Raw genomic sequence first — 224,289 nt, 5'->3', positions numbered from 1 at the left:
GCCTCGCGGAATCGTTCGAGACGGCGCTGCGCCTCGCCGACGGCCGCGCGATCGCGCTCGAGATGGACACCGACCACGAGCACCTGTTCAGCTCGAAGTTCGCGTGCCCGATCTGCTCGTACTCGCTGCAGGAACTCGAGCCGCGCCTGTTCTCGTTCAACAACCCGATGGGCGCGTGCCCGGAATGCGACGGCCTCGGCCAGATCACGTTCTTCGACCCGAAGCGGGTCGTCGCGCACCCGTCGCTGTCGCTCGCGGCAGGCGCCGTGAAGGGCTGGGACCGCCGCAACCAGTTCTACTTCCAGATGCTGCAGAGCCTCGCGGCGTTCTACGATTTCGACATCGACACCGCGTTCGAGGATCTGCCCGAGAAGATCCGCAAGGTGCTGCTGTTCGGCTCCGGCAAGCAGACCATCCCGTTCTCGTACATCAACGAGCGCGGCCGCACGACGATCCGCGAGCACGTGTTCGAAGGGATCATCCCGAACCTCGAGCGCCGCTACCGCGAGACCGATTCGGTCGCGGTGCGCGAAGAGCTGTCGAAGTACCAGAACAACCAGCCGTGCCCGTCGTGCGACGGCACGCGCCTGCGCCGCGAGGCGCGCCACGTGCGGGTCGGCGCCGGCGACTACGCGCGCGGCATCTATGAGATCAGCGGCTGGCCGCTGCGCGACGCGCTCGGCTATTTCGACGGCCTGACGCTCGACGGCGCGAAGCGCGAGATCGCCGACAAGGTGATCAAGGAAATCGTCGCGCGCCTGACGTTCCTGAACAACGTCGGCCTCGACTACCTGTCGCTCGAGCGCAGCGCCGAAACGCTGTCCGGCGGCGAGGCGCAGCGCATCCGGCTCGCGTCGCAGATCGGCTCGGGGCTGACCGGCGTGATGTACGTGCTCGACGAGCCGTCGATCGGCCTGCACCAGCGCGACAACGACCGCCTGATCGGGACGCTCAAGCACCTTCGCGACCTCGGCAACTCGGTGATCGTCGTCGAGCACGACGAGGACATGATCCGCACGGCCGACTACGTCGTCGACATGGGCCCCGGCGCGGGCGAGCACGGCGGCGTGGTGGTCGCCGAAGGTACGCCGAAGCAGGTCCAGTCGAACCCGCAGTCGCTGACGGGCCAGTATCTGGTCGGCAAGCGCACGATCGAGTATCCGGACGAGCGGATCTCGCCCGATCCCGAGCGGATGATGCGCATCGTCGACGCGCACGGCAACAACCTGAAGCACGTCGACCTCGAGCTGCCGGTCGGCCTGCTGACCTGCATCACCGGCGTGTCGGGTTCCGGCAAGTCGACGCTGATCAACGACACGCTGTATCACGCGGTCGCGCGCCACCTGTACGGCTCGTCGGCCGAGCCGGCGCCGCACGAGGCCATCGAGGGTCTCGAGCACTTCGACAAGGTGATCAACGTCGACCAGTCGCCGATCGGCCGCACGCCGCGCTCGAACCCGGCCACCTACACGGGCCTGTTCACGCCGATCCGCGAGCTGTTCTCGGGCGTGCCGACCGCGAAGGAGCGCGGCTACGATCCGGGCCGCTTCTCGTTCAACGTGAAGGGCGGCCGCTGCGAGTCGTGCCAGGGCGACGGCGTGCTGAAGGTCGAGATGCACTTCCTGCCGGACGTCTACGTGCCGTGCGACGTGTGCCACGGCAAGCGCTACAACCGCGAAACGCTCGAAGTGCAGTACAAGGGCAAGAACATCAGCGAAGTGCTCGACATGACGGTCGAGCACGCGTACGAATTCTTCAGCGCGGTGCCGGTGATCGCGCGCAAGCTGAAGACGCTGCTCGACGTCGGCCTCGGCTACATCCGCCTCGGCCAGTCGGCCACGACGCTGTCGGGCGGCGAGGCGCAGCGCGTGAAGCTGTCGCTGGAGCTGTCGAAGCGCGACACGGGCCGCACGCTGTACATCCTCGACGAGCCGACCACCGGCCTGCACTTCCACGACATCGCGCTGCTGCTCGAGGTGATCCACCGGCTGCGCGACCAGGGCAACACGGTCGTGATCATCGAACACAACCTCGACGTGATCAAGACGGCCGACTGGGTGATCGACCTCGGCCCCGAAGGCGGCGCCGGCGGCGGCCAGATCATCGCGCAGGGCACGCCCGAACAGGTCGCGAAGACCAAGGCGAGCTTCACCGGCAAATACCTCGCGCCGCTGCTCAAGCGTCCGACCCGCAAGGCGGCGGCCGGCTGACACGTTCCGTTCCCGCGCCGGCCGCCCGGCCGCGGGCGCCCGGCGCCCGCGGCGGCGCCGGCCTCCTCGTTTTCCCTTCTGCGTTTACACCACGAGCCAAACAGCGCCGTGGCGGACCATAATGGCAGCTATACTTTACGGTCGTAAGGTTCGCCATCCGCACCAATCCGGTGCGACGCCGGGCGACCGCCGTCGTGCCGCCCACCGCGCGGCACGACACACGAACGACAGGAATCCACGATGGAGAAGCAACAAGAGTCGCGCGACGCGCAGAACCGCGAGCCCCACCTGCGTAGCGTGCGGCTGACGAGCGACTTCAGCCTGCCGAAGCTGTCGGCGATCGAGACCGGCAGCTATCTGTTCGCCCTCGTCGCGATGGTGCTCGTCATCGAACTCAAGCTGCTGGGCGGGCTGCTGGCCGGCATGCTGGTCTATCAGCTGATCCACACGATCGCCCCGGTGATCGAACGCCACACGACGAGCATGCGGGCGCGCTGGGTCGCCGTCGTGCTGCTGTCGATCGCGATCGTCGGCGGGCTCACGGGCCTGACGATCGGCATCATCGATCACTTCGAGCACACGGTGCCGAACCTGCAGAGCCTGCTCGGCCAGCTGATGCAGATCGTCGAGCAGACGCGCGCACGCACGCCGGCCTGGATCGCGAACCTGCTGCCGGTCGACGTCGAACAGATGAAGGCCAAGGCGGCGCTGCTGATGCACTCGCACATGGATCAGCTCCAGCAAGGCGGCAAGAGCGTCGCGCGCGGCTTCGGCCATGTGCTGTTCGGGATGATCATCGGCGCGATGATCGCGATCGGCGTCGAGCACGGCAAGGTGCGCCGTCCGCTGTCGACCGCGCTCGTCACCCGCGTGTCGCGCTTCGCCGAGTCGTTCCGCCGGATCGTGTTCGCGCAGATCAAGATCTCGGCGATCAACGCGGCCTTCACCGGCATCTACCTGCTCGTCGCGCTGCCGCTCTTCCACCAGCGGCTGCCGCTGTCGAAAACACTGGTGCTCGTCACGTTCATCGTCGGGCTGCTGCCGGTGATCGGCAACCTGATCTCGAACACGCTGATCGTCGCGGTGTCGCTGTCGGTCAGCATGGGCACCGCGATCGCATCGCTCGCGTTCCTCGTCGTGATCCACAAGCTCGAGTACTTCCTGAACGCGAAGATCATCGGCGGCCAGATCGAGTCGCGCGCGTGGGAGTTGCTGCTCGCGATGCTGATCATGGAGGCCGCGTTCGGGCTGCCGGGCGTGATCGCCGCGCCAATCTTCTATGCATACCTGAAGCGCGAGCTGTACATGCTGCGGCTGATCTGACGGCCGCGCCCGCCGCCCCGCGCATCACACGCATCACGCGATAAAAAAACGCCGCGCCCCCGTGAAAGGGCGCGGCGTTCCTGTTTGCGGCAACCGACGGCCGGCGCAGGCCGGCCGACGCGAACCGCCGATCAGCGGAACACGACGGTCTTCGTCCCGTTCAGCACGATCCGGTGCTCGACGTGCCACTTCACGGCACGCGCGAGCGTCACGCACTCGACGTCGCGGCCGATCGCGGTGAGCTGGTCGGGCGTCATGCTGTGGTCGACGCGCTCGACTTCCTGCTCGATGATCGGGCCTTCATCGAGGTCGGTCGTCACGTAGTGCGCGGTCGCGCCGATCAGCTTCACGCCGCGATCGAACGCCTGGTAGTACGGTTTCGCGCCCTTGAAGCTCGGCAGGAACGAATGGTGGATGTTGATCGCGCGACCGGCGAGCTGCTGGCACATGTTCGGCGACAGGATCTGCATGTAGCGCGCGAGCACGACCAGATCGGCCTGGTGTTCGTCGATCACGTCCAGCACGCGCGCTTCCTGCGCGGCCTTCGCCGCATCGGACGACCCGCCGACGAGCGGGAAGTGATGGAACGGGATGTTGTAGCTCGCGGCGAGCTGGTAGAACTCCTTGTGGTTCGACACGATCGCCGGGATCTCGATCGGCAGCTGGCCGGTGCGATAGCGGAACAGCAGGTCGTTCAGGCAATGGCCGATCTTCGACACCATGATCACGACGCGCGGCTTCACGGCCGCATCGTGCATTTCCCAGCGCATCGCGAACTGCTCGGCGAGCGGCGCGAATTCCTTGCGAAGCGTGTCAAGCGCCGACGCGGCGTCCGCGCCGTCGGCATCCTGCTCGAAGTGCACGCGCATGAAGAACTCGCCGGTGCGGCTGTCGCCGAACTGCGCCGAGTCGAGGATGTTGTTGCTGCGCTCGAACAGGAAGCCCGAGACCGCGTGAACGATGCCGTGCCGGTCGGGGCACGACAGTTTCAAGATAAAGCTGTGATCGGTCGACATGACCGCTACTCCCTTCGTTTCGGTATTCGTCAAATAGGCCGTTCGGCGCGTTACGCGGCCGGCGCGAACAGCGCGTCGATGCCCGCGGCTTCCGCCGCCGCGAGCCAGCGGTGGCGCAGCAGCGTGTCGAGCATCGCGAGGCTCGCATCCGTCGTCGCGCGGCCTTCGCGCAGCCAGCCGATCACCTCGGGCACGCCGGCCAGCAGGTGCTCGGCCACTTCGCCGTCCTGGTTGTGCGGCGCGAAGTCGCGCGGCAGCGGCAGGTCGTACACGAAGATCAGTTCGGACTGCGTGCCTTCCGGCAGCGAGCACAGCACCTGCACCGCGCGGCCCGCGATCGCGCGCGCCGCCAGTTCGGCCGGCATGCCGGCCTCTTCCCAGCATTCCTTCGTGAGCGTCTCGTGAACGCTCAAGCCCCAGCCGATGCCGCCCGCGACGACGTTGTCGAGCATGCCGGGGTCGGTGGCCTTGGTCGCGCTGCGGCGGCCGAGCCACATCTGCGGCGCGGCGGGCGAGCCCGGCGCAGCCGCATATTCTACGATGCCGTTCAGGTGCACCGCATAAGTCTGCGTGCCGAAAAAGCGCGATGCGGCGCGCTCGATATACGCGAGCGGCGGATCGTCGAAGCGGTTGCGGATCGCATAGATCTCGTCGCGCCAGCCGGGAATCGCGCCTTCGGCGGCCAGCGCGCCGATCGCGCTCGCGAGCGCCATGCTGCGCGCGTCGACCGTGTCGTAGCGCGCCGCCAGCACGACACGCTCGTCCGTCAGCTCGAATACGTCGGGCCAGCGGGCGAGCTTCGCGACGTCCTGGCGACGCACCCAGCCCACGGCCACGCCGGCGATCTCGAAACGCAGGTGCGCGGCCGGATCGAAGCGGCGCGCGGCCGCAATGCACGGAAACGTCATCGGGCTCAGTCCTTCAGCGCGACGCGGATGCCGATCGCGATGAAGGTCGCGCCGGCAATCCGGTCGAGCCACATGCCGGCCTTCGGACGGCGCTTCAGCCAGGCGCCGATCGCGCCCGCGCCGACGCCGAACAGCGAGAAGATCGCGGCCGTCTGCAGCATGAACAGCGCGCCGAGCTCGAACATCTGCAGCGTCACGCCCTGCACGCCGTGCGGATCGACGAACTGCGGCAGGAACACGACGAAGAACAGCGTGACCTTCGGATTCATCAGGTTGCCGATCACGCTCTGCCGGAAGATCGCGCCAAGCGGCTGCGGCGGGCGCGCATGCGCATTCGCGAGGCCCTGGCTGCGCAGCGCCCTGATGCCGATCCACACGAGGTACGCGGCGCCCGCGAGCTTCAGCGTCTGGAACGCGACCGGCGACGAGCGCAGCACGGCCGCGACGCCGAGCGCCGCGAGCGTCGTATGGAACAGGATCCCGGCGGTGAAGCCGAGCGCCGCGACGAAGCCGGCCGCGCGGCCCTGCGAGATGCCACGCGCGAGCACCTGCAGGTTGTCGGGACCCGGCGCGAACGTGATCGCGATCGACGTGGCGAGAAACAGCATGAAGTTGGGCATCGTGACCTCGCGGCGTGGGCCGGCGTTCAATGGTTCAGTGGCCGGCGAATTCGGTGACGGTATAGACGGGCAGCCCCGCATTGCGCAGCAGCGTCGAGCCGCCGAGATCGGGCAGGTCGATGATCGCCGCGCCCTCGACGACGACCGCGCCGAGCCGCTGCAGCAGGTTGCGCCCCGCCATCATCGTGCCGCCGGTCGCGATCAGGTCGTCCATGATGATCACGCGGTCGCCGGCGCGGCACGCGTCTTCGTGGATCTCGACCGTCGCGCTGCCGTACTCGAGGTCGTACGATTCCGAGCACGTCTTGTACGGCAGCTTGCCGACCTTGCGAATCGGCACGAAGCCGACGCTCAGCTCGTACGCGACGATCGGCGCGATGATGAAGCCGCGCGCGTCGAGCCCCGCGACGTAGTCGAGCTTCGCATCGACATAGCGTTCGACGAACAGGTCGACGAGGATGCGCAGCGCCTTCGGGCTCTGCAGCAGCGTCGTGATGTCGCGGAACATCACGCCCGGCTGCGGCCAGTCGGGCACCGTGCGGATCTGGCTGTGGATGAAGGCGACCGGATCGAGCGGTGCGCCCGACGACGAATGCGGCATGAAACTCTCCGAAAAAAACGGTGCGCGAAGATCGGGCACCGTTTCGAATAAATACGGGTCAGGTTATCGAATCGCGGCTCAGGCCACCGCGGCCGGCGGCTCGCGCCGATGGCGCGACAGCCGCTCCTCCGCGAGCGCGAGCGCCTCGGGCAGCCCGCGCAGCACGACGATGTCGCTCGCGCGCAGCTTGGTCTGCGGGTCGGGTTCGACGCCGCGGATCCCGTGCCGGCGGATCGCCGTGACTTCCAGCCCGAGCGCATACAGCCCGAGCTCCTCCAGCGAACGCCCGACCGCGTCCGCGCGCGCGTCGACCGGCACCGATTGTAGCCGCACCTGCTCGTGATCGTCGTCGTCCGCGTCGTCCGCGCCGCGGAAATAGCCGCGCAGCAGGCTGTAGCGCTCGTCGCGCATCTCCTCGACGCGCCGCACGACCTTGCGCATCGGCACGCCGACCAGCACCAGCGTGTGCGATGCGAGCATCAGGCTGCCCTCGACGATCTCCGGAATCACCTCGGTCGCGCCGGCCGCGAGCAGTTTCTCGAGATCGGCGTCGTCGACCGTGCGCACGATCGCCGGCAGCGTCGGCTCCAGCTCGTGCACGTGGTGCAGCACGCGCAGCGCCGACGGCGTGTTCGCATAGGTGATCGCGACGGCCGCCGCGCGATGGATACCGGCCGCGAGCAGCGACTCGCGACGCGCCGCGTCGCCGAACACGACCGATTCGCCGGCCGTCGCCGCCGCGCTCACGCGATCGGGGTCGAGGTCCAGCGCGACGTACGAAATGCCTTCCTGTTCGAGCATGCGCGCCAGGTTCTGCCCCGCGCGGCCGTAGCCGCAGATGATCACGTGGCTGCGCTGCTTGAGGCTTTGGGTCGCGATCCGCGTCATCTGCAGCGACTGCTGCATCCATTCCGTCGACGACAGCCGCATCACGATCCGGTCGGCGTTCTGGATCAGGAACGGCGCGGCGAGCATCGACAGCAGCATCGACGCGAGGATCGCCTGCAGCAGCGTCGAGTCGACGAGGTGCCGGTCGAGGATCAGGTTCAGCAGCACGAAGCCGAATTCGCCGGCCTGCGCGAGCCCGATGCCGGTGCGCATCGCGACGCCCGGCGTCGCGCCGAACAGGCGCGCGAGCCCCGCGATCATCGTCCCCTTGAACAGGATCTGCCCGACGAGGAAGCCGAGCACGAGCAACGGGTGCTCCCAGATCACGCGCGGATCGAGCAGCATCCCGGTCGTCACGAAGAACAGGCCGAGCAGCACGTCGCGAAACGGCTTGATGTCCTCTTCCACCTGGTGGCGGAACGGTGTCTCGGAGATCAGCATCCCCGCGATGAATGCGCCGAGCGCGAGCGACAGGCCGAAGCGGTCGGTGATGAACGCGGCGCCGAGCGTGACGAGCAGCAGGTTCAGCACGAACAGCTCCTGCGAGCGGCGCCGCGCGACGACGTTGAGCCAGCGTGTCATGAAGCGCTGGCCGACGATCAGCAGCAGCGCCAGCGCGATCACGATCTTGACCGCCGCGAAACCGAGCGTGAGCGCGAGATCCCTCGACGACTCGGCACCGAATGCAGCGATCACGATCAGGAGCGGCACCACCGCGAGATCCTGGAACAGCAGCACGCCGAAGATGTTGCGGCCGTGCGCGGTCTCGATCTCGAGCCGCTCGGCGAGCATCTTCGACACGATCGCCGTCGACGACATCGCAAGCGCGCCGCCGAGCGCGACGCTGCCCTGCCACGTGATGTGCACCCAGCGCTCGAACAGCGCGCCGAGCACGACCGCGAGCACGAGGGTCGCGACCACCTGCAGCAGCCCGAGCCCGAACACGAGCCGCTGCATCGCCCTCAGCTTCGCGAGCGAGAACTCGAGGCCGATCGAGAACATCAGGAACACCACGCCGAATTCCGCGAGGTGCTCGGCCCGTTCGAGGTCCGCGGCGACGCCGAACGCGTGCGGGCCGACCAGGATGCCGACGGTCAGGTAGCCGAGCATTGGCGGCAGGTTCAGCGAGCGAAAGACGACGACGCCCACCACCGAGGCCAGCAGCAGCAGCAGGGTCATTTCGAGCGGGGAAATCACGGGCAAAGCGTCCTCGTTCGTCGGTGCCACGGCAATGCGGGCGCGGGTGGTGGCGGTGGGCAAGCGACGTCGGACGAGTCCGAAGGCGCGGCGCGGCGAACAAACGCCTTTGCTATACTCCGCGCATGATAGCGAAAATCAATGATGATCGGGCGCTCGCGCTCGCCCGCGACGTGCTCGACATCGAGGCGGACGCCGTGCGCGCGCTGCGCGACCAGCTCGACGGCGACTTCGTCCAGGCCGTCGCGCTGCTGCTCGGCTGCCGCGGCCGCGTCGTGGTATCCGGCATCGGCAAATCGGGGCATATCGCCCGCAAGATCGCGGCCACGCTGGCGAGCACCGGCACGCCGGCCTTCTTCGTCCACCCGGCCGAGGCCAGCCACGGCGACCTCGGCATGGTCACGTCGGACGACGTGTTCATCGGCATCTCCTATTCCGGCGAATCGGAAGAGCTCGTCGCGATCCTGCCGCTCGTCAAGCGGATCGGCGCGAAGCTGATCGCGATCACGGGCCGTGCGGAATCGAGCCTCGGCACGCTCGCCGACGTGAACCTGAACGCCGCGGTGGCGAAGGAAGCGTGCCCGCTGAACCTCGCCCCCACCGCGAGCACGACCGCCGCGCTCGCGCTCGGCGACGCGCTCGCCGTCGCGGTGCTCGATGCACGCGGCTTCGGCTCCGAGGATTTCGCGCGCTCGCATCCGGGCGGCGCGCTCGGCCGGCGCCTGCTCACCCATGTGCGCGACGTGATGCGCTCGGGCGACGATGTGCCGAGCGTCGGGCTCGACGCGACGCTGTCGGACGCGCTGTTCCAGATCACCGCGAAGCGCCTGGGCATGACGGCCGTGGTCGACGCCGCCGGCAAGGTCGCGGGCATCTTCACTGACGGCGACCTGCGCCGCGTGCTCGCGCGCGACGGCGATTTCCGCACGCTGCCGATCGTCGACGTGATGACGCGCGAACCGCGCACGATCGGCCCCGATCAACTCGCGGTCGAGGCCGTGGAACTGATGGAGCGCCACCGGATCAACCAGATGCTGGTGGTCGATGCCGACGGCGCGCTGATCGGCGCGCTGAACATGCACGACCTGTTTTCGAAGAAGGTGATCTGATGAGCGCAGCGCTGACTGCGGCCGAACGCGCGAGCCGCGTGAAGCTGATGATTTTCGACGTCGACGGCGTGTTGACCGACGGCGGCCTGCTGTTTACCGCGGCCGGCGACGCGATGAAGTCGTTCAATTCGCTCGACGGCCACGGCGTGAAGCTGCTCGGCGAGGCCGGCATCGCGACCGCGATCATCACCGGCCGCCGCTCGGAGATCGTCGCGGCGCGTGCGAAGGAAATGAAGATCGCGCACCTGTTCCAGGGCGTCGAGAACAAGCTTGCCGTGTTCGCCGACCTGATCGCGTCGCTCGGCATCGGCGCCGACGCCTGCGGCTACATGGGCGACGACTGGCCCGACCTGCCGGTGATGCTGCGCTGCGGCTTCGCGACCGCGCCGGCCAACGCACACCCCGAGGTGATCGCCCGCGCGCACTGGGTGGCCGAGGCCCGCGGCGGCGAGGGCGCGGTGCGCGAAGTCTGCGATGCGATCCTGCGCGCGCAGCGCCGCTACGACGCGCTGCTCGCGTCCGCCTGCGGAGCCTGACGGATGAATACGCATTTCCGCTGGACCCAGCTGCTGCCGCTCGTCGCGGTCGCCGCGCTCGCGGGCATCACTTGGTGGCTGCTGCAGGCAACGCTGCCGCTGCCCGGCGAGGGCGCCGTGCAGCCGAAGCGCCATACGCCCGACTATTTCGCGGACAACTTCTCGGTCACCGAGCTCGACCAGTCGGGCACGACCCAGTACCGGCTGACGGCCGCGAAGCTGATCCACTACGAAGACACCGAAAACAGCGACCTGACCGATCCGGCCATGCGCGCATTCCAGCCCGGCAAGCCGGTCGTGACGACCACCGCGAAGCGCGGCACCGTCAACGGCGACGTGTCGATCGTCGATTTGTACGACGACGCGCGCATCCTGCGCGTGGCCGGCGGCGGCGACCCGCAGATGCAGGCCGATTCCCAGCATTTCCGGATCTTCGTCAATGACGATGTGATCCAGACCGAAAAGCCGGTTAAACTTCAGCGCGGCCTGTCGCTCGTCAACGCGACCGACGGCATGAAGTACAACAACGTCACCCGGGTCATCGAGCTTTACGGCAACGTGCGCGGCACGATTGCCGCGGCGGACACGTCCGGCGGCTCGAAAGGTCAATCCAGGTGACGCATCCCTCACGTGACTGCATGAACGAACCGTTCCCTCGACAGAATTCCGGCGGCGCTGCGCGCGCCGTCCGCGCCGCGCTCGCCGCGACGCTCGTGGCGCTCCCGCTCGTCGGGCTGGCGCCGCTCGCCCATGCCGAGAAGGCCGACCAGAACAAGCCGATCAACGTCGAGGCCGACAACCTGACCTATGACGACCTGAAGCAGGTGACGGTCGCGACCGGCAACGTCGTGATCACGAAGGGCACGATCATCATCAAGGGCGATCGCGTCGAAGTGCGCCAGGATCCGGAAGGCTATCAGTACGCGACGTCGTTCGGCAGCGGCAAGAAGCACGCGACGTTCCGCCAGAAGCGCGAAGGTCTCGACGAATACATCGACGGCGACGCCGAGCGCATCGACTACGACGGCAAGCAGGACCTGACGACGCTGACGACCGCCGCCACCGTGCGCCGCCTGCAGGGCACGTCGACGATCGCCGACACCGTGCACGGCAGCGTGATCACGTACGACGGCCAGCGCGACTTCTACACCGCGAAGGGCGGCAAGGACGTCGCGACGCCGGGCAACCCGAACGGCCGCGTGCGCGCGATGCTGTCGCCGAAGAACGGCGGCCCCGGGCAGCTGAACGGCGCGCCGGCGAAGCTGTCGCCGTCGACCACGATCCAGGGAGCGCCGGGCCAATGAACGCGCTACCGAACCGCCAGCCGGCCGGCACGACCAGCTCGCTCGTCGTCCGCAACCTGAAGAAACGCTATGGCTCGCGCACGGTCGTCAAGGACGTGTCGCTCGACGTGAAGAGCGGCGAGGTCGTCGGCCTGCTCGGCCCGAACGGTGCCGGCAAGACGACGTCGTTCTACATGATCGTCGGCCTCGTGCCGACGGATGCGGGCGAAATCTCGCTGAACGGCAGCTCGATCAGCCTGCTGCCGATCCACAAGCGCGCATCGCTCGGCCTGTCGTACCTGCCGCAGGAAGCGTCGGTATTCCGCAAGCTGACCGTCGAGGAAAACATCCGCGCGGTGCTCGAACTGCAGTACGGCGAAGACGGCAAGCGGCTGTCGAAGGACGCGATCGCATCGCGCACCGAGGCGCTGCTCGACGAGTTGCAGATCGGCCACCTGCGCGAAAACCCGGCGCTGTCGCTGTCGGGCGGCGAACGCCGTCGCGTCGAGATCGCGCGTGCGCTTGCGACCAACCCGAACTTCATCCTGCTCGACGAACCGTTCGCCGGCGTCGACCCGATCGCGGTGCTCGAGATCCAGAAGATCGTCAAGTTCCTGAAGCAGCGCAACATCGGCGTGTTGATTACCGATCACAACGTCCGCGAAACGCTCGGCATCTGCGACCACGCGTACATCATCAGCGACGGTTCGGTGCTCGCCGCCGGCGCGCCGAGCGAAATCATCGAGAACGAAAGCGTGCGCCGCGTGTACCTCGGCGAACACTTCCGCATGTAACTTTCCCCCTGTGGCTGGCTGCACCCCGCCCGGCATCGCCGCGCGGGGCCGCGCCCGCGTGCCCCGCACGGCGGCCCTGCCCGCGGCCGGGCGCCGCGCCGCGCGTAATCGCGGATGGCTCAATGCGCCTGGGTCGTGGCAAACTGCCGGTATGACTCCCTCCTTGCCATGAAAGCCAGCCTTCAACTCCGCCTGTCGCAACACCTGGCGCTGACACCGCAACTGCAGCAGTCGATCCGGCTCCTGCAGCTGTCGACGCTCGAACTGCAGCAGGAAGTCGCGATGGCCGTCGCGCAGAACCCGCTGCTCGAGAACGATGACGAATGGATCGCGAGTCCGCTGCGTGTCGCGGCGGACGGATCGCTGATCGCGCAGACGCCCCCCGGACAAAACATGGACCCGGGCACCGCGAACGGCAGCAGCCAGTCGAGCGATCGCGCCGAGCGCGACGAGCCGGCCGGCGCCGACGAATACGACAGCTACGCGTCGGGTGACGCCGGCGACGGCCCGCAGTGGAATCTCGACGAGTACGGCCGCTCGAGCGGCGCCTCGGACGACGACGACCTCCCGCCGCTGCAGGTGCAGGAAGCCGCGACGTCGCTGCGCGACCACCTGTCCGCGCAATTGCGCGTCACGCAGGCCGGCCCGCGCGATCGCGCGCTGGTGATGTTCCTGATCGAATCGCTCGACGATGACGGCTACCTGACCGCCTCGCTCGACGAAGTGCTCGCCGACCTGCCGCCGGAACTGGAAATCGACTGTGACGAACTGAACGCGGCGCTCGCGCTGCTGCACAGTTTCGACCCGGCCGGGGTCGGGGCCCGCTCGGCCTCCGAATGCTTGAAGCTGCAGCTGCTGCGCCTCGATCCGTCCCCCACCCGCACGCTCGCGCTGGAAATCGTGTCGCAGCATCTCGAATTGCTCGCCGCGCGCGACTTCACGCGGCTGCGCAAGCAGCTGAAGGCGAGCGACGACGCGCTGCGCGACGCGCACGCGCTGATCCGCTCGCTGGAGCCGTTCCCCGGCGCCGCCTACGGCAAGGCCGAGGCCGACTACGTCGTACCCGACATCATCGTGAAGAAGGCAGGCCAGGGCTGGCTCGCGGAACTCAACCCGGAAGTGATGCCGCGCCTGCGGATCAACAACCTGTACGCGAACATCCTGCGCAACAGCCGCGGCGATCCGTCGGCCGGATCGTTGAAACAACAGTTGCAGGAAGCACGCTGGCTGATCAAGAACATCCAGCAGCGATTCGACACGATCCTGCGTGTCGCGCAGGCTATTGTCGAACGTCAGAAGAATTTCTTTGCGCACGGTGAAATTGCCATGCGCCCCTTGGTTTTGCGGGAAATTGCTGATACGCTGGGCCTACACGAGTCGACTGTCAGCCGTGTGACAACCGGGAAGTACATGCTGACCCCGTTCGGGACGCTTGAATTTAAGTACTTCTTCGGATCACACGTTTCGACCGACACCGGAGGCGCCGCATCGTCGACCGCCATCCGAGCCCTGATCAAGCAACTGATAGGAGCTGAAGACCCAAAATCGCCACTTTCGGACAGCCGCATTGCCGAGCTGCTGGCAGAACAGGGATTCGTGGTTGCGCGCCGCACGGTTGCCAAGTATCGCGAAGCCCTCAAAATCCCGGCAGTGAATCTGCGCAAGTCTCTTTAAGCCTGCTGCCTGCCCGGCGGCAGGCGTGTTCCGGCCACCGCGCACACGGGGAACAGGCCGGGCGACCTGTCCGCGAATCTGCCGCCACATGCGGCAGGGGCAAGTCGACCGGAGCGCCGCCTCGATGCGGCCGGGTGGTCACTCGCTTGGAGAAGCACTATGAACCTGAAGATCAGTGGACATCATCTCGAAGTCACGCCTGCAATTCGCGAATACGTGATCACCAAGCTGGACCGGGTGCTACGCCATAGCGATCAGGTAATCGATGGCACTGTGATCCTCTCGGTCGACAACCACAAGGAAAAGGACAAGCAGCAGCGCGCGGAAATCAACCTGCACCTGAAGGGCAAGGACATCTTCGTCGAAAGCGCAAACGGCAACCTGTACGCTGCGATCGATCTGCTGATCGACAAGCTGGATCGCCAGGTCGTCAAGCACATGGAGCGTCTGCAGACCCATGCGCACGACCCGATCAAGCTGCAGCCGTCGATCGACCAGATCGAACTGCCGCCGCAATAACGCTCACCGCAACACACAGCCGCCCGGTTCGCCGGGCGTTTTTTTTGTGCCCGGGCGGCAGTGGTGCGACCGGTCCGTCCATGCTGCGCCACGCACGCGGCTGTGCTCTATAATGTTCCGGTTATCGCCGGGGGGGCGTTGGGTGCGGTAGCTGCCTTGCAGGTTCCGATGCCGAACGCCTTGATATCGCCGAACATGGAAAATCAGTCTGCCGCCGCAAGGAGACCCCAGGCCGCCCAATCGCCTGCCAACATGAATCGCCTAGCCAAAATCCTGCCCATCGAGAACGTCGTCATCGACCTCTCCGTCACCAGCAAGAAACGCGTCTTCGAACAAGCCGGGCTGATCTTCGAAAATCAGAACGGTATCGCCCGCAGCACCGTCACGGACAACCTGTTCGCGCGCGAGCGCCTCGGCTCGACCGGGCTCGGCGAAGGCGTCGCGATTCCGCACGGGCGCATCAAGGGGCTCAAGCACCCGCTCGCCGCGTTCGTGCGGCTCGCCGACGCGATTCCGTTCGAAGCGCCCGACGGCCAGCCGGTCGGTCTCCTGATTTTCCTGCTCGTCCCCGAGCAAGCCACCCAGCAGCACCTCGAGATCCTGTCGGAAATCGCGCAACTGCTGTCCGATCGCGATGCACGCGAGCGTCTGCACAACGAAACAGATCTCACCGAGTTGCATCACCTGCTCACTCAGTGGCAACCTTGAGTTGATCCGGGCGGAATATTTTCCCGAACGAGGCGGCACGCGCCGCCGTCCAGGGCCGCCCGGCGCCGGTCCGGCATGGCGACGCCCGTCGCCGCGCGCATGCACCGGCTCATTGGAGTGACGAGAGTCATGGATACGTCCAGCATCAACGCCCAGAGCATCTTCGACGACAACGCGGCCACGCTGAAGCTGAGCTGGCTGACGGGGCATGAAGGCTGGGAGCGCGGTTTTTCGGCCGACACCGTCGGCAACGCGACGTCGAGCGCCGACCTCGTCGGCCACCTGAACCTGATCCACCCGAACCGGATCCAGGTGCTCGGCGAAGCCGAGATCGACTACTACCAGCGGCAGACCGACGAAGACCGTTCGCGCCACATGGCCGAACTGATCGCGCTCGAACCGCCGTTCCTCGTCGTCGCCGGCGGCGCCGCCGCGCCGCCCGAACTCGTGCTGCGCTGCACGCGCTCGTCCACGCCGCTGTTCACGACGCCGATGTCGGCCGCCGCGGTGATCGACAGCCTGCGGCTCTACATGTCGCGCATCCTCGCGCCGCGCGCGACGCTGCACGGCGTGTTCCTCGACATCCTCGGAATGGGCGTGCTGCTCACCGGCGACTCCGGGCTCGGCAAGAGCGAACTCGGCCTCGAACTCATCAGCCGCGGCCACGGCCTCGTCGCCGACGACGCAGTCGACTTCGTCCGACTTGGCCCCGATTTCGTCGAAGGCCGCTGCCCGCCGCTGCTGCAGAATCTGCTCGAAGTGCGCGGCCTCGGCCTGCTCGACATCAAGACGATCTTCGGTGAAACCGCCGTGCGCCGGAAAATGAAGCTGAAGCTGATCGTCCAGCTCGTGCGCCGCCCGGACGGCGAATTCCAGCGGCTGCCGCTGGAAAGCCAGACGGTCGACGTGCTCGGTCTGCCGATCAGCAAGGTCACGATCCAGGTGGCGGCTGGCCGCAACCTCGCGGTGCTGGTCGAGGCGGCCGTGCGGAACACGATCCTGCAGTTGCGCGGAATCGACACGTTGCGCGATTTCATGGATCGGCAACGACTCGCGATGCAAGATCCCGACAGCCAGTTCCCCGGCAAGCTCGTGTAACTTCCCCGCGCCGGCCTCGCAGCGCCGACGCGTCGAGCCGGTGCTATGATGAAACGTCAGGATTCTCTGCTTCCCATGCGCATCGTCCTCATCACCGGCATCTCCGGCTCAGGCAAGTCCGTCGCGCTGAACGCGCTTGAGGACGCAGGCTATTACTGCGTCGACAACCTGCCGCCGCACGTGCTCCCCGAACTCGCCCGCTACCTTGCCGAGGGCGGCCAGCACCGGCTCGCGGTCGCGATCGATGCGCGTTCGAGCGCCTCGCTCGACGAAATGCCCGGCCTGATCCGCTCGCTGTCGCTCGAGCACGATGTCCGTGTGCTGTTTCTCAACGCGAGCACGCAGGCGCTGATCCAGCGCTTCTCCGAAACGCGCCGGCGCCACCCGCTGTCCGGCTCGCCGTCGCACGACGCGAACGTCGGGCTGCTGTCGTCGCTCGAGGAAGCGATCGAGCGCGAGCGCGACCTGGTCGCGCCGCTCGCCGAATTCGGTCACCAGATCGATACGAGCACGCTGCGCGCGAACGTGCTGCGCACGTGGGTCAAGCGCTTCATCGAGCAGAAGAACAACGACCTGATGGTGATGTTCGAGTCGTTCGGCTTCAAGCGCGGCGTGCCGCTCGATGCCGACCTGATGTTCGACGTGCGCGCGCTGCCGAATCCGTACTACGACCATGAGCTGCGCCCGCTCACCGGGCTGGACCAGCCGGTCATCGCCTTTCTCGACGCATTGCCGATCGTCCACCAGATGATCGACGACATCCATGCGTTCCTGATGAAATGGCTGCCGCACTTTCGCGAAGACAACCGCAGCTACCTGACCGTCGCCATCGGCTGCACGGGCGGTCAGCATCGCTCGGTGTTCATTGCGGAAACGCTCGCCGCGCGCCTCGCGCACGATGCGAACGTGATCGTGCGGCATCGTGACGCGCCCGTGGATGTCGACGCGTCGTCGCGGCTCGTCGCCGAGGTCGCCCGACCTTAGCGACACCCTCTCTCACCGGCGCGCCATGTCCACCCTATCGACCACCCTGATCGACCTGCCGCTGTTTCCGCTGCACACAGTGCTGTTCCCCGGTGGCTGGCTGCCGCTCAAGGTGTTCGAGGCACGCTATCTCGACATGTGCCGCGCCTGCCTGCGCGACGACGCGCCGTTCGGCGTGTGCCTGCTGAAGAGCGGCCCCGAGGTCGCGCAGGACGGCGCCGTGTCGGTGCCCGAGACCATCGGCTGCATGGCGCGCATCACCGAGTGCGACACCGGCGAATTCGGGATGCTGTACCTGCAGGCGATCGGCACGCAGCGTTTCGAGCTGCTGTCGCATCGCGTCGAAGGCAACGGACTGCTGGTCGGGATCGCGGAGCCGCTGCCCGACGACATCCCGCTCGAAGGCGAGCAGGCGCTCGCGCAATTCGGCTCGTGCGCCGAGGTGCTCGAGCGCATCATCGAGGCGCTGAAGAAATCCGAACCGGACAAGATGCCGTTCGGCGAACCGTTCCGTCTCGACGACCCGAGCTGGGTGTCGAACCGCCTCGCGGAACTGCTGCCGCTCGACCTGCGCGCGCGGCAGAAGCTGATGGAGTTTCCGGATGTCGGGGCACGGATCGATGCCGTGCACCACGTGCTCGACCGCCACGGATGGCTGTAGGCGCCGGCCGGCCTGCCGCGTCGCACCGGCATCGGCGCGCGAACCACCCTGACGGGCGCAACACCCGCGGCGGTCCGGCGCTTCCGTAAGCGCTGCTCGCGCCGCGCCCTTCCCCTTTCGTTACAGCAGCGGCCCGCTCAGCGCATCGAGCAGCTTGCGCACGGGCGCCGGCACGCCGTACGCGTCGAGCCCGGCGAGCGGCACCCACGCCGTCTCGGCGTCCTGCGCGTACGCGTCCGGCAACCCGCCGTTCGTCATGTCGCTCAGCCGCGGCTCGATCTCGAGCCGGAAATGCGTGAACGTGTGCGTAAACGGCGCGAGCGGCATCGGGCCGCCGCCGCCGAAGCCGCGGGCGAGTTCCGCGAGGGCAGCATCGCCGTCGGCCTGCGGCAGGCACCACAGGCCGCCCCAGATCCCGGCGGGCGGACGCCGCTCGAGCAGCACGGCATCGCCGTCGCGCAGCACGAGCATCCAGGTCTTGCGCGTCGGCACGGCCTTCTTCGGCCGCGCGGCCGGCAGTTCGCGCTGCCGGCCCGTCGATTGCGCGACGCAGTCGCCCGCGAACGGACAGCGCGCGCAATCCGGCTTGCCGCGCACGCACAGCGTCGCGCCGAGATCCATCAGCCCCTGTGTATAGGCGCTCACGTCGGCCGCGTTCGCGGCATCCGGCAGCAGCGATTCGGCCAGCGCCCACATGTCGTTCTCGACACGCTTCTCGCCCGGAAAGCCCTCGACCCCGAACACCCGCGCCAGCACGCGCTTCACGTTGCCGTCGAGGATCGTCGCGCGCGCACCGTACGCGAACGACGCGATCGCCGCGGCCGTCGAGCGGCCGATGCCCGGCAGTTCGGCGAGCGCTTCCGGCGTCGACGGGAATACACCGCCATGCTCGGCGACGACGACCTGCGCGCAGCGGTGCAGGTTGCGTGCGCGCGAGTAGTAGCCGAGCCCGGCCCACAGCGCCATCACGTCGTCGGACGGCGCGGCCGCGAGCGCGGCGACGTCGGGAAAGCGCTCGAGAAAGCGCGCGTAATACGGGACGACGGTCGAGACCTGCGTCTGCTGCAGCATGATTTCCGACAGCCAGATCCAGTAGGGATCGCGGGTGTTCTGCCACGGCAGGTCGTGGCGACCGTGCACGCGCTGCCAGGCGATCAGGCGCGTGGCGAACGTGCGGTGCAGCGGCGTGACGGGGAACGGAGCGGGAGCGATGCGGGGCGGCTTCAAGTGTTCGAATCTTTGGAAAGAGGTTTCAACGCGGGGCTCAACGCTGGCAGGTCGGGCAGTAATAGGTCGAGCGCTGACCCTGCACGATCTGGCGGATCGGGGTGCCGCATACGCGGCAAGGCAACCCGGCACGGTCGTAGACGAAGCAGTCGAGCTGGAAATAGCCGCTTTCGCCGTTGCTGCCGACGAAATCGCGCAACGTGCTGCCGCCGCGCTCGATCGCGTCGGCGAGCGTCGCGCGCACCGCGTCGGCCAGTCGTTCGTAGCGCGGCAGCGATACCTTGCCGGCGGCGGTCGTCGGCCGAATGCCGGCGCGAAACAGGCTCTCCGACGCATAGATGTTGCCGACGCCGACGACCATGTCGCCCGCGAGCAGCGCCTGCTTGACCGATACCGTGCGGCCGCGTGTGCGCGCGTGCAGCAGCGCGCCGGTGAACGCCGGCGAGAACGGCTCGACGCCGAGGCTCGCGAGCAGCGGATGCGCATGCACGTCGCCCGCTTCGCGCGGGTGCCACAGCACGGCGCCGAAGCGGCGCGGATCGCGGAACCGTAGCACGAATTCGTCGAAGATCCAGTCGATGTGGTCGTGTTTCGCGGCGACCGGCACGCCGGCCGCGGGCAGCACGCGCAGCGTGCCCGTCATCCCGAGATGAACGATGAACCAGCCCGCGTCGACCTCGAACAACAGGTACTTGCCGCGACGCTCGACGGCGAGCACCTCGCGCGCGCGCAATTGCTCCGCGAGCCCCGCCGGCACGGGCCAGCGCAGCATCGCGGTACGGACGTCGACACGCTCGACGCGGCGGCCCGCGACAAAGGGCTCGATGCCCCGGCGCGTGACTTCGACTTCTGGCAACTCTGGCATGTTTTGCGGGTCTGAGACGGGATTCACGATCGTGCGTGTATTGTAGCGAGCGCGTTACAATCGGTTGAAACATCGAACGGATTTCCATGACCTTGCCCTCGAAGCTGCTTCTGAAGCGCCCCGCCGCCGAGCGCGGCGCGCGCGCCTTCCCGGTCCGCCGTGCGCTCGGCGCCGCGCTGTTCGCCGCGTGGACCCTCACCGCCTTCCCGGCTCACGCGCAGGCTCCGGCATCGGACGACGCGGAGCCGCAGGGTGCGTTCGAGCACGTGATGCCGGACGAGAAAAAGGATCTCCCGGGCGTCCCGCTGACGAGTCAGATCGTCTATCAGGTGCTGGCCGCCGAAGTGGCACTCCAGCGCAACCAGCCGGCGCCGGCCTACCAGACCTACCTCGCCCTCGCCCGCGACACGCGCGATCCGCGCATGGCGCAGCGGGCGACCGAGATCGCACTCGGCGCGCAAAGCCCGGCCGACGCCTTGTCCGCGGCCAATCTGTGGCGCCAGTACGCGCCCGATTCGAACCGCGCGTCGCAAGTCGACGCCGCGCTGCTCGTGCTCGCCGGCAAGCCGGCCGACGCGCAGCCGATGCTCGCGCGCGAGCTCGCCCGCGCGACCGGCGAAACGCGCGGCCCCGCGATCCTCGCGCTGCAGGCGCTGCTGGTGCGCGGCTCCGACCGCGTCGCCGGCCTCGCGGTGCTGAAGGACATGCTGAAGAACGACCTGAACCGCCCCGAGGCGCAGCTCGCGATCGCGCGGCAGCAACTGGCGGTCGACGACAAGGAAGGCGCCGCGCAATCGCTGAAGCAGGCGCTGCAGATCCGTCCCGACTATCTGCCGGCGGCGCTGATGCTGTCGCAGATGGGGCCCGCGGAGCGCGCGGCCGGCATCGCGTCGTTCGAGAAGTATGTTCAGCAGAATCCGAAGTCGCGCGATGCGCGGCTCGCGCTGTCGCAGCTCTATCTCGCCGACGACCGCCTCGACGACGCGCGCAAGCAGTTCGAGACGATGCGCAAGCTCGACTCGAAGGATCCGACGCCGCTGATGGCGCTCGCGCTGATCAAGATCCAGCAGAAGAAGCTCGACGACGCGAGCGCGTACCTGAAGCAGTACGTGCAGCTCGGCGACAAGCAGCCGAATCTCGACGTCGGCCAGGGCTACATCTATCTCGCGCAGATCTCGATCGAGCAGGGCAACGACGCGCAGGCGTCGCAATGGCTCGACAAGGTCGACCAGACGAGCCAGCACTACCTGCCCGCCCAGATCACGCGCGCACAGCTGCTGCAGAAACAGGGCAAGACCGACGAGGCGCGCAAGGTGCTCGACGACCTGCCGATCAGCGACCCGCGCGATGCGGCCGTGGTCGCGCGCACCGACGCGTCGATCCTGTTCACCGCGAAGCGCTATCCGGAAGCCGAGGCGCGGCTCGCGCAGGCGGTCCAGGACTTCCCGGACGATCCCGACCTGCGCTACGACTATGCGATGGCTGCCGAGAAGACCGGCCACTACGCGGCGATGGAAAAGCAGCTGCGCGAGCTGATCCGCACACAGCCCGACAACCCGCAGGCGTACAACGCGCTCGGCTATTCGCTGGCCGATCGCAACCAGCGCCTGCCCGAAGCCAGCAAGCTGATCGACAAGGCTGCGTCGCTCGCGCCGAACGATGCATACATCATGGACAGCCTCGGCTGGGTGAAGTACCGGATGGGCGATGCCGCCGGCGCGGCGAAGGTGCTGCGGCGCGCGTACGAGCTGCAGCCGAACGCGGAGATCGGCGCGCACCTCGGCGAGGTGCTGTGGAAGAGCGGCGCGCAGGACGACGCGCGCACCGCGTGGCGTGCCGCGCAAAAGCTCGAGCCCGACAACGACACGCTCGTGCAGACGCTGAAGCGCCTCCAGATCAACGGCCTCTGATGCGGATGTTCCCGATGCTTTCCCTGTCTTCCCGCGCGCTGCGCACGCTGGCCGCGGCCGGCGCGGTGCTCGCGCTCGCCGGCTGCGCGAGCACGCCGCCGTCGGCGAATGCGCCGGCCGGCGCCGTGTTGCAGACGGCCGCGACGCATGCGTACCACGGCCGCTTCGCGGTGCAGTACAACGACCGCCTCGGCCGACAGCAGAACGTGTACGGCAACTTCGACTGGCAGGAGCATGGCGACGACGTGTCGCTGGAGCTGCGCAGCCCGCTCGGCCAGACGCTCGCGGTCGTGAAATCGACGCCGCAGGCCGCGTCGCTCGAACTGCCGAACCGCCAGCCGCAGTACGCGACCGATGTCGGCGAGCTGATGCAGAACACGCTCGGCTTCTCGCTGCCGCTGGCCGGCCTGCGCTACTGGCTGCTGCCGACGCCCGCGCCCGCGACGCCCGCGCAGACGGTGCGCGACCCGGTCGACGCGACGCACGTCAAGCAGATCCGCCAGGACGGCTGGACGATCGACTATCTCGCCTACGCGGACGCACCGGCCACCGGCGTCAAACGCGTCAACCTCGTGCGCGCGGCGCCGCCGCTCGACATCAAGCTCGTGCTCGACCAGTAAGCACGTGAACCTAGCCCCGACATACGCATGACCGATTCGACCCGCTCGCTGCGCAACTGCCTTGCGCCCGCGAAACTCAACCTGTTCCTGCACATCACCGGCCGTCGCCCGAACGGCTATCACGATCTGCAGAGCGTGTTCCAGCTGCTGAACTGGGGCGACACGCTGCACTTCACGCTGCGCGACGACGGTCGCGTCACACGCGTCACCGACGTGCCGGGCGTGCCCGAGGAAAGCGATCTCGTCGTGCGCGCGGCCAACCTGCTGAAGACGCACACGGGCACCGCCGCCGGGGTCGACATCGAGATCGACAAGTGCCTGCCGATGGGCGCGGGCCTCGGCGGCGGCAGCTCCGACGCGGCGACGACGCTGCTCGCGCTGAACCGCCTGTGGCAGCTCGACCTGCCGCGCGCGGAACTGCAGTCGCTCGCGGTAAAACTCGGCGCCGACGTCCCGTTTTTTGTTTTTGGAAAAAATGCGTTCGCAGAGGGTATCGGAGAAGAATTAGCTGAGGTAGAATTGCCGACTCGCTGGTTCCTGGTTGTGACGCCGCGAGTTCATGTCCCCACCGCTGAAATTTTTTCAGACGAGTTGTTGACAAGAGATACGAAGCCAGTCACAATTACGGACTTTCTTGCACAGCAAAGCAGCGATGCGGGATGGCCAGACAGCTTCGGCCGGAACGACATGCAGCAAGTTGTAACAAGTAAGTACGCGGAAGTTGCGCAGGTGGTCAAATGGTTGTATAATGTGACCCCCGCGAGGATGACCGGCTCCGGAGCAAGCGTGTTTGCAGCGTTTCAAAGCAAGCACGAGGCAGAAGCGGCGAAAGCCAGGCTGCCCACCGGTTGGAACGGTGCAGTTGCCGAGAGCCTGAACGAGCATCCGCTCTTCGCTTTCGCGTCATGAAGTTTTGCTTTGCCGGATGGCCTACAAGTCCGGTGAAGTTGTCAGTTAAGTGTAGGGGAGTCGCCAAGTTGGTCAAGGCACCGGATTTTGATTCCGGCATGCGAGGGTTCGAGTCCTTCCTCCCCTGCCAAAAATTTTCCCGCATTTCCCGCCTAAGCCTGAAGCAGGTGCACGATGAGCAGCCACAGCCATGATGGCTTGATGGTCTTTACTGGCAACGCGAATCCCGCGCTTGCCCAGGAAGTCGTCAATATCCTTGGAATCCCCCTCGGCAAAGCAATGGTCAGCCGTTTCTCCGACGGCGAGATCCAGGTCGAGATCCAGGAAAACGTGCGCGGCAAGGACGTCTTCGTCCTGCAATCCACGTGCGCGCCGACCAACGACAACCTGATGGAACTGATGATCATGGTCGACGCGCTCAAGCGCGCGTCCGCCGGCCGGATCACTGCTGCCATCCCCTACTTCGGCTATGCCCGCCAGGACCGTCGCCCGCGCTCGGCGCGCGTCGCGATCTCGGCGAAGGTCATCGCGAACATGCTGGAAATCGCCGGCGTCGAGCGGATCATCACGATGGATCTGCACGCCGACCAGATTCAAGGCTTCTTCGACATCCCGGTCGACAACATCTACGCAACGCCGATCCTGCTGGGTGACCTGCGCAAGCAGAACTACTCGGACCTGCTCGTCGTGTCGCCGGACGTCGGCGGCGTGGTCCGCGCCCGGGCACTCGCGAAGCAGCTCAACTGCGATCTCGCGATCATCGACAAGCGTCGTCCGAAGGCGAACATCGCCGAAGTGATGAACATCATCGGTGAAGTCGAAGGTCGTACCTGCGTGATCATGGACGACATGGTCGATACGGCCGGCACGCTCTGCAAGGCCGCGCAAGTGCTGAAGGATCGCGGTGCGAAGCAGGTGTTCGCGTACGCGACGCACCCGGTTCTGTCGGGTGGCGCCGCCGAGCGTATCGCCGCATCGGCACTCGACGAGCTGGTCGTCACCGATACGATCCCGCTGTCGGCCGAATCGCTGGGCTGCTCGAAGATCCGCTCGCTGACGAGCGCGAGCCTGCTGGCCGAAACGTTCTCGCGGATCCGCCGCGGCGACTCGGTGATGTCGCTGTTCGCGGAATCCTGATCGCGTAACGACACGACAAAGCATGCGCAGAAAGCGAAGCGGCAACGCTTCGCTTTTTGCACAATCGGACGGGATAGACGAAACCCCGGCCGTTTCATCAGGGGCCGCTGTTTGACGGCCCCGTTTTACTGCCTGGTCGCGGGCAGCCATTGGAGAATCATATGAAAGTCGTCGCTTTCGAGCGCCAAGAGCAAGGTACGGGTGCGAGCCGCCGCCTGCGCAACGCTGGTAAGACCACGGGTATCGTTTACGGTGGCGAAGCAGCCCCGCAAAAGATCGAACTCGATCACAACGCCCTGTGGCACGCCCTGAAGAAGGAAGCTTTCCACTCGTCGATCCTCGACCTCGAAGTGGCTGGCCAGTCGCAACAGGTCCTGCTGCGCGACGTGCAATACCACCCGTTCAAGCAACTGGTGCTGCACGTGGACTTCCAGCGCGTTGACGCGAAGAAGAAGCTGCACACGAAGGCACCGCTGCACTTCCTGAACGCTGAAATCAGCCCGGCCGTGAAGCTGTCGAGCGCGATCGTTTCGCACGTCGCAACGGAAATCGAAATCGAGTGCCTGCCGGCTGACCTGCCGGAGTTCCTCGAAGTCGACCTGTCGAAGATCGAAGCGGGTCAGTCGCTGCACGCGAAGGACATCGCGCTGCCGAAGGGCGTCGCGCTGGTCGCGCACGTCGACGCGGAAAACCCGGTTGTCGCATCGGCGACGGTCCCGGCTGGTGCCGTGTCGGACGCAGCAGGCGAAGGCGAAACGCCGGCTGCCTAAGGGCTGCCCACGCGCCCGTTCGATCCGTTTCACGAAACGGTCGACGCAACCCGCCGCGGCTTGCCCGGCGGGTTTTTCTTTTTCTGCGCCCAGGCGGCCGCTGCCGCCCATGAAACGTCATGATCAAACTGATCGTCGGCCTCGGCAATCCCGGGGCGGAATACACTGCGACGCGCCACAACGCCGGTTTCTGGCTGATCGACCAGCTCGCCCGCGAAGCCGGCACGACGCTGCGCGACGAGCGCCGCTTCCACGGCTTCTATGCGAAAGCGCGCCTGCACGGCGAGGAAGTCCACCTGCTCGAGCCGCAAACCTACATGAACCGCTCCGGCCAGTCGGTCGTCGCGCTCGCGAGTTTCTTCAAGATCCTGCCCGACCAGATCCTCGTCGCACACGACGAACTCGATCTGCCGCCCGGCACCGTGAAGCTGAAGCTCGGCGGCGGCAGCGGCGGCCACAACGGCCTGAAGGACATCTCCGCGCACCTGTCGTCGCAGCAGTACTGGCGCCTGCGCATCGGCATCGGCCATCCGCGCGACCTGATCCCGGACGGCGCGCGCGCCGGCGCGAAGCCCGACGTCGCGAACTTCGTGCTGAAGCCGCCGCGCCGCGAGGAGCAGGACGTGATCGATGCATCGATCGAGCGTGCGCTCGCGGTGATGCCGATGGTCGTCAAGGGCGAACTCAACCGCGCGACGATGCAGCTGCATCGCAACTGAACCCGCACCGCACCGGCATGGTGCAACGTGCCTTCCGGCAGCGCCGGGCGGCCTCTCCGTCCCGCGCAATTGCGCACCGCGGCGCCCACATGCGGTAGTCTGGTCGTTTTTGCCCGTCAGGAGCCAAGCGGTGAGCCGTTACTGGAGCGACGTCGTTCAGCAACTCGTGCCTTACGTGCCGGGCGAACAGCCCGCGCTCGCACACCCCGTCAAGCTGAACACCAACGAGAATCCCTATCCGCCTTCGCCGCGCGTCGTCGCGGCGATCGCCCGCGAACTCGGCGACACCGGCGACACGCTGCGCCGCTATCCCGACCCGCTCGCGCGCACACTGCGCGAGACGGTCGCGGCCCATCACCGCATCAAGCCCGAGCAGGTCTTCGTCGGCAACGGCTCCGACGAGGTCCTCGCGCACGCATTCCAGGCGCTGCTCAAGCATGACCGGCCGCTGCGCTTTCCGGACATCTCGTACAGCTTCTACCCGACCTATGCGCGCCTGTACGGCGTCGAGACCACGATCGTGCCGCTCGCGGACGACTTCTCGATCCGCGTCGAGGACTATCTCGACGACGCGGGCGGCGTGCTGTTCCCGAACCCGAATGCGCCGACCGGGCGCGCGTTGCCGCTCGCGGACATCGAGCGGATCGCGGCCGCGAACCCGTCGTCGGTCGTGCTGATCGACGAGGCGTACGTCGATTTCGGCGCGCAATCCGCGATCACGCTGATCGACCGCCATCCGAACCTGCTCGTCGTGCACACGACGTCCAAGGCTCGCTCGCTCGCGGGCATGCGCGTCGGCTTCGCGTTCGGCGACGCGACGCTGATCGACGCACTGAATCGCGTGAAGGACAGCTTCAACTCCTATCCGCTCGACCGGCTCGCGCAGGTTGCCGCGCAGGCGGCATACGAAGACACCGACTATTTCAGCGCGACCTGCCGGCGCGTGATCGACAGCCGCGCACGGCTCACGCACGCGCTCGAGGCGCTCGGCTTCGACGTCGTGCCGTCGGCCGCGAATTTCGTGTTCGCGCGCCATCCCGCGCACGATGCGGGCGCGATCGCGGCGAAGCTGAAGGATCGGGAGATTTTCGTGCGGCACTTCCGCGCGCCGCGCATCGACCAGCACTTGCGCATCACCGTCGGCACCGATGCCGAATGCGACGCGCTCGTCACGGCATTGCGCGACCTGATCGGCTGAAACACAAGCGGAAGCGGAACCGGCGCCGAACGGCGGTGCCGGCCGAGGAAATCGCAGCGTCGTGACGCGTGCGCGTCACCGCCGGGTCACTGCGCGTCGTCGCCCTTCGCGGCGGTCAACGCGTGATACTTCTCCATCAACTGCGCGTGCGATTCGTCATGCTGCGGATCGCGCGGAATGCATTCGACCGGACACACCTGCTGGCACTGCGGTTCGTCGAAATGGCCGACGCACTCGGTACACTTGTTCGGGTCGATCACGTAGATATCCGGGCCCATCGAAATCGCGCCGTTCGGGCACTCGGGCTCGCATACGTCGCAATTGATGCACTCGTCGGTAATCATCAAAGACATACTGATCTCACTTCTTCAGGCCGCCGGGCGGCTTCGCGACGAAACCGCCCGGCGCCGCGTCACGCGGCCGGGCCTCCCATCGCAGCGACTTTCTCGGTCAGCCACTTCTCGACGGACGGGAACACGAACTTGCTGACATCGCCGCCCAACTGCGCGATTTCGCGCACGATCGTCCCCGAGATGAACTGGTACTGATCGGACGGCGTCATGAACATCGTCTCGACGTCGGGCAGCAGATAGCGGTTCATCCCCGCCATCTGGAACTCATACTCGAAATCGGACACGGCACGCAGGCCGCGCACGATCACGCGCGCGTTGTTGGTGCGGACAAAGTCCTTCAACAGGCCCTTGAACCCCATCACCTTCACGTTCGGATAATGGCCGAGCACCTCGTTCGCAATCTTCAGACGTTCTTCCAGCGAGAAGAACGGCTTCTTCGCGCGGCTGTCGGCCACACCGACCACCAGCGTATCAAAAATGCTCGACGCACGCCGCACGAGGTCTTCGTGCCCGCGCGTCAGCGGATCGAACGTACCGGGATACACGGCGACTACCATGTCGCTCCTCCTGTCATCACGCAAACGGGGGGGCAGCCGTGCGACGCGCACGCCACTGCCGGGATGGGCAGGCGTCGCCTTTGCGGCGCGCCGCCTCGTATGGAACGCGCATTATTCATCATTTTCGCGCCGCAGCAAATGATAGTGAACCGCACCGGCCTTGCCGTGCTTCACCACCTGCCAGCCGGCGAGCGCTTCGTGCGCGGCGGGGTCGAGCTCGGCCCCCGTCTCGACGTACAGCGCGCCATCCGGCGCGACGAGCGGCGCCGCCAGCGCGATCGCGCGATCGAGCACGGCCGGCTCGCCGAACGGCGGGTCGAGGAACACGACGTCGAACGCGCCCGGGGTCAGCCCGGCCGCGAGCCGCAGCGCGTCGGCTTCCGCGACCTCGACCGAGCGCGCGCCGAGCTTGTCCTTGATCGCGCGCAGCTGCTGCGCCGCGCGCGGGTGGCGCTCGACCATCACGACGCTCGATGCGCCGCGCGACGCGGCCTCGAACCCGAGCGCGCCGGTGCCGGCGAACAGGTCGAGGCAGCGCCGGCGTTCGAGATCCTGGCCGAGCCAGTTGAACAGCGTCTCGCGCACGCGATCGGGCGTCGGCCGCAGGCCGTCGAGATCGAGCACGGCGAGCGGCGTGCGTTTCCAGTCACCGCCGATGATGCGGATCGTGTGCGGCTTGCCACGGCCGGAGGGGGCCGCCGGGCGGCCGGAAGAGGAACGGGACATACGGAATATCGACGACGGAGGGACCGGGTGCGCATGAGGGCGCACCGCCAAACAGGCGCACGTTACCACAGCGACGGCACCGGCTGACGCGAGTGCCCCGCCGCGCTGATAAAATGCACCGTTTCGGCCGCCGTGCGCACGCGCGACGGCCCCTCCGGCGCTCCGCCCTGGCGGCGCCCGCCCTCTTCCCGACGTCAGACCATGTTCAGCTTCTTCAAACGATTCAAGAAAACGCAGGAGCCCGACTCCGCGGAATCGCAATCGATCGACGCGCCGCAACCGGACGCGCCGTCCGACGCGCCCGCCCCCGATGCCCGCCAGGCGGTCGAAGCGCCGCGAGCGCCTGCCCAACCCGCCGCGCCCGCCGTCGTGATGACGGTCACGCCGACCAACGACGGCAGCGAAGAAGTCGTCGAAGCGGTCGAGATCGTGCCGCCGCCGACGCAGGACGCCTCCGCGAAGAAATCGTGGCTCGCGCGCCTGAAGTCGGGGCTCGCGAAGACGGGCTCGAGCATCACCGGCGTGTTCGTCAACACGAAGATCGACGAGGATCTGTACGAAGAGCTCGAAACCGCTCTGCTGATGTCCGACGCCGGCGTCGACGCGACCGAATACCTGCTCGGCGCGCTGCGCGAGAAGGTGCGCGTGGGCCGGCTGACCGATTCGCAGCAGGTGAAGGACGCGCTGCACGATCTGCTCGTCGAGCTGCTGAAGCCGCTCGAGAAATCGCTGATGCTCGGCCGCGCGCAGCCGCTCGTGATGATGATCACGGGCGTCAACGGCGCGGGCAAGACCACCAGCATCGGCAAGCTCGCGAAGCACCTGCAGAGTTTCGACCAGTCGGTGCTGCTGGCCGCGGGCGACACGTTCCGCGCGGCCGCGCGCGAACAGCTGGCGGTCTGGGGCGAGCGCAACAACGTGACGGTCGTCCAGCAGGAGAGCGGCGACCCGGCCGCGGTGATCTTCGACGCGGTCAGCGCCGCGCGCGCGCGCAAGATCGACGTGATGATGGCCGACACGGCCGGCCGTCTGCCGACGCAGCTGCACCTGATGGAAGAGCTGAAGAAGGTGAAGCGCGTGATCTCGAAGGCGCATGACGGCGCGCCGCACGAGGTGCTGCTCGTGATCGACGCGAACACGGGCCAGAACGCGCTCACGCAGGTGAAAGCCTTCGACGATGCGCTCGGCCTCACGGGCGTGATCGTCACGAAGCTTGACGGCACCGCCAAGGGCGGGATCCTCGCCGCGATCGCGCGGCAGCGTCCGGTGCCCGTCTACTTCATCGGCGTCGGCGAGAAGGTCGAGGACCTGCAGCCGTTCAGCGCCGTGGAATTCGCGGACGCGCTGCTCGGCTGAACGCCGCCGGCCAGCATCGCACGGGGCGCCTTCGGGCGCCCTTTTTCATGCGCGGCCGCGGCATCACTCGGCGTCGGGCTGCACGCCGGGCTCGGCGGCCTTGAACGCGTCGAGCGTCGACGCATGATCGGCGATCCGCTGGATCGTCGGAAAGCGCGTCGTGTCGATCGAGAAACGGTTCGCGTTGAATACCTGCGGCACGATGCAGATATCGGCGAGCGTCGGCGTGTCGCCGAAGCACAGCTTGCCGGTGCGCGGATCGTTCGCGAGGCGCGTCTCGAGCGACGCGAAACCCGCCTCGATCCAGTGCCGGTACCATGCGTTCTTCGCTTCCTCGGGCACCTTCAGCGTGTGCTTCAGGTACTTCAGCACGCGCAGGTTGTTCAGCGGATGGATCTCGCACGCGACCTGCAGCGCGATCGCCCGCACATACGCGCGGTCGACCGGCGCCTTCGGCAGCAGCGCCGGTTCGGGATGCGTTTCCTCCAGATATTCGATGATCGCGAGCGATTGCTGCAGCGTGGCGTCGCCGTCGACCAGCGTCGGCACGACCGCATCCGGATTCACCGCGCGGTACGCGTCCTTCAGTTGTTCACCGCCGTCGCGCAGCATGTGCACGGGGACCGTGTCGTACGGCAGCTGCTTCAGGTTCAGGGCGATCCGCACGCGGTACGACGCGGAACTGCGGAAATAGCTGTAGAGCTTCATGGGATGTCTCTCGTAGTCGTATTCGGCCGGCAACGGGGTACCCAGGGCACCGCCGGGAACCCGAGTTTAGCGCGCCGCGCGGTGCCGACGCGCGCCGCCGCGCACTTGAGCGAACCGCGCCCGTGCGATACTCGGGGCATTCCTTACCGCTCACCGCGCGGCCCGATGCCGGCCGCCCGCCCCACGCCCCGATGACCGCTCCCCACGACTCTGCCGCCTCGCCGTTCCCTTGCGCCCGCTTCATCAAGGAAATCGGCCGGGGCCCGCACGGCGCGCGCGCGCTGTCCGCCGAAGACACGTTCGAGCTCTATCGCGCGATGCTCGACGCGCGCGTGTCGGACGTCGAACTCGGCGCGATCCTGATCGCCTATCGCCTGAAGGGCGAAAGCGCCGACGAACTGGCCGCAATGCTCGCCGCCGCGCAGGCGTCGTTCGAACCCGTGCACGTGCAGGACGCCGCGTTCCGCCCGGTGTCGATCCCGAGCTACAACGGCGCGCGCAAGCAGCCGAACCTGGTACCGCTGCTCGCGCTGCTGCTCGCGCGCGAAGGCGTGCCGGTGCTCGTGCACGGCGTCGAGCGCGATGCGGGCCGCGTGACGAGCGCGGAGATTTTCTCGGCGCTGTCGATCGCACCGTCGACGTCGCACGACGCGATCGAGGACACGCTCGCCGAGCGCCGCGTCGCGTTCGCGCCGATCGACGCGCTGGCGCCGCGCATCGCGCGCCTGCTGTCGCTGCGCGGCGTGCTCGGCGTGCGCAACTCCACGCACACGCTCGTGAAGATCCTGCAGCCGTTCGCGCCGGCCGGCCTGCGGCTCGTCAACTACACGCATCCGCCGTACCGCGACAGCCTCGCGCAACTGTTCCGCGATCATCCGGCCGCCGCGCTCGGCGGCGCGCTGCTCGCGCGCGGCACCGAAGGCGAAGCGGTGGCCGACACGCGGCGCCAGGTGCAGGTCGACTGGCTGCACGACGGCGTCTGCGACACGCTGATCGAGCCCGAGCGCTCGTCGAGCGACGCGCCGGCCGTCGCGCTGCCCGAATCGCGCGACGCGGCGACGACGGCCGCGTGGACGGACGCCGTGCTGCGCGGCGAAATGCCGGTGCCTGACACGCTTGCGCGGCAGGTCGCGACGATCGTGCGGATCGTCCGGATCACGCCGTGACCGGTATCCCGGGTCGGCCCGTTTTCGCGCCGACCTTTCAACCGACCATTTGACAGGCGCACGCATCCTGGCATAGAGTTGTCGCCATGCGTTCCTTTCCGAACCCCCTCCGAATTACCTCCGGCCGCCTAGCGCGGTCGCTATCGCTACGACTAGCCTAAGGCTGTCGTAGCGCCGTGTGCTGTCCGCACGGTCCCTCCCTGCAGTTCCTCGCAGCACCCTTCTCGCAGTTTTTACAACCCGAAGTCGTCAGCATTCGTCCGTCTATCCGTCGGTCGATTCGCGAAGATCAGCCGCATCCGTAGCGCATTTCAGGCGCCACGGTGCGAGGCAGCGCCAACCGTCGCCCATGCCGCCCGTCTTCGCTCGCGACTTGAGACCCGAGGTCCCGAAGATGAAGCGCAACCCGCAAGACAAGTACCGTCCGTTCGAACCCGTCCGCATCAACGGCCGCCGCTGGCCGACCCGCACCATCGAGCGTGCGCCGGTCTGGATGAGCACCGACCTGCGCGATGGCAACCAGTCGCTGATCGAGCCGATGAGCATCGAGCAGAAGCTGGAATTCTTCGACATGCTGGTCGCGATCGGTTTCAAGGAGATCGAAGTCGGTTTTCCGTCGGCGTCGCAAACCGACTTCGATTTCGTCCGCAAGCTGATCGACGACAAGCGCATTCCCGACGACGTGACGATCGAAGTGCTCGTGCAGTCGCGCGAAGACCTGATCGCGCGCACCTTCGACGCGCTCGAAGGCGTGCCGCGCGCGATCGTGCACCTGTACAACGCGATCTGCCCGTCGTTCCGGCGCATCGTGTTCGGGATGTCGAAGGACGACGTGAAGGCGCTCGCGGTCGAGGGCACGCGACTCATCAAGGAACACGCGGCGGCCCGCCCGGACACGCGCTGGACCTTCCAGTACTCGCCCGAAACCTTCAGCATGACCGAGCTGACGTTCGCGCGCGAAGTGTGCGACGCGGTCGCGCAGGCCTGGCGGCCGACCCGCGATCACAAGATGATCGTCAACCTGCCGGCGACCGTCGAAGCCGCGAGCCCGAACGTGTTCGCCGACCAGATCGAGTGGATGGACCGCAACCTCGCGTATCGCGACAGCATCGTGCTGTCCGTGCATCCGCACAACGATCGCGGCACCGCGGTCGCGGCCGCCGAACTCGCGCTGCTCGCGGGCGCCGACCGCATCGAGGGCTGCCTGTTCGGCAACGGCGAGCGCACCGGCAACGTCGATCTCGTCACGCTCGCGCTGAACCTCTACACGCAGGGCATCGACCCGGGCCTCGACTTCTCCGACATCGACGCGGTGCGCCGCGTGGTCGAGCGCTGCAACCAGATTCCGGTGCATCCGCGCCATCCGTACGCAGGCGACCTCGTGTTCACCGCGTTCTCCGGCTCGCACCAGGATGCGATCCGCAAGGGCTTCGCGCAGCAGCGCCCCGACGCGGTGTGGGAAGTGCCATACCTGCCGATCGACCCGGCCGACCTCGGCCGCAGCTATGACGCGGTGATCCGCGTGAACAGCCAGTCCGGCAAGGGCGGCGCGACGTTCCTGCTCGAACGCGGGATGGGCTTCACGCCGACGCGCCGCGTGCAGATCGAATTCAGCCACGCGGTGCAGACGCTCGCCGACGCGTCCGGCGAGGAAGTGACCGGCGACGCGATCTGCGCGCTGTTCGCCCGCGAATTCTTCGAGACCGGTGGCCCGGCCGCGCGCCACGGCGACGGCGCGCGCTGGCAGAACCGCGACGTCGCGGGCGCGCCGCTGGCCGGCGCGACGCCCGAAGACGCCGTGCAACGCGTGGCCGCGGCGTTCGCGACGGCGGCCGGCGCGACGATCGACGTCGCGTCGTGCGAACACGCGCGCACGGCGGACGGCAGGATCGCGGTATCGGTCGGCTGCCGGGTCGGCGATGCGCCGCTGCGGCATGGCGTCGGGGTGCACGCTGATGCGGCGAGCGCCGCGCTCGATGCGGTGGTCAGTGCGATCAACCGCTCGGCCTGGCATTGCGCCGACCGCCGTGCGGCGGCCTGACCGCGCGGTTTCGCTTCAGGGTTTGAACGTCAGCGAGCGGTGCGTGACCGCCCGTGCGCCGCGCGATCCGCGCCGCACGGGCCAACAAAGAGCGGCCCAGAAGGCCGCTTCGGTCGGGACTTGAAAAAGAGCGCCACGCGCGCTCAGGTCTCGGTCGCGCACCGCGTCGCCTGCCACGCCAGCAGGCGCCATTGGCCCTGCTCATGTGTATGGACGGCGGTATAGGCGATCGGAAACACCAGCCCGCCGTTGTTCGTTTCCATCTCGATCAGCGCGCGCCCGGTGACGACGCAGGTTGCGTCGCCGACCGGCAGCAGGTCCTGCGACTGGATTTCGATCTGGCGATAGCGGCGGCGGCCGGCGACGATCGCGTCGATGAACTGCTGCTTGGTTTCGCGCTTGCCGTTGGTGTGCACGAAGAACACCTTGTCCGACAACTGCGCCTCCAGCGCCTCGCCGTCCCCGTCGACCATCGCCCGGAACCGATCGCGCTCGAGTGCGCGAATCGCATCGACCACCTTCGCCATCGCCTGACTCCTCGGCAACGCGCCCGCCGTGCGCGGGCGTGCGGATCAGAAGTTGTACTGCACGTAGAACTGGTGGAAATTTATACCAGGATTCGGCTCTTTGATACCCGCGTTAGACACATGTTGAAAACGGTAACCGACCTGATACTGTTGGCGTTCTCCGAACTGTGCGCCGACGCCGACGATGTCCGCGAACTGAAAGGACGTCGACAGCGACAGATTGTTCGAGATCGTCGGGTGAGTCAGGAACCGGATGCCGGCGCCGGCCTCGACGAACGGGCGAACCTGGCCCGCGCTCTTGATGAAACGGAACATCGGCGTCGCGCCGATCTCGCCGAGGTTGGGGTGGATGTTGCCGCCCGTGTGCCAGTAGCCGACGTGGCCTTCCATCACGAACGCGAAGTGCCAGCCGCCGATTTCCCACCAGTTCCAGCCCGGATCCCACACCACGCCGAGATCGCCCTTGTCGATCCCGTGGCGGTCGGAAAACCCGCCGCCCGCCTGGATCCCCCACCGGTCCGCGAATGCGGCCCCCGATCCGCCCAGCAGCGACGCCGCCAGCAGCGCATGCAGCGCAAGCCGGCTACGGGGCCGGCGATTCTTCTTATTGTTCATCTGACACTCCAACTTTGCGGGTTGAATGGAGCCTTGCCGCAGCGGCCGGCCCGAGCGAACTGAATGGTATGGTAAAGGACTTTTCGGATCGGCATCACGAAGCGAAATGGTTTGCTTCCAAAAGTACAAAAATCGAAATCGTCTACTGATTACTATCAGAAACAAGGACTTATGGAACTTCCGCCAGCCGGTCCGGTCGCAAATTAGACTATCGACTCGACCAGTTCGATAGAAAACCGGGAACTCGGAAGCCCACGCACCCTCTAAGGAATTAGCACTCGGATTACGGGAGTGCTAAGATGGGCCCCGGAATCTCATCCGAGACCAGGGGTTTGTCCCTGATTCCAAAGGAGTTTTTAGTGAGCCACGCCCTGACCCTTCCGAACACCCTGAGCCCGACGCCGGCCAAGGCCGAATCGGCAGGCTCGCTGGCGCTCGCAACTCAATCGATGTTGCCGGGCCAGCTTGGCAACATCGACGCGTACATCCAGGCCGTCAACCGGATCCCGCTGCTGAGTGCCGAAGAGGAACGCCAGTACGCGACCGAATTCCGCGAAGACAACAACCTCGACTCGGCACGCCGCCTCGTGCTGTCGCACCTGCGGCTCGTCGTGTCGATCGCGCGCAACTATCTCGGCTACGGCCTGCCGCACGGCGACCTGATCCAGGAAGGCAACATCGGCCTGATGAAGGCGGTGAAGCGTTTCGACCCGGCGCAAAACGTGCGCCTCGTGTCTTACGCGATCCACTGGATCAAGGCGGAGATCCACGAGTACATCCTGCGCAACTGGCGGATGGTGAAGGTCGCGACGACGAAGGCGCAGCGCAAGCTGTTCTTCAACCTGCGCAGCCACAAGAAGAGCATGCAGGCGATGACGCCCGAGGAGATCGACGGCCTTGCGCAGGAGCTCAACGTCAAGCGCGAAGACGTGGCCGAGATGGAAACGCGCCTGTCCGGCGGCGACATCGCGCTCGAAGGGCAGGTGGACGACGGCGAGGAGTCGTACGCGCCGATCGCGTACCTGGCCGACTCGCACCACGAGCCGACCGCCGTGCTCGCCGCGCGTCAGCGCGACATGCTGCAGACGGACGGCATCGCGCAGGCGCTCGATGCGCTCGACGCACGCAGCCGCCGGATCATCGAGGCGCGCTGGCTGAACGTCGACGACGACGGCTCGGGCGGCTCGACGCTGCACGATCTCGCTGCCGAATTCGGCGTGTCGGCGGAACGCATTCGCCAGATCGAAGCGAGCGCCATGAAGAAGATGCGCACTGCCCTCGCCGAATACGCATAAATCCCGGCGATTCAGAGCGCTTCACCCAAAACCGCTGCCCACTGGGCGGCGGTTTTTTTTCGCCCGTCCTTTCTCTCCGTTTCTTTCGTATTAATCGACCTTATTGATCGGGTATCGGGCGGTTTCGGGCCCCTTCCGCATAACCTTGATCTACCTCAAGTTTCAGGTCGCGGTTCGCGACGGTCTGCCGCAGCGCAGCACTCGGCATCGGAATGCCGGCATTTTAAAATTGGCACGTCGGCATAAAAGGATTAAAACAGCTTCACGGCCGTCATAAATCCGACGTAGAGTCGCCCCAAAACCCTGTAAATCGATTCAGGATAATCACCTTGATCTCGATCAATAAAGAGCCCGGTCCGCCGCCGCCCGCGCGGCCGGCGGGCACGCCCGGCTGGCGCGCGCGCATCGGCGCGTGGGCACGCGGGCCGACCCTCGCCCGCGACATCACGCTGGTGCTGATCGTCAAGCTGATCCTCTTGATGTCGCTCAAATACGCATTCTTCAATCATCCGCAGGCTGAGCACATGTCGCTGCCGCCTGCCGCCGTCGCCGAGAAACTGCTCTCGGTGCCGGCGCCTGCATCCACCGAGGGAGACCACCATGATAAGTAGCGAAGTCGTCGATCTGTCACGTCTGCAGTTCGGCATCACGGCGCTCTACCACTTCCTGTTCGTGCCGCTGACGCTCGGCCTGTCCTGGCTGCTCGTCATCATGGAAGCCGTCTACGTGATGACCGGCAAACAGGTCTACAAGGACATGACCCAGTTCTGGGGCAAGCTGTTCGGGATCAACTTCGCGATGGGCGTGACGACCGGCATCACGCTCGAATTCCAGTTCGGCACGAACTGGTCGTACTACTCGCACTACGTCGGCGACATCTTCGGCGTGCCGCTCGCGGTCGAAGGCCTGATGGCGTTCTTCCTCGAATCGACGTTCGTCGGCCTGTTCTTCTTCGGCTGGAACCGACTGTCGAAGGTCAAGCACCTGATGGTCACCTTCCTCGTCGCGCTCGGCTCGAACCTGTCCGCGCTGTGGATCCTGGTCGCGAACGGCTGGATGAACAATCCGGTCGGCGCGGAGTTCAACTACCAGACGATGCGCATGGAGATGACGAGCCTGTTCGACGTGCTGTTCAACCCGGTCGCGCAGGTGAAATTCGTGCACACCGTGTCGGCCGGCTACGTGTCGGCGGCAATGTTCGTGCTCGGCGTGTCGTCGTGGTACCTGCTGAAGAAGCGCGACGTCGACTTCGCGCTGCGCTCGTTCGCGGTCGCGGCCGGCTTCGGCCTCGCGGCGACGCTCTGCGTGATCGTGCTCGGCGACGAATCGGGCTATACGACCGGCGAAGTGCAGAAGATGAAGCTCGCCGCGATCGAGTCCGAATGGGAAACGCAGCCGGCGCCCGCGTCGTTCACGCTGATCGGCATCCCGAACCAGGAAGAACAGCGCACCGACTACGCGATCAAGATCCCGTACGCGCTCGGCCTGATCGCGACGCGCTCGATCGACGAACCGGTGATCGGCCTGCGCGAGCTCGCGAAGCACAGCGAGGAGCACATCCAGAGCGGGATGGTTGCGTACGGCGCGCTGCAGAAGATCAAGCAGGGCGACACGAGCGAGGCGACCCGCGCATTGTTCGACCAGCACAAGCAGTATCTCGGCTACGGGCTGATGCTCAAGCAGTTCACGCCGAACGTGACGGACGCGACGCCCGAGCAGATCAAGGCCGCCGCGAAGAAGACGATCCCGCCGGTCGCGCCCGTGTTCTTCTCGTTCCGGATCATGGTGGCGCTCGGCTTCCTGTTCGTCGCGACGTTCGTTGCCGCGTTCTGGTTCTGCGCGCGCCGTGAACTGCTGCAGGACAACCGCCGCTGGTTCCTCCGCTACGCGGTGTGGGCGATCCCGCTGCCGTGGATCGCGATCGAATTCGGCTGGATCGTCGCCGAGCTCGGCCGCCAGCCGTGGACGATCGCGGGCGTGCTGCCGACGCACCTGTCCGCGTCGAGCCTGCAGCCGAGCGACCTGTACCTGAGTCTCGCCGGCTTCATCCTGTTCTACACCGCGCTGTTCGTCATCGAGATCAAGCTGATGTTCAAGTACGCGCGCCTCGGCCCGTCGTCGCTGCAAACCGGCCGCTATCACCACGAACTCGCCGCAACCGGCGAGCGTGCCGCGGTTTGAGCACGCCCCCGCAACGGAACAAGGAATCGCTATGGACTATGCAACTCTCAAGCTGATCTGGTGGCTGCTGGTCGGCGTGCTGCTGATCGGCTTCGCCGTCACCGACGGCTTCGACATGGGCGCGACCGCGCTGCTGCCGTTCCTCGGCAAGACCGACGAGGAGCGCCGCATCATCGTCAACACGGTCGGCGCGACGTGGGAAGGCAACCAGGTGTGGCTGATCACGGCCGGCGGCGCGATGTTCGCCGCGTGGCCGCTCGTCTACGCCGCGTCGTTCTCCGGCTTCTACTTCGCGATGCTGCTCGTGCTGTTCGCGCTGTTCTTCCGGCCGGTGGGCTTCGACTACCGCAGCAAGCGGCCCGACCCGCGCTGGCGCGCGGGCTGGGACTGGGGCCTGTTCGTCGGCGGCTTCGTGCCGGCGCTGGTGTTCGGCGTCGCGTTCGGCAACCTGCTGCAAGGCGTGCCGTTCAAGTTCGACAGCGACCTGCGCGTGACCTACTACGGCGGCTTCTGGGCGCTGCTGAACCCGTTCGCCCTGCTCTGCGGGCTCGTCAGCCTTACGATGCTCGTCGCGCACGGCGCCGCGTTCATCAAGATGAAGACCGACGGCGTGATCGCGCGCCGCGCGTCGATCGCACTGCGCGTGTCGGCGCTTCTCGCGGTCGTGCTGTTCGTGCTGGCCGGCGTGCTGGTCGCGTCGACGATCGGCGGCTTCCACGTGACGCACGCCGCACCGAACGACACGGTCGCGAACCCGCTGCTGAAGGACGTCGCCGCCGGCTCGGGCCTGTGGCTCGCGAACTACGGCGAGTATCCGTGGATGATCGCGGCGCCGGTGGTCGGGATTGCGGGCGGGCTGCTCGCGCTGCTGCTCGCAGGCTCGAGGCAGGAAAAGACGGCGTTCTTCTGCACCGGCCTGATGATCGCCGGCGTGATCCTGACCGCGGGCTTCTCGATGTTCCCGTTCATCATGCCGTCGTCGCTCGACCCGCGCAGCAGCCTGACCGTGTGGGATTCGACGTCGAGCCACATGACGCTGCAGGTGATGCTGTTCGCGGTGATCGTGTTCCTGCCGATCGTCCTGCTCTATACGGGCTGGGTGTACCGCGTGATGCGCGGCAAGGTCACGCATCAGTCGCTCGAAGAGAACAAGCACTCGATGTATTGAACCCGGCCGGGGCGCGCACGCGCCCTCGCCCACCGTTTCGCAAGGAGTCGGACCATGTGGTATTTCAGCTGGATTCTCGGTATCGGCGTCGCGCTGTCGTTCGGCATCGTCAACGCGATGTGGCTCGAAGCGCGGCAGAAGCCGCAGGAAACGCCGGTGCGCGCACGCCGCGACTGACGCCGCGCGGGCGGCGGATCGCGCCGCCCCTGCCGTCCGGAACGAACCTCGCGTCGCGCGAGGTTTTTTTTCGTCCCGGCGATTCGGCAACCCGTTGCCGTCCGCCCCGCCAAAGAAAAACGGCTTGCGACGCATCGCGAGCCGTTTTCGTTTTACCGACTGGTGGCCCGAACCCGCTACGCGGACCGGGCCTGCCTCATCGCCTCATGCCGGATCAGGCCGGTTGCGGGGCCGCACCGCCGCCCGTCGACGTCAGGCGCGCGCCGAGCTGTTCCGCATAGCGTGCCGCCGCATTGCCGCAGACGATGTGGAACGTGTCCGGCGACACCCATGCGACGTCGAGCGCACCGAGTCGATCGCGATCGACCGCCGATGCGTCGCGCACGACGACACGCAGGCGCGTGGTCGCGATCGCATCGAGCGACGCGACGTTGGTCGCCCCGCCGAACACCGCGAGCCAGCGCAGCGGATCGGGGTCGAGCGGGCCGGCCGCCACGCTCGCGCCCGTGACCGGCTGCGCAGCCGCGGCCGTCGCCGTGGCCGTGGCACCGGTCGCGCCGCTGCCGATCGCCGAACGCATCTCGTCGGCAATGATGTCGGCCTCGGGCCCGATGATCACCTGCACGCTGTTGCCGCCGCGCTTGAGCACGCCGCGCGCGCCGATCGACTTCAGTTCCGGCTCCGACACCTTCTCCGGATCGACGACGGTCAGGCGCAGGCGTGTCGTGCATGCGTCGACGACCGTCAGGTTGCCCGCCCCGCCGAGCGCGGCGATATAGCGCTGCGCACGCGGCGCAGCGGCCGGTGCGACGAAGCCGCCCGATGCGTACGACTCGGTCGCCGCATCGGCCGAGGCCGGCTCGCGGCCCGGCGTCGCCATGTTGAACTTGCGGATGAAGAAGCGGAACAGCCCGTAGTACGCGACACCGTACGCGATGCCGAGCGGCACCGCGATCCAGCCCTTCGTCGACAGCCCGTAGTTCAGCACGTAGTCGATCGCGCCGGCCGAGAACGTGAAGCCGAGCTTCACGCCGAGGATCTGGCAGATCGCGAGCGACAACCCGGTCAGCACCGCATGGATCACGTACAGCACCGGCGCGAGGAACATGAAGCTGAACTCGATCGGCTCGGTCACGCCGGTCAGGAACGACGTGAGCGCCATCGAGAACAGCAGGCCGCCGACCATCGCGCGGCGCTCCTTCGGCGCTTCGTGCAGCATCGCGAGACATGCGGCCGGCAGGCCGAACATCATGATCGGGAAGAAGCCGGCCATGAAGGTGCCCGCGGTCGCATCGCCCGCGAAGAAGCGGTGCAGGTCGCCGTGCACGAGCTCGCCGCCGGCCGGCGGCGTGAAGTTGCCGAACACGAACCACGCGAGCGAGTTGATGATGTGGTGCAGGCCCGTGACGAGCAGCAGGCGGTTCAGGAAGCCGAACACGAACGCACCGATCGCGCCCGCCGTCGTCAGCCACTGGCCGGCCGCGTCGATCGCATGCTGGACCGGCTGCCACACGTATCCGAAGACGATGCCGAGTATCACGCATGCCAGCCCGGTGATGATCGGCACGAACCGCTTGCCGCCGAAGAACGCGAGGTAGTCGGGCAGCTTGATGTCCTTGTAGCGGTTGTACAGCAGGCCCGCGACCACGCCCGCGATGATCCCGGACAGCACGCCCATGTTCAGCTTGGGATCGATGTCCTTCATGATCGCGGTTTCGATCAGGTAGCCGATCGCGCCCGCGAGCGCCGCCACGCCGTTGTTGTCCTTCGCGAACCCGACCGCCACGCCGATCGCGAACAGGAGCGGCAGGTTGTCGAAGATCGCGCCGCCGGCGTCGGCGATCATCTTGATGTTGAACACATCCGGCTGTCCGAGCCGCAGCAGGATGCCGGCGACCGGCAATACCGCGATCGGCAGCATCAGTGCCCGGCCCAGGCCCTGTATCTTCAGAAACGGATTCCCGTCCATTCAGTCCTCCAATCCATGTCTCGTCATTAAGCGTCGTTGACCTAATTGCTTTCGTAGTGAAACGGGCCGCGCGCCCGCCGCCGACGTTCAGTCGAGCGGCCAGACCTCGCGGCTTGCTGCCCTTACCGCCTGTGCCGAGTCGAGTGCGAGCAGATCCTGCGCACGCTGGCGACACAGCTGGTAATCGAGACGGCGCACGCGCGCCTTGATGCCCGGCACCGACATCGGGTCGACCGACAGTTCGGTCACGCCCAGGCCGACGAGGATCGGCACCGCGAGCGGATCGCCGCCCAGCGCGCCGCACACGCCGACCCACTTGCCGTGCTTCGCCGCGCCGCGCACCGCGATGTCGATCAGGCGCAGCACGGCCGGATGCAGTCCGTCGGACTGCGCGGCCAGGTCGGCCTGGCAGCGGTCCATCGCGAGCGTGTACTGCGTCAGGTCGTTGGTGCCGATCGACAGGAAATCCGCGTGCTGCGCAAGCTGGTCGGCGAGCAGCGCCGCCGACGGCACCTCGATCATCACGCCGACCTCGATCGGCTCGGTACGGCCCTGCGCACGCGCGAATTCGTCGATGCGCTTGCGCAGCCTCACGAGCTCGCCTGCATCCGTCACCATCGGCAGCAGGATGCGCACCGCGCCGAACGGTTTCACGGCGAGCAGGCCCTGCAGCTGATCGTCGAGCAGGTCGGGGCGCACCTGTGCGAGGCGGATGCCGCGCAGGCCGAGCGCCGGGTTCGGTTCGGGCGGCAGCGTCAGGTAGTCGACTTCCTTGTCGGCGCCGACGTCGAGCGTGCGGATGATCGCGGTGCGGCCCTGCAGCGCGTCGACGATCGACTGGTAGCTCTGCTGGTGCTCGACGACGCTCGGCGCGGCCTGGCGATGGATGAACATCAGCTCGGTGCGCAACAGGCCGACCGCGTCCGCGCCGTTGTCGACCGCGGTGTTCGCGTCGTCGAGTGTCGCGATGTTCGCGGCGACCTCGATCGCCCGGCCGTCGGTGGTCGCGGCGGCGGCGCCGGCCAGCTGCCGGTTCGCCTCGCGCACGCCGTCCAGACGCTGGCGCTCGTGGCGCGCGCGCTCGACGTCGAGCGCGGTCGGCGCGTGTTCGAGACGGCCCGCGCTCGCATCGACGACGACCTGCGTGCCGTCCGGAATCGCGTACAGCGCGTCGCCGACGGCGACGAGCGCCGGAATGCCGAGCTGGCGCGCGATGATCGCCGCATGCGACGTCGCGCCGCCGCGCGCCATCACGAGCGCGGTCACGCGCTGGCGATCGAGCGACGACAGGTCCGACGGCGTGAATTCCTCGGCGGCGAGCACGGCCTCGCCGGGCAGCGCGCGCGTCGCGCCGCTCGTGTGGCCGAGCGCGCGCAGCACGCGCTTCTCGATGTCGCGCAGGTCGGCCGCGCGCTCGGCGAGCAGCGCGTCGTCGAGCTTCGACAGCGTGTCGATCTGCGCGCGGATCGTCGCGCGCCACGCGAAGCCCGCGCTCTTGCCGAGGCTGATCTGGTCGCGCGCCGCGTCGACCAGCGTCGGGTCCTCGAGCAGCACGCGATGCACCGCGAAGATCCCCGCCTCGCCGACCGCGCCGCGCGCCGATGCGTTGCGCACCGTTTCGTCGAGTTCGGCGTCGACCGCCTTCAGCGCCTGGTCGAGCCGGCGGCTTTCCGACGCGGGCGTGCCGGTCGCCTGTTCGGGCGGCACGATGTCCGCATCGTCGAGACGCACGAGCGTGCCGACGGCGATGCCGGGCGCCGCGCACACGCCCGCGAGCGTGTTCGGGTCGAGGGTTGCGCCGGTGTTGTGCACGACCGCCCGCGGTGCGGGCGACTTGAGCCGTGCCGGCGTTTCCTCGACCTCGCCGTGCGCTTCGCGCAGCAGTTCGTGCGCGACCGCGTCGACGGCTTGCTGCGCGTGCGCGCCGCGGCCGACCAGTTCAATCGTCGCACCCTCGCCGGCGCCGAGGCCGAGCAGGCCGACCACGCTTGCGATCGGCGCCTTGCGGCCGTCGAAATGCACGTCGACATGTGCATCGAGCCCGCGCGCGGCTTCGCGCGCCCGCGCAGCCGGCCGCGCGTGCAGGCCGCCCGGTTGCGTCAGCACGACCTCGCGGCGCACTTCGTTCATCGCCGCGGCGCCGGCCTGCGCCGCCTGCGCGGCGGCTTCGCCCTTGCCGCGCAGCGTCAAGAGCGGCGTCTCGCCGGCCGTCGCGAAACCGCTCGCGCGCTCGACGACGTCGAACGCGTCGGAGTTCGCGATCGCGATCACCGAGACCAGCGAATGCGCGCTGCGCGCGACCGCGTCCTGGTCGAACTCGATCAGCAGGTCGCCCGCCGCGACTCGCGCGCCGGCCTCGACGTGCGCGGCGAAGCCCTGCCCGTTCAACTCGACGGTGTCGATGCCGATGTGCAGCAGCACTTCCGCGCCTTGCGGTGTCGTGATCGTCACCGCATGACCGGTACGTGCCAGATGCGACACGACGCCGGCGCACGGCGCGACGAGCCGGCCCGCGAGCGGGTCGATGCCGATGCCGTCGCCGAACATCCCGCCGGAGAACACCGGATCGGGCACATCGGCCAGCGCGACGATCGGCCCGGTCAAGGGGCTAAGCAGGACGATCTGATCATGGGTGGAACTCTTCAACTGGGACTCCTCGGCGCGTCTCATCGGCTGTCTCGGCTATCAGTGCGTTTCGGTGACTTTGTTCAGGTGGCGCGGCGTGTCGGGATTGCGGCCGCGCGCGACGGCGAGATCCGCCGCCATCACGTAGAACGAAAGAATGGCGGCGATCGGGTCGAGCGCCGAATGGGCGGATGGCGCGAGCGGCAAGGTCGCGCCGGGCGTGCCGGCGGGCGCCGCGAGCAGCACGGCCGCGCCGCGTGCGCGCATGTCCTGCGCGAGCTGCAGCAGCCCGGCCTGCTCGGGCCCCGGTGGTGCGAACACGAGCAGCGGATAGTCGCGGTCGATCAGCTCCATCGGGCCGTGACGGACTTCGGCGCTCGAGAACGCCTCGGCCTGGATGCCGGAGGTTTCCTTCAGTTTCAGCGCGGCTTCCTGCGCGATCGCGAGACCCAGGCCGCGGCCGATCACGATCATCCGTTCGATGCCCGCGAGCGCGGCGACGGCCGGCGACCAGTCCAGCCGGCCGGCCTGCGCGAGCACGTCGGGCAGGCCGCGCAATGCCGTCATCAGCGCGGCGTCGCGCTGCCAGTACGCGACGATCTGCGCGGACAGCGACAGCATCGCGATATAGCTCTTGGTCGCGGCGACCGACAGTTCGGGGCCGGCCAGCAGCGGCAGCTGGTGCTCGCACGCGTCGGCGAGGGGCGACGGCAGCACGTTGACGGCGGCGACGGTGCGCGCGCCGGCTTCGCGCAGCGCGGCCATCGTGTTGACGAGATCGGGGCTCTTGCCCGACTGGGAGAACGCGAGCGCGAGCTGGTCCTGCACCTTCAGCGGCGCCTGCTGCAGCGTCGCGACCGACATCGGCAGCGACGCGACGGGCACGCCGAGGCGGCTCATCGTCAGGCTCGCGAAATAGCTGGCGGCGTGATCCGAGCTGCCGCGCGCGACCGTCAGCGCGACGGCCGGCGGGTGGTCGAGCAGTTGGCCGGCGAGCGCCTCGACGCGCGTGGTGTCGGCGAGTTGCGCGGCGACGACCCGGGCGGACTCGCGCGCTTCCTTAAGCATATTCGACAATCGATTCTCCTTCGACGTAGGTCGCGGTGAGGTTCAGGTCGCGATCGAACACGGCGAGGTCGGCCCATGCGCCGCGCTCGAGGCGGCCGCGATCGGCGACGCCGAGGTAGTCGGCCGCATAGCGCGACATCCGGTTCGACACGTCGGCGATCGGCAGGCCGAGCGACACGAGGTTGCGCAGCGCCTGGTCCATCGTCAGCGTGCTGCCGGCGAGCGTGCCGTCGGCGAGCCGCACGCCGCCGAGGCACTTCGTCACGCGCTGGCTGCCGAGCCGGTATTCACCGTCGGGCATGCCGGTGGCGGACGTGCTGTCGGTCACGACGTACAGGCGCGGGATCGCGCGCAGCGCCGCACGAATCGCGCCCGGATGCACGTGCAGCAGGTCGGGGATGATTTCCGCGTACTCGGCATGCGCGAGCGCGGCGCCGACGAGGCCCGGGTTGCGGTGATGCAGCGGCGACATCGCGTTGAACAGGTGCGTGAAGCCGCACGCGCCGTGCTTGAGCGCGGCGACGGCGTCGTCGTAGGTCGCGAGCGAGTGGCCGAGCTGCACGCGCACCCCGCGCGCGGCCATCTCGCCGATGATCTCGATGTGGCCGGCGATTTCCGGCGCGAGCGTGACGACGCGGATCGGCGCGATCGACAGGTACTTCAGCACTTCGTCGAGCACCGCCGACACGGCCGCGTCCGGCTGCGCGCCGAGCTTGCCGGGGTTGATGTACGGCCCTTCGAGATGCACGCCGAGCACGCGCGCGCCGCCCGGCGTGCGGGTGCGGGCGACGGTGCCGAGGTTCGCGACGACCTCCATCAGTTCGTCGCGCGGCGCGGTCATCGTCGTCGCGAGCAGGCTCGTCGTGCCGAACTGCGCGTGCGTGCGCGCGATCGTCTCGATCGCGTCGCCGCCTTCCATCACGTCGGCGCCGCCGCCGCCGTGCACGTGCAGGTCGATGAAGCCGGGCAGGATGTAAGGCGCGTCGTTCTTCGCGGGATCGGCGGGCGTGCCGTCGAGCGTGGTGATGCGGCCGTTCTCGCTGTCGAGCGAGCCGTGAATCCAGCCGTCGGGGGTGAGGATGTTTCCAGTCAGCATGACGTTTCTCTTGATGATCTGGTGACGCGGACATCCGCGTCGCGATTTGCAAATTCGTTGCGTTGCGTTTCGTTGCGCGTGGCGCGCGAGCAGTCTCGCGCGTCAGCGTTTCAGTTCGGCGACGAAGTCGTAATAGTCGTCGCGGCAATACGTTTCGGTCACTTCGATCGCGCGCTGGTCGGCGCCGTAGCCGATGCGCGTGATCACGAGCAGCGCCGAGCCCGGCTTCACCGCCATCCACTTCGCGATCTCGTGCGTCGCGTTCGCCGCGCGAAAGTGCTGCAGCGCGCGCACGACGGTCATCCCGCGCGCCTCCAGGTATTCGTACAGCGACGCGCCCAGCGCCTGCGGATCCGGCACCACCGCGGCCGGCAGCGTCGAATGCTCGACGGCCATCACGATGCCGTCCGCGCGGCGCAGCCGTTCGAGCCGCGCGACCGTCGCGCCCGGCGCGAGACCGAGCCGCGTGATCTCGTCGCGGCTCGCGGCGCGCAGCGTGCGCGACAGCCACACCGAATCGGGCGTGAAGCCGCGCTGCTGCATCTTCGCGGTGAAGCCGACGAGACGCGACAGCGGATCGGCCACGCGCGGCGTGATGAAGCTGCCCGCGCCGCGCGCCCGCTTGATCAGCCCCTGCTCGACCAGCAGCGCGAGCGCACGGCGGGCCGTGATCCGCGACACGCCGACCGCCCCCGACAGCAGCCGCTCCGACGGCAGCGCCTCGCCGGCCCGCCACGCGCCGGCGTGAATCGCGCTCGTCAGGTTGCGGGCGAGCTGCAGATACAGCGGCGTGTCGTCGAGGGAATCGGGCGCCAGTTCGGACCAGCCGGTTTCCATGGGCCTCCGGGTGTCGGACGACGATCTCGGACCGTCGAAAGTGAACGCATTATATAACCACCATAATACCAGTCAACGAACTGGTATTAGCGATGCGGAAATCGCCGGAAGCCTTGCCCGGCAAGCGTTTTAGTAGCGGGAAAGCCTTTGTTTACAATGCGATGCGGGATAGGGATTTACCCGAAGTGGTATGCAAGGGGACAATTCAGGCACCGGATCCGCAGGGTTTTGGGGGCTGAAAATGAGACCGGAATAGAACCAATTCGGTCGACTGGTATGCATCCGGCCGCAACACGCGAGCGGCGTACCGGCGCGCCGCGTCAGTGGAACTCGCGGCTCGACGTGCGCAGGCCGCCGAGCAGCGGCGTCAGATCCTCGAAATGCTGCGCGACGAGGTGCCGCACGTCGCTCACGACCTGCCACACGCCGGACGCCGCGAGCAGCCGCGAATCGAGCGTTTCGCGGCGCTGCCGCGCGAGCAGCTCGGGCCGCACGATCACGTTCACGCAACCCGTTTCGTCCTCGAGCGTCATGAACATCACGCCTTTCGCGGTGCCCGGCATCTGCCGAGCGGTCACGAGCCCGCACGCACGGGCGAGCCGGCCGTCGGGGCGGTCGCGCAGTTCGGCCGCGGACGACAGCCGCCGCGCGCGTAGCTCGGGCCGCAGCAGCGCGACGGGGTGGCGGTTCAGCGTGAGGCCGGTGGTGTGATAGTCGGCGAGGATGTCGTCGGCTTCCGACGGCGCGCCGAGTGCAGGCTGCTCCGCTTCGTCGATCGGCGCGGCGGCCAGCAGGTCGCGCTCCGGCGCCGCGGCGACGGCCTGCCACAGCGCATCGCGGCGATGGCCGGCGAGCGTCGCGAGCGCGTTCGCGGCGGCGAGCGCTTCGAGATCGCGGCGTTCGAGCTGCGCGCGGCGCGCGAGTGCATCGACGTTGTCGAACGGGCCGGCCGTGCGCGCGATTTCGATGCGTCGCGCGGCGGCTTCGCCGAGACCGCGCACGAGCGACAGGCCGAGCCGCACCGCGGGCTGGCCGTGTGGCGGCGGCTGGTCAGGCAGCGCTTCGAGCGATGCTTCCCAGTTGCTCAGCGTCGCGTCGATCGGCAACACCTGCACGCCGTGGCGCTTCGCGTCCTGCACGAGTTGTGACGGCGGGTAGAAGCCCATCGGCTGGCTGTTCAGCAGCGCGGCGAGAAAGATCGCCGGTTCGTGGCATTTGAGCCAGCTGCTGGCGTAGGCGAGTTTCGCGAAGCTCGCTGCGTGGCTTTCGGGGAAACCGTAATCGCCGAAGCCTTTGATCTGCTCGAAGATCTGTTCGGCGAAGTCGGGCGGATAGTCGCGCTCGCGCATCCCGTCGACGATCTTGCGGTGATATTTCTCGAGGTTGCCCTTGCGCTTCCACGCGGCCATCGCGCGGCGCAGTTCATCTGCCTCGCCGGGCGTGAAGCCTGCCGCGATCATCGCGATCTGCATCACCTGTTCCTGGAAGATCGGCACGCCGTACGTACGTTCGAGCGCAGGCTTCAAGTCCTCCTTTGGATAACTGACCTTTTCGATTCCCTGGCGTCGTTTCAGATAGGGGTGCACTGCCCCGCCCTGGATCGGCCCCGGCCGCACGATCGCAACCTCGATCACCAGATCGTAGTAAGTACGCGGGCGCAGGCGCGGCAACATCGACATCTGCGCGCGCGATTCGATCTGGAACACGCCGACCGTATCGGCCCGGCAAATCATGTCGTAGGTCGCTTCGTCATCCTGTGGAATGTGCTTCAGCGTGAACGCCTCACCACCCGGCTCCGGCGGCCCGCGCCACGCGGTACGCATGTCGAAGGCGCGATGCAGCGCCGACAGCATGCCGAGCGCGAGCACATCGACCTTCATCAGCCCGAGCGCTTCGAGATCGTCCTTGTCCCACTGGATCACGCGCCGCCCGTCCATCGCCGCGTTCTCGACCGGCACGAGCCGCGTGAGCTTGCCGCGGCTGATCACGAAACCGCCCGAGTGCTGCGACAGATGGCGCGGAAAGTTCAGCAGCCGCGCGGCGAGCCGGGCCCACGCCTGGATGAGCGGCGTCCCGGGATCGAGCCCGATCGTCGAGAATTGCTGCAGCAGGTCGCGGCTACCGTCGAACCAGCGGTGCGCTTTCGCGACGCGATCGACCAGCATCGGATCGACACCGAGCGCCTTGCCGGTTTCGCGCAGCACGCCGCGCGGGCGATAGGTCGAGACGGCGGCCGCGAGTGCGGCGCGATCGTGCCCGTACTTCTCGTAGATATGCTGGATCACTTCTTCCCGGCGCTGATGCTCGAAGTCGACGTCGATATCGGGCGGCTCGCCGCGCTCCGCGCTGATGAAGCGCTCGAACAGCATCGTGCTCTGCTCGGGATTCACTTCGGTGATGCCGAGGCAGAAGCAGACGACCGAGTTTGCCGCCGAGCCACGCCCCTGGCACAGGATGTTCTGGCTGCGCGCGTATTTGACGATGTCGTAGACGGTCAGGAAGAACGGTTCGTAGCTCAGCCTCGCGATCAGGTCGAGTTCATGCCGGATCTGCTTGTCCACTTTCTCCGGAATGCCGTGCGGATAGCGCTCGGCCGCCCCTGCCCGGGTTTCCTGTTCCAGATAGCTCGTCGGCGTGAGCCCCTTCGGCACGATCTCGTCGGGATACTCGTAGCGCAGCGAGTCCAGTTCGAAATGACACGCATCGAGAATCGCGCACGTCTCCGCGATCTCGCCCTCCGAGTACAACTGCCCGATCCGCTGTCGCAAACGCAGATGCTGCTCCGCATTCGGCGCAAGCACATAGCCGCACTCCGAGACCGGCATCCCGACGCGAATCGCCGTCATCACGTCCTGCAGCGGCTTGCACGAGCGCCGGTGCATCGTCACGTCGCCAAGCGCGACGATGCGCACGTCGCGCCGCTCGCCGGCCGCACGAATCTCGTCACGTTGCGCACCGTCCAGCGCACGCTGCAACTGCACGAGCCCGAGCCGCGCACGTTCGCCGAACGTCGTGCGCAACCACGCGACCTGTGCATCGAGCACGTCCGCACGCACCGGATACGCAGGCACGAGAATCGCGAAGCAGTCGGGCATGCCGCGCAAGTGCGCAAACGCCTCGGGCGGCATCGACAGCATCCGCGACGTCAGCTTGTAAGTGCCCTTCGGCGCTGCCATCCGCCGCCACGAAATCAGCTCGGACAGATTGCCGTAGCCCTCGCGGTTCTGCGCAAGCAGCACGAGCCCGAACGCCCCGGGGCCCGGATCGTGGCCGGGCGCGACTTCATCCGGCGTGACTTCGAAGTACGAACCGATGACGAGCGGCAGCCCTTTCGCCTTCGCCGCGACATGCATGCGCGGCGCGCCTGCGAGCGAGCATTCGTCGGTGATCGCGATCCCGCGATAGCCGAGCTCGAACGCGCGCTCGACCAGTTCTTCCGCATGCGACGCGCCATGCAGGAACGAAAAGTTCGAACGGCAGAACAACTCCACGTAATCGGGCAGCCAACTGAATTCCGCAACCATGACCGTTCACCCGAACAGGCCGTGCAGGAACCAGTGCGGCTCGGCCTCGCTCCCCGCCCGCGCCCTGAACACCCAGTAGCACGCACCGGCCTCGTCCTGCGCGACGCAGTAATCGCGTGCAGCGAGCTGGCCATCGAACCACCCGGCCTCGATCCGTTCCACTGACGACATCATCCTGAGCGGCGTATGAAATACCGGCCGCTCCCCGCGCATCAACAACGGCAGCGGCTCCGCCAGCAACCACGCAGGCCTCGGCGGCGCGGCCGGCAACCCGCCGGCCGGCTTGCCCGCCTGCGCATCGAGCGGCAGCCAGCGGTTCGCGGCTTCGGGCCGGTGATCGGCGACGGGCGCCGCGCGCAGCACGTTCTCCGCGCCGAGCCGCGCGACCAGCAGCTCGAACAGCCGCTCGCGCGTCTCTTTCGTGCCGCCCGGCTCGGGGAAAAGATCGTCGGCCGGCGGCGCGACCGATTCGACGCGCGTGGCCTTCAGCCGCACGGCAATCACCGCGGCCGGCAACTCGACGCGCGCGAGCCGCTCGCCGAGCAGCCGCATGAAATGCGCCTCGTCACGCACGGGTGCCGCAAACGCGAGCTCAAGCGGCGTCGGCGGCACGGCCTGGCGGCCGCGCTCGTGCTCGAGATCGAACGTCATCGCGGCCAGCGACAGCTGCCGCGCGGCCAGCCAGCCGCAGAGCTGCACGACGAGCCGCCGCGCGGCGAACAGCACGGCTTCCGCGTATTCGACGCGCTCCGGCAATTCGAGCCGCACGTCGAACACGGGCGGCACCGCCATCCACGCAAGCGGCTCGACCGCATCGCCATACGCCCGATCGAGCGAAGCCAGCAGCGCGGGGCCGCAACGACGCTGCAACCCGGCACGCGGCAAGCCGCGCAGATCGGCGAGCGTGCGGCAACCGAGCCCGTCGAACCAGCCCGCATACGGACGCGCATCGGGCAGCAGCACGCACGGCAGCCTGTCGAGCGCACGAACGAGCGACGCCTGCCCGGCGATGCGGCGCCGGATGCGCGCACGGGCCGACACGCGCGCGAGCAGCCACGCGCCGCGCCCGGTCGGCGCGGCGGACAGGCGCGCCGCATAGCCGAGCGCCGCGAGCGTCGCGCGCACTTGGCGGCACAGCGACGGCAGGCCGCCGAACAGGCGCAGGCTCGGGCCGACGTCGACGATCAGCGTCGCTTCGTCGTCGAGCGCGACGCACGGCGAGAAGCGCAGCAACGCGAGCGCGACCGCGCGCAACGCATCGGCCTCGCGGGCGGGATCGCGTTCGACGAGCCGCGTGCCGGGTGCGAGCGTGAGCACGCCGCCGCGCTTCATGCCCGCGCGCACGCCCTGCCGGCGCGCGGCCGCGTCGGCGATCAGCACGACACCCTGCTCGAGCACCGCGTAGCCGGTCGCACCGGCCTGCGCATCAGACGGCGGCGGGGCGCACACGTCGAGCGGCAGGCGCGGCAGATGGATGCCGAGCAAGACGCGCATAGCGGCTCTCCACGATGGGCGACGGCAAATCGAGCGCGAGCGGCTCGCTGCGCGCGGGCCCGCGACGCTTGACGATGTCGAGCGACACGCCGCCCGGCACCGGATGCAGCGCGACGCGCAGCACGGCCGGCGACGGCTGCCGCACGGCCGACAGCGGGCGCAGCATCACGAACAGCGTGTCGCCGGTGCGCGCGGCCGCGAGATGCAGGCGCCGCAGCGCATCGGGCCGCGCGTCCTGCCAGAGCAGCAGCGCGCCGCAGCAGCCGGTCTTGAGCGCCTGCTCGGCGGCCCACAGCGCATCCGTGCGGCTGCCGGCGCGCAGCCACAGCAGCGCGTCGGCCGGCACGCCGAGACTGGCGAGCGCGGTCGCATGCGGCGCTTGCGGCGGCGCGACGAGCGCGAGCGGGCGCCGGGCGCTGACGGTGCGCGCGAGCGCGGGCGCGAGCAGCCGCATCTCGCCGCAGCCCGGCTGCGCGGCCAGCAGTTCGACGAGCCCGCCGACCGGCCAGCCGCCACCCGGCAACTCGGCGGACAGCGATGCGAAGCCGGTATCGATCGTGCGCGGACCGCCGCGCGCGAGCTGCGAGCCGCGCCACAGCGACGGATGAAGGGATTCGGGAGAAATGGAGGATGCGAGCATGACGCCACCCACAACTGTATGGATATACAGTATATGGCAATGCGCTCGCGTCGCACAGCACCGGTGCGAAACCGGTTTTCGTCAGAGGAAAACCGACGGGAAAGCCGGCGCGGCCGTCATGTTACGCCGCACCGGTTCAAGCGTGGCCGGATTGTGTCGTCCGAACGCGCTCTGCAACCATCCGGCCCGGATCGTCCGGCTCACCCGGCCGGAGCCGCACGCAAACCCGCATGCGAACCGGCGGGATGCGGCACCCCGCCCCGCGCCGTCGCGAAACGCGCGCGAAGCCCGGCCGGCGGCGGTCCGCGCCGTCATCGGCACAACGCGTCAGCCGCACTTGCCGCTTTACGTTATGCTGTCCGCCGACCCAATCCACGCCATCGGAGGGCACATGAAACGGGGGATCCGTGCGATCGCGTGCGCCGCCGTCGCGCTGGCGCTGCCGGGCGCGGCATTCGCGCTGACCGACGACTACGCGCAGTACGACGAGTGCATGCTGGGCGCGCTGCGCGAGAGCCGCAACGGCGCGGCGGCCCAGCTGATCCAGCGCTCCTGCGATGCGCTGTACCGCAACAACGCGATGCTACTGCCGCGCGAGCGGCGCTTCCACGAGTGCGTGGTGCAGTCGTTGCCGGGCGTGCGCGACAACTATGCGATCCAGCAGATCATGTCGATCTGCTCGCGGCGCGGCGAGATGTGAGGCGGCGCTGAACGCCGGGCAGTCGCCTGCCCGCGCACCAATGAAAAAAGGCCTGCGATGTGCAGGCCTTTCGTTTCAGCGGTCCGACCGGTGTGCGGCGTTCAGAACGACGCGACCATCGAGCCCTTGAACTGCTTCTTGATGAATTCCCGCACTTCCGGCGACTGGTACGCCTTGACCAGCTTCTTCACCCACGGCTGGTCCTTGTCCTTCGCGCGCACGGCGATCAGGTTCGCATAAGGGCTCGTCAGCGACTCGAGCGCGATCGCGTCCTTGGTCGGCTGCAGGTTCGCCGCGAGCGCATAGTTCGTGTTGATCACCGCGGCGTCGACGTCCGACAGCACGCGCGGCAGCTGCGCGGCGTCGAGCTCGGAGATCTTCAGCTTCTTCGGGTTCTCGGCGATGTCGAGCACCGTCGCGTTGTTGCCGCCCGTGCCGGCGCCGGCCTTCAGCTTGATCACGCCTTGCGTCTGCAGCAGCAGCAGCGCGCGGTTCTCGTTCGACGGATCGTTCGGCACCGCGAGCTTCGCGCCTTGCGGCAGGTCCTTCAGCGACTTGAACTTCTTCGAGTACACGCCGATCGGCGAGATGTAGGTCAGGCCCGCGCTGACGATCTTGTAGCCGCGCTGCTTCACCTGGCTGTCGAGGTAGGGCTGGTGCTGGAAGCTGTTCGCGTCGAGGTCGCCCGAATCGAGCGCCGCGTTCGGCTGCACGTAGTCGTTGAACTCGATGACCTTCACGTTCAGGCCTTCCTTCTCCTTCGCGACCTTCTGCACGACCTGCCACACTTCCGAATCCGGGCCGGCCACCGTGCCGACCTTGATGACCTTGTCCTCGGCGTGCGCGCCGGCCGACAGCGTCAGCGCGGCACCGGTGGCCAGCACGGAAAATACCTTCAGGAGACTGCGACGCTTCATCTGTTTCTCGCTTTCTTGCTAACTGAAAATGGGGCGCGATACGGGTATGCCCGGACTCGCAGGAAGGGGCAAATGGTGTCACAGGATCGGCCGGAAGTGAAATACATCCCGCTCATATGGGTATGCACCGCAGCGGTGCCCGGCGGACGATGCGCGGTCTGGCCGTTAGTTGCGTTCAACGCGCACGCCCGCCGGCATCGCCGACCCGGAACGCGCCGACCGCGTCACGCAGCCGCCCGGACTGCTCCTGGAGCGACGCCGCGGCCGCAGCCGCCTCCTCGACGAGCGCCGCGTTCTGCTGCGTGACCTGGTCCATCTGCGTGACCGCGCGACCGACCTGCGTGATGCCGCTCGCCTGCTCCTCGGACGCGGCCGCGATCTCGCCCATGATGTCGGTCACGCGCGCGACCGCCTGCAGGATCTCGCCCATCGTCGTGCCGGCCTGGCCGACCAGCGTCGAGCCGTTGCGCACGCGCTCGACCGAATCGACGATCAGCTCGCGGATCTCCTTCGCGGCCGTCGCGCTGCGCTGCGCGAGCGAACGCACCTCGCCCGCGACCACCGCGAAGCCGCGCCCCTGCTCGCCGGCGCGCGCGGCCTCGACCGCCGCGTTCAGCGCGAGGATGTTGGTCTGGAACGCGATGCCCTCGATCACGCCGATGATGTCGGCGATCCTGCGCGAGCTGTCGTCGATCTCGCCCATCGTGCCGATCACACGGCTCACGACGTCGTTGCCCGCGCGCGCGATCTCCGATGCGTTGTTCGCGAGCCCGCTCGCCTGCCGCGCGTTGTCGGCGTTCTGCTTCACCGTCGCGGTCAGTTGCTCCATGCTCGCGGCCGTCTCCTCGAGCGACGCGGCCTGCTCCTCGGTGCGCTGCGACAGGTCGTCGTTGCCGGACGCGATCTCGCGGCTCGCCGACGCGATCGACTCGGCCGACTGGCGGATCCCGCCAATCGTCGCCTGCAGGCGCGCCTGCATGTCGCGCATCGCCGCCATCATGCTCGTGCTGTCGCCCGCGCGCACCGGCACCGGCCGCGACAGGTCGCCCTGCGCGATGCGGGTCGCCAGCGCGGCCGCTTCGTCCGGCTCGCCGCCGAGGCTGCCGCGCACGTTGCGGATGATCACGAGCATCGCCGCGCTGATCACGAAGCCGATCACGAACACGACCGCGAGGTGGCCGAACAGCGTCCGGTAGTAAACGGTATCGATGTCCTTCAGGAACACGCCGCTCGAGATGTTCCAGTCCCACGGCGCGAAGCGCGTGACGTAGCTGATCTTCGGCACCGCGGTCTCGCTGTGCGGCAGCCGCCCGCGATACTCGGCGAAACCGCTGCCGGTCGCCTTCGCGGCGTTCAGGATCGTGACGAACAGCGGCTTGCCGTCCGGATCGAGATAATCGCCGACCTGCGTGCCGACGAGCTTCGGCAGCGTCGGGTGCATCAGCACGACGGGTTTCGAATCCATCACGAACACGTAGCCCGACTCGCCGTAGCGCATCGCGGCCAGGCTCGCGAGCGCATCGCGCTTCGCGTCGGCCTCGGGCAGCGCACCGCTCTGCGCGAGCGCGTGATAGGCCTTGACGATGCCGGCCGCCGAGTCGACCAGGTTGGCGATGCCTTCCTTGCGTTCGGCGAGCATCGTCGTGCGCGTCTCGTACGCGCTCCACGCGCCGACGCCGAGCAGACCGATCCATACCAGCGCAAGCGCGAGCCACAGCTTGCGGTTCAAACTCATTCTGCTCATCTGCGTGCCTCGTTGTCGAAGTCGATGCCCGCGATGCGCGCGAACGGCCGGTCGCGCGCAAACGGTTGCCTCCGTATTTACGGCAGCGAGACTTACAACTTGAATACACGCGTGCGCCGCACGACGGCCGGCACGACACGCAGCGGCGGCTGTGCTACAAAGTCCGGCTGGCCGGCGCACGACGCGCCGGCGACATTCCGGGGCCATCCATGTACGTCATCGACATCCACTACAACGCGTCGCTCGAGCGCATCGACGATGCGCTCGAACGCCACCGTGCGTTTCTGCAGCCGCTGTTCGAGCGCGGCATCTTCATCGCGGCGGGGCCGAAGGTGCCGCGCGAAGGCGGCGTGATCCTCGCGGCCCGCATCGACCGCGGCGAACTGGACGCGATCCTCGAGACCGATCCGTTCGTCACCGAAGGGCTCGCGACGTATCGGGTGACCGAATTCAAGATCACGCGTGCCGCGCAGGGCTTCAACGTGCCGGCGCTGCCGTAACGCGCTCGGGCGCGAATGCACGCGCGCAAGCACGCCGCCCCGCGAGGCGGCGAATGCAAATCGAGGGAAAGAAGGAAGCATGCGTGACGGCGCGTCGCGGCCGTCACGCGTTTCGCCGGGCGAGCGCCCGTGCGATCATGCGGCGCGCGCCGCTCAGTCGACCAGCAGCTTCAGGTCGTGCACCCACGGGCCGAGGCCCTGGCCGTCGCGCACGAACAGGCGCAGCTTGCCGTCGCGATCGAACACGTAGCTCGCGGCCGTGTGATCCATCGTGTAGCTGCCGGGTGTCTTGCCGGGCACCTTCGCGTAGTACACGCGGAAATCCTTCGTGACCTTCTTGAGCTGCGCTTCGTCGGCCGGCCGCAGGCCGATGAACGACGGATCGAACGCGGGCACGTACTGGCCGAGCAGCGCGGGCGTGTCGCGCTCCGGATCGATGGTGACGAACAGCACCTGCACGCGCTTCGCGGCATCGGGGCCGAGCTGCTTCAGCGCCTCGGACAATTCGGCCATCGTCGTCGGACAGACGTCCGGACAGTGCGTATAGCCGAAGAACATCACGACAGCCTTGCCCTTGAAGCCGGCGAGGGTGCGCACCTTGCCGGTCGTGTCGGGCAGCGAGAATTCGCTGCCGAACTGCGTGTTGCCGGTGATGTCGAGATTCTGGAATTTCGGCGCGTTGTCGCAGCCGGCGAGCAGCGCGGCTGCCGCGAATGCGCACGCGAGCATCCAGCCTTGGCGCGCGCGGCGCCCGAACCATGAATGGAGCATTGCGTTCAAACCGTGCGGTTACACGCCGAGCAGCGGGCGTGCATAGTGATCGACGAGCAGCGCGGCGAACAGCAGCGACAGGTAGACGATCGAGTAACGGAAAGCCTTGCGGGCGAGGTCGTCGGAATAGTCGCGGTGGATCTTCCACGCATACGCGAGGAACACCGCGCCGAGCAGCACCGCGCTCGTCAGGTAGACGGCGCCGCTCATCCCGGAGATGAACGGCATCAACGTGACCGCGAACAGGATCACCGTGTACAGCAGGATGTGCAGCCGCGTGAACTTCTCGCCGTGCGTGACGGGCAGCATCGGCAGGCCCGCGTTTTCGTAGTCCTTGCGGCGATAGAGCGCGAGCACCCAGAAATGCGGCGGCGTCCACACGAAGATGATCAGCACGAGGATCCACGCGTCGCCGGGCACCGCGCCGGTGACCGCGGCCCAGCCGAGCGCCGGCGGCATCGCGCCCGACGCGCCGCCGATCACGATGTTCTGCGGCGTCATCGGCTTGAGCAGCAGCGTGTAGATCACCGCGTAGCCGACGAACGTCGCGATCGTCAGCCACATCGTCAGCGGGTTCGTGAACGTATAGAGCGTCCACGCGCCAACGCTGCCGAGCACGGCCGAGAACACCAGGATCTGCGGGGTCGTGATCTCGCCGCGCGCGGACGGACGCCACGCGGTACGGCGCATCATCGCGTCGACCTTCTGCTCGACGAGGCAGTTGATCGCGAACGCGGCGCCGGCCAGCAGCCAGATGCCGACCGTGCCGCCGATCAGCACATGCCACGGCACCATGCCCGGCGTCGCGAGAAACATGCCGATCACCGCGCAGAACACCGCGAGCTGCGTGACACGCGGCTTCGTCAGCGCCATGTACTGCGAGAACCGGCTACCGGGCGATTGGGAAAGGGTGCTTTGCATGGGGGCGGTCACGCCGGGGCGGCGTCGCGCGCGGGCTGCACGACACGGCCAGGGCGGCTTGAAAGGATGCGAAAGTTTAACATGACGACGAGCAGCAGCAGGATCGCGGCGCCGCCGTTGTGCGCGACGGCGACCGGCAGCGGCCACTGCAGCACGATGTTGGTCAGGCCCGTCAGGAACTGCAGCAGGACCACCACCAGCACGCCGTTCGCGGGCCGCCGCAGCGACTCGAAGCGGCGCATCTTCAGCGCGAACGCCGCCAGGTACGCGACGACGACGAACGCGAACGTGCGGTGGGTCCAGTGGATCGCGACCAGCGCGTCCTGCGTGATCGCGTCGCCGTCCTTCGTCATCCCGAGCGCGCGCCACAGATGGAAGCCCTGGCCGAAGTTCATCGGCGGGATCCACTGGCCGTTGCAGGTCGGGAAATCGGTACACGCGAGCACCGCGTAGTTGGTGCTCACCCAGCCGCCGAGCGCGATCTGCACGACCAGCAGCACCAGCGCCGCGAGCGCGGCCGCGCGGTAGCGGCCGGCCTCCGGGTCATGCGACGGCAGCGGCGTCTGCCGCGCCGCGAGCCAGCCGAGCGTGCCGAGCAGCGCGAGGCCGAGCAGCAGGTGGGTCGTGACGATCACCGGCTGCAGCTTCATCGTGACCGTCCACGCGCCGAACACGCCCTGCACGACGATCAGCAGCAAGAGGCTGGTGGGCCACCACGGCGACACGTGCAGCGGGCGGCGGCGCAGCCGCGCGGACCATGCGATCACGACCTGCGCGATGATCAGCACGCCGATCGCCATCGCGAAATAGCGGTGGATCATCTCGATCCAGGCCTTCGTCATGCTGACGGGGCCGGTCGGCATCGCCTGGTGCGCGGCCTTGATCGCGGCGTGCGCGATGAATGGCGACGACGTGCCGTAGCAGCCGGGCCAGTCCGGGCAGCCGAGGCCCGAATCGGTCAGCCGCGTGAAGCCGCCGAACATCACCAGGTCGAGGGTCAGGAACGTGGTGATCCACACGAGCTTGCGGAACTTGTTGTCGTCGGCCCTCACCCACACGTAAGACAGCGGCAGCAGCGCGATGCAGAAGCCGATCAGGCCGAGTTGCAGTAGATACGACATCGAATGTGTGCCTCGTTGTCTCGCCTTAGCCGATGCTCGACCACTTCAGCAGCTTCGTCACGTCCGACTTGATCTTGCTGGGGTTCGGGTTCTTCGGAAAACGCATCATCAGGTTGCCGTTCGGGTCGACCATGTAGAGGTGGTCGCTGTCCTTCGTGCCGGCGTCGGCCGGCAGCCACGCGGCCACCGCGGCCGGATCGGCGACGAGCCGGCGCGTGTCCGGGTAGGCGTCCAGCACCTTCTGCGGAATCGCGCCCGCATCGCCGCGCAGCCACACCATCGTGAGCCGGTGCCGCTCGCCCGCCTGCGTGACGCGGATCTGGCGCATGAAATAGAGCTTTTGCGCGCATGCGTCGTCGCACGCGCTGCGGTCGGTCATCACGAACAGCCACACGCCGCGCAGCGACGACAGCGGCACCGTCCTGCCGGTTTCGTCGGTGACCTGCAGGTCGGCCGGGATCGGCCGCTGCGGCTCGATCAGCGTGCCGTAGTTGGTCGAGCCGCCCTTCGGCTTGATCACGTAATAGGTGAAGTACGACGCGATGATGGGCGCCGCGCACACGAGCCCGAGCAGCACGAGCATCCAGCGGCCGCGCTTGCGGGCTGCCGGCGAAACCGGCGCCGCGGCCGGACCCTGACGGGGAGATTGCATGGACAAATCAGACCTCTCGAAACGAACCCGCGGCGCTTGCGCCGCGTCCTGGCATGGCGCTCACGCGCCGGCCGGCTTCTTCGCCGCACGCCGCGCGGCGTACAGGCCGAAGCCGAGCGCGGCGGCCGCCATGGCCCACCACTGAAACATGTAACCGTAATTGCGCTCGACACCGGTCGTCGCCGCCGGCCAGTCGCGCACGAGCTTGTCGCCGTCGTCGCTCGTCTGCTGGATCACGAACGGCTGCAGCGGCAGCCCCGTTTCCTTCGCATACGCGGCGACGTCCAGGTTCTGCCGGATCTTCTGGTGCGCGGCCGAGCCGCCTTCGCCGAGTTCGAACGCGCGCGACGCGTCGGCGCGCGCGATGCCTTCGATCTCGATGTCGCCGTCGGGCGTCGGGAACGGCTCGATCGCCGTGCGATCGGCGATGTTGCGCGGCAGCCAGCCGCGGTTCACCAGCACGACGCCGCCGCCCGAGAGTTTAAACGGCATCACGACGTAAAAACCCGGCTGGTCGTTATACGGCCGATTGTCGAGAAACACCGCCTGCTCCGGCAGGAAGCGGCCCCTGGCCCGCACGCGGTGGAATTCGATCGAGGCGAGCGGAATCGGCTGCGCCCCGACGTCGACGGGCACCGCGTGCTCGTAGCGCGCGATGCTCGCCTGCAGCGCTTCCTTCTGGTGCGCGCGGTCGCGTTGCCAGAACCCGAGGCGAATCGTGACCGCGACGACGATGAGAATCAGCAGCGCGGGCAGCCAGCGGATCCTCATCGGCCCCCCCCGCCAGGCGCATTCGCAAAAACGAAGTGCGATAATCATCCTCTTCCTTTCGAATTGCCGTCGTCCGGTTCGTGTCATGCACATCCTCGTTCCCATCGCCTTCGTCCTCATCGTCGCCAGCATGGGCTCGGCGCTCTACTTCATGATGCACGACCGCGGCCATACGAAACGCATGGTCTGGTCGCTTGCCACCCGCGTCGGGCTGTCGGTCTCGCTGTTCCTGTTCATCCTGATCGCGAACTGGATGGGCTGGATCCATTCGACCGGCCTGCCGATCGGACGTTGACGGGTTCGCCACGGCGGCCGCTGTGACCGCTGTGACATATCGCCGCACAGCCGCGCCACCAAGCAAAAGCGCCGCCTGACTGAGTCGCGGCGGCGCCGTGGGTGTTGAGCGCAAGCAGCCAGCCGCTGCCCCGTCCCCACCAATGAAAACGGCCCGCGCATCGCTGCGCGGGCCGTTGTTCCATTTACAGCCAGTAGACGACGACGTACAGGCCGAGCCAGACGACGTCGACGAAGTGCCAGTACCACGCGGCGCCTTCGAACGCGAAGTGGTGATCCGGCTTGAAGTGGCCGCGGATCATCCGCACCAGCACCACGGCGAGCATCGTGCCGCCGAGGAACACGTGGAAGCCGTGGAAACCCGTCAGCAGGAAGAACGTCGAACCGTACACGCCCGAGTTCAGCGTCAGGTTCAGTTCGTTGTACGCGTGGTAGTACTCGAAGCCCTGCAGGAACAGGAAGCTGACACCGAGCACGAGCGTCGCGGCCAGCCAGGCGATCGCCTTGTTGCGGTGATTGTCACGCAGCGCGTGGTGCGACACCGTCAGCGTCGCGCCCGACGCCAGCAGGAATGCGGTGTTGATCGTCGGGACCGGCCACGGGCCCATCGTCTTGAAGTGACCGGCGAGCGCGGCGGGACCCTCGTTCGGCCACACGGCGGAGAAGTCCGGCCAGATCAGCTTGTAGTCGAGGCTGCCGAGCTGGTGCAGCGCGATTTCACGCGCATAGAACAGCGCGCCGAAGAATGCGCCGAAGAACATCACTTCGGAGAAGATGAACCAGCTCATGCTCCAGCGGTACGACTTGTCGACGTTCCTGCCGTAATGACCGCCTTCCGACTCGGCGATCGCGTCGCCGAACCAGTGATACAGCGTGAAGAGCAACCACAGCAGGCCGAGCAGCGCCGTAAACGGCGCCCAGTCGTGACCGTTGATCCACAGCGCCGCCGACCCGAGCATGACCAGCAAGCCGATGGCCGCACTGATCGGATGGTGCGACGGATGCGGCACGAAATAGTACGGGGTCTGGTTTTGACCGCTCATGCTTGATTCTCCACTTCAGTCCAATTTGTGTACCGGAAACCGCTCCGGCTTTATTTCTTGCGCGGCGCGACGGCCGCCGCTCTTTCCCGTACGCAGCGCCCGGGCGCCGCGCACTGCATTCTTTCGTGGCCGCGGGCCTTAGCCCACGACCGCACGCACGATCAGGATCAGCACGCCGATGAACACGCCGGCCGCGATCAACGCGACGATCAGCACGTGCAGCGGATTGAGCTGCGTCGCATCGGCCTCCAGGTCGCGCCGCTTGCGCACCCCGAAGAACGACCACAACACCGCTCGCAACGCCTGGCCGAACGACCCGCTCCGCTTCGTCTCCGTCATCACCCCGTCTCCGTCGTCATGCGTCCGGCTTCGCCGCGCCCTGCGCCGCCGTCTTGCGCGGTGCCGGCGCCGGCTCGGCCGGCGTATTCAGTTCGAAGAACGTATACGACAGCGTGATCGTCTTCACGTCCTTCGGCAGCTTCGGATCGATCACGAACACCACCTGCATCTTGCGCGACTCGTTCGCGGCCAGCGTCTGCTGCGTGAAGCAAAAACACTCGATCTTCTTGAAGAACTCCGTCGCCTGCTTCGGCGCGTAGCTCGGAATCGCCTGCGCGACCATCGGCCGGCCCTGCCCGTTGGTCACGTCGTACACGATGGTCGTCAGTTCGCCGGGATGCACGTCGAGGCTGTTGTGCTCCGGCTTGAAACCGAGCGGGCCGCGCGCATTCGCATCGAACTCGACCGACACCGTACGGCTGGTGTCGACCTGCGAGTTCTTCGCCTCGCGTTCGCTGACATCGCGCTGCACCAGGTTGTTGATGCCGGTGATCTGGCAGATCGCGCGATACATCGGGATCAGCGCGAAGCCGAAGCCGAACATCAGTCCGGCCACGACGAAGAGCTTCACCAGCATCGAACGATTGAACGCCCGATCGACGGCGCCCGCTTCCGGCTTCGACATACGACTACTTCCTCGCTACTGCGTCAGTTGCTGCATCAGTGAGTGGACAGCCACCACTGCTTGATCACGACACCCACAAAGAAAACGGCGGCGATGACGAGCAGGATGAGGCCGAGCCGCTTGTTGCCCGCGCGAATCTGCTCGGGCGTTCGTCTTTCCTGTGGATTCCGGTTCATCTGAAACTTCGCTGAAACTGCGATTTGGCGCCCGCCGCGCCTGCCTGCGTGGCAGGCAGCGGCGGAACGCTGGGCAAGACTTATTCGACGTGCGGCGGTTGCTCGAACGTGTGGAACGGAGCCGGGCTCGGCACCGTCCACTCGAGGCCCGTCGCGCCATCCCACGGCTTGTCCGACGCCTTTTCCAGCTCGCCGCCGCCACGGTAGGCCGGCAGCGCGACCGCGAACAGGAAGTACACCTGCGCGAGGCCGAAGCCGAATGCGCCGATCGTCGCCACCTGGTTGAAGTCCGTGAACTGCGCCGGGTAGTCCGCATAGCGGCGCGGCATGCCCGCGAGACCGACGAAGTGCATCGGGAAGAACGTCAGGTTGAAGAAGATCATCGACGACCAGAAGTGGATCTTGCCGCGCGTCTCGTTGTACATCCAGCCCGTCCACTTCGGCGCCCAGTAGTACCAGCCCGAGAACAGCGCGAACAGCGACCCGGCCACCAGCACGTAGTGGAAGTGCGCCACCACGAAGTAGGTGCCGTGGTACTGGATGTCGAGCGGTGCCATCGCCAGCATCAGGCCCGTCAGGCCGCCGAACGTGAATACGAACAGGAAGCCGATCGCGAACAGCATCGGGGTTTCGAACGTCATCGAGCCGCGCCACATCGTCGCGAGCCAGTTGAACACCTTCACGCCCGTCGGCACCGCGATCAGCATCGTCGCGTACATGAAGAACAGCTGGCCGGTGACCGGCATGCCCGTCGCGAACATGTGGTGCGCCCAGACCATGAACGACAGGATCGCGATCGAAGCCGTCGCGTACACCATCGAGCTATAGCCGAACAGCGTCTTGCGTGCGAACGCCGGGATCACCTGCGACACGATCCCGAACGCCGGCAGAATCATGATGTACACCTCGGGGTGGCCGAAGAACCAGAAGATGTGCTGGTACATCACCGGGTCGCCGCCGCCTGCCGCGTTGAAGAACGACGTGCCGAAGTGGCGGTCGAACAGCACCATCGTGATCGCGCCTGCCAGGACCGGCATCACGGCGATCAGCAGGTACGCGGTGATCAGCCAGGTCCATGCGAACATCGGCATCTTCATCAGCGTCATGCCCGGTGCGCGCATGTTCAGGATCGTCACGACGATGTTGATCCCGCCCATGATCGACGATGCGCCCATGATGTGGACCGCGAAGATCGCGAAGTCCATGCCCGGGCCCATCTGCGTCGACAGCGGTGCGTACAGCGTCCAGCCGGCGGCCGTCGCGCCGCCCGGCGCGAAGAACGAACCGACGAGCAGCACGGCCGCGACCGGCAGCAGCCAGAAGCTGAAGTTGTTCATCCGCGCGAACGCCATGTCGGACGCGCCGATCTGCAGCGGAATCATCCAGTTCGCGAAGCCGACGAACGCCGGCATGATCGCGCCGAACACCATGATCAGGCCGTGCATCGTCGTGAGTTCGTTGAAGAACTCCGGACGCATGATCTGCAGGCCCGGCTCGAACAGCTCGACACGGATGCCGAGCGCCATCACGCCGCCCGACAGGAACATGATGAACGAGAACAGCAGGTACAGCGTACCGATGTCCTTGTGGTTGGTGGCGAACAGCCAGCGCCGCCAGCCGTGCGGCATTTCGTGCGCGTGGTCGTCGTGCGCGTGGTCCGCGGCTACGTCGTGCCCGATGCTAGACATGAGAATCTCCTAATGCGAATACGTCGACTAACTCAGCGACACGTCAAGCCGCCGGCCCGATCTCGACCCGCCGGGCTTCCTTCGCGTCAGCCCCGCCCGTGATCGTTTCCGGCTTTTTGAGAATAATGTGGTCTTCCGCCACGCCTGCTGCCTTCAGCGCGTCGCGCACGGCCTGCGCACGATGCTTGGCCAGTTCGGCGTTCGCGTCGGCCGAGCCCGTCTTGTCGGTGAAACCCGACAGCGCGAGCTTCGCGTCCGGATGTGCCTTCGCATAGTCGGCTGCCGCTGCGATCGCCGCTTTCGCGTCGGCCGGCAGCACGCTCTTGCCCGTTTCGAAGTAGATCGTCGACAGTGCAGCCGATGCTGCCGCCGGCTGCTCGGCCGCGCCCGACGCGGCTTGCGCCGGTGCCGAGGCCGCTTCGGCCGGCGCTGCCGCGCCTGCCGTGTCTTCCGGCATCTTGCCGTTGCGCGCATCAGCCACCTGCTTCGGCTGCAGCAGGTCGTTCTTGTGGTTGCCCCACGAGTTGCGCTCGTACGTGATGACCGATGCGATGTCGAGGTCCGACAGCGACGCCCACGACGGCATGGCACCCTTGCCGTTCAGCACGCGTTCGACGTGGCCGGTGATCGGGCCGTTCACGATCGGGCTGCCGTCCATGGCCGGGAACGCGCCGAGGCCCTTGCCGCTCACCTGGTGGCAGGCCGCGCAGTTCGCCTTGTAGACTTCCTCGCCGTGCGCGACGAGTTCGGCCATCGTGTAGACCTTGTTCGGATCGACCGACGCGCTGGCCAGCTTGGCCTTCTGCGCGGTCACCCACTTCGCGTAGTCGTCGTCCGACAGCACGACGACGACGACCGGCATGAACGCGTGTTCCTTTCCGCACAGTTCGGTACAGAAGCCGCGGAACGTGCCGACCTTATCGGCCTTGAACCACGTATCGCGCACGAAGCCGGGGATCGCATCCTGCTTCACGCCGAACGCGGGCACGTACCACGAGTGAACGACGTCGTTCGCGGTCGTGATGATGCGGATCTTCTTGTTGACCGGCACGACGAGCGGGTTGTCGACTTCCTGCAGATAGGTGTCGGTGATCGGCTTCTTGCCCATCACTTCGTCACGCGGGGTGCTGAGCGTCGACAGGAAGCTGATGCCCTCGCCCGGGCCCTTCACGTAGTCGTAGCCCCACTTCCACTGGTAGCCGGTGACCTTGATCGTGAGATCGGCGTTGGTCGTGTCCTTCATCGCGACGACGGCCTTCGTGGCCGGCAGCGCCATCAGCACGACGATGACGAACGGCACGATCGTCCAGATGATCTCGACGGTCGTGCTTTCATGGAAATTGGCGGCCTTGTGGCCTTTGGATTTGCGGTGCGCGAAGATCGAATAGAACATCACGCCGAACACGCCGACGAAGATCACCGTACACAGGATCAGCATCATCGTGTGGAGATCGTAGAGCTCCTCGGCGATCTTCGTGACAGGCGGCTGAAAGTTGATCTCGTTGACGCGGGGGCCGCCCGGGCTATCACCGACCGCCAGAGCCGCGCCGGCAAAGAGCAATCCGCTGCATGCCAGCACGCCCGTGAGGGCTCGCTTGATTGTTTTCATAGCATCCTTACCCAAAATTTCCATTCAAACCCTCCCCCGTCGCAAGCCGCCCGCCCGTTCCGGCCGGTGCCCGCGCTTCGTCAGCCGCAGCGCCTGAGCGCGACGCGCAGTTCGTCGGCGAACTGCGCACGCTTGTGCTGCGCGAGATGCTGCCCGATTACGACGGTCTGCCCGCGCGATACCAGTCGAATCGGATCGCGTGGCGTCGCACCCGGCTCGACCCGCACCCAGCGCGGGTTGAATTCGATCTGCGTGAACCGCTCCGCATCCATCCGCTCGATCACGAGCCGGTGCGGAAACAGCCTGATGCGCTCGTAATCGACCGCATGACGGGCATAGATCGCGAACGCGATTCCTACCGCCAGCAATTCGATTCCGGTGAAGGGCATGACGAGCCAGGCCCCCCGCCACATCAGCAATGCCGCGATCACCAGCGAGAAGCCCGCGAGCGACGCGTAAAACAGCACGAACTGGCGCGGCGACACCGAACAGTTGCGCTTCATGAGCCAGTCCTCGAGGACCGGTTCGCCGTTCGCCGTCTCCGCCGAAACCCTCGCTGCTTCCATCGCCGCCTCACGCGAATGGCATGCGATGCATGCCTGCATCGGACTCGTCGCCCCGTATTGCGGGGACCCCGGGACGACAAGCTGACGCATTATAGGCGGGTTCAATGGCATCCACAAGCAAGCGGCTATCGGCCCGCAAGCCAAGCGCCACAAGCTTCCCGGCCGTTTTCGCCCTCAATTCGACCCTGCTTTGCGCCGCTAATTTCAGACATAACAAAACCCCTCTTTACCGCTTTACCGATTCTTCGGACGCCCCTTTCCGATATCTTCGATACGCACGATCCCGTGACCCTCGGCGGTCGTGCGCGGCACGGCCTTCCACGCGTGGCCGTAGATCACCTCGAACGTCAGCGCAATCGTGCCGTCCGCGCGCCGGCGCGCTTCCAGCGCGTCGCCGAGCGCCGCGCGAAAGCGCCGCGTCGCGCGCTGCGGCGCCGCGCGGTCGAACGGATAGGCGCCCCAGCGGCGCACGTCGGCCAGCAGGGAATCGGGCGTCTTGTACGTGACGGTGAGCACTTCCTGGTCCATCACCGGAATCTCGAAGCCGCTCTCGACGAGCATGTCGCCGAGGTCGTGCATGTCGACGAAATCGATCACGCGCGCGGCGGGTGGCGCGATGCCGAGCGCCGCTTCGGCGTCCGCGCCGGCCGCGCGCAGCTCGCGCAGCGTGTCGGGGCCGAGCGTGCTGAACATCAGCAGGCCGTTCACGCGCAGCACGCGCTGCCATTCGGGGAATACCGTATCGGGACGCGAGTGCCAGTGCAGCGCGAGATTCGACCAGATCAGGTCGAACGCGCCGGCCGCGAACGGCAGCGCCGAGAAGTCGGCCTGCGCGACGCGCGGGCCGCGCTGGCCCAGCGCCCGGCCGAGCGACGCGGGCAGCCAGCGGCGCCAGCTCGCCTGCTCGACCTCGCGCTGCCCCGCCCGCGCGAGCATCGCGCCGGACAGGTCGACGCCGAACACCGGGGCTTCGGGAAAGCGCGCGCGCAGCGCCGGCAGGTCGTCGCCCGCGCCGCAGCCCGCATCGAGCACGGCAGCGGGGCTCACCTTGATGTATTCGAGACGCTCGTTCATCCGCTGCGCGATCTCGCGCGGCAGGAACGCAACCGCGTCGAACGCGGCGGCACGGCGATCGAAGATCCGCCGCAAGCGCCGGGCGTCATTGGCCGGACGGCCGGTTGGAGTCGAAGCTGGGGACATGTCGGGCACACTGGCGAAGAGCCCGAAGTATACTCGCTCGCCTCGCAGCCTTCAGCGAGACGGGGCCGCCAGGAGTGTTCGCGATGGATCGCCGTTTCGCCCCGCGCCCGATGCGCGTCGTTTTGTCGCAGGTTCGCGCGCTGGCCGTGCAGGTCGTCACGCTCGCGTTGCCGAATCGATGCGCACTGTGCGGCAATTTGTCACACACGGTGATTTGCAGCGCCTGCGACGCCGCTTACTGGAATGAAGCACGGCTGCGCTGCGATGTCTGCGCGGTGCCGCTGGGTGTCGGGCGGCCGCGTCCGCGCGGGGCCCGCGGCCGGCCCGCCGGCGCCGGCGCTTCGTTCGCCTACCGGTGCGATGCATGCCGCGCGACACCGCCGCCGTTCGATGCGACGCTCGCGCTCGCCGATTACCGCGCGCCGCTCGACGCGCTCGCGCGCGGCCTGAAGTTTCATGCGCGGCTCGCACTCGGCGCGCAATTCGCGGCCCGGCTCGCGCAGCGGGTCGACGACGCGGACGCGCTGCGCGCCGCGGGCGGCTTCGACGTGATCGCGCCGGTGCCGCTGTCGCACGGACGGCTCGTCGCGCGCGGCTACAACCAGGCGTGGGCGATCGCGCGGCCGCTCGCGCGCAGGCTCGGCGTGCGCGCCGAAGCGGCGCTGCTCGCGCGCGTGGCCGAAACCGCGCCGCAGTCGCGGCTCGACCGGCGCGCGCGGCGCGACAACGTGATCGCGGCGTTCTCGGCGGCGGGCGACCTCACCGGCCGCCACGTGGCGCTCGTCGACGACGTGATGACGTCCGGCGCGACGCTCGCGGCCGCCGCGCGGGCATTGAAGGCGGCGGGGGCCGCGCGCGTGACGAATCTGGTTGCGCTGCGCACCGCCAGGGATTAATTAGATAGAGAGGCCGGCCGCCCGCACGCGGCGGCCGTCACGAACCGGCCGGCCGGGAAGGAAAGCACGTCGCTCCGCCCCGGCCGGCCCAGCCAGACCCAACCATGTTCAACGTCGTCCTCGTCGCTCCCGAAATTCCGCCGAACACCGGCAACGTGATCCGCCTGTGCGCCAACACCGGCGCGCGCCTGCACCTGATCGAGCCGCTCGGCTTTCCGCTCGACGACGCGAAGATGCGCCGCGCGGGCCTCGACTATCACGAGTACGCGCAAATGCGCGTGCACCGCGACTGGGACGCGTTCGTCGCGGCCGAAGCGCCCGATCCCGCGCGGATGTTCGCGTTCACGACCCGCGGCTCGGGCCGCTTCCACGACCACGCATTCGTGCCGGGCGACTGGTTCGTGTTCGGCTCGGAAACGCGCGGGCTTCCGGCCGACCTGCTCGAGCGCCTCCCGAACGAACAGCGCGTGCGCCTGCCGATGCGGCCGGGCAACCGCAGCCTGAACCTGTCGAACACGGTGGCCGTGGTCGTGTTCGAGGCGTGGCGCCAGGCCGGCTTCGAAGGCGGCGCCTGACACGCACGCCCGGCTCGCGCCGCGCGGCCGGGCGTACTAGATGCGCGCGAGCCGCGCACGATACAGGTCGTATAGGTCGGATGAAAAGCACGCGAACACCACGCGCGCGAGGTTCGGCGCCTGCGGCAGCATTTCGGCGACCGTGCCGACCGCGATGTCGACGGCCTCGTCGGCCGGATAGCGGTATACGCCGCAGCTGATCGCCGGGAATGCAATCGATGTCGCCGCAACCTCTTCGGCGAGCTCGATCGCACGCCGGTAGCACGCGGCGAGCAGTTCGGGCTCGCCGCGCCCGCCGCCGTGCCACACCGGGCCGACCGCATGAATCACGTAGCGTGCGGGCAGGCCATGGCCGCGCGTGAGCTTCGCGTCGCCGGTCTCGCAGCCGCCGAGCGTGCGGCACTCGGCCAGCAGGCCCGGACCGGCCACGCGATGGATCGCGCCGTCGACCCCGCCGCCGCCGAGCAGCGAACCGTTCGCGGCATTGACGATCACATCGACGTCGAGCGTCGTGATGTCGACGAGTTGCACGTCGAACGTGGTGGAACCGATCTGCAGCATGACACCCTCCCGAAACGCCGGAGACAGTTCAAGCGTAGTGCGCTTTGGCGCCGCCCGCTTTGCGCGAGTGCGCCCGGCCGCAAGAATCGGTGTGATTCGCCGGTGTCATTCGGCGCGCGCGTCGCGCCGCAGCAGGCCGCTGACCGCATCGCGCGGTGCGACGCCGTCGAACAGCACGCCGCACACGGCTTCGGTGATCGGCATTTCGATCGCTTGCGCGCGCGCAAGCGCGAGCACCGCCTGCGCGCAGCGCACGCCTTCGGCCACGTGGCCGAGCGCGCCGAGGATGTCGTTCAGCGAGCGGCCGGCCGCCAGCTGCAGGCCGACCGTGCGATTGCGCGACAGGTCGCCCGTCGCGGTGAGGATCAGGTCGCCGAGGCCCGTGAGGCCCGTGAAGGTTTCCGCGCGGCCGCCGAGCGCGACGCCGAGGCGCGACATTTCGGCGAGGCCGCGCGTGACCAGCGCGGCACGCGCGTTCAGCCCGAGCCCGAGGCCGTCGGCGATGCCGGTCGCGATCGCCAGCACGTTCTTCACCGCGCCGCCGACCTCGACGCCGACCACGTCGTCGCCCGTATAGATCCGCATCGCGCCGTGATGGAACGCGGCGAGCGTGCGCTCGCGGCATTCGGCGGACGTGCTCGCGACCGTCAGCGCGACGGGCAGCCCGAGCCCGACCTCGCGGGCGAAGCTCGGCCCCGACAGCACGCCATTGCTGTGCTGCCCCGGCAGTTCGGCTGCGATCACCTGGTGCGGCAGCAGATGCGTGTCGGCCTCGAAGCCCTTGCAGACCCACACGACATGCGCGGGCACGCAGCCCGCGTCGCGCATCGCGCCGAACAGCGTGCGCAGCCCGGCCACGGGGGCGGCAATCACGCACAGCGCGTCGTCCGCGGCGCCGTGCGCGAGCGCGGCGCCGAGATCGGCGTCGTAGCGCAGCGCGTCGGGCAGCGCGATGCCGTCCAGATAGCGGGAATTTTCGTGCCGGGCCTGCAGCCCGGCGATCAGCGCGGCGTCGCGCGCCCAGAGAAGCGTATCGTGCCGCGCGGCCAGATGGCCCGCGAGCGCGGTGCCCCAGGCACCGGCGCCGAGAACGGCTACTTTCATACCCAGCACCGGTCCGGAGTGAAACGTCAGTTCAGCGTCGTGCCGTTCGGCGCGCCTGCCGCACCGGCCTGCTGCTGCTGAAGCTGCGCGAGACGCTGCTCGTACAGCGCCTGGAAGTTGATTTCCGCCAGGTGGATCGGCGGGAAGCCCGCACGCGTGATCGCGTCGGCGATGTTCGAGCGCAGATACGGGAACAGGATCGTCGGGCAAGCGATGCCGACGAGCGGGTCGAGCTGTTCGTCGGGAATGTTACGAATGTCGAAAATGCCGGCCTGCTTCGCTTCGATCAGGAACGCGACCTTGTCCTTCACCTTCGCGGTGACGGTACCCGACACGACGACCTCGAACACGCTTTCCGCGAGGCGCTCGGCCTTGACGTCGACTTCGACTTCAACCGACGGCATGTCCTGCTCGAGGAAGATCGCCGGCGAATTCGGCTGCTCGAGCGACATATCCTTCAGGTAGACGCGCTGGATGTTGAAGAACGGTTGGTTTTCGACGTCGGACATGGTGTTTCCCTAAAAGTGGTGACGGGGTGGCCCGGCTTCACGCCGGCCGCCTCGGTTGAATCCTGCGCGCCCAAGCCGCGGCGCGGCCGGCGGCCATTCTGCCCTAATCAGGCCGCTTGCAGAAGCGGCAACAGCCCGCCTTCGCGGTCGAGCTTCGACAGATCGTCGTAACCGCCGACGTGCGTCTCGCCGATATAGATCTGCGGCACCGTGCGACGGCCCGTGCGCGACATCATTTCCTCACGGCGGCCCGGATCGCGGTCGACCAGCACCTTTTCGATCTGCTCGACGCCGCGCAGCTTCAGCAGGCGCTCGGCCTGAATGCAATACGGACACACCTGCGTGCTGTACATCAAAACCTTGCTCACTTCGCCACTCCTTGTTTGACGACCGGCATCCCGGCCTGCTGCCAGGCGGCGACGCCGCCCTCGAGCACGTGTACCTCGGCATAGCCTGCCGCCTCGATCTCGCGCGCCGCCTTCTGCGACTGCTGGCCGTTCTGGCAGACGAGCAGCACGGGGGTGCTCTTGTTTTTCGCGACCTGCGCAATCTTCGCGCCGATCTCGCCGGCGGCGACCTGACGTGCAGACGGCAGGTGGCCGGCGGCGAAGTCGGACGCCGCGCGCAGGTCGATCACGACCGCGTTGCGGCGATTGATGAGCTGCGTCGCCTCCGCGGCCGACAGGCCGCCGCGGCCGCGACGCAGGGCGGGCCATGCGAGCAGACCGCCGGAAACCAGCAGGATCGCGATAAGGGCCAGGTTCGTGTAATCGGTAAAGAACTTCACGGAATTCCGCCGGAAAAAGAGAAATCGGAAAAGGACAATCCGGCCATTATAAAATAACCGTCTTGCGCGATGGCGGGCCCGGACCGGGTACCGCGCGACGCGCCCCGCTTCCTTCACTACCGACCGCAAGATCCATGTACAAACTCGTTCTCATCCGCCACGGCGAATCGACGTGGAACAAGGAAAACCGCTTCACCGGCTGGGTCGACGTCGACCTGACCGAACAGGGTCGCAACGAGGCCTACCAGGCCGGCGAATTGCTCAAGGAGGCCGGCTACACGTTCGACATCGCGTACACGTCGGTGCTCAAGCGCGCGATCCGCACGCTGTGGCACGTGCAGGACAAGATGGACCTGATGTACCTGCCGGTCGTCCACTCGTGGCGCCTGAACGAGCGCCACTACGGCGCGCTGTCGGGCCTGAACAAGGCGGAAACGGCCGCGAAGTTCGGCGACGACCAGGTGCTCGTGTGGCGCCGCAGTTACGACACGCCGCCGCCCGCGCTCGAGCCGACCGACGAACGCGCACCGTTCAGCGACCCGCGCTACGCGAAGGTGCCGCGCGAGCAGCTGCCGCTCACCGAGTGCCTGAAGGATACGGTCGCGCGCGTGCTGCCGCTGTGGAACGAGTCGATCGCGCCGGCCGTCCGTGCGGGCAAGCAGGTGCTGATCGCCGCGCACGGCAACTCGCTGCGCGCGCTGATCAAGTACCTCGACGGCATCTCGGACAGCGACATCGTCGGCCTGAACATCCCGAACGGCGTGCCGCTCGTGTATGAACTCGACGAGGACCTGAAGCCGATCACGCACTACTACCTGGGCGACCAGGACGCGATCGCGAAGGCACAGGCCGCCGTCGCGAAGCAGGGCAAGGCGGGCTGACGCCCGACACGCCGGGCATGCCGCGTCGGGCGCGGCCTGTCCGGCACGCCCCGGCGCGCGGCGCGAACGCGGCGCGAACCTTCGCGGCCCCGGTGCTGTCGAATCGGCTTTCGAATCCGCAGCGCGTCCGGCGGCACCCCGCCGGGGCTCGGGGCCCGGGACCGCGGGACCATTTCGCACCGTTCCACTGAGCAATCGGGCGAACAGTTATACTTGTCCGCTACATCCCCGCTACCGCCACGCGCTTCCCGACCGCACCAGACTCTCTATGCGAATGAAATTGAAGAACATCGGCCTGATTGCCGCGGGCCTCGCCACGGGCGTATTCGCCACGCTGCAGGTTTCGGCATCGGCCGAGCAGACCGCCACGGCACCGCTTCCCCTCGACCAGCTCCGCCTGTTCGCGGAAGTGTTCGGCCAGATCAAGCGCGAGTACGTCGAGCCGGTCGACGACAAGAAGCTGCTGACGGCGGCGATCAAGGGCATGGTATCGAGCCTCGACCCGCACTCGTCGTTCCTCGACAAGACCGACTATGACGAACTTCAGGAGCAGACCAAGGGGCGCTTCGCGGGCCTCGGCATCGAGATCTCGCAGGAAGACGGCCTCGTCAAGGTGATCTCGCCGATCGAGGATACCCCCGCGTTCCGCGCCGGCATCCGTCCGGGCGACCTGATCACGCGCATCAACGACAAGCCGGTGCGCGGCATGACGCTCGACAAGGCCGTCAAGCAGATGCGCGGCGAGCCGGGCACCAAGGTCACGCTGACGATCTTCCGCAAGAGCGACGACCGCACGTTCCCGATCACGGTCACGCGCGCGATCATCAAGGTCCAGAGCGTGAAGATGAAGCTGCTCGACCCGGGCTACGCATACATCCGGATCACGAGCTTCCAGGAGCGCACGACGCCCGATCTCGCCGCGAAGCTGCAGGACATCGCACGCCAGCAGCCGAACCTGAAGGGCCTGATCGTCGACCTGCGCAACAACGGCGGCGGCCTGCTGCAGAGCGCGGTCGGCGTCGCCGGCGCGTTCCTGCCGCCCGACTCCGTCGTCGTGTCGACCAACGGCCAGATCCCGGATTCGAAGCAGGTCTACCGCGATACCTACGACAACTACCGCCTGCCGTCCTTCGACGGCGATCCGCTGAAGAGCCTGCCGCCGGTCTTCAAGACCGTGCCGATGGTCGTGCTGACGAACGCGTACTCGGCGTCCGCGTCGGAAATCGTCGCCGGCGCGCTGCAGGATTCGAAGCGCGCGCAGATCATGGGCAAGACGACGTTCGGCAAGGGCTCGGTGCAGACGGTCCGTCCGATGACGGCCGACACCGCGCTGCGCCTGACGACCGCCTACTACTACACGCCGAGCGGCCGTTCGATCCAGAACAAGGGCATCACGCCCGACGTGCCGGTCGATCAGTACGCGGACGGCGATCCGGACGACGTGCTCGTGACGCGCGAGGTCGATTACACGAACCACCTCGCGAACACGCAGGATCCGAACGAGAAGAAGGAACAGGAAGAGCGCGAGCAGCGCCGGATGGACCAGCTGCGCGTCCTCGAGGAGCAGAACGACAAGAAGACGCCGGAGCAACGCCAGAAGGACCGCGATCGCAAGCCGATCGAGTTCGGCAGCGCCGACGACTTCATGATGCAGCAGGCGCTCAACAAGCTCGAAGGCAAGCCGGTGCAGGAATCGAAGTCGCTGCTCGCCGAGAGCACGGCTAAGAGCCCGGCCGGCAAGGCCGCGTCCGCCGCGAAGGCGTCGGGCGCGAAGGCGGCCGCACCGAAGCCCGCCTCGGCACCGAAGCCCGCGTCGGCACCGCAGTAAGCGCCGGCCGGGCATCCGACGGGCCATCGCGGGAAGACCGCGATGGCCCGTTTTTCATGCGCGCCTAAAATAACGTCAGGTCCGCCGCCTCGCCCACGACTTCCCCATGAACGACGATCAACTCCTTCGCTACTCCCGCCACATCCTCGTCGACGAAATCGGCATCGAGGCGCAGCAGCGCTTCCTCGACGCGCATGCGATCGTCGTCGGCGCGGGCGGCCTCGGCTCACCGGCCGCGATGTATCTCGCGGCGTCCGGCGTCGGCACGATCACGCTGGTCGACGCCGACACGGTCGACCTCACGAACCTGCAGCGGCAGATCCTGCACGTAACCGCATCGGTCGGCCGCAGCAAGGTCGAATCGGGGCGCGACACGCTCGCGCAACTGAACCCGGAAGTGACCGTGCATGCGGTCGCGGTGCGCGTCGACGATGCGTGGCTCGACGCACACGTGCCGCAGGCGAGCGTCGTGCTCGACTGCACCGACAACTTCGCGACGCGCCATGCGATCAACCGCGCGTGCGTCGCGCACGGCGTGCCGCTCGTGTCGGGCGCCGCGCTGCGCTTCGACGGCCAGATCAGCACGTTCGACTTCCGCGACCCGGCCGCGCCCTGCTATGCGTGCGTGTTTCCGGAAGACCAGCCGTTCGAGGAAGTCGCCTGCGCGACGATGGGCGTGTTCGCGCCGACGGTCGGGATCATCGGCGCAATGCAGGCCGCCGAGGCGCTGCGCGTGATCGGCGCGATCGGCACGACGCTCAACGGCCGGCTGATGATGCTCGACTCGCTGCGGATGGAATGGACGACGATGAAGATCGCGCGCCAGGCCGACTGCCCCGTGTGCCAGGGCCGGCACTGACGCGCGCGCGATGCATGCGCCGAACGGCGCATGCGTGACGTTTCGCTACGCTCGCGACGATGCCGCGGCGCGGCCCGCGCCGTCTAGGCGGCCGCGTCCGCGCGCGGTTCCGCGACCGCCAGGCGCTTGAGCGCCGCCTGCACTTCCTCGGGCTCGAACGCGGCCAGCACGTCGGCCGTCGGCTTTTCGAGCGCCTTCAGGTGCGCGCGCAGGATCTCCTGCTTCACGACCAGCAACTGGCTCGGGTGCATCGAGAATTCGGTGAGCCCCATCCCGAGCAACAGGCGCGTGAGCGCCGGATCGCCCGCCATCTCCCCGCACACCGATACGGACACGCCCGCGCGCTTCGCTTCGCGCAGCGTATAGGCGATCAGGTGCAGCACCGCCGGATGCAGCGGGTCGTACAGGTGCGCGACCGCGTTGTCCGCGCGGTCGATCGCGAGCGTGTACTGGATCAGGTCGTTCGTGCCGATCGACAGGAAGTCGAAGCGCTTCAGGAACAGCGGCAGCGCGATCGCCGCGGCCGGGATCTCGATCATCGCGCCGATGCGCACGTTCGGATCGTACGCGAGCCCCGCGTCGTCGAGCTGGCGCTTCGCCTCGCGGATCAGGTCGAGCGTCTGGTCGATCTCCTGCGCGTGCGCGAGCATCGGGATCAGGATCTTCACCTGCCCGAACGCGGACGCGCGCAGGATCGCGCGCAGCTGCGTGAGGAACATCTGCGGCTCGGACAGGCTCCAGCGGATCGCGCGCAGGCCGAGCGCCGGGTTCGGCGCCGTCTCGTAGCCTTCGTCGAGCGCCTCGAGCGGCTTGTCCGCGCCGACGTCGATCGTGCGGATCGTCACCGGCATGCCCTTCATCCACTCGACCGCGCGCTTGTACGCGGCGAACTGCTCTTCCTCCTCCGGCATCTCCTTCTGATGCATGAACAGGAACTCGGAGCGGAACAGCCCGACGCCGACCGCGCCGGCCTCGACGGCAGCCTTCGCGTCGTCGGGCAGTTCGATGTTCGCGTACAGCTCGATCTTGGTGCCGCACAACGTTTGCGTCGGCGAGAACTTCAGGCGCTGCAGCTTGCGTTGCTCCAGCAGCTTCTCGGACTGGCGGTACGAATATTCCTCGAGGACGATCGGCGCCGGATCGACGATCACGATCCCCTGGTCGCCGTCGACGATGATCAGGTCGTTCTGGCGGATCAGCGCGCTCGCATGCTGGACGCCGACCGCGGCCGGAATGCCGAGGCTGCGCGCGACGATCGCCGTGTGCGACGTGCGGCCGCCCAGATCGGTGACGAACGCCTGGAACGACTGCGACTTGAACTGCATCATGTCGGCCGGCGCGATGTCGTGCGCGACGACGATCATCTCGTTCTGGCCTTGCGCGGCCGCGCGATCGAGCGCCTGCGATGCCGAAGGCGCGCCCGCGAGCGCCTTCAGCACGCGCTCGACCACCTGTTCGATGTCGGCCTTGCGCTCGCGCAGGTATTCGTCCTCGATGTCGTCGAAGTGGCGCGTGAGCAGCTCGAGCTGCTCGGTCAGCGCCCATTCGACGTTGTAGCGGCGCGTGCGGATCAGGTCGATGGTTTCCTGCACGAGCATCGCGTCGCTCAGGATCATCGCGTGGACGTCGATGAACGCGCCCACTTCGGTCGGCGTGTCGTCGGTCAGGTCGGCGCGCAGCGCCTCGAGTTCGCGATGCACGACCTCGCGCGCCGTGCGGAAACGCTCGACCTCGGCGTCGATCTGGTTCGCCTCGACCAGGTAGTGGGCGACGTCGAGCGCCGCCGGCGCGATCAGGTACGCTCGCCCGATCGCGATACCACGTGAGACGGGAATGCCATGCAGCGTGAAAGACACGCGCACCTCCTCTGTACAAGTAAAGCCGCGGCACACTGCTGCGATGCGCTTATGACCCCGGTTAGTGATTATAAATTCCGCGCCTCCATGCTGACTGCGTGCAGCGCAGCATTGCACTTTCCGCATCAATGCTTCGGACGAAAAAAATGCCGCGGAAAACGCGGCATTCTGACTGGAAACGGCAGCGATCCCGTGCGCGGTGCGCGGATCACTGACCTTCGCCGAACTTGTCCGAGATCAGCTTGAGCAGCGCGTCCATTGCCTCGCGTTCGTCGGGACCTTCGGTCTCGATCGTCACCGAGCTGCCGATGCCCGCCGCGAGCATCATCACGCCCATGATGCTTTTCGCGTTGATCTTGCGTCCGTTGCGCGTCATCCAGACTTCCGACTGGAAGTTGCCGGCCAGTTGCGTAAGCTTGGCCGATGCACGTGCATGGAGCCCCAATTTGTTGACGATGGTGGTTTCTTGTTGAAGCATGATTCTCGGTCGGGTCGGTCGAGGCCGCCGGCGACGTGCGTCGGCGGGTCGGTCTAAAACGGAAAACGGGACGGTCAGTGCGACTCGGTGCGCGGTTGCGGCTCGGGCGGAATCGGCGCGCATTGGCCGCAGCCGGCCTCGGTCGGCGGCGGCGGCGTGCCGGCCGCCACTTCATGGACGCCCTTCGCGCCGCCGGACAGCGCCTTGTCGACGAGCTTGTCGAGTGGCACGGTGCGGTAGCAGACGGCCCGCACCAGCATCGGCAGGTTCACGCCCGCCAGCACGCGCACGTTGTCGAGCTTCGCGAGCTGGCCCGCGATGTTCGCGGGCGTCGCGCCGTACATGTCGGTCAGCACGACGACGCCGTTCTCTTCCCTGAGCCGCGCGAGCTCCGCATGCGCGAACGCCATCACCTGGGTGGGGTCGCTGTCCGCCAGCACGTCGATACAGCCGATGCGCGCGGGCACGCCGCCGTAGATGTGCGCGATGCAGTCCCGCAGCGCGGTGGCGAGCGGCGCGTGCGCGATGATCAGAATCCCGGCCATGTCAGACCGCCCCCGGCCGCCCCTGGCGGGCCGACGCCCCGCGGCGGGGCAACGAGCATAGCGAGTGTGGGAATCGTTTCATGTTCAGCCTTGCAACGGTTTCGGCCCGACCGCCGGGCCTTCGGCGCGCTGTTCGCGGCACCGGGCAAGCGGGCATTGTAGCAGGCCGGTCGAACCGCTCCGGCGACGGGGGACCTGCGCGGCCGCCGCCGGGGTTGCGCGGAAAGCGGGCTACGCGGCCGCCCGCTCCAGCGCGTCGATGAACATCGCGGCGACGTCGAAGCCCGTCTGCTCCATGATTTCGCGGAAGCACGTCGGGCTCGTCACGTTCACCTCGGTCAGCCAGTCGCCGATCGCGTCGAGCCCGACCAGCAGCAGCCCGCGCGCGGCGAGCACCGGCCCGAGCGTCTCGGCGATCTCGCGATCGCGCGGCGTCAGCGGCTGCGCGACGCCCAGCCCGCCCGCGGCGAGATTGCCGCGCACCTCGCTGCCCTGCGGGATCCGCGCGAGCGAATACGGCACCGGCTCGCCCGCGATCAGCAGAATGCGCTTGTCGCCCGCCTTGATCTCGGGAATGAACTTCTGGATCATCAGCGAGCGCGTGCCGTCATGACCGAGCATCTCGATGATCGCGCCGAGATTCATCCCGTCGGCCTTCACGCGGAACACGCCCATCCCGCCCATCCCGTCGAGCGGCTTCACGATCACGTCGCCATGCTCGGCGTGGAACGCACGCAAGCGGGCGGCGTCACGCGTGACGAGCGTCGGCGCGACGAACTGCGGAAACTCGCCGATCGCCAGCTTCTCCGAGTGATCGCGGATCGACTGCGGCTTGTTGAACACGCGTGCGCCTGCGCGCTCGGCAAGCTCGAGCATCCAGGTGGCCGTCACGTATTCCATGTCGAACGGCGGATCCTTGCGCATCAGCACCGCGCCGAACGACGTCAGCCGGCGGGATTCATGCGCGGCCGCCTCGTACCACGGATGACGATGCAGGTCGGCCGTGTCGCCGACGATCGTCACGCGCTGCACGTCCGCCTCGACGCCCGAGCCCGTCCACGCGAGCTGGTGCGGCTGGCACGCGTACACCGCATGCCCGCGGCGCGCGGCCTCCGCCATCATCGCGTAGGTCGAATCCTTGTAGATCTTGAAGCGCTCGAGCGGGTCGGCGATAAAGAGAATGTCCATGCGGGTCCTGTACGTGGCGAAGCCGTTACACCTGGATGGCTTCGGGATCGGTCTTTTCCAGTTCGATCGACGACGCGATCAGCGACAGGCGCGCGACGACGCCGTACATGTAGAAGCGGTTCGGCGGCGCGGCACCCGGCTTCGCGCCGGCATCCGGCAGCGCGGTGTGCTCGAAGCCGAGCGGCACGTAATGCATGCCGGGCGCGTTCAGGTTCTGGTCGCGCTCGCGGCCGCCGTGCGTGCGGTAGAAACCGCCGACCACGTAGCGGTCGATCATGTACACGACGGGCTCCGCGACTTCGTCGCCGACGCGCTCGAACGTATAGACGCCTTCCTGCACGATCACGTCGCGCACCTCAAGGCCGGCCTTCGACTCGGCCATCTGCGCGCGCTCGGCCTTCGACATGCGGCCGATCTCGGCCGCGTCGTGCACGGTCATCACACCGCGCCCGGCGGTGCCCGCGTCGGCCTTCACGACGACGTACGGCTTTTCACTGATCCCGTATTCGCGGTACTTGCGCGCGATCTTCTTCAGCACGCCGTCGATCGCGTCGGCGAGCGCCTGCTCGCCTTCATGCGCCTGCCAGTCGACGCCTTCGACATGCGCGAAATACGGATTCACCATCCACGGATCGACGCCGACCATCTTCGCGAACTTCTTCGCGACGTCGTCGTAGCATGCAAAGTGCGTCGACTTGCGGCGCACGGCCCAGCCCGCGTGCAGCGGCGGCAGCAGGTACTGCTCGTGCAGGTTCTCCAGCACGGCGGGAATCCCGGCCGACAGGTCGTTGTTCAGCAGGATCGAGCACGGATCGAAATTCTTCAGGCCGAGGCGGCGCTGCGAACGCTCGAGCGGTTCGAGCACGATCTTCTGGCCGTCGGCCAGCGTGATCGGCGTCATGTCGGTGATGCTCGGGTCGAGCGAGCCGAAGCGCACGTTCAGGCCGGCCTGGCGCATGATCGTCGCGAGCCGCGCGACGTTTTCCAGGTAGAACGCGTTGCGGGTCGGCAGCTCGGGAATCACGAGCAGGTTCTTCGCGTCCGGGCAGATCTTCTCGATCGCGGCCATCGCGGCCTGGACGGCGAGCGGCAGCACTTCGGACGGCAGATTATTGAACGCGCCGGGGAACAGGTTCGCGTCGACGGGCGCCAGCTTGAAGCCGGCGTTGCGCAGGTCCACCGAACAATAGAACGGCGGGGTGTGTTCCTGCCATTCGAGCCTGAACCAGCGTTCGATCGCAGGCGTCGCGTCGAGGATCTTCTGCTCGAGTTCGAGCAGCGGACCGTTCAACGCGGTAACGAGGTGGGGAACCATGAATCACTCGCGAGCGGGAGAATGAAGATTGTAGAGCAATTGCCTCGCCCATTTGGGGATTGTTCCCGGCTTCGCAAGGGTTGGGAGGAAGTTTTCGGCTATTGACCCGATAGGTCGAAGGGTTATGCGCTACGGCGGCAGGACGCGGGAGAAAAAAAGCCCGCCGGGTGGGCGGGCCGAAGTCGCTGCGCTCATTCGTGGCGGGCGCCGTCTGCGCGGCGGCCCGCCGTCATCCGTACGACTTATTCGACGTGCTCGCCGTGCAGCACCACGTCGAGGCCTTCGCGCTCTTCCTCTTCGGTCACGCGCAGGCCGATCGTCAGGTCGATCAGCTTCAGCAGCACGAAGCTCAGCACGCCGCTGTACACCAGCGTGATCAGTACGCCCTTCGCCTGCAGCAGCAGGCTGCCGTCGAAACCGCCGATGTCCTTGACCGCGAACACGCCGGTCAGCAGCGCGCCGAGAATCCCGCCCACGCCGTGCACGCCGAACGCATCGAGCGAATCGTCGTAGCCGAGCTTCGACTTGAGCCACGTCGCCGACCAGAAGCACACGACGCCGGCGGCGATGCCGATCACGAGTGCGCCCGCCACGCCGACGAAGCCGGCCGCCGGCGTGATCGCCACCAGACCCGCGACCGCGCCCGACACGATGCCGAGCACCGACGGCTTGCCCTTCGCGATCCACTCGGCGAACATCCAGCCGAGCGCCGCGCAGGCCGTCGCGACTTGCGTCGTCAGCATCGCGAAGCCGGCACGGCCGTCGGCCGCGACCGCGGAACCCGCGTTGAAGCCGAACCAGCCGACCCACAGCATCGAGCCGCCGATCATCGTCAGCACGAGGTTGTGCGGCGCCATCGATTCACGGCCGAAGCCGACGCGCTTGCCGAGCATCAGGCACGACACGAGGCCCGCGATACCGGCGTTGATGTGCACGACCGTGCCGCCCGCGAAGTCGAGCACGCCGTCCGACGACAGCCAGCCGGTCGGCTCCCACACCATGTGCGCGATCGGCACATAGACGATCAGCGACCAGAGCGTCATGAACACGAGCATCGCCGAGAACTTCATCCGGTCGGCGAACGCGCCGCAGATCAGCGCCGGCGTGATGATCGCGAACGTCATCTGGTAGACGAAGTAGACCGATTCCGGAATCGTCGTCGCCAGGTGGCTGACGGTCAGCGTCGTCGCCTTGTCGCCCTTGATGTAGTTCATCCCGTGCAGGAACGCGCGCGACAGGCCGCCGATGAAGCCGTTGCCCGGCGTGAACGCGAGGCTGTAGCCGACCACCGTCCACAGCACCGTGATCACCGCGGTGATCGCGAAGCTCTGCATCACGGTCGCGAGCACGTTCTTCTTGCGGACCATGCCCGCGTAGAACAGCGCGAGGCCGGGGATCGTCATGAACAGCACGAGCGCCGTGGAGGTCAGCATCCATGCGGTGTCGCCGGCGCTGATCTTCGACGAATCGACGGAGAACGGCGCGGTCGGTGCCGCCGGGGCGGCCGGCGCGGACGCGGCGGCCGCAGCCGATGCGTCGGCGGCGCCCGAAGCGGGGGTGGCGGCGGCAGCCGATGCGTCGGCAGCCGGCGCCGAAGCGGCCGGAGCCGCGGCAGCCGAGGCATCGGACGCCGTTGCGGCGGGCGCGGACGCAGCCGCGGCGGAGGCCGCGTCGTCGGCGAGTGCGGGGCCGACGCCGGCCGCGATCAGCGAGCCGGCCATCAGCAGGGACATCAGAAGTTTGCGCATCTCGGGTTTCCTCTTGTCGCTTGTCTTTGTCTGTTACAGCGCGTCCGCGCCTGTCTCCCCGGTCCGGATCCGGATCACCTGCTCGATCGGCGTGACGAAGATCTTCCCGTCGCCGATCTTGCCGGTGCGTGCGGCCCGTTCGATCGCCTCGACCGCCTGGTCGACGAGATCGTCGGACACGGCCGCCTCGATCTTCATCTTCGGCAGGAAATCGACCACGTATTCGGCGCCCCGGTACAGCTCGGTATGCCCCTTCTGGCGCCCGAACCCTTTCACCTCCGTCACCGTGATGCCGGAGACGCCGAGCGCGGAGAGCGCTTCGCGCGTCTCATCGAGCTTGAACGGCTTGATGATTGCGGTAATCAGTTTCATGAAGTCCTCTCGCTGGGTAGTCCCGTCGAATTGGTTGGAATGTTGTAACGGTCTCTTCCTCAGCAACTCGCATGCCATGTTCGCTCGAGCGTCGCGTCGAACGGCCCGGAAGCGGGGTCGCATCGCATGCTGAAAGGTAGGGAAGCCCGGCCGAATGGCCAACGTGGGCCAGGTTTGCTGGCGCGCCGAAAGGATCGTTGCTAGAGTGCTCGCACGTCCCGGCTTACCGGGCCATTCACCCATGCCGGCGCCATGCCCGGAATTCGCGCCACGGGCGCACCATTTCCGGTCATGCGTGCATCATGGGCACGTATGCAACTGAAGATGCACATTTTTTGTGCAAGGAAGGGAAATCTCATGAAGCAACCCAGCGATGTTTTCAACGACCTGCAGTCGCGCGTCAGCGACCTGCTGAAAAACTCGCCGGCCAAGGATGTCGAGCGCAACGTGAAGGCCATGCTGTCGCAAGGCTTCTCGAAACTCGATCTCGTCACGCGCGAGGAGTTCGACACGCAGGCACAGGTGCTCGCCCGCACCCGCGTGCGTCTCGAGGAACTCGAGAAGCGCGTCGCGGAACTCGAGCAGAAGCTCGCGGCGCCCCAGGCCTGACGCCCCACCCGACCGACAGGTCCGGGCGCGGGCCGCCTCGTGCGGCCCGCGCCTGCCGCCCGGAAGTCCACTCGTCACCCAGCCGTTCCGTCGTTCCTCGCAGTCCCCCGCTCTTCGTTGTTCCTCGCTCTTCGCTCTTCGTCGTTCCTCGTTCTTTCCCGCGCCACGCCGGCACGCGCGCACCGATTCCTCGATTCCCGCGGCATGCGGCCCCGAACGGCCGTTGTCCGTCCGATTCATTTACAGGAGCCTCGCCATGTCGCTCGCCGTGGTGCGCAGTCGCGCGCCGGCAGCCGGCCGCGCGCCGGACGTCACCGTCGAAGTCCATCTTGCCAACGGGTTGCCGTCGTTCTCGATCGTCGGCCTGCCCGATCTCGAAGTCCGCGAAAGCCGCGAGCGCGTGCGCGCCGCGCTGCAGAACTGCGGATTCGAGTTCCCCGTCAGGCGCATCACCGTCAATCTCGCGCCGGCCGACCTGCCGAAGGAGTCGGGCCGCTTCGACTTGCCGATCGCGCTCGGCATCCTCGCCGCGAACGGGCAGATCCCGGCCGACGCGCTGGCCGGCCGCGAATTCGCGGGCGAGCTGTCGCTGACCGGCGCGCTGCGGCCGATGCGCGGCGCGTTCGCGATGGCGTGCGGCGCGGCACGCGACTGGCGCGCGGGTGAAACCGGATCGGGTGCCGGTTCCGGCGCGCAGCCCGTCGCGATGTCCGGCCCGGCGGCCGCGTCGCGCCCGCCGGAGCTGTACCTGCCGCTCGACAGCGCCGCCGAGGCCGCGCTCGTGCCGGGCGTCACGGTGTTCGGCGCGCCCGACCTGCCCGCGCTGTGCGCGCACCTCGCCGGTGCGCCGGACGCGCGGCTCGCGCCGGTCGCGGCGCCCTGCCTCGACGGCGTGCCGGCGCCGGCCGCAGCCGATCTCGCGGACGTCGTCGGCCAGCGCGGCGCCCGGCGCGCGCTCGAGGTGGCCGCCGCGGGCGGGCACCACATGCTGATGATCGGGCCGCCCGGCGCCGGCAAGTCGATGCTGGCCGCGCGGCTGCCGGGCCTCCTGCCGCCGCTGACCGACGACGAGGCGCTGACGTCGGCCGCGCTCCTGTCCGCGAGCCGCATCGGCTTCTCGCCCGCGCAGTGGCGGCGGCGGCCATTCCGCGCGCCGCACCATTCGTCGAGCGCCGCCGCGCTGGTCGGCGGCCGCAACCCGCCGCAGCCGGGCGAGATCACGCTCGCGCACCTCGGCGTGCTGTTTCTCGACGAGCTGCCCGAATTCGACCGGCACGTGCTGGAGATGCTGCGCGAACCGCTCGAAGCCGGCCGCATCACGATCTCGCGTGCGGCGCAGCAGGCTGATTTCCCCGCCGCGTGCCAGCTGATCGCCGCGATGAATCCGTGTCCGTGCGGCTGGCACGGCGATCCGTCCGGGCGCTGCCGCTGCTCGCCGGACGTCGCCACGCGTTACCTGCGCAAGCTGTCGGGGCCCCTGCTCGACCGGATCGATATCCAGATCGACCTGCCCGCACTGTCGCCTGCCGAACTCGCGTCGCGCGCGACGGCGCCTGGCGAGCCGAGCGCCGCGGTCGCCGCGCGGGTCGCGCAGGCGCGTGCGCTGCAGCTCGACCGGCAGGGCAAGACGAATCACATGCTGAGCGGCCGCGAGACCGACGACCTGTGCCGCCCGACCGACGATGGCGAGCGGCTGCTGCGCGAGGCGGGCGAGCGCTTCGGCTGGTCGGCGCGCGCGTATTTCCGCGTGCTGAAGGTCGCGCGGACGATCGCCGACCTGGCCGGCGACCCGTTGCCGACGGCCGCGCAGATCGCCGAGGCGATCCGCTACCGGCGCGCGTTCACGGCGCTGTGAACGCCATTGGAGGACAAAACACGGCTGTCAAGACTTGACTTATGCACAATTTCGCGAATCCGGCCCCGGATATCCGCGCGCGAACGCCTGTTCATCGAGAAATTCGTATCCCGTTGTTTTGATTGATTTTTCCAAAATGGCATGCACGCTATCAAATGTCCCGGAAGGCCGTCCGGCATGGCTTTGCGCGAGATTCGGCCAACTTTTCAACAAAGTTATCCACATGCGCTGTGGATAGCCGAAAAATCCCCGCAAAATCCGGCGATTAGCGTCGAAAGCTGCGAATGAACTTTCAGTTGTCACCGAATGTCTGAGCGGCCCTCGCCGGCCGGTGTCAGTCGAGTTTGAACGAGCCGAAAAACTGGTCGAGCTGTTCCTGCGCGAGCGGCCCGTCGGCGATCACGACGGCCTGGTACGCATGCCGGCCGCGCGCCACGAGCCGCGCGACGATCGTCTTGTGCGCGTGGTCGCCGCCGCTGGCCGCGCCCGCGACACGCAGCTCGAGCCCGTTTACCGCGCCACCGGCCGCGAGCGGCACCGGCACCGAGCCCGTCTGCGGCGCGCCTTCGAGATTGCGCGACAGCCCGGCGCGCAGGAACTCGAGCGCGGCGCGGCGCGTGTCGTCGCGGTCGTCGGGCAGCGTCAGCGTGCCGACCGCGAACACCGCGCCGTCGACGTGCGCGGCCTGCATCCGCATCGGCATCGACGCGCCGCCGACCGCCACCGGCTGGTTCTCGACGGTCGGCTTCGCCGGCAGGTCGATCGTGTAGCCGGCGTCGTTGTGCAGCGTACGCCAGTCATATGACGGCGAGCAGGCGGCCAGCGCCGCGCTCACGCACGCGAGCGCGGCGAAGTGTCGCAGCGAGCGAAAAAGGGGGCGCGACGAATCAATGACTTCCTTCAGCATGGCAGTGACGGGGGCAGGCAAAAGTGCTCATTATCCGCCGAAGCCGACACCCGGGATGTGTGGCGGCCGCCGGTGCATGCGGCGCATTCGCGCTAAAATGAGCGTCGAATTTCGACGTCCTTCGCATCGATCCGCGTCATCGACCGACTCCGAGAGCACCGCAGATGAACACCACGCCTCCCGCCCAGCGCCGCACCGGCCCCGCCCGCTATATCGTGGCGGCCGTCGTCGTCGCGGCCATCGCCGTTGCCGGCTTCTTCGCGTTCAACGGCAAGTCCACCGCGCCGGACGCCACGTTCACGCTGCTGTCGGGCCAGAAGGTGTCGACGGCCGGCGACCTGAAGGGCAAGGTCTACCTCGTCAATTTCTGGGCGACGAGCTGCGCGACCTGCATGCAGGAAATGCCGCAGATGGTCGATACCTACAATCGCTTCAAGGGTCAGGGGCTGGAATTCGTCGCGGTCGCGATGAACTACGACCCGCCGATGTACGTCGCGAACTATGCGCAGACGCGCCAGCTGCCGTTCAAGGTCGCGCTCGACGACGGCAGCGTCGCGAAGCAGTTCGGCAACGTGCAGCTCACGCCGACGACCTTCGTCGTCGACAAGAACGGCAAGATCCTGAAGCGCTACGTCGGGGCACCGCAATTCGCGGAACTCGACGCGCTGCTCAAGAAGGCGCTCGACAGCAACGCGGCCTGAGCGCCGCCTAAGCGCCGCACGACAAGACTCGCAGGGACGCACGCCGCGCCCTGCTCCGCACGACGGACCGCACGACCGGCCAGCCCGGTTCCGCGGTCCGTCTCGTTTTCAGCGCTCGGTTTCGCCTTTCGCCGACAGCCCGTAGCGCTTCATCTTCTCGTACAGCGTCGCCTTGCCGACATGCAGCCGGTCGGCCGTCGCGGCGACCGCGCCGCCCGTCTGGTTCAGCGCCTCGGCGATCACCGCGCGTTCGAACTGCTCGATGCGCTCCTTCAGCGTCTGGTCGTTCTCGGCATCGTCGCCGGTCGCGCCGGCTTCCTGCGGCATGTCGGCGACGCCGAGCACGGAGCGGTCGGCCGCGTTGCGCAGCTCGCGCACGTTGCCGGGCCAGTCGCGCTGCATCAGGCTCGCGCGCTGCCGGTCGGTCAGCACCGGGGCCGGCCGCCCGTAGCGCACGGCCGCGTCGAGCATGAAGTGCTCGAACAGCGGCACGATGTCCTCGCGGCGCTCGGCGAGCGGCGGCAGCGCGATCGTCACGACGTTGAGCCGGTACAACAGGTCGCGCCGGAACGTGCCGGCCGCGACGAGCTCGCTCATGTCGCCCTTCGCGGCCGCGACGATGCGGCAGTTCACGCGGATCGGCTGGTTCGAGCCGAGCCGCTCCAGTACGCCGTCCTGCAGCACGCGCAAGAGCTTCACCTGCAGCGCGAGCGGCATGCTTTCGATTTCGTCGAGGAACAGCGTGCCGCCGGATGCATATTCGAGCTTGCCGACGCGGCGCTTCGCGGCGCCGGTGAACGCGCCGGGCTCGTAGCCGAACATCTCCGACTCGAACATCTGCTCGGGCAGCGCACCGCAGTTCACCGCGATGAACGGCTTGTCGCGACGCGGCGACAGCTCGTGCAGGCTGCGCGCGATCAGCTCCTTGCCGGCACCCGTGTCGCCGTTGATCAGCACCGATGCGTCGGTGGGCGCGACGTTCGCGATCAGCTTGCGCACCTGCTCGATCGCCGGGCTGCGGCCGATGATGCGCGGCGCGACGATGCCCTGCCCGGCCAGCTCGCGCCGCAGCGCATGGTTCTCGAGCACGAGCTCGCGTCGCTCGAGCGCGCGGCGCACCGTCTCGATCAGCCGCTCGGCCGCAAACGGCTTTTCGATGAAGTCGTACGCGCCGTCGCGCATTGCCTGCACGGCCATCGAGATGTCGCCGTGGCCGGTGACGAGGATCACCGGCACGTCGGGCACGCGCTCGCGGCACTGCGCGAGCAGGTCGAGCCCGCTCGCGCCGGGCAGCCGGATGTCGCTGACGATCACGCCGGCGGTTTCCGCGACGATCGCCTTGTCGGCCGCCTCGGCCGATTCGAACCCGACGACGTCGAAGCCCGCGAGCTGCAGGCTCTGCACGCTCGCCCGGCGAACGAGCGCATCGTCTTCGATATAGATTACTTGCAGCCGGTTGGCCATCGTAGTCACTTGCTCCTGACAGGCCGCGCGGCGGGGGCGCGCGCGGCTCTCGTTGATGCCGGTCGTGCGCCGACCGGGTCCGGGCCTAATGCGAGCCCGTCGGCTCGGACACGGAGTCCGGATGATGCGTGCGCGCACGCCGCAGCGTCAAGACGAACAGCGCGCCGCCGGACGGCGCGTTGCGCGCGGTCAGCGCGCCGCCCGCGTCGCTCGCGATCGACGACGAGATCGCAAGACCGAGCCCGAGCCCGCGCCCCATTTCCTTCGTCGTGAAGAACGGTTCGAACAAACGCGGCAGCAATTCGGGCGCGATGCCTGAGCCGTTGTCGCGCACCTCGACCGCAAGCGTCGCGGCCGACACCGCGATCGTCACGTCGATCGCCGGTGCCGCGACGCCCGCGACCGCGTCGAGCGCGTTGCCGAGCAGGTTGATCAGCACCTGTTCGAGGCGCAGGTCCTCGCACCGGGCAACGAGTTCCGGATAATCGCGCGCGAGGTCGAGCGGCGCATCCTGCGCGGGCGACACGGTCGAATCCCGCAGCGTCAGCGTGAGCGCGACGCCGCGCAGCCGGTCGCCGAGCAGCGACAGCACGCTGCGCAGCGCGCGCACGACGAGCGCCTGCTCGTTGCGCGGCTTCGCGCGGCCGACGAACAGCTTCAGCTGGTTGGTGATCTTGCCCATCCGCTCGGTCAGCGCGGCGATCGCCTCGAGGTTCTCGCGCGCGGCCGCCTGCTCGCCGCGATCGAGCAGCACGCGCGTGTTGTCCGAGAAGCTGCGCAACGCCGCGAGCGGCTGGTTCAGTTCATGCGTGATGCCGGCCGCCATCTGGCCGAGCGCGGCGAGCTTGCTCGCCTGGATCAGTTCATCGTGCGCGGCGCGCAATTCCTGTTCCGCGCGAATCCGGTCGCCGACTTCCTTCTGCAATTGCGTGTTCGCTTCCGACAGGTCGGCCGTGCGTTCCTCGACGCGCCGGTTCAGCTCCGCATACGCCTGCTGCAGCAGCGCACGGCCGCGGATCATCTCGCGCACGCGTGCGCGGCGCATGCGCCAGTAGAACGCGAGCAACGCGACCGACACGAAGCCGAAGCCGGTGACGATCGTCGCATTGCGCGCGTCGGCGTCGATGGGCGCGATCGGCGCGAGCGTGACGAGCAGCCAGTCCGGCTCGCCGATCCGCCGCTTGCTGGCGAGGAAGCGCGGCGCGCGCAGGCCGGGACCGAGCCGCACGATCTCCGCATCGGCGCCGAGCACCTGCTCGACGCGCAGCGGCAGCGGCGTGACGGGCTGCTGCGCGTACTGGCGCGTCTCGTAGATCGACGCGGCGACGGGCCCCGTCAGCGGATGCAGCGTGTGGTACTTCCATGCGGGCACGGACGACAGGAACACGACGCCGTGATCGTCCGCGACGACGAGCGGCTCGGACGCATCGGCGCCCTGGAACCATTCGAGATTGAGCTTCACGACGACGACGCCCGCGATCCTGCCGCCGCGCCACACCGGCTGCGAAATGTAGTAGCCGGGATCGCGCGAGATCGTGCCGATCGCGAAGAAGCGGCCGACCCGGCCGTTCATCGCGTCGATGAAATACGGACGAAACTGGTATCCGATCCCGACGAAGCTGTCGGGCGCGCGCCAGTTGCTGGCGGCGACGCACAGACCGTCCGCGCCGATCACGTAGGTGACGGTCGCGTGTGCGTGTTCGTTGAGGTCTTCGAGATAGCGGTTCGCGCGCGCGGTGAAATCGGCGCGCTTCGGCTCGGCGAGCAGGTCCAGCACGTACGGATGGCTGCCCAGCAGATAGGGCAGCGATTCGTAGCGATCGAGCGTGCTCTTGAGCGCGTTGGTGGTGCGGTCGACGCGCACCGCGGCGTTGCGCTGCAGCTCGGCGACGCCGCGCTGCCACGTGACGGTCCACGTCAGCGCGCAGGCCGCCGCGAGCGCGGCGGCAAGCACGACGAGGATGAGCAGGCGGCGCTTCACGGACGTGGCTTCCTGGCGATGCGGATCGCCTATTGTGTCATAGGGCTCCGCATCACTGCCCCAGCCGCCCCGGCCGCCGCGCGGCGCGCCGCCTGCGGGCGGTGCCGCCGCCTGCTCCTTCATGATGTCAGACGCCGGCCGTCTCGGTCGCCTTGACCTCGCCGCCGCCCTTCAGCGCCTGGCGCAGCTGGTTGCGGTCGAGCTCCTTCTCCCACGCCGACACGACGACGGTTGCGACACCGTTACCGACGATGTTGGTCAGCGCGCGGCATTCGCTCATGAAGCGGTCGATGCCGAGGATCAGCACCATGCCCGACAGCGGGATCGTCGGCACGACGGCGAGCGTCGCGGCGAGCGTGATGAAGCCCGCGCCGGTGACGCCGCTCGCGCCCTTCGACGTCAGCATCGCGACCGCGAGCAGCGTGAGCTGCTGCATCCACGTCAGTTCGATGTTGGTCGCCTGCGCGATGAACAGCACGGCCATCGTCATGTAGATGTTGGTGCCGTCGAGGTTGAACGAGTACCCGGTCGGCACGACGAGGCCGACGACCGACCGCGAGCAGCCGGCCTTCTCGAGCTTTTCCATCAGCTGCGGCAGCGCGGCTTCCGACGAGCTCGTGCCGAGCACGATCAGCAGCTCTTCCTTGATGTACGACACGAAGCGGATGATCGAGAAGCCCGTGGCGCGCGCGATCGCGCCGAGCACGACCAGCACGAACACGACCGACGTCAGGTAGAACGTGCCGATCAGCTTGAGCAGCGGCACCAGCGAGCCGACGCCGTACTTGCCGATCGTGAACGCCATCGCGCCGAACGCGCCGATCGGCGCCAGCTTCGTGACGATGTGCACGATGCCGAACAGCACGCGCGTGAGGCCGTCGATGAAGTCGGTGACGACCTTGCCGCGCTCGCCGAGGTGCGCGAGCACACTGCCGAACAACAGCGCGATCAGCAGGATCTGCAGGATTTCGCCCTGCGCGAACGCATCGACCATCGTGTTCGGGATGATGTGCATCAGGAAGTCGACCGTCGACTGCCCGTGCGCCTTCGCCGCGTACGATGCGACGGCCTTGCCGTCGAGCGTCGCCGGATCGATGTTGAAGCCGACGCCCGGACGCAGGATGTGCGTGGCCGCGAGGCCGAGCAGCAGCGCGAAGGTCGACACGACCTCGAAGTACAGCAGCGCCTTGCCGCCGACGCGGCCGACCTTCTTCATGTCCTCCATGCCGGCGATGCCGGTGACGACCGTACAGAAGATGATCGGGCCGATCACCATCTTGATCAACTTGATGAAGCCGTCACCGAGCGGTTTCATGTCGGTGGCGAGCGCCGGATAGAAGTGGCCGAGGATCACGCCGACGATGATGGCGAAGATCACCTGCACATAGAGCACTTTGTAGAAGGGTTTCTTCTTCACGATGGTTCCTGCTGAAGTAGATGAGCCGGTGGAAACGGCGTCACGCGCGCGGACGAATGTCACAGGGGAAGATTCACTCGCCCGCGCGGCTGCCGTGCCGCAACAAGCGATGCCTCAGGACGTCCGGAGGGGATGGAAGGCAGTGGTCATCGATTGTCTCCTTGGTTTAATAGTCAGGCCGGGGGGATGGCCGTGCTTTTCATATCGCAAGGTCGATGCCAGGTTTCCGGAACCCCTCAAGCCGTTGTTTTCATTGTATTTCTCATAATACGGCAGGCAAGGAAATCCAGAATTCCGGATTTCCGGAAAATTTCCGTCCGGCGATCCGGACGGATTTGCCCATTCGTCGAACGAATCAGTGCTGCACGGCGCGACTGGCCAGCACGCCCGTCTGCGCATAGAACTCCTGCTGCGCGAACGCGTCGCGCTCGCGACGCGCGCGCTCGCCGCGGTCCGCGAGCGAGCCGACGACGATCCCGATGAACGCGAGCGGCACCGACACGAGCGCCGGGTTGTCGAGGAATACCGGCGCGTGCGCGTGGTGCAGCACGTCGACCCACACCGACTTCGACAGCACCGTGAGCGCGACCGCCGACGCGAGGCCGAGGCCGCCGCCGAGCACCGCGCCGCGCGTCGTCATCCCGCGCCAGAAGATCGACATCGCGAGCACCGGGAAATTCGCGCTGGCGGCCACCGCCGCGACGAGGCCGACCATGAACGCGACGTTCACGTGCTCGAACAGGATCGACAGCGCGATCGCGATCGCCGACAAGCCGATCGTCGCCGCACGCGAGATGCGCATCTCCAGCCGCTCGTCGGGCTTGCCGCGCGCCCACATCTGCGCATACAGGTCGTGCGAGATCGTGGTCGCGCCGGCGAGCGTCAGCCCGGCGACCACCGCGAGGATCGTCGCGAACGTGACGGCCGCGATGAAGCCGTAGAACCAGTTGCCGCCGACCGCCTGCGCAAGCTTCACCGCGACCATGTTCGATCCGCCGAGCAGGTCGTGCGTCAGGTTGAAGGTGCCGTTCGCGCCGAGCCGGAAGAATTCCGGATGCTGCGCGAGCAGCACGATCGCGGAAAAGCCGATCACGAAGGTCAGCAAATAGAAATAGCCGATGAAGCCCGTCGCGTAGAGCACCGACTTGCGCGCCTCCTTCGCGTTCGGCACCGTGAAGAAGCGCATCAGGATGTGCGGGAAGCCGGCCGTGCCGAACATCAGCGCGATGCCGAGCGACAGCGCGTTGGCCGGATCGCGGATCAGCTTGCCGGGCCCCATGATCGACAGCGCGCCCGGATGCACGGCCACCGCGCGGCGGAACATCGCTTCGACGCTGAAGCCGAATTCGGCGAGCGCGAGCAGGACGAGCAGCGTCGCGCCGCACAGCAGCAGCACGGCCTTGATCACCTGCACCCAGGTCGTCGCGGTCATCCCGCCGAAGAATACGTAGACGACCATCAGCACGCCGACGATCAGCTCCGCCGTGCCGTACGACAGCCCGAACAGCAGCTGGATCAGCTTGCCCGCGCCGACCATCTGCACGACCAGGTAGAGCACGACGATCGTCAGCGCGTTCGCGGACGTCAGCAGCCGGATCGGCCGCTGCGCGAAGCGATACGCGACGACGTCGACGAACGTGAACTTGCCGAGGTTGCGCAGCGGCTCGGCGATCAGGAACATCACGAACGGCCAGCCGACCAGAAAGCCGATCGAGTAGATCAGCCCGTCGAAGCCGAACATGAACACCATCCCCGACAACCCGAGGAACGACGCGGCCGACATGTAGTCGCCCGCGATCGCGAGCCCGTTCTGCAGCCCGGTGATGCCGCCGCCGGCCGTGTAGAAGTCGCGCGTCGAGCGCGTGCGGCGCGCTGCCCAGCGCGTGAGCGCGAGCGTCGCGAACACGAACGCGAAGAACATTGCGATCGCGACCGGGTTCAGCTCGACCTTGTCGGGCATCGGGCCCGCGACGGAAGTCGCATGGGCGGCGGAGGAAACGAGAACGGCCAGCGCGCCGAGCGCGCTCGAGATACGTCGCATGTCGGCCTCCATCACGAACGCTGCAGGATCGCGTCGACGCGGCGGTCGAACGCACGGTTCGCGCGCAGCACGTAGCACGCGGTCAGGCCGATCGCGACCAGGATGATCGCGACGCCCGCGGCGATCCCGACCGTGGTCGTCGCACCGCGGTACAGCGGCGCGGCCAGCACGTGCGGCGCGAGCGCGACGAGCAGGATGAAGCCGTAGTAGGTCGCGATCATCAGCGCCGTCAGCGTGAAGCTGAAGCGGCGCCGCGCACGCACGAGCTGCTGGTAGTCACGGCGCGCCGTGACCGATTCGATGACGGAAAGCTCCATGGTGTCTCCAATATCGTCTCGTCGTCTCGCGAGAGCGGTCTTGTGGATGGTCGGCGCGTCGACTTCCCGCCCGCGCCGCGGCGGCAAAAACGATCTACACGATGCGGTCCGCACGCAGCACCGCCACTTCCTCCGCCGACAGTCCGAGCCAGCTGCCGAGCACGTCGTCCGTATCGGCGCCGAGCACCGGCGGCGCACCGCGCACCGGCAGGCGCGCGCCGTCGAAGCGGTACGGCGGCGCGAGCACGTCGACGCCGCCCGCGACCGGATGCGGCTGCCGCGTGACGAGCCCCGCGCGGGTCGCGCGCTCCGACGTCAGCGCGTCGTGCAGCCCGAGCACTTCACCGCACGGAATGCCCGCGCCGGAGAGCGCCGCGAGCAGCATCGCGCGCGGCCGGCACGCGAGTTCGCGGCGGATCTGCGGCAGCAGTTCGGCGCGATTCTCGGAGCGGCCGAGGTTGGTCCTGTAGCGTTCGTCCGCGGCGAGGTCGGGCCGCTCGATCGCGTCGCAGAAACGCACGAACTGCGTGTTGTTGCCGACCGTGATCACGAGCGGGCCGTCGGCCGCATCGAACACGCCGTACGGCACGATCGACGGATGCGCGTTGCCGTAGCGCGGCGGGTCCTCGCCCATCAGCAGCGCGTCGAGCCCGTAGTACGCGGTGATCATCAGCCCGCAGTCGAACAGCGCCATCTCGATGCGCCGTCCGCGCCCCGTCGCATGGCGCTCGTACAGCGCGGCGAGGATCGCCTGCGCCGAATACATGCCGGTGAACAGGTCGACCGCCGCGACGCCGAACTTCAGCGGCGGCTGGTCAGCCTCGCCATTCAGCGCCATCAGCCCCGCCTCGCCCTGCACGACGAGGTCGTAGCCGGGCCGCGCGGACTCCGGGCCCGAGCGGTCGTAGCCGGAGATCGCGCAATGCACGAGCCGCGGATTCAGCTCGGCCAGCGCGTCGTAGCCGAGCCCGAGCTTCTCCGCGCCGCCGAACTTGAAGTTGTGGATCAGCACGTCGGCCTGCGCGGCCAGCTCGCGCGCGATGCGCTGCCCTTCCCCGGTCTGCAGGTCGACGCAGATCGACCGCTTGCTGCGATTCACGCTGTTGAAGTAGGTCGTCTCGGTCTCGCCGATCCGCAGCCCCCAGTCGCGCGTGTCGTCGCCGCGCGCCGGATGCTCGACCTTGATCACGTCCGCGCCGAAATCGGCGAGCACCATCGCGCTCCACGGGCCTGCGAGCACGCGCGAGAAATCGAGCACCTTCACGCCGGCCAGCGGCAACGCGCGCGGTTCGTTCGTCATCCTTGTCTCCTCCATTCGCGTGGTCCGCCTCTACTGCTTCGACAGCGCGATATAGCGCGCGAGATGGTGATCCTCGTCGCCGAGCTGGTGATCGATCATCACGAGCCGCTTCGCGTAATGCGACAGCGGCAGCTCCCACGTCATCCCGATCCCGCCGTGCAGCTGGATGCTTTCCTCGGCGACCAGCGTGCCGATCCGGCCGACGCTGTACTTGGCCGCCGCGAGCGCGCGCTCGCGCACCGCACGCGGCGCCTCGAGCTGCGCGGCCGCGTTGATCACCGCCGAGCGTGCCTGCTCGACTTCGAGCAGCACATCGGCCATCCGGTGCTGCAGCGCCTGGAAGCTGCCGATCGGCACGCCGAACTGCTTGCGCGTGCGCAGGTACTCGAGCGTCGCCTCCTTCGCGACGTCCATCGCGCCGAGCGCCTCCGCCGACAGCGCGAGCAGCCCGTAGCCGAGCACGCGTTCGAGCAGCGCCGCACCGGCGTCTCCGCCGTGCTCGCCGAGCACGGCATCGGCCGGCAACGCGACGCGCTGGAAGCGCACCTCGGCCGCGCGGCCGCCGTCGATCTTCCGGTAGTCGCGCAGCGACACGCCCGGCGCGTCGGCCGGCACGACGAACAGTGCGATGCCGGCCGCGTCGTCGTCGTGACCGGACACGCGCGCGCTGACGACGAAGAACGCCGCCTGCGCGGCCTGGTCGACGACGCCCTTCGCGCCCGTCAGCACCCAGCCGTCGCCGGGCCGCTCGGCGCGCGTGCGCACGGTCGTCAGTTCGTAGTGCGAGCCCGGCTCGTCGTGCGCGAACGCGGCGCTCGCGCTGCCGTCGATCAGCGCGGCCAGCCGCTCGCGATGCGCCGCGCCGCCGGCGAGCGCCAGCGCGCGGCCCGCGAGCAGCGCGCCGAGGAACGGCTCGACGACGAGCCCGCGCCCGAGGCATTCGAACACCACGGCGATGTCGAAGCCCGCACCGCCGAAGCCGCCGTCGGCTTCGGCAAACAGCGCGCCGATCGCGCCGAGCCCGGCGAAGCGCTGCCACATCGTGCGATCGAATCCGTCGGCCGACTGCGCGATGCGGTCGCGCACCGGGAACGCGTACTGTTCGGCGATGAAGCGGTTCAACGTGTCCGCCAGCATCCGGCGGTCTTCTGTGTGCTGGAAATCCATCGTCGCGTCCCTCGTTACAGCCCGAGCATCATCTTCGCGATGATGTTCTTCTGGATCTCGTTCGAGCCGCCGAAGATCGACAGCTTGCGATTGTTGAAGTACTGCTGCGCGGCGCTCGCGGCGTCCTCCGGGCCGACCGGCTCGCCGCCGCCATCCGCATGGCCGGCGTCGAGCGCGTCTTCGACGAACGGCCGCGCGTACGGCCCCATCGCGCGGCGCATCAGCGCGGTGATTTCCTGGCGGATCTGCGTGCCGCGGATCTTCAGCATCGAGCTCTCGGCCCCCGGCACGCCGCCGCCGGCGACCGCGGCCAGCACGCGCAGGTTCGTCGTGCGCATGTTCTCGAGCTCGATCTCGACGCGCGCGACGCGTGCCGCGAAGAACGGATCGTCCGCGAGCGGCCGGCCGTTCTTCGTGACCTTCGCGGCGACCGCGCGCAGCCGCTCGAGCGCGGCCGTCGAGAAGCCGATCCCGGCGATGTTGGTGCGTTCGTACGTGAGCAGGTATTTCGCGCAGGTCCAGCCGCGGTTCTCTTCGCCGACCCGGTTCTCCACCGGCACGCGCACGTCGGTGAAGAACACCTCGTTCACCTCGTGCTCGCCGTCGAGCGTGATGATCGGGCGGACTTCGACGCCCGGCGTATTCATGTCGATCAGCAGGAAGCTGATGCCCTCCTGCTTGCGCACGTCGGTCGCGGTGCGCACGAGACAGAAGATCATGTTCGCGTAGTGGCCGAGCGTGGTCCACGTCTTCTGGCCGTTCACGACGTAGTGCTCGCCCTGCGCGTCGAGGCCGCGCACCGCGCTCGTCTTCACCGACGCGAGATCGGAACCGGCGCCCGGCTCCGAGTAGCCCTGGCACCACCAATCGGTGCCGTCCAGGATGCGCGGCAGCCAGTGGCGCTTCTGCGCTTCGCTGCCGTACTTGATCAGCACGGGCCCGAGCATGTTCACGCCGAACGGCACGATGCGCGGCGCCCCCGCAAGCGCGCATTCGTTGTCGAACAGGAACTTCTGCGCGACGCTCCAGCCGGGGCCGCCGTACTCGCGCGGCCAGTGGCTCGCGAGCCAGCCGCGCGCGTTCAGGATCGCGTGCCATTCGCGCATGTCGTCACGCGTCAGGTGCAAACCGCCCTTCACCTTGCGCGCGGTGCGCGCCGGTAGTTCGGCGGCGAGGAAGCGCTGCACGTCGGTGCGGAACGCTTCCTCTTCGGGGGTGAAATCGAGGTTCATCGTGGGTCCGTTGCGAATGCGGTGGGCGTTCAGTCGATGCGGTTCAGGCTCGCGAAGTCCGCGCCGCGCTCGACCAGCTCGACGATCAGCGGCGACGGTTTCCAGAACAGCGGATCTTCCTGCGCGAACGCGCGGATGTCGGCGAGCACGTTCGCGAGGCCGACCGTGTCCGCGTAGTGCATCGGGCCGCCGCGATAGCGCGGGAAGCCGTAGCCGTACAGGAACACCGCGTCGACGTCGAGCGGGCGCAGCGCGATCTTCTCGTGCACGACGTTCGCGCCTTCGTTGATCATCGCGGCGAGGTAGCGGCGCAGGATCTCGTCGTCGGTGAACGTGCGCGGCGTGATGCCCTGCTTCGCGCGCGCGTCGGCGACGATGGCCTCGACTTCCGGGTCCGGCGTGCCGACGCGCGCGCCGTCCGGATACAGGTAGTAGCCGCGCGCCGACTTCTGCCCGAACCAGCCGCGCTCGCACAGCCGGTCGGAAATCTCCACGTACCGCGCGCGCGGGTCGCGCGTCGCCGCGCGGCGCTTGCGGGTCGCCCAGCCGATGTCGCCGCCCGCGAGGTCGACGACCTGGAACGGCCCCATCGGGAAGCCGAACTCGCGCACCGCGCGATCGATCTGGTACGGCGACGCGCCGTCTTCCATCAGGTAGTCGGCCGCGGTGCGGTAGACCGCGAGGATCCGGTTGCCGATGAAGCCGTCGCACACGCCCGCGCGCACCGGCGTCTTCTTCAGCCGTTTGGCCAGCGCGAATGCGGTCGCGACGACCTCCGCGCTCACGCGCGCCGGCACAACGATCTCGAGCAGCTTCATCACGTTGGCCGGCGAGAAGAAGTGCAGGCCGATCACGTCGGCCGGCCGGTCGATGCTCGCGGCCAGTTCGTCGATGTCGAGATACGACGTGTTGGTCGCGAGCACCGCGCCCGGCTTGCACACGCGCGCGAGTTCGGTGAACACCGCCTGCTTCACGGCCATGTCTTCGAACACGGCCTCGATCACGACGTCGGCCTGCGCGAGCGCGTCGTACGACGTGCTGCCCTTGAAGCGTGCAAGGCGCGCCGCATGCGCGGCCGGCGTCATCCGGCCCTTCGCGACGAGACCGTCGTACCCCTTCTCGACATACGCGCGGCCGCGCGCGAGCGACGCTTCGTCGCGTTCGATCATCGTCACGGGCAGCCCGGCATCGAGCGCCGCGACCGCGATGCCCGCGCCCATCGTGCCGCCGCCGACCACGCCGATCCGCTCGACCGGACGCGCGCTCGCGCGGCGCGCCTCGGGCGCCTTCGCGGCCTCGCGTTCCGCGAAGAACGCATGCACGAGGCCCGCGCGCTGCGGGCTGTCGAGGCATTGCAGGAACAGGCTGCGTTCGAGCTTCATCCCCGCGTCGAACGACTGCGTGAGCGCGGCCTCGACCGCGTCGACGATCTTCGCCGGCGAGAACAGGCCGCGCGACTTTCTCGGCAAGTCGGCGCGCGCGGCGTCGATCGCGGCCTGCGCGGCCGCGCGATCGGCGAGCCCCCGCGCGTCGCGGGTGCGCCGCGCCGGCGCGCCGAGCGACACGAGTTCCTGCGCATAGGCCAGGCCTTCGGCGAGCGTGTCGTCGCTGTGCGCGACGCGGTCGACGAGGCCGAGCGCGAGCGCTTCGTCGGCGCTCGCGTGACGCCCGGTCAGCATCAGGTCGAGCGCGGCCTTCGCGCCGATCAGGCGCGGCGCGCGCTGCGTGCCGCCCGCGCCGGGCAGCAGGCCGAGCGTCACTTCGGGCAGCCCGAGCTTCGCGCCGGGCACCGCGAGCCGGTAATGCGCGGCGAGCGCGACCTCGAGGCCGCCGCCGAGCGTCGCGCCGTGCAGCGCGACCACGACCGGCTTCGCGCTCGACTCGATCCGCTCGCACACGTCGGGCAGCGACGGCGGCACCGGCGGCTTGCCGAACTCGCGGATGTCGGCGCCCGCGATGAAGTTGCGGCCGGCACCGACGATCAGCACCGCGCGGATCGCAGCGTCGGCCTGCGCGGCGTCGAGCGCGTCGGCGAGACCGCGCCGCACGTCGGCGGACAGCGCGTTGACGGGCGGATGGTCGATCGTGACGACGAGCACCTTGTCGCGCCGTTCGCGCGTGACGGTGCCGGCCTGGGAGGGTTCAGGGGAAGCTGTTGAATTCATGGTGTCTCCGTGCGGTGCGCCGGGCGGGAGCCGCAGGACCGGGTGGCAGTGCCGGTACCCGATCCACGTCCCGCGCGGCGGGAAACGATCCGGCGTGTTTGCCGGGCATGACTCGATTCTCGATTGATCGAGATTCATTGACAATTCCCGCACGGCTTTACAAGCTGTCAAGTCTGACTTGACATTGAATGCTTTCGAACCGTTTCGGGCCATTAAACGGGACGGATCAGGAGACACCGGGCATGGACCTGAACGCGCTGACGCTGCTCGTCGAGATCCTCGACGCGGGCAACCTGAGCAAGGCCGCGCAGCGGCTCAAGATGAGCCGCGCGAACGTCAGCTACCGGCTGAACCAGCTCGAACGCTCGATCGGCCAGCAGCTCGTGCGGCGCACGACGCGCCGCATCGAGCCGACCGAGATCGGGCTGAAGCTGTACGAGCACGGCCGGCGCATCCGCAACGAACTGCTCGCGGCGCAGGAATCGGTGACGACGCTCGGCCAGGACCTGCAGGGCCGCGTGCGGCTGTCGGTGCCGAGCGGCTACGGGCAGATGGTGATGTCCGACTGGCTGCTCGCGTTCAAGCGGCTGCATCCGGGCATCGTGCTCGACGTGGTGTTCGAGAATCGCGTGGAAGACCTGATGCGCGACGAGATCGACATCGCGGTGCGCGTGATGCCGGAGCCGCCGCAGAACCTCGTCGCGCGCGACATGGGCGCGGTGCGCTACGTCGCGTGCGCGTCGGCCGCGTTCGCGGCCGCGCACGGAATGCCGGCGAGCCTCGGCGCGCTGGCCGCCGCGCCGGTCGTCACCGCGACGGTGATGGGCCGGCAGTTGCGGATCGCCGCGTATCTCGGCGACGAGCGCCACGAGGTGCTGCTCGAGCCCACGCTGATTTCGGAGAACTTCCTGTTCCTGCGCCAGGCGATCCTCGCCGGGATCGGCGTCGGCATCGTGCCCGACTACGTGATGCAGGACGACATGCGGCGCGGCACGGTCGTCACGTCGCTCGACGCGTACCGGCTCAGCATCTTCGGCACGCACATGTACATGCTCTACATGCCGAACCGGCACCACACGCGTGCGACGTCGACGTTCATAGAGTTCATCCTCGAACAGGCCGGAAAGACCGGCCGGGGCGGGCCCGGCGCGATGCGTCAGGGTTTCCTGTCGGATGACAATCCGCCGGCCGCGCGGCGACAATAGCGCGCCGCGTGCGCACGGCGCGTGCGATGCCGGCGCCGCCGCCTCCTTCGAATTCATAGTTGCCGAGGGTTCAATGTTCGACCGGATTCGTCCGCATTCGCGTCCCCGGACGCTCGCCGCCGCGCTCGCGCTCGTTGCGCTCGTCACCTTCGGCACCGGCTGCACGTCCCCGTCCGCGCCGTCGGGCGCCGTCGTCCCGGTCGCCGCCGCGTCGGGCGCCGCGGTGCCGCTGCCCGGCGTCCATGCGCCCGAACTGTCGTCCGGCTGGACCGACAAGCCGGGCTGGACCTCGCAGCACTTCATGATCGCGGCCGCGAACCCGCTCGCGACGCAGGCCGGCTACGAGATGCTGAAGGCCGGCGGCACGGCGATCGACGCGGCGATCGCGACGCAGATGGTGCTCGCGCTGGTCGAGCCGCAGTCGTCCGGGCTCGGCGGCGGCGCGTTCATGCTGTACTTCGACGGCCGCGCAACGCAGGCGTACGACGGCCGCGAGACCGCGCCGGCCGCCGCGACCGACCGCCTGTTCTACGGCCCGACCGGCCAGCCGATGAGCTTCTACGAAGGTGTCGTCGGCGGGCGTTCGGTCGGCACGCCCGGCGTGCTGCGGATGCTCGACGCCGCGCATCGCGCGCACGGCAAGCTGCCGTGGCGCCGGCTGTTCCAGCCCGCGATCCGGCTCGCCGAACACGGCTTCACGATCAGCCCGCGCCTGGCGATGCTGATCGCGAACGACAAGTACCTGATGAACGACCCGGCCGCACGCGCGTACTTCTACAACCAGGACGGCACGCCGAAGACGGCCGGCACCGTACTGAAGAACCCCGCGCTCGCGACCGTGCTGCGCCAGGTCGCCGATCGCGGCGCGAACGCGTTCTACAGCGGGGCGATCGCGCGCGACATCGTCGCGAAGGTGCGCAAGCACCCGACCAACCCGGGCCTGCTGTCGGTCCAGGATCTCGCGCGCTACAAGGCGAAGGTGCGCGCGCCGCTGTGCGCCGACTACCGGCGCTCGGTCGTCTGCGGGATGCCGCCGCCGTCGTCGGGCGGCCTCGCGATCGCGCAGATGCTCGGCATTCTCGAAGCGATGCCCGACTGGCAGCAGATCGGCGCGCAGAAGCCGGTGCGCAACGACGCCGGCTACGAGCCGACGCCGTTCGCCGCGCACCTGTTCAGCGAAGCCGGGCGCCTCGCGTATGCGGACCGCGCGCGCTATGTCGCCGATCCTGATTTCGCGCCGCTGCCGGGCGGCAGCTGGGCGAGCCTCACCGACAAGGCCTATCTCGCGCAGCGCGCGCGCCTGATCGGCGACACCAGCATGGGCGTCGCGCAGGCCGGCACGCCGCAGGGCGCGACGCTCGCGCTGGCCGACGACCGCAGCCCCGAATTGCCGTCGACGTCCGACATCGCGATCGTCGACCGCTACGGCCAGGCGCTGTCGATGACGACCAGCGTCGAGGACGCGTTCGGTTCGCGGCTGATGGTGCGCGGCTTCATGCTGAACAACCAGCTCACCGATTTCTCGTTCGTGCCGAGCGAGAACGGCCGGCCCGTCGCGAACCGCGTGCAGCCCGGCAAGCGGCCGCGCTCGGCGATGTCGCCGGAACTCGTGTTCGACCAGAAGACGAAGCAGGTGACGATGATCGTCGGCTCGGCCGGCGGCCCCGCGATCATCAACCACGTCGCGAAGGCGCTGGTCGGCGTGCTCGACTGGGGGATGACGATGCAGCAGGCGATCGCGCTGCCGAACTTCGGGTCGATGAACGGGCCGACGCAGCTCGAGCGCGGCCGCGTGTCGGATGCGCTCGCCGACGGGCTGAAGGGCCGCGGGCACGACGTGCGGGTCGTCGAGATGAACTCGGGACTGCAGGGGATCCAGCGGCTGAACGTGCAGGGGCAGACGGTGTGGTTTGGGGGTGCGGATCCGCGGCGGGAAGGGGTGGCGATGGGGGAATGAGGGCGGCAGGCAGAGGCGGCGCGCATGGGCCGCCTGCTCCGTATCATCCGCGCCCCTTCCACGGCACCACCCGCCGCTCGACCCATCGCATCGCGAGATCGAACAGCCACGCGATCGCGCCGATGATCAGGATGCCCATCACGACGATATCGGTGCGCAGGAAGCTCGACGCATTGAGCACCATCTGCCCGAGCCCGGCCGTCGCGGCGACCATCTCGGCCGCCACGAGCGTCGTCCAGCCGAAGCCGATCGCGATCCGCAGCCCCGTGAGGATCTCCGGCAGCGCGGCCGGCAGCACCACGTGCCGCACGATCTGCGCGAAGCTGCCACCGAGCGAATACGCGGCGTTGATCTGCTCGACCGTCGCCGCGCGCACGCCGGCGCGCGCGGCCATCGCGATCGGCGCGAAGCATGCGAGGAAGATCACGACCAGCTTCGCCGTCTCGTCGATGCCGAACCAGATCACGACGAGCGGCAGGTACGCGAGCGGCGGCAGCGGCCGGTAGAACTCCAGCAGCGGATCGAGCACGCCGCGTGCGACCCGGCTCACGCCCATCAGGATGCCGGCCGGCACGCCGATCGCGGTCGCGAGCACGAACGCGCCGAACACGCGCGCGGCGCTCCACAACAGGTGCTCGGACAACGGCAGGCCGCCCTGGATGCGGCCATGCCACGCATCGACGAACGCGGTCCACACCGCTTCCGGCGATGGCAGAAAGAGCGGCGGCAGCCACTGCCGATGCGTCGCGACCCACCACAGCACGGCCAGCGCCGCGACCGTCGCCGCGCTGAGCGCTGCCGTCTTGCCCTGCCCCGGCAGCCGGTAACGGTGCGATGCGCGCACGGGACGCGCCGTGTGGCGCCGTTGTCTCGCGTGCGCATCCTGTTCGAAGTCGGCGGCCGCTCGATCGGCCGCCCACGAATCCTGCGTGCTCATGTCGTCCTGCCTGTGCAATGTACTGATCCGGTGGCGCCCGACGGACGCGCCCTGCCGCGCGAATTCATGCATCACGCGGTCTCCGCGACCGCCTCGTCGCGATGCAGGTACGCGATCAGCCGCTCGCGCCATGCGATGAAGTCCGGCGACGACTTCACCGCGCGCGCATCGCGCGATTCGACGTAGCGCCGCGCGAACGGCAGTTCAAAGGTTTCCGCGATGCGGCCGGGGCCGGGCGTCATCACGACGAGGCGCGTCGCGAGGAACAGCGCCTCCTCGACGTCGTGCGTGATGAAGAACACCGTCTTGCCGGTGCGCGCCCACACGTCGAGCACGAGCGCCTGCATCGTGCCGCGCGTCATCGCATCGAGCGCGCCCATCGGTTCGTCCATCAGCAGCACGCGCGGGTCGCTCGCGAGCGCACGCGCGATGCCGACGCGCTGCTGCATCCCGCCCGACAGTTCGTACACGCGCGCGTGCGCATGGCGCTCGAGGCCGACGAGCGCGAGCATCTCGCTCGCGCGCGCGTCGCGTTCGGCCTTCGACACGCGCGCGAAGCGCAGCCCGAGCGCGACGTTGTCGAGCACGTCGAGCCACGGCAACAGCGCGTATTTCTGGAACACGACGCCGCGATCGGCGCCGGGCCCCGTGACCGGCACGCCGTCGACGCGCACGTCGCCGGTCGTCGGCGCGACGAAGCCGGCCATGCAGTTCAGCAGCGTCGTCTTCCCGCATCCGGACGCGCCGAGCGCGACGACGAACTCACCGCTGTCGATGCGCAGGTCGACGCGCGCGAGTGCCTGCGTCGTCGGCCGACCGCGCTCGCCCGGATAGGCGACCGATACCTGACGGACTTCCAGCGTGCTCATGATCGACGGCTCCGCGATGAATGGCCTGGGTTGCCGCGCTCAGCGCGCGGCCTTCTGCACGAACTGCGGATCGACGCCGACCGAGTAGTCGGCGAGCACCGTCTGGATCGTGCCCTGTGCTTTCAGGAACGCGGCGGTGGCCGCGAGCGACTTCGCGGCGCCCGACTGCGCACCACCGCCGAGCCACGTCGGCGACGCCTGCTCGGCCGGCGTCGGGAACGCGTAGAGCGCGAGGCTGGCCGGCACGTCCTGCGCGTTCGCGCCCGACACCTTCGCGACCGCCGCGACCTGCGGCGAACCGGGCTTCCACCCGGCCGTGTGCGCGCGGTAATCGGCATCGGCGGACGCCAGCACCTTCACGAAGCGTGCGACGAACTCGGGGTTCTCGCGCGCGAACTTGCGGCTCACGACGAAGCCGTCGAAGGTCGCCTTGCCGCTTTGTTTCGCGACCTGTCCCGACGTCGTCAGCACGGTGCCCGACTGCTTGACCTTCGCGAGCACCGGATCCCAGATGTAGGTCGCGTCGATGTCGCCGCGCGCCCACGCGGCCGCGACCTCGGGCGGACGCAGGTTGACGATCTTCACGTCGTTCGGATTGACGCCCGCGGCCTGCAGCGCGACGAGCGTATGGAAATGCGACGTCGACACGAACGGCACACCGATCTTCCTGCCCTTCAGCGCGGCGACGCTGGTCACGCCCGAGCCGTTGCGCGCGACGAGCGCCTCGGCGTCGTTGATGTTGTCGAGCACCCAGAACAGCGAGATGTCGAGCCCTTGCGACAGGCCCGCCGCGATCGGGCTGGAGCCGGCCTCGCCGAGCTGCACGGAGCCCGACGCGAGCGCGCGGATCACGTCGGCGCCGCTGTCGAGCTTGCGGAACCTGACCTTGTAGCCGGTCGCCTTCTCGACTTCACCGCTCGCCTGCGCGTAGCGCCACGGCACGACCATGTCCTGGTACGCGATCACGACTTCGCGCGATTCGGCGTGCGCCGCGCCGAGCGCGGCAAAGGCGGTCAGCGCGACGATGGCGCGGCGGATGAAGCTGAAACGGGACATGCGGCTCTCCTTCGAATGCGGGCATTGCTGCGGGAGAGCCGACTTTACGAGCTTTGCGCGCGGCGGGAGCGAACTTATCCTGCGAAGCTATCGATGGCGTTTCGGCTTTGCTTTCCATGCTGGATTGAATGGGGACGACGATCGAGCGGCAATCGATGTGCCAAAACATGCCGTCATCACTCTCCCTTTACCGTCGACGGGAATCGTTCACTCCCTTTCACGCGTGCAACGTTTCATACAAGTCCCATATCAATTCACCAGAGCAGACGTTAGGGTTCCATATCGAATCAAGGAGCCGTCTCCTCAATCGCAATCAGATAGATACTCATGAAAACCAAGTACGATTTGCTGGAAATGAGAGACGTTTGGATCGACGCCTACATGAACGGCGACATCGATCAACTGAACTTTGTAGAGAGCTCTCATTTCTTCGTGAAGCGACGCGACCGGACAGTCACCAAGCTTCAGCAAATATCTTTTATACGGCAGCGCCTGTCTGAAAACACCTGGCCAGATGTCGGTCTACGCGTTCACGATGAAATCACGGAGGTCGAGAGAAACCGGCTTTGGGCATCGATTTCCGGCACGGGTTCAATGCGACGTGGCGGAAGAACACTCATCCGATTTGATTTTCTGGAGCTATGGCTGATCAACGGCGGCCGATGGCAGATTGCCGCGCTTTGCTACGACGAGAAAGAGCGCGAAGGCAATGAGATGGCAGATCGACGCGGGGCTGCATAGACATCAAATCTCTGGCCGCGCCAACGAAAAAGCCCGCATCGCTGCGGGCTTGGTTCGACTGCGTGACTGCTGCGGAACGGCGGAATACGGCGCTCAGACCACCCCTGCCCCATGCGCCTGCAAATCGGCGTGATAGCTCGACCGCACCATCGCGCCGACGGCCGCATGCGTGAAGCCCATCTTGTACGCCTCTTCCTCATACATCTTGAACGTATCCGGATGCACGTACGCACGCACCGGCAGGTGGTGCTCGGACGGCTGCAGGTACTGGCCGATCGTCAGCATGTCGACGTCGTGCGCGCGCAGGTCGCGCATCACCTGCAGGATTTCCTCTTCGGTCTCGCCGAGGCCGACCATCAGGCCCGACTTCGTCGCGACGTCCGGATGCAGCGCCTTGAAATCCTTCAGCAGCTTCAGCGAATGCGCGTAGTCCGAACCCGGGCGCGCTTCCTTGTACAGGCGCGGCACCGTTTCGAGGTTGTGGTTCATCACGTCCGGCGGTGCCGCGTTCAGGATCGAGATCGCGCGGTCGAGACGGCCGCGGAAATCCGGCGTCAGGATCTCGATGCGCGTTTCCGGCGACTGCGCGCGCGTTTCGCGGATGCACTCGACGAAGTGGGCGGCGCCGCCGTCGCGCAGGTCGTCGCGGTCGACGCTCGTGATCACCACGTACTTGAGCTTGAGCGCGGCGATCGTGCGCGCGAGGTTCTTCGGTTCGTCCGCGTCGAGCGGATCGGGGCGGCCGTGGCCGACGTCGCAGAAGGGGCAGCGGCGCGTGCACTTGTCGCCCATGATCATGAACGTCGCGGTGCCCTTGCCGAAGCATTCGCCGATGTTCGGGCAGCTCGCTTCCTCGCACACGGTGTGCAGGTTGTGCTCGCGCAGGATCGTCTTGATCTCGTTGAAGCGCGAGCTGCCGGTGGCCGCCTTCACGCGGATCCACTCCGGCTTCTTCAGCTTCTCGATCGGAATGACCTTGATCGGAATGCGCGCCGTCTTCGCCTGCGCCTTCTGCTTGGCGGTCGGATCGTAGGCAGCGGTCGCGGCCGAATCGGCCGGTGCGGGGGAAGCGGTAACGTCAGTCATTCGAATGTTCCAGTGCCTGCGGCTTGTCGGCGGCCGCGGGTTCGCCATCGAGGTTGGCAATCAGACGACCCACCAGCGTGTGGGCGACGTCGTTCCAGTCGGCGGCAACCTCGAGGCTCGCCATGTCGACGGTTTCCAGTCCGGCATAGCCGCACGGGTTGATCGCAAGAAACGGGCGCAGATCCATCTTCACGTTCAGGCTCAGCCCGTGATAGCTGCAGCCGTTGCGGATCTTCAGGCCGAGGGCCGCGATCTTCGCGCCTTCGTGCACGCCGGAAGCCACGTAGATTCCCGGCGCGCCCGCCTTGCGGACCGAAGCGAGATTATACGCCGCGAGGGTTTCGATCACGGCCTCCTCGATCTTCGTCACGAGCGTGCGCACCATCAGCTTGCGCCGGCGCAGGTCCAGCAGCAGGTAGACGACGATCTGGCCGGGGCCGTGGTAGGTGATCTGTCCGCCGCGGTCGACCTTCACGAGCGGCACGCCGCTGTCGGCCACCAGCAGGTGGGCCGGGTCACCGGCCTGGCCGAGCGTGTAGACGGGCGGATGCTCGACGACCCAGATTTCGTCGCCGGTGTCGGCCGTGCGCGTGTCAGTGAACGCGCGCATCGCGTCGAAGCTCGTCTCGTAGGCCTCGCTGCCCCGCCAGCGCACGGTGACCGGCGCGACAGGCTGAACCGGAGACCCGGCGGGCGATTCGGAAACAGCGACAGGCGTGGACACGATGGCAACCGGCGAGACGGACATGGGCGGTAGTTTACCGAAAACCCATGGGTCTCGCCGGCCTTGGAAAGGGACGGATCAAGGGTATCCGTCAGAGGAAAGTCCCGTCAGACGGTGCGCCAGCCGTCGTGGAGCACCGCATTCACGCGATTGCGCAGCCGCGCGAGCGCGCCGCGCGCGACTTCCCCGGCCGGCCGCGACACCGAGAACGCGACATGTGCGCCCTGCCCGCTTTCCGCGCTGAGCCACAGCCGCTCGCCGCGGCGCAGCTTCAGCGTCTCGCCGTCGACCAGGAAGTAGTCTTCGACGTCGTTGCTGCGCGTCGCCCACACCGGTCCGCACTGCACCGTCAGACGCGTGCTGCGTTGCACCTTCATCGGCACGGTCTCGCCCGCGGGGATTTCGAACGTGACGCTTGAAGAGATTTCTTGCATGATCGACTCCGCCAATAAATGCTTCGATGGCTACAATCGTAGTCATTCAAAGGCGTCCGACCAAACGACCAATTTTCACGTCGATGTGAGGAAAATTAGCAAATGGACCTCCGCCAGCTGCCTGCGCTGAATGCGATTCGTGCATTCGAAGCCGCCGCCCGTCACGAGAATTTCTCCCGCGCCGCCGACGAGCTGTACGTCACGCACGGCGCGGTCAGCCACCAGGTGCGCGCGCTCGAGGAGGAGCTCGGCGTGCAGCTGTTCACGCGCAACGGCAAGCGGCTGTGCCTGACCGACGCCGGCATGCGCTACGCGCAGCAGGTCCGCACCGCGCTGATGGTGATCGCCGATGCGACGCGCGACGTGCGCGCAAGCGACCGCGGACGGCGGCTGGTGGTGTCGATGCTGTCGTCGTTCGCCGCGCGCTTCATCACGCCGCGCATCGGCACGTTCATCGAGCGGCATCCGGAAATCGACGTCGAGCTGCAGTCGACCAACTCGCTCACCGATTTCGCGCGCGACGACGTCGACCTGGCGATCCGCTTCGGCTCCGGCAGCTATCCGGGGCTGCATGTCGAGCCGCTGTTCGAGGAGGTGTTCTTTCCGGCGTGCTCGCCGACGCTGAACGGCGGCAAGCTGCCGCAGACGCCCGCCGATCTCGTGCACTACAACCTGCTGCGCTCGGACGACGAGCTGTGGCGGCCGTGGTTCGACGCGGCCGGGCTCGCTACGCTGACCGAGCCGAAACGGGGGATTCTGTACCAGGATTCGTCGAACCTGCTGCTGGCCGCGATCGATGGCCAGGGCATCGCGCTGGTGCGCCGCTCGCTCGCGGTGCACGACCTGCTGGACGGGCGCCTCGTGCGCCTGTTCGACATCGACGGGCCGAGCCCGTGGCACTATTTTTTCGTGTGTCCGCCGCCGCTCCTGAACACGCCGCGCGTGCAGGCGTTCAGGATCTGGCTGCTTCAGGAAGTCGCCGAGTACCAGCTGCTGTGCGACGAGCTGGACGCGCGGCGCGCGGCGGGGAAGACCCCCGCCGAGTGCGCGCGGGAAGGCGGATGGAAAGAACTTAGAGCACGACCTTGACCATCGGATGGCCGGTCAGTGCGCGGTAGATGTTGTCGAGCTGTTCCTGGCTCGTCGCGCGCACGGTGATCGTGAGGCCGGTGTAGTTACCGCCGCTCGATGCACGCTCCTCGATCTTCTCGACGTCGATCTCGTTGTCGTGGACGGCCACGACCTTGAAGATCGTGTCCTTGAATTCCGGGTGCGCCTTGCCCATGATCTTGATCGGGAAATCGCACGGAAACTCCAGCAGCGACTCCTTCCGGGTATCGATCGCGCCGGTGACCTCGATGGTTTTGGTCGGTTCGCTCATCACTTTCTCCGGGTTAGGTCAAACTGTTCAAACTCGCGTGCCTTCGCACGCTGGTACGCGTCGTACAACGCCGCGAACACGGGGCCCGGCTTGCCGCCCTGCACGGGCAGGTCGTCGAGCGACGTGACGGGCAAAATTTCCTTCGTGGCCGACGTGATCATGATCTCGTCCGCCGAGCGCAGCTCGACCTCGCTGATCTCGCGCGCGACGAACCGGATTCCGCATTCCTCGGCCAGCTGCTCGACGAGCGCGTAGCGAATCCCTTCGAGGATCTTGTTGCTGCGCGGCGGCGCGAACAGCTCGCCGTTCTTCACGATCCACACGTTCGAAGACGACCCTTCGGTCACGTTGTCGTCGCGCAGCTGGATCGTCTCGAACGCGTCGCGTTCGGCCGCATGCTGCGCCATCAGCACGTTGCCGAGCAGCGAAATCGACTTGATGTCGCAATGCAGCCAGCGACGATCCTCGGCCGTCACGCAGCGCACGCCCTGCGCGCGCTCGTCTTCCGACGGCAGGCGCAGCGGGCTCGTCATCACGAACACCGTCGGCACCGCGTTCGCCGGGAACGCGTGGCCGCGCTTCGCGACGCCGCGCGTCACCTGCAGGTAGACGAGCGCGTTGGTGTCAGCGAGGCCTTCCGCATTCGCGGCGACCACGCGCTCGATCAACGCGCGCCAGCCGGCCGCGTCGTGCGGGTTGTCGATGCCGATCTTCTTCAGGCTGCGCGCGAGCCGGTCCAGATGCTGTTCGATCCGGAACGGCACGTGCGCGCCGTCGTGCGCATAAACGGGGACAACTTCATACACGCCATCGCCGAAAATGAACCCGCGGTCGAGCACCGGGACTCGGGCTTGCGACAGCGGCACCAGTTCCTCCTGCGACGACACGCTGAGGTAGACGATCGGTTCGAATTCGGCTTGGCTCATGGCTATGACAGATGGGGATGAAGTCGTGAAAACAAAGGCCCGTCGCGCTTACTTCTTCTTGCTGAACATCAGCAGGATCGAGTCCCAGATACGTCCGAAGATACCCGCTTCCGGCACGGCCTGCAGGGCGACGACCGGGAATTCGGACAGCGTCTTGCCGTCGGCGACGATCTTCACGGTGCCGACCTGCTGGCCTTGCGCGAGCGGCGCGATCAGCGGCGCGTTGACGTCGACTTCCGTCTTGACCTTGTCGCCGAGGCCGCGCGGCACGGTCGCCCACTGGTCGCCCTTCACGCCGACCGGCACGGTGTTTTCCTTGCCCTTGTAGATGCGCGGCGTCGACATCGCCTGGCCGCCCTTGAACAGGCGCACCGCGTCGAACGCGCTATAGCCGTAGTTCAGCATCTTCATGCTGTCCTGCGTGCGGTCGCCTTCCTTCTGCTCGCCCATCATCACCGACACGAGACGGCGCTGGCCGTCGACGCCCGGGATCGCGCGCTTGGCCGATGCGATCAGGCAGTAGCCGGCCGCCTGCGTATGGCCCGTCTTCAGGCCGTCGACCGTCGGATCCAGCCACAGCAGCCGGTTGCGGTTGCCCTGGCGGATGTTGTTGTACTTGAATTCCTTCTCCGAGAAGATGCCGTAGTACTGCGGAAAATCGCGGATCAGGTGTGCGGACAGCTTCGCGAGGTCGCCGGCCGTCGTGTAGTGGTTCGGGTCGGGCATGCCGTTCACGTCGGCGAAGTGCGTGCCCTTCATGCCGAGACGCTGCGCCTCGTCGTTCATCAGCGTGACGAACTGCCCTTCGCTGCCGCCGACGAGTTCGGCCAGCGCGATCGCGGCGTCGTTGCCCGACTGGATGATCATCCCGTACACGAGGTCGTGTACCGACACCGGCTTGTCCGCCTCGATGAACATGCGCGACTCGTCGGTGCCGACGCGGCGCACGGCGGCGCTCGGCGTGACGATCTGCTCCATCGAGATCTTCTTCTTGTCGAGCGCCTCGAACACCAGGTAGGCCGTCATCAGCTTCGTCAGCGAGGCAGGCTCGACGCGTTCGTCGGCGTTGCCCGAGGCGAGCACCGTGTTGCTCGTCGCATCGACGAGCACCCACGAGCGTGCGTTCACGCCCGGCGGCGGCACCGCGCCCGGCATGAAGGTCGCGGGCGCGCCGGTGAACTGCTCGGCGGCGGCGGCCGGCGCCGCATGCGCGGCCTTGGCCTTGGCGGCCGGCTTCGCCTCGGCGACGACGATCGTCGACGCGAGCGCGACGGGCAGCATCACGCCCAGCGCGACGTTGCGCGCGGCGGTGCCGAAGGCGATGGAAGAAGCGAGGGACTTGAGGCCTTGGGGAGACAGACGCATGATCGATTCAGGCTGGTGGCAGAAAGTGCGGGCGCGAAACGCGCAGGGGTTGAACGGCAAGGCGGCGGGCGTTCCGGCGTTCGTCCGACTGCGTCGGACGGCGCGAAACGCGCCGGTTGGACTCGTGCGGACGCGTTCGGTTCGCGGCCGTCGCGAGCGGGCGGACAGGCGGCGAAACGAGCGCCGCATGGGCCCAGCCGGGCCGCGGGCGACGCGAAATGCGGCCATTATACGTGGCCGCGCAGGGCGTTTTCGCGAACCGTGCGTCGGACGGCCGCATACCGGCTTCGGGAGGATAGCGGGACCGTTCGGGCCTGCGTGATGATCGAAGGCGCGCGAAAGGCGCGTGCAGGCGGCGTGCAAGTCGGGTTGGGCCGCCTAGCTGTAGTGACTTGCATTTGAAACCGACCGTACTTGCAAATCGACGCGGTTTCTACTCGAAATAACTGCAACTGGCAGAATCAGAATTACAGCGCACAAAGCCTAAGTCGGAGGGTTCTCGACATCATATCCCACAGCGCGACGGCTTCGTTGGTGGTAAGAGACCCCTTATCGAGCTTCATAAGTTCTCCTTGGATTTGCACCTGCCCTCCGGTGCTGAGCTCCATTGAAACGTATGGCGCAGCAGGTTTGCTGGTAGTTTCATTAACCGCAATTGAGAAGGTGTCGCCGCGCCCGCCTCCGGGCTTCAGCCCCTCGAACAACCATTCCGTAGCCTTCAGGCCGGACAATTCCACCATCCCCTTACGCACGTCCGTGCCGTCCATTGCTTTGAGTGCTGTACGCGCCTCGGCGCTGTCGGCATGCCGGAGTACGGTCGTGTCATCAAGAAAGTCTGGCGAAGTGAACAGACTGAAGCGCACGTCCTGCATATGATCCAGGCTGAACTGGGTATTCACTTCTTCGTTGCTGCCCGCTGGCGCGGGCAGAAATCCGCCGGCAAAGCACACTCCCGGCTCAGTCGGAATCTCGTCCGGAGAGCGGCCACGCAGTTTTTCCAACAGATTGAACACGAGGTTTGTTTTCTCAGGAACATCATTCTTCACGTCGAACTGCTTGACGATGGGATTGTCCGTTTGGTCTGGATGGAGGAAGTCCGACGCTTCAATTTTCAGCAAGAAGCGATACCCACGATTCCACTTGTATGCTTCGATGTATCGCGTCGCAGGAGAGTCAACGACGGTGTCACGATAAATGAAGTAGTAAGTGTCTTTCCCGCGAGCTTGGCCAACTGCATACAGATATGGCTTCGGATAATTATTCTCGACAGTTTTTAACACTGTTTGACGTTGAGTAATTTCTTGTCGCCAGGCGTCTTCCGTCATCGCCTTTGCCTCGATGCGGACGCCCTGTAGCTTTGCGGAGCCGGATTCCACGACTTCCCCCGGCATGTCGATCAGATAGCGGCCCACACACCGCGTTTTCATATTCGCAGTCAATTCAGTCACAGTTTGCTTTTCCTGTTGGCTCAGCGGTGCCGCCTTATGATCGCACGCGGCAACGGTCAATATCAGGCAGGCAACAGCGAGTGTTGCAGGCGTTTTCCTCATGCCTTGTAGTCCAGCGCCGTGCCCTTCACGCTTTGCACGATGCGTGTAATGGCGTGAAGCGTAAAGTGTCGGGTCGCGTCCAGCTTGTAGGCTCCTTCGTGCTCGATACCTGCGAAGGCTGCGCAGGCGCGGACTTGATGGCCCGGCGCGCGGCCCGAACGCACCGGCACCGTGCCATCGCCATGCTCGTCGGCATCCCGCGGGACGAACTTGGAAAATGAGGCTTTTCCATCGAGCGTCGTCTTGACCAGTTGACCGCCGGTCGCTGGGTCTTCAGTACCGCGCGGTCCGAGCAGGTCGGTCATCGGCGGAACGCCACCGCGCAGCAGCGGTGGCGTCTGCTGCGCCCACGTGACATTGCCGTATGCCTTGTGCTTTTCGTCGTCACCGTAAAACGCATAGGTGTTGGCGTGATACCTGCCGCTGATGTCGTCGTGGAATGGCTGAACCTGCTTGACTATTAGGCGGGCAAACGCATCCCAATCCTGATCGATGGTCTTCTTGGTGGGATCGAGCGGATTGAGCAACTGGTCATCGCACAGTCCCCACCAAGTACCACGTGCGGTATAGATTTCGCTGTACGGATCGGATGCCGGCAAGGCAACGAACCGGTCAACGTCCCTGATCTGCAGCCAGCCCATACCGTAATCGCGGCTGGGCAACAGTTGTAACGGGCCCGGCGCATTGCCGAGCACCGCGGTCATGGCGGCGGCGGTCGGCCCCAACGCCAGCCCCGCTACGCCTTCCGTTCCCGTCTTCATCCGTTTATAAGTCGCCGCGGCCCCCGTGGCAGGCATCACGCCGTGCACAACACCCAACACCTTGTCGCGCGCGCCCATGACTTCCGAGTAGTAGCGGGCCACCAGTCCGCCCATCGAATGGGTGACTAGGATGACCCTGTCACAGCGGTAGTTGAACTGCTTTCGGTACCAGGCCGTGATTTCATCAATCCGAGCAGACAGGCGGGCCGCCGACACGGCGTTCGATTGCAGCCAGTTGTAGCCGACGGCATGGACCGGAAACTGGTATTTGTAGGACAGTGCCACCTCGTCGCGTTGCAGCTTTTCCAGACCGGGCGTGACGATGTGGCACAGGCTCTCTCGCAAGCCCTTACGGCCATAGTCCGTGCCCGCATGCACATCGTTCAGCGCGTTTTCGAGCCACACTAGCCACTCGCCATAGCTCATGTACGCCACTTCGCCCCAACCGCGTCGGCGCAACTCAGCTTCCGTCTGTGGCGTGCCGGGGGCGATTTTGCCTCCGCCGTAAACCTGGGTCTTGTCTGGATCGAGAAGCTGCTTGCGCTCCTTTGGTTTTCTTGTCATCCAGGGCGCGGCCGTCGTTGTGCTATCCAGTAACCAGAGCGGATTGTGCCCCCTCGTTTCCAGATTCGTTCCCATGACGCCCGGCACGAAGACCACGGGAATCACCCTGTCCGGGACCATGTGACAGACAGCAATGCTGTCGTCCGGCGTCGACGCAATTGATGAATAGTGAAGCGATCCGTCGTCGGCAATCTTGGGTGGGATGATGCGTGCCTGTGTCGCCAATGTCGGTATCTCCTATATCCGCGCGCAGTTCAACAACCAGTGGTTGGATGGACGCCTGCGGACCTGGTCGGGATACCTCACGAACCCATAAAAGGCGCCTGGAATTGGCCTCCATCTAGCTGCGGCTGACTATACGGGATTTTCATCAGATAAATATTGAGGTCGCGAGTTGATTGGGTACGCACTGTTTCGACGACGGCCAATACCCCGATACGAATTTAATCAGTTAGACTCACTGCAAGTCCTTGTCGGGACGTGCTCGGTTACGCGAATGCAGCCTTTAATCGCCGCTTCCCTGCAGCGCGAGGTGTTCGCGAAGGCAAACTGCAAACAAATGTGAACGCGCGAAAATGGAATTCGCGCACGGTTGCCGACAATCCGAGCACACGGCTTCGATTAGTTACCGCTGCTTCAAACAGGAAACAACGTCGATTGCAAGCACGGTCGGCTTCAAATGCAGGTCGCTATAGCGCCTACCGCCACGCGTCGACGATGATGCGCTTCAGCACGTGCAGCTTGCGGTGGAAGAAATGCTCGGCGCCGGGGATCACGACGACCGGCAGTTCCTGCGGCCGCGCCCAGTCGTAGACCGATCCGATCGGCACCGTGTCGTCGGTTTCGCCGTGGATCACGAGCGTGTTCTCGGGCACGTCGGCGACCTGCCAGCGGCTCGCGGCGGTGCCGACGAACACTATCCGCTCGATCGCCTCGCCCGCGTCGCGCAGCCGCTTCGCGACATGCGATAGCACGAAGGTGCCGAACGAGAAGCCCGCGAGCACGAGCGGCAGGTCCGCATAGGCCGGCTGCGCGCGCATGTGCGCGAGCACCGCGAGCAGGTCGTCGGCCTCGCCGATGCCGTTGTCGTGCACGCCGTCGGTCGCGCCGACGCCGCGGAAGTTCGACCGGAACACCACGTAGCCGAGCTGGACCAGCGTGCGCGCGAGCGTTTGCGCGACCTTGTTGTCCATCGTGCCGCCGAACAGCGGATGCGGGTGCGCGACGAGCGCGATCCCGCGCGGCGCGGCGCTGCCTTCGCGCACGGCGTCCGGCAGGTCGACCGCGATTTCGATCTGCCCGACCGGGCCGGCGATCAGCGACTTCTGCGTATGAACGTTCATTCGGCCGGCCCGCTCAGATCTTCAGGCGGTCGACGACCTTGCCGTCCCGCAGGTGCGATTCGACGATCTCGTCGATGTCGGCCTGGTCGACGTACGTGTACCACGTGCCTTCCGGATACACGACCATCACGGGCCCTTCCTCGCAGCGGTCGAGGCAGCCGGCCTTGTTGATGCGGACCTTGCCGGGCCCCGCGAGGCCGAGTTCCTTCACGCGCTTTTTCGCGTATTCCTGCATGGACTGCGCATCGCATTGCGCGCAGCTCGGACGCTCGGCGCCCGGTTCGCGCTGGTTCAGGCAGAAGAAGACGTGGTGCTGGTAGTAGGAATCCATGGTGGTGACGAGCGGCCCGGCGCGGGGCCGGGCGGAAAGAGAAGCGGTTGCCGTTGCGCGGGGCAATGGAGGATGCGGACGATTATAACGACCGGCGCGCACCGCTGCCCGCGACCGGGCCGTGGCCGCCCTGCCGCCCTGCCCCGCCTGCCCCGCCTGCCCCGCCTGCCGCGTCAGCGCCGCAGCGCGGCCGGCAGCCACGCGTGCTCGACCCGCTGGCCGAGCCAGATCAGCGCCGCGTAGGGCCAGATCCACGCGAGCCAGCGCGCGATGCTGTTGAAGTGCACGTAGCGGCCCTGCCGCCAGCCCGACAGCGTGAAGTCGAAGAACGGGTTGACGGGCAGCAGGTTGACGAGCGCCACGCCGGCCAGCAGCGCGAGCGCCGCGAGCAGCGCGCGCCACGCGGCCGGCATGCGCAAGGCGAGCAGTGCCGCCGCGAAGCCGAGCTCGATGCCGAGCCGCGCGCCGGGCGTCGCCCATACGACGACGAGGCCGGTGCTCGACTGCATGAAGGTCGCGGCCGCCTTCAGCGCGAGCGTCGCCGCGACGAACGCGATCAGGAGCCGCACGCGCGGCGCGCGGGCGCGCATCGCGAGCGACGCGATCGCCAGCGCGGCGAACAGCATCAGTCCGCCGAGCGTGGCTTCCCACGCGGAGTCGGACAGCCAGCCATCGACGCGCTCGGGCCATTCGCTTACGCGCCACGCGGCCGGCAGCCACGCGAGCAGCGCGCCCTGCATCGAGCCGTCGGCGCGTTCCCACAGCGCGGCCGGCCAATCGCCGATGCCGAACAGGAACGGCGACGGAAACAGGATCGCGAACGGCCACAGCACGGCGAGCAGCAGCGGCGTCGCGCCGTCGGCCTCGAACCACGCGAAGCGCAGCCGCCGCAGCGCGCCGCGGTCGAGCAGCGCGCCGGTGGCCGGTGCCGCGAGCGCCGCGCCGAGCAGCGCGCCGAGCGCGTTGGCCGCGAGATCGAGATTCGACGCGATGCGCGCCGGCAGGTAGGTCTGCAGCGCCTCCATCGATCCCGACAGCAGCACGCCCAGGCCCCCCATGATCAGCGTCGCGGCCACGCCGCGCCAGCGCGGATGCAGCGCGAGCACGCCGAGTGCGCCGAACGGCATGTAGCCGAGCACATTGGTGACCACGTCGAACGCGGTCACATAGCGCTGCATCGGCGCGAACAGGTAGTCGAACGGCCCGATGCCGAGCGACACCCAGCCGGCGAACGGATACAGCGATGCATAGACGATGAGCGCCGCGTACGCGGCGAACGCCTGCCGCGCCAGCGCCGACGCGCGCGGCGTGCCTGGCGTGCTCATCGCGGCTGTGCGTCGCGCGTCACGGGTTGCCCGCGTACGCCTGCACGCCGACCCACGCGGCGATCTGCGACACGAGCTCGTCGCTCGCGGCCGCGAGCGCACGCGCGCCGCCGGCCGCATCGGGCGTGCTCGACGGCGCGCGCGCGACGAACGTGCGCTGGCCGAGCACCTTGCCGTCCCGCGTCAGCGTCGCGCGCGCGGTGACCGCGCCGTGACTCTGCGACTGTCCGTCGAACACCTGCTCGAATTCGTTCAGATCGACCTTCAGCGTCGGTGCGCGCACGCCGTCGGAGCCTTCGAGCACCGCGCCGCGCGACGACAGCGCGCCGCGCAGCCGCTGCGTGAGCAGTTGCGCGGGTGGCGCGGTCCAGCGGCTGTCGCGATAGACGGCCATGCGCTGCGCATCCGCATACGCGAGACGGTAGACGAACTTGTCCGTGTCGAGCGCGTCGGGCGCGGCGACGTCGAGCACCTTCAGCGCGGGGCCCGCGCCGGCCGTCACGACCGACGCGGCCGGCCCGAGGTCGTAGCGGACGTTCGACAGCGCCGCGCCGTTGCCGGCGCAGCCGGCGGCGAGCACGAGCGTCAGCATCGCGAGCGCGGTCGCGGCCTGACGCAGCGCGCGATCAAGAATTCGTGGCATGGCATGTTCCTGCATGATGTTTCCGGTTTCGATGGCGTCATTGCCCGGTTTCGCGCCGGGCCGGTCGATCGACGGGCCGGCGATCCGCTTCACTTCCCGGCCGCCGCACCCGCCCCCGGCCAGACGAAGCCCGCTTCGCCGGGTCCGGGCTCGGAGCCGGGCGAACCGAACAACAGACTGCGCGGGTTGCGGCCGAGTTCACCGGCGACGTCCTTCAGTTGCCGCGACGCGTCGCCGACGCTGCCGGCCAGCGCGTTGAAACGCGGCAGCGTGTCGTACTGGACCCGCGCGTTCAGGTCGTTCAGCGCGACGCCGACCTGCTCCGCGGCCGAGCCGGCCTTGTCCAGGTTCGACACGAGCGGCCCGTTCGGCTGCAGTAGCGTGTTCGCCGACGCCATCGTGCGATTGACCGCGTGCATCGTCTCCGGCAGCGCGGCCACCGCCGGCGCGAGCTGCTTCGACAGCGTCGCCGCGCCGTCCGCCGCGTGCTGCAGGCTTTCGGCCGTCGCGCGCAACTGCTCGCGCATCTCCGGCGACATCAGCGCGTTCGCGCTTTTCGCCGCCTGCTCGAGCTGCCGCAGCAGCACGTCGCCGCGCTCCTGGATCTGGTCGAACAGGCTCGGCCGCATCGGGATCTGCGCGATCGCCTTCGGCGACGACGGCAGCGGCGCCAGGTCCTGGCCCGTGTCCTCGAGCTGCACGAACGCGATGCCCGTCACGCCCTGGAAGCCGAGGCTGCCGTAGGTCGACTGCGTGATCGGCGCGTCGTGGTCGACCAGAATCCGGATCCGGATCTGGCCCGGATGCGTGCGGTCGAAGCCGATCGACTGCACCTTGCCGACGTCGAGGCCGCGAAAGCGCACGGCCGCATCGGGGAACAGGCCCGTCACGTTGGTGCGCGCGAGGAGGTCGTACGGCACGCGCACGGTGCGGTCGACGTTGAACCAGAACACGGTGCCCGCGATCGCCAGCGTCAGCGCGATCGTGAACAGGCCGGCCCAGAACGCATGTGATTTGTTTTCCATCAGAGGGTTCCTTGTCCTTGCCTGTTACAGCTCGACGCTCGACGACGCCGGTTCGAGGGCCGCCTTCGGCAGCTTCGCGCGCCGCTCGGGCGGCAGCGCCTGCAGCGCGCGGCGCCCGCGCAGCCCCAGGAAATATTCGTGGATGAATGGATGGTCGACGTTCGCGACGTCCTCGACGGGTGCCGCGACCAGCACCTTGCGGTCGGCCAACACCGCGACGCGCGTCGACAGCGCGACCATCGTGTCGAGGTCGTGCGTCACCATCACGACCGTCAGCCCGAGCGTGCGGTGCAGCGTCGCGATCAGCTCGACGAATTCGTCGGACGCCTGCGGGTCGAGGCCGGCGGTCGGCTCGTCGAGGAACAGCAGCTCGGGCTCGAGCGCGATCGCACGCGCGATGCCGACCCGCTTCACCATCCCGCCCGACAGCGCGGCCGGCATCTTCGATGCGTGCTTGCACGGCAGCCCGACCATCTCGAGCTTCAGCATCACGATATCGTGCAGCAGGTCGGGCGGCACGCGGCCGAGCTCGCGCAGCGGCTGCGCGACGTTGTCGAACACGGTCATCGACGAAAACAGCGCGCCCTGCTGGAACAGCATCCCGGAGCGCGTGCGCATCATCCGTGCGCTCGCGGCGTCGATCTTCGACGTGTCTTCGCCGAACACCTTGATCGTGCCCGAAGTCGGCCGCTCGAGGCCGAGGATCTGCCGCACGAGCGTCGTCTTGCCCGAGCCGGAGCCGCCGACGATCGACACGATCTCGCCGCGCCGCACGTCGAAATCGAGCTTCTGGTGAATGATGTTGCGTCCGTAGCGCTTCGTCAGGTTACGCACCTCGATCACGAATTCGTCGCCGTGCGCGGCGGCGTCCGGCGGCGTGCCGGCCGAGCCTGCGCCGACTGCCGCGGCATGCGCGGCGGTTTCGTTTGACGCGCTCATCCTAACCCCACGTTCTGGAACAGGATCGCGAACACCGCGTCGGCGAGGATCACGACCGTGATCGACGAGACGACCGAGGTGGTCGTGCCTTCGCCGAGGCTCTGCGAGTTCGCCTTGATCCGGAAACCGAAATGACATGCGACCAGCGCGATCAGCATGCCGAACACGACCCCCTTGCCGACGCCGATGTACAGGTTCGCGATCGGCACGACGCCCGGCAGCGAGCGCACGAAATAATTGACGTCGATCCCGAGCACCAGCTTCGCGGCCAGCGCGCCGCCCGTCAGCGCGATGATGTTGGTCCACATCACGAGCAGCGGCATCGCGACGCCGAGCGCGAGCACGCGCGGCAGGATCAGCCGCAGCCCGTGCGGGATGCCCATCACGCGCATCGCGTCGAGCTCCTCGGTCACGCGCATCACGCCGATCTGCGCGGTGATCGCCGAGCCCGAGCGGCCCGCGACGAGAATCGCCGACAGCACGGGCCCAAGCTCGCGGATCACCGACAGCCCGAGGATGTTCACGATGTAGCGGTTCGCGCCGAACATCTGCAGCTGCTGCGCGGACAGGTAGCTGAGCACGATGCCGATCAGGAACGCGACCAGCGCGGTGATCGGCAGCGCCTGCGCGCCGGCGCTGTAGATGTTCGCCGAGGTTTCCTTCCACGGCATCGTCTGCGGACGGCGCAGCACCGACAGCGCGTCGAGGATCACGAGGCCGAACATTGCGATGCCGCCCTGCAGGTGTTCGCCGAATGAGAAGATCGCCTGGCCGAGGCGCGTGACGGGATCGAACCGCACGACGCGCTCGGGCGCCTCGCGCTGGCTGTCGAGGCGTTCGATCCGCTCGAAGATGGTGCGCTGCGTGGCGGTCAGCGCGACGCCGGCCGGCAGCTTGCGGCCCCACACGCGCCACAGCGCCTGGCCGCCGACGTGGTCGAGCCGTTCGATGCCGGACAGGTCCCATTCGCTCACGCGCCCGGACGCGATGCCCGCGACGCGGCGCGCGACCGCGCCGCGGTTGCGCGCGAGCGCGAGTGCGGTCCATTGGCCGTACAGGCGCACCGTCTGACCCTGGCCGCCGGCGTCGACCGACAGGCCGGGAGGAGTCTCGAAGTCCAAGGGCGGATTGTTTGCAAAAGGATGACAGCGGCCATTGTAGCGAACCGCCCGGCGCCGCGACGTGAGGATTTCCGTGTGGGCGCCTGGCCCGGGGCGCGTGACCGGGGGTGCCCGGCGATGGCACCGGACTGCCGGCGCGTGCTCCGTGCCGGGGCGGGGCGGCGCTCGCCATCGGCCCGGCCGATGGTCCGGCGCGCGACCTTTCATTCTTCCGTCACGTTTCCTTTCGATACTCTCACGCGCCGCACGTCAGGCCGTCGGCGCCCGCGCCGCCATTTCGTCGCGCACCGCGAATTTCACAAAACAGAACACCGAACAGGACAACCGATGCGTCTCCCCCCGCCTTTCCGCCGTCGCGAGGCGACCGCCGCCGCGCTCGCCAGCCTCGCCTTCGCCCTCGCCGGCTGCGGCGGCGACGACGTCACCGCTCCGTCGTCGCAGACGCAGGCCCAGGCGCCCGCCGGCACTGCCGCCACGCTCGCGCTGCTCGAAACGACCGACCTGCACACCAACGTACTCTCGTACGACTATTTCAAGCTCGCCGCCGACAACTCGCTCGGTTTCGAGCGCGTGTCGACGCTGATCGCGCAGGCGCGCGCGCAGTACCCGAACATGCTGCTGCTCGACAACGGCGACACGATCCAGGGCACCGCGCTGTCCGACTACCAGGCGCTCGTGAACCCGCTCGGCTGCGACCAGACGCTCGCGATCTACAAGGTGATGAACGCCGCGAAGTTCGACGGCGGCGGGATCGGCAATCACGAATTCAACTACGGGCTGCCGTACCTGTCGCAGGTGACCGGCAACACGTTCGACGTCGACGGGCTGCCCGCCCCCGCGCAGCAGAAGAAGTGCGCCGGCCCGAACTTCCCGCAGGTGCTCGCGAACGTGATCAGCGCGAAGACCAACGCGCCGCTGTTCACGCCGTACACGATCCTGACCCGCACGGTGACGGCCGTCACCCCCGACGGCAAGACGGTCAGCGCGCCGGTGAAGGTCGGCATCATCGGCTTCACGCCGCCCGCGATCATGAACTGGGACAAGCGCTGGCTCGACGGCAAGGTCTACACGACCGGCCTGAAGGAAGCGGCCGAGAAGTACATTCCGGAGATGCGCGCGAAGGGCGCCGATCTCGTCGTCGCGATCTCGCACGGCGGCCTCGACAATTCCGCGTACTCGCCGACGATGGAAAACGGCAGCTGGTGGCTGTCGACCGTGCCCGGCATCGACGCGATGCTGATCGGCCACTCGCACCAGGTGTTCCCGGACGCGAAGAGCACCGTGCCGCAGTTCAACCTGCCGGGCGTCGACAAGGTCAAGGGCACCGTCAACGGCGTGCCGACCGTGATGGCCAACTACTGGGGCAAGCATCTCGGCGTGATCAAGCTCGGCCTGAAGTTCGACGGCAAGGCATGGAGCGTCGACAAGTCGCAGACGACCGTCGAGGCGCGGCCGATCCAGAACGCCGACAAGACCTACGTGGCCGCCGACCCGTCGGTGTCCGCCGCGATCGCGGCCGAGCACCAGGCGACGATCGACTACGTGAAGACGCCGATCGGCTCGACCGACTACCGGATGAACTCGTACTTCGCGGACGTCGGCGATCCGGGCGCGATCCAGATCGTCAACGAGGCGCAGGCCGACTACGTGAAGACCTACGTGCAGGCGAACCTGCCGCAATACGCGTCGCTGCCGGTGCTGTCGGTCAGCGCGCCGTTCAAGAGCGGCTTCGGCGGCGGCAGCGACTACACCGACGTCGCGCCGGGCGCGCTCGCGATCAACAACGCGGCCGACCTGTACCTGTATCCGAATACCGTCTACGCGGTGAAGGTGAGCGGCGCCGACGTGAAGAACTGGCTCGAGACGGCCGCGAAGCGCTTCAACACGATCGACCCGGCCAAGGCGACCGTGCAGCCGCTCGTCAGCAGCTTCCCCGGCTACAACTTCGACATGTTCACGTCGGCCGACCTTGCGTACGAGATCGACGTCACGCAGCCGGTCGGCAGCCGGATCAGGAACCTGACGTACAAGGGCGCGCCGCTCGACCCGAACGCGCAGTTCATCGTCGCGACCAACAACTACCGTGCGAGCGGCGGCGGCAACTTCCCGGGCCTCGACGGCAGCAAGACGATCTTCGCGTCGCCCGATGCGAACCGCGACGTGCTGATCGCGTTCATCAAGAAGCGCGGCGCGATCACGCGCGCGGCGGACGGCGCGCAGCGCAGCTGGCGCTTCACGAAGCTCGCGAGCTCGGTCGCGCACGTGCAGTTCACGTCCGCGCCGAATCGACTCGGCGACGCGGCGGCGGCCGGCCTGAGCGGCCTCACGCAGGTCGCGGCCGACGACGGCTCGGGCAAGAACCTCGCCATCTACGAGATCGACCTCACGCAATGACCATGAGACCCGCAATGCAACCGATCAGGACGATGCGGCCGGCCGAGGCCGGCCTCACCGCCGCCGCGCGGCGCCTGCTGCGCACGAAGCTCCCGCCGGCCGCCTTGCTCGCGGCGGCGGCCGTGACCGTCGCGGCCCTCGTCGCGGCGACCGGCTGGCGCGCCGCCGGCCCCGCGCCGAGCGCCGCGCAGCTCGACGAGTGGCAGGCGATGGTCGCGCAGGCTGTCGAGCCGCACGCGCTCGCGCAGTTGCGCACCCTCGCACGCCGCGGTTCGGGCGACGCGCAGGCGGCGCTCGGCATCGCGCTCGTCGAGGCGCGCGAGCCCGGGCTGCGCGACGAGGGCCGCGGCTGGCTGGAAACCGCCGCGCAGGCGGCAGGCCAAGCGGATGCGCCGGCCGCGCGGCGCGCGCGGCTCGCGCTCGGCAAGGCGCTGCTGCTCGGCAGCGGCGACATCCCGAAGGACTATGTACGCGCCCGCGCGCTGCTCGGCGCAGCGGCAGGTCAAGGCGATCCGGCGGCCGCGTATTACCTCGGGCTGATCTATCGCAGCGGCTACGGCACGGCCGCCGATCCCGTGCAGGCCGCGCACTGGTTCGAGATCGCGTCGCGCGCAGACATCCCGGCCGCGGATTTCATGCTCGCGAACGCGTACCGCGACGGCAGCGGCGTGCCGCGCGACGAGGCGCGCGCGCTGGCGCTGTACCGGCGCGCCGCCGGGCATGAGCTGCCGGAAGCCGTGCAGACGCTCGCGATGGCGTATCGCAACGGCGAGCTGGGGCTGCGGCCCGACGCGGACGAATTCCACGCACAGTGGATCGAGACCGCGCATGCACTGAAGCATCCGGTCGTGGCGCCGTGACGACGGTCGACTGGCCGGACGACGCGTCGTCCGGCCAGTCGCCGCCGCCCGCGCCCCTCAGGCGGCGAGATCCTGCGCGCGTCGCTCCACGCTCCGGTAGACGTGGGATGCAATCAGCCCGAACGCGACGTGATCGAGCGCACTCACCCAGCCTCGTGCGTCGGCGAACCACGGGAAAAATTGCGTCATTGCGTAGAAGTTGACGACGTACAGCAGCAGGCCGAACGCGGCGCCCGCCAGCGTCGCCATCCCGATGCTCGAATCCAGGCTGAACGGCGCGGCGATCACCGCCAGGATCAGCCCGAACACGATCGTCAACGCGGCGTGCACGCCCAGCGCCGCGAGCAGGATCCCCACTTCGAACGTGGCCGACGGCGCAAGCGCGTCCTCGCCGAAGTAGATTGCCGCGATCATGCGCAGCGGCGCCCATGCGCCTTGTCCGACGATAACCGCCTCGACGATCTCGGCGACGAGGATCGCGGCACCCGCGACGCCCCCGCCGATCACGGCTGCGCGCCAATCCGGCATGCGGTGCACGTAATGATGCGAATGCATGTGAAGTTGCATGGCGACCTCCTTGAAAGCGGTCTGCCGCCGCGTCAATACCGGTTGCGTATGCGAAGTTCCGGAACGAACCGCCGAGCGCGCCGACGCGACCGACTCCGACAATCGCCGACATGCGCGCGTCATCGTCTTTTCCCTCGATGCAACAGCAACGAGAACGGCCTGACGCCCTCCGGCTCACCTGCGTCGCTGCGGGCAAGCCCGTCGAAACACGGCGCCGGTGCGGATATATCGAACCTAGTCTCGCCGATCGGGAATATCAAGACACCGGCGCGCCGGTGCTCGACGATGCCGAATCAAGCAGACGAAACAGCAACGAGGCCGTGGTCTGGCAGGACGCCGGCTCGCAGTTTGGCAACACGCCGCGACGCCGCTGCCCGGCTCCGTTCCCGGTACGATCCCGTCACCCTGTCGCTACAATAGGCGCCATGAACGCCCCCACCTCCTCCGACACGCCCGACTCCGGCGACGCGCACATCGCGCGCAACCGGCTCGAGGCGCACCTGGACGCCGCGCCGCGCGCGTGGCCGCTCGACATCGTCGCCGCCACCGGCTCGACCAACGCCGACGTCGCGACGCGCCTGAAGGCGCTGCCGCGCACCGCGAACGCGCTGCCCGCGCCGCTCGTGCGCGTCGCGTTCGAGCAGACGGCCGGTCGCGGACGGCAGGGCCGTCCGTGGTTCGCGCAGCCCGGCAACGCGCTGCTGTGCTCGGTCGGCTGCATCGTGCCGCGCCCGGTCGACGCGCTCGGCGGCCTCAGCATCGCGATCGGCGTCGCGCTCGCGGAAGGGCTCGCCGCGCTGCCGCTCGACGCCCGCACGCGCGTCGCGCTCAAATGGCCGAACGACCTGCTGCTGACGGCCACCGACGACGGCACGTCGCGCATCGTCGGCAAGCTCGCCGGGATCCTGATCGAAACCGTCTGGACCACCGCCGACGCGACCGCCGTCGTGATCGGCTTCGGCATCAACGTGCGCGGCGCGGAAGCGGTCGCCGCGCAGGTCGACGCGCTGCGCGCGCGCGAAGCGTCGCTCGCGAGCGGGCTGCCGCCGGCCGCGCTGTCGGCCGCGTGCGCATCGGCCAACCTCACCGATACGCTCGCCGCGGCGCTGAACGCGCTCACGCCCGCACTCACGCAGTTCGGCACTGACGGGCTCGCGCCGTTCCTGCCGCGCTGGCATGCGCTGCACGCGTACGCGGGACGCGAAGTCGTGCTGCTCGAACAGGGCGTCGAACGCGTGCGCGGCATCGCGACGGGCATCGACGCGACCGGCCAGTTGCTGCTCGATACACCCGATGGCGTACAGGCGATCGCGGCCGGCGACGTGTCGCTGCGCGAAGCGCAATGAGCGAACCGCATCTGCTGATCGACGCCGGCAACAGCCGGATCAAGTGGGCGCTCGCCGACGCGCAGCGCACGCTCGTCGAGACCGGCGCGTTCGGCCATGCGCGCGACGGCGGCGCCGATCCCGACTGGTCGGCCCTGCCGCGTCCACATGGCGCATGGATCTCGAACGTCGCGGGCGCCGACGTGGCCGCACGGCTCGACGCGCTGCTCGACGCCCGCTGGCCCGGCCTGCCGCGCACGACGATCCGCTCGCGGCCCGCGCAATGCGGCGTGACGAACGGCTACACGACGCCCGAACAGCTTGGCAGCGATCGCTGGGCCGGCTTGATCGGCGCACGTGCGGCGTTTCCGGGCGAGCATCTGCTGATCGCGACGTTCGGCACGGCGACGACGCTCGAAGCGCTGCGCGCGGACGGTCGATTCACCGGCGGGCTGATCGCGCCGGGCTGGGCGCTGATGATGCGCGCACTCGGCACGCACACCGCGCAGCTGCCGACGCTGACCACCGACATCGCGAGCGGGCTGCTCGCGGGCGCGCAGGCCGAGCCGTTCCAGGTCGATACGCCGCGCTCGCTGTCGGCGGGCTGCCTGTACGCGCAGGCAGGGCTGATCGAACGCGCATGGCGCGATCTCGCCGATGCGTGGCAGGCGCCCGTGCGGCTCGTGCTGGCAGGCGGTGCGGCGGACGACGTCGCGCGCGCGCTGACGCTGCCGCATACGAGGCACGACGCGCTGATCCTGTCCGGACTGGCGCTGATCGCCGCGGAAGCGGCGGCGCAGGATTGACGAAAAACCGGCCGGCATCGCGCCGGCCGCGTCGACGGATGCCCGGCCGCGGGCCTCGTCACGTCGAGGATGGAAAATCGGGCGCCGGTGTTTGCGCCCGTGCAGGCAGCCGGCCGTTCACGCGGCCCGGCCGTCGCGAACGATCGCCGGCTGCAACGACAACACCTGCCATGCGGCCGGCCCGACTGAACGGTTGAACGACTGAAGCACGACGAGGAGTGTCGACGATGCTGCGCTGGCTGATCGCTGTTCTCTTTCTCGCGAACCTGCTCGCGTTCGTGGCAGTGCGCGGCGTGTTCGGGCCGCTGCCGGCGGCCGGCCCGCGCGAACCGGGCGTGCTGTCCCGGCAGGTGCGGCCCGATGCGCTGCATGCGATGCCGCTCGCGCAAGCGGCCGATCAGCCCGTGATCGGCGGTCCGATCGCCGCGCCGGCCGTCACGACCGAGCCGCTCGCGGCGTCCGCGGCATCCGCGCCCTGACGGCGCGGCACCCGCATCAGGACTGCTGCGCGCGCACCTTCTTCAGCAGCGCGGTGGTCGAGCGGTCGTGCTCGAACGGAATCGCGAGCGCGCGACCGCCCCAGCCGCGCACGAGGGCCGATTCCGGCAGCACGTCCATGTCGTAGTCGCCGCCTTTCACGAGAATGTCCGGACGGGCGGCCTCGATCAGCGACACCGGCGTCTTTTCCTCGAACTTCACGACCCAGTCGACGCTCTCCAGCGCCGCGAGCAGCGCCATCCGGTCGTCCTCGCGGTTGATCGGACGGTCGTCGCCCTTGCCGAGCATGCGCACCGACGCATCGCTGTTCACGCCGACGATCAGGCATGCGCCGAGCGCCTTCGCATCGGCGAGATAGGTGACGTGGCCACGGTGCAGGATGTCGAACACGCCGTTCGTGAACACGACGGGCGAGGGCAGCGAAGCGCGCAGGGCAACCAGGGCGTCGCGGGTGATCAGCTTGCGTTCGAAGGTAGCGGACATGATGGGTATCGGATGGCGTATGCGGCGCGCGGTGCACGTCGCGACGGAACACGGCGGCGCCAGATAAAAAGCCCGCCGGATGGCCGGGCGGGCTTCATGCAGGAATTCACCGCGACGATCGCAACCGGCGGAGCGTCACGCCGGTTGCGCGGCCGCGCGGCCTCAGGCCGGTTGCGCGGCCGACGACGGGCCGCTTTCGGACTGCAGGCGGCCGGTGACTTCCTTGCGGTAGCGGTTCAGCTCCTGCGCGGTCGCGAACGTGCGCTCGAACAGGATCGACAGGTTGTGCAGGATCCGTTCGACGACCTTCTTTTCCCACTCGCCGTCGAAGCGGATCTGCTCGTCGAGCCAGCGCTCGAGCCATTCCGGATCGGGCAGGCGCGACTGCACGGTGTCGCGCGGAAACAGCGCTTGGTTCACGTGCAGGTTGGTCGGGTGCAGCGGCTTCTCGGTGCGGCGCGCCGACGCCATCAGCACGCCGATCTTCGCGAACGCCGCGCGCGCGACGTCGCCGCAGTTGTTCAGCGCCTTCTTCATGTAGCGCAGGTACGCGCCGCCATGGCGCGCTTCATCGCGCGAGATCGTTTCGTAGATGTGCTTGATGACCGGCTCGGTGTGCCAGTCTGCCGCGCAGCGATACCAGTGGTTCAGGCGGATCTCGCCGCAGAAGTGCAGCATCAGCGTCTCGAGCGGCGGCGCCGGATCGAACTCGAAGCGCACCGCGTGCAGTTCTTCCTCGGTCGGCACCATTTCCGGCCGGAAGCGGCGCAGGTATTCCATCAGCACGAGCGAATGCTTCTGCTCCTCGAAGAACCACACGCTCATGAACGCGGAAAAGTCGCTGTCGTGCTGGTTGTCGCGCAGGAACATCTCCGTCGCGGGCAGCGCCGACCATTCGGTGATCGCGTTCATCTTGATCGTCTTCGCCTGCTCGTCGGTGAGCAGCGAAGCGTCGAACTTGTCCCACGGAATGTCCTTCTCCATGTCCCAGCGGACAGCTTCGAGCGACCTGTAAAGTTCCGGATAAAGCATGGTGTTCATGATGGTCCCACCCCTGTTCTGCGCAATGCGACTTCTCTAAACGTGACTGTTGCCGCGTAGGCGCGCGAGCGCGCTTTTTGCAGCCAAGACTCTAATTTTACGCGTGAATCCAGCCCCCGGACGCAGTTTCCGCGTCCGGCAGCCGGGCGGCCGCGCCGCCTCCTCGAGGCACGCCGCAGCCCCGCTCCGCTCGAACGGAACCGGCCGCGCGTGCCTGATGTGGGGGCCGGCGCAGGCCGGCTCGGTGGCGAGCCCACCCCGGCGCCACGCGGTTCCCGGATGGACCCCGTGCGGCCGCCGGACCGGCGGGCTGCTCGATATGGTGTATACGGCGGCGGCCATGATAGCACGCGCCCATGACGGTTCCGAGACGCGGACCCAGTCGCGCGCCGCCAACGGCGGGTGCGGCGATCGGTCGCGGGCCGGCGTGGCGAAAACGCAACCGATATGTAAGCTGGATTGTAAGCCGGATCCATTCCAGGCCTGTCTCGAGCCCGTTTCGGGCGAGCCGCACGCGCGTCAGACCCGTATTTCGCCCGTCGCGATACCGCCTTCCGGCGGCGTGCCGGCCGCCGGCGCGCTGCCGCCGTCGGCCCGTGCGATCCATTCCGCCAGCGTGTCGCGCTGCGCGCGCCCGTCGCGGTAGCCGAGCTCGATCAGCTCGCGCGTGAACGCTTCCTCGAACAGCAGGTAGCTCGCGAACGACGCGCCGGCCGGCTGGCTGCCGCCGATGGCGCCGAGCAGCCCGCGCATCGTCGCCGGCATCTGCTTCAGGTGTTTCGCGGCGATCAGCTCGATGCGCTCGGACGGCGCGATCGCGAGCACGTCGACGTGCCGCCAGCCGCTGTCCACTTCGACCTGGTGCGGCAGGTGCTCGATCATCCGGTTGATGTGCTCGATGCGCTCGATGTCGGAACCGATCGAGTCGAGAAACACGCTCGCGAGCACCTGCTGGCCGATCTGGGCGAGCGTCGGATAACCGCGTGCCCGTCCCGATCCGTTCGCGGCGGGAATCTCGGGGCGCGGATCGGCCGCGCCGATCACGACGATCCGGTCCGCGCCGAAGTGGATCGCCGGCGACAGCGGCGCGACCTGCCGGATCGACCCGTCGCCGAAGTACTCGATCTGCCCGTCGAGCACGAGCGGCACGGCAGGAAACACGAACGGAATGGCCGACGACGCGAGCAGGTGCGACGCCGACAGGTCGACGAGCCGCGCGGTGCGCTGCGCGCGCCGCCATGCCTGGATCGGTTCGGCGGCCTGGTAGAAGGTCAGGTGCCGGCCGCTCGAATAGCTGAGCGCCGTGATCGAGAGCGCGTGCAGCAGGCGGGCCTCGAGCATCTGCTCGATCCGGTGAAAACTCAGCTCGCGCTGCAGCAGGTGCGCGAGCGGCGCGTTGTCGAGCAGTCCGCGCGGCGAACGGCGCGCCGCCCAGCCGAAGCTCATCGTCGCGAGCCAGCGTGCGCCCGCGGCCGCGATGCCGAGCCAGTCGGTGCGATACACGTAGTCCGCGCGCAGCGGCTCCCAGAATTCGAGCAGACGCCGCACGCCGTGCGAAAAGTCGTCCGCGTGGCTCGCGATCGACGTCGCATTGATCGCGCCGGCCGACGATCCACATACGACCGTGAACGGCACCGTGTGCCGGTACGGATCGGCCTCGCGCGAGATCTCGGCCAGCGCCTTCAGCACGCCGACCTGGTAGGCGGCGCGTGCGCCGCCGCCCATCAGAACGAGCGCGAGCCGCATGATCGACCTGCTATCCGGCTCGCGTCACGTCGAGCGCTTCGGCGGACGCGTTTCGGGCGACGAAGCGGCTGCCGCGCGCGCCGCGGCCGAACCCGCCGAACCGGCCGGCTTCGCACGCTTCGCGGCCGGCTTGCGCGGCGCGGCGGCGGCCGCCGCGGCCGGTGCGGGCGGTTCCGCCCGCGCCGTCGGTGCGGCCTGTCCGGGCGGCGCCTCGCCCGGCGCCGCGGACTGCGCGCCCGGCTGCGTCATCGCGAGGCTCGCGAGCTGGTTGAACTGCGCCTGCAGCAGGTTCCACCAGCCGGCCGGGTCGAACGCCTGTGGCGCGACGTCGCCTGGCGGCGATGCGTCCACCGCGGCAGCGGCTGCGGCGGCGTCCGGCGCTTGCCGCGTGTCGGCGCGCGACGCGGAAGCCGCCTGCGCGGCCGCGACCGCGGCTTCCTCGGCGGCCGACATCGAGCTTTGTGCGAACGCGCCGAACGCGCGCAGCGTCGCGAGCGTCGCGCGCTGCACCTCGAGCGCCTGGATCGCGGACTGCAGCATTCCGAGATTGAGCTTGAGCCACTGCTCGACCGCGCGCAGATCGGTGATCCGCTTGTCGAGCTCCTCGACGCTCGTGAGCGGCGCCATCATGTCGGACATGCTCGACAGCGACGGCGGCAGCCCCGAGGCGGCGCCGGGAAACGACGCCATCCCGCCGAACGGCGACATCCGCATCATGTCCCACATCCGGTCGAGCATGTCGGCAGGCTTGAAACCGGCAAAGCCGGCGAAAGGATTGGAGCCGGGGGCATCGGTCGTCATACGGGCATCCTGGTTGACTGGGTGGGCGAAGCGGCCGGCACGGGTCGCGCGGCCGCCCTGGGTTCGATCATAGCGCGCGTCAGAACGGTGCGTCGCCGGGGAAGTCGGGCGGGCGCCGCTCGCGCAGCGAGCGGATGCCTTCCTGCACGTCGGGCCCCGAGAAGCCCATGAATTCGAGCGCGAGCGACGTATCGAACGTCGGCCCGGCGCTGCGCAGCCAGTTGTTCAGCGCGTACTTGGTCCAGCGGATCGCCGACTGCGACCCGTGCGCGAGCCGCTCGGCCACTTCGTACGCCTTCGGCAGCAGGTCGGCCGGCTCGACCGCGAGCGACACGAGGCCGATCCGCTCGGCCTCCTCGCCGCTCACCGGCTCGCACAGCAGCAGGTAGTACTTCGCCTTCGCCATCCCGCACAGCAGCGGCCACACGATCGCCGCATGATCGCCGGCCGCGACGCCGAGCCGCGTATGGCCGTCGATGATGCGCGCATCCTTCGCGGCGATCGAGATGTCGGCGAGCAGCCCGGCGACGAGCCCCGCGCCGACGGCCGGCCCGTGCATCGCGGACACGATCGGCTTGCTGCAGTTGATCACGTTGTAGACGAGGTCGCGCGCCTCGCGCCATACGCGGGCGCGCACGTCGAAATCGTTCGCCATCGCCTCGACGAGCGCGAGATCGCCGCCCGCCGAAAAACCCTTGCCCTCGCCGCGGATCACCGCGACGCGCGTGTCGGGATCGCGGTCGACGTCGCGCCAGATGTCGGCGAGCTCGCGATGCATGCGCTCGTTCGCGGTCGCGAGGCCGCTGCGGTTCGCGCCCTCGCCACTCATCACGATGTCGAGCACACCATGCTCGCGGCGCGTCACCTTCAGTGCTTCGTAACCGCCGTATGCGGCGAGATCGGCCATGCGCAGCTCCCGGGTTCCTGAAACGCTTGAATCGAGTGTAGCCAAGCCCGCGCGGGCAAACATCAGGCGAAACCCGGCGCGCGGGCCGGGGCCGGGCTTCGCGGCTGCGTCAGGCCGCGCCGTCGGGCGGCGCGACCGCCTGCTCGATCGCGCCGAAGATCGACTTGCCGGCCGCGTCGAACATCTCGATGCGCACGGTGTCGCCGTAGCGCATGAATTCGGTCTGCGGCGCGCCGTGCTCGATCGTCTCGAGGCAGCGCTTCTCGGCGATGCAGCAGTAGCCGCGCTTCGCGTCCTTGTTCGACACGGTGCCCGAGCCGACGATCGAGCCGGCACGCAGGTTGCGCGTCTTCGCCGCATGCGCGATCAGCTGGCCGAAGTGGAACACCATGTCGGTGCCCGCGTCGGGCTGGCCGACCTTCCTGCCGTTCCAGTGAACGATCATCGGCCGGTGCACGCGGCCCTCGCGCCATTCATCGCCGAGCTCGTCGAGCGTCACCGCGACCGGTGCGAACGCGGTGGCCGGCTTGCTCTGGAAGAAGCCGAAGCCCTTCGCGAGCTCGGCCGGAATCAGGTTGCGCAGCGACACGTCGTTCACGAGCGCGACGAGCCGCACGGCCTTCAGCGCGTCGTCGGGCGTTGCGCTCATCGGCACGTCGCCGGTGATCACCGCGACCTCGGCCTCGAAGTCGATGCCCCATTCCTCCGACGGGCACACGATGTCGTCGCGCGCGCCGAGGAAGTCGTCGCTGCCGCCCTGGTACATCAGCGGATCGGTCCAGAACTCCGGCGGCATCTCGGCGCCGCGCGCGCGGCGCACGAGCTCGACATGGTTCACGTACGCGGAGCCGTCGGCCCACTGGAACGCGCGCGGCAGCGGCGCCATGCAGTTCGCCGGATCGAACGCGAACGCGTTGCGCGCGCGGCCGTGATTCAGCGCGTCGTACAGGTCACGCAGTTGCGGCGCATAGAACGCCCAGTCGTCGAGGACGCGCTGCAGCGTCGGCGCGATCGCATCGGCGATCGCCGCGGTGTGCAGGTCGCGCGACACGACGATCAGCTGGCCGTCGCGCGTGCCGTCCTTCAGCGATGCAAGTTTCATGGGGTATCTGCCGTTGTAGTGACGATGGAGGGAATCTATTTTACGATGGTGAATCCGTGCGGCGTGCCACGATCGTGCGTGCCGCTTTCGTCCGACCCTTGCCGCCTTGTCGCGCCCCCGTTACCCATGCCTGCCAGCCCGCTTCCCGACGACGATCCCGCTGATTCCGACACCGACGACGCCGGCGCCGGCGAGCACGGCGAAGGCGGCGAGAAGCTGCGCTCCGGCATCCAGTCGATCGAGGTCGGCTTCCGCCTGCTCGACGTGCTGACGAGCGAGCCGCGCGCGATGATGCTGCGCGACCTCGCGCAGCGCGCGGGCATGAGCCCGGCGAAGGCGCACCGCTACCTGGTCAGCTTCTCGCGGCTCGGCGTCGTGTCGCAGGATCCCGTGTCGGGCCGCTACGAGCTCGGCGGCTTCGCGCTGCAGATGGGGCTCGCGCGGCTCGCGCGCGTCGACGGCGTGAAGCTCGCGCGGATCGCGCTGACCGAATTCCGCGACCGGCTCGACCAGACGGTCGGCATCGCCGTGTGGGGCAACCAGGGGCCGACGATCGTGCACTGGATGGAATCGAGCCATCCGGCGAAGGCGTCGCTGAAGCTCGGCGACGTGATGCCGCTGCTCGGCTCCGCGACGGGCCTGCTGTTCGCCGCGTACCTGCCGCGCAGCAAGACCGCGGCGATGCTCGAACGCGAACTCGCCGATACGCGCCGCTCGCCGCATCACGGCGGCCCGCGCACGCTCGACGAGGTCGACGCGGTGCTCGCCGAGGTGCGCGCGCACCAGGCCGCGCGTGTCGAGGGGATGCTGCTGCCCACCATTCACGCGTTCTGCATGCCGGTGTTCGACGCGGTCGGCGAACTCGCGCTCGCGATCGTCGCGCTCGGCCAGGAAGGCTCGTTCGACATCGCGTGGGGCGGCGAGATCGACACCGCGCTGCGTGCGTGCGCGCAAAAACTGTCTTACGAACTCGGCTATAGTCCGGACGCGCGCGACGCCTGACACGCGAGGCGCGCGCCACCCGTGCGAAACCCTGCACCGCGAACGCGCGGCGCAGCCGGCGGTCCGACGGATGTGACGTGCGCTGCGCACGCCCCCACGACCGCCCCAACCCTGTTCCGTTTCGCCGATGCCGCCTGCCGACACCCGTCCTCGTCATGCCCTGCCCCGCCACTGGCTGCGCGCGGGCATCGCGCTCGTCGTCGTGCTGGTGCTGCACGCGCTCGCGGCGTTGTGGCTGACGCGCAACCGCGAATCGTTCACGCCGCCCGCGCCCGCCGAGATACCGGTGCAGATCGAGCTGCTGAAGCCACGGCCGATCGAGCGCCAGCCCGCGCCAAAGCCGGCCGAACATCCGGCCGAACATCCGGCCGAGCCTGCGCCGGCAAAGCCGGCCCCCGCCGCACCGAAGCCCGCGCCGTCGCCCGAGCCCGTCCTCACGTCGACACAGACGGCCGAGCACGGTGAGCCGCCGCCGGCCGCGGCCGCCGCCGCGAGCGGCACGGCAGGCGCATCGGGCGCGCACGCGGCATCGGCCGGCGGCGCCGGCAGTGCCGCGACGCCGGGCCCTGCGACGAGCGGCGTGAAGTTCACGGCGCCGCCGTCCGGCGACCTGCAGTACGATACGTTCTACAACGGGATGCAGAACATGATCGGCACGATCCACTGGCGCACCGACGGACACACCTACGACCTGTCGGTGTCGATGCCCGTGCCGTTCGTCGGTCCGTTCGCCTACCGCAGCGAAGGCCGCATCGACGCATTCGGCGTCGCGCCCGCCCGTTATGTCGAGAAGCGCGGCAAACGGCCCGAGGACATCGCGATCTTCAACCGCGAGATCCGCCAGGTCGTCTTCACGCGCACGCCGAACAACGCGCCGCTGCCCGACGGCGTGCAGGATCGCTTCAGCATGCTGATGCAGCTGTCGGGGCTGGTGAGCGGCAATCCGTCCGCGTACGAGCGGGGCGTCACGCAACAGTTCTTCGTGATCGACAACAACAGCGGCGAGACCTGGCCGATCACCGTGATCGGCGACGAGGACGTGCAGACGCAGGCCGGCATCGTCCGCGCACGCCACTTCATGCGGCTGCCGCGCCGCGACGGCGACACGCGCCGCATCGACATGTGGCTCGCGCCGTCGCTCGGCTGGCTGCCCGCGCGGCTCGTGCAGACGGAACCGAACGGCGCGCAGATCGAGTTGCTGTGGCACGGCCGGCTCGCCCCGCCGGGCGCCCCGGCCGACGGCGCGACAGAACGCGCAACAAACACGCCCGCCAGCGCGCCGGCGGCCGCCGCACCGGCCGCGGAGCCGGCACAACCGGCACAACCGGCACAACCTGCGCCGCCGGCCGACGTGCAACCGTCCGCGCCCGCGGCTGCACCGCCAGCATCGACGCCGTCCGCGCCGTGACGATCGACCAATCGGCAATTTCGACCGACTAAAGGTCTCGCCGAAATGGCCGATGACACTCTTTAACAACTATTTCAGTGCACCGGATCACAATAAGAAACGTTTGATAGACATCGGCTTCTAACCCGATACACCCCACGCAAACGGGAGAACGGGGTGTGCAGCGCAAGCCCCTTGAAACCGGCAAGGCCTGCCCCACCTACGGGACAACAAGGCCAGATGCCACTGCGAAGAGGAGTGCCGCCATGCAAATGATCTACAACAGCCCCAACTACTGCGTCGTCGAATTTGCGCCGCAGGCCGGTCACCATCTGATGAATGCCGGCGGATACGAAATCGTCGACAAGAACGCGCAGCGCGAGATCTTCATCGACGGCGAGCTTGCCGAGCGATTCCGCGCGCACGTGAAACAGCTGATCGAGGATGAACCGTCGCTCGACGAAGTGGACGAATTCCTCGGACAGTTCGACAGCCTGATGATGATGCCCGTCGTCCTGCACTGACCACTCCCGGCCCGGCGCATCGCCGGGTCATTCGCCGCGCGCTGGCGCGGCGCCGCGAGCACTCCGATCCAAGCCCCCGTCCGGTTCGCCGGGCGGGGGTTTTCCTTTTGGGAGGCCCTGCGCGGCAGGCGCGCCTGCGTCGCGCGGACCATGCTCGCCGCGCGCATCGCGCCGGCACCGCTGCCCGCACCGCGCGAGGCCGGGCGACGCCCCGGCGCACCGGCTACAATGACGGTTTTCCCGTCTTCGCCGCTCTTCCGCCATGTCCGCGACCCCTCTCGCTGCTTCCGCCCCGCCCGACGCGCCCTACACGCGCGGCGCCGAACTGCCCGCGCTGCTGAAATCGCGCATCCTGATCCTCGACGGCGCGATGGGCACGATGATCCAGCGCTACAAGCTCGACGAGGCGGCCTATCGCGGCGAGCGCTTCAAGGACTTCCCGCGCGACATCAAGGGCAATAACGAGCTGCTGTCGCTCACGCAACCGCAGATCATCAGCGAGATCCACGACCAGTACTTCGCGGCCGGCGCCGACATCGTCGAAACCAACACGTTCGGCGCGACGACGGTCGCGCAGGCCGACTACGGGATGGAAGACCTCGTCGTCGAGATGAACGTCGAATCGGCGCGGCTCGCGCGCGAATCGGCCGCCCGCTACGCCACGCCTGACAAGCCACGCTTCGTCGCGGGCGCGATCGGGCCGACGCCGAAGACGGCGAGCATCTCGCCGGACGTCAACGACCCGGGCGCGCGCAATGTCACGTTCGACGAGCTGCGCGACGCGTATTACCAGCAGGCGAAGGCGCTGCTCGACGGCGGCGTCGACCTGTTCCTCGTCGAGACGATCTTCGACACGCTGAACGCGAAGGCCGCCCTGTTCGCGCTCGACGAATTGTTCGAGGACACCGGCGAGCGCCTGCCGATCATGATCTCGGGCACCGTGACCGACGCCTCGGGCCGCATCCTGTCGGGCCAGACGGTCGAGGCGTTCTGGAATTCGCTGCGCCACGCGAAGCCGCTCACGTTCGGCCTGAACTGCGCGCTCGGCGCGGCGCTGATGCGCCCGTACATCGCCGAGCTCGCGAAGCTGTGCGACACCTACGTGTCGTGCTACCCGAACGCGGGCCTGCCGAACCCGATGAGCGACACCGGCTTCGACGAGACGCCGGACGTCACGTCGGGCCTCTTGAAGGAATTCGCACAGGCCGGGCTCGTGAACCTCGCGGGTGGCTGCTGCGGCACGACGCCCGAGCACATCGCCGAGATCGCGAAGGCGCTCGCCGACGTGAAACCGCGCCGCTGGCCGAGCCAGTACAGCGACGCCGCCTGACCGACCGCCCCAACGCCCGCCCCACATCACACGAATTCGCACCGCCATGACCGATCACATGATGCGCCTTGCCGGCCTCGAGCCGTTCAACGTCACGTCCGGGACGCTCTTCATCAACGTCGGTGAACGCACCAACGTCACCGGCTCGAAGGCGTTCGCGCGAATGATCCTCAACGGCCAGTTCGACGAGGCGCTCGCCGTCGCGCGCCAGCAGGTCGAGAACGGCGCGCAGGTGATCGACATCAACATGGACGAGGCGATGCTCGATTCGAAGGCGGCGATGGTGCGCTTCCTGAACCTGATCGCATCCGAGCCGGACATCGCGCGCGTGCCGATCATGATCGACTCGTCGAAGTGGGACGTGATCGAGGCCGGCCTCAAGTGCGTGCAGGGCAAGGCGATCGTGAACTCGATCTCGCTGAAGGAAGGCGAGGAAGCGTTCCGCCACCACGCGAACCTGATCCGCCGCTACGGCGCGGCCGCGGTCGTGATGGCGTTCGACGAGACGGGCCAGGCCGATACCTACGCGCGCAAGACCGAGATCTGCAAGCGCTCGTACGACTTTCTCGTGAACGAAGTCGGCTTCCCGCCGGAAGACATCATCTTCGACCCGAACATCTTCGCGGTCGCGACCGGCATCGAGGAGCACAACAACTACGCGGTCGACTTCATCGAGGCGACCCGCTGGATCAAGCAGAACCTGCCGTACGCGAAGGTGAGCGGCGGCGTGTCGAACGTGTCGTTCTCGTTCCGCGGCAACGACCCGGTGCGCGAGGCGATCCACACCGTGTTCCTGTACCACGCGATCCAGGCGGGGATGGACATGGGCATCGTGAACGCGGGCCAGCTCGGCGTGTACGCCGATCTCGACGCGGAACTGCGCGAGCGCGTCGAGGACGTGATCCTGAACCGCCGCGACGATTCCACCGACCGGCTCCTCGAAATCGCCGACAAGTTCAAGGCAGGTGGCGCGAAGAAGGAAGAGAACCTCGAGTGGCGCAACCAACCGGTCGAGAAGCGGCTCTCGCACGCGCTCGTGCACGGGATCACGAACTTCATCGTCGAGGATACGGAAGAGGTGCGCGCGAAGATCGCCGCGGCCGGCGGCCGCCCGATCAACGTGATCGAAGGCCCGCTGATGGACGGGATGAACATCGTCGGCGACCTGTTCGGCCAGGGCAAGATGTTCCTGCCGCAGGTCGTGAAGTCGGCGCGCGTGATGAAGCAGGCCGTCGCGCACCTGATCCCGTTCATCGAGGAAGAAAAGCGGCTGCTCGCGGAAGCGGGCGGCGACGTGCGCGCGAAGGGCAAGATCGTCATCGCGACCGTGAAGGGCGACGTGCACGACATCGGCAAGAACATCGTGTCGGTCGTGCTCCAGTGCAACAACTTCGAAGTGGTCAACATGGGCGTGATGGTCCCGTGCAACGAGATCCTCGCGAAGGCGAAGGTCGAGGGCGCGGACATCATCGGGCTGTCGGGCCTCATCACGCCGAGCCTCGAGGAAATGGCGTACGTCGCGTCCGAAATGCAGCGCGACGACTACTTCCGCGTGAAGAAGATCCCGCTCCTGATCGGCGGCGCGACGACCTCGCGCGTGCACACGGCCGTGAAGATCGCGCCGCACTACGAAGGCCCGGTCGTCTACGTGCCGGACGCCTCGCGCTCGGTGTCGGTCGCGTCGAACCTGCTGTCGGACGAAGGCGCGGCGAAGTACCTCGACGAACTGAAGTCCGACTACGAACGGATCCGCGACCAGCACGCGAACCGCAAGGCGCAGCCGATGGTCACGCTCGCCGAGGCGCGCGCGAACAAGACGAAGGTCGACTGGGCGGGTTACCGGCCGGTGAAGCCGAAGTTCATCGGCCGGCGCGTGTTCAGGAACTACGACCTGAACGAGCTCGCGAACTACATCGACTGGGGTCCGTTCTTCCAGACCTGGGATCTCGCGGGCCCGTACCCGGCGATCCTGAACGACGAGATCGTCGGCGAATCGGCGCGGCGCGTGTTCTCCGACGCGAAGTCGATGCTCGCGCGCCTGATCCAGGGCCGCTGGCTGACCGCGAACGGCGTGATCTCGCTGCTGCCCGCGAACACGGTCAACGACGACGACATCGAGATCTACACCGACGACTCGCGCTCGGAAGTGCTGCTCACGTGGCGCAACCTGCGCCAGCAGAGCGTGCGTCCGGTGGTCGACGGCGTGATGCGCCCGAACCGCTCGCTCGCCGACTTCATCGCGCCGAAGGAATCGGGCGTGGCCGACTACATCGGGATGTTCGCGGTGACGGCCGGCCTCGGCGTCGACGTGAAGGAAAAGCAGTTCGAAGCCGACCACGACGATTACAGCGCGATCATGCTGAAGGCGCTCGCCGACCGCTTCGCGGAAGCGTTCGCCGAGGCGATGCACGCGCGCGTGCGCCGCGAGCTGTGGGGCTACGCGAGCGGCGAGACGCTCGACAACGATGCGCTGATCGCCGAAAAGTACGCGGGCATCCGCCCGGCGCCCGGCTACCCGGCCTGCCCCGACCACCTCGTGAAGCGCGACATGTTCGCCGCGCTGCATGCGGAGGAAATCGGGATGAGCGTGACCGATTCGCTGGCGATGCTGCCGGCCGCGAGCGTGTCGGGCTTCTACCTCGCGCACCCGGACAGCACGTACTTCTCGGTCGGGAAAATCGGTCAGGATCAGCTCGGGGACTACGCGCAACGGATGGCGCTGTCGCTCGACGACGCGCGCCGCGCGCTTGCGCCGCAGCTCTGAGCCGCGCACGACCGGGGCGGCTCGCCGCCTTTCTGGTCAGACAAAATGAAAAAGCCCGCATCGAGCGGGCTTTTTCATTTGCCGTCGCAACCTTAGGATCTGCGTCAGCCGGGCAACGAAGCTCAGAAGCCCCAGTGCACGTCGGCCTCGCCGGCCTTCGCTTCGCGCAGCATCGTGAGGAACGGTGCGACGCGCTGCGCCAGGCTCGGCGGCACTTCGTGGTGCGCGTGGTCGGTTTCGTCCTCGTGGAAATGGCCGGCGTGCTCGGCGCGCTCCTGCTTCGCCTGCGCGACGGCGCCTTCCAGCTTCGCGATCGCGTGGTCCAGTTCGTCGTGCGTAATGACGCCGCGCTCGCCCAGCTGCTTGCCGACGAGGCCCAGCACGTACACGGCGAAATCCTTCAGCACGTCGAGATCCTGTGCCGCCTTGCTCTTGAACGTAATCATGACAATTCCCTTTTCATCTTGTTGTGCCTGCGCGGCGCGGTTGGGGGGACGCCGGCAGACCGGCGTCCGGCCTCGCGGACGCGGGGCGCCTGAGCGGCATATTAGCACCTGTTAAAATTCTGCGATCCCTGAAACGCGCGCTTAAAAAGCGCGCCGGCCGGCCGGCGTTTCCGGTCGCCACCAACGAAGCCTTCTACCAGCATGCTGCCAGCACACAAACAGACCCTCGAAGCCCTGCTCGCGGATAGCGTCACGCAGGTCGCACACGCGCTGAAAGGCGCCGACGCGGCATTCGTCGCCCCGGCCATCACGCTGGAGCGCCCGAAGGTCGCCGCGCACGGCGACGTCGCGTGCAACGTCGCGATGCAGCTCGCCAAGCCGCTCGGCACGAACCCGCGCCAGCTCGCCGAGAAGATCGTCGCCGCGCTCACGGCCCAGCCGGCCGCGCAAGGGCTCGTCGACGCGGCCGAAATCGCCGGCCCCGGCTTCATCAACCTGCGCCTGACGGCCGCCGCGAAGCAGGCGGTGATCGCCGCCGTGTTCGACCAGGGCCGCGCGTTCGGCACGTCGGATCGCGAAAAGGGCAAGCAGGTGCTGCTCGAATTCGTGTCGGCCAACCCGACCGGCCCGCTGCACGTCGGCCACGGCCGCCAGGCGGCGCTCGGCGACGTGCTCGCGAACGTGATCGCGAGCCAGGGCTACGCGGTGCACCGCGAGTTCTACTACAACGACGCCGGCGTGCAGATCGGCAACCTCGCGATCTCGACGCAGGCGCGCGCGCGCGGCCTGAAGCCGGGCGACGCGGGCTGGCCGGAAGCCGCCTACAACGGCGAATACATCGCCGACATCGCACGCGACTACCTGAACCGCGAGACGGTCGCTGCAAAAGACGGCGAGCCGGTCACCGGCGCGGGCGACATCGAGGATCTCGACGCGATCCGCAAGTTCGCGGTCGCGTACCTGCGTCATGAGCAGGACATGGACCTGCAGGCGTTCGGCGTGAAGTTCGACCAGTACTACCTCGAGTCGTCGCTGTACAGCGAAGGCCGGGTCGAGAAGACGGTCGACGCGCTGATCAAGGCCGGCATGACCTACGAGCAGGACGGCGCGCTGTGGCTGCGCACGACCGACGAAGGCGACGACAAGGATCGCGTGATGCGCAAGTCGGACGGCACGTACACGTACTTCGTGCCGGACGTCGCGTACCACGTGACGAAATGGGAGCGCGGCTTCACGCAGGTGATCAACATCCAGGGCTCGGACCACCACGGCACGATCGCGCGCGTGCGCGCGGGCCTGCAGGGCCTGCACATCGGCATCCCGAAGGGCTATCCCGACTACGTGCTGCACAAGATGGTCACCGTGATGCGCGACGGCCAGGAAGTGAAGCTGTCGAAGCGCGCGGGCAGCTACGTGACCGTGCGCGACCTGATCGAATGGTCGGGCGGCGCGGTGCCGGGCCAGGAAGCGGCCCCCGACCTGATCGACGAGGCGACCATCACGCGCGGCCGCGACGCGGTCCGCTTCTTCCTGATCTCCCGCAAGGCCGACACCGAATTCGTGTTCGACATCGACCTCGCGCTGAAACAGAACGACGAGAACCCGGTCTATTACGTCCAGTACGCGCATGCGCGGATCTGCTCGGTGCTCAACGAACTGAAGTCGCGCTACAACGTCGAGGCCGCGCAGCTGCCGGGTGCCGACCTGTCGCAGCTCACGAGCCCGCAGGCCGTGTCGTTGATGCAGAAGCTCGCCGAGTATCCGGACATGCTCACGCACGCCGCGAACGAACTGGCGCCGCACGCGGTTGCGTTCTACCTGCGCGATCTCGCTGGTGAATTCCACTCGTTCTACAATGCGGAGCGCGTGCTGGTCGACGACGAAGCGCCGCGCAACGCGCGCGCCGCGCTCCTCGCCGCGACCCGGCAGGTGCTCGAGAATGGTCTGGCGGTGCTCGGCGTGTCCGCGCCCGCCAAGATGTAAGCGGCCCGAACCGGGCAGCGAATGGCCACGGCAGGAGCGCCTGCCTTCGGGTGCCCGCCGCAGCCTTTTCACGATTCTTTTTGCAGGTGACTCAAGCAATGGCACAACCACGCCGAACTTCGAAGCAATCGAAACAAGCCGGAGGGACATTTCTTGGAATCGTGCTGGGCCTGATCGTCGGCCTCGCGATCGCGGTGGTGGTGGCGCTCTACATCACGCGTTCGCCGTCGCCGTTCGTGTCGAAGGTCACGCCGCCGCCGGCCGACAACGGCGCGAGCCAGCCGCAGCAGTTCGACCCGAACCGCGCGCTGCAGGGCAAGACGCCCGGCCAGCCGGTGCCGCAGGCCGCGCAGCCCGCGCCGCCCAACACCGCGCCCGGCCAGGCCGCGAACCAGACCCAGGGCGGCCTGCTGCCCGAACCGCAGATCGTCGAGGTGCCGCCGTCAGGCAATTCGAACGGCTCCAGCAGCGCCAGCGGCTCGAGCAACACCACCGCATCGAACAATGCGTCCTCGGGCAACGGCGTCGCCGTCGCGCCGAAGCCGGCCGACAACACGCCGCCGCCGAAGAAGACGCAACAGGCGCAGCAACAGCAGCAACAAGGCGGCGAGGACGACCTCGCGCGCTTCGCCGCGCAGAAGCAGGCGCAGCAGGCTGCCGCGCAGAAACAGCAGCAGCAACTGGCCGCGAACACGCCGAAGCCGACACCGTCCGCGACGTCCGCCGCGGCTGCGAAGCCGCCGACCGCGAACGACGCGAACACCGGCTACTTCCTGCAGGTCGGCGCGTACAAGACGGAAGGCGACGCCGAGCAGCAGCGCGCGCGGCTGGGCTTCCAGGGCTTCGAGTCGAAGGTGTCGAAGCGCGATGTCAGCGGCGTGACCTATTTCCGCGTGCGCGTCGGCCCGTTCTCGAAATTCGAGGATATGAACTCGGCCCGTCAGCGCCTGTCCGATGCAGGTGTCGACACGGCGGTGATCCGTTTCACGAAGCAGTAAGCAACCGGCCGCGCCCACGCAGAACCCGTTACGTTTCGTAACCCGAGCAACTGATTCGACGTCTACAACATGAAAAAACTGCTTAGCACGCTCCTTCTGTCCCTGGGCCTGGCCGCCGCCGGCTTCGCCCAGGCGTCGCCTGCCGCACCGGTGTCCGGCAAGGACTTCGAGGTGATGAAGTCGCCGCAGCCGGTGTCCGCACCGGCCGGCAAGGTCGAGGTCATCGAGTTCTTCTGGTACGGCTGCCCGCACTGCTACGAATTCGAGCCGACCGTCGAGGCCTGGGTGAAGAAGCAGGGCAACAACATCGACTTCAAGCGCGTGCCGGTCGCGTTCCGCGACGATTTCATCCCGCACTCGCGGCTGTTCTACGCGGTGTCGGCGCTCGGCATCTCGGAGAAGGTCACGCCGGCGATCTTCAACGCGATCCACAAGCAGAAAAACTACCTGCTGACGCCGCAGGCGCAGGCCGACTTCCTGGCGACGCAAGGCGTCGACAAGAAGCAGTTCACGGACGCGTACAACTCGTTCAGCGTGCAGGGCCAGGTCAAGCAGTCGGCCGAGTTGCTGAAGAACTACGCGATCGACGGCGTGCCGACGGTCGTCGTCCAGGGCAAGTACAAGACGGGCCCGGCTTACACGAACAGCATTCCGGGCACTGCGCAGGTGCTCGACTATCTCGTGAAGCAGGTTCAGGAGAAGAAGCTCTGATCCCCGCCCGCGCGCCGGCATGACTACTCCGTTGAAGGTCTTCATCACCGGCGCGTCGAGCGGCCTCGGCCTCGCGATGGCCGAGGAATACGCCCGCCAGGGCGCCACGCTCGCCCTCGTCGCGCGCCGCACCGATGCCCTCGATGCGTTCGCGCGGCGCTTTCCCAAGCTGTCCGTTTCCGTCTATTGCGCCGACGTGCGCGACGCCGATGCGCTCGCGACGGCCGCCGCGTCGTTCATCGCCGCGCACGGCTGCCCCGACGTCGTGATCGCGAACGCAGGCATCAGCCAGGGCGCCGTCACGGGCCAGGGCGACCTCGCCACGTTCCGCAACGTGATGGACATCAATTACTACGGGATGGTCGCGACGTTCGAGCCGTTCGTCGGCCCGATGACGGCCGCGCGTCACGGCACGCTGGTCGGCGTCGCGAGCGTCGCCGGCGTGCGCGGGCTGCCCGGCTCCGGCGCGTACAGCGCGTCGAAATCGGCCGCGATCAAGTATCTCGAGGCACTGCGCGTCGAGCTGCGCCCGGCCGGCGTCGGCGTCGTGACGATCGCGCCCGGCTATATCCGCACGCCGATGACCGCGCACAACCCGTACCGGATGCCGTTCCTGATGGACGCCGATCGCTTCGCGGCCCACGCCGCGCGTGCGATCGCGCGTCAGCACGCGTTCCGCGTGATTCCGTGGCAGATGGGCGTCGTCGCGAAGGTGCTGCACGTGCTGCCGCGCTGGCTCTACGACCGCCTGTTCGAGAAGGCGCCGCGCAAGCCGAAGGCCGGCGCGCACTGAGCTCATCGCGTATCCGGCGCGCCATGCGCGCCGGGTCGGCGCTTCATCGGCGTCGCAGCCGCGCGGTTTTCCGCGTTCAAGCCGCACCGCTCGCCGCGCGCCGCTGCTGCGGCTGCCCTGCCGGGTCCGCCGCGCCCGCCGATCTTCGTCGCCGCCCGCCGCCTTCGCGACCGTCCGCCCCCCCGTCGCCTCCCGCCCCCCGCCCCCGCGCACCGCCGCCCCAACACGCATTCCGTCGCAAACGCAGCCGTTTGTCGCTCAATTCACCGCGTTCCGGCGCCTTTTTTCACGCGCCGCACGCTTTGACGGTATGCTGTTCGCCAGCCGCGCCGGCCCGCCCGCTACCGGGCCGTGCCCGCATTCCGACACCCGGCAAAAATCACAAGTCACGTGGGAGAACCTATGCACGTCAAGCTGTTCGCCGCGGCTGCGCTCGCCGCTGCCCTCGCCGCTCCCGGCCTCGTCGCCGCCAAGCCGCTCACCGTCTGCACGGAATCGAGCCCGGACGGCTTCGACGTCGTGCAGTACAACTCGCTCGTCACGACCAACGCATCGGCCGACGTGATCTTCAACACGCTGGTGTCGTACGACGAAGCCGCGAAGAAGGTCGTGCCCGCGCTCGCCGACAAATGGGAGGCAAGCGCCGACGGCCTCACGTACACGTTCCACCTGCGCCCGAACATCGCGTTCCAGACTACCGACACCTTCAAGCCGGGCCGCCCGCTGAACGCGGACGACGTCGTGTTCACGTTCACGCGGATGCTCGACGATGCGAACCCGTGGCACAAGGTGGCCGGCGCGAGCGGCTTTCCGCACGCGCAGTCGATGGGCCTCGTGAAGCTCGTGAAATCGGTCACGAAGGTCGACGACAACACGGTGAAGTTCGTGCTGAACGAGCCGAACGCGACGTTCGTGCCGATCCTGACGATGGGCTTCGCATCGATCTATTCGGCCGAATACGCGGACCAGCTGCTGAAGGCCGGCAAGCAGGCCGACCTGAACGCGAAGCCGATCGGCACCGGCCCGTTCGTGCTGAAGAGCTACACGAAGGACGCGCTGATCCGCTACGACGTGAACCCGACCTACTGGGGCACGAAGCCGAAGGTCGACCGGCTGATCTACGCGATCACGCCCGACCCGTCGGTGCGCATGCAGAAGGTGAAGGCCGGCGAATGCCAGATCGCGCTGTCGCCGAAGCCGCAGGACGTGCTTGCCGCGAAGGGCGAAGGCGCGCTGAAGGTCGTGCAGACGCCCGCGTTCATGACCGCGTTCGTCGCGCTGAACACGCAGAAGAAGCCGCTCGACAACGACAAGGTGCGCGAGGCGCTGAACCTCGCGTTCGACCGCGCGACCTACCTGAAGGTCGTGTTCGACAACACCGCGACGGCCGCGAACAACCCGTATCCGCCGAACACGTGGAGCTACGCGAAGGACGTCGCGCCGTATGCGTACGATCCTGCGAAGGCGAAGCAGCTGCTCGCGCAGGCCGGCTTCCCGAACGGCTTCTCGACGACGATCTGGACGCGCCCGACCGGCAGCGTGCTGAACCCGAACCCGAAGGCCGGCGCGGAACTGCTGCAGGCCGACCTCGCGAAGATCGGCGTGAAGGCCGAGGTGAAGGTGATCGAATGGGGCGAGCTGATCAAGCAGGCGAAGCTCGGCCAGCATGACATGCTGTTCATGGGCTGGGCCGGCGACAACGGCGATCCGGACAACTACCTGTCGCCGCTGTTCAGCTGCAACGCGGTGAAGTCGGGCATCAACTTCGCGCGCTTCTGCGACGCGCAGCTCGACAAGCTGATCGCCGACGGCAAGTCGACCGCCGACCAGGGCAAGCGCGCGAAGCTGTACGAATCGGCGCAGAAGATCATCCACGACCAGGCGCTGTGGATTCCGCTCGGCTACCCGACCGCGGCCGCGCTCACGCGCGCGAACGTGAGCGGCTATCGCGTCAGCCCGTTCGGCCGCCAGAGCTTCACGGCGGTGTCCGTGCAGTAACGCGACTCGCGCGCGTGGCGCGCAAGCGACGGTACGTCCGACCGTCGCTTGCGGCCCGCGCGCCACGCTTGCTACACTGCGCGCTCATTCCTCATACCGGACGCCAGCCAAAGTGAACAACTAAGCCTTCCCGAAATGTTTTCGCCGCCGTGCGACGCACGCCGCGCGCGAAGTGATTCACGCATTTTTGGAGGTGCTTATGGCTGCTGCCACGCCGACCGGCGCGCTCGTCGCGCTTCATCACGTTTCCTTCCGCTTCGACGACGGCGTCACGCTGTTCGATTCGCTCGACCTGTCCATCGATCGCACGCCGACCGGCATCGTCGGCCGCAACGGCGTCGGCAAGAGCCTGCTCGCGCAACTGATCGCGGGCCGGCGTACGCCAGGCGCGGGCACGATCGACCGGCACACGCCCGTCGTCTATGTCGCGCAGCAGCACGACGGCGCACCGTCCGGCACGCGGACCGTCGCGGACATCGCCGCGCTCGATGCGCCGCTCGCGGCCCTGGCGCGCCTGGCGGACGGCCGTGCGCACGCGCACGATTTCGACTTGATCGGCGATCGCTGGGACCTGGCCGAGCGGCTGCGCGCGGCGCTCGACACCGCCGGCCTGCACGACGTGCGCGCCGACACGCCGGCGCATGCTTTGAGCGGCGGCCAGCTGGCGCGCGTCGCGCTGATCGGTGCGTTGCTGTCGGAGGCCGGCCTGCTGGTGCTCGACGAACCGACCAACCATCTCGATGCGCCGGGCCGCGCTTGGCTGCGCGCGGCGCTCGACGGCTGGCGCGGCGGCGTCGTCATCGTCAGCCATGACCGCGCGTTGCTCGCGCACGTGCAGCGCATCGTCGAACTGACGCCGCATGGCGTGCGCGCGTATGGCGGCAACTACGCGCTGTACCGCGCGCAGCGCGACGCGGAACAGGACGCCGCGCAGGCCGCGCTCGAGCATGCGCGCACCGAGCGCGGGCGCGTGCGGCGCCGGCTCGAACAGGAGCACGACACGATCCAGCGCCACGCGGCCGGCTCGCTGCGCGATGCGAAGACGGTCAACCTGTCGTCGATGGCGCGCCAGAGCCGCAAGGGAGCGGCGCGCGGCATCATGGGAACGGTCCGCCGTCATCAGGGCGAATTCAAGGCGACGCTCGACGCGTACGTGCAGGAAGCGGCCGCGCGCGTCGAAGCCGACGCGCCCGTGCTCGTGTCGCTGCCGGGCACCGAGGTCAGCGCCCGCCGCCAGCTGTTCACGCTCGAGCGCGCGCAGTTGCCGTGGCGCACCGCGGGGCACGCGGACGCGATCACGTGGTCGGCCAGCGGCCCCGTGCGCATCGCGCTGACGGGCCCGAACGGCTGCGGAAAATCGACGCTGCTGCGCCTGCTCGCCGGCGAACTCGCGCCGCGCTCGGGTGCGTGCACGACGCATGTGAGCGCCGCGTATCTCGACCAGCGGCTCGCGCTGCTCGACCCCGAGCGCTCGATCGTCGAGCAGTTGGGCCTTCTCGATACGCCGCTCGCCGAAGGCGAGCTGCGCAGCCGGCTCGCGCTGCTGCAGCTCGATGCCGCACGCGCGACGCAGCCGGTGCAGCGCCTGAGCGGCGGCGAGCGGCTGAAGGCGGCGCTCGCGTGCGCGCTGTGGCGCGGCACGCCCGCGCAACTGCTGTTGCTCGACGAGCCGACCAATCACCTCGATCTCGAATCGGTGCGCGCGATCGAAGCCGCGCTGGCCGGCTTCCCCGGCGCGATCGTGGCCGCATCGCACGACACCGCGTTTCTCGCGGCGCTCGAACCGACCCACACGATGCAATGGCAGCGCGACGGGTGGCGTTACGAACCCGTCGCGTGAGTGAAGGTCACGGTCGCTCGCTCGTCCGCGTGCCGCCCGAATCGACGAAAAGCCGCGCGAAGAGCCGCTCCGATTCCCGCAAGCCGTCATCGGTCAGGATGACGGCTTTCGCCTTGTTGATCGGATTGCCGATCAACCCGCGCTCATGCAGTCGATTCAGCGTATCCCAATCGAAACTTTTCCACGCCCGATTACCGTCGTGCAACGTCAGATAAAGGAGCGCGAGCACGGCGTCGTCGACGGCCGGTAGATCGATATCCATTTCCATCTCCTCCCGTCGCAGCGGCCGGGCTACGCGTCCAGCTTCGCGAGCAGCTTGATGAAGTTGCGCTTCGCGCGGTATGTCTTGCGAATCTCTTCGAGTTCCACGTCGAATGCCGCGTGCTGACGATGCGCGGCTCGCAGCGCGCGAATATCACGCACGACGTTGAATGCCTCATCGTACCGCGCGTTGCCCGCGCCATGGTCGAGCGCGAACGGCAGATACCGGCGATAGAGCGCGATCGCGTCCTCCGGATGCGTCTTCGCGCGCGCCGCCGCCAGCGTGGGCCAGACGCCCGCCTCGATCGGTCCGCCGAGAAACGCATCCCACGCCGCGGCGTCGTTCTTCTCCGCGAGCAGCAGCTTCACGAGCTCCGTGCGCGGCGACGGTTCCCAATGCCGCGCGGCCCCGCCAGGCTGCGCCGGCCCTTCCCGCTTTCGCGCGAGAGACAGCAGATGCCCGATCGCCCGCTCTCTCACGGCATCGTATCGCTTCGTCGCCTTCGCGACCTTCATCAACGCACGGAATGCTTCCACCGTCGGATGGTACGCAAAGCGCCGCCACGCAAGTTCGTCCGCCCGATCGTAATCGCGCCGGCGCACATGCTCGTCGATACAGAAGCCCAACAGACGGTCGTCGTGCCGATCGTTCATGTCACGCATCCCGCGTTCGGCCCACGCCAAACCTTCGTCGAAGCGCCCGTGCTCCGCGCACAGTTCCGCGATCTGCGCGTACCGGTACGACGCCGACAGATCCGTCGACCAGATGCGAATCAGCGCGTCGACGTCGCCGTCGTGTTTCGCGAGCGCCTCCATCGCATGCTCGAGGTTCAGGCGCACCGATGCGCGCTCAGGCTCGTCGTCCCGCCCCGACGGCGGCTGAGGCAGCGCGGCCCAATGATGCTCGACCTGTTCCCGATAGCGCGCTACGCCGTCGTCGCCCAGCACCTCCGCGTAAGCCGGCAGCACGTCGCGGAACGTATCCCACTGCCCTGCGACCTGCAGGCGAAACAGGCGGTCCGCCAGCTTCAGCGGATCCGGGCGTGTCCGAATGCACGCGTCGAGGTGCAGATCGGCGAGTGCACCGATCCCCGGCGCCACGCTGCCGTCCGAGTCGTCGATCTGTTCGAGGCTCGCTTCCGCGTCGGCAATCGCCTGTTCGGCCAGTTCGACCACCTGCGCGGCGTGAGATCCTGTCAGTTGCCGGCGCAGCATGTCGGCAAGCTCGAACAGGCCTTCTCCGTAGAGGTGCGCCTCTTCCCAGCCGAGCGGCCGCGATACGCGCGCCAATTGGCGAACGGCTGCACGCAGGCTTGCCACGTCGTCGGCATTCGCGGCGCGCGCCTCGAACAGCAGCCTGTCTCGCAACGACCTGTCGCGCTCGGCCGCGTCGAGGAGCCACTGTCGCAACGCGTCCTCGTCGAGCGACGTCAAGAATTCGCGAATCAACTCCACATGGGTCTTGCGCTTGCGTCGCGGCTTCGACGGCTCGCGCTCCGTCTCGTGAAAGACTTCCTCGCCGCGGTTTTCGAGCCACGACAACGCAACCGCCACGGCATGCATTGCAGAATGCACCGTCGTCGCCCACCGGGCAATTGCACGCGTAATCCAGTGCGCCGTCGTCGCCCACCCCGAATTCGACGTGATAGCGGTACGTACCGCGCACGGTCGCCGATACCTCGCCGTCGCGTTCGGTCAGTCGCGAGACGGCGCCGTCGTGGTAATAAGCCTTGCCGCGCTCGAAGGATTTCGGGTCGGCAAGCGTGCGGATTTCTGCGAGCGTGACGAGGTCGGCGAGGGAGACGTTACGAGGCATGGATCGCTGCGGCTATTCAGATCGGGACCGGAAATCGTACCAGAGCGCGACTCGCGAGCACTGACGCGCATGCTCAGGCCCGCGCGTAGCGAATCACGCCGTCGTCGCCCTGCTCGCGCACGAGCTCGCCCGCCAGCCACAGCAGGTTCAGGTGGGCGAGCGCCTCGCCGAGCGCGAACGTCATCTGGTGGATGTCGAGCTCGCGGCGGCGGAACATGATGGGCACGATGTCGGCCGCGCTGGCCGGCTTTTCCGCGCACGCGACGCGCACTTCGTCGAGCCGCGCATCGTGGTGCGCGCGCAGTTGCGCGATGCGCGTGCGCACGCCGCGGAACGGCTTGCCGTGCGACGGCAGCACGAGCGTGTCGGGCGCCATCGTCTCGTAGCGGCCGAGCGATTCCAGGTACAGAGCGAGCGGGTTGGCTTCCGGTTCGAGATCGAACACGGATACATTCGTCGAGATGCGCGGCAGCACCATGTCGCCGGAAATCAGCACGCCGTCCGCTTCGCTGTGGAGCGCGCAATGTTCAGGCGAATGGCCGTAGCCGGTGACGACGCGCCACGTGCGCGCACCGATCTTCACCGCGTCGCCTTCGCGCAGGCGCCGGTAGCGCGGCGGCACGGCCGGCACGAGATCCGAGTAGTAGCTGCGGCGGCCGCGCAGCTTGTCGAGCGCGGCCGGATCGGTCAGGCCGTGGCGCGCGAAGTGATCGGCCGCGGCCGCGCCGCCGGCGTTCGAGCCGTTGCCGGCCGCCATCAGGCAGCCGAACATGTATTCGCCGAGCGTCATCCACAGCCGCACGTTCCAGCGGCCTTGGTCGCCACCTTCGCACAGCCAGTTCGCGAGGCCGAAGTGATCGGGATGGCAGTGCGTGACGAGCACGCGCAGCACCGGCAGCCCGTCGAGATGCCGGTCGAAGATCTGTTCCCAGTGCGTACGGATCGCGTCCGACGAAATCCCGCAGTCGACGATCGTCCAGCCGGCCTGCCCGTCGATCTCGTCGCGCAGCAGCCAGAGGTTGATGTGATCGAGCGAAAACGGCAGCGGCATGCGCAGCCAGCGCACGCCGGGCGCGACCTCGAACGTGTCGCCCGCGGCGGGCAGCGTGTCGGCGAAGGGATAGTCGAGTTGGCGTTCCAGTGCGTTCATCGGTGGGGTGTCTCGTCGTTATCGGTGCAAATGCGGGTACAAATGCAGGTGCGAATGCAGGTGCAGGCGCGCGCGGGCGGCAGGCCGCGGCGGGCATCGCGTCGATTCTATCGCCGTCGCGCGAAACGCGTGCCCGGCGGGCGCCAGCCGGGCAAAAAAAGTTCGTGTCAGAATCCGTTCCGTACCCGCATCTTTACGCGAAGATGCACCGAACGGCATGCAACGGCGAACAACCCGCGCATTGACCGCGCCCGGCGCCGGCCCCCGAAAGTCATTGAAATGCCGACTTGGGCGCTAAAATGGCGAGTGCTTACCGTCCCTCTCGAACGAGCCTGCACGCGATGAATCACTTCCCCAAACTGCTGTCGTCGCAGATCGGTTTCGACGTCGCGCAGACGATGCTCGAATACTTCGACCGCCACTACCGGATCTTCCGGGAAGCCGCCGTCGACGCGAAGACGCTATACGAGCGCACCGACTGGCACGGCCTGCAGCGGCTGGCGCGCGAGCGGATCACGTCGTACGACGATCGTGTACAGGAATGCGTCGAGGTGCTGGAAGACGAATACGACGCGGAGAACATCGACGACGAGGTGTGGCAGCAGATCAAGCTGCACTACATCGGCCTGCTCACGTCGCACCGCCAGCCCGAGTGCGCGGAAACGTTCTTCAATTCGGTGTGCTGCAAGATCCTGCACCGCTCGTACTTCAGCAACGATTTCATCTTCGTGCGGCCCGCGATCTCGACCGAATACCTCGAGAACGACGAGCCGGCCGCGAAGCCGACCTATCGCGCGTACTACCCGGGCACCGACGGGCTCGCGGCCACGCTCGAGCGCATCGTCACGAACTTCCAGCTCGAGCCGCCGTTCGAGGACCTCACGCGCGACATCGGCTGCGTGATGCAGGCGATCACCGACGAATTCGGCCAGTTCGACGCGGCGCCGAATTTCCAGATCCACGTGCTGTCCTCGCTGTTCTTCCGCAACAAGAGCGCGTACATCGTCGGCCGCATCATCAACGCCGATCGCCTGCTGCCGTTCGCGGTGCCGATCCGCCACGTGCGCCCGGGCCTGCTCGCGCTCGACACCGTGCTGCTGCGCCGCGACCTGCTGCAGATCATCTTCAGCTTCTCGCACTCGTACTTCCTCGTCGACATGGGCGTGCCGTCCGCATACGTGGATTTCCTCTGCACGATCATGCCGGGCAAGCCGAAGGCCGAGATCTACACGTCGGTCGGCCTGCAGAAGCAGGGCAAGAACCTGTTCTACCGCGACCTGCTGCATCATCTGTCGCATTCGAGCGACCGCTTCATCATCGCGCCCGGGATCAAGGGCCTCGTGATGCTCGTGTTCACGCTGCCGTCGTTCCCGTACGTGTTCAAGATCATCAAGGATCAGTTCCCGCCGCCGAAGGAAACGACGCGCGCGCAGATCATGGAGAAGTACCAGCTCGTGAAGCGCCACGACCGTCTCGGGCGGATGGCCGACACGCTCGAGTATTCGAGCGTCGCGCTGCCGCTGTCGCGGCTCGACCATGCGCTCGTGCGCGAGCTGGAGAAGGAAGTGCCGTCGCTGCTCGAATACGAGGACGGCAACCTCGTGATCAAGCACCTGTACATCGAGCGCCGGATGACGCCGCTCAACCTGTACCTGCAGAACGGCACCGACGCGGACGTCGAGCACGGCGTGAAGGAGTACGGCAACGCGGTGAAGGAGCTGATGAAGGCCAACATCTTCCCGGGCGACATGCTGTACAAGAACTTCGGCGTCACGCGCCACGGCCGCGTCGTGTTCTACGACTACGACGAGATCGAGTACCTGACCGACTGCAACGTGCGGCGCGTGCCGCCGCCGCGCAACGAGGAAGACGAGCTGTCGGGCGAACCGTGGTATACCGTCGGCCCGCACGACATCTTTCCGGAAACCTACGGACCGTTCCTGCTCGGCGATCCGCGCGTGCGGACGGTCTTCATGAAGCATCACGCGGACTTTTTCGAACCCGCGCTGTGGCAGGCCAGCAAGGACAAGCTGCTGCAGGGCGAGTTGCCCGATTTTTTCCCGTACGACGTGTCGCTGCGTTTCAGCGTGCGCTACCCCGCGCGCTTCGACGCGACGCCGGACGCCGGCGACGGCGCGGGCGACGCGCAGCGCGCCGCCTGACGCACGACCGGATCCAATCGACTCGAACCCGTTATCGACCCGCTTTCCGCCAACGGAATCCACACCGATGAATACCCCAGACAATCCGCTTTCACACCTGTTCGACAACAACGACGCCTGGGTCAAGCGCCAGCTCGCCGACGATCCCGATTTCTTCGCGCGTCTCGCCGACCAGCAGGCGCCGGAATATCTGTGGATCGGCTGCTCGGATTCGCGCGTGCCCGCGAACCAGATCATCGGCCTGCCGCCGGGCGAAGTGTTCGTGCACCGTAACATCGCGAACGTCGTCGTGCACAGCGACCTCAACTGCCTGTCGGTGATCCAGTTCGCGGTCGACATCCTGCGCGTCAAGCACATCATGGTCGTCGGCCATTACGGCTGCTCGGGCGTGAACGCGGCGCTGCACAACCGCCGCGTCGGCCTCGCGGACAACTGGCTGCATCACGTGCAGGACGTGCGCGAACGCCACGCGGCGCTGCTCGACGAATGGCCGGTCGGCGAAGCGCGCTATCGCCGCCTGATCGAGCTGAACGCGATCGAGCAGGTCGTCAACGTGTGCCGCACGACGATCGTCAACGACGCGTGGGCGCGCGGCCAGCCGCTCACCGTGCACGGGCTCGTGTACGGTGTGCACGACGGGCGGATGCGCAACCTCGGGATGGCCGTGTCGCGCTTCGACGCGCTCGACGAAACCCACAAGCGCTGCGTCGCGGCACTCACCGCGCGCGGCCAGCATGCGCCCGACAACGACATGGTCGCGGCGGATGCCGCGCAGCTCGACGGCGTCGCGCAGGCAGTCGCCGACACGCTGAAGCCGTGCGGCGACGCGAAGTAACCGGCAGCCACGCCGGCGCGGCGCGCACGCGCGCCGCGCGTCATCCGGCTGACGACGCATCATGGACCTTGCCGCGACGGGCATCGAACTGATCTGACACCGACACTGCCGTGACGGCGGTGCAACGCAAAGGAGCGGCGAACATGAAAACCGTACTGATCGTCGGCGCATCGCGCGGCCTCGGACGCGAATTCGTCCGCCAATACCGGCGCGACGGCTGGAATGTGATCGCGACCGCGCGCGACGACGCATCGCTTGCCGCGCTGCGCGAACTCGGCGCGCACGCGCACGCCCTCGACATCGCGCGGCCCGAGCAGATCGCGGCGCTCGGCTGGAAGCTCGATGGCGAACGGCTCGACGCGGCCGTGCTCGTGTCGGGCGTGTACGGGCCGCGCACCGAAGGGGTCGAAACGATCGGCGCCGAGGATTTCGACGCGGTGATGCATACGAACGTGCGCGGGCCGATGCAGCTGCTGCCGATCCTGCTGCCGCTCGTCGAGGACGCACGCGGCGTGCTGGCGGTCGTCTCGAGCCGCATGGGCAGCATCGCGGAAGCGACCGGCACGACCGGCTGGCTGTACCGCGCGAGCAAGGCGGCGCTGAACGACGTGCTGCGCATCGCGTCGCTGCAGACGCGCCACGCCGCGTGCATCTCGCTGCATCCCGGCTGGGTGCGCACCGACATGGGCGGCGCGCAGGCCGCGATCGATCCGGAAACCAGCGTGACCGGGATGCGCCGCGTGATCGCCGAAGCCGGCGCGGACATGACGCAGGCCAACGGCCGTTTCTTCCAGTACGACGGCGTCGAGCTGAGCTGGTAAGCCGACATCACAACCGGACGTCGTTAATTCACGATTCGCATGATTTTGACCCGACCTGACGCGTGCCCGTGCGGCGGCGCGTCCCCCGCGCCTGCCGGCAAAGCCCCGGCCCCGCGCTATGCGGCCTGCTGCGGCCGCTTCATCGACGGCGGCGAAGCCGCGCCGACCGCGCTCGACTTGATGCGCTCGCGGTACAGCGCGTACGTGCTCGGGGCGACCGACTACCTGCGCGCGACCTGGGACGCCCGCACCTGCCCGGCCGATCTCGATGCCGACCCGAATGCGCCCGACGCGCCGCGCTGGCTCGGCCTCGTCATCAAACGCCATGCGCCGCTCGACGAACGGCGCGCGGAGGTCGAATTCGTGGCCCGCTACAAGGTCGGCGGGCGCGCATACCGCCTTCACGAGACGAGTCGCTTCGCCCGCGACGAGCACGGATTCTGGCGCTATGTCGACGGCGATGTAAGTGAGCACTGACAAATAGTTGCTGTGTCAGACGCCGGGTAATTCCCGCATTGCACAACCCGAATTTGTCGGGCTACGATGGCCGTCAGATTGGTCATGATGCATGGCAGGGCTTACGAATGGCGTTCAGCAAGGTATTGGTGGGATGGATGGCGGCCTGTGCGCTGTCGGCCGCTCAGGCCGGTACGCTGCCGGGCGCAAATACCGGCGTAGCCGCGGCCAGCGGCTCGCTCGCCCATGCCGAGCGCTTCGATTACGGCGATTCGCGCCTCCCGCAGGTCGCCGCGAACCTCAACGAACAAATCATCGGCATTCCGGCCGATGCGTCGGGCGCCGTGATGCTCGAGGCCACGCTGTTCAAGCCGAACGGCCCCGGCCCGTTCCCGCTCGTCGTCTTCAACCACGGCAAGAACACCGGCGATCTCCATCAGCAGCCGCGCAGCCGGCCGCTCGCGTTCGCGCGCGAATTCGTGCGCCGCGGCTATGCGGTGATCGCGCCGAACCGCCAGGGCTTCGCCGGGTCGGGCGGCACGTACCAGCAGGAAGGCTGCAACGTCGGCAAGAACGGCCTCGCGCAGGCCGCCGACGTCGCCGCGACGGTCCGCTACATGTCGCGCCAGCCGTACATCGATGCGTCGCGCATCGTCGTCGCCGGCACGTCGCACGGCGGCCTCGTGTCGGTCGCGTACGGCACCGAAGCGACGCCCGGCGTGCGCGGCATCCTCAACTTCTCCGGCGGGCTGCGCCAGGACCTCTGCGACGGCTGGCAGCGCAATCTCGTCGACGCGTTCGACCAGTACGGCGCGCATACGGCCGTGCGCTCGCTGTGGCTGTACGGCGACAACGATTCGGTGTGGACGCCCGCGCTCGTCGCGCGGATGCATGACGCGTACGTGTCGCACGGCACGCAGGCGCAATTCATCGATTTCGGCCGCTACAAGGACGACGCGCACCGGCTGATCGTCGACCGCGACGGCGTGCCCGTGTGGTGGCCGGCCGTGCATGCGTTCCTCGCGGAACTGAACCTGCCGACCTCGGTGCGCTATGCGGTCGCGAACCCGCACGAACCGAATGCGACCGGCTACGCGTCGATCGATGCGGTCGATGCGGTGCCGTTCCTCGACGAGGCCGGCCGCGAAGGCTATCGCCGCTTCCTGAGCCAGCATCCGAGCCGTGCGTTCGCGGTGTCCGCCGACGGCGCGTGGTCGTGGGCCGAAGGCGGCGACGATCCAATGGCGCTCGCGCTCGACAACTGCTCGAAGCAGGGTGCGGGCGCATGCCGGCTGTATGCGGTCAACGACCGCGTCGTGTGGAACGCGAACGCGACGCAGACGGCCGACAACGGCGACGCCGATACACGCGCGCTGGCTTCGCGCTGACGCGCGAGTCGCGACGCCCGAGCGGGCGCTTCCCGCGCCGCGCCCCTTTCGCTCCTCCCCTTTCAAGATGCTGGCGCGGCCCGCAGCGGCGTTCGCATGCCCGTTCACCGGGTCATGTGAGCTGTCGAAGCGCGCCCCGCCCACGGCGCCTCCGAGACCCTTTCCCATCCTTTCCCCGCCTTTCCCGATTCCAGGCCACCCCCGATTCCGCACACCATTCGCCGGCCGCCGCATGCAGTGCGTCGCGTCTCGCGCCCCTTTTTCCTTCCCGCCCCGATTTTTGACCCGCGCGCACCCACCCGCCTGACGATTTTTTTCTGTCGGGGGGTGTCACTCGAACGTCGTCATCTGCGGTCATTTCGGGGCATCTGGTGCGTACCGTCCCGAGCCCCCCGGATCTGCGGCGAACTCCCGTCCGGCAAGGCTTTGCGGCGTTTGTAACCGGTAGTGCAACGGGCGGCGGAACACGCTAATCTCAGCGCGTTTTACGTCTGTCGCCGCGCGGCATCCCGTTCGATGCCCGCCGCCGTTTTACCCCCCGGAGCCGCCTTGAGTACGCCAGCCACCGACGACTGGGTCGCGCGCAGCCTGCGCGCGGTCTGGCATCCCTGCACCCAGATGAAGCACCACGAGCGCCTGCCGCTCATTCCCGTCGCGCGCGGCGCGGGCGTGTGGCTGTACGACCGCGACGGCCGCCGCTACTTCGACGCGATCAGCTCGTGGTGGGTGAACCTGTTCGGCCATGCGAACCCGGACATCAACGCGGCGCTGAAGGACCAGCTCGACACGCTCGAGCACGCGATGCTCGCCGGCTGCACGCACGCGCCGGCGATCGAGCTCGCCGAGCGGCTGCATGCGCTCACCGCGCGCACGCTCGGCCATGCGTTCTTCGCGTCGGATGGCGCGTCGGCGGTCGAGATCGCGCTGAAGATGAGCTTCCACGCGTGGCGCAACCGCGGCCGCGCGGACAAGCGCGAATTCGTGTGCGTCGCGAACAGCTATCACGGCGAGACCATCGGCGCGCTCGGCGTGACCGACGTCGCGCTGTTCAAGGACGCGTACGACCCGCTGATCCGCAACGCGCACGTGGTCGCATCGCCCGATGCGCGCGGCGCGCTGCCGGGCGAGACGGCCGCCGACGTCGCGGGCCGCGCGCTCGACGGCGTGCGGCGCCTGTTCGCCGAACGCGCGGACCGGATCGCCGCGCTGATCGTCGAGCCGCTCGTGCAATGCGCGGCCGGCATGGCGATGCACGATCCGTCGTACGTGCGCGGGCTGCGCGCGCTGTGCGACGAATTCGGCGTGCACCTGATCGCCGACGAGATCGCGGTCGGCTGCGGCCGCACCGGCACCTTCTTCGCATGCGAGCAGGCCGGCGTCTGGCCCGATTTCCTGTGCCTGTCGAAGGGCATCAGCGGCGGCTACCTGCCGCTGTCGCTCGTGCTCACGCGCGACGACGTATTCGCGGCGTTCTACGACGACGACACGACGCGCGGCTTCCTGCATTCGCATTCGTACACCGGCAACCCGCTCGCATGCCGCGCGGCGGTCGCGACGCTCGACCTGTTCGCGCGCGACGACGTGCTCGCCGGCAACGCGCGCAAATCGGCCGCGATGCGCGCCGCGCTCGCACCGCTCGACGCGCACCCGCAGGTGCGTCACCTGCGCGAGCGCGGCACGCTGTTCGCATTCGACGTCGCGCTCGACGGCGACGCGGCGCGCGGCTTCTCGCGGCGCTTCTTCGAGCGCGCGCTCGAACGCGAACTGCTGCTGCGCCCGATCGGCACGACCGTGTACCTGATGCCGCCATACGTGATGAGCGACGACGACATCGCGTGGCTCGCGCAACGCACGCGCGACACGCTCGACGCGACGCTTGCGGAGGCGGCGTGATGAAGCAACCTTCGCGGGAAACCACCACGCCGCTGCTCGACACGCTGCAGCGCGGCCTCGCCGAGCTCGATGCGCAAGGCCTGCGCCGCGTGCGCCGCACCGCCGACACCGCGTGCGATGCACACATGCGCGTCGACGGCCGCGACATCGTCGGCTTCGCGAGCAACGACTACCTCGGCCTCGCCGCCCATCCTGCGCTCGTCGCCGCGTTCGCGGAAGGCGCGCGGCGCTACGGCTCCGGCAGCGGCGGCTCGCACCTGCTCGGCGGCCATTCGCGTGCGCACGCGACGCTCGAGGACGAACTCGCCGGCTTCGCGGGCGGCTTCTCCGACGCGCCGCGCGCGCTGTACTTCAGCACCGGCTACATGGCGAACCTCGCCGCGATGACGGCGCTGACGGCCAAGCACGCGACGATCTTCTCCGACGCGCTGAACCACGCGTCGCTGATCGACGGGATCCGGCTGTCGCGCGCGAACGTGCAGGTCTACCCGCATGCGGACATGGCCGCACTCGCCGCGCTGCTCGATGCGTCCGACGCCGGCACGAAACTGATCGTCAGCGATACCGTGTTCAGCATGGACGGCGACATCGCGCCGCTCGCCGAACTCGTCGCGCTGGCCGAGCGCCACGGCGCGTGGCTCGTGGTCGACGACGCGCACGGCTTCGGCGTGCTCGGCCCGCAGGGCCGCGGCGCGCTCGCGGCCGCCGCGCTGCGCTCGCCGAACCTCGTGTACGTCGGCACGCTCGGCAAGGCTGCCGGCGTCGCGGGTGCATTCGTCATCGCGCACGAGACCGTGATCGAATGGATGATCCAGCGCGCGCGCAGCTACATCTTCACGACGGCCGCGCCGCCGGCCGTCGCGCATGCGGTATCGGCAAGCCTGAAGGTGATCGGCGGCGACGAAGGCGACGTGCGGCGCGCGCACCTCGCCGCGCTGATCGGGCGCACGCGCGCGCTGTTGCGCCTGACGCGCTGGCAGCCGGTCGACTCGCACACGGCCGTGCAGCCGCTCGTGATCGGCGGCAACGACGCGACGCTCGCCGCCATGCGTTCGCTCGACGCGCACGGCCTGTGGGTGCCCGCGATCCGGCCGCCGACGGTGCCGGCCGGCACGTCGCGGCTGCGCATCTCGCTGTCGGCCGCGCATTCGTTCGACGATCTCGCGCGACTCGAAGCTGCCCTGCTCGAAGCCAGCGAGGCCGCGAGATGAACGCCCCACACGCTCACTTGCTTTGCATGGGACCGGAGTACGCGCTAAAGCGCTACTCCGGATCGACACGTTCGCTGCCCCCCGAGGGGGCGGCGGCCGTCCACGGCCGGCTGCACGGGCGCGGAGCGATGCTCCGCGAATTCCCCGCTACGCCCCTTGGGGCGGCCCGGCGGGAGGCAGCATGAATGCGCCCCTGTCCCTCTTCGTCACCGGCACCGACACCGAGATCGGCAAGACCTTCGTGTCGGCCGCGATGCTGCACGGCTTCGCGCGGCACGGCCTGCGCGCGGCCGCGCTGAAGCCCGTCGCCGCCGGCGCGTATGAACGCGACGGCGTCTGGCGCAACGAGGACGCCGACCAGCTCGACGCGGCCGCGAATGTCGTGCTGCCGCCCGAGCTGCGCACGCCGTTCCTGCTGAAGGCACCCGCCGCACCGCACATCGCCGCCGCGCGGGAAGGCGTGACGCTCGACCTCGACACGATCGTCGCGAGCCACCGCGAAGCGCTGACGCGCGCGGACGTCGTCGTCGTCGAAGGCGTCGGCGGCTTCCGCGTGCCGCTCACCGACACGCAGGACACGGCCGACCTTGCGGTCGCGCTCGGCCTGCCCGTCGTGCTCGTCGTCGGCGTGCGGCTCGGCTGCATCAGCCACGCGCTGCTGACGGCCGATGCGATTCGCCAGCGCGGCCTCACGCTCGCCGGCTGGGTCGCGAACCACGTCGACCCGGCCATGTCGTACGCCGACGAGAACGTCGCGACGATCCGCGACTGGCTCGCGCGCGAGCATCGCGCACCGCTCCTCGGCCGCATCGCGCACCTGCGCCCGGCCGCCCCCGAATCCGCCGCGGCGATGCTCGACATCGCCGCGCTCGTCGACACGCTGCGCCACGCGCGGCATTGACGCCCCGATCCCCGCATTCACGACAGGAAAACCACCATGACCCAAGCCCAGACCGCCGCCGTGCAACCCGACGCGATCCCCGTGGCCGCCCCGGCGCCGCAGCGCTGGCGCGTCGCCGACGTCGTCGCGCTGTTCGAGCTGCCGTTCAACGACCTGATGTTCCGCGCACAGCAGGTGCATCGCGAGCACTTCGACGCGAACGCGGTGCAGTTGTCGACGCTGCTGTCGATCAAGACGGGCGGCTGCGAGGAAGATTGCGGCTACTGCTCGCAGTCGTCGCACCATGAAACGGGACTGAAGGCCGAGAAGCTGATGGACGTCGACACGGTGCTCGACGCCGCGCGCGCGGCGAAGGCGAACGGCGCGAGCCGCTTCTGCATGGGCGCCGCATGGCGCAACCCGAAGGAGCGCCACATGCCGGCGCTGACCGAGATGGTGCGCGGCGTGAAGGAACTGGGCCTCGAGACCTGCATGACGCTCGGCATGCTCGAGGACGAGCAGGCGCAGCAGCTCGCCGACGCGGGCCTCGACTACTACAACCACAACCTCGACACGTCGCCGGAGTTCTACGGCCAGGTGATCTCGACGCGCACGTACCAGGATCGTCTCGACACGCTCGACCGCGTGCGCGATGCGGGCATCAACGTGTGCTGCGGCGGCATCATCGGGATGGGCGAATCGCGCCGCGAACGCGCGGGCCTGATCTCGCAGCTCGCGAACCTGAACCCGTACCCGGAATCGGTGCCGATCAACAACCTCGTCGCGATCGAAGGCACGCCGCTCGAAGGCACCGCGCCGCTCGACCCGTTCGAGTTCGTGCGCACGATCGCGGTCGCGCGCATCACGATGCCGAAGGCGGTCGTGCGCCTGTCGGCCGGCCGCGAGCAGCTCGACGACGCGATGCAGGCGATGTGCTTCCTCGCAGGCGCGAACTCGATGTTCTACGGCGACCAGCTGCTGACGACGAGCAACCCGCAGACGCAGCGCGACCGCGCGCTGTTCGAGCGCCTCGGCATCCGCGCGAGCCAGGCTGACGCGCTGGCGGAGAACGCGTAAGCGGGATCAACCGGCGGGCCGCGCCCGCCAACGAAACAGCCGGAGCCGGGGCATGCCCCGGCTTTTTTTCACCCGATCGCCGGCGCGCGGCTGCAGCGTGCGCGTCACACGTGCGCCGCGGCACCGTCGAGCGCCGCGCGCACGCGCTCGACGCGCTGTTCGTCGACCGGCGCCAGCACCTCGCCGCGCGGCCGCACGCCCGAGCCGAAATGCACCGCGCGCACGCCGGTGGCGCGGACGAAATCGCCGACCGCGTCGATCGTGAGCCCCGAGCCGGCCAGCACCGTGCAGGTCGAGCCCGCCGCCTGCCGCACCAGCCGCGTGATCGTCGCGGCGGCGTCGAGCACCGACGGATGGCCGCCCGACGTCAGCACCGACGTGACGGCCGGCACGCGCAGCAGCGCGTCGAATGCGGCGTTCAGATCGCGCGCGACGTCGAACGCGCGGTGGAACGTGAGCGCGCGCCCGTCCGCGGCGGACGCGATGCGGGCCAGCGCGCCGAGATCGACGTCGCCGCGCGCGTCGAGCGCACCGAACACGACGCCGTTCGCACCGGCCGCGACGGCCGCGCGCACGTCGCGTTCGATCACGCGCAGGTCATCGGCGTCATAGACGAACGACCGGCTGTGCGGCCGCACGATCACGTTGACCGGAATCGGCACGGCGGCCACGACGGCCTCGATCAGGCCGACGCTCGGCGTGAGCCCGCCTTCGGTGATCGCGGTCACGAGCTCGAGGCGGTCGGCGCCCGCGCGGGCGGCGGCCTTCGCGTCGCCGACGGTCGTGGCGATCACTTCGAGGAGGACGGAGGAGGCGGCGGTTCGGTTCATCGGCGGCTCGCGAATCGTCAGGACAATTCGCGCATCCTAGCCGAGCGGCGTGAAGGGCGCCAGCACGACGCCCGCGCTATGCGCTGTCGGCCTCCTCGTCGATCCAGTCGATATCGCCGCACAGCACGTGCTGCGCATCGCCGATGCGCACGGCCACCGACAGCGTCACGCACGGCTGCGCCTCGTTGATCGACAGGTACGGGCGCGTCACCTGCACGCGTCCCGGCTCGGCGATCGCCGTGCGGAAATACGGCCGGCGCAGCCAGTTCGCGCCCTGCGCATCCGCGAGCGGCGAGAAGCGCGCCTCGGCGAGCGCGCGGTCCGCGCGCAGCACGACGTTGCGGCCCGCCTGGCGGCCCCGCGCGTCGAGCAGGAAGCAGCGCGCGGCAGCGTCGAGCGCGAGGAAGTTCCAGCACACCTCGTCGAGCGGCTCGCCGGCCGCCACCCGCTCGGCCGCGCGCTCGAACGCGCGCAGGTACGGCGCGAGCCGCTGCGCGTCGCGCCGCTCGCGCGCTTCGGTTTGCTGACGAAAGCGCTCGGTCAGCTCGCCGATGCAGCCGGTCGCCGTCGCGCTGTCGGGCAGCCCGGGCGCCGGGCGGCCGAAGTAATAGCCCTGCACGAAATCGGCCTCGCACGACAGTGCGATCTGCGCGTCGTGCTCGGTCTCGATCCCTTCGACGAGCACGAGCTTGCCGGCCTCGTGCAGCAGCGTGACGAGCCCGTGCAGGATCGCGGTGAGCCCCGTGCGGTGCGCCGCGTGGGACAGCATGATCCGATCGAGCTTCACGATGTCCGGATTCAGCTGCCAGATCCGCTCGAGGTTCGAGTGACCGGCGCCGAAATCGTCGAGCGCGATCAGGAAACCCTGCGCGCGGAACTCGCGCACGGCGTCGGCGAGCCGCTCGACGTCCTCGGCGCGCTGTTCGAGCACTTCGAGCACGACGCGACGCGGCGGCATGCCGATCCGCTTCAGGTTCGCGAGCAGCGCGGCGGCCTGGAACGGATCGGTGAGCACGCCCGGATGCACGTTGAGGAACAGCCACTCGCGCTCGGCGCCGAGCAGCGCGAAATTCTCGAGATGCAGCGCCTGCGCGAGCCGGTCGAGCTGCAGCAGCTCGCCCTGGCGCGCGGCCTCGCCGAATACGTCGAGCGGCGACACCGCGCGGTCGAGCGCGTCATGCGCGCGCAACAGCGCCTCGTAGCCCACCGCACGCTGGTGCGACAGGCTGAAGATCGGCTGGAACACGGTCGTGAGCGTCAGGTCGCGATGCTGCGTCGCCAGGCGTTCGAGGCCGGAGCTCATCTCCCGCTCGAAACGATACGGCGACGCGGAAGCCGGACGCTCCTGTTGCACGATCGTCATGGCTCCCTCCTGGTGATGCGGCCGAACGCGGCGGGTGTTCGGGATGGCGCGTGCAATGTCATGGTCGAATCCTCGGTTGCCCGGCCGGTGCCGGACGATACGCAAGCATCAAGCAAGCTCCGTGCAAGCGCTGAACACGTGCGCCACGCAGACGTGCGGCGCCGCCGCACCAGCGTGGCGCAGGCGAATGCACCGTTTTCGTGCACGCGCACCGGCGCACTCGAACGCACCCGTCACGCCGTCACGCTACACTCCGTACGCTCGTTTCATTCTCCACAATTGCCGTATCGATGGAAATCGTCTTCACCGTCCTGATCCTGCTGCTCACCGTCGCGCTGTCCGGCGCGGTCACGCGCCTGCTGCCGTTGCGGCTTCCGCTGCCGCTGATGCAGATCGCGTTCGGCGCGATGCTCGCGTGGCCGAAGCTGAACCTGCACGTCACGTTCGATCCCGAGATCTTCATGCTGCTGTTCATTCCGCCGCTGCTGTTCGCGGACGGCTGGCGGATTCCGAAACGCGAGCTGTACCTGCAGCGCCGCGCGATCCTGATGCTCGCGTTCGGGCTCGTGTTCATGACGGTGCTCGCAGTCGGTTACTTCGCGCACTGGCTGATACCCGAGTTGCCGCTGCCGATCGCGTTCGCGCTCGCGGCCGTGCTGTCGCCCACCGACGCGGTCGCGCTGTCGGGCATCGCCGGCAAGGGAAGGATTCCGCCGCAGCTGATGCACATCCTCGAAGGCGAGGCGCTGATGAACGACGCGTCGGGCCTCGTCGCGCTGAAGTTCGCGGTCGCGGCCGCGCTCACGGGCATGTTCTCGCTGCGCGACGCGTCGATCACGTTCGTGATCGTCGCCGCCGGCGGGCTCGCCACGGGCGCGATCGTGGCCTGGCTGTTCAGCGCGCTGTCGACGCGCTTCCTGAACGCCGAGCAGGAAGGCGACCCGGCCCCCGGCATCGTGATGACGCTGCTCGTGCCGTTCGCCGCCTATCTGTTCGCCGAGCACCTCGAACTGTCGGGCGTGCTCGCGGCCGTGTCGGCCGGGATGATGATGAATTACACGAGCTTCTCCCGCAAAAGCACCGTCGCGTCGCGCGTGCGCGCCGAAAGCACGTGGGCGATGATCGAGTTCGTGTTCAACGGCATGGTGTTCATCATGCTCGGGCTGCAGCTGCCGCACATCATCGGCCGCGCGCTCGTCGACGCGCACCACACGAGCGACGCGCTCGTCGGCCGGATGATCTTCAACGTGTGCGCGATGATGCTCGCGCTGTATGCGATCCGCTTCCTGTGGGTCTGGCTGCTGCGCTGGATCGCGAGCCGCCGCGCCGCGCGCCACGGCCTCGCGGGCACGATGGCCGGCGTGCGCACGATCGCGGTGATGACGGTGGGCGGCGTGCGCGGCGCGGTCACGCTCGCGGGCGTGCTGTCGATCCCCGTCGCGCTGTCCGACGGCGCGCCGCTGCCCGGGCGCGACACCGCGATCTTCGTCGCGTCGGCGGTGATTCTCGGTTCGCTGATCGTCGCGGTGATCGGCCTGCCGCTGCTGCTGCGCGGCGTGCGCTCGACACGCAACCCGCTCGCCGACGAGGAGCGCACCGCGCGCGCGGCCGCCGCGCAGGCCGCGATCCGCGCGATCGACTCGTCGCACGACGCGATCTCGGCCGATCTCGACGAATCGGCCGCCGCGCGCTGCGCGGACATCTCGGCACGCGTGATGGACCAGTACCGCCGCCGCCTCGCCGCGCTCGCGGAGGACGGCCCGACACCGCGTGCGCAAGCGCAGCAGACCGAGACGATGGAACTGCAGATGCGGATCGCGGCCGTGCGCGCGGAGCGTTCGGTGCTGTACCGGCTGCGCGGCGAGAGCAAGATTTCCGACGAGACGCTGACGAAGCTGATCCGCGAGATCGACCTGTCGGAAACGGCGCTGTCGACGCGCAAGAAAGGGATCATCTGACGCGGCGGCACGGCTTCCCGCAAAAAAACGGCGACGCGCGAGCGTCGCCGTTGTCACATCCGCGCGGGTTCGCGTTACTTCGCGACGACGACCGGAATCCCCTTCAGCATCCCCGCGCCCTTCATCTCGTCGAGCGCGTGCTGCACGGCCGCGCTCGTCGCCGCATCGATGCCGAGTTGCAGCGCGAGCTCGCGCTCAGCACGCTTCACGCCCGCGAGGTTGCGCACCTTCACGTGACCGAAGCCGCGCACGCGGGTGTGCAGGTCGGCCAGCTGCGCGACCTGCGCCGCATTGCCGGCGGTCGTCGCGGCGAGCGCGCGCGTGAGCGTCGTCTCGTAGTCGTCCGCGAGCGCGCGCTCCATCCCGCGCTCGGCCGTGCGGCCAAACGGATCGAGCCACGTGCCGCGCAGGCCGCGCACGCGCGCGAGCGCGCCGAGCACCGGCCACATCCACTGGCCGAACACGCGCTTCTTCGGCACGCTGCCGTCGCGGCCCGCCTTCGCGACCGTCGGCGGTGCAAGGTTGAACTTCACGCGATAGTCCTGCCCCGGCACGCCTTCGAACTGCGCTTCGAGCGCCGTGCGGAACGCGCCGTCCGCATACAGCCGCGCGACCTCGTATTCGTCCTTCACCGCGAGCAGCCGGTAGAACGTCGTCGCGACCGCGCGCGTCAACGCATCGTCGCCCTTCGCGCGCGCCGCGCTCACCAGCGCACGGTAGCGCTCGACGTAACGCGTGCCGCCGTATGCGTCGAGGCGCGCCTCGCGATCGGCGATCAGCTCGTCGAGCGTCTCCGGCACGACCTGCGCGGCCACCGCGTGACGCGCGTTCCACAATGCGTCGAGGCCTGCGGCGTCGCCGGCCGCCATCCGGCCGATCGAGAACGCGAGCTTGTTCATCGGCACCGCGACGTTGTTCAGCTCGATCGCGCGCATCATCGCGGCGAGCGATACCGGCACGAGACCGAGCTGCCACGCGTAGCCGAGCATCAGGATGTTCGCGCCGATCGGGTCACCGAGGAACTTCGCGGCGAGCGCCTGCGCGTCGCAGCTCGACAGGTAGCCGTCGCCGGCCGCGTGATGCATCTTCTCCAGCAGCGCATCCGCATGCAGGTTCGCGTCGGGGTTCTGCACGAACGATGCGTTCGGAATCCGGTGCGTGTTGACGACGATCCGCGAACGCTCGTGACGCACCGTCTGCAGCGCCTCGGCACTCGCGCCGACGACCATGTCGCACGCGAGCAGCACGTCGGCCTGCTGCGTGTCGATGCGCACCTGGTTCAGCCACCGGTCGCTCGACGCGATCCGCACGAACGACAGCACCGAGCCGCCCTTCTGCGCGAAGCCCATGAAGTCGAGCACCGACGCGCTCTTGCCTTCGAGGTGCGCGGCCATGCTGATCAGCGCGCCGACCGTCACGACGCCCGTGCCGCCGACACCCGTCACGAGCATGTCGTACGGCGCCGCATCGAGATGCGTCGCGGGCACCGGCAGCGCGTCGACGCGCACGGCAAGCGCCGCTTCGTCGAATGCCGCGCCCGCGGCCTTCTTCAGCGCCGCGCCTTCGACCGTCACGAAGCTCGGGCAGAAGCCGTTCACGCACGAGTAGTCCTTGTTGCACGACGACTGATCGATGCGGCGCTTGCGGCCGAGCGGCGTCTCGAGCGGCTCGACCGACAGGCAGTTCGACTGCACGCCGCAATCGCCGCAGCCTTCGCACACCGCGTCGTTGATGAACAGGCGCTTGTCCGGGTCGGGGAATTCGCCTTTCTTGCGGCGGCGGCGCTTCTCGGCCGCGCAGGTCTGGTCGTAGATCAGCACGGTGACGCCCGGTATCTCGCGCAGCTCGCGCTGCACCGTGTCGAGTTCGCTGCGGTGATGGAACGTCGTGCCCGGCGGGAACTGCCCGTGATGGCCGTCGTACTTCTCCGGTTCGTCGGACACCACGACGAAGCGCGACACGCCTTCCGCCTCGACCTGCCGCGCGATCTGCGGCACCGAGATGCTGCCGTCGACCGGCTGGCCGCCCGTCATCGCGACCGCGTCGTTGTAGAGGATCTTGTACGTGATGTTTGTGTTCGCGGCGACCGCCTGGCGGATCGCGAGGATGCCCGAGTGGAAGTAGGTGCCGTCGCCGAGGTTCTGGAACACGTGCTTCGTGTTGGTGAACATCGCGTGCGCGGCCCAGTCGACGCCCTCGCCGCCCATCTGGATCAGGCCCGTCGTGTCGCGCTCCATCCACGACGCCATGAAGTGGCAGCCGATGCCGGCCTGCGCGATCGAGCCTTCCGGCACCTTGGTCGACGTGTTGTGCGGGCAGCCCGAGCAGAAGTAAGGCGTGCGCTTCACCGCGTCCGCCTCGTTCGACAGGATCCGCGGCGCGACGAGATCGACGACGCGTTCGCGGCGATCGAGCGCCGGCTTGTGCCGCGCGAGCCATTCGGCGAACACCGGCAGGATCCGCGACGGCCGCAATTCGCCGAGTTCGGACAGCAGGCAGGCGCCGGCGCCGTCGTGCTTGCCGAACACGCGCGGGCGCGCGCCGTCCGCGCGGTTGTACAGGTAGTCCTTGATCTGCTGCTCGATGACGGGGCCCTTCTCCTCGATCACGAGCACTTCGGCGAGCCCGTCGACGAAGGTCTCGATGCGCGTCATCTCGAGCGGATACGACAGGCCGACCTTGTAGATCCGCACGCCGGCCGCGTCGAGATCGGCGACCGTCAGGTCGAGGCGGCGCAGCGCCTCCATCAGGTCGAGGTGCGCCTTGCCGCAGGTGACGATGCCGACGTTCGCCTGCGCGCTCGGCGCGATCCACTTGTCGATGCTGTTGGTGCGCGCGAAATGGCGCACCGCGTCCAGCTTCGCGGCGAGGCGCGCCTCGATCGTGAGGCTCGGCAGGTCGGGCCAGCGGTTGTGCAGGCCGCCCGCCGGCGGCGTGAAGCCCGCCGGCGCCGGCCATTGCGTCTGCAGCGCGTCGAGATCGACGGTCGAGCCCGACTCGACGGTCTCCGAGATCGCCTTGAAGCCGACCCAGGCGCCCGAGAAGCGCGACAGCGCCCAGCCGTACAGCCCGAACTCGAGCATGTCGGCGATGTTCGACGGGTTCACGACCGGCATGTGCCACGCGATCATCGCGAAGTCGCTCTGGTGCGGCATCGACGACGACACGCAGCCATGGTCGTCGCCCGCCACCACCAGCACGCCGCCGTGCGGCGACGAACCGTACGCGTTGCCGTGCTTCAGCGCGTCGCCGGCGCGGTCGACGCCGGGCCCCTTGCCGTACCACATCGCGTACACGCCATCGACGGTGCGCTCCGGGTCGGCCTCGACGCGCTGCGTGCCGAGCACCGCGGTGCCGCCGAGTTCCTCGTTGATCGCGGGCAGGAAGCGCACGCCGCTGCCGTCGAGCAGTTTCTTCGCCTTCCACAGCTGCTGGTCGACCATCCCGAGCGGCGAGCCGCGGTAGCCGCTGACGAAGCCGGCCGTGTTCAGGCCCTGCGCGGTATCGGACGCGCGTTGCATCAGCAGCAGGCGGACCAGCGCCTGCGTGCCGGTCAGAAAGATCCGGCCGCGCGTGGCGGTCAGGTTGTCGGTCAGGCGGTAGTCGGATAGAGCGGGCGTGCCGTCGACGGGCAGGCGGGCAGTCATGGGGATGTCTCCTGATTGTGCTGTTCTGGGCCGCACACCGGGGCGTCGGGCGACGCCGGCCGGGGCGGCTGGATGGCTCTATTTTTTCGCGGGGAGACGAGAAAGTTTTTTCTCATCTTGCTGAGACCGCACCGGAGTGAGCAAAACTGCGCAGGTTTTGGCCGGGAATTGAGAGAGTTTTCGCGCGGGGTGGTGGGCAGCTGTCGGCGCGTGTCGGGATGGGCGGGCGCGCCGCGTCGAACAGGCGGGGATGAGCGGAAGGCGAACCGCGGGCGCGGCGGCAGGCGCTCGCGGCCCGTGCGACAAGGGTTTGGGCGGGGAAACGGCGCGTGCTCACCCATGGAATACACAGCGTTCGGATTGGTTGCGGGCGGGGGATGTCCACAATGCCGGGGGCTGCCGGCCGGGCGGGCCGACGCACTCACCGTTCGATTGCACAGGGTTTCGAGTGGCATCGGACGCGGGATGTCCACACCGCAACCGGTCCGCCGTTTTAGCGGATTCCGGCACTCACCGTTGAAATCCACAGCGCGAAGAGTCAATGTCGGCGGGAGATATCCACACCGCCGGATCGCTGCCTCACCGATGCGACGTTCGCACTCACCTTGCGGATGCACAGGATTGTGAGTCGATCCGGCAGCACGATATCCACATCCCTGCCCGCCTTCGCGACGTTCCGGAGCGCCGGCACGGGTGTGGATATCGCCGCCCGCAGACACTCGAAACCCTGTGAATTCCGGCGGTGAGCACCGGCCCGCGATCGAACCAGGATGCCGATTCGGGTGTGGACAGCGCGACCCACGACGACTCGAAACCCTGTGAATTTCGACGGTGAGCGATGGCATGCGGTCAAACGAATGCGCCCCGACCCGGGTACGAATCGCTCGACCCACGACGACTCAAAACACTGTGAATGCCAACGGTGAGCGACGGAACGGCGATCGGACGAGGGCGCTGATGCGGGTGTGGATAACGCAACCCACGACCACTCAAGACACTGTGAAACTCAACGGTGAGCGTGGGTGTGCCATCGCACGAAGACACCGATTCGGCGTGAACGGCAGGCGCCCGCAACCGCCCGGCGCCTCGTGCAGCTGGATTCGCGCAGACGCAGCCGGGCAGCATGCACGCGCTCTCACCGCTGGAATACACAGCACGTCGACTGGTTTCGGCGACCGGATATCCACATCGGTGCACGGACTCGAACGGAACGCACCATCGCAAGTGCGGTTAGAATGCGCGACCCTCGAAGCCGCGATCGAAGACCGGGAACGGGCACGCGAGCCGGCACACGGGTCGAGCGGCCGCCGACGCTCACCATTGAAAGACACAGCGCTTCGAGTGCATTCGGTTGCAAGATATCCACATCGCGATACGCGTGCCGATCTATCGCCGATCCGCGCGTGCCGTTAGAATGCGCGGCGCCGCGAATCTCGCGCGATGCCCGGAAGTCCGCGCCAGGCAAGCCCCGCGCGCAACCGGACGTCGGCGGCTCACCCTTCGAAGGCACAGCATTTTTCGTCGTTGCCGGCCCCGGTTGTCCACACGCTGCATCGCGCATCCGGCCGCATGCGGTCACGCTCACCGGTGCAAGGCACAGCGCGCCGAGTGATTTGGGGCCGGGATATCCACAACCGGCGCCGCGCGGAAATTCACCGCCAGCGCGTCGGCAACCTCGGTGCATGCGCCTGCCCCAACCGGTGTCCAATGCCGGGAAGCCCCGTAGATTCGGCCTCCGGCCGCACACTCACCGTTCGCATTCACAGCGTTTCGAGTGGGTGCGAGGGCCGGTTGTCCACATCCGCTCCGCAGCGGGCGGCGCCTGCAAGCGCCCTCACTCGGCAATCGAACGGATGATCCGCGCCGGATTTCCGCCGACCAGCGTATTGGGCGGAACGTCCCGCGTCACGACGGAACCCGCGCCAACGACCGCGTTCTCGCCGACCGTCACGCCGCCGATGATCGTCGCGCCCGCGCCGATCCAGACGTTGTTCCCGATCGCGATCGGGCGGCCGACGACGGCGTCGCGGCGACGGGACGGCTCGACCGGATGGCCTGACGTGATGAGGCTGACGTTCGGCCCGATCATCACGTCGTCGCCGATGTCGAGGCCGCCGAGGTCATAAAACGTGCAGTTCTGGTTGACGAACACGTTGCGGCCGATCCGCGTATCGGCGCCGCCCGTCGCATGGAACGGCGGGATCAGCAGAAAGCCGTCGTCCATCGGCTTGCCGATCAGTTCTCCGAACAAGGTCCGGACTTCATCCGCATCGTCGAACGTCAGGCGGTTGAGCCGCGCGGTGATCGCCATCGCCCGCTTGAGCTCGGCGCGCATCGCGGCCGATTCCGGCGTGCGCCGGGGAATGATCGTGGTGCGTTCGTCGTTCGCCATTCGTTGCTGTTCTCCGTGCGCGATCGAACCGGCACGCGGCGCATGACGGCAGCGCCTGGTTCGCCGCATGCGATCGCATCGCCTTGAATTCAATCATTCGGGCGACCCGCGCGGGGCAACCCGGTTTCCGCGTCTCGCGGCCCGTCGACGACCATCGTCCGGGACCCTGGCAGCCGGCCGGCGACGCTGCCGCACAGTCGGCGGAACAGTGTCGTCGTGTCCGCTTCAGCCGAGCATTCATACATCGATTTCAAACTAGTTAGCATATAACTAGTAAGGTAATGAACATCCGTCGCGCCTGGCTTGGCGGGAAACGCTCCCTCCGCATCCGGCCGAACACACGCTACGCGCCGCCCGTCACCGTGCCACGATTCGCCGCTTTCGCCGCGCGCCCCTGTCCGAACCTCTCCCGCTCGGGTACGCTTGAGCATCCACCGAACCGACACGCACACCCCTACGCGGAGGCGCGATGAAGCTCTACTACTGGCCGAAGACCCGGGCCTTCCGGGCGCTGTGGATGCTGGAGGAAATCGGCGCCGTCTACGAGCTCGTGCCGATCGACCTGCGTTCGCACGAACAGGGCAGCGACGCGTTCATCCAGGTCAATCCGATGGCCAAGCTGCCCGCGCTCGACGACGGCAGCGAACCGTTCGCCGAATCCGGCGCCGTGCTGCTCTATCTCGCCGACTGCTGCCCGGGCGCCGGGCTCGGCATCGCCCCGGACGATCCGCTGCGCGGTCGCTTCCTGCAGTGGATGTTCTTCACGCCCTCCTGCCTCGAGCCTGCGATGGCCGAGAAATTCACCGGTGCGTCGGGCAATCCGGTCGCATTCGGCTGGGGCAACATCACGCGCGTGCAGCGTGCACTCGCGCAGACACTGGCCCACAGCCGCTGGCTCGTCGGCGACCGCTTCACCGCGGCCGACCTGCTGCTCGCCAGCACGCTGAAGATCGCGTTCGACGCGCACCTGCTGCCGCACGAAGGCGTGCTCGGCGACTATGTCGCGCGCGCCGAGGACCGCGACGGCTACCGCCGCGCGGTTGCCGTCGAACAGCGCGAAGCGGCGCGTCTGCTGCATGCGTGATGCGTGAACGGCGCGGCAGCCGGTGGCGGCGGTCGCGCCCGATTGCCGGCGCCCGTTCGCGCCGGTCGCCCGCAGCCGGTCGCCCGCAGCCGGTCGCCCACATCATGCAGCCGGCCCGGGCGCCTGCGCGGCCGGGCCGGCGTCGACCACCACGCCCGGCGAACCGCGTTCGTCGGTATCGGCGTCGACCGGCACGACCTCGTGAAAATGCGTGTAGTCGATGTGCGTAATGCCGCCTTCGTCGTGCATCAGGTCGACGTAGCGGTGACGCCAGCGAATCTCCGCATGCGCCCATGAGTAGCGCGCCTGCATGACCTGTGCGGTCGTCTCGTCGGAACCCTCGATCGTGATCAGCAGCGACGCGTCGCGCGCGGCGAGCGATTCGGCCGTCTCGCCGAACAGCGGGCTCGTTTCGTCGATCACGTGCATCAGGTTCCAGCCGAGCAGGAAGATCGGATGCTCGTTGCGCACGAGCGGCAGGTCGTGGATCTTGCGCAGCGTATAGCCCTCGTGCGTGCCTTCGACGCGCATCAGCCGCAGTTTCGCCTGTGCTTCGGCGATCACGTTCTGGCGTGCGTTCGCGGCGCGCACCATCAGCGTCATCCGCCCGTTCAGCGGGCGCACGATCGCATAGCGCGCGAACAGGATCTTCGCCTGCGGCCGCGAGAACCGCGCGAACACGAGGCCGGTGGCCAGCGCGATGCCCGACATCCCGATGAAGATCTCGAAGGTCGAGACGAGGTGCGCGTAGACGGTGCGCGGATGCATGTCGCCGTAGCCGACCGTCGCGAGCGTCTCGACGCTGAAGAAGAACGCACCGCCGAACCCGGCCGGCGACTGGTTCGCGATCGGCGCGTCGCCGAGCAGGTAAAGCGCCGCGAAGCCGCCGTTGAGCAGCAGGAACAGCACCGCGAGCGACAGGAAGAACACGGGCCAGCTCACCGTCAGCGCACGATGATAGAGATCGCGCCAGCCGAGCGGCGGCATCCCGTACGCGATCACGGGGCGGGTGCCCGACCAGAGCTTGCGGCCGCGGCCACGGGAGACGGGGGAGGACGAATCGACGTTCATCGCGCGAGGCCGGAAGCAGGGAGGCGATGAGCGTAGCACGCGGAGGCGGCGGCCGTTTTCACGCCGCGATGCGAACCTCCGCCGCGCGGCGTGAAACCGGAAACCGGAAGCCGACCGCATGGGCCGGCCTCGCGGTCATCCTGCCGGCCCGCGGCGGGCGCCGTGCCTACTTGCGGTCGACGATCACGCGGTCGAACGTGCCGCCGTCGGCGAAGTGGGTCTTCTGCGCGTTCGCCCAGCTGCCGAATACCTGCTCGACGCTGAACGTCTTCAGCGGCTTGAACTCGGCCGCATGCTTCTTCAGCACGTTCGCGTCGCGCGGGCGCAGATGGTGCTGCGCGACGATCTCCTGCGCCTGGGGCGTGTACAGGTAGTCGAGATACGCCTGCGCGACCTTGCGCGTGCCTTTCTTGTCGGCGACCTTGTCGATCACGGCGACGGGCGGCTCCGCGAGGATGCTCGCCGACGGGTACACGGCGTCGAATTCCGCGCCCGACGCGCCGGTGTCCATCAGCGCGACTTCGTTCTCGAACGTGACGAGCACGTCGCCGATGCCGCGCTGCGTGAAGGTCGTCGTCGCGCCGCGGCCGCCCGAGTCCAGCACCGGCACGTTGCGGAACACCGCCTTCTCGAAGTCGAGCGCCTGCTGGTCGGTCGCGCCCTTCTGCTTCTGGTAGCCCCACGCGGCGAGATACGCGTAGCGGCCGTTGCCCGACGTCTTCGGGTTCGCGATGATCACCTGCACGCCCGGCCTCGCGAGATCGCTCCAGTCCTTGATCGCCTTCGGGTTGCCCTTGCGCACGAGGAACACCATCGTCGTCGAGTACGGCGAGCTGCTGTCGGGGAAGCGCGTGCGCCAGTCCTTCGGCAGCAACTGGCCGCGCTCGGCGAGCAGGTCGATGTCGTTCGGCTGGTTCATCGTCACGACGTCGGCCTGCAGCCCTTGCAGCACCGACAGCGCCTGCGCGCTCGACGCGCCGTGCGACTGCTTGATCGTCACCGTTTCGCCGGTCTGCTGCTTGTACGCGGCGGCGAAGCTCGCGTTGATGTCCTTGTACAGCTCGCGCGTGACGTCGTACGACACGTTCAGGATCGACGTGTCCGCGTGCGCGGCCGTTGCCGCCACGACCAGCGCCGCCGCCGCGCCCGTGTGAAGCCAGCGGCCGATCCCCTTGATGCTTGCCATCGTGATATGCCCCGTTTCCAGTGGTGGTGAATGTGCGTGACGGCACGCGTACGCGCTGTCATCGAAACGTAAGCGGGCATTCTAGCGGCCGGGCGCGGCACGCTTTCCAATCTGTCGTGCAAAGCAAATCTCGAATCCTGCTAAACGGCGCGCATCGCTCGCGTGCGCGCCGGATCCGGTGTTAAGATCGCCGCTCAGCCCTTTCCACGGTTCATCCATGTCCGCTGCCCTGCGCTCGCCCTCGATCCTTGCCGCCATCGCGGCAGGTGCGCGCGCGGCCGGGCTGAAACTGAAAAAACGACTCCTCGACTGACGGGGACGTCGCGTCCCGTCAGGCGAATGCCGGACGGGATGCCCGCAGGTCGTTTCTTTCTCCTTGCTCGCACGCCTCGCTCCGGCACTCCGCCGGCGGAACGGTTCCTTCCCACTCCGTTTCCACCATGAGGCTTTGCATGCACACACGTTTCGAAGGTATCTGGCTGCCGCTCATCACGCCGTTCCACGACGGCGAGGTCGACCACGGCGCACTCGCGCGACTCGCGCGTCACTATGCGGCGGCCGGCATCGCGGGTTTCGTCGCGGGCGCGACGACCGGTGAAGGCGTGCTGCTCGACGCGCGCGAACAGGACGCCGTGTTCGCGACGCTGCGCGATGCGGTGCCCGGCCTGCCGATCGTCGTCGGCCTCACCGCGAGCGCGACGCACTTCGCGGCCGCCCGCGCACGCGAACTCGCCGCGCTGCGACCCGACGGGCTGCTCGTCACGCCGCCCGTCTACGTTCGGCCGACGCAGGACGGCATCCGCCGCCACGTCGAGGCGATCGCCGACGCGGCCGACCTGCCGGTCCTCGTCTACAACATCCCGTATCGCACCGGCGTGAACGTCGAGCTGGAAACGCTGCAGGCGCTCGCGCGCGACCCGCGCGTTGCAGGCATCAAGGAATGCGGCGGCACGCTCGAGCGGATGAGCCGGCTCGTGCACGACACGCCGCTCGCGATTCTCTCCGGCGACGACAACCAGAACTTCGCCGCGCTGTGTGCCGGCGCGCATGGCGCGATCGCCAGCAGCGCGCACGTGCTGCCCGAATGGCATGTGCGCATCCACGCGCTGCTGCGCGACGGCCGGCTCGCCGACGCGCGACGGCTGTCGGTCGCGCTGCAGCCGCTGGTTGCAGCGCTGTTCGCGGAGCCGAATCCGGCACCGGTGAAGGCGGTGCTGGCTGCGCAGGGGTGGTGCGAGGACGGGTTGCGGTTGCCGTTCGTGCCGGCGAGCGAGGGGTTGCGGGAGCGGCTGGGCAAGCTGTGTGCGGCGCTGGAGGCGTCCGCGCACGTTGTCGCGGCAGCGTAGGATTTCGCTCCCGAAACTGTTTCAGACCGTCAAAATTCTCGACGAGCCATACTGAGCAAGATGGCCGTCGGCAGTGGTGAGCAGCATCGGTTCGCTCCAGGCCCGCGCGACCAGCAGGCGGTCGAACGGGTCGCCATGGTAATCAGGAAGATGACGTACGGCCGCACCGGGTGCGGCCCGAACCGGCAGTTCGCGATATTGGCTCGCGTTGATCTTGTCGACCAACCGGTCCACATCGATGTCCAGCTTCCCCTTCCCGGCCTTGATCGCCACTTCCCATATGCTTGTGCTGCTGACGAACACTTCGTCAGCCGAATCAATCAGCCTGCGAGCGCGAGCGCTCAGCTTCGGATTATTCGCAACCATCCAGAGAAAGATGTGCGTATCGAACAAAAGCCGCATGACTTCCCTTCGAATTCGGCGAGCTCCTCGGCAGAAAGCGGTGCGTCGAAATCATCCGCAATCCATATCTGCCCCTCAAGCGCGCCGTACGGATGAATCGGCCTGAGCGGCACGAGCCGGACCGACTGCTTGCCATGCTGCGTAATCACGACGCGTTCGCCGGCGATCGCGGCGTCGAGAAGCCGCTGAAGATCGAGCGTGGCTTCGGGCACAGTGGCAACTTGCATGATGGCCTCCATTGAGTGATCCACCATTGTCACGACATTCGCCCCATCCCTCCAATAGGCCGAACGTCCAGCCAACCGCACGCGTGTCGATCGATATCACGCCGCCAGCCCCGCCACCTCCCCCGCCGTCGCGTCCCGCACCGCCTGCGTGACGATCCGCGCGAGCCGCTCGACGGTCGGCGTCGCCGACGACGTACGCCGCAGCAGCATCAGCGGCAGGCTCGGCAATGCCGGCAGCCCAAACGACGCCGCGTCGAGCACGCGCACCGACGCGGGCAACCCGTAGTGCGAGCGCACGGTCAGCCCGAGGCCGGCCGCCGCCGCGGCCCACAGCCCGGCCAGGCTCGGCGTCGTGAACGCGACGCGCCACGGCACGCCCGCGCGGTCGAGCGCGTCGGTCGCCGCGCCGAAGAACCGGCACGGCCGGTCGAACACCACGAGCGGCAGCGGCTCGCCGGACGCGCGCGCCGCCTGCATGCCCGCGTCGCGGTCGTCGGCCGCCTCCGCCTGTTCGCCGCCGTCCGGCATGCCAAAGCCGCCCGCGCCCACCGCCGCGATCCACTGCATCGGCACCTGCGCGATCGCGTCGCTGTCGATGCCCGCGCGCGACACCAGCGTCGCCGACGCCGGGTCGCCCCAGACGAGCGCGAGATCGAGCTGGTTCGCGTCGAGCCGCTCGAGCAACTCGGCATTGCGTGCGACGCGCGCCTCGATCCTCACCTTCGGATGCGCACGCGCGAAACGCCCGAGCACGCCGGGCAGGATTGCTTCGCCAAAATCCTCCTGCAGGCCGACCCGCACCCAGCCGTCGAGATTCACGCCGCGCACGGCCGCGGCCGCTTCGTCGTTCAGCTCGATCATCCGCCGCGCATAGCGCAGCATCGCGTCGCCGGCGTCGGTCAGCGCGAGTCCGCGCCCGGACTTCACGAACAGCGGCGTGCCGGCCTGCTCCTCGAGCTTGCGGATCTGCGCGCTCACCGCCGACGACGAACGCGCGACGCGATCGGCCGCCTTCGCGAAGCTGCCGAGATCCACGCCCGCGACCAGACTGCGCAACGCTGCAACGTCGAAGTTCGGCCGGGCCAGTGTGGCGTCGGGCGCCGCGCCATGGGCATTGTCTTGTCCGGACATCTCAACCATCCCATTTTATCGAACGATTTATCAAAAACTTTCCGATTTTCAGGATGAATGTAGGTCCGCACACTGACGATGTCAATTTCCGAACGGGCTCTGTCGTCATGGATACCTCCTGCCTCGCTTCCCCGTCCTCGCCCCCGCGCGACGCGCGCGGCCCGGCCCATCGCTGGCGCGTGCTCGCGGCCGGCGTCGCCGCGAACATGAGCTTTTCCGCGGCCGCGGCCGGCATTCCGACCACCGCCGTGTGGATGCGCGCTTCCTATCACCTCGACAACGGCACGCTCGGCCTCGTGCTCGGTGCGCTCGGCTTCGGTGTCGCGCTATCCGAGCTGCCGTGGGGGATCGCCGCCGACCGCTTCGGCGATCGCCGCGTGCTGCTCGGCGGCCTCGTCGCGACGGCCGCGATGCTGGCGCTGATGGTGGGCACGATCGTCCCGACCACGCATGCGGCGCCGCCGCTCATGCGCGTCGTCGCGGCGATGTGCTGCGTCGGCCTGCTCGGCGGCAGCGTAAACGGATCGAGCGGACGCGCGGTGATGCGCTGGTTCGGCGAGCGCGAACGCGGGCTCGCGATGAGCATCCGCCAGACGGCCGTGCCGCTCGGCGGCGGCGTCGGTGCGGCATTGCTGCCGTCGCTCGCGTCGCATGCGGGCTTCGCGGCCGTGTATGGCGCGCTGATGCTGCTATGCGCCGGCTCGGCCGCGCTGACGTGGCGCTGGCTGCACGAACCGCCCGACGCGCCGGCCGCCGCTCCCGCTCCCGCTCCCGCTCCCGCCCCCGCCACCGCCACCGCCACCGCCACCGCCACCGCCACCGCCACCGCCACCGCCACTGCCACCGCCACCGCGAGCCGCCTGTCCGGACAGCAACCGCCTGCCGCGCCCACGCGCAGCCCCCTTGCGAGCGGCCGCGTCTGGCGCATCGTGCTCGGCATCGGCGCGCTATGCGCGCCGCAGTTCGCGGTACTCACGTTCGCGACCGTATTCCTGCACGATTTCGGCCGGCTCGGTCTCGCCGGCATCAGCGCGGCGATGGTCGCGCTGCAACTCGGCGCAATGGTGATGCGGGTCTGGAGCGGCCGCCATACCGACCGGCACGGCAACCGCCGTGCATACCTGCGCGGGTCGGTCTGCGTTGCGGCCGGATCGTTCGCGCTGCTCGCGGCCGCCACCGCCGGCAGCCCGCACGTGCCGCTCGCCGCGATCGTCGCGATTCTCGTGTTCGCCGGCGTCTGCGTATCGGCATGGCACGGCGTCGCGTACACCGAACTCGCGACGCTCGCCGGCACGAACCACGCGGGCACCGCGCTCGGGATGGCGAACACGGTCGTCTATCTCGGGCTGTTCGCCACGCCGCTCGCGATTCCGCCGCTGCTTGCCGTCAGTTCGTGGAGCGTGGTATGGCTCGCGACCGCGCTGATCGCCGCCGCGACCTACCCGCTGTTTGCGCGATGACGCGCGAGCACTTCTGCCGATTGCCGTAGCCGCGCGACACGGTCAGAACTTGTACACGGCCGACAGCATCGCCGAGCGGCCGTCGCCGAACTCGACGGCCGACGATCGCGATTCGCTTCCCGACACTTGTCGCACGCGCTCGACATACGCGCGGTCGAACAGGTTGTCGAGATTCAACTGGAAACGCAGCCGGCGGTTCACGTCGTAGCCGGCCATCAGGTTGTGCACCCAGTACGCGCCAAGCTTGCCGTCGCCTTGCGACGTCACGTTGCGCCGGCCGACGAAGTGCGAGCCGTAGCCCACCGTCCAGCCGGCCGGCAACCGATAGGTCGTCCATAGATTGAACGCGTGCCGCGGCGTGTTGCCGAGCGCCTGCCCGTCGCGGCGCGGCGAAGACGGCGAACTCAGCGTGACGCTCGCCAGATACGTGTAGTTCGCGAACACGTCCCAGCGTGGCGTCACCTTGCCGGCCGCGCCGAACTCGACGCCGCGCACGCGCTGCCGGCCCGCGAGCGCGTAGCTGCCGTCGGCCATCCGTTCGCGCGCGTTCTTCTTTTCGGTCTGGAACAGCGCGCCGTTCAGCGCGACGCCCGCGAGCCCCTCCCATTTCGCGCCGAGTTCGAAGCTCTCGTTCTTCTCCGGCGCGAGCGCGCCCGTCGCCGCACTCACACCGGAGCCCGTGGTCACGAGAAACTCGGCGGACGGATTGAACGACGTGCCGTACGCGAAATACGCGCGGCTGTTGTCGGTCGGCTTGAACACGAGCCCCGCGCGCGTGCTCAGGTGCCGGTCGGCGCTGTCCGCGCGCTCGGTGGGCTTGCCGGCCGGCGTGCCTTCCGAGCGGCCGTCGATCCAGTCGTGCCGCAGCCCGACGTCGACATCCCAGTATCGGCCGAGCGCGATCGTGTCGAACGCGTAGAGCGCCTTCACGATGAGCGCCGTATCGTTGCGCGCGCTGTCCTGGCGCCGCGCGGGGCCGCGCCACTCGCCGGGCGGCGCGGCGAGCGGGAAGCCACCGGCCGGATAGAACCGGTTGAGCCCGTACGAATAGGTCGTGCGGCCGTACGTTTCCCGCGAGATCTCGAAGCCGGCGACGAGCGTATGCCCGACCCCGAACGTGCCGAACGTACTCGTGAGGTTCGTCTGGTTCGCCCACATCGCCGTCGATGCATCGCGGCCGTAGCCCTGCGGCCCGGCCGGCTTGTAGCGCCCGGGCGGCAGCCCCTGCAGGTTCACGTGCGATGCGGAGATCACCGTGTCGCGATTCAGGTGCGCATAGCGGCTCAGGTTCTGCAGCTTCAGGTTCGACAATACGTCGTGTTCGGCCTTCACGGTGAACGCATCGGCCGTGATGCGTTCGCGGTCGAGGTTGCGCCAGCCGAAATAGCTGTCGCGTGCGACGCCGGCCAGCACCCGGCCATTGCGCGCGGGCAGCCCGTAGTCGGGCAGGTTGTTGTCGTATTGGTGAAAATACCCGAGCGTGACGCGCGTCGGCGTACCCAGGCCGAACGCGAGCGACGGCGCGACGCCCCAGCGCCGCTTGCGGATGTCGTCGCGGCCCGGCACGTCGTTGACGTGCGCCATCGCGTTCAGGCGGAACGCGGCCCTGCCGTCGGTGCCCGGCAGCGGCCGGTTCGTATCGAGCGTCACGCGCCGATAGTCGGACGTGCCGAGCATCGTGCCGGCCTCGGTGAATGCACCGGCCTTCGGCGCCTTGCTGACCAGGTTCACCGAGCCGCCCGTCGTGCCCGCGCCGCCGAACACCGAGTTCGGCCCCTTGATCACCTCGACCGCCTCGATGTTGAACAGGTCGCTGCGATTGTTCTGCGCGCTGTCGCGCAGGCCATCGAGCTGCAGGTTCGCGCTCGCGCCGAAGCCGCGGATGTTGAACATGTCGCCCGACCCGCCGCCACCCTCCCCCGCATTGAACGTGATGCCCGCGACATTCGACAGCGCTTCGCGCAGGCTCAGCGCCTGCTGTTCGTCGAGTACCGCGCGCGGCACGACGGTGATGGTCTGCGGCACGTCGAGCAGCGGCGTCGCGTATTTCGCGGAGCCCGACCGGTCGACGCGCGAACCGGCGTCGCGATCGCCGTGAACGAAGATCGGGCTCAGGTGCGGCGCTTGCCGCGGATCGCCCTCTTCCGCGCATGCCGTGCCGGCCGCACAGGTCATCATCGCGAATGCGACGGACGCGGTCGCGCGGCGCGGCGGCGTCGCGCTCGACAGAATGCAACGACTCATGTTCACTCCACTCCATTGATGAGAATGATTCTCATTCAAATGGAATGGGCTCGACATGGCAATTGGACACGTCCGAACTTCGTGATCCGAACGAACCGCCGAACGAAACGGCCATGCCGCCGGACGGCCGCGTCAGCCGCCCTCGCGCGCCAACGCGCGCCGGCCGGTCTCGTGCGCGCGACGCTGCTGCGTCATCCCGCGCAGCGGTGAGAACCGTGGTTCCAGGCCGCGCGGCTCGACCTCACCGGGTCGGCGCGCGCGCCGCGCTTCACCGCTGCGAACGCGTTGATCGACGCGACACTGAAAGGACGCGGCGTCGCGCTCGCGCGCCGCTCGCGGATCGAACCCGAACTCGCGGCCGGCACGCTCGTGCGCGTGTCGACCGCGCGCGTGCCCGACGAGTAGGCGCACTACGTCGCGTGGCGTCACGGTCATCCGCACGAAGCGGCGATCCGCACGTGGCTCGACTGGCTGCGCAGCGAAGTGCGGCGCAGGACGCCGCGACGCTGAGACACGGCACTCGCATGCGCGTCGAAGCGCGCGAAAGCATTTGGTCGGCTCGACGAAAGCCATTCGCGATCATGCTCCGGTCGCAAACGATTCACCGAATCGTCGCATCGCAGCGGCATACTCGAAAACGTTTCCCGATCCGCCTGCCAGGAGAGAAGTCATGCGTCGCGTTGCCCTCGTCGTCGTTCTGTGTGCCGCCACCTTCGTCGCCGCCTGCAGCGACGACGCGCCGCACGACGCGCATACGGCCGACGCCTCGCAGCAGGCTGGCGCATCGTCCGGTTCCGCGAGTGCGTTCAACAGCGACGCAAGCGCGAACCCGAACGCCGCCGCGTCCGAGGCCGCGCCGCTCGCGCCGCCCGTCGTCCACTACCCGCCCGACGACGACGACGACGCCAAGCCCGCGACGAACGCGGGCGCGTCCGGCGTCGCCGCATCATCGCCGCACTGATCCCGCCGCACTGATCCCGCCGCACCTGTTCCTGTCCCCGATCGCAGAACCGAGGTGAAATAACATGACGTCATCCAGCCGCCGGCGTTTCCTGCATACCGTCGCACAATCCGCGGGCGCGGCCGTCGCGCTCAACGCGTTCCCCGAATCGATCCGCCGCGCGCTCGCGATTCCGGCCGCGCGCGGCACCGGCACGATCCGCGATGTCCAGCACATCGTCGTGTTCATGCAGGAAAATCGCTCGTTCGACCATTACTTCGGACACCTGCGCGGCGTGCGCGGCTACAACGACCGCTTCCCGATCCCGCTGCCGGACGGCAAGCCGGTGTGGTACCAGCCGTCGAAGGAAGACCCGGCGAAACCCGTGCTGCCGTTCCGGCTCGACACGAAGACGACCAGCGCGCAGTGCCTCGGCGCGCTCGATCACTCGTGGGCGAAGACCCACGCGGCGATCGACGGCGGCCGCTACGACCAGTGGCCCGCGAACAAGACCGACATGACGATGGGCTATCACGTGCGCGAGGACATCCCGTTCCACTACGCGCTCGCCGATGCGTTCACTGTGTGCGACAACTACTTCTGCTCGCTGCCGGGGCCGACGCACCCGAACCGCTCGTACCTGATGACGGGCACGGTCGATCCGACCGGCAAGTTCGGCGGCCCGCTGCTCGACAACGCCGACTACGTCGACGGCGACCTGCCGCCCGCGTACCAGCTGCTGTCGTGGACGACCTTCCCCGAACGGCTCGAGGCGCACGGCGTGTCGTGGCAGATCTACCAGCAGGGGCTCACCTGGGCCGATCCGTACAACGGCAACTACGGCACGAACATCCTGCAGAACTTCACGAACTTCATCAACGCGAAACCGGGCTCGTCGCTGTACCAGCGCGCGCAGACGGTGCGCACGCTCGACAACCTGAAGGACGACGTGATCAACGACCGGCTGCCGCAGGTGTCGTGGCTGCTGCCGCCCGCCGTGTTCTCCGAGCATCCGAAATACACGCCCGCGTACGGCGCGAACTACACGTCGCAGATCCTCGACGCGCTGACGTCGAACCCGGACGTGTGGGCGAAGACCGTGCTGTTCATCATGTACGACGAGAACGACGGCTTCTTCGATCACGTCGTGCCGCCGCAGCCGCCGACGTCGGCCGCGCAGGGCGCCTCGACCGTGACGACCGACGGCGAGCTGCATACCGTCGTGAACCCCGGCCGCGGCGGCAGCTACACCGCCGACGGGCTGCCGTACGGCCTCGGGCCGCGCGTGCCGATGACGATCGTGTCGCCGTGGTCGAAAGGCGGCTTCGTGTGCTCGCAGGTGTTCGACCACACGTCGGTGATCCGCTTCATCGGCGAGCGCTTCGGCGTCGACGAGCCGAACATCACGCCGTGGCGCCGGACCGTCTGCGGCGACCTCACCGCCGCATTCGACTTCCGCTCATCCGACGCGACGTTCCCGTCGCTGCCCGATACGAGCCAGTACCGTTCGACCGCCGACCAGCAATGCACGTCGCAGCCCGCGCCGACCGTGCCCGCGACGCCGTCGCCGATCGACCCGCAGGAACCCGGCGTGCGGCCCGCACGCGCGCTGCCCTACGAACTGCATGTGAATGCGAGCCTCTATGGCGGCAACACGCTGCGCATCGAGTTCGCGAACCGCGGCAACCAGGGTGCGCACTTCCAGGTGTACGCGACGAACCGCACCGACGGCCCGTGGCGCTACACGGTCGGCGCACGCCGCGTGCTGCACGCGGACTTCGACCTGGCGGAGACGAACGGTGCGTACGCGTTCTCGGTGTACGGGCCGAACGGCTTCGTGCGGATGTTCGCGGGCAACGTGTCGGCCGCGACCGCGCGCCGCCGCAACCAGGCGCAACCGGAGGTCAAGGCCGGCTACGACATCGCGAACGGCAACCTGTACCTGAAGCTGCGCAACCATGGCGCGGGTCACGTCACGCTGACGCTGGCCGACAACGCGTACGGCACGCCCGCGCGCCAGGTGACGCTGCACGGCGGCGACGAACACGTCGAGCAATGGGCGCTCGCGTCGAGCCACCACTGGTATGACGTGACGGTGAGCGACGGCGCGAACGGCACGTTCTCGCGCCGCTTCGCGGGCCACGTCGAGAACGGCCGGTCGAGCTACTCGGATCCGGCCGCGGTGCGGCCCGTCTCCGCGTCGTAAGCGCGGCGGCACGACGTTGCGCGGCGCTCGCCGCGCAGCGCGTGCCTGATGGTGTCAGATCGCGTGCGCAAGCGCGCGGTCGACGAGCGCGGCGTCGAAGCCGTCGTCCGCGTCGCGAAAGCGCAGCGGCGCCGCGCAATGCACCAGCGTGTCGATGAAGTACTTCGCGCGCGGCCACGGCCCGAAGCCGGCCGCGGTGTTGATGTGTCCCGCGTCGCCGAGGTTCACGAACGCGCTGCCGAGCCGCTGCGCGAGCGTGCGCGCATCGGCGAGCGGCATCCACGGATCGGTCTCGCTGCCGATCACGATCGACGGCACCGCGAGCCGGCGCGCGTCGAACGGCCCCGCGAACGTGAATTTCTGCGGACTGGCCGGGGCGACGAGCAGCACGCCCGCGACGTCGGCCGCCTGCGGCCATTGCGCGAGCGCATGCGCGGCCGCGAGGCAGCCGAAGCTGTGCGCGGCCAGCACGAACGGGCCGCGCTCGCGCTCGAGCAGCGCGCGCACGGACTGCGCCCAGCGCGCGAGGTCGGGGGCGTCCCAGTCGGCCTGCTCGACCCGCAGCGAACGCGGGAACTGCCGCTCCAGCCAGCTCTGCCAGTGGGCGCCTTCACTCCCGTGCAGGCCCGGAACGGTCACGAGCCGCGGCGGCCACGCCGATTTGCTGCATGCGCGCATGATTGCCCTCGCTTGCTTTGCTTGGAGACGAGGTTCGATTGTGGCGCGCCGCGCGCGGCGGCCGAACCAATATTTTGTGCTTTGCTTTTGCGCGGGACGGCCACCGGGAACGGCCGCGCGGCACGGGCCGGCAGCCTCGCGGCGGCGCAACGCGCCGCGAAACCGTAGAATGTGGGCTTCCCGCTTGCCATGCATCGGATCGAACCGGGCGCCGCCGCGCCGGGTTCGATCGACAGGAGACGTCCGATGTCCGCTACGCCCGCCGGCGCGCTGCGCCCGTTCCATCTCGCCTTTCCCGTGTCGAGCCTCGCCGGCGCGCGCGCGTTCTACGGCGGCCTGCTCGGCTGCCCGGAGGGCCGCAGCTCGGACCAATGGGTCGACTTCGATTTCTTCGGCCACCAGCTCGTCGCGCACCTCGCGCCGGACGAAACCGGCAAAAGCGCGGTGAATCCGGTCGACGGCGACGACGTGCCCGTGCGCCACTTCGGCGTCGTGCTGTCGATGGACGAATGGCATGCGCTCGCCGACAAACTGAAGGCCGCGCACACGCGCTTCGTGATCGAGCCGCACATCCGCTTCAAGGGCGAGGTCGGCGAGCAGGCGACGATGTTCTTCCTCGATCCGTGCGGCAACGCGCTCGAGTTCAAGGCGTTCGCCGACATCGGCCAGCTGTTCGCCAAGTAAGCGCATGAAGATCCTGTTCTACTCGCCGCAGCAGGAAGCCGGCGCGTGGCGCGACGCGATCGCGCAGGCACTGCCCGACGCGGAGCTGCGCGCGTGGCAGCCGGGCGACACGGCCGCCGCCGACTACGCGCTCGTGTGGCGCGCGCCGCGCGAGCTGTTCGCGCCGCGCGACGGCCTGCGTGCGATCTTCAATCTCGGCGCGGGCGTCGACGCGCTGCTCGCGCTCGACCGCGCGCATCCCGGCACGCTGCCGCGCGACGTGCCGCTGGTGCGCCTCGAGGATTCGGGCATGGCGCGGCAGATGATCGAATACGTGACGCACGCGGTGCTGCGCTACCTGCGCCGCTTCGACGAATACGAGGCGCTGCAGCGCGAGCGCCGCTGGCAGGTGCTCGAGCCGCATCCGCGCGCGCGCTTCACCGTCGCCGTGCTCGGCCTCGGCGTGCTCGGCGCACAGGTCGCGCAGGCGCTCGCGGCGCTCGGGCTGCCGGTGCGCGGCTACAGCCGCGGCCCGAAGCGGCTCGACGGGATCGAGACCTTCGCGGGTGACGACGCACTCGACGCCTGCATCGACGGCGCGAAAGTACTCGTGAACCTGCTGCCGAGCACGCGCGACACCGACGGGATCCTGTCGGCGCGCACCTTCGCAAAGCTGGCGCCGGGCGCGTACCTGGTGAACGTCGCACGCGGCGCGCATCTCGTCGAAGCCGACCTGCTCGACGCGCTCGCGAGCGGCCAGGTCGCCGCCGCGACGCTCGACGTGTTCCAGCACGAGCCGCTGCCGGTCGACCACCCGTTCTGGCATGCGCCGCGCATCACGATCACGCCGCACTGCTCGGCCGAGACGCTGCGCGACGAAGCCGTCGAACAGATCGCCGGCAAGATCCGCGCGCTCGAGCGCGGCGAGCGTATCGGCGGCGTCGTCGACTACGCGCGCGGCTACTGAATTCCGCCCTACACAAAACTGGAGACAACCATGACGTTCCCCACCGCCGTCAAGATCGTCGAAGTCGGCCCGCGCGACGGGCTGCAGAACGAACAGACCTTCGTGCCGACCGACGTGAAGATCGCGCTCGTCGACCGGCTGTCGCGCGCCGGCTTCCGCAACGTCGAGGCCGCGTCGTTCGTGTCGCCGAAATGGGTGCCGCAGATGGCCGACGGCGCCGACGTGATGGCCGGCATCGAGCGTCGCGCGGGCACCGTGTATTCGGTGCTCACGCCGAACCTGAAAGGCTTCGAGAATGCGCTCGCCGCACGCGCCGACGAAGTGGTGATCTTCGGCGCGGCGAGCGAGGCGTTCTCGCAGCGGAACATCAACTGCAGCATCGCCGAGAGCATCGCGCGCTTCGAGCCGGTCGCGAAGGCCGCGAAGGATGCCGGCCTGCGGCTGCGCGGCAGCGTGTCGTGCACGCTCGGCTGCCCGTACCAGGGCGACGTGCCGGTCGCATCGGTCGTCGACGTGGTCGAGCGCTTCGCCGCGCTCGGCTGCGACGAGATCGACATCGCCGACACGATCGGCGTCGGCACGCCGAAGCGCACGCGCGAAGTGCTCGCGGCCGTCACGCGCGTGTTTCCGCGCGAACGGCTGTCGGGCCACTTCCACGACACCTACGGCCAGGCGCTCGCGAACATCTACGCGGCGCTGTTCGAAGGGATCGAGATCTTCCACGCGTCGGTCGCCGGCCTCGGCGGCTGCCCGTACGCGAAGGGCGCGACCGGCAACGTCGCGACCGAGGACGTGCTGTACCTGATGCAGGGCCTCGGCATCGACACCGGCATCGACCTCGCGCAGGTGGTCGCCGCCGGCGACTTCATCTCGACCGCGATCGGTCGCGCGAACGCATCGCGCGCCGGCCGCGCGCTGCTCGCCAAGGCGCAGAGCGCGGCCGACACGCCGAACTGCGTCTGACCCCGACACTCACGGATTCCCCATGACGACACCTGCTTCATTCGACTCCCTCCCCGATTCCGCGCGACGCGTCGCGCTGCTGCTGCGCGAACGCGGGCATGCGAAAGGGATCGTGATGCTCGCCGAAACCGGCAAGACCTCCGCCGAGGCCGCGGCCGGGCTCGGCTGCTCGGTCGCGCAGATCGCGAAGTCGATCCTGTTTCGCCGCGAATCGGACGGGTTGCCGGTGCTCGTCGTCGCAAGCGGCGTCAACCGCGTCGACGAGCAGAAGGTCGCCGCTCAGGTCGGCGCGGTCGGCCGCGCCGATGCGAAGTTCGTGCGCGACCACACCGGCTACGCGATCGGCGGCGTCTGCCCGATCGGCCATCTCGTCGAACCGGTCACGCTGATCGATGCCGACCTGCTCGAGCTCGACAGCCTGTGGGCGGCCGCCGGCCATCCGCACGCGGTGTTCAACCTGTCTCCGCAGGAGCTCGTCACGCTGACGGGCGCGCCCGTCGCCGACGTCGCGCTGCGCAACGACGCATGAGCGGCGTGCCGGTGCCGGTCGGCACGGTCGCATCGCCGTGCACCGACGTATGCAGGATCGACCCGCGCACCGACTGGTGCGCGGGCTGCCTGCGCACGCGCGACGAGATCAAGGGATGGCGCGCGTCGGACGACGATGCGAGGCGCGCGTTGCTCGCGCGGCTCGACGCGCGGCGGCGCCTGCTCGCCAGGAGCGGCGCATAAAAAAATGCCGTTCGACCAGTCTGGCGAACGGCATGAGATCGGAATCCTGTGAACGTGATCAACGTCACAGCCCGCATCATACGAGCGACGCCGCAGCGTCGCATCGGGTGTTTCCCTACAGCTTCTTACAGCATGTTTCACGCGCAACCTTCGTTCCCGGACGCGGCGCCGACGCGCGTTGGCGACGCGCCGTAGCGGCGAACGATCGCACGACCGTTTCAGTTGCCGACCGCCGCGCGACGCGCGGGCACGATGCGCCAGCCGAGGTTCACGCCGGCCGCCGCAAGCAGGATCAGGAGCGCGCCGAGCACCTGCGTCCATGCGAGCGTCTGCCCGAACGCGACGCGATCGACGATGATCGCGACGACCGGATAGACGAACGACAGCGCGCCCGTCGTCGCGACCGGCAGCTTCTGGATCGCGCCGTACAGCAGCACATACATCAGGCCGGTGTTCACGACGCCGAGCACGACGAGATCGAGCCATTGCGCGGCCGTCGCGGGCAACGTGCCGAAGTGCGCGAACGGCGCGAGCAGCACGATGCCGAGGCCGGCCTGCAGCAATGCGAGCAGATGCGGCGGCGTGCCCTTCAGGTGCTTCGTGACGATCGACGACACCGCGTACAGGAATGCCGCCCCGAGCGACAGCGCGACGCCTTCGAGATATTCGCCGGGCACCGCGAGCACGGCCGGCTCGACCCGCACCACGCACACGAGCCCGACGAAGGCGAGCGCGAGCCACGCGATCGTCGACGCGCTGATCCGTTCGCGGAACACGATCGCGCCGAGCGCGACGAGCATGAACGGCTGCGTGTTGTAGACGGCGGTCGCCATCGAGATCGACGCGCGCGAATACGCGGCGAACAGCAGCAGCCAGTTCGCGACGATCGCGACGCTGCCGAGCGCCGCGAGCGCGAGCATGCGCGGCGAGAACAGCGCGCGGCGCAGCAAGCCGAGCGCCGCGCAGACGATCGCGAGCGTCGCGGCGCCGAACAGGCAGCGGAAGAACACGACGTTGGTGAGCGGTTGCTGCGACGACATCACGAGCCAGCCGATCGTGCCGGACATCATCATCGCGACGACCATCTCGGCGGCACCGCGGCGGATTTCGTTCGAGGCCATCATGGACTCCGTTTGACGAGAGGGAATGACTTCGATTCTAGGAACTTGCTTTCCGTGCATCCACGGCTAAACTGAAGCGAAACCACCGATTCACCTTCGAAAGCAAAGCGATCATGTCGAAACGCCTTTCCCCGCCCGCCGTCGCGTCACTGGACGCGACCGACCGCGCGATCCTCGCGGCGCTCGCCGAGGACGCGCGCATCGCCACCAGCGAACTGGCACGGCAGATCGGGCTGTCGGCGCCCGCGACCGCCGACCGCGTGCGGCGGCTCGAAGCACAGGGCGTGATCGCAGGCTTCACCGTCGAGCTCGACCCGCGCGCGCTCGGCTACACGCTGCAGGCGATCGTCCGCGTGAAGCCGCTGCCGGGGCAGTTGCATCTCGTCGAGGAGGTGTTGCGGCGGATCCCGGAATTCGTCGAATGCGACAAGGTGACCGGCGAGGACTGCTTCATCTGCCGGCTCTACCTGCGCTCGATCGAGCATCTCGACGACATCCTGTCGAAGGTGACGGAGCGCGCGGAAACGAGCACGGCGATCGTGAAGTCGACGCCCGTGCCGCGCCGCCTGCCGCCGCTCGTCGAAGACGACGCCGCGCGCCGCTGACCGCCGGCGCGCTACCCGCCGCGGCCGGCGCCGCTCACGCGGCCGCGTCGCGCGCTTCGAAGAACGCGAGCAGCTCGTCGATCAGCGCGACGGGCGCCTCTTCCGGGATGTAGTGCCCGCAATCGAGCGCGCGGCCGCTGACGTCGCGCGCGACGCGCCGCCATTCGTCGAGCGGATCGAAGCAGCGGCCGACGATCCCGTTCTCGCCCCACAGCACGCGCAGCGGGCACGCGATCTTGTTGCCGCGCTCGAGATCCGCGCGGTCGTGCTCGAGATCGATCGTCGCCGACGCGCGGTAGTCCTCGCACATCGCATGCACGGCGCCCGGCTGCGCGAGCGCGGCGCGATACGCGGCGAGCGCTTCCGGCGCGAACGGCGCGAGCCCGGCGGAACGATTGCCCATCACGCGCTCGATGTACGCATCGGTGCGGCCTTCGATCAGCGTTTCGGGCAGCGGCGCCGGCTGGATCAGGAAGAACCAGTGGAAATACGCGGTCGCGAACGCACGATCGGTCTGCTCGTACATCGCGAGCGTCGGCGCGATGTCGAGCAGCATCATCCGCTCGACGGCCGCAGGATGATCGAGCGCGAGCCGATGCGCGACGCGCGCGCCGCGATCGTGCGCGCAGACGTGAAATTGCGCGAAACCGAAATGCCGCATCACGGCGACCTGGTCGGCCGCCATCGCGCGTTTCGAATACGGCGCATGCCGTGCGTCGCTCGGCGGCTTGCCCGACGCGCCGTAGCCGCGCAGGTCGGTCGCGATCACCGTGAAGTGATTCGCCAGCGTCGCGGCGACGCGATGCCAGATCATGTGGGTCTGCGGATGGCCGTGCAGCAGCAGAAGCGGCGGCCCCGCGCCTCCTTTGACACCGAAGATGTCGGTGTCCTGCACCGTCACGCGAAACGGTACAAACGCCTCAAACGACATGGTTTGTTTCTCGTTGGTTTGTTATGGCGGGTATTGTAGGAGCGCCCGGCCGACTGCTGCGCGCGGCAGATGCCCGAATGTGTAGAAAGAGAACACTCACTCGATTGCCGCCACGCCGCGCGGTTTGCTAAGCTCGCGTAGAATCGCACGACCGTTCGTATTAATATGAAACGCCGCTGCGCGGCTACACTCGAAGCACCGTTCGACCGCCAAGCATGGATGCCGGCGTCGGCGCGATCGCGCCGGGTCCGGCCGCCCCTCGAGACTGGAGACAACACATGGCATTGCCCGCCGTCCTGCAGAACCTGACGCTGCCCGTCATCGCGTCGCCGATGTTCATCGTCAGCTATCCCGAACTCGTGCTCGCGCAATGCAAGGCGGGTATCGTCGGATCATTCCCCGCGCTCAACGCCCGTCCGGCCGAACTGCTCGACGAGTGGCTCACGCAGATCCAGTCCGAGCTCGCCGACCACAAGGCGAAGCACCCGGACGCGGTGATCGGCCCGATCGCGGTCAACCAGATCGTCCACCAGTCGAATGGGCGCCTCGAGCACGACGTGCGCGTGTGCGTCGACCATCAGGTGCCGATCTTCATCACGAGCCTGCGCGCGCCGGCGCGCGAGATCGTCGACGCGGTGCACAGCTACGGCGGCATCGTGCTGCACGACGTGATCAACCTGCGCCACGCGCAGAAGGCGCTCGAAGCCGGCGTCGACGGGCTGATCCTCGTCGCGGCCGGCGCCGGCGGCCATGCGGGCACGACCTCGCCGTTCGCGCTCGTCGGCGAGGTGCGCAAGATGTTCGACGGCCCGATCGTGCTGTCCGGCTCGATTGCGAACGGCGGCTCGATCCTCGCCGCGCAGGCGATGGGCGCCGACCTCGCGTACATGGGCACGCGCTTCATCGCGACGCAGGAGGCGCACGCGGTCGAGGACTACAAGCACGCGATCCTCAACGCGAAATCGTCCGACATCATCTACACAAACCTCTTCACCGGCGTGCACGGCAATTACATCCGCGAGAGCATCGAGAAGGCCGGCCTCGATCCGGACGCGCTGCCGGAATCGGACAAGTCGAAGATGAATTTCGGCGGCGACAAGGCGAAAGCGTGGAAGGACATCTGGGGTGCCGGCCAGGGGGTCGGCCTGATGGACGACCTGCCGAGCGTCGGCGCGCTCGTCGAGCGGCTGAAGCGCGAGTACGACGACGCGAAGGCACGGCTCGGCATCGCACGCTGAAGCAGGCGGCGGGTTGGTCCACCGCCGCGCATGATGCCGGACCCAACAAAAAAGCGCGAACCGCACCGGGCTCGCGCTTTTCTCACGTCCGCCCGCGGGCGGGCGGCGCCGGTCAGCCCGCGCGCTTGATCCGCGTGATCGGCAGCACGCGCAGGCGCGACTCGATCGACGGGCACAGCGACTGCCCTTCGAATCGCGCGGCGAGGAAGTCGACGAACGAGCGCACCTTCGCCGACACGTGGCGGCGGCTCGCGTACACCGCATAGATCGGCGCCTCGTGCGGCGGCACCGAATCGAGCAGCACCGGCACGAGCCGGCCGGATTCGATGTCGTCGCCGACCACCTCGGTGCCGAGCAGCGCGATGCCCGCGCCCGCGAGCACGGCGGCGCGCAGCCCCTCGAGATGGTTCACGATCAGGTTGCCGTTCAGGTTCACGCGCGACGCGGCGGCCGCGTCGATCACGAGCGAATCGAGCATCGACGAATTCGAATCGCGGCGCAGGTAGTTGTGGTGCGCGAGGTCGGCAATCGTCTGAGGCGTGCCGTGCTTCTCGAGATATGCGGGCGACGCGACCAGCAGGAGGTGCGCGGTCGCGATCTGCCGCGCGACCAGCGACGACGATTTCAGTCCGTTCGGCGCCGCGCGCACCGCGACGTCGTAGCCTTCCTCGATCAGGTCGACCACGCGATCGGACAGCGTCATGTCGACGGTCACGTCCGGGAACCGCCCCGCATAATCGGTGACGGCCTGCATCACGTGCCGCAATCCGAACGCGGACAGCGACGTCACGCGCAGACGGCCCTGCGGCACGACGCTCGCGGCGCCGACCGCCTGGCCGGCTTCGTCGAGTTCCGACAGCGCCTGCACGAGGCGCTCATAGTATTCGCGCCCCGCCTCGGTCGGCGCGACACGTCGTGTCGTGCGATGCAGCAGGCGCGCGCCGAGCTGCTGCTCGAGATGCATCACGTGCTTGCTCGCCATCGCGGCCGACATCTGCATGCGCTCCGCCGCGCCGACGAAGCTGCCCACTTCGACGACGTAGCGAAACACATTCATGCTGACGAGGGTATCCATCGAACTAGCTCGCAATTCCTGGGAATCATGCAATTACGAGATAGGGTAACAAAGGCGAGGATACAAAAAGGTCAACAATGGCAAAACGGCGCTGCGAAAAATGCAGCGCCGTTTCGGGGCGGAAAGCCGGCAGGCAGGACGCGCGGTGCGGGTGCGTGCTGCCGATGATTCGTCAGAACTTCGCGCGGATGCCTGCGCCGAACGTGTTGCCGCTCGACAGGCCGCTGATGTGGTCGTTCATGTAAGCGGCGTAGACGTCGGTGCGCTTGGACAGCGGGTAGTCGTAGCCGACGGCCCAGGTCTGGCGCGTCTGGTCGAGGCCGCCCGCGTCGCGCGAGTACGCGTACGACGCCATCGCGTTGCCGACGCCGAGCGGCACCGACACGCCGCCCTGCGCGGTATTCACGTGCCAGCTGCCCGCGACCTGGTCGTTCTTCGTATACATATACTGGCCGAACAGCTTCACGTACTTCAGGTCGTAGGTCGCGCCGACCAGCCCGATGCCCTGGCTCTTCATGCCGGTCACGAGCGAGCTCAGGTCCTGCGGGCCGTTGTTGAAGTTCACGTACTGGTAGACGGCGGTCGCCGCGAACGGCCCGTTCGCGTAGTTGAACTGTGCGCTCCACTTCTTCGAGCGGTTGTCGCCGGCCGTGTTGCCGAGCGCGTACATCGCCGCGAAATTCAGGCCGCCGAACGAAGGCGACGTGTACGACAGCGCGTTGTTCCAGCCCGAATCGCCGACCGCGCCCTGGTCGCTCGGATAGGTCGGGAACGTGCCGAGGCCGAGGAACACGTGGTACACCATCGGCGAGAACGTGTACGAGTCGTAGAACGGGTTGAACAGGATCGTCGACAGGAACAGGTGCGTCGTCAGGCGGCCTGCCGTCACCGTGCCGTACGGCGAGCTGACGCCGACGTACGCGTTGCGCGCGAAGAACGTGTCGCCCTGGAAGCGGCCGAACTGGCCGTTCTGCGCGCGGAAGAAGCTTTCCATTGTGAAGATCGCCTTGTAGCCGCCGCCAAGATCCTCGGCGCCGTGCAGGCCCCAGTACGACGTCGACATCCCGCCGCCCGACACGTTCCATGCGCGATTGCCGCCCGGGAACTTGGTTGCGCCGACCCATTCGTCGACCTGACCGTAGAGCGAGACGCTCGACTGCGCGTGGACGGGTGCGGTTGCCGCCACGCAGGCGGCCGCGGCGATCAGCTTGACGGACGTGCGCGACGCACGGCGAGCGAATGCTTTCATGGGATCTCCAGGTTTTGTCGAATGGTCGATATGTGGCGCGAGCGTTGTTTTTGGGAGCCGATTGCTTGCGTCGTATGGGGCGCAGCCATCTTTACGGATCATTTGTCCGGTCAAAATTGCGCGCGCTTATTGCGGGTATAGCGGGGGCATTAACTTCGCGGAATCGACACGTGGCCGGGCGCGCGTCAGCGGCCCCGCGCGGAGCGGGCACGCGACGGGACGGCCGCGGGGTGCGCGTGCCGGGCGCGAAAGATAGCGCAATGCGACGGGAAAATCAGCGGAAATCTGTGCGCGACTGTGGCGAATTCGCATCACAGCCGGCGGGAGGACGAACGCGCGGGGCGCTCAGCGAACGCGTCGGGCGCTCAGTTTCGGTAGAACGGGGAGAAAGACGGCGAGTGGCCAGGTTCTTCCTGCGCGCGGGGCGGCGGCATCGGACGGCCGCCGCGCTCCTCGTTGTAGCGCGCGACGTCGGCGCGGATCGAGCCGGCACGCAGCGGCACGTTGCCGCCGCCTGGCGGCCGCGGCATCTGGCGGGAGTCGGCGCTGATCGGGCGATACGGGCTCTGCGCGGCGTAATGGCCGTAAGACGGCGTCGGCCGCAGGCCCCAGCGGGAACCATAGCCGCTCACGCCGCCGGCACGCGCGCCGCCCTGCGGCAGCGCCCGGCGCCAGACCTGCGCGTTGCGGGCCGGCTGGCCGTAAGCGCGCATGTCGCCGCCGCCGAAACCGTGACCGAAACCGTGGCCGCCGAACGCCTGACCGCCGTGCGGCGGTTGCGCGAGCGCGAGCGCGAGCGGCATCAGCAGCGCGCCGAGCACGCCTGCCACCCATCGTCCGACCTTCAGTTTCACCCGTTCCGTCATCATTCAGTGCCTGTTACCGCTCGCCGCCGGCCGTTTCCAGCCAACGCCAGCCTTTCAGCAGTAATTTATGAGCGGTCCGAAACGGTGTCGAGCCAAAAAGTGTTAGGTCGCGGGCACCGGTGTAACACCATGTTACTGCTAGGTTTTTTCACTTCAGGGCGCAATCGCGGCAGAACATTCTTCTGCCGTTTTGCGCAACGGCGGGCCTTCGCGGATGCCCGCTGTTGCATGCAATCGACTCATCAATCGATTACCACAATGAATTTGTGTATTGAATGACCAACCGGGACAATATCGGCTTCGCGCGCGCGACATGCGCGCCCGCCGTTTCCGACTCGAGTTCCCGATGGCCCGCCCCCGTTTCCTTCCCGACAACTTCACGCTCGCGCTCGTCGGCACCGTCGTGCTCGCGAGCCTGCTACCGTGCCGCGGCCCGGCCGCCCATGCGTTCAACTGGGCGACCAACATCGCGGTCGGCCTGCTGTTCTTCCTGCATGGCGCGAAGCTGTCGCGCGAAGCCGTCGTCGCGGGCGCGACCCACTGGCGGCTGCATGCAGTCGTGCTGCTCAGCACGTTCGCGCTGTTCCCGCTGCTCGGCCTCGCGCTGAAGCCCGTGCTGCAGCCGCTCGTCACGCCGACGCTCTATGCGGGCGTGCTCTTTCTGTGCACGCTGCCGTCGACGGTCCAGTCGTCGATCGCGTTCACGTCGATCGCGAAGGGCAACGTGCCGGCCGCCGTGTGCGCGGCGTCCGCGTCGAGCCTGCTCGGGATCTTCGTGACGCCCGCGCTCGTCGGGCTGATGATCACGTCGCAGTCGGCCGCGGCCGCATCGCCGTGGAGCACCGTCGGCAGCATCGTGATGCAGCTGCTCGTGCCGTTCATCGCGGGCCAGCTGCTGCGGCCCGTGATCGGCGGCTGGATCGAACGCAACCGCGGCGTGCTGCGCTTCGTCGACCAGGGCTCGATCCTGCTCGTCGTCTACGTCGCGTTCAGCGAGGCCGTGAACCAGGGGCTGTGGCACCAGATTCCGGCGCGTGCGCTCGGCGGCCTGCTGGTCGTCAACGTCGTGCTGCTCGTGATCGCGCTGGTGCTGACCACGGTCGTCAGCAAGCGGCTCGGCTTCAACCGGGCCGACCAGATCACGATCATCTTCTGCGGATCGAAGAAGAGCCTCGCGGCCGGCGTGCCGATGGCGAAGGTGATCTTTTCCGCGCAGGCGGTCGGCGCGATCGTGCTGCCGCTGATGCTGTTCCACCAGATCCAGCTGATGGCGTGCGCGGCGCTCGCGCAGCGCTGGGGCGCGCGCGACATGAGCGGCGAGCGCGACGGCGAAGGCGCCGCGGCCGGGGCCGCGCGCACGCAGGGTGCGCTGAACGCGGGCAAGCGCTGACGCGGGACGGGCGCGGCCGGCATGGCTGGCCCGCGCGGGGCTATTCGCCGTTCTGGTCCCGCCGCCTTCCGCCTTCCGCCTTCCGCGCCCCTTCAGCCCGACGCGACGCATGCACCATCGACGCGCATCGCGTCACGAAATCTTCATTCAATTCTCCGCGTGCGGTGCCGTTAAAGTCGGGCGTCCCGTCGCCTCGGCCGCCCTCACCCATGCCCGCGCCCCATCCCGACTCGTCCGCCGCCCCCACCACGCGCCTGATCGCCGAGCACGCGCTCGCGGCCGTGTTCCAGCCGATCGTCGACCTCGGGTCGGGCACGGTCGTCGGTTACGAAGGCCTGATCCGCGGCCCGAGCGGCACCGACCTTGAGCAGCCGGACGCGCTGTTCGCGCAGGCCGCCCGCGACGGCGCGACCGTCGCGCTCGAACAGGCGGCCGCGCTCACGTGCCTCGATGCGTTCGCGGCACTCGGTTGCGACGGCAAGCTGTTCCTCAACTTCAGCGCGGACACGATCCTGCAGCTCGCGCGCGAACGCGAGCGCGCGCGGCAACTGCTCGGCCGCGCGCGGGTCGGCGCCGAGCGCATCGTGATCGAGCTGACCGAGCAGACCGCGATGCCGGACGTCGCGCGCATCGAGCCGGCGGTCGCGTCGCTGCGCGACGCGGGCGTCCAGTTCGCGCTCGACGACTACGGCACCGCGAACGCGAGCATGAACCTGTGGCTGCGCCTGCACCCCGACGTCGTGAAGATCGACCGCTTCTTCATCCACGACATCGCGCGCGACCCGCTCAAGTTCGAGGCGGTCAGGGCAATGCAGCACTTCGCGCGCGCGAGCGGCGTGCTGCTGATCGCGGAGGGGATCGAGAACGAGTGCGACCTGATCGTCGTGCGCGACATGGGTATCTGCTGCGTGCAGGGCTTCCTGCTCGGCCGGCCGGATGCGCGACCGTCGCCGGTCGTCGCGCCGGCCGCGCGCGACGCGATCCGCACCCCGCACATCGCGGTGTTCCCCGGCGCGACGCGCACCGCGCGACCGGCCGGCACGATCGCGGCGAAGATGCTCGTCCCCGCGCCGGCGCTGCCGCGCGATGCGACCAGCAACGACGTGCTCGACCTGTTCAACCGGATGCCCGGCCTGCACGCGGTCGCGCTCGTCGAACGCGGGCGGCCGGTCGCGCTCGTGAACCGGCGCGGCTTCATGGACCGCTTCGCGCTGCCGTACCACCGCGAGGTGTTCGGCAAGAAGCCGTGCCTGCAGTTCGCGAACGACGCGCCGCTGATGATCGACAACGCGACGCCCGTCGAACAGCTCGCGATGCTGCTCGCGAGCCACGACCAGCGCTATCTCGCGGACGGTTTCGTGATCACCGAACACGGCCGCTACGTCGGGCTCGGCACCGGCGAAAGCCTCGTGCGCGCGGTGACCGAGATGCGCATCGAGGCCGCGCGCTACGCGAATCCGCTGACGTTCCTGCCCGGCAACATTCCGATCAGCGCGCATATCGAGCGACTGCTGGCGCGCGACGCCGGCTTCCACGCGTGCTACGTCGATCTGAACCAGTTCAAGCCATTCAACGACCAGTACGGTTACTGGCAGGGCGACGAAGTGCTGAAGTTCGCGGCGACGGTGCTGGCCGGCGTGTGCGATCCGCAGCGCGACTTTCTCGGGCACGTCGGCGGCGACGATTTCCTCGTGCTGTTCCAGCGCGACGACTGGCGCACGCGCGTGGCCGACGCGATCGCACGCTTCAACGACGGCGCACAGCGCTTCTACACGCAGGCGGACCGGCTGGCGGGCGGGCTGCGCGGTGAGGACCGCCACGGCAACCCCGCGTTCTTCGGCTTCGTGACGATGGCGATCGGCGCGGTCGGCGTGCCGGCCGGCGCGAACGGCGCGATGCGCTATGGCAGCGACGAGATCGCGTCGGTCGCGGCGCTCGCGAAACGGCGCGCGAAACAGCAGCCGGGCGGGCTCGCGATCGTCGATCTCGACGCAGGCCGCGCGGCGCTGCGCGAGCGCCGCGAGCCGCCGCACGCGGCGGCAGGCTGACACGGCGGGCCGCCAGCGGCCGCAGGCGGGTTGCCGGCCGCAGGCAGGCCGTCGGCTGCCCGAACGTCATTGCCGGTGCTGCCCCCTGCCGCCCCGATCCCCGGTGACGGCCCGTCGAGCGCCCGGCCCCTTTGCATCGAACATCCGGATGCATGTGACGCGCCGCCTCCCGACGCCACCCCGTTCCGCGCGATCACCTTGCCTTTTCCGCGTTTTGTTTAGTATTTTTAGTAACGGCGTTTTCGCAGATTAGCGCGTAAAAACGCGTTATTTCCGGGTATTCCCCGGTAATCCGACCCGAATTAGGCGCCGTGTTTTACTATACAATCGCCGTCATCCTAAACAAACCGGACCCCGAACGATGGGCACCACCATTCGCGACGTAGCGCGGGCGGCAGAGGTCTCGATCGGCACCGTCTCCCGCGCGCTGAAAAACCAGCCGGGCCTGTCCGAAGCCACGCGCGCGCGCATCGTCGAGATCGCGCAGCGGCTCGGTTACGACCCGGCCCAGTTGCGCCCGCGCATCCGCCGGCTCACCTTCCTGCTGCACCGCCAGCACAACCGCTTTCCCGCCAGCCCGTTCTTCTCGCACGTGCTGCACGGCGTCGAGGACGCGTGCCGCGAGCGCGGCATCGTGCCGACGCTGCTCACGGTGGGCCCGAACGACGACGTGCTCCGCCAGATGCGCCCGCACGCGCCCGACGCGATCGCGGTGGCCGGCTTCATCGAGCCCGAGACGATCGAGGCGCTCGCCGCGACCGGCCGGCCGCTCGTGCTGATCGACCTGTGGGCGCCTGGCCTGCGCTCGGTGAACATCGACAACGCGACGGGTGCGGCGCTCGCGATGCGCCATCTGCTCGCCACCGGCCGCTCGCGGATCGCGTTCATCGGCGGATCGGCCGCCCACTACAGCATCGCGCAGCGCGCGATCGGCTACCGGCGCGCGTTCTTCGAGGCCGGGCGGCTGTTCGATCCCGCGTACGAAGTGACGATCGACGCCGGGCTCGACCCCGACACCGGCGCCGCGCGCGCGATGCAGCAGCTGCTCGATGCGCCGGGCCCGCGCCCCGACGCCGTGTTCGCGTACAACGACGCCGCCGCGCTGGCCGCGCAGCGCGTGTGCATCGCGCGCGGCGTGCGGATTCCGGAAGACATCGCGATCGTCGGCTTCGACGACATCCCGGCCGCCGCGCACGCGAACCCGCCGCTCACGACGCTCGCCGTCGACAAGGAAGCGCTCGGCCGCTGCGGCGTCGAACTGCTGCTCGCGGAAGCACCCGAGCACACCGAGATCTCCCTGCCCGTCGAGCTGATCGTGCGGGCCAGCAGCCTGCCCGCCGGCTCGCCGGCATTCGATACCGCCACGCTCACCGAATCATGAACATGCCCCCGGTCCAATCCCGCACGGCCACGCCGGCCAATCACGCGCAAGCGGCACCGTTCGTCGCGAGCTTCCGCGATCCGTCGTTCCTGCTGTCGCACGTCGAGGACACGCTGCGCTTCTACGCGACCAACGCGTTCGACCCGACGGGCGGCTTCTACCACTACTTCCGCGACGACGGCAGCATCTACAACCGCACGTCGCGGCACCTGGTGAGCAGCTGCCGGTTCGTCTTCAACTACGCGATGGCGTACCGGCATTTCGGCGATCCGCGCCATCTCGACTACGCACGCCACGGGCTGCGCTTCCTGCGCGACGCGCACTGGGATGAAGCGCTGCAAGGCTACGACTGGGAACTCGACTGGCGCGACGGCGCGAAGCGCGCGACGCTCGACGGCACGCGCCACTGCTACGGGCTCGCGTTCGTGCTGCTGGCCGCCGCGCACGCGACGATGGCCGGCATCGACGAAGCCCGCGCGCTGATCGCATCGACCTACGAGCTCGCGGAGCACCGCTTCTGGGATGCTGCCGCGGGCCTCTATGCGGACGACGCGACGCCGAACTGGAACGTATCGTCGTACCGCGGCCAGAACGCGAACATGCACATGACGGAGGCGCTGCTCGCGGCCTACGAGGCGACCGGCCACCTCACCTACCTCGACCGCGCGGAAAAGCTCGCGACCCACGTCACGCAGCGCCAGGCCGAGCTGTCGGGCGGCCTCGTGTGGGAGCACTACCATGCGGACTGGTCGGTCGACTGGGACTACAACAAGGAAGACAGCTCGAACATCTTCCGTCCGTGGGGCTTCCAGCCCGGGCACCAGACCGAATGGGCGAAGCTGCTGCTGATCCTGGAGCGGCACCGCCCGCTCGACTGGCTCGTGCCGCGCGCGGCCGAGCTGTTCGACGCGGCGCTCACGCACGCATGGGACGCCGATCACGGCGGCCTCTGCTACGGCTTCGGCCCCGACTTCACGATCTGCGACCACAACAAGTATTTCTGGGTGCAGGCGGAAACCTTCGCGGCGGCCGCGATGCTCGGCGCGCGCACCGGCAGCGAGCGCTTCTGGGACTGGTACGACGAGATCTGGCGCTACAGCTGGGCGCATTTCGTCGATCACCGCTACGGCGCGTGGTACCGGATCCTCACCTGCGACAACCGCAAGTACAGCGACGAGAAGAGCCCGGCCGGCAAGACCGACTATCACACGATGGGCGCGTGCTACGACGTGCTTGCGACCCTCGCTCGCGCGGCGCGCAGCGAGCCGACGCAATGAGCGGCGGCACGTTTCCGGCATTCGTGTCGGCGGGCGACATCCTGACCGACATGGTGCGCGCGGGCGACGCGCAGTGGACGTCGGTGCCGGGCGGCGCCGGCTGGAACGTCGCGCGCGCGGTCGCGCGGCTCGGCATGCCGAGCGCGCTCGCGGGCGCGATCGGCGAGGATTGCTTCTCCGACGTGCTGTGGCGCACCAGCGACGCGGCCGGGCTCGACCTGCGCTTCCTGCAGCGTGTCCCGCGTGCGCCGCTGCTCGCGATCGTTCACGAGACACGGCCGCCCGCGTACTTCTTCATCGGCGACGCGAGCGCGGATCTCGCGTTCGACCCGGCCCGGCTGCCGGCCGGCTGGACCGAACACGTGAAATGGGCGCACTTCGGCTGCATCAGCCTGGTGCGCGAACCGCTCGCGGGCACGCTCGTCGCGCTCGCGGCCGACCTGCACGCGCGCGGCGTGAAGATCAGCTTCGATCCGAACTACCGGAACCTGATGACGGCCGCGTACCGGCCGACGCTCGCGAAGATGGCCGGCCTCGCCGACCTGATCAAGGTGTCCGACGAAGACCTGCGCCACCTGTTCGGCGGCGACGGCCCCGACGCGGTGGCCGCGGTGCGCGCGCTGAATCCGCGCGCGGCCGTGCTCGTCACGCGCGGCGCGCAGGCGGCGACGCTCTATGCGGACGGCGACGTGCTCGAGGCCAGCCCGCCGCGCGTCGAGGTGGTCGACACCGTGGGCGCGGGCGACGCGTCGATCGGCGGCATGCTGTTCAGCCTGATGGCCGCGCCGCAACGGTCGTGGCGCGCGCATCTCGCGTTCGCGCTCGCGGCGGGCGCCGCCGCATGCCGGCACACGGGTGCGCACGCGCCGACGCTCGACGAGGTCGTCGCGCTGCTCGAACAATGACGGGATGACGACGGCGCGCTGATCGGTCGCCGATTAGCGGCGCTGTACATGCTGCGCCGCAGTGCTACGATGAAGAGTCCTATTGCGGGAGAGGCACGATGGACACGAACACGTTCACGAAAGGCATCTACACGGCCAAGGCGCATACGCAGCACGCCGCCAACGGGCAGTTCCAGGGCTACGTGATCCTCGCCCGTGACGACGGCGACGAGATGGAGAACATGCGCTACGACGTCCACACGACGAGTCCGAGCGAGGAAGAGGCGTTCGACGAGGCGAAGGCGCTCGCACACCGGATCCTCGGCGAAATCGAGCTGTAGTGCGCCGCACCATCACGCGCGCGCCGCGGCCTGAGCGCGACGCGCCGCCTTCGGCGCGGTTCGAGACAACCGCGCCATCATCGACACCCGCCGTCAGAGCAGCCGCGCCACCATCGACACCAGCATCGTCAGCACCAGCGTCGACATGAACGGGAACGGGTAGCGCCGTCCGCCGAGCGTCAGCGTGACGTCGCCCGGCATCCGCCCGATGCCGAACTTGCCGAGCCACGGCCAGCAGCGCGTCAGGATCATCACCGCGACGAACGACGTCAGCAGCCAGCGCAGCATCCCTGGCTCCCGTCAGAGCGCGTGCGAGCGGTCGCCGCGCGCGAACGCGTCGAGCGTGCCGTCGATCCCGCGCGAGAACGCGATCACCTTGAACAGCTCGCCCATCTCGGCTTCCGAGATCAGCTTCTGCACCGCGTTCGCGGCCGGCAGGAACTGGTGGATGTCGGACGGATCGATCGCGGCCAGCGCGTCGGTGATGCCCGCATTCAACAGGAAGCGCGCCTGCGACGTGTAGCCGAGCAGGTCCGCGCCGGCAGCGACGCCCGCGTCGTAGATGCCGGTGAATTCGACGTGCGCGGTGATGTCCTGCAGCCCCGGGTACAGGAACGCGTCGTCGTGCGCGTGGTGGCGGTAGTGGCACATGAGCGTGCCGCGGTCGCGCTGCGGATGGTAGTACTCGTGCGCGGGAAAGCCGTAGTCGACCAGCAGCACCGCGCCGCGCGCGAGCATCGTGCACACGGTGCGCGTGAACGCCAGCGCGGCTTCATGCGTCTCGGTCACATAGCCGTCGTCGACCTCGAGCGTCGCGAGCACCGGCGGCAGGCCGGCGGCGCCGGCGGGCCGGTCGTCGAACACGAACGCGTGCCGCGCGTCGAGCGCGACGCCGCGCTCGCGCCACGCGCCGCCCGCCTTCGCGAACAGGCGCACCGGCATCGCGTCGAGCACCTCGTTGCCGACGACGACGCCGTCGAAGCGCTCGGGCAGCGCGTCGAGCCAGCGCACCTTCGCGGCGAGCGCCGGCGCGGCGGCCGCGATCGTGTCGCGCTGCCGTTCGCGCAACTCGCCGGACAGGTCGACGATCAGGTATTCGTCGAGCTCGACGCCGAGCGCATCGAGCGCCGCGAGCAGCCCGGCCGCGAGCTTGCCCGTGCCCGCGCCGAATTCCATCACGCGGCGCGTGCCGCTTGCCGCGAGCGCTTGCGCCACGGGATTCGCGAGCGTCTGCGCGAACAGCGGCGACAGCTCGGGGGCCGTCACGAAATCGCTGCCGTCGTCGGCGCGGCGTCCGAACTTGCGCGCGCCGCCGCTGTAATAGCCGAGGCCGGGCGCGTACAGCGCGCGCTCCATGAAGCGGTCGAACGGCAGCCAGCCGCCGGCCGCCGCGATCTCGTCGCGCAGTTGCGCGGCGAGGGTTTCGGACTGCGCAAGCGCGTCAGGGCCGGGAGCAGGTAAACTAGCGGATTCGTGAGCTTTCGGGTTCATCCCGGCATTGTAAATGACCGTTTCAGCCGATACGTCGACCGCGCGCATCGCGCTCGTCGCAGGCGCGCTGGGCAGCGCGGCCGACGCGGCGTCGCTCGGTCGTGCGCTCGCGACCGGATTCGCGCAGCGCGGCTGGGACGTCGCGCTGCAACGCAGCCCCGGCGCGCCGCGCGCGGCCGCCGACGCGCTCGTCGCCGAAGTCGCCGCACGCGGCCGCCGCGCGGCCGTGCTCGACGTCGATCTGGCCCTGGAAGCCGACGCTGCCGCGCTCGTCGCCGCGTGCGGCGACGCGCTCGGCCGGCCCGCGTGCGTGGTGTTCGTGAGCGCATGCGCCGGCACCGACGACGCGCATACGGTGGATGGCGCATCGCTCGCTGCCGCGCTCGCGCGCAACGTGACGGCGCCGCTCGCGCTGGCCCGCGCGCTCGCCGATGCGACGCCCGACGCCGCGCGCGACGACGAATCGCTGCGTGCGTGCGCGATCCACGTGCTGGATCAGGCCCTGTTTCACCCGGCGCCCGCGCAGTTGTCGCACGCGCTGATGCAGGCCGCGCTGAACCGCGCGACCTCGGCGCTGGCGCTCGCCCTCGCGCCGAAGGTACGCGTCGCGGCGCTGGTGCGCGGCCACGCGCCGCACGCGAACGACATCGCGGCGGCAGCCTGCTATCTCGCGAGCGCGCCCGGCGTCACGGGCGCGACGCTGACCGTCGACGGCGGCGAGCACCTCGTGCCGCCCGCCGCCGGCCTGAATGAATGAACGCGCGGATCGCGCGGCCTGATACCGCCGCCCGCGCCGCTTTGCGTGCACGCACGCCAATTTGACTGGGACGACCATGTTTTCCGCTCTCCTGCACCCCCGCCTCGCGGACTGCCGCAGGCTCTACCTGCGCGACTACGAGGTGCACATCAACATCGGGGCTTTCGAACACGAGAAGCGCGGCGAGCAGCGCGTCGTCATCAACGTCGACCTGTTCGTGCCGCTCGCGCTGTCCACCCCCGTCGACGACCGGCTGCATGAAGTCGTCGACTACGACCTGATGAAGCAGAGCGTCGCGCAGAGCGTGGCGCGCGGCCACATCCACCTGCAGGAAACGCTGTGCGACGCGATCGCCGCGAACCTGCTGGCGCACGACGCCGTGCGCGCGGTACGCGTCTGTACCGAGAAACCGGACGCCTATCCGGACTGCGACGCCGTCGGCGTCGAAGTCTTTCGCATCAAGGACGAGGCATGAACGCCCCCCACATGAATGACACGGCGGCCGACGGCGCCGCCATCGAAGCCACCGTCGCCGACACCGGCCGCCGCGCGCTGACACGCCGCGAGCAGAAGGAAGCGTACGAGAACAACAAGCTGTTCAAGCGGATCGTGCGCCAGGTCGGCCAGGCGATCGGCGACTACAACATGATCGAGCAGGGCGACAAGGTGATGGTGTGCCTGTCGGGCGGCAAGGACAGCTACGCGATGCTCGACGTGCTGCTGCGCCTGCGCGAGCGCGCGCCGATCGACTTCGACATCGTCGCGGTCAACCTCGACCAGAAGCAGCCGGGCTTCCCCGAGCATGTGCTGCCCGAGTACCTGACGCAGGTCGGCGTGCCGTTCCACATCGAGAACCAGGACACCTACAGCATCGTCAAGCGGCTCGTGCCCGAAGGCAAGACGACCTGCTCGCTGTGCTCGCGGCTGCGCCGCGGGATCCTGTACCGCGTGGCCGGCGAGCTCGGCGCGACCAAGATCGCACTCGGCCACCACCGCGACGACATCCTGCAGACCTTGCTGCTCAACATGTTCTACGGCGGCAAGCTGAAGGGGATGCCGCCGAAGCTGCAGTCGGACGACGGCAAGAACGTCGTGATCCGCCCGCTCGCGTACGTGAAGGAAACCGATCTCGAGAAATACGCTGAGCTGCGCGAATTCCCGATCATCCCGTGCAACCTGTGCGGCAGCCAGCCGAACCTGAAGCGCGCGGAAATGAAGGCGCTGATCCGCGAATGGGACAAGCGCTTCCCGGGCCGCGTCGACAACATGTTCAGCGCGCTCTCGAACGTCGTGCCGTCGCACCTGATGGACACGGCCCAGTTCCCGTTCGCGTCGCTGCGCGCGACGGGCGAAGCCGATCCGCAGGGCGACATCGCGTTCGACGAGGAGCCGTGCGCGTCCGGCGACGACACCGCCGCTCCGGGCGCCGCCCGGCCGAACGCGGTCCGGCCGATCTCGATCGTCCAGTTCGACGACCTGTAAGCAGGGTCCCAACACCCGCCGGAACGGGGCGCAAGCCCCTCTTTCCGGTGCTGTCGCCCCGCCGCGACAGGCCCGGAACGCCAGGGGCCGCATGCTAAAATGGACAGCTTCGAACTCCTCTGACAAGCTCGCCATGAATATCGTGATTTTGGCGGCAGGCACCGGCAAGCGCATGCGTTCCGCGCTGCCGAAAGTGCTCCATCCCCTGGCCGGCAGGCCGCTCCTCTCCCACGTCATCGCCACGGCGCGCACGCTGCAGCCGTCGCGGCTCGTCGTCGTCGTCGGCCATGGCGCCGAGCAGGTCCAGGCCGCCGTCGCCGCGCCCGACGTCCAGTTCGCGGTACAGGCCGAACAGCTCGGCACCGGCCATGCGGTGCGCCAGGCGCTGCCGCTGCTCGATCCCGCGCAACCGACGCTGGTGCTGTACGGCGACGTGCCGCTCACCCGCGCATCGACGCTGCGGCGCCTCGTCGACGCCGCGCGCGAGGGCCGCTACGGGATTCTGACCGTCACGCTCGACGATCCGACCGGTTACGGCCGCATCGTGCGCGACGCGTCCGGCTTCGTCACGCGCATCGTCGAGCAGAAGGACGCGTCGCCCGAGCAGTTGAAGATCGCCGAGATCAACACCGGCATCATCGTCACGCCCACGGCCCAGCTGTCGATGTGGCTCGGCGCGCTGAAGAACGAGAACGCGCAAGGCGAGTACTACCTGACCGACGTCGTCGAGCTCGCGATCGAGGCCGGCTTCGAGATCGTCACGTCGCAGCCCGACGAAGAGTGGGAAACGCTCGGCGTGAACAGCAAGGCCCAGCTCGCGGAGCTCGAGCGCATCCACCAGCACAACGTCGCGGATACGCTGCTCGCCGACGGCGTCACGCTCGCCGATCCGGCGCGCCTCGACGTGCGCGGCACGCTGCGCTGCGGCCGCGACGTGTCGATCGACGTGAACTGCGTGTTCGAAGGCAACGTGACACTCGCCGACAACGTGACGATCGGCGCGAACTGCGTGATCCGCAATGCGTCGATCGGCGCCGGCACGCGCATCGACGCGTTCACGCACATCGACGGCGCCGAGCTCGGCGCGCACACCGTGATCGGCCCGTACGCGCGGCTGCGCCCGGGCGCGCAGCTCGCGGACGAAGCGCACGTCGGCAACTTCGTCGAGGTGAAGAACGCGGTGATCGGCCACGGCTCGAAGGCGAACCACCTGACGTACATCGGCGACGCCGACATCGGCGCGCGCGTGAACATCGGCGCGGGCACGATCACCTGCAACTACGACGGCGCGAACAAGTTCCGCACCGTGATCGAGGACGACGTGTTCGTCGGCTCGGACACGCAGCTCGTCGCGCCGGTGCGCATCGGCCGCGGCGTGACGATCGCGGCCGGCACGACGATCTGGAAGGACGTCGCCGAGGGCGTCCTCGCATTGAACGAGAAGACGCAGACCGCGAAGAGCGGCTACGTCCGCCCGGTCAAGAAGAAAAATTAACGTCTTGCGGGCACCGCACGGCGCCCGTTTCCACATAGAGGGTAGATTTCATGTGCGGCATTGTCGGCGCAGTTGCGCAGCGTAATATCGTTCCGGTGCTGATCGAAGGATTGCGGCGCCTCGAATACCGTGGCTACGATTCGTGCGGCGTCGCCGTGCTCGAGCCGGGCGCGCCGAAGCGCGCGCGCAGCGTCGCGCGCGTCGCCGATCTCGACGCACAGGTGCGCGAATCGCACCTGGAAGGCGCGACCGGCGTCGCGCACACGCGCTGGGCGACGCACGGCGCGCCCGTCACGCACAACGCGCACCCGATCTTCTCGTCGAACGCGCTCGCGCTGGTGCACAACGGCATCATCGAGAACTTCGAGACGCTACGCGACACGCTGCGCGCGAAGGGCTACGAATTCGTGTCGCAGACCGACACCGAAGTGATCGCACACCTCGTGCACAGCCTGTATCGCGGCAACCTGTTCGAGGCCGTGCGCGAAGCCGTGCAGCAGCTGCACGGCGCGTATGCGATCGCGGTGACCCACAAGGACGAGCCGCACACCGTCGTCGGCGCGCGCCAGGGTTCGCCGCTCGTCGTCGGTCACGGCGACGGCGAGAACTTCCTGGCCTCCGACGCGCTGGCGCTGGCCGGCAGCACCGACCGCTTCACGTTCCTCGAGGAAGGCGACGTGTGCGAACTGTCGCTCGACGGCGTGAAGATCGTCGACCGCCACGGCGCGCTCGCGCAGCGCGAGATCCGCGTCGTCAGCGCGTACGGCGGCGCGGTCGAGCTGGGCCCGTATCGCCACTTCATGCAGAAGGAAATCTTCGAGCAGCCGCGCGCGATCAGCGACACGGTGCCGCAGACCGAAGCATTCGACGCGACGCTGTTCGGCGACGCCGCAGCCGCCGCGTTCGCGGACATCGACAGCCTGCTGATCCTCGCGTGCGGCACGAGCTACTACTCGGGCCTCACCGCGAAGTACTGGCTCGAGTCGATCGCGAAGATCCCGACCCAGGTCGAGATCGCGAGCGAATACCGCTACCGCGAGTCGGTGCCGAACCCGCGCCAGCTCGTGCTGGTGATCTCGCAGTCGGGCGAGACGGCCGACACGCTCGCCGCGCTCAAGCACGCGCAGTCGCTCGGCCACACGCACACGCTGGCCGTCTGCAACGTCGCGACGAGCGCGATGGTGCGCCTCACCGAGATGCAGTTCCTGACGCACGCGGGCACCGAGATCGGCGTCGCGTCGACGAAGGCGTTCACGACCCAGCTCGTCGCGCTGTTCGTGCTGGCGGCGACGCTCGGCAAGCTGCGCGGGCACGTCGACGCCGCGCAGGAAGCGGAATTCCTGAAGCAGCTGCGCCATCTGCCGGCCGCGCTGAACAGCGTGCTCGCGCTCGAGCCGCAGATCATCGCGTGGTCGGAGGAATTCGCACGCAAGGAAAACGCGCTGTTCCTCGGCCGCGGGCTGCACTACCCGATCGCGCTCGAAGGCGCGCTGAAGCTGAAGGAAATCTCGTACATCCACGCGGAGGCCTATCCGGCCGGCGAGCTGAAGCACGGGCCGCTCGCGCTCGTCACGGAAGCGATGCCGGTCGTCACGGTCGCGCCGAACGACACGCTGCTCGAGAAGCTGAAGTCGAACATGCAGGAAGTGCGCGCGCGCGGCGGCGAGCTGTACGTGTTCGCGGATGCCGACACGCAGATCGTCAACGACGACGGCCTGCACGTGATCCGGATGCCGGAACACTACGGGCCGCTGTCGCCGATCCTGCACGTCGTGCCGCTGCAGCTGCTCGCGTATCACACCGCGTGCGCGCGCGGCACCGACGTCGACAAGCCGCGGAATCTCGCGAAGTCGGTGACGGTGGAGTAACGCAGGTCCCCTGGACGGGCCGTCGCCGCCCCGTCCAGACCACGTATCGGCACGAAGCAGCGCACGAAGCAGGCCGTTCGGCCAGGTCGAAATATGTACCACGTAGTGGTATATAATCCTGTGCTAACTCGACTGGCTCGACATGTCTGCTTCCGTACGACGCGTGTTCAAGACGAAGTGGTTTCACAAGGCAGCAGGAAAAGCGGGAATCGGCGATCGCGAACTGTGCCGGGCGGTGCGGGAACTGGCGCGGGGCCAGGGCATCGATCTCGGCGGGAACGTCTGGAAGAAGCGCCTGGACGACAATCGCCAGCGAGGCATCGTGCTGGGCAAGGTCGGGCATACGTGGGTGTTCGTGTTCCTGTTCGCGAAACGTGACCGCGACAACATCGATGCACGCGAGCTGCGCGCCTTCAGGAAGCTCGCCGCGGATGTCGGTCGACACACCGACGTCGACATCGCGACGCTGGTCGCACTGAACGAGTGGGTGGAGATTTGCAATGGCTAAGAGTCGATTCAAGAGCGACGCGACGGAGGCGGTCCACAGCGCCGCGTCGGGCCTTTATCGCGCGCAATTGATCGACAAGAAGACGATGCGCGAATACGACGCGCTCTGCATCGAAGCTGCACCGCAGTTCGATCCGGAGGCGATCGCCCGTATCCGCAAGTCGGTCAACGTCAGCCAGAGCGTGTTCGCGCTCTATCTGAACACGACCACATCGACGATCCGCCAGTGGGAACAGGGCGACAAGCGTCCGAGCGGCATCGCCGCGCGTATGCTGCAGATCGTCGAGAAGCACGGGCTCGAGGTGTTCTCCTGAACCGCCTTCCCCGAATGCTCACGGGCGGCCGATCCCGCACCGGGCACCGCAACGCGACGCGAGCCGCAAGCAAGATGACGGAGAGACCATGGTAAGACTGTTTGGATGCGGATTGCTGGCGCTGACGTTCGTGTCGACGGGCTGGGCGGCCGAGCACTACGTCGAAGTCTGGAACCCGCCCGAAGCACGGCTGCCGGCGGCGCGTACGCCGGGCGCCCGTATGCCGGATGCCCATATGCCGGCCGCGCGCACGGGTGCCGACGCGCACGCCGGCAGCAAGGCCGTGGAAAAGCATGCGAGCGTGCAGCCGAAGGCCGCCGTGAAGCCGCACAAGCGCCGCGTCGCGCAAGCCGTGAAGGCCGCGCCGCATCGCCCGCCCGCCGCGACGGTCGACGCGCCGGTCGCGCCACGCCCGGTCGCGCAGCCCGCGCCGGGCCGGCTCACGGTGATGCAGCCGGCCGCGCCCGACACGCCGCACGCGCTCAATTTCTCCGACATTCCGAGGCAATTCACGCCGGACGGCAACGTGCTGCGCGTCGGCACGGGCAACCGCTCCGCGGAGGTGACGCGATAATGGAAGCGCAGACCTATCACGGCTACCAGATCTGGGGCCATGCGATCCTGCAACAGGACGAGATCCTGCAACCCGAACGCTTCGCGGCGAGCGGCACGATCACGCAGAACAACCGGCTCGTCGAAGCGTCGGGCGTGCTCGGCGTGTTCGATACCGAGGACGAAGCGCGCGAAGCGGGGCTCGAATGGGCCCGCGCGTGGATCGACGGTCATCGCTGAACGACCGTGAACCGTGCATGAAAAGACAAGGGGCGTCGATGACGCCCCTCGTTTCGTTCGAATCGGGAAAAAATCGGGAAACACTCAGGCCGCGGGCCGCGGCGGCCGCATGGCCGTCCGGGGCCGGCCGACGAGCCGCGTGAGCACGACGATCGCGACCAGCGTGACGACGTACGCGGCGATCTGGATCCCCGCCGGACGCGCGGTATAGCCGATCAGCGTATGCAGCGCCTTGCCGACGATGCTCGATTCCTTGAGCAGCCACGACGTGTCCCACACCGCATCGCCCCACGACGGCACGAGGCCGGCCGCGAGCAGGAAGCCGACGCACTGGCTCGCCATCCCCGCCGCGAGCAGCACGATCAGCGCGTTGGTGACGGAGAACAGGCGCTTCAGCGGAATCTGCAACAGGCCCGCGTACATCGCATAGCCGAGCCCGGCTCCGCCGAACACGCCGAGCAGCCCGCCTGCGATCATCTGCGGCGTCTGCCCGGGATCGCCCGCGGCGATGCCGTACAGGAACAGCACGGCCTCGGAGCCCTCGCGCAATACCGCAACGCCGACCACGATCGCGAGCCCGGTCAGCGGCCGGCTGCCGGCCGCGACGGCCCGCCCGACTTCGCCCATGTGCAGCGCCATCTCGCGCCCGTGGCTGCTCATCCAGATGCAGTGCCACGCGAGCATCAGCGTCGCGACGAACATCACGCCCGCGTTGAAGACTTCCTGGCCCATGCCGGACGCCCACTGCGAGATCACGTCCGCGAATGCCGCGATCAGGCCGGCGCCGATCACGCCGCCGACGAGCCCGCCGCCGACCCACCAGCCGCGCCGCGGCACGCCCTTCGTGGCGGCCATCACGATCGAGACCACCAGCGCGGCCTCGAGCACTTCACGAAAGACGATCAGGGCGGTAGACAGCATGGCGATGTCTGCTTACTTGACGCTCAGGTGCGTCTTCGACTGCGCTTCGTGATACTCGTCGTGGAACTCGTAGGTGCCGGCCTTCAGCGGCCCGACCAGGATCTCGACCGACTTGCCGGCCGGCACGACCTTCTCCGCCTTGAAGTCGTCGCTTTCGAATTCCGCGGGCGTCGAATCGAGGTTCTTCACGACGAACTTCACCTTCTTGCCGGCCGGGATCGTCACGCCGTCGGGCGAAAACTTGTGGTCCTTCAAGGTCAGGTTGACGACATCGTCTGCCGCGAATGCGGACGTTGCCGAAGCGCCCAGCAGGGCCAGTGCGAAACCGATAGCGAAACGAGTCATGTGCGTAATGAAATGAAATATCGAAGGGGATTGATACTAAGATCGATTCGCATTTTCACCTCGGAGTACCCTTACCGCAATCAGGGAGATCGAGCATCATCGACATGAAGTGGCCCTTGCCGCACAAGGCTCCGCCAGATTTCGCCGACAATGCGCGGCCGTCAATCGGGAAAAATTCCGACTGACGCATGCCGGCGAGTTGCGATTCGTCTGACCTCAGCTTTACAAACAGCTTGTGCGATACCGAACGCTGCGGGCGCGCTTGACCTTCCCACCATGGCAAGCTTCATGCTGAACGTACTCGTCAATCGTCAACTCAGGAGAACACGATGGAATTCGAAGTCCAGGACATGACCTGCGGCGGCTGTGCCAACGCGATCACGCGCGCGGTGACGGCAGCAGACCCGGCCGCAAAGCTCGACATCGACGTGGCCGCGAAGACCGTGAAGGTCGAATCGGCGCAAGGCGCCGAACGCGTGCAATCGATCATCGAAGCCGCGGGCTTCCACCCGGCGCTGCGCTCGGCCTGACGCACACGGGCGCGGCGCCACCCGGCACCGCGCCCGTGCAGCGGCCGCGTCAGCGCAGCCGGATCAGCGTCGACTTCAGCTCGGTGTACTTCTCGAGCGCGTGCAGCGACTTGTCGCGGCCGTTGCCTGACTGCTTGTAGCCGCCGAACGGGAAGTTCATGTCGCCGCCTTCGTCGTAGCAGTTCACCCACACCGTGCCCGCACGCAGCCGGCGCGACACGTCGTGCGCGGTCGCCAGGTCCGACGTCCACACGGCCGCCGCGAGCCCGTACTCGGTATCGTTCGCGATCCGCACCGCCTCGTCGACATCGTCGAACACGATCACCGACAGCACGGGACCGAAAATCTCCTCGCGCGCGATCTTCGCATCGGGCTTCACCTCGAACACCGTCGGCTCCACATAGAAGCCGCCCGATGCCTCCTTCACGCGTGCGCCGCCCGTGACGAGCGTGCCTTCCTTGCGCCCGGCGTCGATGTAGCCGAGCACGCGCTCGAGCTGGATCCCGTCGACGATCGCGCCCATCGATACCGACGGATCGAGCGGGTTGCCGGGCACGTACGCGCGCGCGGCCGCGACCAGCTTCCCGATGAACGCATCCTTGATGTCGCGATGCACGAGCAGGCGCGAGCCGGCCGTGCACATCTCGCCCATGTTGTAGAAGATCGCGCCGGCCGCGGCCTGCGCGGCGCGGTCGAGATCCGGACAATCGGGCAGCACGATGTTCGGCGACTTGCCGCCGAGTTCGAGCCACGCGCGCTTCAGGTTCGACTGCGCGGCGTACTGCATGATCAGCTTGCCGACCGCGGTGGAGCCGGTGAACGCGATGCAGTCGACGTCGCGATGCAGCGCGAGCAGCTTGCCGGGTTCGCCCGCGCCCGGCACGACGTTGAACACGCCGGCCGGGATGCCGGCCTCGCATGCGAGCTGCGCGACACGGATCGCGGTCAGCGGCGACTTCTCCGACGGCTTCAGCACGACGCTGTTGCCGGCCGCCAGCGCCGGGCCGAACTTCCATGCGGCCATCAGGATCGGGAAGTTCCACGGCACGACGGCCGCCACCACGCCGACCGGCTCGCGCGTGACGAGACCGACGAGATGGTGGTCGGCCGGCGCGACTTCGCCGCCGACCTTGTCGATCGCTTCGGCGAACCATTCGACGCAATACGCGGCGCCCGGCACGTCAACCGTCGTCGTGTCGCCGATCGGCTTGCCCGCGTCGAGCGTCTCGAGCAGCGACAGTTCATCGAGATGCTCGCGCATCAGCGCAGCCCAGCGCAGCAGCACGGCCTTGCGCGCGCGCGGGTTCAGTCCGGCCCACACCCCGGCGTCGAACGCGCGGCGGGCGGCCGCGACGGCGGCATTCACGTCGGCTTCGCCGCAATCGGCCACCTTCGCGAGCACGCGGCCGTCGATCGGGCTCACGCAGTCGAACGTCCTGCCGCCGTGCGCGTCGCACGACGCGCCGTCGATGAATGCGCGCCCTTCGATCTCGAGCGACGCCGCCTTGTCCTGCCAGTCAGCCAAAGTCAACTTGTTCATCAGGATGCCTCAATTGTCGTGGCATTCGCGCTGCGGCACGCCGCGCAACGGCAACGCTGCCGGCGGCGAATGCGGTGATGCGCGGCGGGTCAGAAGGTGGCCGGCGAATTGGCCGACACGACCTCGCAGAGCTGTTCCGCGCTGGGATTGCGAAAACGGTGCGGCAAGCGGCTTTCGAAGTAGTAGCCGTCTCCGGGGTCGAGCAGCCAGGTCGCGCCGTCGACGGTGAGCTCGAGCCGGCCCGACACGACCACGCCGCCCTCGTGCCCCGCGTGCACGAGCATCTCGGGCCCCGTATCGGCGAGCGGCTGGTAGACCTCGCGCATGATGCACATGTTGCGGTCCTTCACGCCCGCGCCGACCAGGTGAAACGCGAGCGCGTCGTTGCCCAGGTTCGGCATCTCGTCACGGCGCGACACGACCGAGCGCGATTCGACCAGCTCGAACGTGAAGAACTCCGCGAGACTCATCGGGATGCATTCGAGCAGTTTCTTCAGCGAGCCGACCGACGGGCTCACGCGGCCCTGTTCGATCAACGAGATCGTGCCGTTGGTCACGCCGGCCCGCTTCGCGAGTTCGCGCTGCGACAGGCCATGCTTGTTGCGCACGAAACGCAGGCGCTCGGCGACTTCGGTGGACATCGATTCGGTTTCGGACACGATAGTAGTGCGGTGAAAAAGTGAAACGGCGTGTTGGGCAGCCGTTGAATATTCTAATCACTTTATGCCGCGCATCAGCGGGGAAAACCCTGAAAGGCGATCGAAATAATGAACACCTCGCGAGCCATTCCATTTACGAATCTTTTGTTCGCAGTGCTTCGGGAAAGCCCTGACACGGGACCGTCAAAAAACATTTGACGCCGTTTTTGACTCGTATATGCTGGCTCTCAGGTCAGCGTCATTGGCCATTCATCGGCACCAGAAAACGTTATCGCAACGCAAAAATTGATGCCCATCAATGTAAATGACGCAGGCCCGGCACCTCGATTATTTTAAACGCCCAGCGCGCCGAAACGATCAGGTGTTCAATACTTTCAACAAACCAGTCGAGTGTAATCGTGAGAGTCCGTGGCCCTCTGGTGAGGTGGGATCGAGGCGATGTGCGAAGTTTGCGCAGCGCTGCTCCCGCTTCCGATGGCAGTTGCGGCTGGCATAGTCCTCGCCTGCTGCATCTGTCGATCTACACCATCCTGTCCCGTCGTTCCGTCAGGCGTCACAACGCCGTTTCCGCACGCGCGTTCGTGGCCGTCGACACGGACGAAGTCGCGTCGCTGCTGCCATAGCGCCTCTCCTCCTTTTCTCGTCGTTCGTTTCAACTGCCTGTCCGTCAGCCGCGTCGTCTGCGCGGTGACGGAACGCGTTCGCGCATCGATTGCCGCGTCGCGCATCGCAACGAAACGGACGATGGCCTGACCGTCGCGCGCAGCGCGGATCGCCATGCGACCCCGTTGCGCCCATTCACCAGCGGCCTTGCGCGTTTCGCCAGGCTGCGGGGCCGTGTCGCGCCTGCGTTTTGCGCTTTTTCCGCACGACGCACGCATCAGCCCTACGGACAACTGATTGACGTCATGGAAAGGAAACCCCTCGTCGGCATCACCGCCGACTTCACGCAGATCGGCGCCCACGCGTCGCACACGGTCGGCGACAAGTACGTCGCGGCGATCGTCGACGGCGCACACGCGCTCGCGATGGTGCTGCCCGCGCTCGGCGATCGCCAGTCGGTCGACGACGTGCTCGGCACGGTCGACGGCCTGCTGTTTACCGGCAGCTACTCGAACGTCGAGCCGCATCGGTACGGCGGCGAGCCGAGCGCGCCCGGCACGAAGCACGATCCCGCACGCGACGCGACGACGCTGCCGCTGCTGCGCGCGGCGATCGCGGCGGGCGTGCCCGTGCTGGCCGTGTGCCGCGGCTTCCAGGAGCTGAACGTGGTGTGCGGCGGCACGTTGCATCAGCGCGTGCACGAAGTGCCGGGCCTCGCCGATCACCGCGAGGACGACGACGCGCCGACGGACACGCAATACGGCCCCGCGCACGTCGTGCGCCTGACGCCCGGCGGCGTGCTGCACACGCTCGCCGGCGGCCGCGACGACGTGCACGTGAACTCGCTGCACAAGCAGGGCATCGCGCAACTCGGTTCCGGCCTCGCCGTCGAAGCCGTCGCGCCGGACGGCCTGATCGAGGCCGTCAGCGTCGTCGACGCGCCGGCCTTCGCCCTCGCCGTGCAATGGCATCCGGAATGGCGGCATGCGCATGACCCGCTGTCGAGCGCGATCTTCCGCGCGTTCGGCGACGCCTGCCGCGCGCGCCGCAACGCCCGCACGCGCGCCACGGCCGCCGCCGCGCTCGCCTGAGCGCGCCGACCCACATAACGAGAACAGACATGCAAGACATCGAAGACTTTCTGAAGCAGCACCGGATCACCGAGATCGAAGCGATCATTCCCGACATGGCCGGCATCGCGCGCGGCAAGATCACGCCGCGCAACAAGTTCACGTCCGGCGAATCGATGCGGCTGCCACAGGCCGTGATGGTGCAGACCGTCACCGGCGAGTATCCGGAAGACGGCTCGCTGACCGGCGTGACCGATCCCGACATGGTGTGCGTGCCCGACACGTCGACCATCCGCCTGATCCCGTGGGCCGTCGACCCGACCGCGCAGGTGATCCACGACTGCGTGCACTTCGACGGCTCGCCGGTCGAGATCTCGCCGCGCTACGTGCTGCGCCGCGTGCTCGACCTGTACAAGGCGAAGGGCTGGAAGCCCGTCGTCGCGCCGGAGCTCGAGTTCTACCTGGTCGACATGAACAAGGACCCGGACCTGCCGCTGCGTCCGCCGGTCGGCCGCACGGGCCGCCCCGAAACGGGCCGCCAGTCGTATTCGATCGAGGCCGTCAACGAGTTCGATCCGCTGTTCGAGGATATCTACGAGTACTGCGAAATGCAGAACCTCGACATCGACACGCTGATCCACGAAGTCGGCGCCGCGCAGATGGAGATCAACTTCATGCACGGCGACGCGCTGTCGCTGGCCGACCAGGTGTTCCTGTTCAAGCGCACGGTGCGTGAAGCCGCGCTGCGTCACAACATGTACGCGACGTTCATGGCCAAGCCGATGGAAGGCGAACCGGGCTCCGCGATGCACGTGCACCAGAGCATCGTCGACGAGGAAACGGGCCGCAACCTGTTCACGTCGCCGGAGACGGGCGGCGCGACGTCGCTGTTCTACAACTACCTCGCGGGGCTGCAGAAGTACACGCCGGCGCTGATGCCGATCTTCGCGCCGTACATCAACTCGTACCGCCGGCTGTCACGCTTCATGGCCGCGCCGATCAACGTGCAGTGGGGCTACGACAACCGCACGGTCGGCTTTCGCATCCCGCACTCGGGCCCGGCCGCGCGCCGCATCGAGAACCGGATCCCGGGCGTCGACTGCAACCCGTACCTCGCGCTCGCGGCGACGCTCGCGGCCGGCTACCTCGGCATGACGCAGCGCCTCGAGCCGACCGAGCCGCTCGTCAGCGACGGCTACAACCTGCCGTACCAGCTGCCGCGCAATCTCGAGGAAGGGCTCACGCTGATGGCCGCGTGCGAGCCGCTAGCCGGCATTCTCGGCGACAAGTTCCTGAAGGCGTATTTCGCGCTGAAGGAAACCGAATACGAAGCGTTCTTCCGCGTGATCAGCTCGTGGGAACGCCGTCATCTGCTGCTGCACGTGTAAGCGCGCGCACGCACGTACTACGGAAATACGGAGGAAACATGACGTACCGCAACGAATCTGCCTGGATCCAGCCGGCCGCGCCGGCCGCCGCGCCCCGCACGACGCAGGCACGCACGACCGCCGAATACCGCGCGCTCGACGCCGCGCACCACATCCACCCGTTCTCGGACATGGGCGCGCTCAATCGCGC

At 68.1% G+C, this 224,289-nt stretch carries 209 protein-coding genes, 1 tRNA gene and 2 pseudogenes (1 of these 212 only partly in view); 103 read left to right on the top strand and 109 right to left on the bottom strand.

Features of this window, described 5'->3' with window-relative positions; translation table 11 throughout:
- Both uvrA and DIE21_RS05630 read left to right on the top strand, forming a co-directional pair.
- Positions 1 to 2,210 carry the 3' portion of an excinuclease ABC subunit UvrA gene (uvrA, locus tag DIE21_RS05635; RefSeq protein ID WP_124496758.1) on the top strand. 676 nt of this gene lie to the left of the window's left edge, so only the last 2,210 of its 2,886 coding nucleotides appear in the window; the start codon falls outside the window, past its left edge; it ends in the stop codon at positions 2,208 to 2,210.
- 240 nt (positions 2,211 to 2,450) lie between these two features.
- Positions 2,451 to 3,533, top strand: a complete 1,083-nt coding sequence (locus DIE21_RS05630) for an AI-2E family transporter (RefSeq protein WP_185640701.1) — start codon at positions 2,451 to 2,453, stop codon at positions 3,531 to 3,533.
- Positions 3,534 to 3,664: 131 nt separating this feature from the next.
- On the opposite strand, the gene purU is transcribed toward DIE21_RS05630, so the two are convergent.
- The 5 genes from purU to DIE21_RS05605 form a co-directional block, all read right to left on the bottom strand.
- On the bottom strand, positions 3,665 to 4,549 hold the full coding sequence (gene purU, locus DIE21_RS05625) for a formyltetrahydrofolate deformylase (RefSeq protein ID WP_124496757.1): 885 nt from the start codon (positions 4,547 to 4,549) through the stop codon (positions 3,665 to 3,667).
- A 50-nt stretch (positions 4,550 to 4,599) separates the two neighbouring features.
- On the bottom strand, positions 4,600 to 5,457 hold the full coding sequence (locus DIE21_RS05620; protein WP_124496756.1) for an NUDIX hydrolase family protein: 858 nt from the start codon (positions 5,455 to 5,457) through the stop codon (positions 4,600 to 4,602).
- 5 nt (positions 5,458 to 5,462) lie between these two features.
- Entirely contained in the window at positions 5,463 to 6,077 is a 615-nt protein-coding gene (locus tag DIE21_RS05615; RefSeq protein ID WP_124496755.1) for a LysE family translocator, read from the bottom strand.
- 34 nt (positions 6,078 to 6,111) lie between these two features.
- Positions 6,112 to 6,678 (bottom strand): adenine phosphoribosyltransferase, encoded by a 567-nt coding sequence (locus DIE21_RS05610; RefSeq protein WP_059526281.1) that lies wholly within the window; start codon positions 6,676 to 6,678, stop codon positions 6,112 to 6,114.
- Between the two features lie 78 nt (positions 6,679 to 6,756).
- Entirely contained in the window at positions 6,757 to 8,763 is a 2,007-nt protein-coding gene (locus DIE21_RS05605; RefSeq protein ID WP_124496754.1) for a monovalent cation:proton antiporter family protein, read from the bottom strand.
- A 125-nt stretch (positions 8,764 to 8,888) separates the two neighbouring features.
- On the opposite strand from DIE21_RS05605, the gene kdsD reads away from it, so the two are divergent.
- The 11 genes from kdsD (at position 8,889) to DIE21_RS05550 (ending at position 18,129) form a co-directional block, all read left to right on the top strand.
- Complete coding sequence (gene kdsD / locus DIE21_RS05600) at positions 8,889 to 9,872, top strand: arabinose 5-phosphate isomerase KdsD (RefSeq protein ID WP_124496753.1); 984 nt, start codon at positions 8,889 to 8,891, stop codon at positions 9,870 to 9,872.
- Positions 9,872 to 10,408: an HAD family hydrolase gene (locus tag DIE21_RS05595; RefSeq protein WP_124496752.1), complete on the top strand. Its 537-nt coding sequence runs from the start codon at positions 9,872 to 9,874 to the stop codon at positions 10,406 to 10,408. Before kdsD ends, DIE21_RS05595 begins: the two co-directional genes overlap by 1 nt.
- Before the next feature lie 3 nt (positions 10,409 to 10,411).
- Positions 10,412 to 11,026 (top strand): LPS export ABC transporter periplasmic protein LptC, encoded by a 615-nt coding sequence (gene lptC, locus DIE21_RS05590; protein WP_124496751.1) that lies wholly within the window; start codon positions 10,412 to 10,414, stop codon positions 11,024 to 11,026.
- Between the two features lie 20 nt (positions 11,027 to 11,046).
- Positions 11,047 to 11,712, top strand: a complete 666-nt coding sequence (lptA, locus tag DIE21_RS05585) for a lipopolysaccharide transport periplasmic protein LptA (RefSeq protein WP_124496750.1) — start codon at positions 11,047 to 11,049, stop codon at positions 11,710 to 11,712.
- Positions 11,709 to 12,485, top strand: coding sequence for an LPS export ABC transporter ATP-binding protein (gene lptB / locus DIE21_RS05580; protein ID WP_059507772.1), 777 nt, complete (start codon positions 11,709 to 11,711; stop codon positions 12,483 to 12,485). Before lptA ends, lptB begins: the two co-directional genes overlap by 4 nt.
- Before the next feature lie 168 nt (positions 12,486 to 12,653).
- Entirely contained in the window at positions 12,654 to 14,159 is a 1,506-nt protein-coding gene (locus tag DIE21_RS05575; RefSeq protein WP_124496770.1) for an RNA polymerase factor sigma-54, read from the top strand.
- A gap of 159 nt (positions 14,160 to 14,318) precedes the next feature.
- A complete protein-coding gene (gene hpf / locus DIE21_RS05570) occupies positions 14,319 to 14,678 on the top strand; it encodes a ribosome hibernation-promoting factor, HPF/YfiA family (RefSeq protein ID WP_006477786.1) in 360 nt (119 codons plus the stop codon).
- Between the two features lie 168 nt (positions 14,679 to 14,846).
- Complete coding sequence (locus DIE21_RS05565) at positions 14,847 to 15,386, top strand: PTS sugar transporter subunit IIA (protein WP_124496749.1); 540 nt, start codon at positions 14,847 to 14,849, stop codon at positions 15,384 to 15,386.
- A gap of 129 nt (positions 15,387 to 15,515) precedes the next feature.
- Positions 15,516 to 16,484, top strand: coding sequence for an HPr(Ser) kinase/phosphatase (gene hprK / locus DIE21_RS05560; protein ID WP_006483133.1), 969 nt, complete (start codon positions 15,516 to 15,518; stop codon positions 16,482 to 16,484).
- A gap of 75 nt (positions 16,485 to 16,559) precedes the next feature.
- A complete protein-coding gene (rapZ, locus tag DIE21_RS05555) occupies positions 16,560 to 17,468 on the top strand; it encodes an RNase adapter RapZ (protein ID WP_124496748.1) in 909 nt (302 codons plus the stop codon).
- Between the two features lie 25 nt (positions 17,469 to 17,493).
- A complete protein-coding gene (locus DIE21_RS05550) occupies positions 17,494 to 18,129 on the top strand; it encodes an LON peptidase substrate-binding domain-containing protein (RefSeq protein WP_124496747.1) in 636 nt (211 codons plus the stop codon).
- 120 nt (positions 18,130 to 18,249) lie between these two features.
- Here the strand turns inward: DIE21_RS05550 and mutY are convergent, their stop codons facing one another.
- Both mutY and mutM read right to left on the bottom strand, forming a co-directional pair.
- Positions 18,250 to 19,356, bottom strand: a complete 1,107-nt coding sequence (mutY, locus tag DIE21_RS05545) for an A/G-specific adenine glycosylase (protein WP_124496746.1) — start codon at positions 19,354 to 19,356, stop codon at positions 18,250 to 18,252.
- Between the two features lie 37 nt (positions 19,357 to 19,393).
- Positions 19,394 to 20,221 (bottom strand): bifunctional DNA-formamidopyrimidine glycosylase/DNA-(apurinic or apyrimidinic site) lyase, encoded by an 828-nt coding sequence (gene mutM / locus DIE21_RS05540; RefSeq protein WP_044847468.1) that lies wholly within the window; start codon positions 20,219 to 20,221, stop codon positions 19,394 to 19,396.
- An 86-nt stretch (positions 20,222 to 20,307) separates the two neighbouring features.
- On the opposite strand from mutM, the gene DIE21_RS05535 reads away from it, so the two are divergent.
- From DIE21_RS05535 to hisC, 8 genes are all read left to right on the top strand, one after another.
- Entirely contained in the window at positions 20,308 to 22,131 is a 1,824-nt protein-coding gene (locus DIE21_RS05535; protein WP_124496745.1) for a tetratricopeptide repeat protein, read from the top strand.
- Positions 22,131 to 22,751 carry a lipoprotein insertase outer membrane protein LolB gene (gene lolB / locus DIE21_RS05530; RefSeq protein ID WP_124496744.1) on the top strand — a complete coding sequence of 207 codons (621 nt, stop codon included), beginning with the start codon at positions 22,131 to 22,133 and terminating at the stop codon, positions 22,749 to 22,751. Before DIE21_RS05535 ends, lolB begins: the two co-directional genes overlap by 1 nt.
- A gap of 27 nt (positions 22,752 to 22,778) precedes the next feature.
- Positions 22,779 to 23,660 carry a 4-(cytidine 5'-diphospho)-2-C-methyl-D-erythritol kinase gene (gene ispE / locus DIE21_RS05525; protein WP_124496743.1) on the top strand — a complete coding sequence of 294 codons (882 nt, stop codon included), beginning with the start codon at positions 22,779 to 22,781 and terminating at the stop codon, positions 23,658 to 23,660.
- A 53-nt stretch (positions 23,661 to 23,713) separates the two neighbouring features.
- Positions 23,714 to 23,790, top strand: a tRNA-Gln gene (locus DIE21_RS05520).
- 44 nt (positions 23,791 to 23,834) lie between these two features.
- The gene (locus DIE21_RS05515) at positions 23,835 to 24,797 is read left to right on the top strand and encodes a ribose-phosphate pyrophosphokinase (RefSeq protein WP_124496742.1); all 963 of its coding nucleotides are present in this window, start codon (positions 23,835 to 23,837) and stop codon (positions 24,795 to 24,797) included.
- Between the two features lie 161 nt (positions 24,798 to 24,958).
- The gene (locus tag DIE21_RS05510; RefSeq protein ID WP_124496741.1) at positions 24,959 to 25,567 is read left to right on the top strand and encodes a 50S ribosomal protein L25/general stress protein Ctc; all 609 of its coding nucleotides are present in this window, start codon (positions 24,959 to 24,961) and stop codon (positions 25,565 to 25,567) included.
- Between the two features lie 119 nt (positions 25,568 to 25,686).
- On the top strand, positions 25,687 to 26,286 hold the full coding sequence (pth, locus tag DIE21_RS05505) for an aminoacyl-tRNA hydrolase (RefSeq protein WP_124496740.1): 600 nt from the start codon (positions 25,687 to 25,689) through the stop codon (positions 26,284 to 26,286).
- Between the two features lie 130 nt (positions 26,287 to 26,416).
- Complete coding sequence (gene hisC, locus DIE21_RS05500) at positions 26,417 to 27,484, top strand: histidinol-phosphate transaminase (protein ID WP_124496739.1); 1,068 nt, start codon at positions 26,417 to 26,419, stop codon at positions 27,482 to 27,484.
- A gap of 86 nt (positions 27,485 to 27,570) precedes the next feature.
- On the opposite strand, the gene DIE21_RS05495 is transcribed toward hisC, so the two are convergent.
- From DIE21_RS05495 to rsmD, 3 genes are all read right to left on the bottom strand, one after another.
- Complete coding sequence (locus DIE21_RS05495; RefSeq protein ID WP_006760398.1) at positions 27,571 to 27,837, bottom strand: YfhL family 4Fe-4S dicluster ferredoxin; 267 nt, start codon at positions 27,835 to 27,837, stop codon at positions 27,571 to 27,573.
- Positions 27,838 to 27,896: 59 nt separating this feature from the next.
- Positions 27,897 to 28,394, bottom strand: a complete 498-nt coding sequence (gene coaD / locus DIE21_RS05490) for a pantetheine-phosphate adenylyltransferase (protein WP_006398238.1) — start codon at positions 28,392 to 28,394, stop codon at positions 27,897 to 27,899.
- Between the two features lie 111 nt (positions 28,395 to 28,505).
- The gene (gene rsmD / locus DIE21_RS05485; protein ID WP_124496738.1) at positions 28,506 to 29,120 is read right to left on the bottom strand and encodes a 16S rRNA (guanine(966)-N(2))-methyltransferase RsmD; all 615 of its coding nucleotides are present in this window, start codon (positions 29,118 to 29,120) and stop codon (positions 28,506 to 28,508) included.
- Between the two features lie 201 nt (positions 29,121 to 29,321).
- On the opposite strand from rsmD, the gene ftsY reads away from it, so the two are divergent.
- The gene (gene ftsY / locus DIE21_RS05480) at positions 29,322 to 30,476 is read left to right on the top strand and encodes a signal recognition particle-docking protein FtsY (RefSeq protein WP_124496737.1); all 1,155 of its coding nucleotides are present in this window, start codon (positions 29,322 to 29,324) and stop codon (positions 30,474 to 30,476) included.
- A 63-nt stretch (positions 30,477 to 30,539) separates the two neighbouring features.
- On the opposite strand, the gene maiA is transcribed toward ftsY, so the two are convergent.
- Positions 30,540 to 31,184 carry a maleylacetoacetate isomerase gene (maiA, locus tag DIE21_RS05475; RefSeq protein ID WP_124496736.1) on the bottom strand — a complete coding sequence of 215 codons (645 nt, stop codon included), beginning with the start codon at positions 31,182 to 31,184 and terminating at the stop codon, positions 30,540 to 30,542.
- Positions 31,185 to 31,375: 191 nt separating this feature from the next.
- On the opposite strand from maiA, the gene ybiB reads away from it, so the two are divergent.
- Together ybiB and leuA are read left to right on the top strand one after the other, a co-directional pair.
- On the top strand, positions 31,376 to 32,350 hold the full coding sequence (gene ybiB, locus DIE21_RS05470) for a DNA-binding protein YbiB (RefSeq protein ID WP_124496735.1): 975 nt from the start codon (positions 31,376 to 31,378) through the stop codon (positions 32,348 to 32,350).
- Between the two features lie 394 nt (positions 32,351 to 32,744).
- Positions 32,745 to 34,391 carry a 2-isopropylmalate synthase gene (gene leuA / locus DIE21_RS05465; RefSeq protein ID WP_124496734.1) on the top strand — a complete coding sequence of 549 codons (1,647 nt, stop codon included), beginning with the start codon at positions 32,745 to 32,747 and terminating at the stop codon, positions 34,389 to 34,391.
- Positions 34,392 to 34,534: 143 nt separating this feature from the next.
- Here leuA and DIE21_RS05460 read toward each other — a convergent pair whose 3' ends face one another.
- Together DIE21_RS05460 and DIE21_RS05455 are read right to left on the bottom strand one after the other, a co-directional pair.
- Complete coding sequence (locus tag DIE21_RS05460) at positions 34,535 to 34,918, bottom strand: nuclear transport factor 2 family protein (protein ID WP_059526129.1); 384 nt, start codon at positions 34,916 to 34,918, stop codon at positions 34,535 to 34,537.
- Positions 34,919 to 34,963: 45 nt separating this feature from the next.
- Positions 34,964 to 35,533: an acyloxyacyl hydrolase gene (locus tag DIE21_RS05455; protein WP_124496733.1), complete on the bottom strand. Its 570-nt coding sequence runs from the start codon at positions 35,531 to 35,533 to the stop codon at positions 34,964 to 34,966.
- 359 nt (positions 35,534 to 35,892) lie between these two features.
- On the opposite strand from DIE21_RS05455, the gene rpoH reads away from it, so the two are divergent.
- The 5 genes from rpoH (at position 35,893) to cydX (ending at position 40,354) form a co-directional block, all read left to right on the top strand.
- Entirely contained in the window at positions 35,893 to 36,828 is a 936-nt protein-coding gene (rpoH, locus tag DIE21_RS05450; RefSeq protein ID WP_124496732.1) for an RNA polymerase sigma factor RpoH, read from the top strand.
- Positions 36,829 to 37,157: 329 nt separating this feature from the next.
- Positions 37,158 to 37,439, top strand: a complete 282-nt coding sequence (gene cydP / locus DIE21_RS05445; RefSeq protein WP_124496731.1) for a cytochrome oxidase putative small subunit CydP — start codon at positions 37,158 to 37,160, stop codon at positions 37,437 to 37,439.
- The gene (locus DIE21_RS05440) at positions 37,429 to 39,009 is read left to right on the top strand and encodes a cytochrome ubiquinol oxidase subunit I (RefSeq protein WP_124496730.1); all 1,581 of its coding nucleotides are present in this window, start codon (positions 37,429 to 37,431) and stop codon (positions 39,007 to 39,009) included. The genes cydP and DIE21_RS05440 overlap by 11 nt, the downstream gene beginning before the upstream one ends.
- Positions 39,010 to 39,040: 31 nt before the next feature.
- A complete protein-coding gene (cydB, locus tag DIE21_RS05435) occupies positions 39,041 to 40,177 on the top strand; it encodes a cytochrome d ubiquinol oxidase subunit II (RefSeq protein ID WP_124496729.1) in 1,137 nt (378 codons plus the stop codon).
- Between the two features lie 54 nt (positions 40,178 to 40,231).
- A complete protein-coding gene (cydX, locus tag DIE21_RS05430; protein WP_124496728.1) occupies positions 40,232 to 40,354 on the top strand; it encodes a cytochrome bd-I oxidase subunit CydX in 123 nt (40 codons plus the stop codon).
- 214 nt (positions 40,355 to 40,568) lie between these two features.
- Here the strand turns inward: cydX and nagE are convergent, their stop codons facing one another.
- The 8 genes from nagE to imuA form a co-directional block, all read right to left on the bottom strand.
- Positions 40,569 to 42,323, bottom strand: a complete 1,755-nt coding sequence (nagE, locus tag DIE21_RS05425; RefSeq protein WP_124496727.1) for an N-acetylglucosamine-specific PTS transporter subunit IIBC — start codon at positions 42,321 to 42,323, stop codon at positions 40,569 to 40,571.
- An 87-nt stretch (positions 42,324 to 42,410) separates the two neighbouring features.
- Positions 42,411 to 44,993: a phosphoenolpyruvate--protein phosphotransferase gene (ptsP, locus tag DIE21_RS05420; protein ID WP_124496726.1), complete on the bottom strand. Its 2,583-nt coding sequence runs from the start codon at positions 44,991 to 44,993 to the stop codon at positions 42,411 to 42,413.
- Positions 44,994 to 45,008: 15 nt separating this feature from the next.
- Positions 45,009 to 46,016: an SIS domain-containing protein gene (locus DIE21_RS05415; protein ID WP_124496769.1), complete on the bottom strand. Its 1,008-nt coding sequence runs from the start codon at positions 46,014 to 46,016 to the stop codon at positions 45,009 to 45,011.
- Positions 46,009 to 47,112, bottom strand: a complete 1,104-nt coding sequence (gene nagA / locus DIE21_RS05410; protein WP_124496725.1) for an N-acetylglucosamine-6-phosphate deacetylase — start codon at positions 47,110 to 47,112, stop codon at positions 46,009 to 46,011. Before nagA ends, DIE21_RS05415 begins: the two co-directional genes overlap by 8 nt.
- 102 nt (positions 47,113 to 47,214) lie before the next feature.
- A complete protein-coding gene (locus DIE21_RS05405; protein ID WP_124496724.1) occupies positions 47,215 to 47,949 on the bottom strand; it encodes a GntR family transcriptional regulator in 735 nt (244 codons plus the stop codon).
- 320 nt (positions 47,950 to 48,269) lie between these two features.
- Complete coding sequence (locus tag DIE21_RS05400) at positions 48,270 to 51,473, bottom strand: error-prone DNA polymerase (RefSeq protein ID WP_124496723.1); 3,204 nt, start codon at positions 51,471 to 51,473, stop codon at positions 48,270 to 48,272.
- Positions 51,474 to 51,479: 6 nt separating this feature from the next.
- Positions 51,480 to 52,967 (bottom strand): DNA polymerase Y family protein, encoded by a 1,488-nt coding sequence (locus DIE21_RS05395; protein WP_124496722.1) that lies wholly within the window; start codon positions 52,965 to 52,967, stop codon positions 51,480 to 51,482.
- A complete protein-coding gene (gene imuA / locus DIE21_RS05390; protein ID WP_124496721.1) occupies positions 52,900 to 53,607 on the bottom strand; it encodes a translesion DNA synthesis-associated protein ImuA in 708 nt (235 codons plus the stop codon). Before imuA ends, DIE21_RS05395 begins: the two co-directional genes overlap by 68 nt.
- 391 nt (positions 53,608 to 53,998) lie before the next feature.
- Here imuA and DIE21_RS05385 point away from each other — a divergent pair, with 391 nt between their 5' ends.
- Complete coding sequence (locus tag DIE21_RS05385; protein ID WP_124496720.1) at positions 53,999 to 54,307, top strand: VF_A0006 family four-cysteine protein; 309 nt, start codon at positions 53,999 to 54,001, stop codon at positions 54,305 to 54,307.
- Positions 54,308 to 54,408: 101 nt separating this feature from the next.
- Here DIE21_RS05385 and DIE21_RS05380 read toward each other — a convergent pair whose 3' ends face one another.
- Positions 54,409 to 55,224 (bottom strand): MetQ/NlpA family ABC transporter substrate-binding protein, encoded by an 816-nt coding sequence (locus tag DIE21_RS05380; protein WP_124496719.1) that lies wholly within the window; start codon positions 55,222 to 55,224, stop codon positions 54,409 to 54,411.
- Between the two features lie 175 nt (positions 55,225 to 55,399).
- Positions 55,400 to 56,968 (bottom strand): methyl-accepting chemotaxis protein, encoded by a 1,569-nt coding sequence (locus DIE21_RS05375; RefSeq protein ID WP_124496718.1) that lies wholly within the window; start codon positions 56,966 to 56,968, stop codon positions 55,400 to 55,402.
- Between the two features lie 209 nt (positions 56,969 to 57,177).
- On the opposite strand from DIE21_RS05375, the gene DIE21_RS05370 reads away from it, so the two are divergent.
- On the top strand, positions 57,178 to 57,468 hold the full coding sequence (locus tag DIE21_RS05370) for a YciI family protein (protein ID WP_124496717.1): 291 nt from the start codon (positions 57,178 to 57,180) through the stop codon (positions 57,466 to 57,468).
- A gap of 153 nt (positions 57,469 to 57,621) precedes the next feature.
- On the opposite strand, the gene DIE21_RS05365 is transcribed toward DIE21_RS05370, so the two are convergent.
- Genes DIE21_RS05365 through DIE21_RS05345 form a run of 5 tightly spaced genes read right to left on the bottom strand, consistent with a single transcriptional unit; the run spans position 57,622 to position 61,704 of the window.
- A complete protein-coding gene (locus DIE21_RS05365) occupies positions 57,622 to 58,239 on the bottom strand; it encodes an SCO family protein (RefSeq protein WP_124496716.1) in 618 nt (205 codons plus the stop codon).
- A gap of 18 nt (positions 58,240 to 58,257) precedes the next feature.
- Complete coding sequence (cyoE, locus tag DIE21_RS05360) at positions 58,258 to 59,160, bottom strand: heme o synthase (protein WP_124496715.1); 903 nt, start codon at positions 59,158 to 59,160, stop codon at positions 58,258 to 58,260.
- 8 nt (positions 59,161 to 59,168) lie between these two features.
- On the bottom strand, positions 59,169 to 60,281 hold the full coding sequence (locus DIE21_RS05355) for a heme A synthase (protein ID WP_124496714.1): 1,113 nt from the start codon (positions 60,279 to 60,281) through the stop codon (positions 59,169 to 59,171).
- A 25-nt stretch (positions 60,282 to 60,306) separates the two neighbouring features.
- Positions 60,307 to 60,933, bottom strand: coding sequence for a cytochrome C oxidase subunit I (locus tag DIE21_RS05350; RefSeq protein WP_124496713.1), 627 nt, complete (start codon positions 60,931 to 60,933; stop codon positions 60,307 to 60,309).
- 60 nt (positions 60,934 to 60,993) lie between these two features.
- The gene (locus tag DIE21_RS05345; RefSeq protein WP_124496712.1) at positions 60,994 to 61,704 is read right to left on the bottom strand and encodes an SURF1 family protein; all 711 of its coding nucleotides are present in this window, start codon (positions 61,702 to 61,704) and stop codon (positions 60,994 to 60,996) included.
- 85 nt (positions 61,705 to 61,789) lie between these two features.
- Between DIE21_RS05345 and DIE21_RS05340 the strand changes: the two genes are divergently transcribed.
- Entirely contained in the window at positions 61,790 to 61,999 is a 210-nt protein-coding gene (locus tag DIE21_RS05340) for a twin transmembrane helix small protein (RefSeq protein ID WP_124496711.1), read from the top strand.
- Between the two features lie 184 nt (positions 62,000 to 62,183).
- Here the strand turns inward: DIE21_RS05340 and DIE21_RS05335 are convergent, their stop codons facing one another.
- From DIE21_RS05335 to DIE21_RS05305, 8 genes are all read right to left on the bottom strand, one after another.
- The gene (locus DIE21_RS05335; RefSeq protein WP_124496710.1) at positions 62,184 to 63,041 is read right to left on the bottom strand and encodes a cytochrome c oxidase subunit 3; all 858 of its coding nucleotides are present in this window, start codon (positions 63,039 to 63,041) and stop codon (positions 62,184 to 62,186) included.
- A 138-nt stretch (positions 63,042 to 63,179) separates the two neighbouring features.
- Positions 63,180 to 63,380, bottom strand: coding sequence for a DUF2970 domain-containing protein (locus DIE21_RS05330; protein ID WP_006760730.1), 201 nt, complete (start codon positions 63,378 to 63,380; stop codon positions 63,180 to 63,182).
- 16 nt (positions 63,381 to 63,396) lie between these two features.
- Positions 63,397 to 64,005: a cytochrome c oxidase assembly protein gene (locus tag DIE21_RS05325; RefSeq protein WP_124496709.1), complete on the bottom strand. Its 609-nt coding sequence runs from the start codon at positions 64,003 to 64,005 to the stop codon at positions 63,397 to 63,399.
- Between the two features lie 35 nt (positions 64,006 to 64,040).
- Positions 64,041 to 64,181, bottom strand: coding sequence for a cytochrome oxidase small assembly protein (locus tag DIE21_RS37100; protein ID WP_006760728.1), 141 nt, complete (start codon positions 64,179 to 64,181; stop codon positions 64,041 to 64,043).
- Positions 64,182 to 64,261: 80 nt separating this feature from the next.
- Positions 64,262 to 65,869, bottom strand: coding sequence for a cytochrome c oxidase subunit I (gene ctaD, locus DIE21_RS05320; RefSeq protein ID WP_124496708.1), 1,608 nt, complete (start codon positions 65,867 to 65,869; stop codon positions 64,262 to 64,264).
- Between the two features lie 43 nt (positions 65,870 to 65,912).
- Entirely contained in the window at positions 65,913 to 67,502 is a 1,590-nt protein-coding gene (gene coxB / locus DIE21_RS05315; protein WP_124496707.1) for a cytochrome c oxidase subunit II, read from the bottom strand.
- Positions 67,503 to 67,558: 56 nt separating this feature from the next.
- A complete protein-coding gene (locus DIE21_RS05310) occupies positions 67,559 to 68,083 on the bottom strand; it encodes a DUF2244 domain-containing protein (RefSeq protein ID WP_124496768.1) in 525 nt (174 codons plus the stop codon).
- Positions 68,084 to 68,278: 195 nt separating this feature from the next.
- Entirely contained in the window at positions 68,279 to 69,244 is a 966-nt protein-coding gene (locus tag DIE21_RS05305) for a methyltransferase domain-containing protein (RefSeq protein ID WP_124496706.1), read from the bottom strand.
- 83 nt (positions 69,245 to 69,327) lie between these two features.
- Between DIE21_RS05305 and DIE21_RS05300 the strand changes: the two genes are divergently transcribed.
- Positions 69,328 to 70,140, top strand: a complete 813-nt coding sequence (locus tag DIE21_RS05300; RefSeq protein ID WP_124496704.1) for a ComF family protein — start codon at positions 69,328 to 69,330, stop codon at positions 70,138 to 70,140.
- Between the two features lie 104 nt (positions 70,141 to 70,244).
- Complete coding sequence (trmL, locus tag DIE21_RS05295) at positions 70,245 to 70,715, top strand: tRNA (uridine(34)/cytosine(34)/5-carboxymethylaminomethyluridine(34)-2'-O)-methyltransferase TrmL (protein ID WP_124496702.1); 471 nt, start codon at positions 70,245 to 70,247, stop codon at positions 70,713 to 70,715.
- 36 nt (positions 70,716 to 70,751) lie between these two features.
- On the opposite strand, the gene DIE21_RS05290 is transcribed toward trmL, so the two are convergent.
- The 5 genes from DIE21_RS05290 to DIE21_RS05270 all read right to left on the bottom strand — a co-directional run bounded on the left by DIE21_RS05290 (position 70,752) and on the right by DIE21_RS05270 (position 73,676).
- Entirely contained in the window at positions 70,752 to 71,276 is a 525-nt protein-coding gene (locus DIE21_RS05290; RefSeq protein WP_124496700.1) for an O-acetyl-ADP-ribose deacetylase, read from the bottom strand.
- Between the two features lie 105 nt (positions 71,277 to 71,381).
- Positions 71,382 to 72,380 carry an NAD(P)H-dependent glycerol-3-phosphate dehydrogenase gene (locus tag DIE21_RS05285; RefSeq protein ID WP_124496698.1) on the bottom strand — a complete coding sequence of 333 codons (999 nt, stop codon included), beginning with the start codon at positions 72,378 to 72,380 and terminating at the stop codon, positions 71,382 to 71,384.
- Between the two features lie 26 nt (positions 72,381 to 72,406).
- Positions 72,407 to 72,889, bottom strand: coding sequence for a protein-export chaperone SecB (gene secB, locus DIE21_RS05280; RefSeq protein ID WP_014895954.1), 483 nt, complete (start codon positions 72,887 to 72,889; stop codon positions 72,407 to 72,409).
- Positions 72,890 to 72,996: 107 nt separating this feature from the next.
- Positions 72,997 to 73,257 carry a glutaredoxin 3 gene (grxC, locus tag DIE21_RS05275; RefSeq protein WP_124496696.1) on the bottom strand — a complete coding sequence of 87 codons (261 nt, stop codon included), beginning with the start codon at positions 73,255 to 73,257 and terminating at the stop codon, positions 72,997 to 72,999.
- Positions 73,254 to 73,676 (bottom strand): rhodanese-like domain-containing protein, encoded by a 423-nt coding sequence (locus DIE21_RS05270; RefSeq protein ID WP_124496694.1) that lies wholly within the window; start codon positions 73,674 to 73,676, stop codon positions 73,254 to 73,256. The genes grxC and DIE21_RS05270 overlap by 4 nt, the downstream gene beginning before the upstream one ends.
- 134 nt (positions 73,677 to 73,810) lie before the next feature.
- Here DIE21_RS05270 and gpmA point away from each other — a divergent pair, with 134 nt between their 5' ends.
- The 3 genes from gpmA to DIE21_RS05255 all read left to right on the top strand — a co-directional run bounded on the left by gpmA (position 73,811) and on the right by DIE21_RS05255 (position 77,244).
- Positions 73,811 to 74,557, top strand: coding sequence for a 2,3-diphosphoglycerate-dependent phosphoglycerate mutase (gpmA, locus tag DIE21_RS05265; RefSeq protein ID WP_124496692.1), 747 nt, complete (start codon positions 73,811 to 73,813; stop codon positions 74,555 to 74,557).
- 268 nt (positions 74,558 to 74,825) lie between these two features.
- Entirely contained in the window at positions 74,826 to 76,385 is a 1,560-nt protein-coding gene (locus tag DIE21_RS05260) for a S41 family peptidase (RefSeq protein ID WP_124496690.1), read from the top strand.
- Positions 76,386 to 76,491: 106 nt separating this feature from the next.
- Positions 76,492 to 77,244, top strand: a complete 753-nt coding sequence (locus DIE21_RS05255) for a HesA/MoeB/ThiF family protein (protein WP_124496689.1) — start codon at positions 76,492 to 76,494, stop codon at positions 77,242 to 77,244.
- 83 nt (positions 77,245 to 77,327) lie between these two features.
- Here DIE21_RS05255 and ptsP (DIE21_RS05250) read toward each other — a convergent pair whose 3' ends face one another.
- From ptsP (DIE21_RS05250) to DIE21_RS05220, 7 genes are all read right to left on the bottom strand, one after another.
- Positions 77,328 to 79,100, bottom strand: a complete 1,773-nt coding sequence (gene ptsP / locus DIE21_RS05250) for a phosphoenolpyruvate--protein phosphotransferase (RefSeq protein ID WP_124496687.1) — start codon at positions 79,098 to 79,100, stop codon at positions 77,328 to 77,330.
- Between the two features lie 208 nt (positions 79,101 to 79,308).
- Positions 79,309 to 79,578 carry an HPr family phosphocarrier protein gene (locus DIE21_RS05245; protein ID WP_124496685.1) on the bottom strand — a complete coding sequence of 90 codons (270 nt, stop codon included), beginning with the start codon at positions 79,576 to 79,578 and terminating at the stop codon, positions 79,309 to 79,311.
- 74 nt (positions 79,579 to 79,652) lie between these two features.
- The gene (locus DIE21_RS05240) at positions 79,653 to 80,123 is read right to left on the bottom strand and encodes a PTS sugar transporter subunit IIA (protein WP_006752076.1); all 471 of its coding nucleotides are present in this window, start codon (positions 80,121 to 80,123) and stop codon (positions 79,653 to 79,655) included.
- A 231-nt stretch (positions 80,124 to 80,354) separates the two neighbouring features.
- A complete protein-coding gene (gshB, locus tag DIE21_RS05235; RefSeq protein WP_124496683.1) occupies positions 80,355 to 81,311 on the bottom strand; it encodes a glutathione synthase in 957 nt (318 codons plus the stop codon).
- Positions 81,312 to 81,336: 25 nt separating this feature from the next.
- Entirely contained in the window at positions 81,337 to 82,626 is a 1,290-nt protein-coding gene (gene gshA / locus DIE21_RS05230; protein ID WP_124496682.1) for a glutamate--cysteine ligase, read from the bottom strand.
- Positions 82,627 to 82,868: 242 nt separating this feature from the next.
- A complete protein-coding gene (locus DIE21_RS05225; protein WP_124496680.1) occupies positions 82,869 to 84,374 on the bottom strand; it encodes an ammonium transporter in 1,506 nt (501 codons plus the stop codon).
- 33 nt (positions 84,375 to 84,407) lie between these two features.
- Positions 84,408 to 84,746 (bottom strand): P-II family nitrogen regulator, encoded by a 339-nt coding sequence (locus DIE21_RS05220; protein WP_006398175.1) that lies wholly within the window; start codon positions 84,744 to 84,746, stop codon positions 84,408 to 84,410.
- Between the two features lie 357 nt (positions 84,747 to 85,103).
- Between DIE21_RS05220 and DIE21_RS05215 the strand changes: the two genes are divergently transcribed.
- The gene (locus DIE21_RS05215; RefSeq protein ID WP_006489451.1) at positions 85,104 to 85,355 is read left to right on the top strand and encodes an accessory factor UbiK family protein; all 252 of its coding nucleotides are present in this window, start codon (positions 85,104 to 85,106) and stop codon (positions 85,353 to 85,355) included.
- A gap of 256 nt (positions 85,356 to 85,611) precedes the next feature.
- Positions 85,612 to 87,210, top strand: a complete 1,599-nt coding sequence (locus DIE21_RS05210) for a YifB family Mg chelatase-like AAA ATPase (RefSeq protein ID WP_124496678.1) — start codon at positions 85,612 to 85,614, stop codon at positions 87,208 to 87,210.
- A gap of 334 nt (positions 87,211 to 87,544) precedes the next feature.
- Here the strand turns inward: DIE21_RS05210 and DIE21_RS05200 are convergent, their stop codons facing one another.
- The gene (locus tag DIE21_RS05200) at positions 87,545 to 88,117 is read right to left on the bottom strand and encodes a hypothetical protein (protein WP_124496674.1); all 573 of its coding nucleotides are present in this window, start codon (positions 88,115 to 88,117) and stop codon (positions 87,545 to 87,547) included.
- A 164-nt stretch (positions 88,118 to 88,281) separates the two neighbouring features.
- On the opposite strand from DIE21_RS05200, the gene DIE21_RS05195 reads away from it, so the two are divergent.
- Positions 88,282 to 88,818, top strand: coding sequence for a peroxiredoxin (locus DIE21_RS05195; protein WP_124496672.1), 537 nt, complete (start codon positions 88,282 to 88,284; stop codon positions 88,816 to 88,818).
- Between the two features lie 108 nt (positions 88,819 to 88,926).
- Here DIE21_RS05195 and DIE21_RS05190 read toward each other — a convergent pair whose 3' ends face one another.
- The 9 genes from DIE21_RS05190 to DIE21_RS05150 form a co-directional block, all read right to left on the bottom strand.
- On the bottom strand, positions 88,927 to 90,282 hold the full coding sequence (locus DIE21_RS05190; protein ID WP_124496767.1) for a sigma-54 dependent transcriptional regulator: 1,356 nt from the start codon (positions 90,280 to 90,282) through the stop codon (positions 88,927 to 88,929).
- A gap of 85 nt (positions 90,283 to 90,367) precedes the next feature.
- Positions 90,368 to 92,386 carry an ATP-binding protein gene (locus DIE21_RS05185; protein ID WP_124496670.1) on the bottom strand — a complete coding sequence of 673 codons (2,019 nt, stop codon included), beginning with the start codon at positions 92,384 to 92,386 and terminating at the stop codon, positions 90,368 to 90,370.
- Between the two features lie 4 nt (positions 92,387 to 92,390).
- Entirely contained in the window at positions 92,391 to 93,680 is a 1,290-nt protein-coding gene (locus DIE21_RS05180; RefSeq protein ID WP_124496668.1) for a dicarboxylate/amino acid:cation symporter, read from the bottom strand.
- 355 nt (positions 93,681 to 94,035) lie between these two features.
- A complete protein-coding gene (locus tag DIE21_RS05175) occupies positions 94,036 to 95,721 on the bottom strand; it encodes a cation acetate symporter (protein WP_124496666.1) in 1,686 nt (561 codons plus the stop codon).
- A gap of 11 nt (positions 95,722 to 95,732) precedes the next feature.
- A complete protein-coding gene (locus tag DIE21_RS05170) occupies positions 95,733 to 96,038 on the bottom strand; it encodes a DUF485 domain-containing protein (RefSeq protein ID WP_014895931.1) in 306 nt (101 codons plus the stop codon).
- Between the two features lie 94 nt (positions 96,039 to 96,132).
- On the bottom strand, positions 96,133 to 97,338 hold the full coding sequence (locus DIE21_RS05165) for a CaiB/BaiF CoA-transferase family protein (RefSeq protein ID WP_124496664.1): 1,206 nt from the start codon (positions 97,336 to 97,338) through the stop codon (positions 96,133 to 96,135).
- 30 nt (positions 97,339 to 97,368) lie between these two features.
- Positions 97,369 to 98,505, bottom strand: a complete 1,137-nt coding sequence (locus tag DIE21_RS05160) for an acyl-CoA dehydrogenase family protein (protein WP_124496662.1) — start codon at positions 98,503 to 98,505, stop codon at positions 97,369 to 97,371.
- Between the two features lie 14 nt (positions 98,506 to 98,519).
- Positions 98,520 to 99,737, bottom strand: a complete 1,218-nt coding sequence (locus DIE21_RS05155; RefSeq protein ID WP_124496660.1) for an acyl-CoA dehydrogenase family protein — start codon at positions 99,735 to 99,737, stop codon at positions 98,520 to 98,522.
- Positions 99,738 to 99,766: 29 nt separating this feature from the next.
- Entirely contained in the window at positions 99,767 to 101,902 is a 2,136-nt protein-coding gene (locus DIE21_RS05150; RefSeq protein ID WP_124496658.1) for a 3-hydroxyacyl-CoA dehydrogenase NAD-binding domain-containing protein, read from the bottom strand.
- Between the two features lie 242 nt (positions 101,903 to 102,144).
- On the opposite strand from DIE21_RS05150, the gene DIE21_RS05145 reads away from it, so the two are divergent.
- Both DIE21_RS05145 and ggt read left to right on the top strand, forming a co-directional pair.
- Entirely contained in the window at positions 102,145 to 103,107 is a 963-nt protein-coding gene (locus tag DIE21_RS05145) for a LysR family transcriptional regulator (protein ID WP_124496656.1), read from the top strand.
- A gap of 73 nt (positions 103,108 to 103,180) precedes the next feature.
- On the top strand, positions 103,181 to 105,064 hold the full coding sequence (gene ggt / locus DIE21_RS05140; RefSeq protein WP_124496654.1) for a gamma-glutamyltransferase: 1,884 nt from the start codon (positions 103,181 to 103,183) through the stop codon (positions 105,062 to 105,064).
- Between the two features lie 43 nt (positions 105,065 to 105,107).
- On the opposite strand, the gene DIE21_RS05135 is transcribed toward ggt, so the two are convergent.
- Genes DIE21_RS05135 through tauA form a run of 3 tightly spaced genes read right to left on the bottom strand, consistent with a single transcriptional unit; the run spans position 105,108 to position 107,926 of the window.
- The gene (locus DIE21_RS05135; RefSeq protein WP_124496766.1) at positions 105,108 to 106,073 is read right to left on the bottom strand and encodes an ABC transporter permease; all 966 of its coding nucleotides are present in this window, start codon (positions 106,071 to 106,073) and stop codon (positions 105,108 to 105,110) included.
- Positions 106,073 to 106,870, bottom strand: a complete 798-nt coding sequence (locus tag DIE21_RS05130; protein ID WP_124496652.1) for a taurine ABC transporter ATP-binding protein — start codon at positions 106,868 to 106,870, stop codon at positions 106,073 to 106,075. Before DIE21_RS05130 ends, DIE21_RS05135 begins: the two co-directional genes overlap by 1 nt.
- Positions 106,871 to 106,909: 39 nt before the next feature.
- Positions 106,910 to 107,926, bottom strand: coding sequence for a taurine ABC transporter substrate-binding protein (tauA, locus tag DIE21_RS05125; RefSeq protein ID WP_124496650.1), 1,017 nt, complete (start codon positions 107,924 to 107,926; stop codon positions 106,910 to 106,912).
- Positions 107,927 to 108,253: 327 nt separating this feature from the next.
- Between tauA and DIE21_RS05120 the strand changes: the two genes are divergently transcribed.
- Positions 108,254 to 108,667, top strand: coding sequence for a hypothetical protein (locus DIE21_RS05120; RefSeq protein ID WP_124496648.1), 414 nt, complete (start codon positions 108,254 to 108,256; stop codon positions 108,665 to 108,667).
- Between the two features lie 93 nt (positions 108,668 to 108,760).
- On the opposite strand, the gene lipA is transcribed toward DIE21_RS05120, so the two are convergent.
- The 3 genes from lipA to DIE21_RS05105 form a co-directional block, all read right to left on the bottom strand.
- Positions 108,761 to 109,753 (bottom strand): lipoyl synthase, encoded by a 993-nt coding sequence (gene lipA, locus DIE21_RS05115; protein WP_124496646.1) that lies wholly within the window; start codon positions 109,751 to 109,753, stop codon positions 108,761 to 108,763.
- Positions 109,746 to 110,501: a lipoyl(octanoyl) transferase LipB gene (gene lipB / locus DIE21_RS05110; protein WP_124496644.1), complete on the bottom strand. Its 756-nt coding sequence runs from the start codon at positions 110,499 to 110,501 to the stop codon at positions 109,746 to 109,748. The genes lipA and lipB overlap by 8 nt, the downstream gene beginning before the upstream one ends.
- Positions 110,502 to 110,584: 83 nt before the next feature.
- Positions 110,585 to 110,911, bottom strand: a complete 327-nt coding sequence (locus DIE21_RS05105; RefSeq protein ID WP_124496642.1) for a DUF2917 domain-containing protein — start codon at positions 110,909 to 110,911, stop codon at positions 110,585 to 110,587.
- 102 nt (positions 110,912 to 111,013) lie between these two features.
- Here DIE21_RS05105 and DIE21_RS05100 point away from each other — a divergent pair, with 102 nt between their 5' ends.
- A complete protein-coding gene (locus tag DIE21_RS05100; RefSeq protein ID WP_124496640.1) occupies positions 111,014 to 112,000 on the top strand; it encodes a transcriptional regulator GcvA in 987 nt (328 codons plus the stop codon).
- On the opposite strand, the gene DIE21_RS05095 is transcribed toward DIE21_RS05100, so the two are convergent.
- From DIE21_RS05095 to DIE21_RS05040, 12 genes are all read right to left on the bottom strand, one after another.
- Complete coding sequence (locus tag DIE21_RS05095) at positions 111,984 to 112,292, bottom strand: YbeD family protein (protein WP_011353335.1); 309 nt, start codon at positions 112,290 to 112,292, stop codon at positions 111,984 to 111,986. The two genes, DIE21_RS05100 and DIE21_RS05095, sit on opposite strands and share 17 nt — an antisense overlap.
- Positions 112,292 to 113,218, bottom strand: coding sequence for a D-amino acid aminotransferase (locus DIE21_RS05090; RefSeq protein ID WP_124496638.1), 927 nt, complete (start codon positions 113,216 to 113,218; stop codon positions 112,292 to 112,294). Before DIE21_RS05090 ends, DIE21_RS05095 begins: the two co-directional genes overlap by 1 nt.
- A gap of 48 nt (positions 113,219 to 113,266) precedes the next feature.
- Complete coding sequence (locus tag DIE21_RS05085) at positions 113,267 to 114,583, bottom strand: D-alanyl-D-alanine carboxypeptidase family protein (RefSeq protein ID WP_124496636.1); 1,317 nt, start codon at positions 114,581 to 114,583, stop codon at positions 113,267 to 113,269.
- Between the two features lie 467 nt (positions 114,584 to 115,050).
- The gene (locus DIE21_RS05080; RefSeq protein WP_124496634.1) at positions 115,051 to 116,133 is read right to left on the bottom strand and encodes a T6SS immunity protein Tli4 family protein; all 1,083 of its coding nucleotides are present in this window, start codon (positions 116,131 to 116,133) and stop codon (positions 115,051 to 115,053) included.
- Positions 116,130 to 117,683 carry a triacylglycerol lipase gene (locus DIE21_RS05075; RefSeq protein WP_124496632.1) on the bottom strand — a complete coding sequence of 518 codons (1,554 nt, stop codon included), beginning with the start codon at positions 117,681 to 117,683 and terminating at the stop codon, positions 116,130 to 116,132. The genes DIE21_RS05080 and DIE21_RS05075 overlap by 4 nt, the downstream gene beginning before the upstream one ends.
- A gap of 473 nt (positions 117,684 to 118,156) precedes the next feature.
- The gene (locus tag DIE21_RS05070; protein ID WP_124496630.1) at positions 118,157 to 118,801 is read right to left on the bottom strand and encodes an alpha/beta hydrolase; all 645 of its coding nucleotides are present in this window, start codon (positions 118,799 to 118,801) and stop codon (positions 118,157 to 118,159) included.
- 13 nt (positions 118,802 to 118,814) lie between these two features.
- Entirely contained in the window at positions 118,815 to 119,132 is a 318-nt protein-coding gene (locus tag DIE21_RS05065; protein ID WP_011353339.1) for a ferredoxin, read from the bottom strand.
- Positions 119,133 to 119,305: 173 nt separating this feature from the next.
- A complete protein-coding gene (locus DIE21_RS05060; RefSeq protein WP_124496628.1) occupies positions 119,306 to 120,457 on the bottom strand; it encodes a VanZ family protein in 1,152 nt (383 codons plus the stop codon).
- A gap of 19 nt (positions 120,458 to 120,476) precedes the next feature.
- Complete coding sequence (locus DIE21_RS05055; protein WP_124496626.1) at positions 120,477 to 121,100, bottom strand: ABC-type transport auxiliary lipoprotein family protein; 624 nt, start codon at positions 121,098 to 121,100, stop codon at positions 120,477 to 120,479.
- 89 nt (positions 121,101 to 121,189) lie between these two features.
- A complete protein-coding gene (locus DIE21_RS05050) occupies positions 121,190 to 122,125 on the bottom strand; it encodes an MlaD family protein (RefSeq protein ID WP_124496624.1) in 936 nt (311 codons plus the stop codon).
- Between the two features lie 24 nt (positions 122,126 to 122,149).
- Positions 122,150 to 123,064: an ABC transporter ATP-binding protein gene (locus tag DIE21_RS05045; RefSeq protein WP_124496622.1), complete on the bottom strand. Its 915-nt coding sequence runs from the start codon at positions 123,062 to 123,064 to the stop codon at positions 122,150 to 122,152.
- Positions 123,061 to 124,185: an ABC transporter permease gene (locus DIE21_RS05040; RefSeq protein WP_124496620.1), complete on the bottom strand. Its 1,125-nt coding sequence runs from the start codon at positions 124,183 to 124,185 to the stop codon at positions 123,061 to 123,063. The genes DIE21_RS05045 and DIE21_RS05040 overlap by 4 nt, the downstream gene beginning before the upstream one ends.
- 327 nt (positions 124,186 to 124,512) lie before the next feature.
- Between DIE21_RS05040 and DIE21_RS05035 the strand changes: the two genes are divergently transcribed.
- The gene (locus DIE21_RS05035; protein ID WP_124496619.1) at positions 124,513 to 126,579 is read left to right on the top strand and encodes a bifunctional 2',3'-cyclic-nucleotide 2'-phosphodiesterase/3'-nucleotidase; all 2,067 of its coding nucleotides are present in this window, start codon (positions 124,513 to 124,515) and stop codon (positions 126,577 to 126,579) included.
- Between the two features lie 14 nt (positions 126,580 to 126,593).
- Positions 126,594 to 127,439, top strand: coding sequence for a tetratricopeptide repeat protein (locus DIE21_RS05030; protein ID WP_124496617.1), 846 nt, complete (start codon positions 126,594 to 126,596; stop codon positions 127,437 to 127,439).
- Positions 127,440 to 127,496: 57 nt separating this feature from the next.
- Here the strand turns inward: DIE21_RS05030 and DIE21_RS05025 are convergent, their stop codons facing one another.
- Complete coding sequence (locus DIE21_RS05025; protein WP_124496615.1) at positions 127,497 to 128,006, bottom strand: hypothetical protein; 510 nt, start codon at positions 128,004 to 128,006, stop codon at positions 127,497 to 127,499.
- Positions 128,007 to 128,431: 425 nt separating this feature from the next.
- Here DIE21_RS05025 and DIE21_RS05020 point away from each other — a divergent pair, with 425 nt between their 5' ends.
- The 3 genes from DIE21_RS05020 (at position 128,432) to DIE21_RS05010 (ending at position 130,616) form a co-directional block, all read left to right on the top strand.
- Positions 128,432 to 129,352 (top strand): biotin--[acetyl-CoA-carboxylase] ligase, encoded by a 921-nt coding sequence (locus DIE21_RS05020; RefSeq protein ID WP_124496613.1) that lies wholly within the window; start codon positions 128,432 to 128,434, stop codon positions 129,350 to 129,352.
- A complete protein-coding gene (locus DIE21_RS05015) occupies positions 129,349 to 130,137 on the top strand; it encodes a type III pantothenate kinase (RefSeq protein ID WP_124496611.1) in 789 nt (262 codons plus the stop codon). The genes DIE21_RS05020 and DIE21_RS05015 overlap by 4 nt, the downstream gene beginning before the upstream one ends.
- 227 nt (positions 130,138 to 130,364) lie before the next feature.
- Positions 130,365 to 130,616: a hypothetical protein gene (locus DIE21_RS05010; RefSeq protein WP_124496609.1), complete on the top strand. Its 252-nt coding sequence runs from the start codon at positions 130,365 to 130,367 to the stop codon at positions 130,614 to 130,616.
- 16 nt (positions 130,617 to 130,632) lie between these two features.
- Here DIE21_RS05010 and rfaE2 read toward each other — a convergent pair whose 3' ends face one another.
- From rfaE2 to DIE21_RS04980, 6 genes are all read right to left on the bottom strand, one after another.
- Entirely contained in the window at positions 130,633 to 131,118 is a 486-nt protein-coding gene (gene rfaE2, locus DIE21_RS05005) for a D-glycero-beta-D-manno-heptose 1-phosphate adenylyltransferase (RefSeq protein WP_124496607.1), read from the bottom strand.
- A gap of 162 nt (positions 131,119 to 131,280) precedes the next feature.
- Positions 131,281 to 132,159, bottom strand: a complete 879-nt coding sequence (locus DIE21_RS05000; RefSeq protein WP_059451551.1) for a ferritin — start codon at positions 132,157 to 132,159, stop codon at positions 131,281 to 131,283.
- A gap of 519 nt (positions 132,160 to 132,678) precedes the next feature.
- Positions 132,679 to 133,905, bottom strand: a complete 1,227-nt coding sequence (locus DIE21_RS04995; RefSeq protein WP_124496605.1) for a patatin-like phospholipase family protein — start codon at positions 133,903 to 133,905, stop codon at positions 132,679 to 132,681.
- A gap of 24 nt (positions 133,906 to 133,929) precedes the next feature.
- Entirely contained in the window at positions 133,930 to 134,706 is a 777-nt protein-coding gene (locus DIE21_RS04990) for a PhaM family polyhydroxyalkanoate granule multifunctional regulatory protein (RefSeq protein WP_124496603.1), read from the bottom strand.
- A gap of 79 nt (positions 134,707 to 134,785) precedes the next feature.
- On the bottom strand, positions 134,786 to 135,613 hold the full coding sequence (locus DIE21_RS04985) for an enoyl-CoA hydratase/isomerase family protein (RefSeq protein ID WP_006755702.1): 828 nt from the start codon (positions 135,611 to 135,613) through the stop codon (positions 134,786 to 134,788).
- Between the two features lie 109 nt (positions 135,614 to 135,722).
- The gene (locus tag DIE21_RS04980; protein WP_124496601.1) at positions 135,723 to 136,715 is read right to left on the bottom strand and encodes a fumarylacetoacetate hydrolase family protein; all 993 of its coding nucleotides are present in this window, start codon (positions 136,713 to 136,715) and stop codon (positions 135,723 to 135,725) included.
- A 126-nt stretch (positions 136,716 to 136,841) separates the two neighbouring features.
- Between DIE21_RS04980 and DIE21_RS04975 the strand changes: the two genes are divergently transcribed.
- The 5 genes from DIE21_RS04975 (at position 136,842) to metH (ending at position 143,722) form a co-directional block, all read left to right on the top strand.
- Positions 136,842 to 137,717: an IclR family transcriptional regulator gene (locus DIE21_RS04975; protein ID WP_185640621.1), complete on the top strand. Its 876-nt coding sequence runs from the start codon at positions 136,842 to 136,844 to the stop codon at positions 137,715 to 137,717.
- 127 nt (positions 137,718 to 137,844) lie between these two features.
- Complete coding sequence (locus DIE21_RS04970; RefSeq protein ID WP_124496597.1) at positions 137,845 to 139,125, top strand: DUF3108 domain-containing protein; 1,281 nt, start codon at positions 137,845 to 137,847, stop codon at positions 139,123 to 139,125.
- Positions 139,126 to 139,370: 245 nt separating this feature from the next.
- Positions 139,371 to 139,628 (top strand): DUF3567 domain-containing protein, encoded by a 258-nt coding sequence (locus tag DIE21_RS04960; protein ID WP_006477667.1) that lies wholly within the window; start codon positions 139,371 to 139,373, stop codon positions 139,626 to 139,628.
- Between the two features lie 262 nt (positions 139,629 to 139,890).
- Positions 139,891 to 140,958 carry a homocysteine S-methyltransferase family protein gene (locus DIE21_RS04955; protein ID WP_124496595.1) on the top strand — a complete coding sequence of 356 codons (1,068 nt, stop codon included), beginning with the start codon at positions 139,891 to 139,893 and terminating at the stop codon, positions 140,956 to 140,958.
- A 46-nt stretch (positions 140,959 to 141,004) separates the two neighbouring features.
- Positions 141,005 to 143,722, top strand: coding sequence for a methionine synthase (metH, locus tag DIE21_RS04950; protein WP_124496593.1), 2,718 nt, complete (start codon positions 141,005 to 141,007; stop codon positions 143,720 to 143,722).
- Positions 143,723 to 143,844: 122 nt separating this feature from the next.
- On the opposite strand, the gene DIE21_RS04945 is transcribed toward metH, so the two are convergent.
- Entirely contained in the window at positions 143,845 to 144,168 is a 324-nt protein-coding gene (locus tag DIE21_RS04945) for a DUF1840 domain-containing protein (RefSeq protein WP_124496591.1), read from the bottom strand.
- Positions 144,169 to 144,369: 201 nt separating this feature from the next.
- On the opposite strand from DIE21_RS04945, the gene argS reads away from it, so the two are divergent.
- The 6 genes from argS to DIE21_RS04915 all read left to right on the top strand — a co-directional run bounded on the left by argS (position 144,370) and on the right by DIE21_RS04915 (position 152,491).
- Positions 144,370 to 146,151, top strand: coding sequence for an arginine--tRNA ligase (gene argS / locus DIE21_RS04940; RefSeq protein ID WP_124496589.1), 1,782 nt, complete (start codon positions 144,370 to 144,372; stop codon positions 146,149 to 146,151).
- A gap of 98 nt (positions 146,152 to 146,249) precedes the next feature.
- On the top strand, positions 146,250 to 147,149 hold the full coding sequence (locus tag DIE21_RS04935) for an SPOR domain-containing protein (protein ID WP_124496587.1): 900 nt from the start codon (positions 146,250 to 146,252) through the stop codon (positions 147,147 to 147,149).
- Positions 147,150 to 147,218: 69 nt separating this feature from the next.
- On the top strand, positions 147,219 to 147,860 hold the full coding sequence (locus tag DIE21_RS04930; RefSeq protein WP_124496584.1) for a thiol:disulfide interchange protein DsbA/DsbL: 642 nt from the start codon (positions 147,219 to 147,221) through the stop codon (positions 147,858 to 147,860).
- Positions 147,861 to 147,879: 19 nt separating this feature from the next.
- Positions 147,880 to 148,653 carry an SDR family oxidoreductase gene (locus DIE21_RS04925; RefSeq protein WP_124496582.1) on the top strand — a complete coding sequence of 258 codons (774 nt, stop codon included), beginning with the start codon at positions 147,880 to 147,882 and terminating at the stop codon, positions 148,651 to 148,653.
- A gap of 402 nt (positions 148,654 to 149,055) precedes the next feature.
- Positions 149,056 to 150,651, top strand: coding sequence for an ABC transporter substrate-binding protein (locus DIE21_RS04920; RefSeq protein ID WP_124496580.1), 1,596 nt, complete (start codon positions 149,056 to 149,058; stop codon positions 150,649 to 150,651).
- 199 nt (positions 150,652 to 150,850) lie between these two features.
- Positions 150,851 to 152,491 (top strand): ABC-F family ATP-binding cassette domain-containing protein, encoded by a 1,641-nt coding sequence (locus tag DIE21_RS04915; RefSeq protein WP_124496578.1) that lies wholly within the window; start codon positions 150,851 to 150,853, stop codon positions 152,489 to 152,491.
- A gap of 7 nt (positions 152,492 to 152,498) precedes the next feature.
- On the opposite strand, the gene DIE21_RS04910 is transcribed toward DIE21_RS04915, so the two are convergent.
- The 3 genes from DIE21_RS04910 to DIE21_RS04900 form a co-directional block, all read right to left on the bottom strand.
- Positions 152,499 to 152,753 (bottom strand): DUF6429 family protein, encoded by a 255-nt coding sequence (locus tag DIE21_RS04910; RefSeq protein ID WP_185640627.1) that lies wholly within the window; start codon positions 152,751 to 152,753, stop codon positions 152,499 to 152,501.
- 29 nt (positions 152,754 to 152,782) lie between these two features.
- Entirely contained in the window at positions 152,783 to 154,315 is a 1,533-nt protein-coding gene (locus tag DIE21_RS04905; protein WP_311767431.1) for a DUF6880 family protein, read from the bottom strand.
- Positions 154,316 to 154,641: 326 nt separating this feature from the next.
- A complete protein-coding gene (locus DIE21_RS04900) occupies positions 154,642 to 155,718 on the bottom strand; it encodes an MBL fold metallo-hydrolase (protein ID WP_124496574.1) in 1,077 nt (358 codons plus the stop codon).
- Positions 155,719 to 156,059: 341 nt separating this feature from the next.
- Here DIE21_RS04900 and aceK point away from each other — a divergent pair, with 341 nt between their 5' ends.
- The 9 genes from aceK (at position 156,060) to bioB (ending at position 166,441) form a co-directional block, all read left to right on the top strand.
- The gene (aceK, locus tag DIE21_RS04890) at positions 156,060 to 157,880 is read left to right on the top strand and encodes a bifunctional isocitrate dehydrogenase kinase/phosphatase (protein WP_124496572.1); all 1,821 of its coding nucleotides are present in this window, start codon (positions 156,060 to 156,062) and stop codon (positions 157,878 to 157,880) included.
- A 67-nt stretch (positions 157,881 to 157,947) separates the two neighbouring features.
- Positions 157,948 to 158,715 (top strand): carbonate dehydratase, encoded by a 768-nt coding sequence (can, locus tag DIE21_RS04885; protein WP_124496570.1) that lies wholly within the window; start codon positions 157,948 to 157,950, stop codon positions 158,713 to 158,715.
- A 143-nt stretch (positions 158,716 to 158,858) separates the two neighbouring features.
- Complete coding sequence (locus DIE21_RS04880; RefSeq protein ID WP_124496568.1) at positions 158,859 to 159,536, top strand: SDR family oxidoreductase; 678 nt, start codon at positions 158,859 to 158,861, stop codon at positions 159,534 to 159,536.
- A 39-nt stretch (positions 159,537 to 159,575) separates the two neighbouring features.
- Positions 159,576 to 160,013, top strand: a complete 438-nt coding sequence (locus DIE21_RS04875) for a YchJ family protein (RefSeq protein ID WP_124496566.1) — start codon at positions 159,576 to 159,578, stop codon at positions 160,011 to 160,013.
- A 107-nt stretch (positions 160,014 to 160,120) separates the two neighbouring features.
- Positions 160,121 to 161,380 (top strand): dienelactone hydrolase family protein, encoded by a 1,260-nt coding sequence (locus DIE21_RS04870; protein ID WP_124496564.1) that lies wholly within the window; start codon positions 160,121 to 160,123, stop codon positions 161,378 to 161,380.
- Between the two features lie 549 nt (positions 161,381 to 161,929).
- Positions 161,930 to 163,273 (top strand): adenosylmethionine--8-amino-7-oxononanoate transaminase, encoded by a 1,344-nt coding sequence (gene bioA / locus DIE21_RS04865; protein WP_124496562.1) that lies wholly within the window; start codon positions 161,930 to 161,932, stop codon positions 163,271 to 163,273.
- Positions 163,273 to 164,484, top strand: a complete 1,212-nt coding sequence (bioF, locus tag DIE21_RS04860; RefSeq protein ID WP_124496560.1) for an 8-amino-7-oxononanoate synthase — start codon at positions 163,273 to 163,275, stop codon at positions 164,482 to 164,484. The genes bioA and bioF overlap by 1 nt, the downstream gene beginning before the upstream one ends.
- A gap of 181 nt (positions 164,485 to 164,665) precedes the next feature.
- Positions 164,666 to 165,385: a dethiobiotin synthase gene (bioD, locus tag DIE21_RS04855; RefSeq protein ID WP_124496558.1), complete on the top strand. Its 720-nt coding sequence runs from the start codon at positions 164,666 to 164,668 to the stop codon at positions 165,383 to 165,385.
- Positions 165,386 to 165,421: 36 nt separating this feature from the next.
- Positions 165,422 to 166,441: a biotin synthase BioB gene (bioB, locus tag DIE21_RS04850; protein WP_124496556.1), complete on the top strand. Its 1,020-nt coding sequence runs from the start codon at positions 165,422 to 165,424 to the stop codon at positions 166,439 to 166,441.
- Between the two features lie 104 nt (positions 166,442 to 166,545).
- Here the strand turns inward: bioB and DIE21_RS04845 are convergent, their stop codons facing one another.
- Positions 166,546 to 167,271 (bottom strand): copper homeostasis protein CutC, encoded by a 726-nt coding sequence (locus DIE21_RS04845; protein ID WP_124496554.1) that lies wholly within the window; start codon positions 167,269 to 167,271, stop codon positions 166,546 to 166,548.
- 76 nt (positions 167,272 to 167,347) lie between these two features.
- Positions 167,348 to 168,634, bottom strand: coding sequence for an EAL domain-containing protein (locus tag DIE21_RS04840; RefSeq protein ID WP_124496552.1), 1,287 nt, complete (start codon positions 168,632 to 168,634; stop codon positions 167,348 to 167,350).
- A gap of 290 nt (positions 168,635 to 168,924) precedes the next feature.
- Between DIE21_RS04840 and DIE21_RS04835 the strand changes: the two genes are divergently transcribed.
- Positions 168,925 to 170,592 (top strand): Na+/H+ antiporter, encoded by a 1,668-nt coding sequence (locus tag DIE21_RS04835; protein ID WP_124496550.1) that lies wholly within the window; start codon positions 168,925 to 168,927, stop codon positions 170,590 to 170,592.
- A gap of 74 nt (positions 170,593 to 170,666) precedes the next feature.
- Here DIE21_RS04835 and DIE21_RS04830 read toward each other — a convergent pair whose 3' ends face one another.
- Together DIE21_RS04830 and DIE21_RS04825 are read right to left on the bottom strand one after the other, a co-directional pair.
- Positions 170,667 to 174,239, bottom strand: coding sequence for an indolepyruvate ferredoxin oxidoreductase family protein (locus tag DIE21_RS04830; RefSeq protein WP_124496548.1), 3,573 nt, complete (start codon positions 174,237 to 174,239; stop codon positions 170,667 to 170,669).
- 1,834 nt (positions 174,240 to 176,073) lie between these two features.
- Positions 176,074 to 176,631 carry a sugar O-acetyltransferase gene (locus tag DIE21_RS04825; protein ID WP_124496546.1) on the bottom strand — a complete coding sequence of 186 codons (558 nt, stop codon included), beginning with the start codon at positions 176,629 to 176,631 and terminating at the stop codon, positions 176,074 to 176,076.
- 469 nt (positions 176,632 to 177,100) lie between these two features.
- Between DIE21_RS04825 and DIE21_RS04820 the strand changes: the two genes are divergently transcribed.
- On the top strand, positions 177,101 to 177,715 hold the full coding sequence (locus tag DIE21_RS04820) for a glutathione S-transferase family protein (protein ID WP_124496544.1): 615 nt from the start codon (positions 177,101 to 177,103) through the stop codon (positions 177,713 to 177,715).
- A gap of 102 nt (positions 177,716 to 177,817) precedes the next feature.
- Here the strand turns inward: DIE21_RS04820 and DIE21_RS04815 are convergent, their stop codons facing one another.
- The gene (locus DIE21_RS04815; protein WP_124496542.1) at positions 177,818 to 178,786 is read right to left on the bottom strand and encodes an ion channel; all 969 of its coding nucleotides are present in this window, start codon (positions 178,784 to 178,786) and stop codon (positions 177,818 to 177,820) included.
- A 166-nt stretch (positions 178,787 to 178,952) separates the two neighbouring features.
- Positions 178,953 to 179,972 carry a sulfate ABC transporter substrate-binding protein gene (locus DIE21_RS04810; protein WP_124496540.1) on the bottom strand — a complete coding sequence of 340 codons (1,020 nt, stop codon included), beginning with the start codon at positions 179,970 to 179,972 and terminating at the stop codon, positions 178,953 to 178,955.
- Positions 179,973 to 180,424: 452 nt separating this feature from the next.
- Between DIE21_RS04810 and dapA the strand changes: the two genes are divergently transcribed.
- On the top strand, positions 180,425 to 181,318 hold the full coding sequence (gene dapA, locus DIE21_RS04800; protein WP_124496538.1) for a 4-hydroxy-tetrahydrodipicolinate synthase: 894 nt from the start codon (positions 180,425 to 180,427) through the stop codon (positions 181,316 to 181,318).
- A gap of 21 nt (positions 181,319 to 181,339) precedes the next feature.
- Here dapA and DIE21_RS04795 read toward each other — a convergent pair whose 3' ends face one another.
- The 3 genes from DIE21_RS04795 to DIE21_RS04785 all read right to left on the bottom strand — a co-directional run bounded on the left by DIE21_RS04795 (position 181,340) and on the right by DIE21_RS04785 (position 183,078).
- Positions 181,340 to 181,720: a type II toxin-antitoxin system VapC family toxin gene (locus DIE21_RS04795; RefSeq protein ID WP_124496536.1), complete on the bottom strand. Its 381-nt coding sequence runs from the start codon at positions 181,718 to 181,720 to the stop codon at positions 181,340 to 181,342.
- A complete protein-coding gene (locus tag DIE21_RS04790; RefSeq protein WP_409364616.1) occupies positions 181,660 to 181,947 on the bottom strand; it encodes a type II toxin-antitoxin system Phd/YefM family antitoxin in 288 nt (95 codons plus the stop codon). Before DIE21_RS04790 ends, DIE21_RS04795 begins: the two co-directional genes overlap by 61 nt.
- Positions 181,948 to 182,043: 96 nt before the next feature.
- Positions 182,044 to 183,078 (bottom strand): LysR substrate-binding domain-containing protein, encoded by a 1,035-nt coding sequence (locus DIE21_RS04785; protein WP_124496533.1) that lies wholly within the window; start codon positions 183,076 to 183,078, stop codon positions 182,044 to 182,046.
- Between the two features lie 107 nt (positions 183,079 to 183,185).
- On the opposite strand from DIE21_RS04785, the gene DIE21_RS04780 reads away from it, so the two are divergent.
- A complete protein-coding gene (locus DIE21_RS04780) occupies positions 183,186 to 184,538 on the top strand; it encodes an MFS transporter (RefSeq protein ID WP_124496531.1) in 1,353 nt (450 codons plus the stop codon).
- A gap of 42 nt (positions 184,539 to 184,580) precedes the next feature.
- Here the strand turns inward: DIE21_RS04780 and DIE21_RS04775 are convergent, their stop codons facing one another.
- Positions 184,581 to 186,782, bottom strand: coding sequence for a TonB-dependent siderophore receptor (locus DIE21_RS04775; RefSeq protein ID WP_124496529.1), 2,202 nt, complete (start codon positions 186,780 to 186,782; stop codon positions 184,581 to 184,583).
- Between the two features lie 153 nt (positions 186,783 to 186,935).
- On the opposite strand from DIE21_RS04775, the pseudogene DIE21_RS04770 reads away from it, so the two are divergent.
- From DIE21_RS04770 to DIE21_RS04760, 3 genes and pseudogenes are all read left to right on the top strand, one after another.
- Positions 186,936 to 187,292, top strand: a pseudogene (locus DIE21_RS04770) (LysR substrate-binding domain-containing protein); the annotation flags it as partial.
- A gap of 160 nt (positions 187,293 to 187,452) precedes the next feature.
- Positions 187,453 to 187,743 carry a hypothetical protein gene (locus DIE21_RS04765; protein WP_124496527.1) on the top strand — a complete coding sequence of 97 codons (291 nt, stop codon included), beginning with the start codon at positions 187,453 to 187,455 and terminating at the stop codon, positions 187,741 to 187,743.
- Between the two features lie 64 nt (positions 187,744 to 187,807).
- On the top strand, positions 187,808 to 189,928 hold the full coding sequence (locus DIE21_RS04760; protein ID WP_124496525.1) for a phosphocholine-specific phospholipase C: 2,121 nt from the start codon (positions 187,808 to 187,810) through the stop codon (positions 189,926 to 189,928).
- Between the two features lie 54 nt (positions 189,929 to 189,982).
- On the opposite strand, the gene DIE21_RS04755 is transcribed toward DIE21_RS04760, so the two are convergent.
- Entirely contained in the window at positions 189,983 to 190,606 is a 624-nt protein-coding gene (locus DIE21_RS04755; RefSeq protein ID WP_124496523.1) for an alpha/beta hydrolase, read from the bottom strand.
- Positions 190,607 to 190,852: 246 nt separating this feature from the next.
- On the opposite strand from DIE21_RS04755, the gene DIE21_RS04750 reads away from it, so the two are divergent.
- From DIE21_RS04750 to DIE21_RS04730, 5 genes are read left to right on the top strand one after another with little or no spacing between them, the layout of a single operon-like run.
- Entirely contained in the window at positions 190,853 to 191,290 is a 438-nt protein-coding gene (locus DIE21_RS04750) for a VOC family protein (RefSeq protein ID WP_185642728.1), read from the top strand.
- Positions 191,291 to 191,294: 4 nt separating this feature from the next.
- Entirely contained in the window at positions 191,295 to 192,236 is a 942-nt protein-coding gene (locus DIE21_RS04745) for a glyoxylate/hydroxypyruvate reductase A (protein ID WP_124496521.1), read from the top strand.
- 30 nt (positions 192,237 to 192,266) lie between these two features.
- On the top strand, positions 192,267 to 193,199 hold the full coding sequence (locus DIE21_RS04740) for a hydroxymethylglutaryl-CoA lyase (protein WP_124496519.1): 933 nt from the start codon (positions 192,267 to 192,269) through the stop codon (positions 193,197 to 193,199).
- A gap of 22 nt (positions 193,200 to 193,221) precedes the next feature.
- The gene (locus DIE21_RS04735; protein ID WP_124496517.1) at positions 193,222 to 193,728 is read left to right on the top strand and encodes a YbaK/EbsC family protein; all 507 of its coding nucleotides are present in this window, start codon (positions 193,222 to 193,224) and stop codon (positions 193,726 to 193,728) included.
- On the top strand, positions 193,725 to 193,931 hold the full coding sequence (locus DIE21_RS04730; protein WP_124496515.1) for a DUF1289 domain-containing protein: 207 nt from the start codon (positions 193,725 to 193,727) through the stop codon (positions 193,929 to 193,931). The genes DIE21_RS04735 and DIE21_RS04730 overlap by 4 nt, the downstream gene beginning before the upstream one ends.
- A gap of 218 nt (positions 193,932 to 194,149) precedes the next feature.
- On the opposite strand, the gene DIE21_RS04725 is transcribed toward DIE21_RS04730, so the two are convergent.
- Positions 194,150 to 195,052, bottom strand: a complete 903-nt coding sequence (locus tag DIE21_RS04725; protein WP_124496513.1) for a DMT family transporter — start codon at positions 195,050 to 195,052, stop codon at positions 194,150 to 194,152.
- Between the two features lie 113 nt (positions 195,053 to 195,165).
- Between DIE21_RS04725 and DIE21_RS04720 the strand changes: the two genes are divergently transcribed.
- Positions 195,166 to 195,657, top strand: coding sequence for an Lrp/AsnC family transcriptional regulator (locus DIE21_RS04720; RefSeq protein WP_057928614.1), 492 nt, complete (start codon positions 195,166 to 195,168; stop codon positions 195,655 to 195,657).
- A 34-nt stretch (positions 195,658 to 195,691) separates the two neighbouring features.
- Here DIE21_RS04720 and DIE21_RS04715 read toward each other — a convergent pair whose 3' ends face one another.
- Positions 195,692 to 196,588, bottom strand: a complete 897-nt coding sequence (locus DIE21_RS04715) for an alpha/beta fold hydrolase (RefSeq protein WP_124496511.1) — start codon at positions 196,586 to 196,588, stop codon at positions 195,692 to 195,694.
- 278 nt (positions 196,589 to 196,866) lie between these two features.
- Here DIE21_RS04715 and DIE21_RS04710 point away from each other — a divergent pair, with 278 nt between their 5' ends.
- Positions 196,867 to 197,826: a nitronate monooxygenase family protein gene (locus DIE21_RS04710; RefSeq protein ID WP_124496509.1), complete on the top strand. Its 960-nt coding sequence runs from the start codon at positions 196,867 to 196,869 to the stop codon at positions 197,824 to 197,826.
- Between the two features lie 112 nt (positions 197,827 to 197,938).
- Here DIE21_RS04710 and DIE21_RS04705 read toward each other — a convergent pair whose 3' ends face one another.
- The 3 genes from DIE21_RS04705 to DIE21_RS04695 form a co-directional block, all read right to left on the bottom strand.
- The gene (locus DIE21_RS04705; protein ID WP_124496507.1) at positions 197,939 to 198,901 is read right to left on the bottom strand and encodes a LysR family transcriptional regulator; all 963 of its coding nucleotides are present in this window, start codon (positions 198,899 to 198,901) and stop codon (positions 197,939 to 197,941) included.
- A 172-nt stretch (positions 198,902 to 199,073) separates the two neighbouring features.
- Complete coding sequence (locus tag DIE21_RS04700; protein WP_057928618.1) at positions 199,074 to 200,150, bottom strand: porin; 1,077 nt, start codon at positions 200,148 to 200,150, stop codon at positions 199,074 to 199,076.
- Positions 200,151 to 200,515: 365 nt separating this feature from the next.
- Positions 200,516 to 201,016 carry a peptide-binding protein gene (locus DIE21_RS04695; RefSeq protein WP_185642727.1) on the bottom strand — a complete coding sequence of 167 codons (501 nt, stop codon included), beginning with the start codon at positions 201,014 to 201,016 and terminating at the stop codon, positions 200,516 to 200,518.
- Positions 201,017 to 201,362: 346 nt separating this feature from the next.
- On the opposite strand from DIE21_RS04695, the gene DIE21_RS04690 reads away from it, so the two are divergent.
- The 6 genes from DIE21_RS04690 to DIE21_RS04665 all read left to right on the top strand — a co-directional run bounded on the left by DIE21_RS04690 (position 201,363) and on the right by DIE21_RS04665 (position 208,337).
- A complete protein-coding gene (locus tag DIE21_RS04690; RefSeq protein WP_124496503.1) occupies positions 201,363 to 202,406 on the top strand; it encodes a bile acid:sodium symporter family protein in 1,044 nt (347 codons plus the stop codon).
- Between the two features lie 209 nt (positions 202,407 to 202,615).
- Entirely contained in the window at positions 202,616 to 204,454 is a 1,839-nt protein-coding gene (locus DIE21_RS04685; protein ID WP_124496501.1) for an EAL domain-containing protein, read from the top strand.
- Positions 204,455 to 204,815: 361 nt separating this feature from the next.
- On the top strand, positions 204,816 to 205,835 hold the full coding sequence (locus DIE21_RS04680; protein ID WP_124496499.1) for a LacI family DNA-binding transcriptional regulator: 1,020 nt from the start codon (positions 204,816 to 204,818) through the stop codon (positions 205,833 to 205,835).
- The gene (locus DIE21_RS04675) at positions 205,832 to 207,112 is read left to right on the top strand and encodes an AGE family epimerase/isomerase (protein ID WP_124496497.1); all 1,281 of its coding nucleotides are present in this window, start codon (positions 205,832 to 205,834) and stop codon (positions 207,110 to 207,112) included. Before DIE21_RS04680 ends, DIE21_RS04675 begins: the two co-directional genes overlap by 4 nt.
- Positions 207,109 to 208,017, top strand: coding sequence for a carbohydrate kinase (locus DIE21_RS04670; protein ID WP_124496495.1), 909 nt, complete (start codon positions 207,109 to 207,111; stop codon positions 208,015 to 208,017). The genes DIE21_RS04675 and DIE21_RS04670 overlap by 4 nt, the downstream gene beginning before the upstream one ends.
- Positions 208,018 to 208,115: 98 nt before the next feature.
- Positions 208,116 to 208,337 carry a hypothetical protein gene (locus DIE21_RS04665; protein ID WP_124496493.1) on the top strand — a complete coding sequence of 74 codons (222 nt, stop codon included), beginning with the start codon at positions 208,116 to 208,118 and terminating at the stop codon, positions 208,335 to 208,337.
- Positions 208,338 to 208,430: 93 nt separating this feature from the next.
- Here the strand turns inward: DIE21_RS04665 and DIE21_RS04660 are convergent, their stop codons facing one another.
- Both DIE21_RS04660 and DIE21_RS04655 read right to left on the bottom strand, forming a co-directional pair.
- Complete coding sequence (locus DIE21_RS04660) at positions 208,431 to 208,625, bottom strand: DUF2905 domain-containing protein (protein WP_124496491.1); 195 nt, start codon at positions 208,623 to 208,625, stop codon at positions 208,431 to 208,433.
- Positions 208,626 to 208,637: 12 nt separating this feature from the next.
- Complete coding sequence (locus DIE21_RS04655) at positions 208,638 to 209,828, bottom strand: class I SAM-dependent methyltransferase (protein ID WP_124496489.1); 1,191 nt, start codon at positions 209,826 to 209,828, stop codon at positions 208,638 to 208,640.
- Positions 209,829 to 209,841: 13 nt separating this feature from the next.
- On the opposite strand from DIE21_RS04655, the gene DIE21_RS04650 reads away from it, so the two are divergent.
- The 9 genes from DIE21_RS04650 (at position 209,842) to DIE21_RS04610 (ending at position 217,043) form a co-directional block, all read left to right on the top strand.
- Positions 209,842 to 210,585, top strand: a complete 744-nt coding sequence (locus DIE21_RS04650; protein WP_124496487.1) for an SDR family oxidoreductase — start codon at positions 209,842 to 209,844, stop codon at positions 210,583 to 210,585.
- A 76-nt stretch (positions 210,586 to 210,661) separates the two neighbouring features.
- Positions 210,662 to 211,060: a dihydroneopterin aldolase gene (locus tag DIE21_RS04645; RefSeq protein ID WP_124496485.1), complete on the top strand. Its 399-nt coding sequence runs from the start codon at positions 210,662 to 210,664 to the stop codon at positions 211,058 to 211,060.
- Positions 211,057 to 212,067: a tRNA 2-thiocytidine(32) synthetase TtcA gene (ttcA, locus tag DIE21_RS04640; RefSeq protein ID WP_124496483.1), complete on the top strand. Its 1,011-nt coding sequence runs from the start codon at positions 211,057 to 211,059 to the stop codon at positions 212,065 to 212,067. Before DIE21_RS04645 ends, ttcA begins: the two co-directional genes overlap by 4 nt.
- Positions 212,068 to 212,200: 133 nt before the next feature.
- Positions 212,201 to 213,562 carry a bifunctional UDP-N-acetylglucosamine diphosphorylase/glucosamine-1-phosphate N-acetyltransferase GlmU gene (gene glmU, locus DIE21_RS04635; protein ID WP_124496481.1) on the top strand — a complete coding sequence of 454 codons (1,362 nt, stop codon included), beginning with the start codon at positions 212,201 to 212,203 and terminating at the stop codon, positions 213,560 to 213,562.
- Between the two features lie 50 nt (positions 213,563 to 213,612).
- A complete protein-coding gene (glmS, locus tag DIE21_RS04630) occupies positions 213,613 to 215,430 on the top strand; it encodes a glutamine--fructose-6-phosphate transaminase (isomerizing) (RefSeq protein WP_124496479.1) in 1,818 nt (605 codons plus the stop codon).
- Between the two features lie 142 nt (positions 215,431 to 215,572).
- Entirely contained in the window at positions 215,573 to 215,938 is a 366-nt protein-coding gene (locus DIE21_RS04625) for a type II toxin-antitoxin system RelE/ParE family toxin (protein WP_124496477.1), read from the top strand.
- Positions 215,931 to 216,251 (top strand): DNA-binding transcriptional regulator, encoded by a 321-nt coding sequence (locus DIE21_RS04620; protein WP_006760978.1) that lies wholly within the window; start codon positions 215,931 to 215,933, stop codon positions 216,249 to 216,251. Before DIE21_RS04625 ends, DIE21_RS04620 begins: the two co-directional genes overlap by 8 nt.
- An 88-nt stretch (positions 216,252 to 216,339) precedes the next feature.
- Positions 216,340 to 216,825 (top strand): hypothetical protein, encoded by a 486-nt coding sequence (locus DIE21_RS04615; RefSeq protein ID WP_124496475.1) that lies wholly within the window; start codon positions 216,340 to 216,342, stop codon positions 216,823 to 216,825.
- Entirely contained in the window at positions 216,825 to 217,043 is a 219-nt protein-coding gene (locus DIE21_RS04610) for a hypothetical protein (protein WP_124496473.1), read from the top strand. Before DIE21_RS04615 ends, DIE21_RS04610 begins: the two co-directional genes overlap by 1 nt.
- Before the next feature lie 84 nt (positions 217,044 to 217,127).
- On the opposite strand, the gene DIE21_RS04605 is transcribed toward DIE21_RS04610, so the two are convergent.
- Together DIE21_RS04605 and DIE21_RS04600 are read right to left on the bottom strand one after the other, a co-directional pair.
- Positions 217,128 to 217,964 carry an FTR1 family protein gene (locus DIE21_RS04605; RefSeq protein ID WP_124496471.1) on the bottom strand — a complete coding sequence of 279 codons (837 nt, stop codon included), beginning with the start codon at positions 217,962 to 217,964 and terminating at the stop codon, positions 217,128 to 217,130.
- A 12-nt stretch (positions 217,965 to 217,976) separates the two neighbouring features.
- Positions 217,977 to 218,309 (bottom strand): cupredoxin domain-containing protein, encoded by a 333-nt coding sequence (locus DIE21_RS04600; protein ID WP_124496469.1) that lies wholly within the window; start codon positions 218,307 to 218,309, stop codon positions 217,977 to 217,979.
- Positions 218,310 to 218,638: 329 nt separating this feature from the next.
- On the opposite strand from DIE21_RS04600, the gene DIE21_RS04590 reads away from it, so the two are divergent.
- A complete protein-coding gene (locus DIE21_RS04590) occupies positions 218,639 to 218,839 on the top strand; it encodes a heavy-metal-associated domain-containing protein (RefSeq protein WP_006754615.1) in 201 nt (66 codons plus the stop codon).
- A gap of 49 nt (positions 218,840 to 218,888) precedes the next feature.
- Here DIE21_RS04590 and DIE21_RS04585 read toward each other — a convergent pair whose 3' ends face one another.
- Together DIE21_RS04585 and DIE21_RS04580 are read right to left on the bottom strand one after the other, a co-directional pair.
- A complete protein-coding gene (locus tag DIE21_RS04585; RefSeq protein WP_124496467.1) occupies positions 218,889 to 220,379 on the bottom strand; it encodes an aldehyde dehydrogenase in 1,491 nt (496 codons plus the stop codon).
- Positions 220,380 to 220,468: 89 nt separating this feature from the next.
- Positions 220,469 to 221,020 (bottom strand): cupin domain-containing protein, encoded by a 552-nt coding sequence (locus tag DIE21_RS04580; RefSeq protein ID WP_044849101.1) that lies wholly within the window; start codon positions 221,018 to 221,020, stop codon positions 220,469 to 220,471.
- Between the two features lie 458 nt (positions 221,021 to 221,478).
- Between DIE21_RS04580 and DIE21_RS37630 the strand changes: the two genes are divergently transcribed.
- The 4 genes and pseudogenes from DIE21_RS37630 to DIE21_RS04560 form a co-directional block, all read left to right on the top strand.
- Positions 221,479 to 221,661: a hypothetical protein gene (locus DIE21_RS37630; RefSeq protein WP_006402789.1), complete on the top strand. Its 183-nt coding sequence runs from the start codon at positions 221,479 to 221,481 to the stop codon at positions 221,659 to 221,661.
- Positions 221,662 to 221,946: 285 nt separating this feature from the next.
- On the top strand, positions 221,947 to 222,732 hold the full coding sequence (locus DIE21_RS04570; protein WP_124496465.1) for a gamma-glutamyl-gamma-aminobutyrate hydrolase family protein: 786 nt from the start codon (positions 221,947 to 221,949) through the stop codon (positions 222,730 to 222,732).
- 29 nt (positions 222,733 to 222,761) lie between these two features.
- Positions 222,762 to 224,099 carry a glutamine synthetase family protein gene (locus DIE21_RS04565; protein WP_124496464.1) on the top strand — a complete coding sequence of 446 codons (1,338 nt, stop codon included), beginning with the start codon at positions 222,762 to 222,764 and terminating at the stop codon, positions 224,097 to 224,099.
- 38 nt (positions 224,100 to 224,137) lie between these two features.
- Positions 224,138 to 224,289 (top strand): annotated as a pseudogene (locus DIE21_RS04560) (aspartate aminotransferase family protein); the annotation flags it as partial.

It is taken from the genome of Burkholderia sp. Bp9140 (assembly GCF_003853425.1).
Lineage (GTDB): Bacteria > Pseudomonadota > Gammaproteobacteria > Burkholderiales > Burkholderiaceae > Burkholderia.
Note: the sequence above shows the minus strand (reverse complement) of the source record. Positions and strands in the feature narration are given on the sequence as shown.

Bases quoted from the DNA above. Each gene is read 5' to 3' on its own strand.
- DIE21_RS05630 (WP_185640701.1), top strand. From the start codon at position 2,451: ATGGAGAAGCAACAAGAGTCGCGCGACGCGCAGAACCGCGAGCCCCAC.
- purU (WP_124496757.1), bottom strand. From the start codon at position 4,549: ATGTCGACCGATCACAGCTTTATCTTGAAACTGTCGTGCCCCGACCGG.
- DIE21_RS05620 (WP_124496756.1), bottom strand. From the start codon at position 5,457: ATGACGTTTCCGTGCATTGCGGCCGCGCGCCGCTTCGATCCGGCCGCG.
- DIE21_RS05615 (WP_124496755.1), bottom strand. From the start codon at position 6,077: ATGCCCAACTTCATGCTGTTTCTCGCCACGTCGATCGCGATCACGTTC.
- DIE21_RS05610 (WP_059526281.1), bottom strand. From the start codon at position 6,678: ATGCCGCATTCGTCGTCGGGCGCACCGCTCGATCCGGTCGCCTTCATC.
- kdsD (WP_124496753.1), top strand. From the start codon at position 8,889: ATGATAGCGAAAATCAATGATGATCGGGCGCTCGCGCTCGCCCGCGAC.
- DIE21_RS05595 (WP_124496752.1), top strand. From the start codon at position 9,872: ATGAGCGCAGCGCTGACTGCGGCCGAACGCGCGAGCCGCGTGAAGCTG.
- lptC (WP_124496751.1), top strand. From the start codon at position 10,412: ATGAATACGCATTTCCGCTGGACCCAGCTGCTGCCGCTCGTCGCGGTC.
- lptA (WP_124496750.1), top strand. From the start codon at position 11,047: ATGAACGAACCGTTCCCTCGACAGAATTCCGGCGGCGCTGCGCGCGCC.
- lptB (WP_059507772.1), top strand. From the start codon at position 11,709: ATGAACGCGCTACCGAACCGCCAGCCGGCCGGCACGACCAGCTCGCTC.
- DIE21_RS05575 (WP_124496770.1), top strand. From the start codon at position 12,654: ATGAAAGCCAGCCTTCAACTCCGCCTGTCGCAACACCTGGCGCTGACA.
- hpf (WP_006477786.1), top strand. From the start codon at position 14,319: ATGAACCTGAAGATCAGTGGACATCATCTCGAAGTCACGCCTGCAATT.
- DIE21_RS05565 (WP_124496749.1), top strand. From the start codon at position 14,847: ATGCCGAACGCCTTGATATCGCCGAACATGGAAAATCAGTCTGCCGCC.
- hprK (WP_006483133.1), top strand. From the start codon at position 15,516: ATGGATACGTCCAGCATCAACGCCCAGAGCATCTTCGACGACAACGCG.
- rapZ (WP_124496748.1), top strand. From the start codon at position 16,560: ATGCGCATCGTCCTCATCACCGGCATCTCCGGCTCAGGCAAGTCCGTC.
- DIE21_RS05550 (WP_124496747.1), top strand. From the start codon at position 17,494: ATGTCCACCCTATCGACCACCCTGATCGACCTGCCGCTGTTTCCGCTG.
- mutM (WP_044847468.1), bottom strand. From the start codon at position 20,221: ATGCCAGAGTTGCCAGAAGTCGAAGTCACGCGCCGGGGCATCGAGCCC.
- DIE21_RS05535 (WP_124496745.1), top strand. From the start codon at position 20,308: ATGACCTTGCCCTCGAAGCTGCTTCTGAAGCGCCCCGCCGCCGAGCGC.
- lolB (WP_124496744.1), top strand. From the start codon at position 22,131: ATGCGGATGTTCCCGATGCTTTCCCTGTCTTCCCGCGCGCTGCGCACG.
- ispE (WP_124496743.1), top strand. From the start codon at position 22,779: ATGACCGATTCGACCCGCTCGCTGCGCAACTGCCTTGCGCCCGCGAAA.
- DIE21_RS05515 (WP_124496742.1), top strand. From the start codon at position 23,835: ATGAGCAGCCACAGCCATGATGGCTTGATGGTCTTTACTGGCAACGCG.
- DIE21_RS05510 (WP_124496741.1), top strand. From the start codon at position 24,959: ATGAAAGTCGTCGCTTTCGAGCGCCAAGAGCAAGGTACGGGTGCGAGC.
- pth (WP_124496740.1), top strand. From the start codon at position 25,687: ATGATCAAACTGATCGTCGGCCTCGGCAATCCCGGGGCGGAATACACT.
- DIE21_RS05495 (WP_006760398.1), bottom strand. From the start codon at position 27,837: ATGTCTTTGATGATTACCGACGAGTGCATCAATTGCGACGTATGCGAG.
- coaD (WP_006398238.1), bottom strand. From the start codon at position 28,394: ATGGTAGTCGCCGTGTATCCCGGTACGTTCGATCCGCTGACGCGCGGG.
- rsmD (WP_124496738.1), bottom strand. From the start codon at position 29,120: ATGTCCCGTTCCTCTTCCGGCCGCCCGGCGGCCCCCTCCGGCCGTGGC.
- ftsY (WP_124496737.1), top strand. From the start codon at position 29,322: ATGTTCAGCTTCTTCAAACGATTCAAGAAAACGCAGGAGCCCGACTCC.
- maiA (WP_124496736.1), bottom strand. From the start codon at position 31,184: ATGAAGCTCTACAGCTATTTCCGCAGTTCCGCGTCGTACCGCGTGCGG.
- ybiB (WP_124496735.1), top strand. From the start codon at position 31,376: ATGACCGCTCCCCACGACTCTGCCGCCTCGCCGTTCCCTTGCGCCCGC.
- leuA (WP_124496734.1), top strand. From the start codon at position 32,745: ATGAAGCGCAACCCGCAAGACAAGTACCGTCCGTTCGAACCCGTCCGC.
- DIE21_RS05460 (WP_059526129.1), bottom strand. From the start codon at position 34,918: ATGGCGAAGGTGGTCGATGCGATTCGCGCACTCGAGCGCGATCGGTTC.
- DIE21_RS05455 (WP_124496733.1), bottom strand. From the start codon at position 35,533: ATGAACAATAAGAAGAATCGCCGGCCCCGTAGCCGGCTTGCGCTGCAT.
- DIE21_RS05440 (WP_124496730.1), top strand. From the start codon at position 37,429: ATGATAAGTAGCGAAGTCGTCGATCTGTCACGTCTGCAGTTCGGCATC.
- cydB (WP_124496729.1), top strand. From the start codon at position 39,041: ATGGACTATGCAACTCTCAAGCTGATCTGGTGGCTGCTGGTCGGCGTG.
- cydX (WP_124496728.1), top strand. From the start codon at position 40,232: ATGTGGTATTTCAGCTGGATTCTCGGTATCGGCGTCGCGCTGTCGTTC.
- nagE (WP_124496727.1), bottom strand. From the start codon at position 42,323: ATGGACGGGAATCCGTTTCTGAAGATACAGGGCCTGGGCCGGGCACTG.
- ptsP (WP_124496726.1), bottom strand. From the start codon at position 44,993: ATGAGACGCGCCGAGGAGTCCCAGTTGAAGAGTTCCACCCATGATCAG.
- DIE21_RS05415 (WP_124496769.1), bottom strand. From the start codon at position 46,016: ATGCTTAAGGAAGCGCGCGAGTCCGCCCGGGTCGTCGCCGCGCAACTC.
- nagA (WP_124496725.1), bottom strand. From the start codon at position 47,112: ATGCTGACTGGAAACATCCTCACCCCCGACGGCTGGATTCACGGCTCG.
- DIE21_RS05405 (WP_124496724.1), bottom strand. From the start codon at position 47,949: ATGGAAACCGGCTGGTCCGAACTGGCGCCCGATTCCCTCGACGACACG.
- DIE21_RS05400 (WP_124496723.1), bottom strand. From the start codon at position 51,473: ATGGTTGCGGAATTCAGTTGGCTGCCCGATTACGTGGAGTTGTTCTGC.
- DIE21_RS05395 (WP_124496722.1), bottom strand. From the start codon at position 52,967: ATGCGCGTCTTGCTCGGCATCCATCTGCCGCGCCTGCCGCTCGACGTG.
- imuA (WP_124496721.1), bottom strand. From the start codon at position 53,607: ATGCTCGCATCCTCCATTTCTCCCGAATCCCTTCATCCGTCGCTGTGG.
- DIE21_RS05385 (WP_124496720.1), top strand. From the start codon at position 53,999: ATGAAACGGGGGATCCGTGCGATCGCGTGCGCCGCCGTCGCGCTGGCG.
- DIE21_RS05380 (WP_124496719.1), bottom strand. From the start codon at position 55,224: ATGAAGCGTCGCAGTCTCCTGAAGGTATTTTCCGTGCTGGCCACCGGT.
- DIE21_RS05375 (WP_124496718.1), bottom strand. From the start codon at position 56,968: ATGAGCAGAATGAGTTTGAACCGCAAGCTGTGGCTCGCGCTTGCGCTG.
- DIE21_RS05370 (WP_124496717.1), top strand. From the start codon at position 57,178: ATGTACGTCATCGACATCCACTACAACGCGTCGCTCGAGCGCATCGAC.
- DIE21_RS05365 (WP_124496716.1), bottom strand. From the start codon at position 58,239: ATGCTCCATTCATGGTTCGGGCGCCGCGCGCGCCAAGGCTGGATGCTC.
- cyoE (WP_124496715.1), bottom strand. From the start codon at position 59,160: ATGCAAAGCACCCTTTCCCAATCGCCCGGTAGCCGGTTCTCGCAGTAC.
- DIE21_RS05355 (WP_124496714.1), bottom strand. From the start codon at position 60,281: ATGTCGTATCTACTGCAACTCGGCCTGATCGGCTTCTGCATCGCGCTG.
- DIE21_RS05350 (WP_124496713.1), bottom strand. From the start codon at position 60,933: ATGCAATCTCCCCGTCAGGGTCCGGCCGCGGCGCCGGTTTCGCCGGCA.
- DIE21_RS05345 (WP_124496712.1), bottom strand. From the start codon at position 61,704: ATGAGGATCCGCTGGCTGCCCGCGCTGCTGATTCTCATCGTCGTCGCG.
- DIE21_RS05340 (WP_124496711.1), top strand. From the start codon at position 61,790: ATGCACATCCTCGTTCCCATCGCCTTCGTCCTCATCGTCGCCAGCATG.
- DIE21_RS05335 (WP_124496710.1), bottom strand. From the start codon at position 63,041: ATGAGCGGTCAAAACCAGACCCCGTACTATTTCGTGCCGCATCCGTCG.
- DIE21_RS05330 (WP_006760730.1), bottom strand. From the start codon at position 63,380: ATGACGGAGACGAAGCGGAGCGGGTCGTTCGGCCAGGCGTTGCGAGCG.
- DIE21_RS05325 (WP_124496709.1), bottom strand. From the start codon at position 64,005: ATGTCGAAGCCGGAAGCGGGCGCCGTCGATCGGGCGTTCAATCGTTCG.
- DIE21_RS37100 (WP_006760728.1), bottom strand. From the start codon at position 64,181: ATGAACCGGAATCCACAGGAAAGACGAACGCCCGAGCAGATTCGCGCG.
- ctaD (WP_124496708.1), bottom strand. From the start codon at position 65,869: ATGTCTAGCATCGGGCACGACGTAGCCGCGGACCACGCGCACGACGAC.
- coxB (WP_124496707.1), bottom strand. From the start codon at position 67,502: ATGGAAATTTTGGGTAAGGATGCTATGAAAACAATCAAGCGAGCCCTC.
- DIE21_RS05310 (WP_124496768.1), bottom strand. From the start codon at position 68,083: ATGCAGGCATGCATCGCATGCCATTCGCGTGAGGCGGCGATGGAAGCA.
- DIE21_RS05305 (WP_124496706.1), bottom strand. From the start codon at position 69,244: ATGTCCCCAGCTTCGACTCCAACCGGCCGTCCGGCCAATGACGCCCGG.
- DIE21_RS05300 (WP_124496704.1), top strand. From the start codon at position 69,328: ATGGATCGCCGTTTCGCCCCGCGCCCGATGCGCGTCGTTTTGTCGCAG.
- trmL (WP_124496702.1), top strand. From the start codon at position 70,245: ATGTTCAACGTCGTCCTCGTCGCTCCCGAAATTCCGCCGAACACCGGC.
- DIE21_RS05290 (WP_124496700.1), bottom strand. From the start codon at position 71,276: ATGCTGCAGATCGGTTCCACCACGTTCGACGTGCAACTCGTCGACATC.
- DIE21_RS05285 (WP_124496698.1), bottom strand. From the start codon at position 72,380: ATGAAAGTAGCCGTTCTCGGCGCCGGTGCCTGGGGCACCGCGCTCGCG.
- secB (WP_014895954.1), bottom strand. From the start codon at position 72,889: ATGTCCGACGTCGAAAACCAACCGTTCTTCAACATCCAGCGCGTCTAC.
- gpmA (WP_124496692.1), top strand. From the start codon at position 73,811: ATGTACAAACTCGTTCTCATCCGCCACGGCGAATCGACGTGGAACAAG.
- DIE21_RS05260 (WP_124496690.1), top strand. From the start codon at position 74,826: ATGCGAATGAAATTGAAGAACATCGGCCTGATTGCCGCGGGCCTCGCC.
- DIE21_RS05255 (WP_124496689.1), top strand. From the start codon at position 76,492: ATGAACGACGATCAACTCCTTCGCTACTCCCGCCACATCCTCGTCGAC.
- DIE21_RS05245 (WP_124496685.1), bottom strand. From the start codon at position 79,578: ATGCTTCAACAAGAAACCACCATCGTCAACAAATTGGGGCTCCATGCA.
- DIE21_RS05240 (WP_006752076.1), bottom strand. From the start codon at position 80,123: ATGGCCGGGATTCTGATCATCGCGCACGCGCCGCTCGCCACCGCGCTG.
- gshB (WP_124496683.1), bottom strand. From the start codon at position 81,311: ATGGACATTCTCTTTATCGCCGACCCGCTCGAGCGCTTCAAGATCTAC.
- gshA (WP_124496682.1), bottom strand. From the start codon at position 82,626: ATGGTTCCCCACCTCGTTACCGCGTTGAACGGTCCGCTGCTCGAACTC.
- DIE21_RS05225 (WP_124496680.1), bottom strand. From the start codon at position 84,374: ATGCGCAAACTTCTGATGTCCCTGCTGATGGCCGGCTCGCTGATCGCG.
- DIE21_RS05220 (WP_006398175.1), bottom strand. From the start codon at position 84,746: ATGAAACTGATTACCGCAATCATCAAGCCGTTCAAGCTCGATGAGACG.
- DIE21_RS05215 (WP_006489451.1), top strand. From the start codon at position 85,104: ATGAAGCAACCCAGCGATGTTTTCAACGACCTGCAGTCGCGCGTCAGC.
- DIE21_RS05210 (WP_124496678.1), top strand. From the start codon at position 85,612: ATGTCGCTCGCCGTGGTGCGCAGTCGCGCGCCGGCAGCCGGCCGCGCG.
- DIE21_RS05200 (WP_124496674.1), bottom strand. From the start codon at position 88,117: ATGCTGAAGGAAGTCATTGATTCGTCGCGCCCCCTTTTTCGCTCGCTG.
- DIE21_RS05195 (WP_124496672.1), top strand. From the start codon at position 88,282: ATGAACACCACGCCTCCCGCCCAGCGCCGCACCGGCCCCGCCCGCTAT.
- DIE21_RS05190 (WP_124496767.1), bottom strand. From the start codon at position 90,282: ATGGCCAACCGGCTGCAAGTAATCTATATCGAAGACGATGCGCTCGTT.
- DIE21_RS05185 (WP_124496670.1), bottom strand. From the start codon at position 92,386: ATGAAGGAGCAGGCGGCGGCACCGCCCGCAGGCGGCGCGCCGCGCGGC.
- DIE21_RS05175 (WP_124496666.1), bottom strand. From the start codon at position 95,721: ATGCGACGTATCTCGAGCGCGCTCGGCGCGCTGGCCGTTCTCGTTTCC.
- DIE21_RS05170 (WP_014895931.1), bottom strand. From the start codon at position 96,038: ATGGAGCTTTCCGTCATCGAATCGGTCACGGCGCGCCGTGACTACCAG.
- DIE21_RS05165 (WP_124496664.1), bottom strand. From the start codon at position 97,338: ATGACGAACGAACCGCGCGCGTTGCCGCTGGCCGGCGTGAAGGTGCTC.
- DIE21_RS05160 (WP_124496662.1), bottom strand. From the start codon at position 98,505: ATGGATTTCCAGCACACAGAAGACCGCCGGATGCTGGCGGACACGTTG.
- DIE21_RS05155 (WP_124496660.1), bottom strand. From the start codon at position 99,737: ATGAACCTCGATTTCACCCCCGAAGAGGAAGCGTTCCGCACCGACGTG.
- DIE21_RS05150 (WP_124496658.1), bottom strand. From the start codon at position 101,902: ATGAATTCAACAGCTTCCCCTGAACCCTCCCAGGCCGGCACCGTCACG.
- DIE21_RS05145 (WP_124496656.1), top strand. From the start codon at position 102,145: ATGGACCTGAACGCGCTGACGCTGCTCGTCGAGATCCTCGACGCGGGC.
- ggt (WP_124496654.1), top strand. From the start codon at position 103,181: ATGTTCGACCGGATTCGTCCGCATTCGCGTCCCCGGACGCTCGCCGCC.
- DIE21_RS05135 (WP_124496766.1), bottom strand. From the start codon at position 106,073: ATGCATGAATTCGCGCGGCAGGGCGCGTCCGTCGGGCGCCACCGGATC.
- DIE21_RS05130 (WP_124496652.1), bottom strand. From the start codon at position 106,870: ATGAGCACGCTGGAAGTCCGTCAGGTATCGGTCGCCTATCCGGGCGAG.
- tauA (WP_124496650.1), bottom strand. From the start codon at position 107,926: ATGTCCCGTTTCAGCTTCATCCGCCGCGCCATCGTCGCGCTGACCGCC.
- DIE21_RS05120 (WP_124496648.1), top strand. From the start codon at position 108,254: ATGAAAACCAAGTACGATTTGCTGGAAATGAGAGACGTTTGGATCGAC.
- lipA (WP_124496646.1), bottom strand. From the start codon at position 109,753: ATGACTGACGTTACCGCTTCCCCCGCACCGGCCGATTCGGCCGCGACC.
- lipB (WP_124496644.1), bottom strand. From the start codon at position 110,501: ATGTCCGTCTCGCCGGTTGCCATCGTGTCCACGCCTGTCGCTGTTTCC.
- DIE21_RS05105 (WP_124496642.1), bottom strand. From the start codon at position 110,911: ATGCAAGAAATCTCTTCAAGCGTCACGTTCGAAATCCCCGCGGGCGAG.
- DIE21_RS05100 (WP_124496640.1), top strand. From the start codon at position 111,014: ATGGACCTCCGCCAGCTGCCTGCGCTGAATGCGATTCGTGCATTCGAA.
- DIE21_RS05095 (WP_011353335.1), bottom strand. From the start codon at position 112,292: ATGAGCGAACCGACCAAAACCATCGAGGTCACCGGCGCGATCGATACC.
- DIE21_RS05090 (WP_124496638.1), bottom strand. From the start codon at position 113,218: ATGAGCCAAGCCGAATTCGAACCGATCGTCTACCTCAGCGTGTCGTCG.
- DIE21_RS05085 (WP_124496636.1), bottom strand. From the start codon at position 114,583: ATGCGTCTGTCTCCCCAAGGCCTCAAGTCCCTCGCTTCTTCCATCGCC.
- DIE21_RS05080 (WP_124496634.1), bottom strand. From the start codon at position 116,133: ATGAGGAAAACGCCTGCAACACTCGCTGTTGCCTGCCTGATATTGACC.
- DIE21_RS05070 (WP_124496630.1), bottom strand. From the start codon at position 118,801: ATGAACGTTCATACGCAGAAGTCGCTGATCGCCGGCCCGGTCGGGCAG.
- DIE21_RS05065 (WP_011353339.1), bottom strand. From the start codon at position 119,132: ATGGATTCCTACTACCAGCACCACGTCTTCTTCTGCCTGAACCAGCGC.
- DIE21_RS05060 (WP_124496628.1), bottom strand. From the start codon at position 120,457: ATGAGCACGCCAGGCACGCCGCGCGCGTCGGCGCTGGCGCGGCAGGCG.
- DIE21_RS05055 (WP_124496626.1), bottom strand. From the start codon at position 121,100: ATGCCACGAATTCTTGATCGCGCGCTGCGTCAGGCCGCGACCGCGCTC.
- DIE21_RS05050 (WP_124496624.1), bottom strand. From the start codon at position 122,125: ATGGAAAACAAATCACATGCGTTCTGGGCCGGCCTGTTCACGATCGCG.
- DIE21_RS05045 (WP_124496622.1), bottom strand. From the start codon at position 123,064: ATGAGCGCGTCAAACGAAACCGCCGCGCATGCCGCGGCAGTCGGCGCA.
- DIE21_RS05035 (WP_124496619.1), top strand. From the start codon at position 124,513: ATGCGTCTCCCCCCGCCTTTCCGCCGTCGCGAGGCGACCGCCGCCGCG.
- DIE21_RS05030 (WP_124496617.1), top strand. From the start codon at position 126,594: ATGCAACCGATCAGGACGATGCGGCCGGCCGAGGCCGGCCTCACCGCC.
- DIE21_RS05025 (WP_124496615.1), bottom strand. From the start codon at position 128,006: ATGCAACTTCACATGCATTCGCATCATTACGTGCACCGCATGCCGGAT.
- DIE21_RS05020 (WP_124496613.1), top strand. From the start codon at position 128,432: ATGAACGCCCCCACCTCCTCCGACACGCCCGACTCCGGCGACGCGCAC.
- DIE21_RS05015 (WP_124496611.1), top strand. From the start codon at position 129,349: ATGAGCGAACCGCATCTGCTGATCGACGCCGGCAACAGCCGGATCAAG.
- DIE21_RS05010 (WP_124496609.1), top strand. From the start codon at position 130,365: ATGCTGCGCTGGCTGATCGCTGTTCTCTTTCTCGCGAACCTGCTCGCG.
- rfaE2 (WP_124496607.1), bottom strand. From the start codon at position 131,118: ATGTCCGCTACCTTCGAACGCAAGCTGATCACCCGCGACGCCCTGGTT.
- DIE21_RS05000 (WP_059451551.1), bottom strand. From the start codon at position 132,159: ATGAACACCATGCTTTATCCGGAACTTTACAGGTCGCTCGAAGCTGTC.
- DIE21_RS04995 (WP_124496605.1), bottom strand. From the start codon at position 133,905: ATGCGGCTCGCGCTCGTTCTGATGGGCGGCGGCGCACGCGCCGCCTAC.
- DIE21_RS04990 (WP_124496603.1), bottom strand. From the start codon at position 134,706: ATGACGACCGATGCCCCCGGCTCCAATCCTTTCGCCGGCTTTGCCGGT.
- DIE21_RS04985 (WP_006755702.1), bottom strand. From the start codon at position 135,613: ATGGCCGATCTCGCCGCATACGGCGGTTACGAAGCACTGAAGGTGACG.
- DIE21_RS04980 (WP_124496601.1), bottom strand. From the start codon at position 136,715: ATGAAACTTGCATCGCTGAAGGACGGCACGCGCGACGGCCAGCTGATC.
- DIE21_RS04975 (WP_185640621.1), top strand. From the start codon at position 136,842: ATGCCTGCCAGCCCGCTTCCCGACGACGATCCCGCTGATTCCGACACC.
- DIE21_RS04970 (WP_124496597.1), top strand. From the start codon at position 137,845: ATGCCGCCTGCCGACACCCGTCCTCGTCATGCCCTGCCCCGCCACTGG.
- DIE21_RS04960 (WP_006477667.1), top strand. From the start codon at position 139,371: ATGCAAATGATCTACAACAGCCCCAACTACTGCGTCGTCGAATTTGCG.
- DIE21_RS04955 (WP_124496595.1), top strand. From the start codon at position 139,891: ATGTCCGCGACCCCTCTCGCTGCTTCCGCCCCGCCCGACGCGCCCTAC.
- metH (WP_124496593.1), top strand. From the start codon at position 141,005: ATGACCGATCACATGATGCGCCTTGCCGGCCTCGAGCCGTTCAACGTC.
- DIE21_RS04945 (WP_124496591.1), bottom strand. From the start codon at position 144,168: ATGATTACGTTCAAGAGCAAGGCGGCACAGGATCTCGACGTGCTGAAG.
- argS (WP_124496589.1), top strand. From the start codon at position 144,370: ATGCTGCCAGCACACAAACAGACCCTCGAAGCCCTGCTCGCGGATAGC.
- DIE21_RS04935 (WP_124496587.1), top strand. From the start codon at position 146,250: ATGGCACAACCACGCCGAACTTCGAAGCAATCGAAACAAGCCGGAGGG.
- DIE21_RS04930 (WP_124496584.1), top strand. From the start codon at position 147,219: ATGAAAAAACTGCTTAGCACGCTCCTTCTGTCCCTGGGCCTGGCCGCC.
- DIE21_RS04925 (WP_124496582.1), top strand. From the start codon at position 147,880: ATGACTACTCCGTTGAAGGTCTTCATCACCGGCGCGTCGAGCGGCCTC.
- DIE21_RS04920 (WP_124496580.1), top strand. From the start codon at position 149,056: ATGCACGTCAAGCTGTTCGCCGCGGCTGCGCTCGCCGCTGCCCTCGCC.
- DIE21_RS04915 (WP_124496578.1), top strand. From the start codon at position 150,851: ATGGCTGCTGCCACGCCGACCGGCGCGCTCGTCGCGCTTCATCACGTT.
- DIE21_RS04910 (WP_185640627.1), bottom strand. From the start codon at position 152,753: ATGGATATCGATCTACCGGCCGTCGACGACGCCGTGCTCGCGCTCCTT.
- DIE21_RS04905 (WP_311767431.1), bottom strand. From the start codon at position 154,315: ATGCATGCCGTGGCGGTTGCGTTGTCGTGGCTCGAAAACCGCGGCGAG.
- DIE21_RS04900 (WP_124496574.1), bottom strand. From the start codon at position 155,718: ATGAACGCACTGGAACGCCAACTCGACTATCCCTTCGCCGACACGCTG.
- aceK (WP_124496572.1), top strand. From the start codon at position 156,060: ATGAATCACTTCCCCAAACTGCTGTCGTCGCAGATCGGTTTCGACGTC.
- can (WP_124496570.1), top strand. From the start codon at position 157,948: ATGAATACCCCAGACAATCCGCTTTCACACCTGTTCGACAACAACGAC.
- DIE21_RS04880 (WP_124496568.1), top strand. From the start codon at position 158,859: ATGAAAACCGTACTGATCGTCGGCGCATCGCGCGGCCTCGGACGCGAA.
- DIE21_RS04875 (WP_124496566.1), top strand. From the start codon at position 159,576: ATGATTTTGACCCGACCTGACGCGTGCCCGTGCGGCGGCGCGTCCCCC.
- DIE21_RS04870 (WP_124496564.1), top strand. From the start codon at position 160,121: ATGGCGTTCAGCAAGGTATTGGTGGGATGGATGGCGGCCTGTGCGCTG.
- bioF (WP_124496560.1), top strand. From the start codon at position 163,273: ATGAAGCAACCTTCGCGGGAAACCACCACGCCGCTGCTCGACACGCTG.
- bioD (WP_124496558.1), top strand. From the start codon at position 164,666: ATGAATGCGCCCCTGTCCCTCTTCGTCACCGGCACCGACACCGAGATC.
- bioB (WP_124496556.1), top strand. From the start codon at position 165,422: ATGACCCAAGCCCAGACCGCCGCCGTGCAACCCGACGCGATCCCCGTG.
- DIE21_RS04845 (WP_124496554.1), bottom strand. From the start codon at position 167,271: ATGAACCGAACCGCCGCCTCCTCCGTCCTCCTCGAAGTGATCGCCACG.
- DIE21_RS04840 (WP_124496552.1), bottom strand. From the start codon at position 168,634: ATGACGATCGTGCAACAGGAGCGTCCGGCTTCCGCGTCGCCGTATCGT.
- DIE21_RS04835 (WP_124496550.1), top strand. From the start codon at position 168,925: ATGGAAATCGTCTTCACCGTCCTGATCCTGCTGCTCACCGTCGCGCTG.
- DIE21_RS04830 (WP_124496548.1), bottom strand. From the start codon at position 174,239: ATGACTGCCCGCCTGCCCGTCGACGGCACGCCCGCTCTATCCGACTAC.
- DIE21_RS04825 (WP_124496546.1), bottom strand. From the start codon at position 176,631: ATGGCGAACGACGAACGCACCACGATCATTCCCCGGCGCACGCCGGAA.
- DIE21_RS04820 (WP_124496544.1), top strand. From the start codon at position 177,101: ATGAAGCTCTACTACTGGCCGAAGACCCGGGCCTTCCGGGCGCTGTGG.
- DIE21_RS04815 (WP_124496542.1), bottom strand. From the start codon at position 178,786: ATGAACGTCGATTCGTCCTCCCCCGTCTCCCGTGGCCGCGGCCGCAAG.
- DIE21_RS04810 (WP_124496540.1), bottom strand. From the start codon at position 179,972: ATGGCAAGCATCAAGGGGATCGGCCGCTGGCTTCACACGGGCGCGGCG.
- dapA (WP_124496538.1), top strand. From the start codon at position 180,425: ATGCACACACGTTTCGAAGGTATCTGGCTGCCGCTCATCACGCCGTTC.
- DIE21_RS04795 (WP_124496536.1), bottom strand. From the start codon at position 181,720: ATGCGGCTTTTGTTCGATACGCACATCTTTCTCTGGATGGTTGCGAAT.
- DIE21_RS04790 (WP_409364616.1), bottom strand. From the start codon at position 181,947: ATGCAAGTTGCCACTGTGCCCGAAGCCACGCTCGATCTTCAGCGGCTT.
- DIE21_RS04785 (WP_124496533.1), bottom strand. From the start codon at position 183,078: ATGTCCGGACAAGACAATGCCCATGGCGCGGCGCCCGACGCCACACTG.
- DIE21_RS04780 (WP_124496531.1), top strand. From the start codon at position 183,186: ATGGATACCTCCTGCCTCGCTTCCCCGTCCTCGCCCCCGCGCGACGCG.
- DIE21_RS04775 (WP_124496529.1), bottom strand. From the start codon at position 186,782: ATGAGTCGTTGCATTCTGTCGAGCGCGACGCCGCCGCGCCGCGCGACC.
- DIE21_RS04765 (WP_124496527.1), top strand. From the start codon at position 187,453: ATGCGTCGCGTTGCCCTCGTCGTCGTTCTGTGTGCCGCCACCTTCGTC.
- DIE21_RS04760 (WP_124496525.1), top strand. From the start codon at position 187,808: ATGACGTCATCCAGCCGCCGGCGTTTCCTGCATACCGTCGCACAATCC.
- DIE21_RS04755 (WP_124496523.1), bottom strand. From the start codon at position 190,606: ATGCGCGCATGCAGCAAATCGGCGTGGCCGCCGCGGCTCGTGACCGTT.
- DIE21_RS04750 (WP_185642728.1), top strand. From the start codon at position 190,853: ATGTCCGCTACGCCCGCCGGCGCGCTGCGCCCGTTCCATCTCGCCTTT.
- DIE21_RS04745 (WP_124496521.1), top strand. From the start codon at position 191,295: ATGAAGATCCTGTTCTACTCGCCGCAGCAGGAAGCCGGCGCGTGGCGC.
- DIE21_RS04740 (WP_124496519.1), top strand. From the start codon at position 192,267: ATGACGTTCCCCACCGCCGTCAAGATCGTCGAAGTCGGCCCGCGCGAC.
- DIE21_RS04735 (WP_124496517.1), top strand. From the start codon at position 193,222: ATGACGACACCTGCTTCATTCGACTCCCTCCCCGATTCCGCGCGACGC.
- DIE21_RS04730 (WP_124496515.1), top strand. From the start codon at position 193,725: ATGAGCGGCGTGCCGGTGCCGGTCGGCACGGTCGCATCGCCGTGCACC.
- DIE21_RS04725 (WP_124496513.1), bottom strand. From the start codon at position 195,052: ATGGCCTCGAACGAAATCCGCCGCGGTGCCGCCGAGATGGTCGTCGCG.
- DIE21_RS04720 (WP_057928614.1), top strand. From the start codon at position 195,166: ATGTCGAAACGCCTTTCCCCGCCCGCCGTCGCGTCACTGGACGCGACC.
- DIE21_RS04715 (WP_124496511.1), bottom strand. From the start codon at position 196,588: ATGTCGTTTGAGGCGTTTGTACCGTTTCGCGTGACGGTGCAGGACACC.
- DIE21_RS04710 (WP_124496509.1), top strand. From the start codon at position 196,867: ATGGCATTGCCCGCCGTCCTGCAGAACCTGACGCTGCCCGTCATCGCG.
- DIE21_RS04705 (WP_124496507.1), bottom strand. From the start codon at position 198,901: ATGGATACCCTCGTCAGCATGAATGTGTTTCGCTACGTCGTCGAAGTG.
- DIE21_RS04700 (WP_057928618.1), bottom strand. From the start codon at position 200,150: ATGAAAGCATTCGCTCGCCGTGCGTCGCGCACGTCCGTCAAGCTGATC.
- DIE21_RS04695 (WP_185642727.1), bottom strand. From the start codon at position 201,016: ATGACGGAACGGGTGAAACTGAAGGTCGGACGATGGGTGGCAGGCGTG.
- DIE21_RS04690 (WP_124496503.1), top strand. From the start codon at position 201,363: ATGGCCCGCCCCCGTTTCCTTCCCGACAACTTCACGCTCGCGCTCGTC.
- DIE21_RS04685 (WP_124496501.1), top strand. From the start codon at position 202,616: ATGCCCGCGCCCCATCCCGACTCGTCCGCCGCCCCCACCACGCGCCTG.
- DIE21_RS04680 (WP_124496499.1), top strand. From the start codon at position 204,816: ATGGGCACCACCATTCGCGACGTAGCGCGGGCGGCAGAGGTCTCGATC.
- DIE21_RS04675 (WP_124496497.1), top strand. From the start codon at position 205,832: ATGAACATGCCCCCGGTCCAATCCCGCACGGCCACGCCGGCCAATCAC.
- DIE21_RS04670 (WP_124496495.1), top strand. From the start codon at position 207,109: ATGAGCGGCGGCACGTTTCCGGCATTCGTGTCGGCGGGCGACATCCTG.
- DIE21_RS04665 (WP_124496493.1), top strand. From the start codon at position 208,116: ATGGACACGAACACGTTCACGAAAGGCATCTACACGGCCAAGGCGCAT.
- DIE21_RS04660 (WP_124496491.1), bottom strand. From the start codon at position 208,625: ATGCTGCGCTGGCTGCTGACGTCGTTCGTCGCGGTGATGATCCTGACG.
- DIE21_RS04655 (WP_124496489.1), bottom strand. From the start codon at position 209,828: ATGAACCCGAAAGCTCACGAATCCGCTAGTTTACCTGCTCCCGGCCCT.
- DIE21_RS04650 (WP_124496487.1), top strand. From the start codon at position 209,842: ATGACCGTTTCAGCCGATACGTCGACCGCGCGCATCGCGCTCGTCGCA.
- DIE21_RS04645 (WP_124496485.1), top strand. From the start codon at position 210,662: ATGTTTTCCGCTCTCCTGCACCCCCGCCTCGCGGACTGCCGCAGGCTC.
- ttcA (WP_124496483.1), top strand. From the start codon at position 211,057: ATGAACGCCCCCCACATGAATGACACGGCGGCCGACGGCGCCGCCATC.
- glmU (WP_124496481.1), top strand. From the start codon at position 212,201: ATGAATATCGTGATTTTGGCGGCAGGCACCGGCAAGCGCATGCGTTCC.
- glmS (WP_124496479.1), top strand. From the start codon at position 213,613: ATGTGCGGCATTGTCGGCGCAGTTGCGCAGCGTAATATCGTTCCGGTG.
- DIE21_RS04625 (WP_124496477.1), top strand. From the start codon at position 215,573: ATGTCTGCTTCCGTACGACGCGTGTTCAAGACGAAGTGGTTTCACAAG.
- DIE21_RS04620 (WP_006760978.1), top strand. From the start codon at position 215,931: ATGGCTAAGAGTCGATTCAAGAGCGACGCGACGGAGGCGGTCCACAGC.
- DIE21_RS04615 (WP_124496475.1), top strand. From the start codon at position 216,340: ATGGTAAGACTGTTTGGATGCGGATTGCTGGCGCTGACGTTCGTGTCG.
- DIE21_RS04610 (WP_124496473.1), top strand. From the start codon at position 216,825: ATGGAAGCGCAGACCTATCACGGCTACCAGATCTGGGGCCATGCGATC.
- DIE21_RS04605 (WP_124496471.1), bottom strand. From the start codon at position 217,964: ATGCTGTCTACCGCCCTGATCGTCTTTCGTGAAGTGCTCGAGGCCGCG.
- DIE21_RS04600 (WP_124496469.1), bottom strand. From the start codon at position 218,309: ATGACTCGTTTCGCTATCGGTTTCGCACTGGCCCTGCTGGGCGCTTCG.
- DIE21_RS04590 (WP_006754615.1), top strand. From the start codon at position 218,639: ATGGAATTCGAAGTCCAGGACATGACCTGCGGCGGCTGTGCCAACGCG.
- DIE21_RS04585 (WP_124496467.1), bottom strand. From the start codon at position 220,379: ATGAACAAGTTGACTTTGGCTGACTGGCAGGACAAGGCGGCGTCGCTC.
- DIE21_RS04580 (WP_044849101.1), bottom strand. From the start codon at position 221,020: ATGTCCACCGAAGTCGCCGAGCGCCTGCGTTTCGTGCGCAACAAGCAT.
- DIE21_RS04570 (WP_124496465.1), top strand. From the start codon at position 221,947: ATGGAAAGGAAACCCCTCGTCGGCATCACCGCCGACTTCACGCAGATC.
- DIE21_RS04565 (WP_124496464.1), top strand. From the start codon at position 222,762: ATGCAAGACATCGAAGACTTTCTGAAGCAGCACCGGATCACCGAGATC.